207 protein-coding genes and 7 pseudogenes (1 of these 214 running past the window's edge) are annotated in these 229,195 nt (G+C 71.2%); 110 read left to right on the plus strand and 104 right to left on the minus strand.

Annotation, left to right across the window (positions count from 1 at the left end):
* Positions 1 to 242 precede the first annotated feature (242 nt).
* From DCW30_RS24230 to DCW30_RS24260, 7 genes are all read left to right on the plus strand, one after another.
* Entirely contained in the window at positions 243 to 1,409 is a 1,167-nt protein-coding gene (locus DCW30_RS24230) for a mandelate racemase/muconate lactonizing enzyme family protein (RefSeq protein WP_062780448.1), read from the plus strand.
* The gene (locus DCW30_RS24235) at positions 1,406 to 2,434 is read left to right on the plus strand and encodes a zinc-dependent alcohol dehydrogenase (RefSeq protein ID WP_076683462.1); all 1,029 of its coding nucleotides are present in this window, start codon (positions 1,406 to 1,408) and stop codon (positions 2,432 to 2,434) included. The genes DCW30_RS24230 and DCW30_RS24235 overlap by 4 nt, the downstream gene beginning before the upstream one ends.
* 126 nt (positions 2,435 to 2,560) lie before the next feature.
* The gene (locus DCW30_RS24240) at positions 2,561 to 3,529 is read left to right on the plus strand and encodes a hypothetical protein (RefSeq protein ID WP_103557366.1); all 969 of its coding nucleotides are present in this window, start codon (positions 2,561 to 2,563) and stop codon (positions 3,527 to 3,529) included.
* Between the two features lie 4 nt (positions 3,530 to 3,533).
* Positions 3,534 to 4,643 (plus strand): multiple monosaccharide ABC transporter substrate-binding protein, encoded by a 1,110-nt coding sequence (gene chvE / locus DCW30_RS24245; protein WP_076683464.1) that lies wholly within the window; start codon positions 3,534 to 3,536, stop codon positions 4,641 to 4,643.
* Positions 4,640 to 6,202: a multiple monosaccharide ABC transporter ATP-binding protein gene (gene mmsA / locus DCW30_RS24250; RefSeq protein WP_205576577.1), complete on the plus strand. Its 1,563-nt coding sequence runs from the start codon at positions 4,640 to 4,642 to the stop codon at positions 6,200 to 6,202. The genes chvE and mmsA overlap by 4 nt, the downstream gene beginning before the upstream one ends.
* Before the next feature lie 9 nt (positions 6,203 to 6,211).
* On the plus strand, positions 6,212 to 7,441 hold the full coding sequence (mmsB, locus tag DCW30_RS24255) for a multiple monosaccharide ABC transporter permease (protein ID WP_062780452.1): 1,230 nt from the start codon (positions 6,212 to 6,214) through the stop codon (positions 7,439 to 7,441).
* A gap of 38 nt (positions 7,442 to 7,479) precedes the next feature.
* A complete protein-coding gene (locus DCW30_RS24260; RefSeq protein ID WP_076683466.1) occupies positions 7,480 to 8,649 on the plus strand; it encodes an aldose epimerase family protein in 1,170 nt (389 codons plus the stop codon).
* Positions 8,650 to 8,706: 57 nt separating this feature from the next.
* On the opposite strand, the gene DCW30_RS24265 is transcribed toward DCW30_RS24260, so the two are convergent.
* From DCW30_RS24265 to DCW30_RS24295, 7 genes are all read right to left on the minus strand, one after another.
* Positions 8,707 to 9,783, minus strand: coding sequence for a glycoside hydrolase family 43 protein (locus DCW30_RS24265; RefSeq protein WP_076683471.1), 1,077 nt, complete (start codon positions 9,781 to 9,783; stop codon positions 8,707 to 8,709).
* 31 nt (positions 9,784 to 9,814) lie between these two features.
* On the minus strand, positions 9,815 to 12,301 hold the full coding sequence (locus DCW30_RS24270; protein ID WP_076683472.1) for an alpha-L-arabinofuranosidase C-terminal domain-containing protein: 2,487 nt from the start codon (positions 12,299 to 12,301) through the stop codon (positions 9,815 to 9,817).
* Positions 12,302 to 12,560: 259 nt separating this feature from the next.
* A complete protein-coding gene (locus DCW30_RS24275; protein ID WP_076683474.1) occupies positions 12,561 to 13,394 on the minus strand; it encodes a pectate lyase in 834 nt (277 codons plus the stop codon).
* 97 nt (positions 13,395 to 13,491) lie between these two features.
* The gene (locus DCW30_RS24280; protein ID WP_076683476.1) at positions 13,492 to 14,349 is read right to left on the minus strand and encodes a hypothetical protein; all 858 of its coding nucleotides are present in this window, start codon (positions 14,347 to 14,349) and stop codon (positions 13,492 to 13,494) included.
* Positions 14,346 to 14,897: a SigE family RNA polymerase sigma factor gene (locus DCW30_RS24285; RefSeq protein WP_076683477.1), complete on the minus strand. Its 552-nt coding sequence runs from the start codon at positions 14,895 to 14,897 to the stop codon at positions 14,346 to 14,348. Before DCW30_RS24285 ends, DCW30_RS24280 begins: the two co-directional genes overlap by 4 nt.
* A 79-nt stretch (positions 14,898 to 14,976) precedes the next feature.
* Positions 14,977 to 17,274 carry an alpha-xylosidase gene (yicI, locus tag DCW30_RS24290; RefSeq protein WP_076683479.1) on the minus strand — a complete coding sequence of 766 codons (2,298 nt, stop codon included), beginning with the start codon at positions 17,272 to 17,274 and terminating at the stop codon, positions 14,977 to 14,979.
* Positions 17,271 to 20,216: a glycoside hydrolase family 3 C-terminal domain-containing protein gene (locus DCW30_RS24295; protein ID WP_076683481.1), complete on the minus strand. Its 2,946-nt coding sequence runs from the start codon at positions 20,214 to 20,216 to the stop codon at positions 17,271 to 17,273. Before DCW30_RS24295 ends, yicI begins: the two co-directional genes overlap by 4 nt.
* Positions 20,217 to 20,508: 292 nt before the next feature.
* Here DCW30_RS24295 and DCW30_RS24300 point away from each other — a divergent pair, with 292 nt between their 5' ends.
* From DCW30_RS24300 to DCW30_RS24315, 4 genes are read left to right on the plus strand one after another with little or no spacing between them, the layout of a single operon-like run.
* Positions 20,509 to 22,185 (plus strand): extracellular solute-binding protein, encoded by a 1,677-nt coding sequence (locus DCW30_RS24300; protein ID WP_076683485.1) that lies wholly within the window; start codon positions 20,509 to 20,511, stop codon positions 22,183 to 22,185.
* A gap of 1 nt (position 22,186) precedes the next feature.
* Positions 22,187 to 23,239 (plus strand): ABC transporter permease, encoded by a 1,053-nt coding sequence (locus DCW30_RS24305; RefSeq protein WP_076683493.1) that lies wholly within the window; start codon positions 22,187 to 22,189, stop codon positions 23,237 to 23,239.
* A complete protein-coding gene (locus tag DCW30_RS24310; RefSeq protein ID WP_076683494.1) occupies positions 23,236 to 24,162 on the plus strand; it encodes a carbohydrate ABC transporter permease in 927 nt (308 codons plus the stop codon). The genes DCW30_RS24305 and DCW30_RS24310 overlap by 4 nt, the downstream gene beginning before the upstream one ends.
* Before the next feature lie 8 nt (positions 24,163 to 24,170).
* Complete coding sequence (locus DCW30_RS24315; RefSeq protein ID WP_076683495.1) at positions 24,171 to 26,153, plus strand: beta-galactosidase; 1,983 nt, start codon at positions 24,171 to 24,173, stop codon at positions 26,151 to 26,153.
* 12 nt (positions 26,154 to 26,165) lie between these two features.
* Here DCW30_RS24315 and DCW30_RS24320 read toward each other — a convergent pair whose 3' ends face one another.
* From DCW30_RS24320 to DCW30_RS24330, 3 genes are all read right to left on the minus strand, one after another.
* Positions 26,166 to 27,173, minus strand: a complete 1,008-nt coding sequence (locus DCW30_RS24320; protein WP_062780476.1) for a LacI family DNA-binding transcriptional regulator — start codon at positions 27,171 to 27,173, stop codon at positions 26,166 to 26,168.
* 163 nt (positions 27,174 to 27,336) lie between these two features.
* The gene (locus DCW30_RS24325; protein ID WP_076683503.1) at positions 27,337 to 28,710 is read right to left on the minus strand and encodes a glycoside hydrolase family 6 protein; all 1,374 of its coding nucleotides are present in this window, start codon (positions 28,708 to 28,710) and stop codon (positions 27,337 to 27,339) included.
* Between the two features lie 15 nt (positions 28,711 to 28,725).
* The gene (locus tag DCW30_RS24330) at positions 28,726 to 29,886 is read right to left on the minus strand and encodes a glycoside hydrolase family 5 protein (RefSeq protein WP_237283333.1); all 1,161 of its coding nucleotides are present in this window, start codon (positions 29,884 to 29,886) and stop codon (positions 28,726 to 28,728) included.
* Positions 29,887 to 30,112: 226 nt separating this feature from the next.
* On the opposite strand from DCW30_RS24330, the gene DCW30_RS24335 reads away from it, so the two are divergent.
* The gene (locus tag DCW30_RS24335; protein ID WP_079249920.1) at positions 30,113 to 32,506 is read left to right on the plus strand and encodes a WD40/YVTN/BNR-like repeat-containing protein; all 2,394 of its coding nucleotides are present in this window, start codon (positions 30,113 to 30,115) and stop codon (positions 32,504 to 32,506) included.
* A gap of 7 nt (positions 32,507 to 32,513) precedes the next feature.
* Here the strand turns inward: DCW30_RS24335 and DCW30_RS24340 are convergent, their stop codons facing one another.
* From DCW30_RS24340 to DCW30_RS24415, 16 genes are all read right to left on the minus strand, one after another.
* The gene (locus tag DCW30_RS24340; protein ID WP_076683505.1) at positions 32,514 to 33,794 is read right to left on the minus strand and encodes a pectate lyase family protein; all 1,281 of its coding nucleotides are present in this window, start codon (positions 33,792 to 33,794) and stop codon (positions 32,514 to 32,516) included.
* The gene (locus tag DCW30_RS24345) at positions 33,791 to 34,522 is read right to left on the minus strand and encodes a rhamnogalacturonan acetylesterase (RefSeq protein WP_079249921.1); all 732 of its coding nucleotides are present in this window, start codon (positions 34,520 to 34,522) and stop codon (positions 33,791 to 33,793) included. Before DCW30_RS24345 ends, DCW30_RS24340 begins: the two co-directional genes overlap by 4 nt.
* Positions 34,519 to 35,847, minus strand: coding sequence for an ABC transporter substrate-binding protein (locus tag DCW30_RS24350; RefSeq protein ID WP_373569121.1), 1,329 nt, complete (start codon positions 35,845 to 35,847; stop codon positions 34,519 to 34,521). The genes DCW30_RS24345 and DCW30_RS24350 overlap by 4 nt, the downstream gene beginning before the upstream one ends.
* Positions 35,848 to 35,958: 111 nt before the next feature.
* On the minus strand, positions 35,959 to 37,491 hold the full coding sequence (locus DCW30_RS24355; RefSeq protein WP_076688659.1) for a glycoside hydrolase family 43 protein: 1,533 nt from the start codon (positions 37,489 to 37,491) through the stop codon (positions 35,959 to 35,961).
* A gap of 20 nt (positions 37,492 to 37,511) precedes the next feature.
* The gene (locus tag DCW30_RS24360; RefSeq protein ID WP_076683514.1) at positions 37,512 to 38,372 is read right to left on the minus strand and encodes a DUF6807 domain-containing protein; all 861 of its coding nucleotides are present in this window, start codon (positions 38,370 to 38,372) and stop codon (positions 37,512 to 37,514) included.
* Positions 38,369 to 39,580, minus strand: coding sequence for a Gfo/Idh/MocA family protein (locus tag DCW30_RS24365; protein WP_076683515.1), 1,212 nt, complete (start codon positions 39,578 to 39,580; stop codon positions 38,369 to 38,371). The genes DCW30_RS24360 and DCW30_RS24365 overlap by 4 nt, the downstream gene beginning before the upstream one ends.
* Positions 39,577 to 40,449: a carbohydrate ABC transporter permease gene (locus DCW30_RS24370; RefSeq protein WP_076683516.1), complete on the minus strand. Its 873-nt coding sequence runs from the start codon at positions 40,447 to 40,449 to the stop codon at positions 39,577 to 39,579. Before DCW30_RS24370 ends, DCW30_RS24365 begins: the two co-directional genes overlap by 4 nt.
* Positions 40,446 to 41,411, minus strand: a complete 966-nt coding sequence (locus DCW30_RS24375; RefSeq protein ID WP_062780493.1) for a carbohydrate ABC transporter permease — start codon at positions 41,409 to 41,411, stop codon at positions 40,446 to 40,448. Before DCW30_RS24375 ends, DCW30_RS24370 begins: the two co-directional genes overlap by 4 nt.
* 158 nt (positions 41,412 to 41,569) lie before the next feature.
* The gene (gene araD, locus DCW30_RS24380) at positions 41,570 to 43,324 is read right to left on the minus strand and encodes an L-arabinonate dehydratase (RefSeq protein WP_076683521.1); all 1,755 of its coding nucleotides are present in this window, start codon (positions 43,322 to 43,324) and stop codon (positions 41,570 to 41,572) included.
* Positions 43,321 to 44,223 carry a dihydrodipicolinate synthase family protein gene (locus DCW30_RS24385; protein WP_076683523.1) on the minus strand — a complete coding sequence of 301 codons (903 nt, stop codon included), beginning with the start codon at positions 44,221 to 44,223 and terminating at the stop codon, positions 43,321 to 43,323. The genes araD and DCW30_RS24385 overlap by 4 nt, the downstream gene beginning before the upstream one ends.
* Positions 44,220 to 44,930: a GntR family transcriptional regulator gene (locus DCW30_RS24390; protein WP_076683527.1), complete on the minus strand. Its 711-nt coding sequence runs from the start codon at positions 44,928 to 44,930 to the stop codon at positions 44,220 to 44,222. The genes DCW30_RS24385 and DCW30_RS24390 overlap by 4 nt, the downstream gene beginning before the upstream one ends.
* A 129-nt stretch (positions 44,931 to 45,059) precedes the next feature.
* Positions 45,060 to 45,785, minus strand: a complete 726-nt coding sequence (locus tag DCW30_RS24395) for a class I SAM-dependent methyltransferase (RefSeq protein ID WP_076683529.1) — start codon at positions 45,783 to 45,785, stop codon at positions 45,060 to 45,062.
* A gap of 89 nt (positions 45,786 to 45,874) precedes the next feature.
* The gene (locus tag DCW30_RS24400; RefSeq protein WP_076683532.1) at positions 45,875 to 48,316 is read right to left on the minus strand and encodes an ATP-binding SpoIIE family protein phosphatase; all 2,442 of its coding nucleotides are present in this window, start codon (positions 48,314 to 48,316) and stop codon (positions 45,875 to 45,877) included.
* Between the two features lie 149 nt (positions 48,317 to 48,465).
* Positions 48,466 to 50,934, minus strand: a complete 2,469-nt coding sequence (locus DCW30_RS24405; protein WP_418347009.1) for an MFS transporter — start codon at positions 50,932 to 50,934, stop codon at positions 48,466 to 48,468.
* A gap of 186 nt (positions 50,935 to 51,120) precedes the next feature.
* Complete coding sequence (locus DCW30_RS24410; RefSeq protein WP_062780505.1) at positions 51,121 to 51,573, minus strand: SRPBCC family protein; 453 nt, start codon at positions 51,571 to 51,573, stop codon at positions 51,121 to 51,123.
* 94 nt (positions 51,574 to 51,667) lie between these two features.
* Positions 51,668 to 52,915: an SLC13 family permease gene (locus DCW30_RS24415; protein WP_076688663.1), complete on the minus strand. Its 1,248-nt coding sequence runs from the start codon at positions 52,913 to 52,915 to the stop codon at positions 51,668 to 51,670.
* A 217-nt stretch (positions 52,916 to 53,132) separates the two neighbouring features.
* Between DCW30_RS24415 and DCW30_RS24420 the strand changes: the two genes are divergently transcribed.
* Together DCW30_RS24420 and DCW30_RS24425 are read left to right on the plus strand one after the other, a co-directional pair.
* The gene (locus DCW30_RS24420) at positions 53,133 to 54,164 is read left to right on the plus strand and encodes an Rv2578c family radical SAM protein (RefSeq protein ID WP_076683533.1); all 1,032 of its coding nucleotides are present in this window, start codon (positions 53,133 to 53,135) and stop codon (positions 54,162 to 54,164) included.
* Between the two features lie 144 nt (positions 54,165 to 54,308).
* Entirely contained in the window at positions 54,309 to 55,904 is a 1,596-nt protein-coding gene (locus DCW30_RS24425) for an alpha/beta hydrolase (protein WP_076683535.1), read from the plus strand.
* Between the two features lie 6 nt (positions 55,905 to 55,910).
* On the opposite strand, the gene DCW30_RS24430 is transcribed toward DCW30_RS24425, so the two are convergent.
* The gene (locus DCW30_RS24430) at positions 55,911 to 56,492 is read right to left on the minus strand and encodes an adenylosuccinate lyase (protein ID WP_076683537.1); all 582 of its coding nucleotides are present in this window, start codon (positions 56,490 to 56,492) and stop codon (positions 55,911 to 55,913) included.
* A 347-nt stretch (positions 56,493 to 56,839) separates the two neighbouring features.
* On the opposite strand from DCW30_RS24430, the gene DCW30_RS24435 reads away from it, so the two are divergent.
* The 9 genes from DCW30_RS24435 to pssA all read left to right on the plus strand — a co-directional run bounded on the left by DCW30_RS24435 (position 56,840) and on the right by pssA (position 67,701).
* Positions 56,840 to 58,621, plus strand: coding sequence for a 3-hydroxyacyl-CoA dehydrogenase family protein (locus tag DCW30_RS24435; protein ID WP_076683538.1), 1,782 nt, complete (start codon positions 56,840 to 56,842; stop codon positions 58,619 to 58,621).
* Between the two features lie 94 nt (positions 58,622 to 58,715).
* A complete protein-coding gene (locus DCW30_RS24440; protein ID WP_205576654.1) occupies positions 58,716 to 59,543 on the plus strand; it encodes a TetR family transcriptional regulator in 828 nt (275 codons plus the stop codon).
* 409 nt (positions 59,544 to 59,952) lie between these two features.
* Positions 59,953 to 61,290: a crotonyl-CoA carboxylase/reductase gene (gene ccrA / locus DCW30_RS24445; RefSeq protein WP_076688665.1), complete on the plus strand. Its 1,338-nt coding sequence runs from the start codon at positions 59,953 to 59,955 to the stop codon at positions 61,288 to 61,290.
* A gap of 22 nt (positions 61,291 to 61,312) precedes the next feature.
* Complete coding sequence (locus DCW30_RS24450) at positions 61,313 to 63,340, plus strand: protein meaA (RefSeq protein ID WP_076683540.1); 2,028 nt, start codon at positions 61,313 to 61,315, stop codon at positions 63,338 to 63,340.
* Positions 63,337 to 64,296, plus strand: coding sequence for an HpcH/HpaI aldolase/citrate lyase family protein (locus DCW30_RS24455; protein ID WP_076683542.1), 960 nt, complete (start codon positions 63,337 to 63,339; stop codon positions 64,294 to 64,296). The genes DCW30_RS24450 and DCW30_RS24455 overlap by 4 nt, the downstream gene beginning before the upstream one ends.
* Positions 64,297 to 64,300: 4 nt before the next feature.
* Positions 64,301 to 64,816, plus strand: coding sequence for a MaoC family dehydratase (locus DCW30_RS24460; protein ID WP_076683543.1), 516 nt, complete (start codon positions 64,301 to 64,303; stop codon positions 64,814 to 64,816).
* Between the two features lie 2 nt (positions 64,817 to 64,818).
* A complete protein-coding gene (locus tag DCW30_RS24465) occupies positions 64,819 to 66,033 on the plus strand; it encodes an acyl-CoA dehydrogenase family protein (protein WP_062780527.1) in 1,215 nt (404 codons plus the stop codon).
* A 170-nt stretch (positions 66,034 to 66,203) separates the two neighbouring features.
* Positions 66,204 to 66,860 (plus strand): phosphatidylserine decarboxylase, encoded by a 657-nt coding sequence (locus DCW30_RS24470; protein ID WP_076683546.1) that lies wholly within the window; start codon positions 66,204 to 66,206, stop codon positions 66,858 to 66,860.
* Positions 66,847 to 67,701 carry a CDP-diacylglycerol--serine O-phosphatidyltransferase gene (pssA, locus tag DCW30_RS24475; protein ID WP_062780531.1) on the plus strand — a complete coding sequence of 285 codons (855 nt, stop codon included), beginning with the start codon at positions 66,847 to 66,849 and terminating at the stop codon, positions 67,699 to 67,701. The genes DCW30_RS24470 and pssA overlap by 14 nt, the downstream gene beginning before the upstream one ends.
* A 117-nt stretch (positions 67,702 to 67,818) precedes the next feature.
* Here the strand turns inward: pssA and DCW30_RS24480 are convergent, their stop codons facing one another.
* Genes DCW30_RS24480 through DCW30_RS24500 form a run of 5 tightly spaced genes read right to left on the minus strand, consistent with a single transcriptional unit; the run spans position 67,819 to position 72,679 of the window.
* A complete protein-coding gene (locus tag DCW30_RS24480; protein WP_076683547.1) occupies positions 67,819 to 69,075 on the minus strand; it encodes an ABC transporter substrate-binding protein in 1,257 nt (418 codons plus the stop codon).
* The gene (locus tag DCW30_RS24485; RefSeq protein ID WP_076683549.1) at positions 69,072 to 70,193 is read right to left on the minus strand and encodes a branched-chain amino acid ABC transporter permease; all 1,122 of its coding nucleotides are present in this window, start codon (positions 70,191 to 70,193) and stop codon (positions 69,072 to 69,074) included. Before DCW30_RS24485 ends, DCW30_RS24480 begins: the two co-directional genes overlap by 4 nt.
* Complete coding sequence (locus tag DCW30_RS24490; protein WP_076683551.1) at positions 70,186 to 71,076, minus strand: branched-chain amino acid ABC transporter permease; 891 nt, start codon at positions 71,074 to 71,076, stop codon at positions 70,186 to 70,188. The genes DCW30_RS24485 and DCW30_RS24490 overlap by 8 nt, the downstream gene beginning before the upstream one ends.
* A complete protein-coding gene (locus tag DCW30_RS37960) occupies positions 71,073 to 71,900 on the minus strand; it encodes an ABC transporter ATP-binding protein (RefSeq protein WP_076683553.1) in 828 nt (275 codons plus the stop codon). The genes DCW30_RS24490 and DCW30_RS37960 overlap by 4 nt, the downstream gene beginning before the upstream one ends.
* Positions 71,897 to 72,679 (minus strand): ABC transporter ATP-binding protein, encoded by a 783-nt coding sequence (locus DCW30_RS24500; RefSeq protein WP_076688667.1) that lies wholly within the window; start codon positions 72,677 to 72,679, stop codon positions 71,897 to 71,899. Before DCW30_RS24500 ends, DCW30_RS37960 begins: the two co-directional genes overlap by 4 nt.
* A 363-nt stretch (positions 72,680 to 73,042) precedes the next feature.
* On the opposite strand from DCW30_RS24500, the gene DCW30_RS24505 reads away from it, so the two are divergent.
* Positions 73,043 to 74,257: an RsbRD N-terminal domain-containing protein gene (locus DCW30_RS24505; RefSeq protein WP_076688669.1), complete on the plus strand. Its 1,215-nt coding sequence runs from the start codon at positions 73,043 to 73,045 to the stop codon at positions 74,255 to 74,257.
* Between the two features lie 88 nt (positions 74,258 to 74,345).
* On the opposite strand, the gene DCW30_RS24510 is transcribed toward DCW30_RS24505, so the two are convergent.
* Positions 74,346 to 75,467: a glycerate kinase gene (locus DCW30_RS24510; protein WP_076688671.1), complete on the minus strand. Its 1,122-nt coding sequence runs from the start codon at positions 75,465 to 75,467 to the stop codon at positions 74,346 to 74,348.
* A gap of 263 nt (positions 75,468 to 75,730) precedes the next feature.
* Here DCW30_RS24510 and DCW30_RS24515 point away from each other — a divergent pair, with 263 nt between their 5' ends.
* The gene (locus tag DCW30_RS24515) at positions 75,731 to 76,231 is read left to right on the plus strand and encodes an NUDIX domain-containing protein (RefSeq protein ID WP_076683555.1); all 501 of its coding nucleotides are present in this window, start codon (positions 75,731 to 75,733) and stop codon (positions 76,229 to 76,231) included.
* Positions 76,232 to 76,243: 12 nt separating this feature from the next.
* Here DCW30_RS24515 and DCW30_RS24520 read toward each other — a convergent pair whose 3' ends face one another.
* The 6 genes from DCW30_RS24520 to DCW30_RS24545 all read right to left on the minus strand — a co-directional run bounded on the left by DCW30_RS24520 (position 76,244) and on the right by DCW30_RS24545 (position 83,235).
* A complete protein-coding gene (locus DCW30_RS24520) occupies positions 76,244 to 76,744 on the minus strand; it encodes a methylated-DNA--[protein]-cysteine S-methyltransferase (protein ID WP_076683557.1) in 501 nt (166 codons plus the stop codon).
* A 2-nt stretch (positions 76,745 to 76,746) separates the two neighbouring features.
* The gene (locus DCW30_RS24525) at positions 76,747 to 78,255 is read right to left on the minus strand and encodes an AlkA N-terminal domain-containing protein (protein WP_076688673.1); all 1,509 of its coding nucleotides are present in this window, start codon (positions 78,253 to 78,255) and stop codon (positions 76,747 to 76,749) included.
* Between the two features lie 78 nt (positions 78,256 to 78,333).
* Entirely contained in the window at positions 78,334 to 78,867 is a 534-nt protein-coding gene (locus DCW30_RS24530; RefSeq protein WP_237283334.1) for an O-acetyl-ADP-ribose deacetylase, read from the minus strand.
* 11 nt (positions 78,868 to 78,878) lie between these two features.
* A complete protein-coding gene (locus tag DCW30_RS24535) occupies positions 78,879 to 80,288 on the minus strand; it encodes a phytoene desaturase family protein (protein ID WP_076688675.1) in 1,410 nt (469 codons plus the stop codon).
* 76 nt (positions 80,289 to 80,364) lie between these two features.
* On the minus strand, positions 80,365 to 81,192 hold the full coding sequence (locus DCW30_RS24540) for an inositol monophosphatase family protein (RefSeq protein ID WP_103557368.1): 828 nt from the start codon (positions 81,190 to 81,192) through the stop codon (positions 80,365 to 80,367).
* Between the two features lie 198 nt (positions 81,193 to 81,390).
* Positions 81,391 to 83,235, minus strand: coding sequence for a gamma-glutamyltransferase family protein (locus tag DCW30_RS24545; protein WP_076683563.1), 1,845 nt, complete (start codon positions 83,233 to 83,235; stop codon positions 81,391 to 81,393).
* A 237-nt stretch (positions 83,236 to 83,472) separates the two neighbouring features.
* Between DCW30_RS24545 and DCW30_RS24550 the strand changes: the two genes are divergently transcribed.
* The gene (locus DCW30_RS24550) at positions 83,473 to 85,212 is read left to right on the plus strand and encodes a sensor histidine kinase (protein ID WP_418347013.1); all 1,740 of its coding nucleotides are present in this window, start codon (positions 83,473 to 83,475) and stop codon (positions 85,210 to 85,212) included.
* A gap of 15 nt (positions 85,213 to 85,227) precedes the next feature.
* Here DCW30_RS24550 and DCW30_RS24555 read toward each other — a convergent pair whose 3' ends face one another.
* Entirely contained in the window at positions 85,228 to 86,514 is a 1,287-nt protein-coding gene (locus DCW30_RS24555) for an MFS transporter (RefSeq protein ID WP_079249926.1), read from the minus strand.
* 324 nt (positions 86,515 to 86,838) lie between these two features.
* On the opposite strand from DCW30_RS24555, the gene DCW30_RS24560 reads away from it, so the two are divergent.
* The gene (locus DCW30_RS24560) at positions 86,839 to 87,264 is read left to right on the plus strand and encodes a pyridoxamine 5'-phosphate oxidase family protein (protein ID WP_076683569.1); all 426 of its coding nucleotides are present in this window, start codon (positions 86,839 to 86,841) and stop codon (positions 87,262 to 87,264) included.
* 24 nt (positions 87,265 to 87,288) lie between these two features.
* Here DCW30_RS24560 and DCW30_RS24565 read toward each other — a convergent pair whose 3' ends face one another.
* Positions 87,289 to 88,332, minus strand: a complete 1,044-nt coding sequence (locus DCW30_RS24565) for an Acg family FMN-binding oxidoreductase (RefSeq protein ID WP_076683570.1) — start codon at positions 88,330 to 88,332, stop codon at positions 87,289 to 87,291.
* 268 nt (positions 88,333 to 88,600) lie between these two features.
* Here DCW30_RS24565 and DCW30_RS24570 point away from each other — a divergent pair, with 268 nt between their 5' ends.
* From DCW30_RS24570 to narI, 4 genes are read left to right on the plus strand one after another with little or no spacing between them, the layout of a single operon-like run.
* Positions 88,601 to 92,299, plus strand: coding sequence for a nitrate reductase subunit alpha (locus DCW30_RS24570; protein ID WP_076683571.1), 3,699 nt, complete (start codon positions 88,601 to 88,603; stop codon positions 92,297 to 92,299).
* Position 92,300: 1 nt separating this feature from the next.
* A complete protein-coding gene (gene narH / locus DCW30_RS24575; RefSeq protein WP_076683573.1) occupies positions 92,301 to 93,851 on the plus strand; it encodes a nitrate reductase subunit beta in 1,551 nt (516 codons plus the stop codon).
* Positions 93,848 to 94,639 carry a nitrate reductase molybdenum cofactor assembly chaperone gene (narJ, locus tag DCW30_RS24580; RefSeq protein WP_076683574.1) on the plus strand — a complete coding sequence of 264 codons (792 nt, stop codon included), beginning with the start codon at positions 93,848 to 93,850 and terminating at the stop codon, positions 94,637 to 94,639. The genes narH and narJ overlap by 4 nt, the downstream gene beginning before the upstream one ends.
* Complete coding sequence (narI, locus tag DCW30_RS24585; RefSeq protein ID WP_076683576.1) at positions 94,636 to 95,406, plus strand: respiratory nitrate reductase subunit gamma; 771 nt, start codon at positions 94,636 to 94,638, stop codon at positions 95,404 to 95,406. Before narJ ends, narI begins: the two co-directional genes overlap by 4 nt.
* On the opposite strand, the gene DCW30_RS24590 is transcribed toward narI, so the two are convergent.
* Complete coding sequence (locus DCW30_RS24590) at positions 95,372 to 96,052, minus strand: response regulator (protein ID WP_119271204.1); 681 nt, start codon at positions 96,050 to 96,052, stop codon at positions 95,372 to 95,374. The genes narI and DCW30_RS24590 overlap by 35 nt on opposite strands.
* Positions 96,053 to 96,344: 292 nt before the next feature.
* On the opposite strand from DCW30_RS24590, the gene DCW30_RS24595 reads away from it, so the two are divergent.
* On the plus strand, positions 96,345 to 96,797 hold the full coding sequence (locus tag DCW30_RS24595; RefSeq protein ID WP_062780664.1) for a Crp/Fnr family transcriptional regulator: 453 nt from the start codon (positions 96,345 to 96,347) through the stop codon (positions 96,795 to 96,797).
* A gap of 38 nt (positions 96,798 to 96,835) precedes the next feature.
* Positions 96,836 to 98,050 (plus strand): globin domain-containing protein, encoded by a 1,215-nt coding sequence (locus DCW30_RS24600; RefSeq protein WP_076683579.1) that lies wholly within the window; start codon positions 96,836 to 96,838, stop codon positions 98,048 to 98,050.
* Between the two features lie 46 nt (positions 98,051 to 98,096).
* Here DCW30_RS24600 and DCW30_RS24605 read toward each other — a convergent pair whose 3' ends face one another.
* Both DCW30_RS24605 and DCW30_RS24610 read right to left on the minus strand, forming a co-directional pair.
* On the minus strand, positions 98,097 to 99,473 hold the full coding sequence (locus DCW30_RS24605) for a cryptochrome/photolyase family protein (RefSeq protein WP_076683581.1): 1,377 nt from the start codon (positions 99,471 to 99,473) through the stop codon (positions 98,097 to 98,099).
* Positions 99,470 to 101,035: an SDR family oxidoreductase gene (locus tag DCW30_RS24610; protein ID WP_076683583.1), complete on the minus strand. Its 1,566-nt coding sequence runs from the start codon at positions 101,033 to 101,035 to the stop codon at positions 99,470 to 99,472. The genes DCW30_RS24605 and DCW30_RS24610 overlap by 4 nt, the downstream gene beginning before the upstream one ends.
* A gap of 124 nt (positions 101,036 to 101,159) precedes the next feature.
* On the opposite strand from DCW30_RS24610, the gene DCW30_RS24615 reads away from it, so the two are divergent.
* A complete protein-coding gene (locus tag DCW30_RS24615) occupies positions 101,160 to 102,224 on the plus strand; it encodes a lipoate-protein ligase LplAB (protein ID WP_076683584.1) in 1,065 nt (354 codons plus the stop codon).
* Here DCW30_RS24615 and DCW30_RS24620 read toward each other — a convergent pair.
* From DCW30_RS24620 to ggt, 8 genes are all read right to left on the minus strand, one after another.
* A complete protein-coding gene (locus DCW30_RS24620) occupies positions 102,190 to 102,888 on the minus strand; it encodes a DUF4232 domain-containing protein (protein ID WP_103557369.1) in 699 nt (232 codons plus the stop codon). The genes DCW30_RS24615 and DCW30_RS24620 overlap by 35 nt on opposite strands.
* Before the next feature lie 44 nt (positions 102,889 to 102,932).
* Complete coding sequence (locus DCW30_RS24625; protein ID WP_076683586.1) at positions 102,933 to 103,931, minus strand: TIGR03842 family LLM class F420-dependent oxidoreductase; 999 nt, start codon at positions 103,929 to 103,931, stop codon at positions 102,933 to 102,935.
* A 9-nt stretch (positions 103,932 to 103,940) separates the two neighbouring features.
* The gene (hydA, locus tag DCW30_RS24630) at positions 103,941 to 105,344 is read right to left on the minus strand and encodes a dihydropyrimidinase (protein ID WP_076683588.1); all 1,404 of its coding nucleotides are present in this window, start codon (positions 105,342 to 105,344) and stop codon (positions 103,941 to 103,943) included.
* 67 nt (positions 105,345 to 105,411) lie between these two features.
* Entirely contained in the window at positions 105,412 to 106,695 is a 1,284-nt protein-coding gene (locus DCW30_RS24635) for an aspartate aminotransferase family protein (RefSeq protein WP_062780581.1), read from the minus strand.
* Positions 106,692 to 107,534 (minus strand): nitrilase-related carbon-nitrogen hydrolase, encoded by an 843-nt coding sequence (locus tag DCW30_RS24640; protein ID WP_076683590.1) that lies wholly within the window; start codon positions 107,532 to 107,534, stop codon positions 106,692 to 106,694. The genes DCW30_RS24635 and DCW30_RS24640 overlap by 4 nt, the downstream gene beginning before the upstream one ends.
* Before the next feature lie 215 nt (positions 107,535 to 107,749).
* On the minus strand, positions 107,750 to 109,105 hold the full coding sequence (locus tag DCW30_RS24645) for a hypothetical protein (protein WP_076683592.1): 1,356 nt from the start codon (positions 109,103 to 109,105) through the stop codon (positions 107,750 to 107,752).
* 157 nt (positions 109,106 to 109,262) lie between these two features.
* Positions 109,263 to 109,514, minus strand: a complete 252-nt coding sequence (locus tag DCW30_RS24650; protein WP_062780584.1) for a helix-turn-helix domain-containing protein — start codon at positions 109,512 to 109,514, stop codon at positions 109,263 to 109,265.
* A 94-nt stretch (positions 109,515 to 109,608) separates the two neighbouring features.
* Positions 109,609 to 111,450 (minus strand): gamma-glutamyltransferase, encoded by a 1,842-nt coding sequence (gene ggt, locus DCW30_RS24655; protein ID WP_076683594.1) that lies wholly within the window; start codon positions 111,448 to 111,450, stop codon positions 109,609 to 109,611.
* 104 nt (positions 111,451 to 111,554) lie between these two features.
* Between ggt and DCW30_RS24660 the strand changes: the two are divergent.
* A pseudogene (locus DCW30_RS24660) lies at positions 111,555 to 111,893 on the plus strand (hypothetical protein); the annotation flags it as partial.
* Here the strand turns inward: DCW30_RS24660 and DCW30_RS24665 are convergent.
* On the minus strand, positions 111,790 to 113,769 hold the full coding sequence (locus DCW30_RS24665) for a recombinase family protein (protein WP_237283335.1): 1,980 nt from the start codon (positions 113,767 to 113,769) through the stop codon (positions 111,790 to 111,792). The pseudogene DCW30_RS24660 and the gene DCW30_RS24665 sit on opposite strands and share 104 nt — an antisense overlap.
* Positions 113,770 to 114,866: 1,097 nt before the next feature.
* On the opposite strand from DCW30_RS24665, the gene DCW30_RS36800 reads away from it, so the two are divergent.
* Together DCW30_RS36800 and DCW30_RS24680 are read left to right on the plus strand one after the other, a co-directional pair.
* Positions 114,867 to 115,598: a hypothetical protein gene (locus tag DCW30_RS36800; protein ID WP_076683600.1), complete on the plus strand. Its 732-nt coding sequence runs from the start codon at positions 114,867 to 114,869 to the stop codon at positions 115,596 to 115,598.
* A gap of 110 nt (positions 115,599 to 115,708) precedes the next feature.
* Entirely contained in the window at positions 115,709 to 116,578 is an 870-nt protein-coding gene (locus DCW30_RS24680) for an IS5 family transposase (protein WP_079249928.1), read from the plus strand.
* A 379-nt stretch (positions 116,579 to 116,957) separates the two neighbouring features.
* On the opposite strand, the gene DCW30_RS24685 is transcribed toward DCW30_RS24680, so the two are convergent.
* Complete coding sequence (locus tag DCW30_RS24685) at positions 116,958 to 117,509, minus strand: GNAT family N-acetyltransferase (protein WP_076683602.1); 552 nt, start codon at positions 117,507 to 117,509, stop codon at positions 116,958 to 116,960.
* Positions 117,510 to 117,534: 25 nt separating this feature from the next.
* Positions 117,535 to 118,884 (minus strand): NsdA family TPR-like regulatory protein, encoded by a 1,350-nt coding sequence (locus DCW30_RS24690; protein ID WP_237283336.1) that lies wholly within the window; start codon positions 118,882 to 118,884, stop codon positions 117,535 to 117,537.
* 255 nt (positions 118,885 to 119,139) lie between these two features.
* On the opposite strand from DCW30_RS24690, the gene DCW30_RS24695 reads away from it, so the two are divergent.
* A complete protein-coding gene (locus DCW30_RS24695; protein ID WP_076683604.1) occupies positions 119,140 to 119,595 on the plus strand; it encodes an ATP-binding protein in 456 nt (151 codons plus the stop codon).
* Between the two features lie 134 nt (positions 119,596 to 119,729).
* Here DCW30_RS24695 and DCW30_RS24700 read toward each other — a convergent pair whose 3' ends face one another.
* Both DCW30_RS24700 and DCW30_RS24705 read right to left on the minus strand, forming a co-directional pair.
* Positions 119,730 to 120,218, minus strand: a complete 489-nt coding sequence (locus tag DCW30_RS24700) for an SAM-dependent methyltransferase (protein WP_076683606.1) — start codon at positions 120,216 to 120,218, stop codon at positions 119,730 to 119,732.
* A gap of 72 nt (positions 120,219 to 120,290) precedes the next feature.
* On the minus strand, positions 120,291 to 121,679 hold the full coding sequence (locus DCW30_RS24705; protein WP_205576579.1) for an NsdA family TPR-like regulatory protein: 1,389 nt from the start codon (positions 121,677 to 121,679) through the stop codon (positions 120,291 to 120,293).
* 363 nt (positions 121,680 to 122,042) lie between these two features.
* Between DCW30_RS24705 and DCW30_RS24710 the strand changes: the two genes are divergently transcribed.
* The 19 genes from DCW30_RS24710 (at position 122,043) to DCW30_RS24800 (ending at position 141,036) form a co-directional block, all read left to right on the plus strand.
* On the plus strand, positions 122,043 to 122,366 hold the full coding sequence (locus DCW30_RS24710) for a hypothetical protein (protein ID WP_237283337.1): 324 nt from the start codon (positions 122,043 to 122,045) through the stop codon (positions 122,364 to 122,366).
* Positions 122,367 to 122,594: 228 nt separating this feature from the next.
* A complete protein-coding gene (locus DCW30_RS24715) occupies positions 122,595 to 124,496 on the plus strand; it encodes a glycoside hydrolase family 15 protein (RefSeq protein ID WP_076683608.1) in 1,902 nt (633 codons plus the stop codon).
* 27 nt (positions 124,497 to 124,523) lie between these two features.
* A complete protein-coding gene (locus DCW30_RS24720; protein ID WP_079249929.1) occupies positions 124,524 to 126,038 on the plus strand; it encodes a sensor histidine kinase in 1,515 nt (504 codons plus the stop codon).
* 67 nt (positions 126,039 to 126,105) lie between these two features.
* Entirely contained in the window at positions 126,106 to 126,621 is a 516-nt protein-coding gene (locus tag DCW30_RS24725) for a roadblock/LC7 domain-containing protein (protein ID WP_076683610.1), read from the plus strand.
* On the plus strand, positions 126,618 to 127,025 hold the full coding sequence (locus DCW30_RS24730) for a DUF742 domain-containing protein (RefSeq protein WP_076683611.1): 408 nt from the start codon (positions 126,618 to 126,620) through the stop codon (positions 127,023 to 127,025). The genes DCW30_RS24725 and DCW30_RS24730 overlap by 4 nt, the downstream gene beginning before the upstream one ends.
* A gap of 43 nt (positions 127,026 to 127,068) precedes the next feature.
* Positions 127,069 to 127,656 (plus strand): GTP-binding protein, encoded by a 588-nt coding sequence (locus DCW30_RS24735; protein WP_076683613.1) that lies wholly within the window; start codon positions 127,069 to 127,071, stop codon positions 127,654 to 127,656.
* Positions 127,656 to 128,297: a GAF domain-containing protein gene (locus tag DCW30_RS24740; RefSeq protein WP_076683615.1), complete on the plus strand. Its 642-nt coding sequence runs from the start codon at positions 127,656 to 127,658 to the stop codon at positions 128,295 to 128,297. Before DCW30_RS24735 ends, DCW30_RS24740 begins: the two co-directional genes overlap by 1 nt.
* An 81-nt stretch (positions 128,298 to 128,378) precedes the next feature.
* Positions 128,379 to 129,632, plus strand: coding sequence for an acyl-CoA dehydrogenase family protein (locus tag DCW30_RS24745; RefSeq protein ID WP_076683617.1), 1,254 nt, complete (start codon positions 128,379 to 128,381; stop codon positions 129,630 to 129,632).
* 147 nt (positions 129,633 to 129,779) lie between these two features.
* Positions 129,780 to 130,640, plus strand: a complete 861-nt coding sequence (locus DCW30_RS24750; protein WP_129299908.1) for a hypothetical protein — start codon at positions 129,780 to 129,782, stop codon at positions 130,638 to 130,640.
* Positions 130,641 to 130,655: 15 nt separating this feature from the next.
* A complete protein-coding gene (locus tag DCW30_RS24755; RefSeq protein WP_076683621.1) occupies positions 130,656 to 131,135 on the plus strand; it encodes a helix-turn-helix transcriptional regulator in 480 nt (159 codons plus the stop codon).
* A 98-nt stretch (positions 131,136 to 131,233) separates the two neighbouring features.
* Positions 131,234 to 131,794, plus strand: coding sequence for a hypothetical protein (locus DCW30_RS24760; protein ID WP_103557594.1), 561 nt, complete (start codon positions 131,234 to 131,236; stop codon positions 131,792 to 131,794).
* Positions 131,791 to 132,366: a DUF6624 domain-containing protein gene (locus DCW30_RS24765; RefSeq protein WP_076683623.1), complete on the plus strand. Its 576-nt coding sequence runs from the start codon at positions 131,791 to 131,793 to the stop codon at positions 132,364 to 132,366. Before DCW30_RS24760 ends, DCW30_RS24765 begins: the two co-directional genes overlap by 4 nt.
* 48 nt (positions 132,367 to 132,414) lie before the next feature.
* Positions 132,415 to 132,759, plus strand: coding sequence for a DUF6082 family protein (locus DCW30_RS24770; RefSeq protein ID WP_237283338.1), 345 nt, complete (start codon positions 132,415 to 132,417; stop codon positions 132,757 to 132,759).
* A gap of 202 nt (positions 132,760 to 132,961) precedes the next feature.
* Entirely contained in the window at positions 132,962 to 133,141 is a 180-nt protein-coding gene (locus tag DCW30_RS36805) for an FxLD family lanthipeptide (RefSeq protein WP_076683625.1), read from the plus strand.
* Positions 133,142 to 133,248: 107 nt separating this feature from the next.
* Positions 133,249 to 133,380, plus strand: coding sequence for an FxLD family lanthipeptide (locus DCW30_RS24780; protein ID WP_076683627.1), 132 nt, complete (start codon positions 133,249 to 133,251; stop codon positions 133,378 to 133,380).
* 82 nt (positions 133,381 to 133,462) lie between these two features.
* Positions 133,463 to 136,561 (plus strand): lantibiotic dehydratase, encoded by a 3,099-nt coding sequence (locus tag DCW30_RS24785; protein ID WP_076683629.1) that lies wholly within the window; start codon positions 133,463 to 133,465, stop codon positions 136,559 to 136,561.
* Positions 136,548 to 137,807 (plus strand): lanthionine synthetase C family protein, encoded by a 1,260-nt coding sequence (locus tag DCW30_RS24790; RefSeq protein ID WP_076683631.1) that lies wholly within the window; start codon positions 136,548 to 136,550, stop codon positions 137,805 to 137,807. Before DCW30_RS24785 ends, DCW30_RS24790 begins: the two co-directional genes overlap by 14 nt.
* Before the next feature lie 18 nt (positions 137,808 to 137,825).
* Complete coding sequence (fxlM, locus tag DCW30_RS24795) at positions 137,826 to 139,916, plus strand: methyltransferase, FxLD system (RefSeq protein ID WP_076683633.1); 2,091 nt, start codon at positions 137,826 to 137,828, stop codon at positions 139,914 to 139,916.
* A gap of 1 nt (position 139,917) precedes the next feature.
* Positions 139,918 to 141,036, plus strand: a complete 1,119-nt coding sequence (locus tag DCW30_RS24800) for a hypothetical protein (RefSeq protein ID WP_076683635.1) — start codon at positions 139,918 to 139,920, stop codon at positions 141,034 to 141,036.
* 29 nt (positions 141,037 to 141,065) lie between these two features.
* On the opposite strand, the gene DCW30_RS24805 is transcribed toward DCW30_RS24800, so the two are convergent.
* Positions 141,066 to 141,821, minus strand: a complete 756-nt coding sequence (locus DCW30_RS24805; protein ID WP_241743545.1) for a transposase family protein — start codon at positions 141,819 to 141,821, stop codon at positions 141,066 to 141,068.
* A 479-nt stretch (positions 141,822 to 142,300) separates the two neighbouring features.
* Between DCW30_RS24805 and DCW30_RS24815 the strand changes: the two genes are divergently transcribed.
* On the plus strand, positions 142,301 to 142,657 hold the full coding sequence (locus DCW30_RS24815) for a hypothetical protein (protein ID WP_076683639.1): 357 nt from the start codon (positions 142,301 to 142,303) through the stop codon (positions 142,655 to 142,657).
* A pseudogene (locus tag DCW30_RS24820) lies at positions 142,654 to 143,317 on the plus strand (nucleotidyl transferase AbiEii/AbiGii toxin family protein). The gene DCW30_RS24815 and the pseudogene DCW30_RS24820 overlap by 4 nt, the downstream one beginning before the upstream one ends.
* A 26-nt stretch (positions 143,318 to 143,343) precedes the next feature.
* On the opposite strand, the gene DCW30_RS24825 reads toward DCW30_RS24820, so the two are convergent.
* From DCW30_RS24825 to DCW30_RS24835, 3 genes are all read right to left on the minus strand, one after another.
* Complete coding sequence (locus DCW30_RS24825) at positions 143,344 to 144,015, minus strand: HNH endonuclease family protein (protein WP_076683640.1); 672 nt, start codon at positions 144,013 to 144,015, stop codon at positions 143,344 to 143,346.
* Positions 144,016 to 144,373: 358 nt separating this feature from the next.
* Complete coding sequence (locus tag DCW30_RS24830; protein ID WP_076683641.1) at positions 144,374 to 145,063, minus strand: restriction endonuclease; 690 nt, start codon at positions 145,061 to 145,063, stop codon at positions 144,374 to 144,376.
* Between the two features lie 77 nt (positions 145,064 to 145,140).
* Positions 145,141 to 145,350: a hypothetical protein gene (locus DCW30_RS24835; protein ID WP_076683643.1), complete on the minus strand. Its 210-nt coding sequence runs from the start codon at positions 145,348 to 145,350 to the stop codon at positions 145,141 to 145,143.
* A 204-nt stretch (positions 145,351 to 145,554) separates the two neighbouring features.
* On the opposite strand from DCW30_RS24835, the gene DCW30_RS24840 reads away from it, so the two are divergent.
* Positions 145,555 to 146,115 (plus strand): hypothetical protein, encoded by a 561-nt coding sequence (locus DCW30_RS24840; RefSeq protein ID WP_103557373.1) that lies wholly within the window; start codon positions 145,555 to 145,557, stop codon positions 146,113 to 146,115.
* A gap of 550 nt (positions 146,116 to 146,665) precedes the next feature.
* A complete protein-coding gene (locus DCW30_RS24845; RefSeq protein ID WP_076683649.1) occupies positions 146,666 to 146,881 on the plus strand; it encodes a hypothetical protein in 216 nt (71 codons plus the stop codon).
* A 111-nt stretch (positions 146,882 to 146,992) separates the two neighbouring features.
* Here DCW30_RS24845 and DCW30_RS36810 read toward each other — a convergent pair whose 3' ends face one another.
* The 4 genes from DCW30_RS36810 to DCW30_RS24855 form a co-directional block, all read right to left on the minus strand.
* Positions 146,993 to 147,151 (minus strand): hypothetical protein, encoded by a 159-nt coding sequence (locus DCW30_RS36810; protein ID WP_162933551.1) that lies wholly within the window; start codon positions 147,149 to 147,151, stop codon positions 146,993 to 146,995.
* 21 nt (positions 147,152 to 147,172) lie between these two features.
* Positions 147,173 to 147,463: a hypothetical protein gene (locus DCW30_RS36815; RefSeq protein ID WP_123985575.1), complete on the minus strand. Its 291-nt coding sequence runs from the start codon at positions 147,461 to 147,463 to the stop codon at positions 147,173 to 147,175.
* An 840-nt stretch (positions 147,464 to 148,303) separates the two neighbouring features.
* The gene (locus tag DCW30_RS24850) at positions 148,304 to 148,609 is read right to left on the minus strand and encodes an STAS domain-containing protein (protein WP_123985576.1); all 306 of its coding nucleotides are present in this window, start codon (positions 148,607 to 148,609) and stop codon (positions 148,304 to 148,306) included.
* Between the two features lie 400 nt (positions 148,610 to 149,009).
* Positions 149,010 to 150,383: a helix-turn-helix transcriptional regulator gene (locus DCW30_RS24855; RefSeq protein WP_418347020.1), complete on the minus strand. Its 1,374-nt coding sequence runs from the start codon at positions 150,381 to 150,383 to the stop codon at positions 149,010 to 149,012.
* Between the two features lie 1,074 nt (positions 150,384 to 151,457).
* Here DCW30_RS24855 and DCW30_RS24860 point away from each other — a divergent pair.
* From DCW30_RS24860 to DCW30_RS24905, 9 genes are all read left to right on the plus strand, one after another.
* The gene (locus tag DCW30_RS24860; RefSeq protein WP_076683656.1) at positions 151,458 to 152,354 is read left to right on the plus strand and encodes a helix-turn-helix domain-containing protein; all 897 of its coding nucleotides are present in this window, start codon (positions 151,458 to 151,460) and stop codon (positions 152,352 to 152,354) included.
* Between the two features lie 2 nt (positions 152,355 to 152,356).
* Positions 152,357 to 153,052, plus strand: a complete 696-nt coding sequence (locus tag DCW30_RS24865) for a zinc finger domain-containing protein (RefSeq protein ID WP_076683658.1) — start codon at positions 152,357 to 152,359, stop codon at positions 153,050 to 153,052.
* Between the two features lie 160 nt (positions 153,053 to 153,212).
* Positions 153,213 to 153,854: a WhiB family transcriptional regulator gene (locus DCW30_RS24870; RefSeq protein ID WP_076683660.1), complete on the plus strand. Its 642-nt coding sequence runs from the start codon at positions 153,213 to 153,215 to the stop codon at positions 153,852 to 153,854.
* Positions 153,851 to 155,485, plus strand: coding sequence for a hypothetical protein (locus tag DCW30_RS24875; RefSeq protein ID WP_076683662.1), 1,635 nt, complete (start codon positions 153,851 to 153,853; stop codon positions 155,483 to 155,485). Before DCW30_RS24870 ends, DCW30_RS24875 begins: the two co-directional genes overlap by 4 nt.
* Positions 155,482 to 155,673 (plus strand): hypothetical protein, encoded by a 192-nt coding sequence (locus DCW30_RS24880; RefSeq protein ID WP_076683664.1) that lies wholly within the window; start codon positions 155,482 to 155,484, stop codon positions 155,671 to 155,673. The genes DCW30_RS24875 and DCW30_RS24880 overlap by 4 nt, the downstream gene beginning before the upstream one ends.
* A gap of 556 nt (positions 155,674 to 156,229) precedes the next feature.
* Entirely contained in the window at positions 156,230 to 156,631 is a 402-nt protein-coding gene (locus DCW30_RS37615) for a plasmid mobilization protein (RefSeq protein ID WP_237283340.1), read from the plus strand.
* Positions 156,632 to 156,645: 14 nt separating this feature from the next.
* The gene (locus DCW30_RS24895) at positions 156,646 to 158,388 is read left to right on the plus strand and encodes a relaxase family protein (RefSeq protein ID WP_076683668.1); all 1,743 of its coding nucleotides are present in this window, start codon (positions 156,646 to 156,648) and stop codon (positions 158,386 to 158,388) included.
* Positions 158,389 to 158,600: 212 nt separating this feature from the next.
* Positions 158,601 to 159,044: a hypothetical protein gene (locus DCW30_RS24900; RefSeq protein WP_076683669.1), complete on the plus strand. Its 444-nt coding sequence runs from the start codon at positions 158,601 to 158,603 to the stop codon at positions 159,042 to 159,044.
* 79 nt (positions 159,045 to 159,123) lie between these two features.
* The gene (locus tag DCW30_RS24905; RefSeq protein ID WP_076683671.1) at positions 159,124 to 159,816 is read left to right on the plus strand and encodes a hypothetical protein; all 693 of its coding nucleotides are present in this window, start codon (positions 159,124 to 159,126) and stop codon (positions 159,814 to 159,816) included.
* Positions 159,817 to 159,987: 171 nt separating this feature from the next.
* Here DCW30_RS24905 and DCW30_RS24910 read toward each other — a convergent pair whose 3' ends face one another.
* From DCW30_RS24910 to DCW30_RS24925, 4 genes are all read right to left on the minus strand, one after another.
* Complete coding sequence (locus DCW30_RS24910; RefSeq protein WP_076683673.1) at positions 159,988 to 160,809, minus strand: SPDY domain-containing protein; 822 nt, start codon at positions 160,807 to 160,809, stop codon at positions 159,988 to 159,990.
* Positions 160,810 to 160,824: 15 nt separating this feature from the next.
* The gene (locus tag DCW30_RS24915; protein WP_076683675.1) at positions 160,825 to 161,115 is read right to left on the minus strand and encodes a hypothetical protein; all 291 of its coding nucleotides are present in this window, start codon (positions 161,113 to 161,115) and stop codon (positions 160,825 to 160,827) included.
* A gap of 105 nt (positions 161,116 to 161,220) precedes the next feature.
* Positions 161,221 to 161,574, minus strand: coding sequence for an SPDY domain-containing protein (locus DCW30_RS24920; protein WP_076683677.1), 354 nt, complete (start codon positions 161,572 to 161,574; stop codon positions 161,221 to 161,223).
* Between the two features lie 251 nt (positions 161,575 to 161,825).
* A complete protein-coding gene (locus DCW30_RS24925; RefSeq protein WP_076683679.1) occupies positions 161,826 to 162,320 on the minus strand; it encodes a helix-turn-helix domain-containing protein in 495 nt (164 codons plus the stop codon).
* 281 nt (positions 162,321 to 162,601) lie between these two features.
* Here DCW30_RS24925 and DCW30_RS24930 point away from each other — a divergent pair, with 281 nt between their 5' ends.
* The 3 genes and pseudogenes from DCW30_RS24930 to DCW30_RS24940 all read left to right on the plus strand — a co-directional run.
* Positions 162,602 to 162,901: a hypothetical protein gene (locus DCW30_RS24930; RefSeq protein ID WP_076683681.1), complete on the plus strand. Its 300-nt coding sequence runs from the start codon at positions 162,602 to 162,604 to the stop codon at positions 162,899 to 162,901.
* A gap of 308 nt (positions 162,902 to 163,209) precedes the next feature.
* Positions 163,210 to 163,785: a hypothetical protein gene (locus DCW30_RS24935; protein WP_123985578.1), complete on the plus strand. Its 576-nt coding sequence runs from the start codon at positions 163,210 to 163,212 to the stop codon at positions 163,783 to 163,785.
* Between the two features lie 423 nt (positions 163,786 to 164,208).
* Positions 164,209 to 164,395: pseudogene (locus DCW30_RS24940) on the plus strand (IS5/IS1182 family transposase); the annotation flags it as partial.
* A gap of 40 nt (positions 164,396 to 164,435) precedes the next feature.
* On the opposite strand, the gene DCW30_RS36820 reads toward DCW30_RS24940, so the two are convergent.
* The 3 genes from DCW30_RS36820 to DCW30_RS24950 form a co-directional block, all read right to left on the minus strand.
* Positions 164,436 to 165,167, minus strand: coding sequence for a hypothetical protein (locus DCW30_RS36820; protein ID WP_162933516.1), 732 nt, complete (start codon positions 165,165 to 165,167; stop codon positions 164,436 to 164,438).
* 176 nt (positions 165,168 to 165,343) lie between these two features.
* Entirely contained in the window at positions 165,344 to 166,201 is an 858-nt protein-coding gene (locus DCW30_RS24945; protein WP_335755764.1) for an ATP-dependent DNA ligase, read from the minus strand.
* A 42-nt stretch (positions 166,202 to 166,243) separates the two neighbouring features.
* Entirely contained in the window at positions 166,244 to 166,588 is a 345-nt protein-coding gene (locus DCW30_RS24950; protein ID WP_076683683.1) for a DUF6233 domain-containing protein, read from the minus strand.
* A 315-nt stretch (positions 166,589 to 166,903) separates the two neighbouring features.
* On the opposite strand from DCW30_RS24950, the gene DCW30_RS38290 reads away from it, so the two are divergent.
* Positions 166,904 to 167,098 carry a hypothetical protein gene (locus DCW30_RS38290; protein ID WP_076683685.1) on the plus strand — a complete coding sequence of 65 codons (195 nt, stop codon included), beginning with the start codon at positions 166,904 to 166,906 and terminating at the stop codon, positions 167,096 to 167,098.
* Positions 167,099 to 167,296: 198 nt separating this feature from the next.
* Here the strand turns inward: DCW30_RS38290 and DCW30_RS24960 are convergent.
* The 20 genes and pseudogenes from DCW30_RS24960 to DCW30_RS25055 form a co-directional block, all read right to left on the minus strand.
* Positions 167,297 to 168,312: pseudogene (locus DCW30_RS24960) on the minus strand (SpaA isopeptide-forming pilin-related protein).
* A gap of 29 nt (positions 168,313 to 168,341) precedes the next feature.
* A complete protein-coding gene (locus tag DCW30_RS24965; protein WP_237283533.1) occupies positions 168,342 to 168,980 on the minus strand; it encodes an SPDY domain-containing protein in 639 nt (212 codons plus the stop codon).
* A gap of 215 nt (positions 168,981 to 169,195) precedes the next feature.
* Positions 169,196 to 169,684: a hypothetical protein gene (locus tag DCW30_RS24970; protein WP_076683688.1), complete on the minus strand. Its 489-nt coding sequence runs from the start codon at positions 169,682 to 169,684 to the stop codon at positions 169,196 to 169,198.
* Between the two features lie 30 nt (positions 169,685 to 169,714).
* The gene (locus tag DCW30_RS24975) at positions 169,715 to 170,581 is read right to left on the minus strand and encodes an SPDY domain-containing protein (RefSeq protein WP_076683689.1); all 867 of its coding nucleotides are present in this window, start codon (positions 170,579 to 170,581) and stop codon (positions 169,715 to 169,717) included.
* A 22-nt stretch (positions 170,582 to 170,603) separates the two neighbouring features.
* Complete coding sequence (locus DCW30_RS24980) at positions 170,604 to 171,227, minus strand: HAD family hydrolase (protein ID WP_076683690.1); 624 nt, start codon at positions 171,225 to 171,227, stop codon at positions 170,604 to 170,606.
* The gene (locus tag DCW30_RS24985; RefSeq protein ID WP_076683692.1) at positions 171,224 to 172,375 is read right to left on the minus strand and encodes an MFS transporter; all 1,152 of its coding nucleotides are present in this window, start codon (positions 172,373 to 172,375) and stop codon (positions 171,224 to 171,226) included. The genes DCW30_RS24980 and DCW30_RS24985 overlap by 4 nt, the downstream gene beginning before the upstream one ends.
* Positions 172,372 to 173,616 carry an ATP-grasp domain-containing protein gene (locus tag DCW30_RS24990; RefSeq protein WP_076683694.1) on the minus strand — a complete coding sequence of 415 codons (1,245 nt, stop codon included), beginning with the start codon at positions 173,614 to 173,616 and terminating at the stop codon, positions 172,372 to 172,374. The genes DCW30_RS24985 and DCW30_RS24990 overlap by 4 nt, the downstream gene beginning before the upstream one ends.
* A gap of 50 nt (positions 173,617 to 173,666) precedes the next feature.
* Positions 173,667 to 173,969: a hypothetical protein gene (locus DCW30_RS24995; protein WP_076683695.1), complete on the minus strand. Its 303-nt coding sequence runs from the start codon at positions 173,967 to 173,969 to the stop codon at positions 173,667 to 173,669.
* Positions 173,970 to 173,998: 29 nt separating this feature from the next.
* A complete protein-coding gene (locus tag DCW30_RS25000) occupies positions 173,999 to 175,186 on the minus strand; it encodes an MFS transporter (protein ID WP_418347023.1) in 1,188 nt (395 codons plus the stop codon).
* Positions 175,187 to 175,230: 44 nt separating this feature from the next.
* Positions 175,231 to 175,746, minus strand: coding sequence for a regulator (locus DCW30_RS25005; protein ID WP_076683699.1), 516 nt, complete (start codon positions 175,744 to 175,746; stop codon positions 175,231 to 175,233).
* Positions 175,743 to 176,585, minus strand: coding sequence for a winged helix-turn-helix transcriptional regulator (locus DCW30_RS25010; protein ID WP_076683701.1), 843 nt, complete (start codon positions 176,583 to 176,585; stop codon positions 175,743 to 175,745). Before DCW30_RS25010 ends, DCW30_RS25005 begins: the two co-directional genes overlap by 4 nt.
* 42 nt (positions 176,586 to 176,627) lie before the next feature.
* Positions 176,628 to 177,035: a hypothetical protein gene (locus tag DCW30_RS25015; protein WP_076683702.1), complete on the minus strand. Its 408-nt coding sequence runs from the start codon at positions 177,033 to 177,035 to the stop codon at positions 176,628 to 176,630.
* A gap of 10 nt (positions 177,036 to 177,045) precedes the next feature.
* The gene (locus DCW30_RS25020; protein ID WP_076688691.1) at positions 177,046 to 177,489 is read right to left on the minus strand and encodes a hypothetical protein; all 444 of its coding nucleotides are present in this window, start codon (positions 177,487 to 177,489) and stop codon (positions 177,046 to 177,048) included.
* Positions 177,486 to 177,968 carry a hypothetical protein gene (locus DCW30_RS25025; RefSeq protein WP_076683704.1) on the minus strand — a complete coding sequence of 161 codons (483 nt, stop codon included), beginning with the start codon at positions 177,966 to 177,968 and terminating at the stop codon, positions 177,486 to 177,488. Before DCW30_RS25025 ends, DCW30_RS25020 begins: the two co-directional genes overlap by 4 nt.
* Before the next feature lie 98 nt (positions 177,969 to 178,066).
* Positions 178,067 to 178,387 (minus strand): SH3 domain-containing protein, encoded by a 321-nt coding sequence (locus DCW30_RS36825; RefSeq protein WP_076683706.1) that lies wholly within the window; start codon positions 178,385 to 178,387, stop codon positions 178,067 to 178,069.
* A 180-nt stretch (positions 178,388 to 178,567) separates the two neighbouring features.
* Positions 178,568 to 179,314 (minus strand): hypothetical protein, encoded by a 747-nt coding sequence (locus DCW30_RS25035; RefSeq protein ID WP_076683707.1) that lies wholly within the window; start codon positions 179,312 to 179,314, stop codon positions 178,568 to 178,570.
* A gap of 18 nt (positions 179,315 to 179,332) precedes the next feature.
* On the minus strand, positions 179,333 to 180,028 hold the full coding sequence (locus DCW30_RS25040) for a hypothetical protein (RefSeq protein ID WP_076683708.1): 696 nt from the start codon (positions 180,026 to 180,028) through the stop codon (positions 179,333 to 179,335).
* Positions 180,029 to 180,046: 18 nt separating this feature from the next.
* A complete protein-coding gene (locus DCW30_RS25045) occupies positions 180,047 to 180,532 on the minus strand; it encodes a hypothetical protein (RefSeq protein ID WP_076683709.1) in 486 nt (161 codons plus the stop codon).
* Entirely contained in the window at positions 180,529 to 181,071 is a 543-nt protein-coding gene (locus DCW30_RS25050; protein ID WP_076688693.1) for a DUF4913 domain-containing protein, read from the minus strand. The genes DCW30_RS25045 and DCW30_RS25050 overlap by 4 nt, the downstream gene beginning before the upstream one ends.
* 250 nt (positions 181,072 to 181,321) lie before the next feature.
* Complete coding sequence (locus tag DCW30_RS25055) at positions 181,322 to 182,077, minus strand: DNA-methyltransferase (RefSeq protein WP_076683710.1); 756 nt, start codon at positions 182,075 to 182,077, stop codon at positions 181,322 to 181,324.
* Between the two features lie 518 nt (positions 182,078 to 182,595).
* Here DCW30_RS25055 and DCW30_RS25060 point away from each other — a divergent pair.
* From DCW30_RS25060 to DCW30_RS25130, 14 genes are all read left to right on the plus strand, one after another.
* The gene (locus tag DCW30_RS25060; RefSeq protein ID WP_076683711.1) at positions 182,596 to 183,726 is read left to right on the plus strand and encodes a C40 family peptidase; all 1,131 of its coding nucleotides are present in this window, start codon (positions 182,596 to 182,598) and stop codon (positions 183,724 to 183,726) included.
* Between the two features lie 173 nt (positions 183,727 to 183,899).
* Positions 183,900 to 184,265, plus strand: coding sequence for a hypothetical protein (locus DCW30_RS25065; RefSeq protein WP_076683712.1), 366 nt, complete (start codon positions 183,900 to 183,902; stop codon positions 184,263 to 184,265).
* A 209-nt stretch (positions 184,266 to 184,474) separates the two neighbouring features.
* A complete protein-coding gene (locus DCW30_RS25070) occupies positions 184,475 to 184,789 on the plus strand; it encodes a DUF6112 family protein (protein WP_011031268.1) in 315 nt (104 codons plus the stop codon).
* Positions 184,789 to 185,481: a hypothetical protein gene (locus tag DCW30_RS25075; protein WP_076683714.1), complete on the plus strand. Its 693-nt coding sequence runs from the start codon at positions 184,789 to 184,791 to the stop codon at positions 185,479 to 185,481. The genes DCW30_RS25070 and DCW30_RS25075 overlap by 1 nt, the downstream gene beginning before the upstream one ends.
* A 36-nt stretch (positions 185,482 to 185,517) precedes the next feature.
* Positions 185,518 to 186,903 (plus strand): SCO6881 family protein, encoded by a 1,386-nt coding sequence (locus tag DCW30_RS36830; protein WP_076683716.1) that lies wholly within the window; start codon positions 185,518 to 185,520, stop codon positions 186,901 to 186,903.
* Positions 186,904 to 186,984: 81 nt separating this feature from the next.
* On the plus strand, positions 186,985 to 188,457 hold the full coding sequence (locus DCW30_RS25085) for an SCO6880 family protein (protein WP_076683718.1): 1,473 nt from the start codon (positions 186,985 to 186,987) through the stop codon (positions 188,455 to 188,457).
* Positions 188,458 to 188,549: 92 nt separating this feature from the next.
* The gene (locus DCW30_RS25090) at positions 188,550 to 189,011 is read left to right on the plus strand and encodes a DUF6238 family protein (RefSeq protein ID WP_076683720.1); all 462 of its coding nucleotides are present in this window, start codon (positions 188,550 to 188,552) and stop codon (positions 189,009 to 189,011) included.
* Between the two features lie 28 nt (positions 189,012 to 189,039).
* Positions 189,040 to 190,545, plus strand: coding sequence for a VirB4 family type IV secretion system protein (locus DCW30_RS25095; protein ID WP_076683722.1), 1,506 nt, complete (start codon positions 189,040 to 189,042; stop codon positions 190,543 to 190,545).
* A gap of 86 nt (positions 190,546 to 190,631) precedes the next feature.
* The gene (locus DCW30_RS25100; RefSeq protein WP_076688695.1) at positions 190,632 to 191,132 is read left to right on the plus strand and encodes a hypothetical protein; all 501 of its coding nucleotides are present in this window, start codon (positions 190,632 to 190,634) and stop codon (positions 191,130 to 191,132) included.
* Positions 191,133 to 191,648: 516 nt separating this feature from the next.
* Positions 191,649 to 192,401 (plus strand): TnsA-like heteromeric transposase endonuclease subunit, encoded by a 753-nt coding sequence (locus tag DCW30_RS25110; RefSeq protein ID WP_076683723.1) that lies wholly within the window; start codon positions 191,649 to 191,651, stop codon positions 192,399 to 192,401.
* Positions 192,398 to 193,693, plus strand: coding sequence for a helix-turn-helix domain-containing protein (locus DCW30_RS25115; protein WP_205576581.1), 1,296 nt, complete (start codon positions 192,398 to 192,400; stop codon positions 193,691 to 193,693). The genes DCW30_RS25110 and DCW30_RS25115 overlap by 4 nt, the downstream gene beginning before the upstream one ends.
* 27 nt (positions 193,694 to 193,720) lie before the next feature.
* A complete protein-coding gene (locus DCW30_RS25120) occupies positions 193,721 to 194,785 on the plus strand; it encodes a terpene synthase family protein (protein ID WP_076683725.1) in 1,065 nt (354 codons plus the stop codon).
* 137 nt (positions 194,786 to 194,922) lie between these two features.
* Positions 194,923 to 196,017, plus strand: coding sequence for a polyprenyl synthetase family protein (locus DCW30_RS25125; RefSeq protein WP_076683727.1), 1,095 nt, complete (start codon positions 194,923 to 194,925; stop codon positions 196,015 to 196,017).
* Between the two features lie 103 nt (positions 196,018 to 196,120).
* Complete coding sequence (locus DCW30_RS25130; protein WP_076683729.1) at positions 196,121 to 196,849, plus strand: HAD family hydrolase; 729 nt, start codon at positions 196,121 to 196,123, stop codon at positions 196,847 to 196,849.
* Positions 196,850 to 197,393: 544 nt separating this feature from the next.
* Here the strand turns inward: DCW30_RS25130 and DCW30_RS25135 are convergent.
* The 5 genes and pseudogenes from DCW30_RS25135 to DCW30_RS25165 all read right to left on the minus strand — a co-directional run bounded on the left by DCW30_RS25135 (position 197,394) and on the right by DCW30_RS25165 (position 201,195).
* Positions 197,394 to 197,738 carry a hypothetical protein gene (locus DCW30_RS25135; protein ID WP_123985579.1) on the minus strand — a complete coding sequence of 115 codons (345 nt, stop codon included), beginning with the start codon at positions 197,736 to 197,738 and terminating at the stop codon, positions 197,394 to 197,396.
* Between the two features lie 250 nt (positions 197,739 to 197,988).
* Complete coding sequence (locus DCW30_RS25140; protein ID WP_076683733.1) at positions 197,989 to 198,309, minus strand: hypothetical protein; 321 nt, start codon at positions 198,307 to 198,309, stop codon at positions 197,989 to 197,991.
* A pseudogene (locus tag DCW30_RS37070) lies at positions 198,269 to 198,401 on the minus strand (IS5/IS1182 family transposase); the annotation flags it as partial. The pseudogene DCW30_RS37070 and the gene DCW30_RS25140, both read right to left, overlap by 41 nt.
* A 737-nt stretch (positions 198,402 to 199,138) precedes the next feature.
* Positions 199,139 to 200,149, minus strand: coding sequence for a TauD/TfdA family dioxygenase (locus tag DCW30_RS25160; RefSeq protein ID WP_076683735.1), 1,011 nt, complete (start codon positions 200,147 to 200,149; stop codon positions 199,139 to 199,141).
* A gap of 41 nt (positions 200,150 to 200,190) precedes the next feature.
* A complete protein-coding gene (locus tag DCW30_RS25165) occupies positions 200,191 to 201,195 on the minus strand; it encodes a hypothetical protein (RefSeq protein ID WP_237283341.1) in 1,005 nt (334 codons plus the stop codon).
* Positions 201,196 to 201,602: 407 nt separating this feature from the next.
* Here DCW30_RS25165 and DCW30_RS25170 point away from each other — a divergent pair, with 407 nt between their 5' ends.
* Positions 201,603 to 202,034 carry a cupin domain-containing protein gene (locus tag DCW30_RS25170; protein WP_076683738.1) on the plus strand — a complete coding sequence of 144 codons (432 nt, stop codon included), beginning with the start codon at positions 201,603 to 201,605 and terminating at the stop codon, positions 202,032 to 202,034.
* Positions 202,035 to 202,736: 702 nt separating this feature from the next.
* Here DCW30_RS25170 and DCW30_RS25175 read toward each other — a convergent pair.
* The 3 genes from DCW30_RS25175 to DCW30_RS25180 all read right to left on the minus strand — a co-directional run bounded on the left by DCW30_RS25175 (position 202,737) and on the right by DCW30_RS25180 (position 204,533).
* Positions 202,737 to 203,447 (minus strand): tectonin domain-containing protein, encoded by a 711-nt coding sequence (locus DCW30_RS25175; RefSeq protein WP_076683740.1) that lies wholly within the window; start codon positions 203,445 to 203,447, stop codon positions 202,737 to 202,739.
* 279 nt (positions 203,448 to 203,726) lie between these two features.
* The gene (locus DCW30_RS37620; RefSeq protein ID WP_237283342.1) at positions 203,727 to 203,900 is read right to left on the minus strand and encodes a hypothetical protein; all 174 of its coding nucleotides are present in this window, start codon (positions 203,898 to 203,900) and stop codon (positions 203,727 to 203,729) included.
* An 18-nt stretch (positions 203,901 to 203,918) separates the two neighbouring features.
* A complete protein-coding gene (locus tag DCW30_RS25180) occupies positions 203,919 to 204,533 on the minus strand; it encodes a hypothetical protein (RefSeq protein ID WP_237283343.1) in 615 nt (204 codons plus the stop codon).
* A 1,070-nt stretch (positions 204,534 to 205,603) separates the two neighbouring features.
* On the opposite strand from DCW30_RS25180, the gene DCW30_RS25190 reads away from it, so the two are divergent.
* The 15 genes and pseudogenes from DCW30_RS25190 (at position 205,604) to DCW30_RS25260 (ending at position 219,733) form a co-directional block, all read left to right on the plus strand.
* Complete coding sequence (locus DCW30_RS25190; protein ID WP_237283344.1) at positions 205,604 to 206,170, plus strand: hypothetical protein; 567 nt, start codon at positions 205,604 to 205,606, stop codon at positions 206,168 to 206,170.
* Positions 206,171 to 206,180: 10 nt separating this feature from the next.
* On the plus strand, positions 206,181 to 207,257 hold the full coding sequence (locus tag DCW30_RS25195) for a DUF8094 domain-containing protein (protein ID WP_103557378.1): 1,077 nt from the start codon (positions 206,181 to 206,183) through the stop codon (positions 207,255 to 207,257).
* 143 nt (positions 207,258 to 207,400) lie between these two features.
* Positions 207,401 to 207,901: a hypothetical protein gene (locus tag DCW30_RS25200; protein ID WP_103557379.1), complete on the plus strand. Its 501-nt coding sequence runs from the start codon at positions 207,401 to 207,403 to the stop codon at positions 207,899 to 207,901.
* Positions 207,902 to 207,944: 43 nt separating this feature from the next.
* Complete coding sequence (locus DCW30_RS25205) at positions 207,945 to 208,688, plus strand: glycosyltransferase family 2 protein (protein ID WP_076688703.1); 744 nt, start codon at positions 207,945 to 207,947, stop codon at positions 208,686 to 208,688.
* Positions 208,681 to 209,787, plus strand: a complete 1,107-nt coding sequence (locus tag DCW30_RS25210) for a hypothetical protein (RefSeq protein WP_076683744.1) — start codon at positions 208,681 to 208,683, stop codon at positions 209,785 to 209,787. Before DCW30_RS25205 ends, DCW30_RS25210 begins: the two co-directional genes overlap by 8 nt.
* 37 nt (positions 209,788 to 209,824) lie before the next feature.
* Positions 209,825 to 210,283 carry a hypothetical protein gene (locus DCW30_RS25215; protein WP_076683746.1) on the plus strand — a complete coding sequence of 153 codons (459 nt, stop codon included), beginning with the start codon at positions 209,825 to 209,827 and terminating at the stop codon, positions 210,281 to 210,283.
* Positions 210,280 to 211,470 carry a hypothetical protein gene (locus tag DCW30_RS25220; RefSeq protein ID WP_103557380.1) on the plus strand — a complete coding sequence of 397 codons (1,191 nt, stop codon included), beginning with the start codon at positions 210,280 to 210,282 and terminating at the stop codon, positions 211,468 to 211,470. The genes DCW30_RS25215 and DCW30_RS25220 overlap by 4 nt, the downstream gene beginning before the upstream one ends.
* A 37-nt stretch (positions 211,471 to 211,507) precedes the next feature.
* Complete coding sequence (locus tag DCW30_RS25225) at positions 211,508 to 211,729, plus strand: hypothetical protein (RefSeq protein WP_076683748.1); 222 nt, start codon at positions 211,508 to 211,510, stop codon at positions 211,727 to 211,729.
* A gap of 191 nt (positions 211,730 to 211,920) precedes the next feature.
* A pseudogene (locus tag DCW30_RS25230) lies at positions 211,921 to 213,064 on the plus strand (AAA family ATPase).
* Positions 213,061 to 214,851 carry a vWA domain-containing protein gene (locus DCW30_RS25235; RefSeq protein WP_076683749.1) on the plus strand — a complete coding sequence of 597 codons (1,791 nt, stop codon included), beginning with the start codon at positions 213,061 to 213,063 and terminating at the stop codon, positions 214,849 to 214,851. Before DCW30_RS25230 ends, DCW30_RS25235 begins: the two are co-directional and overlap by 4 nt.
* A gap of 190 nt (positions 214,852 to 215,041) precedes the next feature.
* Positions 215,042 to 215,353 (plus strand): annotated as a pseudogene (locus DCW30_RS25240) (hypothetical protein); the annotation flags it as partial.
* 206 nt (positions 215,354 to 215,559) lie between these two features.
* The gene (locus DCW30_RS25245) at positions 215,560 to 216,177 is read left to right on the plus strand and encodes a TetR/AcrR family transcriptional regulator (RefSeq protein WP_237283346.1); all 618 of its coding nucleotides are present in this window, start codon (positions 215,560 to 215,562) and stop codon (positions 216,175 to 216,177) included.
* 45 nt (positions 216,178 to 216,222) lie between these two features.
* Positions 216,223 to 216,894 (plus strand): enoyl-CoA hydratase-related protein, encoded by a 672-nt coding sequence (locus DCW30_RS25250; RefSeq protein WP_076683753.1) that lies wholly within the window; start codon positions 216,223 to 216,225, stop codon positions 216,892 to 216,894.
* 94 nt (positions 216,895 to 216,988) lie between these two features.
* The gene (locus tag DCW30_RS25255; RefSeq protein WP_076683755.1) at positions 216,989 to 219,232 is read left to right on the plus strand and encodes a molybdopterin-dependent oxidoreductase; all 2,244 of its coding nucleotides are present in this window, start codon (positions 216,989 to 216,991) and stop codon (positions 219,230 to 219,232) included.
* 57 nt (positions 219,233 to 219,289) lie between these two features.
* Positions 219,290 to 219,733 (plus strand): PaaI family thioesterase, encoded by a 444-nt coding sequence (locus tag DCW30_RS25260; protein WP_076683757.1) that lies wholly within the window; start codon positions 219,290 to 219,292, stop codon positions 219,731 to 219,733.
* 20 nt (positions 219,734 to 219,753) lie between these two features.
* Here the strand turns inward: DCW30_RS25260 and DCW30_RS25265 are convergent, their stop codons facing one another.
* The 4 genes from DCW30_RS25265 to DCW30_RS25280 form a co-directional block, all read right to left on the minus strand.
* Positions 219,754 to 220,200 (minus strand): hypothetical protein, encoded by a 447-nt coding sequence (locus DCW30_RS25265; RefSeq protein ID WP_076683759.1) that lies wholly within the window; start codon positions 220,198 to 220,200, stop codon positions 219,754 to 219,756.
* Positions 220,197 to 222,248, minus strand: a complete 2,052-nt coding sequence (locus DCW30_RS25270; protein WP_079249934.1) for a hypothetical protein — start codon at positions 222,246 to 222,248, stop codon at positions 220,197 to 220,199. The genes DCW30_RS25265 and DCW30_RS25270 overlap by 4 nt, the downstream gene beginning before the upstream one ends.
* 59 nt (positions 222,249 to 222,307) lie before the next feature.
* The gene (locus DCW30_RS25275) at positions 222,308 to 223,969 is read right to left on the minus strand and encodes a hypothetical protein (protein WP_129299909.1); all 1,662 of its coding nucleotides are present in this window, start codon (positions 223,967 to 223,969) and stop codon (positions 222,308 to 222,310) included.
* A gap of 86 nt (positions 223,970 to 224,055) precedes the next feature.
* Positions 224,056 to 225,528 (minus strand): site-specific integrase, encoded by a 1,473-nt coding sequence (locus DCW30_RS25280; RefSeq protein ID WP_237283347.1) that lies wholly within the window; start codon positions 225,526 to 225,528, stop codon positions 224,056 to 224,058.
* 105 nt (positions 225,529 to 225,633) lie between these two features.
* Between DCW30_RS25280 and DCW30_RS36835 the strand changes: the two genes are divergently transcribed.
* The 6 genes from DCW30_RS36835 to DCW30_RS25305 form a co-directional block, all read left to right on the plus strand.
* On the plus strand, positions 225,634 to 225,801 hold the full coding sequence (locus DCW30_RS36835; protein WP_162933517.1) for a hypothetical protein: 168 nt from the start codon (positions 225,634 to 225,636) through the stop codon (positions 225,799 to 225,801).
* Between the two features lie 100 nt (positions 225,802 to 225,901).
* The gene (locus DCW30_RS25285; protein WP_076683764.1) at positions 225,902 to 226,339 is read left to right on the plus strand and encodes a hypothetical protein; all 438 of its coding nucleotides are present in this window, start codon (positions 225,902 to 225,904) and stop codon (positions 226,337 to 226,339) included.
* Positions 226,336 to 227,124 carry a tetratricopeptide repeat protein gene (locus DCW30_RS25290; RefSeq protein ID WP_076683766.1) on the plus strand — a complete coding sequence of 263 codons (789 nt, stop codon included), beginning with the start codon at positions 226,336 to 226,338 and terminating at the stop codon, positions 227,122 to 227,124. Before DCW30_RS25285 ends, DCW30_RS25290 begins: the two co-directional genes overlap by 4 nt.
* Positions 227,124 to 227,969 (plus strand): relaxase/mobilization nuclease, encoded by an 846-nt coding sequence (locus DCW30_RS25295; protein WP_418347024.1) that lies wholly within the window; start codon positions 227,124 to 227,126, stop codon positions 227,967 to 227,969. The genes DCW30_RS25290 and DCW30_RS25295 overlap by 1 nt, the downstream gene beginning before the upstream one ends.
* Positions 227,970 to 227,982: 13 nt before the next feature.
* The gene (locus DCW30_RS25300; protein ID WP_076683773.1) at positions 227,983 to 228,687 is read left to right on the plus strand and encodes a hypothetical protein; all 705 of its coding nucleotides are present in this window, start codon (positions 227,983 to 227,985) and stop codon (positions 228,685 to 228,687) included.
* Positions 228,688 to 228,712: 25 nt separating this feature from the next.
* A protein-coding gene (locus DCW30_RS25305; RefSeq protein WP_076683775.1) for a hypothetical protein crosses the window boundary here: on the plus strand, positions 228,713 to 229,195 show its 5' portion. 276 nt of this gene lie beyond the right edge of the window; the window shows 483 of its 759 coding nt (coding positions 1-483); the start codon lies at positions 228,713 to 228,715; its stop codon lies off the right edge, out of view.

Here is a 229,195-nt window from a genome sequence, read left to right on the forward strand (position 1 = left end):
CCTGCGCGTCCGAAACTTCGGTCGCTGATCGGTATGACGAACACAGGTTAGGCACGGCGTCGTTCGCGGCGCAATGGCCGCCCGGTCGCGGGGCGGGGGTCACGGAGGGCGGCGGGGCGCACGTCGGCGCCCCGCAAGACCGTTCAGCCATACCCATTGACACGTTCCGGCCACCGTGATTACCGTCACGCCAACATTTCGAACGTGTGACGAAATACCGAACAAGTCAAGGGGCAACTGCCTTGCGTATCACGGGAATCAGCACGCATGTCGTCGGAACGCCCTGGCGTAACCTCACCTACGTCCAGGTGCACACCGACGAGGGACTGACCGGGATCGGTGAGACCCGCATGCTCGGGCACACCGACGCGCTCATCGGCTACCTCCGCGAGGCGGAGGCCAACCACATCAAGGGATCCGACCCGTTCGCGGCCGAGGACCTGGTCCGCAGGATGAAGTACGGCGACTACGGCCGGGCCGGCGAGATCGTGATGTCCGGCATCGCGGTCATCGAGATGGCCTGCTGGGACATCAAGGGCAAGGCCCTCGGCGTCCCCGTCTGGCAGCTCCTCGGCGGCAAGGTCACCGACCGCGTCAAGGCCTACGCCAACGGCTGGTACACCACCGAGCGCACCCCGGAGGCGTACCACAAGGCGGCCAAGGGCGTCATGGAGCGCGGTTACCGCGCCCTGAAGATCGACCCCTTCGGCACCGGGCACTACGAACTCGACCACGAGCAGAGCCGGTACGCGGTCTCCCTGATCGAGGCCGTGCGGGACGCGATCGGCCCCGAGGCCGAGCTGATGCTGGAGATGCACGGCCGGTTCGCGCCGAGCACCGCGATCCGCCTCGCCCGCGACCTCGCGCCGTTCCGCCCCGCGTGGCTGGAGGAGCCGGTGCCGCCGGAGAACCTCAAGGCCCTGGAGAAGGTCGCCGCCAAGGTGGACATGCCGGTCGCCACGGGTGAGCGCATCCACGACCGCATCGAGTTCCGCGAGCTGTTCGAGAGTCAGGCCGTCGACATCATCCAGCCCGACGTCGGCCACATCGGCGGCATCTGGGAGACCCGCAAGCTGGCGGCCACCGCCGAGACGCACTACATGCTCGTGGCCCCGCACAACGTGGGCGGCCCGGTCCTGACCGCGGCCTCGCTCCAGGTCGGCTTCACCGCGCCGAACTTCAAGATCCTTGAACACTTCAACGACTTCGCCGACGCGGACATCAAGAAGGTCGTCAAGGGCGCGCCGCAGGTGGACCCGGAGACCGGGTGCTTCGAGCTGTCCCACGCGCCGGGCCTCGGCGTCGAGCTCGACACGGACGCCGCGGCGGAGTTCCCGCAGCAGCAGGCCCGGTTCGACCTGTGGGCCGAGGGCTGGGAGAAGCGGTCGCCGGGCGGGGCCGAGGGGTGAGCGACGGGACGGCGAACAGCCGCGCGGTCGTCGTCGAGCGCCCCGGCGAGCACCGCCTGGTCACCGGGGACGTCCCGGAGCCCGGCCCCGGCGAGGTCCTCGTCCGGGTGGCGGCCGCCGGGATCTGCATGAGCGACCGCGAGGTGTACGACGGCCACCGCGACGCGGCCTACGTGCGCTACCCGGTGATCCCGGGCCACGAGTGGTCGGGGACCGTGGCCGCCGTGGGCGCGGGCGTCGATCCCGCGCTCGTCGGCCGCAGGACCGTCGCCGAGGGGTTCCGGGCGTGCGGCGGCTGCGAGCGCTGCCGGTGCGGGGAGACCAGCCTGTGCGCCGGGGGCTACGCGGAGACGGGGTTCACCGAGCCCGGCGCCTTCGCGGACCACCTCACCGTGCCCGCCCGGCTGCTGCATCCACTGCGGGACGACGCCGACCTGCGGGCGGCCGCCCTGCTCGAACCCTCGGCGGTGATCGCCGCGGCCGTGCGCGCGGGGCTGCCCCGGCCCGGTGAGCGGGTCGCGGTGGTCGGCGCGGGGACGCTGGGGCTGCTCGCCGTCCAGCTGCTCGCGGCGTCCAGCCCCGCCGAGCTGGTGGTCGTCGACCCCCGGGCCGCCCGGGGCGATCAGGCCCGGGTGTTCGGGGCGACGGACGCCCTGTCGCCCGAGGAGGCGGCCGCCGGCGCCGGCGGCTTCGACCTGGTCGTCGAGACCGCGGGGGCGCCGACCACGGCCGCCTCGTCCTGCCTGCTCGCGCGCAGGGGCGGGCGGGTCGTGCTCACCGGGATGTTCGCGGCCGGGGCCGTGGGCATCGACCCCGTCCATCTGTCGCTCAGCCAGCTGGAGGTGCGGTCCGTCTTCGGGGCGCCGTCCTCCGCCTGGTCCGACGCGGTGCGGGCCTTCGGCCTCGGGCTGCTCGACCCCGCCCCGCTGATCACCCATGAGCTGCCGCTCGAACGGTTCGGGGAGGCCGTCGCCCTGGTCGGCTCGGGCGACCCGAAGGTCGGGAAGGTGCTGTTGGCGCCCTGACGCTCCGCCGTGCTCCGCCGCGGGCCGGTCGCGCCCGTGGCGGAGCCGCCGATGACCACACAGCCCCGTACCCCTTCGGGGCGTTCCCGCCGAACCCTGTTCGTGATACCGAACCATTGGAGTACCGTGTCTGCCCCGTCCGTACCCCGGCGCCCCGGCGCCGACGCCCTCGCCCGCATCGGGCACCCCGTGCCGCCCGTCGAGGCGGCCGACGCCTCCCCGCACACGTTCCCCGACGGCGGGACGTGGCGCACCGAGATCCCCTCCGTCGAGGGGCCAGAGGCGCTCGCCGCCGTGCTGAAGGAGAGCGCGCGGCTCGACGTGCCGGTGCACCGGATCAGCCAGGGCAGCGGCGTCTGGATGCTCCGCGACGTCGAGATCACCGAGATGGTGGACGCCTGCGCCGAGCGCGACATCGAGCTCTGCCTGTTCACCGGGCCGCGCGGCACCTGGGACATCGGCGGCTCCACGCGCACCGACTCCGGCGGCGCCGGGCTGCGCGCCCGCGGCCACGACGCGCTCGCCGGGTGCGTCGAGGACGCCGTACGCGCCACGGAACTCGGCGTGCGGTGCCTGCTCGTCGCGGACGAGGGCGTGCTGTGGACGCTGCACAGGCTGCGCGCCACCGGTGTGCTCCCCGCCGCCACCACCTTCAAGCTGTCCGCGCTGACCGGACCGGTCAACCCCGCCTCGTACGCCGTGTACGAGCGGCTCGGCGCCGACTCGCTCAATGTGCCGTCCGATCTGCCCCTGGCGCACCTCACCGAGATCCGCCGGGTCAGCCGGGCCCCCATGGACATGTACGTCGAGGCGCCCGACGACCTCGGCGGCTACGTCCGGATGTACGAGGTCGCCGAGCTGATCAGGCGCGGCGCCCCGCTGTATGTGAAGTTCGGCCTCTCCAAGGCCGCCGGCATCTACCCGTACGGCGCCCATCTGCGTGAGCACGCCCTCGCCACGGCCCGGGAGCGGGTCAGGAGGGGCCGGCTCGCCCTGGATCTGCTCGCCCGGCACGGCGCGGACGGCGGCATGTCGCCGCTCGGTTCGCGGCTCCCCGGCGAGCTGTGCCGTTTCCCCGTCCCGGAAGGGGACTGAACCCATGCGCACCCGCACTCTCGGCATCACCGCCGTCGCCGCGCTGCTCACCTTCTCGCTGGCCGCCTGCGGCCAGGAGGCCAAGGGCGGCAGCCGCTACAAACCGGATGACGGCAAGGGCGGCACGATCGGTCTCGCGATGCCCACCAAGTCCTCCGAGCGGTGGATAGCCGACGGCAAGAACATGGCGGAGCAGTTCAAGAAGGCCGGCTACGAGACCGACCTGCAGTACGGCGACGACAAGGTGGAGAACCAGGTCGCCCAGATCGAGAACATGATCACCAAGGGGCACCGGCTGCTCGTGGTCGCCGCGATCAACGGCTCGGCGCTCACCGACGTGCTGAAGCGGGCGCACGACGCCGGCATCCCCGTGATCTCGTACGACCGGCTCATCCTGGGCACGGAGAACGTGGACTACTACGCGTCCTTCGACAACGAGCGCGTCGGCCGCCTCCAGGGCCAGTACCTCGTCGACAAGCTCAAGCTCGGCGAGCCCGAGAAGGGCGCCGGCGACCCCCGGTCCATCGAGCTGTTCGCGGGCGACCCGGACGACAACAACACGAAGTACTTCTGGAACGGCGCCATGAAGGTGCTGAAGCCGTACTTCGACAGCGGTCAGCTCGTCGTCCGCAGCAAGCAGACGAGGATCAACCAGGCCACGACCCTGAAGTGGGACGGCGGCACCGCGCAGAAGCGCATGGACGACCTGATCAGCAAGAGCTACGGCGACAAGCGCGTCGACGCGGTGCTCTCGCCGTACGACGGCATCTCCATCGGCATCATCTCGGCGCTGAAGAGCGCGGGTTACGGCACCGGGAGCGAGCCGCTGCCGGTGATCACGGGCCAGGACGCGGAGCTGGCGTCGGTGAAGTCCATCATCCGGGGCGAGCAGACGCAGACGGTCTTCAAGGACACGCGCAAGCTGGCCGCGCAGACCGTCAAGATGGGCGACGCCGTGCTGACCGGCAAGAAGGTCCAGGTCAACAACACCACGGACTACCACAACGGCGAGAAGACCGTCCCCGCCTTCCTGCTCAAGCCGGTGAGCGTCGACAAGTCCAACACGAAGCTCCTCGTCGACGAGGGGTACTTCACGGCGGGACAGCTGAAGTGAGCGCCCCGCTGCTGGAGATGCGGGGCATCACCAAGACGTTCCCGGGCGTCAAGGCGCTCTCCGACGTACGGCTGACCGTGCGGCCCGGGGAGATCCACGCGATCTGCGGGGAGAACGGCGCCGGCAAGTCGACGCTGATGAAGGTGCTCAGCGGCGTGCACCCGCACGGCAGCTACGACGGGGAGATCCTCTTCGAGGGCGAGCCCGTGGCGTTCAAGGACATCCGCGCCAGCGAGCGCCACGGCATCGTGATCATCCACCAGGAGCTGGCGCTCGTCCCCTATCTGTCGATCGCCGAGAACATCTTCCTCGGCAACGAGCAGGCCAAGCGCGGCTTCATCGACTGGAACGACACCCTGCGCCGGGCGAGCGCCCTGCTGAAGCGGGTCGGCCTGCACGAGAAGCCGCAGACACCGGTCTCCGACATCGGGGTGGGCAAGCAGCAGCTCGTGGAGATCGCCAAGGCGCTGTCGAAGGAGGTGAAGCTGCTGATCCTCGACGAGCCCACGGCGGCGCTCAACGACGAGGACAGCGCGAAGCTCCTCGACCTGATCGTGGAGCTGCGCGAGCAGGGCATCGCCAGCATCGTCATCTCGCACAAGCTGAACGAGATCCGGCAGATCACCGACACGGTGACGATCCTGCGGGACGGGCAGTCCATCGAGTCGCTGACGGTGCGGCACTCCCCCGAGGCGGCGGCCGAACTGTCCGAGGACCGCATCATCCGCGGCATGGTCGGCCGCGACCTCGACCACCGCTTCCCCGACCGCACCCCCTATGAGGGCCGGGACGCGGACGAGCTCGCCCTGTCCGTCGAGGGCTGGACGGTGCGCCACCCCGTGGACCACCAGCGCACGGTCGTCGACGACGTGTCGCTGACCGTGCGGCGCGGCGAGATCGTCGGCATCGCGGGCCTGATGGGCGCGGGCCGCACGGAGCTGGCGATGTCCGTCTTCGGGCGCTCGTACGGGCAGTACGTGGCGGGGACGGTGGCGGTCAACGGCCGCCCGGTGGTCACGAAGACGGTCCCGGCGGCCGTCGACGCGGGCATCGCGTACGTCACCGAGGACCGCAAGCGGTACGGCCTGAACCTCATCGACAACATCAACCGCAACGTCTCCCTGGCCTCGCTGCCCGGCATGCGGCGGCGCGGCGTGGTCGACGAGCACCACGAGCGCCAGGTCTCCGAGCGCTACCGCAAGTCGATGAACATCAAGACGCCCACCGTCTTCGAGCAGGTGGGCAGGCTCTCCGGCGGCAATCAGCAGAAGGTCGTCCTGAGCAAGTGGATCCACGCCGATCCCGAGGTGCTGATCCTCGACGAGCCGACGCGCGGCATCGACGTGGGCGCCAAGTTCGAGATCTACACGGTGATCGACCGGCTCGCGGCGCAGGGGAAGGCGGTCCTCTTCATCTCCTCGGAACTGCCCGAGCTGCTCGGGATGTGCGACCGGATCTACACGATGGCCGAGGGCCGCCTGACCGGTGAGGTCACGCGTGCGGAGGCCACCCAGGAAGTCCTGATGCGCCATATGACCAAGACGAGAAGCAAGAGCTGAGGGCCTGCCATGACCACCACGACCACTCCCCCGCGGGACTCGTCCGCCCCGCCGCCCGTCACGCAGCGGGCGGGCGCGCTGCTGATCCAGAGCATGCGCTCCAACATGCGCCAGTACGGCATGCTCATCGCCCTGGCCTTCATCGTCGTGCTGTTCCAGATCTGGACCGACGGCACGCTGCTGCTGCCGAACAACGTCTCCAACCTGATCCAGCAGAACGGCTACATCCTCATCCTGGCGATCGGCATGATGATCGTCATCATCGCCGGTCACATCGACCTGTCCGTCGGCTCACTGGTGGCGTTCGTCGGCGCCATGTCGGCGGTGATGATGGTCAAACACGACATGCCGTGGGTGCTGGCCCTCGTCCTCTCGCTGCTCATCGGCGCCGTGGCGGGCGCCTGGCAGGGCTTCTTCATCGCCTACGTCGGCATCCCGTCGTTCATCGTGACGCTGGCCGGCATGCTGCTCTTCCGCGGTCTGACGCAGATCGTCCTCGAGGGCCAGTCCCTCGCGCCGTTCCCCGACGGCTTCCAGAACATCGCCAAGGGCTTCATCCCGGAGATGGGCCCGTACACGCAGTACCACAACCCCACGCTGCTGCTGGGGCTCGCCACCATCGCCTTCCTCCTCTTCCGCGAGGTGCGGGACCGCAGGCGGCAGCAGGCGTTCGAGCTCGACGTGCTGCCGCAGGGCCTGTGGGTGGCGAAGTGCGTGGCGATGACGGCGGCCGTGGTGGCGTTCACGCTGACGCTGGCCAGCTTCCACGGCGTCCCGGTCGTCATGCTGATCATGTGCGGGCTGCTCATCGGCCTCGGCTACGTGATGCGCAACGCGGTCGTCGGTCGGCACGTCTACGCGCTCGGCGGCAACAAGGCCGCCGCGATGCTCTCCGGCGTCAAGGACAAGCGCGTCACCTTCCTGGTCTTCGTCAACATGGGCGTCCTCGCGGCGCTCGCGGGCTGTGTGTACGCGGCGCGGCTCAACGCGGGCACCCCGCAGGCGGGCCTCAACTTCGAGCTGGAGGCCATCGCGGCGTCGTTCATCGGCGGCGCGTCGATGAGCGGCGGCGTCGGCACGGTCATGGGCGCGGTCATCGGCGGCCTGGTGCTCGGCGTCCTGAACAACGGCATGTCCCTGGTCGGCATCGGCACGGACTACCAGCAGGTCATCAAGGGTCTCGTGCTGCTCGCCGCGGTCGGCTTCGACGTGTGGAACAAGCGCAAGGTCGGCCGCTAGCACCTCCTCTTCCCACCCCTCAACTCCTGGAGCCGCACATGGAAACGAGCAGACGCACCGTCCTGGCCGGCGCCGCCGCGGCGGGTCTCACCGCCGCCGTCACCGGCACCTCGTACGCGGCGGAGGGCGGCGCGCGGACCGCGCCCTCGTCGAAGCCGGTACGGGAACTCTTCGGCAGGCTAGCCGACGGAACGAAGGTCTACCGCTGGTCGCTGGCGAACGGCGGCACCCGGCTGAAGGTCCTCTCCTACGGCGGCGTCGTGCAGTCGCTGGAGATTCCCGACCGCCACGGCCGCCACACCAACGTCTCCCTCGGCTACGACTCGATCGAGGAGTACGTCGCGGGCACCACGTTCTTCGGCGCCCTGATCGGCCGCTACGGCAACCGCGTGGCCCGGGGCCGCTTCACCCTGGACGGCACAACCCACCAGCTCTCCGTGAACGACGGCGAGAACAGCCTGCACGGCGGCGCGAAGGGCTTCAACACGCGCGTGTGGGACGTGGAGCCGTTCACGGACGCCACCGGCGTCGGCCTCGTCCTGCGGCACGTGAGCGTCGACGGCGAGATGGGCTACCCGGGCACGCTGCGCGTGAAGGTGACGTACACCCTCACCGCCCGCGGTGACTGGCGGATCGACTACGCGGCGACGACCGACAAGGCCACGGTCGTGAACCTCACCAACCACACGTACTTCAACCTGGCGGGCGAGGGCAGCGGCGACATCTACGGTCATGAACTCACCCTGGCCGCACGCCAGTTCACTCCGACGGACGCCGGTCTGATCCCCACGGGTGAGCTGGCGAAGGTGGCCGGCACGCCCTTCGACTTCCGGCGGGCCAAGACGGTCGGGCGGGACATCCGCGCCGCCCACCCGCAGCTGGTGACCGCCAAGGGGTACGACCACAACTGGGTGCTCGACAAGGGCATCACGCGCGCCCCCGAGCACTTCGCGACGCTGCGGGACGCGGACTCCGGCCGCACGATGAAGGTCGCCACGACCGAGCCGGGCGTGCAGTTCTACTCCGGCAACTTCCTCGACGGCGCCCTCACCGGGCCCTCGGGCCGCACCTACCGGCAGGGCGACGGGCTCTGCCTGGAGACCCAGCACTTCCCCGATTCCCCGAACCAGCCGTCGTTCCCCTCGACGGTGCTGCGCCCCGGTGAGACCTACCGGTCGAGCACGGTGCACGTCTTCTCGGCACGCTGACCCCACGACGAGGGCGGCACGGACACCGGCCGGTGTCCGTGCCGCCCTCGTCGTGTCCTATACGGGGCCGTCCGCCACCGGCACGCCGAAGTCCGGGGTGCCGTCCGCGTTCCACTTCAGGCGCTGGATGCGGGTGTGGCGGTTGGGGTCGTTCAGCGGGTCGCCGACGATGTCCCGGTACTGGCGGGCGTGGTAGACGAGGACGTCCGTGCGGCCGTCCTCGGCGACGGTGAACGAGTTGTGGCCGGGGCCGTACTGCTTGGTCGTGTCGTCGCTGGTGAAGACCGGCCGGGGCGACTTGGTCCAGGAACCCGGGTCGAGAAGGTCGCTGCCCGCCCTCGCGGTCAGCAGCCCCATGCAGTAGTTGGCGTCGGTGGCGCTCGCGGAGTACGTCATGAAGACGCGCCCGTTGCGCTGGAGGAACGAGGCGCCCTCGTTGACCTTGAAGCCGACGCACTCCCAGTCGTACTCGGGGGTGGTCAGCCGCACCTGGGGTCCGGTGAGCGTCCAGGGGTCGGCCATCCGGGACAGGAACACGGCGCTGTTGTGGTTCTCGCCCGGGTCCTTCTGCGCCCAGGCGAGATAGCGCGAGCCGCGGTGGGTGAACGTCGTGGCGTCCAGCGAGAAGGTGTCCCAGGCGGTCTTGATCTGCCCCTTCTCGGTCCAGGTGCCCTTGAACGGGTCGCGGTGGCCGTTCTCCAGGACCCACATGCGGATCTTCCACACGTCGTCGGCGGGCGCGGCGGCGAAGTAGAGGTACCACTTGCCGTTGATGTGGTGGATCTCCGGGGCCCAGATGTGCGCGGCCATGTCCCCGCTGGTGTGGCGCCGCCACACGACGGACTCCTCGGCGGTGGCGATGCCGGCCAGGGTGCGGGAGCGGCGCAGGATGATGCGGTCGTACTCGGGGGCGGTCGCCGTGAAGTAGTAGCGGCCGTCGCCGTGGCGGTGGATGTGCGGGTCGGCGCGGTGCGGGACGAGCGGGTTGACCGCGCGGGCCGCCTTGCGTGCGCCGGGGGCCGCGGCGAGGGCGCCGCCCTGCCCGAGGGCCAGCGAGCCGGTCACGGCGGCGCCCACGGCGAGGCCGCCCTTCAGGAGCGTTCTGCGGCCGGGGTGGTGGTCATGGGTGTTCACGTCGGTGTTCTGCCTCTCCGAAGAAGGTGGCTCAGCCGGTCTTGATGCGCAGGAACGTGATCGAGTGGGCGGGGAAGGTGTACGAGAAGGAGTCGTCGACGCCCCTGAACACCGACTCGACGGGTTTCACCGGCGTCTTGTCCTTGGTGTTCTCGGCGCCCGGTTCGGCGGCGAGCGTCGTCACCCTCGCCTTCCCGGCGACCTTCGCGCCCCGGCCGAGGTCGATCCGGGTGCGGGCCTCGGAGCCCTGCGCGTTGACGACCTTGACGATGAGGTCGCCGGTGGCCTTGTCGCGCGTGACGACCTGCCGGAAGGGTTCGGCGGCCTTGTCGTCCGTGAAGGAGCCCCACTTCTTCCCGTCGAGGTAGAGCGTCACCTGGCGGCCGCGCACCTCCACGCGGATGTCGTAGGCGCGGCCCGTCTCGATGGTGGTGGAGTCCTCGATCAGCGTCTGCTTGGCGCCGTCCACGCCCTTCTCGACGGCGGAGCGGGTGTTGTTCCAGCCGCCGAGGTTCCACCAGTAGTAGTTGCCGGTGTCCTTGACGCCGAAGGCGACCATGAAGCCCTCCTTGCCGGACTTCTTGGTGGCCTTCACCGTCAGGTCGTAGTTCTGCCAGCCCTTGTCGCCCGCGGTGACCAGGGTGTTCTCGGCGCTCGCGTCGGACTGGACGTAGGCGCCGTCCTCGACGGCCCACGTGCCGCGGCCCGCGGCCCTGCTCCACTTCGCGTCACCGGCGGAGAAGTCGTCGGTGAGCAGGGGCTCGCCGTCCGCTCCGGTGACCCGGACGTCGTCGTAGGCCGCGCTGGTCGCCCAGGTGGACAGGCCGACGGCGCCGGTGATGGGTCCGGAGGTCGCGGGCGTGCCGGAGGCCTCGGACGGGACGACCTCGTCGCCCACGTTGCGCATGAACAGCTTCTGCGTCTCGTAGTTGGCCGAGCCCCACGACTGGTCGTTGTCGAACCAGATCATGTCGGGCTTCCACTGCACGTAGTCCTCGTTGGCGAGCAGCGGGGCGTACGAGGCGAGCTTCACGACGTCGGCGTTGCGCTCGATGCCGGTCATGAACGCGGCCTCGGAGAGCGCGTTGCCGAAGGTGTTGCCCTGTGAGGCGTATTCGCCGAGGAAGACCTTGGGGCCCTGGCGGTCGTAGGAGTCGTAGCGGTCGTTGTTCTCCAGGAACCACTGGGGGCTGTTGTAGTAGTGCTCGTCGACCATCGCGACGTCGGCGTCGCGGTTGAGCTGCCAGGCCTTGTCGAAGACCGTGCCGCTGTCGTCGGGCCCCGAGTTGGAGACGACGGTGATCTCCGGGTGCTTCGCCTCGATGGCGGCGCGGAACTGCTTGAAGCGGGCGAAGAACTCTTCGGGGAGGTTCTCCTCGTTGCCGACGCCGAGGTGGGTGAGCTTGAACGGCTCCGGGTGGCCCATCTCGGCGCGCTTCTTGCCCCACTCGCTGCCGACGGGGCCGTTGGCGAACTCGATGAGGTCGAGGGTGTCCTGGATGTGCCGCTTCAGGAGCGCCGGGTCGTCGGTGGCCTTGTTCTGGCCGCAGCCGGTCACCAGGGCGGGCACGACGGGCAGCGGCATGGCGCCGGTGTCCTCGGCGAACTGGAAGTACTCGTAGTAGCCGAGGCCGTAGCTCTGGTTGTAGCCCCAGAAGTTCGCGTTGGTCGCGCGCTGCTCGACCGGGCCTATGGTGTCCTTCCACTGGTAGGAGCGGGCCCGCTGCCAGCCCGACTTCTCCTCGTACGCCTCGTGGCTCCCGGTGTTGACCAGACAGCCGCCGGGGAAGCGCAGGAAGCCGGGCTCCAGGGCGGCGATCTTCTCGGCGAGGTCCTTGCGCAGGCCGTTCTCGCGGCCCTTGTAGGTGTCGCGCGGGAAGAGGGAGATCTCGTCGAGCGCGACGGGCGCGCCGCCGGACGCGACCGTCAGCCGGCCCGTGGCGGAGGTGCGCTTGGCGGTGAAGGACACCTCGTGCTTGGCCCAGCCGCCCCGCGGGGCGACCCGGCGAGCGGAGGCGAGTTCGCCCGAGGCGTCGTGCAGCGTGAGGGTGAGCGGTGCGCGTCCGGCGCCGTCCGTGCGGGCCCAGACCGAGAAGTCGTAGCGCTCGCCCTTGCGCACCGCGATGCCGGTGTTGTAGCCGGAGTTGGTGACGGAGGCGTCCGCGGCCAGGGTGAGGTAGTTGCGGTTGCGCTCGTTCAGGCGGCCCCCGTCGTTCACCACCTTGGCGGCGCCCTTGGTGTCCCAAGAGGTCAGCGGCGTGTAGGAGCGGTTGTCCGCCGTGTCGTACTCGAAGGACCTGTTCTGCACGAGTTCCGCGTAGAGCCCGCCGTCGGCGGCGCGGTTGATGTCCTCGTAGAAGACGCCGTACATCGAGTCGTCGATCTTCGCGCCGGTGCGCGAGGTGTCGACGTCGATCGTGTAGTCGGTCGCCTCGGCCGCCGCGCCGGGACTGGCGGCGAGTGTGCCGGCCAGCAGGACCCCGACGGTGAGACCGAGTCTCCGTCGTCTGTGCGCCATGTCATCCCCTGTCGGGTCGTTCGTCATTTCGAACATTGGTCAACACTTCGAACAGGAAGGGAATGTAGGAAGCGGAAGGAGCGTGCGTCAACGGCTGGGACGAACCTCGAAAGAAGCGTTGACGCGGACCTCTCGCGGCCCTACGGTCGTTCGGACTGACGACCATTGTTCGACATGACGGACATACGAGAACGCCCGACGCGTGAGGACGCCCCCTCGGGAAGGGGACGTCCTCACGCGGTCGGCTGCCGGCGGTCGCCTACTTGTAGGTGATGTCCGCCGCTGTGAACTTGCAGTACGTGCCGTCGGGGCCGTGGCCCGTCTCGACCGGCTCCGCACCCGTGTTGTTGCCCTTGAAGCGGGAGCAGGTCTTGATCTTCTTGTTCTTGTCGCCGTAGACGCGGACGTTGCGCAGCGTGGCGGTGTCACCGTAGTTGGTGTTGATGCCGACGATCGACTTGCCGGGGGCGGTGACGTCGACGTCGTCGATGACGACGGCGCGCTTGTACTGCTGGGAGCAGTTGCCGCACGCGCGCACCAGCTTGCCGAAATCGGAGACCTGGAACTTGGTCACGACCAGCTTGCCCGCGCCGTTGAACTGCAGGACCTTGTCGTCGGCCTTGCGCGCGCCGCCGCCCTTGACGGTGTACGTGGAGCTCGCCGACTTGCCCTTGAACGTGGCGGCGTCCTCGCCGACGTCCTCCCACCACACGTTCTCCAGCGTGCAGCTGCCCTGGCAGTGGATGCCGTCGGCGGCGGGCGAGCCGATGATGACGTTCTTCAGGGTGGCCCCGTCCTTCAGCTTGAAGATCGGGTCCTGGCCCTCGCCCTGGCCGTCGCCGCCGAGGTCGCCGCTGCCGTAGAAGCGCTTGAGCCCGCCGTCGCGGGTGCCGGAGACCTCGATGGTCTCGGGCACCGCCTGCTTGCCCCTGGCCTCCGGCCAGGCCGTGGCCGCCTCCGCGGACGTCGTCATGACGGAGGTGGTGACGAGGGCGGCACCGGTCAGGCCGAGCGCCGCGACGCCGCCGATGAGGGCGCGGCGGCGGGTCCGGCTGCGGCGGTGGCGTGTGCGCCCGTTGGCTGGTGAAGTCATGTCCGGGTTCCTTCGGTGGTCAGAAGTGTGCGTCTTCTGGTCGCCGCCCGCCGGGGAAGGGTTGCCGCCCTCCGAAAAAAATGATCAAGCCGGGGAATCAGTCCTCCTGCGGGGCGAAGTCGCCCTTCCACTGGGTCCGTTCGCCCTTGGCGCCCGCCGCGATCCGGTAGCGGTCCCCGTGCGCGTCCCGCTTCCCGTCCGGGTGGTTGTACTGCCCGGCGAACGTGTGCTCGCCCACCGGCACCGTCCGCCCGGCCTTCAGCGTCCACCGGTAGACGAGGAAGCCCTCCCGCTCCCCCACCGCGACGTCGAAGTCCTCCTCCGGGAGCGAGCGCCAGTTGCCGGTGTCCTCGACCTTCGCGGCCCCGTCCACGCGCAGCTCCACGGTGAGCGAGGTCAGCGGCTTCCTCGCCTTGAGGGTGATCTCACCCTGCGACCAGTACTCGCTCGACCCGGGGTCGACGGACCCGTCCGCCCAGAGCAGTTCCGCCGCGGGCACCTCGGTGGAGGTGCGCGGCGGGTCGGCGGGCCGCGAGGACGCGCCGCCGGACGGGGGCCGGGCCGACTTCGGGGGCCCGGAAGCCGGCGGCGTGGCCGGGGTGCCGCTGGGGCGGCGGGTCGGCGGCGCGGGGTCGTGCTCGCGCTCGCTCGCCGCGGGGGGCGGCGTGTCGGGCGTCGCGGTGGTCGCCACGGAACTCCGGCCGGCCTCGTCGGCGCGCAGGGCCGATGCCACGCCGTACCCGCCGACCGCGCAGACGCCGGCCGCGGCGGCCGTCGCCGTCACCGCGCGCAGCCAGGACGCGCCCGCCCTGCGGGACGCCTTCGACTGCCGCTCGGGCCGCGGCCCCGCCGCCATGCCCTGCTCGACGCGGGCGCGCATCCGCTCCCGGTCGGGGCGGTGTGCCTGGGCGGCGCCGCGCAGCCGCCTGCGCACCTCGTTGTCGTCGTCCCTCATGTGCTTCCCCCCGTGTCCGCCGTGACGGCGCGCACCCGTTCCCACGCGGCCTGCGGGCCGAGGCGCCGCTGCAGCTCCGCCATGCCCTTCGACGTCTGGCTCTTCACCGTACCCACCGAGATGCCGAGGGCCTGGGCGGTGTCCTTCTCGGAGAGGTCGAAGGCGTGCCGCAGCACCACGCAGGCCCGCTTGCGGAAGGGCAGCGCGCGCAGCGCGTCCCGCACGTCGACCACGGCGGGGATGTCGGGGTCCGCCACGTCCTCGCCCCGGCCCGACCAGAAGAGCGTGACGCGGCGGCGCTCGCGAACGGCGCTGCGGATGCGGCTGCGCGCCATGTTCGCGACGACGCCCCTGGCGTAGGCCGCGGGGTGGTCGGCGGCACGCACCCGGTCCCAGCGGTGCCAGAGCGCGAGCAGCGCGTCGGCCGCCAGATCGTCCGCGCCATCTGCCTCGCCCGTCAACAGGTGTGCCAGGCGGGCGAGTTCGGCATAGTGCCGCTCGAAGAAGGCATGGAACTCGGCGGCCGCGTCGTCGGCGGCCGAAGGCATAGGTGTCCTCTCTTCCACGGTCCCCGGCGCGGCGCCCACGGTGGGGCGCGCCGGTCTGCCCGTATCGGAATCGCGCACTCTAGCCGGTCTCCGGGACCGTGAAGACATCGGGCAGGGTCACCTCCGTCTCCCCGTGGGCGGACACGCGCCCGTCGGCGGTGCGGACGCGGAAGGGCCGAGTGACGCCCGTGGCGCGGACGTTGACGCCGTCGCCGTGCCGGGTGGCGCGGAAGGTCGCGGCGGGGCGTCCTCGCAGGTCGGGTACGGTGACCTCGACGTCGTACGTGCTGCCGGGCGCCGTCTCGGGGGTGGCGAGCAGCGTCGGCTCCGCCAGCCAGTCGCCGTCGGGGCGTCGCTCGTCGGAGCCGAGCGGCAGCAGGGCGCCCGGGCGCACGTACAGCGGGAGGCTGTCGAAGCCGTGGGTCTCGCGGCGCCAGCCGGGGCCCCGGACGCGCTCTCCGGTGAGCAGGTGGGTCCAGGTGCCCTCGGGCAGGTAGAACTCCACGTCGCCCTCGGCGCTGAAGACGGGGGCGACGAGCAGGTCGGGGCCGAGCATGTATTGCCGGTCCAGGGTGCGGCAGGCCGGGTCGGCGGGGAACTCCAGGAGCATCGGCCGCATCACGGGCACGCCGTCGCGGTGGGCCTCGGCCGCGGCCCCGTACAGGTAGGGCATGAGCCGGTGCTTGAGGCGGGTGAACTTCCGCGCCACGTCGACCGCTTCGTCCCCGAACGCCCACGGCACCCGGTAGGAGACGTTGCCGTGCAGGCGGCTGTGCGAGGACAGCAGGCCGAAGGCGAGCCAGCGCTTGAAGACCACCGGGTCGGGAGTGCCCTCGAAGCCGCCGATGTCGTGGCTCCAGAAGCCGAAGCCGCTGAGCGAGAGCGAGAGGCCGCCGCGCAGCGACTCGGCCATGGCCCCGAGCGAGGCGAAGCAGTCACCGCCCCAGTGCACGGGGAACTGCTGGCCGCCCGCGGTGGCGGAGCGGGCGAACAGGACGGCCTCGCCGGCTCCCCGCTCCTTCTCCAGGACCTCGAAGACCGTGCTGTTGTAGAGCTGCGTGTAGTAGTTGTGCATGCGCTCGGGGTCGGAGCCGTCGTGCCAGACGACGTCGGTGGGCACCCGCTCGCCGAAGTCGGTCTTGAAGCAGTCGACGCCCTGGTCCAGCAGGTCCCGCAGCTGGTCGGCGTACCAGGCGCGGGCGGCCGGGTCGGTGAAGTCGACCAGCGCCATGCCGGGTTGCCACAGGTCCCACTGCCAGATGTCGCCGTTCGGCCGCTTGACGAGGTGCCCCTTGGCGGCGGCCTCGGCGAAGAGCGCGGACTTCTGCGCGATGTAGGGGTTGATCCACACGCTCACCCGCAACCCGCGCTCGCGCAGCCGCTTCAGCATGGCCCGCGGGTCGGGGAAGACGGCGGGGTCCCAGCGGAAGTCGGTCCACTGGTGCTCGCGCATCCAGAAGCAGTCGAAGTGGAAGACGCTGAGCGGCAAATCGCGTGCGGCCATGCCGTCGACGAAGCCGGTGACCGTCTCCTCGTCGTAGTCGGTGCAGAAGGAGGTGGAGAGCCAGAGACCGAAGGACCAGGCGGGCGGCAGGGCGGGGCGGCCGGTGAGCGCGGTGTAGCGGCGCAGGACGTCCTTGGGGGTGGGTCCGGCGATGACGTAGTACTCGACCGACTGGTCCTCGACGCTGAACTGGACCTGTCCGACCGCCTCGGAGCCGATCTCGTAGGAGACCTTGCCGGGGTGGTTGACGAAGACGCCGTAGCCGCGGGAGGAGAGGTGGAAGGGGACGTTCTTGTACGCCTGCTCGCTGCTGGTGCCGCCGTCGGCCTGCCAGATGTCGACGCTCTGGCCGTTCCTGACGAACGGGGTGAAGCGCTCGCCGAGCCCGTACAGGCACTCGCCCACCCCGAGGGCGAGTTGGGTGACCATGTGGTGGGCGCCGTCGGGCGTCGTGGCGAAGCCGGCGCCCCTGCGCTCCACGGCGGTCAGCGCGCGCCCCTCGGCGTCGAGGAACTCCATGCCCCAGGGGCCCGCGGTGTCCAGGCGGAGGGTGAGCGGCCCGCTGGCGAGTTCGACGACGGCGCCCTCGCGGGAGACGCGCCCCGCGCTCCCCGTGGCCTCGACCCCGAAGTCGGGGCCGCGCCGGGCCTTCCCCGCGTGGTGCACGGACCGCACACCGATCACTCCCTCGGCGGGCGAGAAGCACTCGACGGTGATGAGGGCCGAGTTGAGGGTGTCGCCGCGCTCCCGCACCGGTCGCACGGCGGCGTAGGCGGTGAACCGCCCCTCGCCCTCCTCGACGTCGCGCACCTCGGTGGCGTACGAGGCGTTCACCCCGTCACGCATCAGCCAGAATCCGTCGGTGAACTTCATGCGGTGTCTCCCCGCTCTGCGGTGCCGGTGAAGGTCAGGCGTGCGAGCCTGACGGGGCCGCGCAGCCGTACGCGCAGGTCGCGCACGCCGGACACGGCGAACCCCGAGGCACACGAGGTGTAGTCGTACACACCGCCGGTGCGCGGCACGGTGACGGTGGTGGCGGTGCTGCCCGCGATGAGGTCGACGGCGCCCTCGCCCGCCGCCTCGACCGTGACGGCGGCGGTCCCCTCGCCGAAGTCGCAGGCGTGGAAGTGCAGCTCCCCGACGCCGCCGTCGAGGGCCCGCACGGCGTCGCCCGACGTTCTGCTCCGGTCGACGATCTCGGTGCCGCGCTGGGCGTCGTAGCCGACGGCCGCCAGGCCGGCCCCCTGTACCGGCCTGGCGTCGATGGCGTGCCCTTCGAGGTCGACGGGCACGGACAGGCGGATGTCCCGGCTCGACGCACCCGCCTGTAGTTCGTGGGTGCCCGGCGCCACCGTCCAGCGGTCGTGCCGCACGTCCCAGAACCCCAGGTCGGTCACGGGCACCCGGAACACCAGCCGCTGCCGTGCCCCCGGGGCGAGGGTGACGCGGCGGTGGCCGACGAGCCGCCGGTGCGGCAGATCCACGACGGCCCGGCGGGGTGCGCGGGCGTAGAGCTGCGCCACCTCGTCGGCGGTGCGGGACCCGGTGTTGGCAACGGTGAACGCGGCGTCCAGGGTGTCGCCGTCGCGCTCGGCCGCGAGGTCGCCGTACGCGAAGGAGGAGTAGCCGAGGCCGTGCCCGAAGGGGTAGAGCGGGGTGCCGTCGAAGTAGAGGTAGGTCTGCCGGGAGCCGATGATGTCGTAGTCGAACAGGCCGGGCAGGTCGGTGTCGGCGGCGTACCAGGTCTGCGGGAGGCGGCCCGCCGGGGAGACGTCACCGGCGATCACGCGGGCGAGCGCCGTGCCCCCCGCCTGCCCGCCGTGCGCGGTCCACAGCAGCGCGGGCAGCTCGGCGTGGGCGTCGGCGACCGCGTAGGGGTAGGCGCTGACCAGGGCGAGCGCGGTGCGCGGCTGCGCGGCACGGGCCGCGCGCCACAGCCGCTCCTGGTGCGGCGGCAGGGCGAGGGTGGTGCGGTCCTGGGTCTCGCGGCCGTTGATGTGCGGATCGTTGCCCGCGACGACGATCACGGTGTGGGCGGCGGCGGCCACACGGCGCACCGCGTCCTCCCCGCGCTCCAGGACCTCGACCGTGACGGCCTCGGCGCGGCCGGCGGGCACGGGTTCGCCGTCCTCGGCAACCTTCACGCCGCCGGCGGCGACTGAGACGTACCCACCCGTCCCGATGTGCCGGAGGAGGTGCCCGTCCCCGTGCCCGTCCCCGTCCCCACGCCCGTCACCGCGCTCGCCCCCGCTCCCCTCCCCCTGCCCCACCAGCTCGAACGTCTCCTGCACCACCCAGCCGCCCGGCTGGTCGGCCGACGCCCGCACGAAGCCGTCACCGGCCACGGAGAGGTACCGCCCGTCCGGCGCCCGCAGCGTCCACGCCCCCTCGCCCCAGTCGACGAGGGCGAACTCGGTGGCCTGTGCGCCGTCCCCGGTGACGGCCAGCGGCGGCAGGTCGGTGCGGCCCGGCACGAGCGCCGGGTCCAGGGCGCCCCCCGCGGCTCGCGCCAGGGCGGCGGCGCCGGACGCGGGCACGCGCAGCCAGCCGCCCGCGCACTTCAGGCGCACCCGGTCCGCGCCCTCGGCGAAGGTCACCCGGTCGGCGCCGAAGCGGTCGCGCAACCCGTCGAGCAGGGAGCTGCGGCGGATCAGGGTGCCGCTGTACCAGTCGGCCTTGCACTCGTCGGCGAGGATTCCGACGACCGCGACGCGGGCGTCCCCGGCGGGGGGCGCGAGGGGCAGCAGGCCGTCGTTCTTGAGCAGGACGACGGCCTGCTCGGCGGCCTCGCGGGCCAGCTCCCGGTGTGCCGCCATGTCGACGCCGCGCGCGTCCGTCACCTCGTACGGGCCGCCGTCGGGGTCGAACTCGCCGAGCCGGAAGCGGACGGTGAGGTGCCTGCGCACGGCCGTCTCGACGTCGGCCCCGGTCAGCAGGGTGCGGGCCAGCGCGCGCCGCAGGCGGCCCACGATGATCCCCGGGTCGGTCCCGTGGTCGGTGAAGCTGTCGACGCCGGCGAGGAGCGCCGCGGCGACGGCCTCCTCGTGGGTGTCGAAGTAGTGCTGCGAGTCGACGAGGTTGCTCGGCGCGCCCGCGTCGGAGCAGACCAGCAGCTCCTCGTCGGTCCAGCGCCGCAACTCCCCGCGCAGATGGGGCGATACGTGGTTGGGGCGGCCGTTCACGAGGTTGTAGGCGGGCATCACCCCGGCGACGGCGCCCGCCTCGACGGCGGTGCGGAAGGCGCGCAGGTCGTACTCGTGCAGGACGCGCGGCCGGACGGAGGCGTTCGCGGTGTCCCGCAGCGTCTCGTTGTTGTGCGCGAGCCAGTGCTTGAGGACCGGCGCGGTGCGCCAGTACGTCGGGTGGTCGCCGCGCAGGCCGCGGGTGAACGCGGCGGCGAGGGCGGAGGTCAGGTGCGGGTCCTCCGCGTAGCCCTCCTCGTTCCTGCCCCACAGCGGATGGCGCAGCAGGTTGACAGTGGGCGCCCAGACGTTGAGGCCGACGCGGGGGTCGCGCGAGCGCATGGCACGCGCCTCGACGGCGACGGCCTCGCCGACCCTGCGCAGGAGGCCGTCGTTCCAGGTCGCGCCCAGCCCGACTGCCTGTGGGAAGACCGTCGCCCGGCCCATCCAGGCGACGCCGTGCAGGGCCTCCTGGCCGGTGCGGAACGCCGCGACGCCGAGCCGGTCGACGGCGGGCGCGTACTGGTGCAGCAGCGTGACGCGCTCGTCGGCCGTCAGGCGGGACAGCAGATCGTCCACGCGCTTGTCCAGCGGCAGTCCGGGATCGCGGAACGGGGGCGGGCTCTCGGTCACGTGCGGGTCCCCTCGGCGGGCGGCGGCTGGGCGGTGAAACGGAAGACGCATTCCTCGAAGCGCTTCGATGCTCTTGGCTGTCCCACCACATGTCAAGACGAGCGACACGACCCACGGCAACCGGCCCCCATCGCTATGGAGAGCCCAACTCCGTTGCAATGACGAGCAATTCGCGTACGACTCTTGTGACGTCCGAGGCGGTCACCTAGCCTCGCTGCAACATCGAAGCGCTTCGAAAGCCGACCGGCGGTCACTGCCGCGTGTCAGGGCGCGCGCCACGAAGGGTTGAGCAATGACGTCGAACTCCCCCTCCACAGGCTCCGGACCCGACCGGAGAACGTTCCTCGCCTCCTCCGGGCTCGCCGCGCTCGCCGTGGCCGGCGGGGCACCGCTGCTCACGGCCTGCGGGGGCGGCGGGTCGAAGAACGAGGGCGCCACGACGGGGAAGAAGCTCAAGGACCTGCTCCCGGCGTACGTCGCCTCGGACCTCGTCGCCCCGGACATCCCGGCCAGGAACGGCTCGGCCGCGGGTTTCACCAAGGCCCTGCCCGCGGCCGAGCTCAAGACGTCGGTGCCGAAGAAGCTGGGCAGGGGCGGCGAGTTCACCGTCATGGCGCCGATCTGGGGGAACGTGCCCAAACAGGGCAACCCCTACTGGAAGGCCATGGACGAGGCGGCGGGCGTCCGCGTCACCTGGCAGAACCAGCAGGGTGACACCTACGGCCAGAAACTCGGCGCCGTCCTCGCCTCCAGCGGCGTCCCGGACGCCGTGGTGGTGCCCGGCTGGGAGCTGACCGGCAAGATACCGAGCGCCATCGCCAACAAGTTCGCCGACCTCGGCCCCTATCTGAGCGGCGACAGGGTCGAGCAGTACCCGAACCTCGCCGCGATCCCCACCGGCGCCTGGCGGCGCTCCGTCTTCGGCGGCAAGCTGCGCGGACTGCCGATGCCCGCCGCCACCACGCCGAACATCGCGCCCTTCTACCGCACGGACCTCTTCGAGGAGGAGGGGCTCGAAGCGCCCACCAGCGCCCAGGAGTTCTACGACCTGTGCAAGCAGCTCAACGCGCCCGGGAGCAAGGTGTGGGCGTGCGGCGACATGACCTGGGCCGCCTGGAACATCTTCGGCGTGCTGCCGGAGAAGCCGTACTACTGGCAGCTCGTCGACGGCAAGCTCGTCAACCGCTACGAGACCGACGCCTACCTCGAAGCCCTGGAGTGGTCGCGCAAGCTCTACTCCGCCGGCTTCGTCCACCCCGACGCGAAGGCCGAGACCGGCAGCATCGGCGACCTGTGTGCCGCCGGCAAGGTGTGGATGTACTGCCAGGACCTGTCCGACTGGTACGGCAAGGCCGCCGTGCAGCGCGTGGAGGACAAGAAGTTCCGCATGGAGGCGTTCGACTACTTCGCCCCCGACGGCGGCGACCCCACCCTGTACGCGCGCCCACCGGCCGACATCTGGACGTTCATCAGCGAGAAGGCCGACGAGAGGACCGTCCGCGACATCCTCGCCCTCGCCGACTTCACGGCGGCGCCCTACGGCTCCAAGGAGCAGCGCCTGCGGATGTACGGCGTCGAGGGCGTCCACCACACCTACGAGGACGGGGTGCTCACCAAGAACGGCAAGGGCAACGACGAGGTGTTCTCCACCTACGAGTACCTCGCCTCCCCCGCGCCCTTCGTCGCCTACGCCGATCTGCCCGACGTCACCCGCGGCATGGTCCGGTGGCAGCAGCGGCAGGGCGAGCACACGAGGAAGCCGCTCTTCCACGGCATGATGATCATCGAGCCGACGCGGTACACCGAGCTGAACGCCGAGTTCGAGGACCTGGAGAAGGACGTCGTGCGCGGCCGCAAGAAGGTCTCCGACATGCAGCGCGCCGCCTCGGACTGGAAGTCGGGCGGCGGCGACAAGCTGCGCGACTGGTACCGCGAGCTCCTGGACGAGACCGGCGACTCGGCGGCCTGAGATGGCACACACCACAGCCGGGGCGCGCGGCGCCACGGACGAGAAGGCGCCCGACCCGCCCGGCCGTCCGCCCCGCTCCCGCGCTTCCCGCGCCGCGCGCGCCTGCGGTGCGCGCGAGGCCGGCGGCCGCGTCCCGCTGCGCCACCGGCTGCGCCGCGACCGGGTCCTGCTCCTGATGGTCCTTCCCGCGCTGCTTCTCCTGCTCGTCTTCACCTACGTGCCGCTGATCGGCAACGTCGTCGCCTTCCAGGACTACGACCCCTACATCGCGGACAACGCCTTCCAGGCCATGTCGCAGAGCCCGTGGATCGGCTTCGAGCACTTCCGGCACATGGCGGAGGACCGGCTGTTCTGGCAGGCGGTCAGGAACACCTTCGCCATCTTCGCGATCCAGCTCACGCTGTTCTTCCCGGTGCCGGTCCTGCTAGCGCTGTTCGTCAACAGCTTCGTGCGGCCCCGGGTGCGGGCCGTCGCCCAGGCGATCCTGTACCTGCCGCACTTCTTCTCCTGGGTCCTGGTCATCACCGTCTTCCAGCAGATGTTCGGCGGGGCGGGCCTCGTCGCCCAGGTGCTGCGGGACCACGGGCACGACGGCTTCGACCTCATGACCGACCCGGGGCTGTTCAAGTTCCTCGTCACCTTCGAGATGGTGTGGAAGGACGCGGGGTGGGGCGTCATCGTCTTCCTCGCCGCGCTCGCCGCGGTCAGCCCCGAGCTGTACGAGGCCGCCGCGATGGACGGCGCGAACCGCTGGCGGCGCATGTGGCACATCCAGCTGCCGGCGCTGCGCCCGGTCGTGGCGCTGCTGCTCGTGCTCCAGGTCGGCAACGCGCTCACGGTCGGCTTCGAGCAGATCCTGCTCCAGCGCGCGGCGGTGGGCCCCTCCGCCTCCGAGGTCCTCGACACCTACGTGTGGAACACCGGCCTGGACAACGGCAACTTCGGCTACGGCGCCGCCATCGGCATCGTCAAGGGGGTCTTCGGCCTCCTGATGGTGCTCGCGGCCAACAAGGCCGCCCATCTGATGGGCGAGCAGGGGGTGTACAAGCGGTGAGCGTGCTGAACCTCGGCATCAAGCCGGGCAGCAGGTCCGGGCTGCGCCCGGTGTGGGAGGAGCCGCCGACCCGCGCCGGCCTCGCCACCAAGGGGGTGACGCTGGCCCTGGTCTGCCTCGCCGTCCTCTTCCCCGTGTGGGTGGTGGTCGTCACCAGCCTCTCCTCGGTGCGCACGATCACCGAGACGGGCGGCCTGGTGGTGATCCCGCGCGGCGTCACCTTCCTCCACTACCAGGAGCTGCTGAGCGGCGGCCAGGTGTCCCGGGCCGCGCTGGTCAGCGTCGGCGTCACGGTCGTCGGCACCCTCTTCAGCATGGTGGTGTCCGTCCTGTGCGCCTACGGCCTCTCACGGCCCGGGTCCGTGCTGCACCGGCCGATCCTGCTGGTCGTCGTCGCCACGATGTTCTTCGGGGCGGGGCTCATCCCCACCTACCTGGTGGTGCAGGGGCTCGGCCTGACCGACAGCTATCTGTCGCTGATCCTGCCGAGCGCCCTGAACGTCTTCAACATCCTGGTCCTGCGGGCGTTCTTCATGGGAACGGCGCAGGAGCTGATCGAGAGCGCCCGCATCGACGGCGCGGGCGACCTGCGCATCCTGTGGCGGATCGTCATGCCGCTCTCGCGCGCGGTGATCGCGGTGATCACCCTCTTCTACGCGGTGGGGTACTGGAGCGCGTGGTTCAACGCGTCCATCTACCTCAGCGACCCGGACATGATGCCGCTGCAGAACGTCATGCAGCAGCTCGTGATCAAGCAGCAGCGGCCGAGCGGCCTCGGCCAGGCCATCACCACCGGGCACCTGTCGCCGCTCGCCATCCAGATGGCCGTGATGGTCCTGGCGCTGCTCCCGGTCGCCGTCCTCTCGCCGTTCGTGCAGCGGCACTTCAGACAAGGCATGCTCACCGGCGCCGTGAAGGGCTGATCCCACCGATGCCTTCCCTCGACGACACCACCCGCGGCCGCGTCCTGTTCGGCGGCGACTACAACCCCGAGCAGTGGCCCGAGGAGGTCTGGCACGACGACGTCGCGCTGATGCGCGAGGCGTCGGTCACCTCCGTCACCCTCGGCGTCTTCTCCTGGGCCAGGCTCGAACCCCGGCCGGGAGCACGGGACTTCGGCTGGCTCGACCGGCTGATGGACCTCATGGACGCGCACGGCATCGGCGTCGTCCTCGCCACGCCGACCTCCGCTCCCCCGCCGTGGCTCGGCCGGCTCCACCCCGAGACGCTGCCCCGCGACGAGAACGGGCGGATCGAGTGGTGGGGCTCGCGCCAGCACTTCGCGCACTCCAGCGCCGTCTACCGCTGTCACGCCGCCGCCATCACCGAGGACCTGGCCGCGCGCTACGCCCACCACCCGGCGCTGCGCATGTGGCACATCAACAACGAATACTGCACCTACGACTGGGGCGACGAGGCGGCGGCCGCCTTCCGCCGCTGGCTGCGGGCGCGGTACACCTCGCTCGGCGCGCTCAACACCGCGTGGGGCACCGCCTTCTGGGGGCAGGGTTACGACGACTGGCAGGAGGTCCTGCCGCCGCGCCGCGCCCACTACCGGAAGAACCCCACTCACGTGCTGGACTTCAAGCGCTTCACGTCGGACGCGCTCCTCGAGTGCTTCCTCGCCGAGCGCGACATCGTCCGCGCCCACACCCCGCACCTGCCGGTGACGACCAACTTCATGCCGCTCTGGTCGGGCCAGGACGGCTGGAGGTGGGCGGCCGAGGAGGACGTGGTGTCGGTGGACGTCTACCCCGACCCCAAGGACCCGCTGGGCGGCCGGCACGGCGCCCTCGTCCAGGACCTCACGCGCTCGCAGGCCGGCGGCGGCCCGTGGATGCTGATGGAGCAGGCGGCGGGGCCCGTCGACTGGCGCGGTGTGAACCACCCCAAGCCGGCCGGGCTGAACCGCCTCTGGTCCTGGCAGGCCGTGGCGCGCGGCGCGGACGCCGTCTGCTACTTCCAGTGGCGGCAGTCCCGGCAGGGCGCGGAGAAGTTCCACTCGGGCATGGTCGGCCACGCGGGCGCGGAGAGCCGCACCTTCCAGGAGGTGAAGCGCCTGGGCGCCGAGCTGGCGCGGCTCGGCGGCGAGGTGAGCGGCGGGCGCGTCCCCGCGGATGTGGCCGTCCTGCACGACTGGGAATCCTGGTGGGCGGGGCAACAGGAGGGCCGCCCCTCCGACCTGCTCGACCACGCGGAGGTGCTGACGGCGTGGCACGGCGCCCTGTGGGACGCGCACCTGGTGGCCGACTTCGCCCACCCCGCGCACGACCTGTCCCCGTACAAGCTGGTCGTCGTCCCGCACCTGTACCTCCTCACCGACACCGCGATCGACAACCTCATCGCGTACGCGCAGGGCGGCGGCAGCCTGGTCTGCGGCTTCTTCACCGGGGTGGCCGATCACGACGACCGGGTGCGGCCCGGCGGCATGGACGCCCGGCTCCGGGCCCTCCTCGGCATCCGCGCCGTGCGCGAGTGGTGGCCGCTCGACGCCGGTGAGAGCGTCGACTGCGGGGAGTTCACGGGCACCCTGTGGTCGGAGGAGCTGGTCCCCGCGCGGGACGCCGTGCCGGAGGCCTCCTACCGGGGCGGCGAGCTCGACGGCAGGCCCGCGGTGCTGCGCCGGGGCCGTGCCCGGTACGTCTCCACGCTTCCCGCGCCCGCCGCCCTGCGCGACCTGCTGGCGCGGGCGGCGGCCCAGGCGGGCGCACGGCCTCCGCTCGACGCCCTCCCCCGGGGAGTGGAGGCCGTGCGCCGCGGTGACCTGCTGTTCCTGCTGCACCACGGCCGCGGCGAGGTGCGCGTCCGCGTGCCGGGGCGCCACCGCGAGCTGCTGTCCGGCGACACCGTCGAGGGGGCGCTCACGCTCGGCCGCCACGGGGTGGCGGTGCTGCGGGAGGCCGCCCCGCGGTGACGGCGGCCCGGGTCAGCCGGGGGCGTTCCCCGTGCTGGCCCGCACCGTCAGCTCCGGTGCGATCAGCGTGACGTCGTCGGCGTCGTCCCCCGCCAGCTTGGCGACGATCCGCTCCACGGCCCTGCGGCCCATCTCCTCGGCGGGAATGGAGACCGAGGTGAGCCGCACCGACGCCTGGAGGGCCACCTGGTCGGGGCAGACCGCGATCACCGAGACGTCCTCGGGCACGGCGCGGCCCTGCTGGCGCAGCAGCCCGAGCAGCGGCTCCACGGCCGACTCGTTCTGCACGACGAAGCCCGTGGTGCCCGGCCGCTCGTCGAAGACGCGGGCGAGGGTGGCCGAGGTCGGCCCATACCCCGGGTCGCAGGGCCGGTGCAGCAGCCGCACACCCAGGTCGCGGGCCCTGCCGCGCAGGCCCTCCAGGGTGCGCTCGGCGAAGCCGGTGTGGCGTTCGTAGACGGCGGGCGCCTCGCCGATGACGGCGATGTCCCGGTGGCCGAGCCCGGCCAGGTGCTCCACGCAGAGCGCGCCCGTCGCCACGAAGTCCAGGTCGACGCAGGTCAGGCCCGCCGTGTCGGAGGGCAGGCCGATGAGCACCGCGGGCCGGGCGCTGTCGCGCAGGAGCGGGAGCCGCTCGTCGTCCAGCTCGACGTCCATGAGGATCATCGCGTCGGCGAGGCCGCTGCCCGCCACGCGGCGCACGGCCGCGGGGCCCTCGTCGCCGGTCAGGAGCAGCACGTCGTACCCGTGGGCGCGGGCCGAGGTGGCGACGGCGATGGCGATCTCCATCATCACCGGCACGTACATGTCGGTGCGCAGCGGCATCATCAGGGCGATGACGTTGGACCTGCTGCTGGCCAGGGCGCGGGCGCCGGCGTTCGGGTGGTATCCGAGCTGCTCGATGCTGCGCTCGACGCGCTCACGGGTCCGGGTGGAGATCGACCGCTTGCCGCTGAGGACGTAGCTCACCGTGCTGGCCGAGACTCCCGCGTGCTCGGCGACCTCGGCTAGGGTGACCATGCAGCTCTCCGGTCCGGTCGGGGCGGCGCGTCGCGGTGAACCGCTTCGACGCATGCCGCCTTGGCATAGGCGCAGTTGGGGTTCGACCTTATGTGTGCGCCCACGACAAGTCCAGGGGCGAGTCGAAGCGCTTCGACTCGCCCCTGGGGCCGCACGAGGAGAACTACAGCGCGGGGTGCGCGTTCTTCAGGAGCTGCTGGAACTGGGCGGAGAACCAGTGGCCCGAGACCGGCGCGTCGGGCAGGGCGCCGGACTTGTTGTGGTTGTTGCGCGGGTTGCCCTCGTACGTGGGGTCACACATCCGGTCGAAGCCCTTGCCCTCGTCGTTCGGGATGGCCTTGCTGGAGCCGTCGGACTCCCCCGGGGGCTTCATCCACACATAGGCGTCGATGCCCGGCTCCGGCGCCGCCTTCGGCCGCTCGCCGAGGCCCGCGCCCGCCTGGTTGCACCAGTTGCCGATGTGGATGCGGCGGTCGTAACGGCCGGCTTCCACATAGGCGTTGACGTCGTACGTCGGGCCGGGGCCCGTGGGACGCGCCGAGCCGCCCCAGCCGTTGCGGGAGGTGTCGATGAGCATGCCGATGTCGGAGCGGAAGCCGGTGGAGACCAGCTGGTTGCGGAAGGCCTGGGCGAAGGAGAGCTCGTCGGTGTAGCGGTTCCAGTCCACCCACTTGGACTCGCGCACCGAACGGCCCGCCACGGTGTCGCCGATCCGGACGTTGTCCTCCTTCAGGGCGCTGTAGTTGGCGGTGTTGGTGATGAAACCGTGCACGTCGTCGACGGTGGCGCCCTCGGCGGTCGCGGCCTGGCGGAAGACCTGCGCGGAGGCGGCGAAGTTGTCGTCCCAGCCGATCCAGCCGTGGTGGCCCGCGTCGACGTAGTTGTAGACGTTCGGCGCGTCGCCGAGCTTGCCGAGGGCGTAGCCGACGCCCTTGACGTAGTTGCCGTTGGCCTTCATCACGTCGCACTGGGGTGTCGCGGTGGGGCGGCCCGAGGTGTTGGTGACGAGGTTGGGCAGCGAGTCGATCTCGACGGTCGTGACGATGCGCAGGTTCGCGTACTTGCCGTCGGCGAGGATGGCCGCGATCGGGTCGATGTACTCCTTCTTGTAGCGGTCGATCTCGGCGGGGCCGAGTTCGCCGTTGGAGGCGAGGGCCGCGCAATCGCGTCCCGGCAGGTTGTAGATGACGAGCTGGACGAGGTCCGCCCGCTGCTGGAGGGCCGCGTCGAGGTGCTGGCGCAGGCCCATCTTGCCGTTGCCGCCCTTGATGGCGGCGATCCGGTCCAGCCAGACGCCGGTGGGCTGGTCGGACACCGCCCTGCCGCCCGGCTCGGCGGCGGCCTTCGCGGACCACTCGGGGTTCACGTACGGCTTGGCCCCCGCGTAGGGGTTGTCGACGCGGGCGGCGGCCGCCGCCGGACTGTCGTCGGGGAGCGCGGCGGCGGTGCCGGCGCTGACGGCCAGCGCGGTGGACAGGGCGAGCAGTAACGTGCGCGATCTGCGGTGCGTGCGGGTGCGGGGTCGGTTGCGGCTCATGTCTGGTCCTGCCTCTCAGGTGTCGAGGGCGCGCAGGTGGTCGCGCAGCCCGGTGCCGAACGGGGTGGGTGTGCCGTCGTAGGAGCGGATCAGGGCCGGGCCCGATGAGCAGTCCCAGGCGTTCCAGGTCCAGCCGAGGTAGGAGAGGGAGCGGTCGTCGAACCACGTCATGACGCGGTCGATGAACCCGTGCCCGCAGGTGTTCTCGCCGATCTCGCCCGCCACCAGCGGGATCTTCGCGGCGACGGGGGCGAGGGTGCGGTTCCAGCAGGACTCGTCCGCGCAGGCGTTGAAGTTGTAGACGTGCCAGGCCGCGGCGAGATTGTCCGCCGGGTCCCTGGGGGCGTGTTCGAGCCAACCGCTCAGGTCGTTGGAGTACGCGATGCCCGCGGCGAGCACGAGGTTGCGGGCGCCCGTGGCGCGCACGGCGTCCAGGAGGTCCTGCATCCCGGCGACCTCGTAGCCGATGCCGGGGCAGGTGCCGCCGTCGCGCCAGCAGGTCCACGCCTGGGCGGCGGTGGGGGTGGCGCGGTCGGGGTAGGGCTCGTTGAAGAGGTCGAAGACGACTTCGGGGTCGTTCTTGTACGTCTCGGCGACCGAGGTCCAGAAGGCGGGGGTGTGCCGGGCGTTCGGCATCGGCTTCTGGCAGCTCGCGTGGACGTCGGAGCAGCCCGCGGAGTTGCCGGTGTACAGGCCGTGGGTCCAGTGCAGTTCGACGATCGGGGTCATGCCGTGGGCCTTGACCTTCTGGACCAGGCCGTCGACGGCGGAGCGGTAGGCGGCGCCCCGGTAGCGGGGGTCGATGTTGGCGGCACCGAGCCAGCACTCCTCGTTGAGCGGGATGCGTACGGTGTTGGCGTTCCAGTCGGCGATGGCGCGCACGGAGGCGTCGTCGACGGGACCGTCGAAGAAGCCCCACCCCTGCACACAGGCGAACTCGCCGCCGGAGCGGTTGACGCCGAGCAGGCGGTGGGCGGCGCCGCCCTCGTCGACGAGGCGGTTGCCCTCGGCGCGCAGGACGGGCGGCGCCCCGGCCGCCGCGGGGAGTGACACGGCCGGCGCGGTGAGGCCGCCGGCCAGGAGCAGCGTTCCCGCGAGGACGGCGAGCGGGCGGAGCAGGCAGGACAGGCGGGGCGGGCGGAGCAGGCGGGTCAGGCGCGGGGCGGGTCGGGTCACGAGCGGCTCCTTGTCGGTCCGTCGGTCTTCGGCGCCGGTGCCGGGTCGGCTCTGACGGTCAGTCACCGCAGGGTGCGGGAAAGGTTGCCGCCTCCCCCGGAAATTTCCTCCCGTCTCAATTGCGTCCGTACGACGACTCCGGGCACGCGAGACGTCTTGACAACCTCCCGTGACCGCCCCGACCTTGGGAGCGCTCCCACACCGCTGTCGTGCGAAGGGACCCCCCATGCCCCCTGCGCTCCGCGCGCACAGAGCCCGCGCGCTCCCCGCCCTCATCGGCCTGCTCGGCGGGCTGCTCGCCGGCGGCCCGGTGGCGACCGCCGACGACCACACCGCCGGCGCCGGGCCCGCCGCCGTGACGTACGACCTCGACACGGCCGGCCGCAGGGCCGCGCCGCACGAGAAAGCCGCGCCGTACAGGAAGACCGCGAAGTACGACTGGAAGAACGTGCGCGTCGACGGGGGCGGCTTCGTCCCCGGCATCGTCTTCAACCGCTCCGAGCGCGACCTCGCCTACGCCCGCACCGACATCGGCGGCGCCTACCGCTGGCAGGAGGCGTCGAAGTCCTGGAAGCCGCTCCTCGACTCGGTCGGCTGGGACGACTGGGGACACACCGGCGTGGTGAGCCTCGCCTCCGACTCCGTCGACCCCGACCGGGTGTACGCGGCCGTCGGCACCTACACCAACGACTGGGACCCCGGCAACGGCGCCGTGCTGCGCTCCGCCGACCGGGGCGAGACCTGGCGCAGGGCGGACCTGCCGTTCAAGCTCGGCGGCAACATGCCGGGCCGCGGCATGGGCGAGCGCCTCGCGGTCGACCCGCACGACAACGACGTGCTCTATCTGGGCGCGCCCAGCGGCAAGGGCCTGTGGCGCTCCACGGACGCGGGAGCCACCTGGAAGCACGTCACGGACTTCCCCAACCCCGGTGATTTCCGGCAGGACCCCGGCGACACGACCGGCTACAACAGCGACAACCAGGGCATCGTCTGGGTCACGTTCGACGAGTCGACGCGGGCCCCCGGCGGGGGCCGGACGCAGACCGTCTACGTGGGCGTCGCCGACAAGGCCAACTCGGTCTACCGGTCCACCGACGGCGGCGGCAGCTGGTCGCGCGTGGCGGGCCAGCCGACCGGGCTGCTGGCCCACAAAGGCGTCCTCGACGCGGAGAACGGCTACCTCTACGTCGCCTACAGCGACCGGGCGGGGCCCTACGACGGCGGCAAGGGGCAGGTCTGGCGGTACGCGACGCGGACCGGCGAGTGGAAGGACGTCAGCCCGGTCGCCGAGGCCGACACCCACTACGGCTTCAGCGGCCTGACCGTCGACCGGCAGCACCCGGGCACCGTCATGGTCACCGGCTACAGCTCCTGGTGGCCCGACACCCAGATCTTCCGGTCCAGGGACAGCGGCGGCCACTGGACACGGGCGTGGGACTACTCCTCGTACCCCACGCGCGAGAACCGCTACACCATGGACATCTCGTCCGTCCCCTGGCTCTCCTGGGGCGCGCGCCCCGCGCCGCCCGAGCAGAGCCCGAAGCTGGGGTGGATGACGGAGTCCCTGGAGATCGACCCGTTCGACTCCGACCGGATGATGTACGGCACGGGCGCCACCGTCTACGGCACGGAGAACCTCACCGAGTGGGACACCCCCGGGTCCAGGTTCACCATCACGCCCATGGTGAAGGGCCTGGAGGAGACGGCCGTCAACGACCTCGCCGCTCCCCCGTCGGGGGCGCCCCTGCTGAGCGCGCTCGGCGACATCGGCGGCTTCCGGCACACCGACGTGACCAAGGTGCCGCCGCTGATGTACACCTCACCGAACTTCACCTCCACGACGAGCCTCGACTACGCCGCGGCGAGGCCGGACACGGTCGTACGGGCCGGCGACGCCGAGGCGGCGCCCCGCGTCGCCTTCTCCACGGACAACGGCGCCACCTGGTCCGGCGGCCGGGAACCCATGGGCGTCACGGGCGGCGGCACGGTCGCCGCCGCGGCCGACGGGAGCCGCTTCGTGTGGAGCCCGCAGGGCGCGGGCGTGCACACCGCCACCGGTCCCGGCTCGGCGTGGACGGCCGCGAAGGGCATCCCGCAGGGCGCGGTGGTCGAGGCGGACCGGGTCGATCCGAGGAGGTTCTACGGCTTCAAGGCCGGCGCCTTCTACGTCAGCACGGACGGCGGCGCCACCTTCACCGCGAAGGCGTCGGCCGGGCTGCCCGCCGAGGGGCCGGTGAAGTTCCAGGCGGTGCCCGGCAAGCGGGGTGACATCTGGCTGGCCGGCGGCAAGGCCGGCGGGGCGTACGGCCTGTGGCACTCCACGGACGGCGGCACGCGCTTCACCGAGGTCGGCGGTGTCCAGGAGGCCGACACCATCGGCTTCGGCAAGGCCGCGCCCGGCGCCTCGTACCAGACGCTCTACACCAGCGCGCGGATCGGCGGCGTACGCGGCGTCTTCCGCTCCACAAACGCGGGGGCGAGCTGGGTGCGGATCAACGACGACCGGCGCCAGTGGGGCTGGACGGGAGCCGCCATCACCGGGGACCCGAAGGTCTACGGCCGGGTGTACGTGTCGACGAACGGCCGCGGCATCGTCTACGGCGACACCGCGGCCAAGTGACGGGACGTCAGCGCAGTCTGCCCGCCCCCGCGCGGTGGCCCACCAGGCGGGGCACCGCGCGGGGGTGGTCGACGTGCGTGCGCAGGTGGGGCCGCCAGCCCGCGCCGGAGCGGAGCGCGTCCTGCGGGAACTCCGCGTTGTGCGCGGCGACGAGGTCCACGCGCCTGCCGTTGACGTGGTTGTGCCCAGCGGTGACGGGCGCGTCCTTCCACTTCTTCAGGACGCGTCCGGCGCCGACCCCCGTCGGCAGGGTGACCGCGTTGGCCTCGGCCACGAGCCGGGACTCGGCGCCGACGCCGAAGGAGTACTGGTAGCCCTCGCGCGGGACGACGTAGTGGTTGTTGTACGCGTCGACCTTGCCGAAGCGCACGCGCGGGGCGCGCTCCACGACGTCCCTGAACAGGTTGTGGTGGAGCGTGACGCGGAGCTTGTCGCGGTCCGTGTCGCCCGCGCCGTCGCTGTTGCCGATCATCAGCGTCTTGTCGTGGTCGGCGAAGACGTTCCAGGAGACGGTGACGAGGTCGGCGCCCCGCACGATGTCCAGCTCGCCGTCGTGCCGCTGGTACAGCTCCCCGTAGTAGGAGGGCAGCGAGCTGTCGGGGTGGTCCCCGTCGGTGAAGGTGTTGTGGTCGAGCCATACGTGCGTGGAGCCGTGCACCACCGCGCTGTCGTACTCCGAGTTCCAGGCGCCCCGCTCCCCGTCGGTGGGGTCCCACTGCGGGAAGCAGTCGAGGGGGCTCTCCAGGGTGAGGTTGCGGACCACGACGTTGTCCGCGCCCTTGATCCGGAGGCTGCCGCCGACGATCCCGGCGTGCCGGCCGACGCCCACCACGGTCGTGTTCGACGGGATGTACGCCGTGACGGCCGCCGCCTGGCGGGCCGCCGACGCCGCGCGCAGCTCCTCCTGCTCGCCGCTGACCGGCCGGTCCCTGCCCCACACGGCCGGATCGTAGGCGGCGAGGTACTCCGCGAAGTCGTACCCCTCCGCCTCGAACGCCGCGCAGCCGCCCGGCCCGGTGGCGTCGAGGACGCCCTCGACCTCGATGACCCGGGGGCCGTCGCCGCCCGCGGAGAGCGCTGCGGTGAACTCCTCCCATGTGGTGACCGAGTGGGTGCGGGCGGCTCCGGCGCCCGCGCCGCCGGTCGTGCCGCCGTCGGCGGAGGCCCAGCCGTCGCGCGCGGGCAGGGTGTCGCGCGCGGGCGCCGGGCGCGCCGACGCCGTCGCGGGGGCGGCGAGGGCGAGGGCGGTGCAGCCCGCGAGCAGGGTGAGGGCGACGCGCATCGTCATGCTCCTTCTTCCGGCGTTCTCGGCCAGGTGATCCAGGACGCGGGGACCGCGTCGTCGAGGCGGCGCACGTCGCCGCGGGAGAGCACCCCGCGGCGCAGCAGTTCCGCGGCGACCAGGCGCGCGACGGCGATCGCGCCGGGCGGGTTGAAATGAGTGTTGTCCTGTTCGGACACGGTCCAGTTGAAGTAGCGCTTCGTCTCCTCCGCGCCGAGCTCGTCCCAGAGCGCGAGGGTCAGCGCCTGGAGGTCGAGGAGCGCCGCGCCCTCCTCGGCGGCCAGGGCGCGCATCGCGTCCGGGTGGTCGCCGTGGGTGGGCAGGGCGGAGCCGCCCTCGTCGAAGCGCCTGCGCTCCACGGGGGTGAGCAGCACGGGCCGGGCGCCGCGGGCCCGCGCCCCGGCCACGTACTGCCGCAGGTAGTCCTGGTAGGTGGTCCAGGGCTCGGTGTGCCTGGCGGGGTCCTCGCGCTTCTCGTCGTTGTGGCCGAACTGGATGAGCAGCAGGTCATCGGGACGGATCTCGCCGAGGATCGCGGTGAGGCGGCCCTCGTCGACGAAGCTCTTCGAACTCCGGCCGTTCACCGCGTGGTTGGCGAGAGCCGGCCCGCGGCGCAGGAAGAAGGGCAGGGCCATGCCCCAGCCCGTCTCGGGCGCGGCGGACGCGTACTTCTGGGCGGCGGTGGAGTCACCCGCGAGGTACAGCGTCCGCCGGCCGGGGCCCGCAGCGGTCATTGCCGCTCCTTCTTCCACTCCGCCTGCGCCTCGTTGAGCTGGTCGGCGAGCGAGTCGAGGAAGTCCTTGGCGGACATCTTGCCGAGCATCACCTTCTGGAGGTTCGGCTCGTTCTCCGCCTTGCTGATGGTGTTCCAGTCGGGCAGGTAGTAGGGCAGCTGCACGATCTTCAGGGAGCCGTCGTTCAGGGCCTCGGCGGCGAGCTTGGTGGGCTCGGACTTCTTCACCCAGGGATCCTGGGCGGCCTCGGTGTTGGCGGGGATGGCGCCCGCCGACTCGTTCCACTTGCTGTTGGACTCGTGGGACGCGGCGAACTCGATGAACTTCCAGGCCGCCTTCTTGTTCTTGCTCGACTTGAACAGGCCGAGCCCGTCGACGGGGTTGGACACCTGGACGCGGACGCCCGCGCCGGTCGTCGGGTTGGGCAGGCCGCGGAACGTGTCCTCGCCGAGCGCCTTCACGTGGTCCTGGTAGGAGCCGAGGTTGTGGCTGAGCATGCCGATCTGGCCGCTGTCCCACTGGGCGACCATCTTGGTGAAGTCGTTGTTGAGGTCGGCGGACGGGGTGGCCTGCTTGTAGAGGGAGACGTACTTCTCCAGGGCCGCCACGTTCTCGGGGTCGTTGACGGTCGTCTTGTCGCCGTCCCAGAAGTCACCGATGCCGGACTGCCCGTACATCGCGTCGAGCGCCTGCGCGATGGAGCCCTCGCCGCCGCGGATGGTGTAGCCGAAGCGGTTGGCGCCCTTGTCGGTGAGCTTCTTCGCGGCCTCGTAGAACTTCGGCCAGGTGGTGGGCGCGTCGAGGCCCGCGGCCTCGAACAGGTCCGTGCGGTAGTACAGGACGCCGTTGCTCGCGGAGGTCGGCACGGTGTACAGCTCGACGCCGCCGCCCGCCGAGCGCACGCTGTCGACCATCGCCGGGTTCAGCTGTCCCTTCAGCGGGCTCTTGTCGAGGCGCTTGTCCAGCGGTTCGAGGGCGTCCTGCGCGGCGATCCCGGCGAGCATGGCCGCGCCGACGCCGCCGACGTCGGGGAGGCCGCCGCCCTGGATGGCGGTGTCGTACTTGGACTGGACGTTCTCGGCGGGCACCCCGACGTACGTGACGTCGATGTCAGGGTTGGCCTTCTCGAAGTCCTTGATGATCTCCTGCCAGATGTCCTGCCGGACGGCCGTGTTGTTGTCCCAGAACACGATCTCGCCCTTGCCGCTGCCCTCGCCGCCCTTGTCCCCTGCCGCTCCGCTGCCGTCGTCACCGCAGGCGGTGGCGGTCAGCGCGAGGGCGGTGGTCAGGGCGAGCGCGGCGGTGGCGCGGCGTCTGCTGCTCATGGTCATGGCTGCGGCTCTTTCCTCGTGTGGTGTCGGGCTGTGCTGTACGTGGGTGACCGCGGGGGCCGCGGGCCGCGCCTCGTCGGGGCGCGGCCCGCGAGCCGTGCCGCGTCAGTGCGTGATGCGGAAACGGGTGAACAGGGCGGCGCCCGCGGGGCCCCGGCCGTCCTCCGCCACCGCGAACAGGCCGAGCAGGGCGCCGACCCAGCGCCAGGGCGTCGCGGCGAAGACCGGCGCCCCGGTGGGCTCGAAGCCGCCGCCGGTGTCGGCGTTAAAGCGGCAGCGCGCCCCTTCCGTGACGTCGATCCGCAGCCGGGCCGTGCCGTCGGGCGCCGGGCGCGGTGGCGCGGCGTCCCGCTCCGCCTCCGCGCCCGCCTCGGCGAAGCGGTGCACGAGCCGGGCGGCGCCGTCGTCGCCCCGCTCCAGGCCGATCCAGGAGTAGGCGTCCCCGAGCACCGCGAGCCCGGCCCGCGCCCCGGGCGACCCGGCGTCCAGGCGCAGCTCCACCTCGACGGAGCAGGGCCGCAGCGGCAGGCGCTGGGTGAGGGTGTGCGGCAGGGCGCGCAGGTCCCGGGCGCGCGCCGACCGGAGGCAGGACAGCCGGAGCCCGTCTCCCGCGTGCGTGGCGGCCCAGCCGGTGCGGGGGTTGGCGGTCCACTGCCACTGGGGGCCGTGGCGGCCGCCGGGGAAGTCGTCGTGGGTGGCGGGGGCGGAGCGGGGCTGCGGCGGCAGCCCCGGCTTGGGGTGTACGTCGACGGGGGCGCCGTCGTCCCCGAGCACCGGCCAGCCGTCGGCGTCCCACCGCATCGGCTGGAGGTGGACGACCCTGCCGTAGGCGCCGCGCTGCTGGAAGTGCAGGAACCAGTCCTCGCCGGCCGGGGTGCGCACCCAGCCGCCCTGGTGGGGGCCGTTGACGTCGGTGGCGCCCTGCTGGAGCACGACGCGCTGCTCGTAGGGCCCGTGGAAGCGGCGGGACCGGAAGGCGCCCTGCCAGCCGGTGGCGACGCCGCCCGCGGGGGCGAGGATCCAGAACCAGCCGTCGTGGCGGTAGAGCTTGGGCCCCTCGATGGTGAACCAGCCGGGTATCCGGTCGCCGTCGACGATCACCTCCCCCTCGTCGAGCAGTTCGCGCCCGTCGGGGCTCATGCGGTGGCCGGTGAGCCTGTTCTTGACGCCGGACCGCGACTTGGCCCAGGCGTGCACGAGGTACGCGGCGCCGCTCTCCTCGTCCCACAGGGGGCAGGGGTCGATCAGGCCCTTGCCGGGCTTGAGGAGGTGCGGCCGGCTCCAGGGCCCGCGCACGGAGGCCGCGTTGACCTGGTAGACGCCGTGGTCGGGGTCGCCCCAGAAGATCCAGAACCGTCCGTCGTGGTGCCGCAGGGACGGCGCCCACACCCCGCAGTCGTGCCGGGGCACGGCGAACGCCTCCGCCGGCTCCACGCGGTCCAGGGCGTGGCCGATCAGCGTCCAGTTGACGAGGTCGCGGGAGTGCAGCAGGGGCAGGCCCGGGGCCCGGCCGAAGCTGGAGGCGGTGAGGTAGAAGTCGTCGCCGACCCGCAGGACGTCGGGGTCGGACCAGTCGGCGGCGAGGACGGGGTTGCGGTAGGCGCCGTCACCGAGGTCACCGGTGAGGCGGGCGGCCATGGCCGCGCCGTGGGGCTCGCTCATGCCGTCACCGCCTTGCGGGCCAGGGCCGCCGCCTCGCCGCGGTCGAGGGTGCCGTCGGCCACGACGGTGACGATCCGGCGTACGACCGTGTCGCCCGCGGCGACCGGCAGCCGGTCGGCGGACGCCAGCGAGGAGCCGACGCCGGGGTACTCCGCGGCCCGCACGAACCACGGGTCGCGGCGGGTCTGCGCGGTGGCCCCGGCGAAGACCAGCGTCCAGCCGTCCCCGGCCAGCGCCAGCCACTTCGCGGGCGAGGCGTGCGCGGCCTCCTCCCCGTCGGCCTCGGGGGTGAAGACCGCCGGGGGCGCGGCCGCCTTGGGGGCGCGCCAGAAGAAGCCGCCGTACGCGGCGCCGGGGCGGCCGTTGGTGGCGGGGCTGCCGATGGTCAGCTCGGCGCCGGTGGCGTTGGTCAGCGAGAAGGTGAGGTCGAGCGCCCAGGCGGTGTCGGTGAGTTCGACGGCGGCCACGGTGCGCCGCTCGCGCAGCAGGAGCCCGCCGTCGGCCACCCAGGCGATCTCCTGCACGAAGCCGTCGGGGTCCCGCAGCTTGAACGCCTGGTGGCGCTGGACCCCGTGGTTGTCGAGTTCCGTCGGCCCCTGACCGCGCACGAAGGTCCGCCCGCCCCAGAAGTTGCGCCCGGCCACGTCGGGCACGGCCACGCCGACCCCGAGGTGGTGCGGGTGGTCGCCGGGGCGCTCCTCGGTGACGGGGGTCCCCGCCAGGGTGGTGACGGGGTGGAGGTAGGGCCGGGGCGCGGCGCTGCGGCCCAGCTCGGGCCGGACGGTGTAGCGCGCCACGGGCCGCCCGGCGCAGCGCAGGGCGAGGGAGCCGGGGCTCTGGTGCGGGGATGGGCTCATCGCGTCCTCAGCTCGTCGTGGAGGTCACCGTGGGAGGGCCGGGGGCGCGGGAGGGCCCAGTCCGCCCCCAGCTCCGAGAACAGGCACAGCGAGTCCGCCGCCACCGCCACCAGGCCGTCGACGCCGTGGACGACCCGGCGCTCGGCGTGCTCCCCCGGCGCGGCGCGCCACGCGTCGGCGGGCAGCGGCCGGGGGTCCGGCGCCACCCGCACCGCCTCGACCACGCGCATGAACGCGCCGGTGGCCGCGGGCGGGACCAGGAGTTCCGCCTCGCCCCGCAGGTGGTCGGCCAGGTTGCGCAGGAGGTCCGTCCTGCCGTACAGGGCGGGTGGTCCCGCGGCCATGCCGGCGCCGCGTCGCACCAGGACGCGGTCCTGCTTGTACCAGAAGGTGATGCGGCCCTCGCTGCCGTGCACCACGACGTAGGGCTCCTCCTGCGTGTGCGCGCACAGTGTCGCGGCGACGGCGACCGTGACGCCGGACGCCGTGGAGATCCGTACGCACGAGGTGTCGTCGGACTCGATCGCGTGGGCGCGGAAGAGTTCGCTCTCCACGGCCGTGACGTCCTCGGCGGTGGCGCTGCCCGCCAGGGCGAGGGCCGTGGCCACCGCGTGCGCCAGGGGGTTGGTCAGGACGCCGTCGACCACGTCCGCGCCGTCCATGCGCCGCCGCCCGGCCCAGGGGGCCCGCCGGAAGTAGGCCTCGTCCCGCACCCAGGCCCCGGCCCCGCCCACGCCCGTGATCTCGCCGATCGCCCCTTCGGCGAGGAGCCGGCGGATGGCGGGCAGGGCGTGCGAGCCGAGCGACTGGAAGCCGATCTGGACGGCGGCGCCCGCGGCGGCGGCGCCGTCGGCCATCCGCCGGAACTGCGCGTACGAGGGGGCGGGCGGCTTCTCCAGGAGGACGTGGACGCCGCGTGCCGCCGCCGTGAGCGCGAGGTCGGTGTGGGTCGGGATGGGGGTGCAGATGACGGCGGCGGCGGCGCCCGTGGCGTCGAGCAGCCCGGCGAGGTCGTCGGACTGCGCGACCGCGCCGAAGCCGGTCAGTTCCTCGTCGTCCAGCGGGCGCAGCTCGCAGACGCCCACCAGGCGGACGTGGCCGTCCCGCTGGAGGCGGCGGATGTTCTCCAGGTGCCATCGGCCGTGGCCGCGGGCGCCCGCGAGGACCACGGACAGCGCGTGGCGCGGGTCGAGCGGGTGCGCGCTCATCCCTTCACCGCCCCCGCGCTGAACCCGGTGACCAGCCACTTCTGGATGAACGCGAAGACGATGACGACGGGCACGGCGGCCACCACGCCGCCCGCGGCGAGCGCCCCGAGGTCGACGCTGTCGGCGCCCATCAGCGTGGCGAGGCCCACCGGGATCGTCTGCTTGCCCTGGTCGCTGAGGAACATCAGGGCGAACAGGAAGTGGTTCCAGCTGTGGACGAAGGCGAAGGAGCCGACCGCGATCAGGCCGGGCCGCAGCGCCGGCAGGACGACGGCGCAGAAGGCGCGGAAGCGTCCGCAGCCGTCGACCCAGGCGGCCTCTTCCAGGACGTAGGGCACGTTCTTGATGAAGCCGCTGAGCAGGATCATCGACAGCGGGAGCTGGAAGACCGTCTCGGCGATGACGACGCTGGCCAGGGAGTTGATCATCCGCAGCTCGGCGAAGATCTCGAAGAGCGGCACGAGCATCAGCGCGCCCGGGATGAACTGCGAGCAGAGCAGCGCCAGCATGAACCCGCGCTTGATCCGGAAGTCGAAGCGGGCCAGCGCGTAGCCGCCGGCGAGGGCGACGAGCGTGGTCATCACCATGGAGACGACGCCGACGAGCAGGCTGTTCTGGAAGAAGGTGGCGAAGCTGCGCTCGGTCCACACCTTGTCGAAGTGCTCGAAGGTGATGGGCCACGGCACGAGCGAGGTGGAGCCGGTGGGGCGGACGGCGAAGAGCAGGATCCAGTAGAAGGGGATCAGGGTGAAGAGCAGGTACAGCCCGAGCGGCAGGTAGATCTGCCGGCGCGGCGTCCGCCCGATCATGGTGGAGCCGGTGCCCGCGTCGGCCGCGGCCTTGCCCGGCGCGGTGAGTGTGGCGGTCATGTGTCCTGGCCCCCGAACTTGCTGAGCCGCAGATACAGCAGCGAGCAGAAGAGAAGAATCACGAAGGCGATGGCGGTCAGCGCGGACGCGTAGCCGAAGTCGTGCGAGTCGACGGCGATGGACGCGATGCGCAGCGGCAGCGTCGTCGTCTCGCCGGCCGGACCGCCGCCGGTGAGGGTGTAGAGCAGGTCGACGTTGTTGAACTCCCAGACGGCGCGGAGCAGCGTGGAGAGGATGATCGCGTCCTTCAGGTGCGGCAGCGTGATGTGGAAGAACTGCCGCCAGCGGCTCGCGCCGTCGACCTCGGCCGCCTCGTACAGGTCCTTCGAGACGGACTGGAGGTCGGCGAGGATGAGGATGGCGAAGAAGGGGACGCCGCGCCAGAGTTCGGCGACGACGACCGCGGGGAAGACCGTGCCGGTGTCGGAGAGCCAGGACGTCCCGTACGAGCCGATGCCGATGTCGGCGAGGTAGCGGGTGATGCCGGTCTGGGAGTTGAAGATCAGCAGCCAGATCGTGGAGGTGAGGACGCCGGACACGGCCCACGGCGAGAAGACCAGGGCGCGGGCCAGGGCGCGCCCCACGAAGGTCTGGTTGACCAGGAGGGCGAGCGCGAGGCCGAGCAGCAGTTGCAGCACGACCTCGACGGCGACCCATTGGAGGCTGAAGCCGAGCGTGCGCCAGAAGTCGGGGTCGTCGGTGAAGGCGGTGACGAAGTTGTCGAGGCCCGCGAACCCGTCGCGCCACGGCTTGGTGGGGTTGTAGTGGCGCAGGCTGTAGTAGAAGACGCTGATCACCGGGTACGCGATGAAGCCGAGCATCAGCAGGGCGGCGGGGGCGATCAGCAGGTACGGCAGGCGGCGCGGGCTCGCCCCGGCGCCCCGCCGGCGTCGGCGCTCCTTGCCGGGCGGCGGCTGCGCGGTACTCGGCGGTGGCTTCGCCACGGCTGCGGCCTGTGCCATGACAGTTCTCCGATCGTGGAGGTGCGTGGGGTGCGTGGGGTGCGTGAGGTGCGTGAAGCTGTCGGAGAAGCCGGGGGTGAAGCGCTTTCCGCACAGCGTTCGAAATACCGGACACGTAAAAGGGCGGGGTGGGGCAAGGAGCGAAGGGGTGCGGGGGCTCAGCCCGCGTACGGATCGGGCACGACGCCCGGCCTCGCGAGGAACGCGAAGTCGCAGCCCGTGTCCGCCTGGGTGATCTGCTCGCTGTAGAGCGCCCCGTAGCCCCGCTCGTAGCGGGCGGGTGGCGGCGTCCACTCGGCGCGCCTGCGCGCCAACTCGGCGTCGTCCACGCCGAGGTGGAGGGTGCGTCCGGGGACGTCGAGGGTGACGGGGTCCCCGGTGCGGACCAGCGCGAGCGGCCCGCCGACGTATGACTCGGGCGCCACGTGCAGCACGCACGCGCCGTACGACGTGCCGCTCATCCGCGCGTCGGAGATCCGCACCATGTCCCGCACGCCCTGCTTGAGCAGGTAGTCGGGGATCGGCAGCATCCCGTACTCGGGCATGCCCGGCCCGCCCTTGGGGCCCGCCCCGCGCAGCACGAGCACATGGTCGGGCGTGATGCCGAGGGACGGGTCGTGGATGGTCCGCTGCATCGTGCGGTAGTCGTCGAAGACGACGGCGGGGCCCGTGTGCCGCAGCAGCCGGGGCTCGGCGGCGATGTGCTTGATGACCGCGCCGTCGGGGCAGAGGTTGCCGCGCAGCACGGCGACGCCGCCCTCGCCGGCGACCGGGTTGCTCCGCGGCCGGATGACGTCCTCGTCGTGCACGCGGGCCCCGGCGAGCTGCTCGCGCAGGGTGTCGTGGGCGACGGTGGGCCGGTCCAGGTGCAGCAGGTCGGTGATGCGCGACAGGAAGCCCGGCAGACCGCCCGCGAAGTGGAAGTCCTCCATGAGGTACTTCTCGCCGCCCGGCCTGACGTCGGCGAGCACCGGCACCGTACGGGCGATGCGGTCGAAGTCGTCCAGCGTGAGCCGGACCCCGGCGCGCCCCGCCATCGCGATGAGGTGGATGACGGCGTTGGTGGAGCCGCCGAGCCCGAGGACCGTGGTCACCGCGTCCTCGAAGGCGTCCGCGGTCAGGATGTGCGAGAGCCGCCGGCCGGCGCGGACGAGGTCGACGATCCGCAGTCCGGACGCCGCCGCCATCCTGTCGTGCCCGGAGTCGACCGCGGGGACCGAGGACGCGCCGGGCACGGTCACGCCGAGCGCCTCGGCCGCCGCGGTGAGGGTGGAGGCGGTGCCCATCGTCATGCAGTGCCCGGGTGAGCGCGCGAGGCCGCTCTCCAGTTCGGTCAGCTCGCAGTCGCCGATGAGCCCGGCGCGGTGGTCGTCCCAGTACTTCCACATGTCGGTGCCCGAGCCGAGCGTCTCGCCCCGCCAGTGGCCCGGCAGCATCGGACCGGCCGGCACGAAGACGGCGGGCAGGTCGACGCTGGCGGCGCCCATGAGCAGCGCGGGCGTCGTCTTGTCGCAGCCGCCGAGCAGCACGGCGCCGTCCACCGGGTAGGAGCGCAGCAGCTCCTCGGTCTCCATGGCGAGGAGGTTGCGGTAGAGCATCGGGGTCGGCTTCTGGAAGGTCTCGCTGAGCGTCGAGACCGGGAACTCCAGCGGGAAGCCGCCCGCCTGCCACACCCCGCGCTTGACGGCCTGGGCGCGGTCGCGCAGGTGGGAATGGCAGGGGTTGATGTCGGACCAGGTGTTGAGCACCGCGATGACGGGCTTGCCCAGGTGCTCCTCGGGGAGGTAGCCGAGCTGGCGGGTGCGGGCGCGGTGGCTGAAGGAGCGCAGCCCCGAGGAGACGCCGTCGCCGTACCACTGGCTGCTCCGCAGCTCCCGCGGCGCCCCGCCCCGCTCCGCCGCGGGCCCGGTCACAGGGACCACCCCTGGACGATCGCGGCCACCTCTGCCCGCTCGGCGTCCGGCAGCAGGCTGCTCGGCGCCCGCACGTCGCGCCGGCACAGGCCGAGCGTCGCGAGGGCCTCCTTGACGACCGTGACGTTGTGCGCGGAGCCGTCGGCGGCCCGCAGCTCCTCGAAGCGGCGGATCTGCTCCCACACCTTCATGGCCAGCGGGTGGTCGCCGTCGCGCAGCGCCTCGATCATGCGCAGCGACAGCGCCGGGGAGACGTTCACGAGCCCGGAGGTGAAGCCGGTGGCGCCCGCCGAGAAGTACGAGGGCGCGTACGGCTCGGCGAGTCCGGCGACCCAGACGAAGCGGTCGAGCCCGGCGTCCCGCGCGAACCCGGCGAAGCGTGCGGCGTCCGGCACGGCGTACTTCACGCCGATGACGTTGGGGCAGGCGTCGGCGAGTTCGGCGAGCCGGGCGCCGGGCAGGCCCGCGTCCCGCAGGTAGGGGACGACGCCGAGGTCCGGCACGGCCTCCGCGACCGCCCGGTGGTAGGCGACCCAGCCCGCGTCGGAGACGTAGGGGTGGACGGGCTGATGGACCATCACCATGCTCGCCCCGTGCCCCTTCGCGTGCCGGGCGGCGGCGACCGCGGTCGGCACGTCGTGGCCCACTCCCGCGAGCAGCACGGCGCGGTCCGCGGCCTCGGCGTGGGTCAGCTCGACGACCTCACGGCGCTCGGCGGGCGAGAGGGCGTAGAACTCGCCGGTGTTGCCGTTCGGCGTGAGGGTGCGCACGCCGCCGTCGAGCAGCCGGCGCAGGATGACCCGGTGGGCCGCGCGGTCGATGCGGCCGTCCTCGGTGAACGGCGTCACCGGGATGGCCACGACGTCGGCGAGCGCGGCGCGCTGCGTCTCGAAGCTCACTTCGCCTCCCCCTTCCCGGGGCCGGTGACCTGCCCGGGGACCTCGCCGGGGAAGGCACGCCGCACGAACGACTCGATGTGCCGGTGCAGGGCCTCGGCGGCCCCGTCCTGGTCCCCGGCGAGGGCGAGCCGCAGGATCTGCTCGTGCTCGGTGGCCTCGCGGGCCCACGAGGGGTCGGCGGCCCAGGCGACCGCGGAGACGAGTGCGGCCTGGTCCCGCACGCCGTCGAGGAGCCGTCCGAGCAGCGGGTTGCCGCAGTCGATGTAGAGGGCGCGGTGGAACTCCCGGTTGGCCAGGGAGCGTTCGGCCGCGTCGTCGGCGGCGTCGGCCCGCTCCAGCGCCTCGCGCGCCGCCTCCAGGGGGGCGCCGCGCAGCACGGTGCGGCGCAGCGCCTCCGGTTCGAGGAGCAGCCGCACGTCGTAGACCTCGCGGGCCATGGCCGCGTCGACGGTGCGCACGGCCCCGCCCTTGTACTGGCTCATCTCGACGAGGCCGGTCCCCGCGAGGGTCTTCAGGGCCTCGCGCACGGGCGTCTTGGAGACGCCGTACTCGCGGGCGAGTTCCGTCTCGATCAGGGGCTGCCCCGGGGCCAACTCACCCGTCAGGATGCGGTGTTTGACGGATTCGAGCACGTACTGCGTACGTGAGGGGATCGGCACCGGGGCCGGCGCGGCAGCCGCCGGTGTCGAGGTCGGGACGGACGTCATGGGCACCCTCAGATCTCACATATCGCGTCTCATATATGACGTACGAAGTACGACGCGTAGAAGCTAAGAGGGCGCCCGGGGTTCGTCAACGGTTCTGACGAAACCAACGCGATGAGTTGTCCGCGCGGGTCAGCCGGACCGCCCCACCACCAGCCAGCGCGCGGGCAGTTCGATGCGGCTGCCGTCGGCCGCGGACTCGGTCGTGACCAGCGGAAGCTCCCCCTCGGCGAGGACCGCCAGCCCCGCCGCCGCGAGATGGCGGGGCACGGCGTCGTCCACCACGTCGGCGGGCGTGAGGCCGTGCGCGAAGACGGGGGCGAGCTTGGGCGGCGGCCCGCCGGCGCTCCCGGCGAGACCGCGGAGCACGGGCCCCGCCGCCTCGGACAGCTCGACGAGGAAGGCCCTGCCGCGTTCGCCGGTCAGCGTCGCGATGGCGTCGGCCAGGGGCTGCCGGTCGGCGGGATCGCACTGGTGGAGCACGCCGCGCATATAGACGTCGGCGTCCCCCAGCTCCGTGTGGAGCAGCCCTGCCGCGTCCGCCTCCACGGCGTCGAGCCGCCGGAACTCCGCCCTGCCCGCGGGGTCGGCGCGCCGGGCGTGCTCGATCGCGGCGGCGGACAGATCGACCCCGATGACGCGGCGGAACCGGCCGGCGAGGTAGCGGGTCTGGGTGCCGTTGCCGCAGCCGAGGTCGACCAGGGGCCGCTCGCCGGACCCGAGGTGCGGTGCGAACAGGGCCAGGTGCCGGGCCGCGGCGAGGGCGGGCTCGGCGTCCCAGATGACGGCGCCCGACTCGGCGGGCGCCGCGCTCCAGAACGCCTCCCAGGCCTCTCTGTACCGACTCGTGACGCTCATGCGGGGCTCCCCGGGGTGCGACGGTCGTCCGCCGCGGCGGACCGTCGGATCGGTCTACCGCGCCGGGGGCGCACCCACAAGGCACCCGGTCACCGGGTGGGCAGGGGCAGTTCGAACCAGACCGTCTTGCCGTGGTTCGTCCGGCTCGTGCCCCACTCCGCGGCGAGCGCGCTGATGACGCGCAGGCCACGCCCCGACTCGTCGTCGGGGCCCGCGCTGAGCAGCGTCGGCAGCATGTGGTCGTCGTCCTCGACCTCGCAGGTCAGCGCCCGGGAGCGGACCAGGCGCAGATCGACGCGGCTGCTGCGTGAGTGCCGTACGACGTTGGTGACCAGCTCGCTGACCAGCAGCTCCGCGGTGTCGGCGAGCTCCTGGAGCGACCAGGCCCGCAGCTGCCCGCGCACCAGCTCGCGGGCCCTGCCGACCTCGCTGGGGTCCGGGGCGAACCGCCACTGCGCCACGTGCTCGCCCGGGATGCCGTTGAGCCGGGCCATCAGGAGCGCCACGTCGTCCTTGCGGGCGCCGCCGGCGTTGAGGGCCCGTATGATCGCGTCGCAGGCGTCGTCCATGGACGCGGCGGGATGCGCGGCGGACTCGGTGAGCGTGGCGAGGCCGACGCCGATGTCCTCGCCGCGCACCTCCACCAGGCCGTCGGTGCACATCAGCAGCCGGTCTCCCGGCGCCACGCGCACGCGGACCGACTCGAAGGGGACGCCGCCGACCCCGATGGGCGCCCCCGTGGGCAGGTCGAGGAGTTCGCTGCGGCCGTCACCGGCACGGACCAGGACGGGCGGTATGTGGCCCGCGTTGGCGAGGCGCAGCTCGCCCGCGATCGGGTCGTAGACCGCGTACAGACACGTCGCGAGATAGTGCTCGCCGAGCCGCTGCGCGAGGTCGTCGAGGTTGCGCAGGAGCTGCTCGGGCGGCAGGTCGAGAGCAGCCATGGTCTGCACGGCCGTGCGCAACTGACCCATCATCGCCGCCGAGTTGAGGCCGTGCCCCATCACGTCGCCGACGACGAGGGCGGTCCTCGACCCCGGCAGCTTCACGGAGTCGAACCAGTCGCCGCCGACCCGGCCGAGGAGCGTGCCCGGCAGGTAGCGGGTGGCGATGTCGCAGCCGGACATGCGCGGCTCGATGTGCGGCAGCATGCTGTCCTGGAGGGTGTCGGCGACGCTCTCCTGGTAGGTGTACATGCGGGCGTTGTCGAGCACGAGGCCCGCGCGGGCGGCCAGTTCGGTGCCGGTGACGCGGTCCATGTCGTTGAAGACGGGCCGCTCCCGGTGACGGAGCAGGATCATGAAGCCGAGCACCACGTCGCGCGCCTTGAGCGGTACGACGAGCATCGAGCGGTGGTTGATCAGCGGCCGGATGTCGCGCTTCTCGAACTGCGAGGCGATGGCGTTGCCCATCTCCTCGGTGATGCGCGGCACGAGCACCGGGTCGCCGGAGGTCATGCACTGGAAGAACGGCGTGTGCGCGGGAAAGGGCATGGACTCGCCGACCGGCACGACGTCGTCCCAGCGGCCCGGCTCGTCGGTGTGCTCCACGGCGACCCGGTGCCACAGGGTGGTCTCGTCCGGCGGCCCCTCCGGAAAGCCCTCGCCCGCCACGACCTGCTCGCGCAGATAGGTGCCCGCGACATCCGTGAAGCGCGGCACGACCGCCCTGCTGACCTCCGTGATCGTGCGCGACAGATCGAGCGAGGAGCCGATGCGCCCGCTGACCTCGTTCAGGAACTCCAGGCGCTCGCGCACCGCCGCGTACTCCAGGTCCTCGCCCTCGTCGTCCGGCCCGGCGGCGGGGAGGCCGTGCGCCGCGACCCGCTCGGCGCGCTCCCTGCGGGCCTTGCGCTCGGCCCGCCTCGCGACACCCCAGTCGGGGGTGACCGGCACCCGGTCGTGGTGGCTGAACTCCAGGACCGGATAGCCCAGTTCGAGAACCTGGGCGACGATGCGGGAGCTGTCCCCCACACTCATGCCGGGCAGGATCTCGGGCAGCCGGCCCGCAAGCTCGTCGGCCCCGGGGAAGTCCGTGTGCGGGGCGAAGCCGGGCGCGACGCGCTCGGCCCGCCCGCCGTGCCCCGCCCGCGCCTCGCGCCGTCCTTCCTCGGCCCCGGCCGACGGCGCGGCGTCGGCCGCCAGCACGAGCAGCCGCTCGGGGCCCGGTCCGGCCAGGGGGTACGCCCACCAGAGCACATCGGCGCGGTCGCCCCGCGGCCCCGGTGCGGTCAGCCGCGCGCGTCCGGCCGCCGGGTAGGCGATGCGGCGGTCGAGGGAGGTCTCCAGGTCGGGGCCGAGGCCGTCGTGGGCCCCGTAGCGCTCGTGGTCCTCGGGGATCGCGCCGTGCACGGGCAGCAGGTCGCCCACGGGGCGGCCGACCGCCTCCCCCTTGGCCCAGCCGAAGAGGCGGCGCGCGCCGACGCTCCAGTGCGAGACGAGACCGGCGGCGTCGACGACGACCACGGCCAGCGGTATGCGCCCCGCCACGGCACCGCGCTCCACCGGTCCGTCCGGAGTGCCCTGTCCCATGGCCGTGCTCCTTCCCGCGGCGGCGCGAGAATCTGAGGCGCCATCACCCACGGTACGACCGGGGCGTGTCGCGGTGGGGGGCAATGGCGAATTTGCCGGACGTCGGCGTCCTCCGGCGTACGCCCCCCCCCCAGGGCCCCGCCCCGGCCTCAGTCCTCGTGGCCGAGCTGGAGGTCCCGCTCGGTGCGGCCGCCGCCCGCGACCTGGAGGACCGTGGCCACCGGCGGATAGCCCGCCGCGATGACGGTGTACTCGCCGGACGACAGGTCGACGAAGCGGAACGTGCCGTCCGCCTCCGTGGTGAGGGTGTCCACGACGTTGCCCGCGGCGTCGAGCAGCGTCACGCGCGCGTCCTCGACGGGGCGGCCGCCACCGGCGCGCACGGTGCCGCGCAGCACCGCGCCGCCCGCCAGCTCCACGTCCTGGCGGGTCTCCCGCGAGGCCTGCACGCTGACGGGCAGCGCGGCGGGCCGGTAGGCGGGGGCGCTGGCCGCCAGGGTGTATTCGCCGGCCACCAGCTCGGTGATGACATAGCCGCCCTCGCGCCCGCTGCGGGTGGTGGCGACCACCTCCCCGCGCACGTCGGTGAGGGTGACGGCGGCGTCCCTGACCGGCGTCCCGTCGGCCGTCACCACCGTGCCCGCGAGGCGGCCCGCACCGCCGAGCACCACGTCCAGCTCGACGGGACGCTCGCCGACGGTGACGGTCACGGCCTGCGGCTGGTGCCCGCCGGCCGCCGCGATCAGCACGAAGGACCCCGCCCCCGGCGTGACCAGGGCGTACCGCCCGTCCTCGCCGCTCGCGCCGCGCCCGATCTGCTGCCCGGCGACGTCGATGAGGGTCAGGGCGGCGCGGGGCACCGCGGTGCCGTCGGCGTGCTGCACGGCGCCGCAGACGGGGACGCCCGCCGGGTGCGCCGTGGCGCGGGCCTGCGGGATGGGCGCGGACCCGGCGGCGGCCGCGCCGGGAGAGGGGGCGCTCGGGAAGGCGGTGCCGGGCGGGGGCGTGGGCGCGGACGCGGACAAGAGGGGGGTCTCCTTGAGGAAGAAGGCGATCAGCGTGCCGAGGAGGAGCACCGGCACGAGGTAGAGGAAGATGCGGGGCATCGCGTCGGCGTAGGCCAGGACATAGCCCTCGCGCACCGGCGCGGGCAGCGCGTGGACGAGCTGCGGGGTGAGCGACTCGGCGTCGGCGGGGCCGGAGCCCGCGGGGACGCGCTCGGCGAGGGCGTCGGCGAGCCGGTCGGCGAAGAGGGTGCCGAAGATCGCGGCGCCCACGCTGCCGCCGATCTGCCGGAAGTAGTTGTTGGCGCTGGTGGCGGTGCCCAGGTCGGCGGGGCGCACGGCGTTCTGCACGGCGAGGACGAGGACGGGCATGACCAAGCCGATGCCCGCGCCGAGGACCGCCATCCAGAGGCTGTACTGCACCCGGGAGGTGTCCGCCTCCAGCCGCGACAGCAGCCACATGCCGACGACGGAGAGGGCGCCGCCGAGGACCGGGTAGATCCTGTAGCGGCCCGTGTGGGTGATGAGCTGTCCGGAGATGACCGAGGCGCCGACGAGGCCGCCCATCATCGGCAGCATCAGCAGGCCCGACTCTGTGGCGCTCGCGCCGTCGACCATCTGCAGGAACGTGGGCAGATAGCTGGCCGCCCCGAAGAGGGCGACGCCCACGATCACACTGACGAGGCCGGTGATGTTGAAGACCGGGTCGCGGAAGAGGCGCAGCGGGATGATCGGTTCTGCGGCGAATTTCTCGGCGACGAGGAACAGCAGGCCGCCGGCCACCGCCCCGGCGGCGAGCCCGAGGATGACCCGGTCGTCCCACGCGTACTCGGTCCCGCCCCAGCTCGTGAGCAGCACCAGGCAGGTCGACGCGGCGGCGAGCAGCAGCGCGCCCAGCACGTCGATGCGGGCCCGTCCCGCAGGCTTGGGCAGCTTGAGCACGAGGGTGATGACGAGCAGCGTGACCAGGCCGAAGGGCACGTTGAAGTAGAAGCACCAGCGCCAGGACGCGTGGTCGGTGAAGAAGCCGCCGAGCAGCGGTCCGGCGACCGAGGCGAGGCCGAACGCGGCGCCGATCAGGCCCATGTACCGGCCGCGCTGCCGGGGCGGCACGATGTCCGCGATGATCGCCTGCACGCCGATCATGAGGCCGCCCGCGCCGACGCCCTGGATCGCGCGGAAGGCGATGAGCTGGTCCATCGTCCGCGACCAGCCGGCGAGGGCCGAGCCCACGACGAAGACGACGATCGCGAACTGGAAGACGCCCTTGCGGCCGAAGAGGTCGCCGAGCTTGCCGTAGATGGGCAGGCCGATGGTGGAGGTCAGCAGATAGGCGGTGATGGCCCAGGACATCTTGTCCAGGCCGTGCAGCTCCCCGACGATCTTGGGGAGCGCCGTGGCGACGATCATCTGTTCGAGGGCGGCGAGCAGCAGGGCCAGCATCAGCCCGAAGAAGACCATCCGTACGCGGCGGGGGCTGAGCCCGAGCGCCGCCGGATCAGGTGGTGGAGGCGGCGCCTGGCCGGCCCGCGGCCCACGGGGCGGCAGCGGCGCTGTCTCCACGGCCGCCGCGCCCTTCCGCCCGGCGGCCTTCACCGGCGTCGTCCCGCCCACGTACTGCTCCCCTCGTCGCGCCTGCGCCGCCCATTTCTCGCATTACGCGACAACTACGAGCAAGCGCGACGAGTTGCCCCTGCGGGGGCCGCGCGGACATCAGCGCCGGTGGGAGCCCTACGGCGTACAACGGGACCGAACGGAAAACCACTCGAAACGGTGAGCGTGAAAACGGTCCGGCGGGGGTCAGGCGGCCGGCTTCTCCACCTCGCGGGCGAGGTTGTCGAGCACCGCGCCGTAGATCCGCCCGAGGCCCTTGGGCGCGAAGGTCTTCTCGAAGAAGCCGCCGATGCCGCCCGCGCCGTTCCACACGGTGGAGACGACCACGCGCGACCTGCCCTCGCCGGCCGGGGTCACGGTCCAGGTGGTGACCATGGAGGAGTTGCGGTCCTTCTCGACCAGCTCACCGTCGGTCGGCTCGCTGACCTCCAGGAGGCAGTCGCGGATGCGCTTGCTGGTGGCCTGCAGCTTCCAGTGGACGAGGGTGCCCTCGCCGTCGCCGCCCTCGCGCACCTCGTACTCGCTGAAGTGCTCCGAGAGGATCTTCGGGCGGGTGCCCTCGTAGTCGGCGAGCGCGTCGAAGACCTCGTCCGGCTTCGCCGCGACGACCCGCTCCGTGACAGCTTCGACCTGCGCCATGGGACTTCCTCCAGCTTGGTTTCTCGGGGAGTTCACGGAAAGCCAACCACCCGGCGCGCCGGGCCCCCAAATCGGGGTCGTGCCGCGGGTGCGCTCAGCCGGGCAGCAGCCGGAGTCCGGCCCACAGCGCGACGGTCGACAGGACGAGCGCGGCCGGGGTGGTGAGCAGCCCCAGCCGGGTGAACTCCCCGATGCGCACGCGGTGTTCGTGCTGATGGGCGATGCGCCGCCAGAGCAGGGTGGCGAGGGACCCGGCGTAGGTGAGGTTGGGCCCGATGTTCACGCCGAGCAGGACGGCGAGGACCGCGCCGGGGCCCGACGGCGCGGCCAGCGGGACGAGGGCGAGGACGGCGGGCAGGTTGTTGATCAGGTTGGCCAGGAGCGCGGCGACGGCCGCGGCGCCGAGCAGCGCGGGCAGGGACGAGCCGTCGGGGAGGAGCCCGCCGAGGGCGTCGCCGAGGCCGTTGTCGACGACGGCCCTGACGACGACGCCGAGGGCGAGGACGAAGGCGAGGAAGGGCAGCGAGGCCGAGCGCAGGATGGCGTCCGGTGTGGTGCGCCTCCGCACGAGCGCCCGGACGGCGAGCACGGCGGCGCCGGCCGCCGCCGACCAGGCGGGGTCGACGCCGGCGGTGGACGCCAGCGCGAATCCGGCGAGCGTGGCGGCGACGGTGACCAGGGCGAAGAGCGGCATCTCGGGCGGTTCCCCGGTGTCCTCGCCGCTGACGGGGGCGTCGAGGTCGGCGGCGAAGAACCGGCGGAAGACGGCGTACTCGACGGCGATCGCGACCAGCCAGGGCAGCGTCATGAGCAGCGCGAAGCGCGTGAAGCTCAGCCCGGTCGCGGTGAACGCGAGGAGGTTGGTGAGGTTGGAGACGGGCAGCAGCAGCGAGGCCGTGTTGGACAGGTGGGCGCTGGCGTAGACGTGTGGTTTGGGCCGGGCGCCCATGCGGGCCGCGGTGGCGAAGACCACCGGGGTGAGCAGGACCACGGTGGCGTCCAGGCTGAGCGCGGCGGTGATCACCGAGGCGAGCCCGAAGACGGCGGCGAGCAGGGTCCGCGGGCGGCCCGCGGCACGGCGTGCCATCCAGGTGCCGCACGCGTGGAAGAGGCCTTCGTCGGCGCAGAGCTTGGCGAGCACCAGGACGCCGGCGAGGAAGCCGATCACGGGGCCGAGCCGCGCGGCCTCGTCCCGCACGTCCGCCCAGGGGATCACCCCCGCCACCACCAGGAGCGCGGCGGCCGGCACCGCGAAGACGGCCTCGGAGCGGCCGAAGGGGCGTACGACGGCACAGATCAGGACGACGGCCAGGGCGGCGGCCGACAGGAACTCGACGAGCATGCTGCGCATCATCCCTGGCGCCCCGGGCTCCGCCCCAGGTGGGGAGGTGGATCCGGACGAACGCCGGGGTGGCGGGCCCGGCCCCGGCGGCGTGGGTGGCGGGCTCGGCGGCGTGGGTGACGGGCTCGGCGGCGTGGGTCGAGGGCTCGGGGGCGTGGGTCGCACGATCAAGGGAACATGTGTTCTATTCTGTGGTCAGTGCTACCTAGGAGGCGTCATGCGCTGGGAGAATCTCTCCGACGGACCGCGTCAGGGCCCGGCCGACGCCGCGCTGTTCGGCGCGGACGCGATTCATACCCGCACCTTCGACACCCCTGAGTTCGCGGGAATGACCTTCCACGAGATACGGGCCAGGTCGATCGTGAACCGCGTGCCCGGCGCGTCACGGATGCCGTTCGAATGGACGGTCAATCCCTACCGGGGGTGCACGCACGCGTGCGTCTACTGCTTCGCCCGCAAGACCCACAGCTATCTCGACCTCGACACCGGACTCGGTTTCGACAGCCAGATCGTCGTCAAGGTCAACGCCGCCGAGCTGCTGCGGCGCAAGCTGGCCTCGCCCCGCTGGCACGGCGACCACATCGCCATGGGCACGAACGTCGACTGCTACCAGCGGGCCGAGGGACGCTACCGCCTCATGCCGGGAATCATCAGGGCCCTGCGCGACCACGGCAACCCCTTCTCGATCCTGACCAAGGGCACGCTGATCCTGCGCGACCTCGACCTGCTGCGGGAGGCCGCCGCCGTGACGGACGTCGGCATCTCCGTCTCGGTGGGCTTCACCGACCGCGAGCTGTGGCGCACCGTCGAGCCGGGCACGCCCGCCCCCGAGCGACGCCTGGACGTCGTCCGCACGCTGAGCGAGCACGGCATCGGCTGCGGGGTCCTGATGGCCCCCGTGATCCCCTTCCTCGGCGACCACCCCGACCAGCTGCGCGCCACGGTGCGGGCCATCGCCGCCTCGGGGGCGACCTCGGTGACGCCCCTGGTGCTGCACCTGCGGCCGGGGGCGCGCGAGTGGTTCATGGCCTGGGTCGGGCAGCACCACCCTCATCTCGTACGGCGTTACGAGCGGCTGTACGCGGAAGGGGCCTACGCCCCGAAGTGGTACCAGCGGCGCGTCACCCGCCATGTGCACGAGCTGGCCGAGGAGTTCGGCATCGGCCCCTCGCGCGCGGGTGCCGCCCGGCGGATCCCGGTGCCGGAGCAGCCGGAACCCGCGGGCCCCGCGCAGCTCACCCTGCTGTGAGGGCTCGGCGCCGGCTTGCCCCCATTGCTCCTTTCGGGGCATTCACCAGCAGAGCAACCCGGTCCCGGCGCTCTCTTCGGGGACGATGCATCCGAGGTCGTACCGTGCACGGCCCGGATCTCGCCCCGGACAGCTGGGAAACCGATGAACACACGCGCCGTCGCCCTCCGTTCCCTCGCCGCGCTCGCCGGGACGGCCGCCGCGCTCACCGGACCGGCCGCCGCGCTCACGCCCGCCGCGAGCGCCGCCCCCGGCGTCCGTGACACCGCCCGCGCCGCCCCCCTCGCATGGGAGAAGTGCGCCACCAAGGCCTACCCGAGACTCCAGTGCGCGTCGCTGAAGGTGCCCCTCGACCACCGGGACCCCGGCGGCAGGAGGATCACCCTCGCCCTGTCCCGCGTCCCGCACACCGCGAGGACCTCGCAGGGGCCGCTCCTGGTGAACCCCGGCGGGCCCGGCGGGAGCGGCCTCTCCATGGCAGGCTTCGTCGCGAAGTCGCTGCCGGCGAAGGTGGCGGCCCAGTACGACGTCATCGGGTTCGACCCGCGCGGCGTCGGCCGGAGCAGGCCCGCGCTGAACTGCCGCCCCGGCCACTTCGCCCCCGTACGGCCCGGCAGCCTGCCCGCCACGCCCGCGCTGGAGAAGATTAACCTCGACCGGGCCCGCGCCTTCGCCGACGCCTGCCACGCGAAGTACGCGGACGTGCTGCCGTTCATCGACACGGTGAGCACGGCGCAGGACATGGACGCCATCCGCGCGGCCCTCGGCGCCCGGCGCGTCAGCTTCTTCGGCTACTCGTACGGCACGTATCTGGGGGCCGTGTACGGCAGGCTCTTCCCGCAGCGCGTGCGCCGCATGGCGCTCGACTCCGTCGTCGACCCGACGGGCGTCTGGTACGACGCCAACCTCCGCCAGAACCTCGCCTTCGACCTCCGCCACAAGGCGCTGATGGCCTGGATCGCCCGGCACGACGACGCCTACGGGCTCGGCGGGGACCCGGCGGCGGTCGAGGCCCGGTGGTACGCCATGCGCGACGGTCTCGCCGCGCGCCCCGCGGGCGGGAAGGTGGGCCCGGCGGAGCTGGAGGACACCTTCCTGCCCGGCGGTTACGACGACCGCCACTGGCCCCGCCTCGCGCATGCGTTCGCCGCCCACGCGGACCAGGGCGACGCCCGCCCGCTCGTCGCCGCCTACGAGGACCTCGCGGCGAGCGACGCCGAGAAGGAGAACGGCTACAGCGTCTACACCGCCGTGCAGTGCAGGGACGCGCTGTGGCCACGCGACTGGGGGACGTGGCGCGCGGACCACGCCGCCCTCCACGCGAAGGCCCCGTTCACCACCTGGAACAACGCCTGGTTCAACGCCCCCTGCGCGTTCTGGCGCACCCACCACCTGAGCGCCCCCGACGTCCTTGGCGCGAAGCTGCCCCCGGTCCTCCTCTTCCAGGCGACGGGCGACCCGGCGACGCCCTACGCGGGCGCCCTGGCCATGCACCGCAGGCTCCCCGGCTCCCGCCTGGTGGTGGAGTCCGGCGGCGGCAACCACGGCATCACCCTGAACGGGAACACCTGCCTGGACACCCACCTGGCGTCCTACCTGGCCTCGGGCAAGCTCCCGCGGGACCGCGGGGAGGGCGCCGACGCGACCTGCGCGGCGGGCCCCGAACCGGAGCCGCGGAGCGCCGGGGCCGCGCCACGTGCCGTCCCGGCGGCCGGGCGCGGGGTCCTGCCGCCGCGCTGAGCCGCCTCAGTCGGGGAGCCGTGCCAGCGCCGCCGCCGCCGCTGCCGCGAGGCGCGGATGGTTGCGAGCCGCCGTCAGGACCGGGCGCGCGCGTGCGTCGCCGAGGGCGCCGAGGCCCTCCACGCAGGCCAGGGCGATCTTGCCGAAGGGGTCGTGCGGGACCAGCCTGCGCTGAAGGGTGGTGATCAGGGCGGGGGCCGACTCCGGGGCGCGGAGTTCGGTGAGGAGGCGTACGGGATGGAGGGCGTAGGCGACGCGGAGTTCGTTCGTCGCCAGGGCCGCCGCCGCCCGTGCCGTGCGCGGGTCGCGCAGGCGTGCCAGGGCGTAGGCCGCGGCGGCGCAGCGGGGCGGGTCGCGGTGGTTGAGGAGGAGGACCAGGGACTCGAAGGCCCTGCGGTCCCCCGCGACGCCGAGCCGGACGGCGGCCAGCTCCCGGGTCCACAGGGGCTGCCCCGGGGAGACGAGCACCCCGGCGAGCTCGTCGAGGTCCCCGGTGGCGACCAGCTTCTCGTACTGCTCCGACTGATCGGGCGAGGCCTCCGCCTCGCGGCGTAAACGCGCCGTCACCGTCCGCAACTCCGCATCCATGGCCGTGAGCCTAATGGGCGCTCGCGGCGGGCGGCGACGTAGATCACAGACATCCGGGGCTGGCGCGCTCGTTACTCGCCGGTTAATCTCATGTGAGCGGGGCACACTCCCCGTAGCAGTTCCCTTTCTCGCGGTGGCCTGGTGACGCAGCCGCCGCGGTGTTGGTCGGTTCGGCACCTCTCAGGCATCCCAGTACGACGTCGGCTCCGGGACAGGGCCCGTCGGCTTCTCACCGGTGCGCGCGGCGACGCCGCCCGGACAGGACAAGCACCACTTTCCGCACGCCTCGCAAGCGCCAGACGCCCGCGTGCGCCCCTCAGTCGTCACTCTCCTCCTGGAGTCCACCCATGGACGCTCCCCTGAACACCGTCGCCGTCGTCGGTCTCGGCACGATGGGCACCGGCATCGCCGAGGTCCTGGCCCGCGGCGGACGCGAGGTCATCGGCATCGACATCAGCCAGGCCGCGGCCACCCGCGCGGTCGCCTCCCTGGAGGCGTCGACCGCCCGCGCGGTGCGCCGCGAACGCCTCACCGAGGAGGAGCGGCAGGACATCCTGACCCGCTTCCGCACCTTCACCGACCTCCGGGCCGCCGCCGACGCCGACCTCGTGATCGAGGTCGTGCCCGAGTCGTACGAGGTCAAGCAGCAGATCATCCGCGGCCTCGACGCCGTGGTGCGCCCGGAGACGATCATCGCCACGGGCACCAACGCGCTCTCGGTGACGCGGCTGGCCGCCGAGTCGGCGCGCCCCGAGCGCGTGCTGGGACTGCACTTCTTCAACCCGGCGCCCGCCATGAAGCTCGTCGAGGTCGTCTCGTCCGTCCTCACCGCGCCCGCCGCCGTCGCCACGGTCACCGACCTCGCGCAGGCGCTCGGCAAGGAACCCGTCGCGGTCGGCGACCGCCCCGGCTTCGTCGCCGACGGGCTGCTCTTCGGCTACCTCAACCAGGCCGCCGCGATGTACGAGGCGAAGTACGCCTCCCGCGAGGACATCGACGCCGCCATGCGGCTGGGCTGCGGCCTGCCGATGGGGCCGCTCGCCCTGCTCGACCTGATCGGCGTGGACACCGCCCGCACCGTGCTCGACGCCATGTACGCCGAGTCCCACGACCGGCTGCACGCGCCCGCCCCGATCCTCAAGCAGCTCAGCGAGGCGGGCCTGACGGGGCGCAAGGCGGGCCGCGGCTTCTACACCTACGCCGAGCCCGGCGGCGCCGACGTGGTGGACGACGCGCTGACCCCGCGCGAGGACGAGCGGCGCGTGCAGGGCCGCGCGGTGCGCTCCGTCGGCGTCGCGGGCTCGGGGACGATGGCGTCCGGCATCGCGGAGGTCTTCGCCAAGGCGGGCTACGACGTGGTGCTCGCCGCCCGCACCGACGAGAAGGCGGCGGCCGCCAAGGCCCGCGTCGGCACGTCCCTCGCGCGCTCGGTCGACAAGGGCAGGCTGACGGCCGGGGCCGCCGCCGAGGCCCTGGAGCGCATCACCCCGGCCGCTTCGTACGAGGCGTTCGCCGACGTCGACCTGGCGCTCGAGGCCATCGCCGAGGACCTGGAGGCCAAGCGGCAGCTCTTCGCGGCGCTCGACAAGGTCTGCAAGCCCGGCGCGGTCCTCGCGACCACGACCTCCTCACTGCCGGTGGTGGCCTGCGCCCGCGCCACCACGCGCCCGCGCGACGTGATCGGCCTGCACTTCTTCAACCCGGCGCCCGCGATGAAGCTCGTCGAGGTGGTCCGCACGGTGCTGACCGCCGACGACGTGCACGCCACCGCCCGCGAGGTCTGCGCGAGCATCCGCAAGCACCCGGTGGACTGCGGCGACCGCGCGGGCTTCATCGTGAACGCGCTGCTGTTCCCCTACCTCAACAACGCGGTCAAGATGGTCCAGGAGCACTACGCCTCGCTCGACGACATCGACGCCGCGATGAAGCTCGGCGGCGGCTACCCCATGGGCCCCTTCGAGCTCCTGGACGTCGTCGGCCTGGACGTCTCGCTGGCCATCGAGAAGGTCCTGCACCGCGAGTTCCGCGACCCGGGCCTCGCCCCGGCGCCCCTGCTCGAACACCTGGTGGCCGCGGGCTGCCTCGGCCGCAAGACGGGCCGCGGCTTCCGCGAATATGCGCGGCGCTGAGCCGGCCGAGGATCGCGCGGACGGCAGGACGGACTGGGGCGGGCTGCTCGGCCCCTCGGGCAGCCCCGTCCCGCAGGAGCACCGCGGCGCGCATATGCAGTACGTTCGTGGCATGTCCAAGGCCGCCAAGTCCTCACGCACACCCGCTACGCCCGACGCTCCGGAGAGCGCGGCGGGCAACCGCGCCGCCGCCCAACGGCTCAAGATGCGCAGGGAGCTGGCGGCCGCGGCCATGGAGCTCTTCGCGTCCAAGGGGTACGAGGCGACGACGGTCGACGAGATCGCCGCCGCCGCGGGGGTGGCACGCCGGACCTTCTTCCGCCACTTCCGCTCCAAGGAAGAGGCGATCTTCCCCGACCACGACGACACCCTGATCCGCGCGGAGGCGGTCCTCAACGCCGCTCCCCCGCACGAGCACCCGCTGGACACGGTGTGCCGCGGCATCAAGGAGGTCATGAAGATGTACGCGGCCTCGCCCGCGGTCTCCGTGGAGCGCTACCGCCTCACTCGCGAGGTGCCCACGCTGCGCGAGCGCGAGATCGCCTCGGTGGCCCGTTACGAGCGGCTCTTCACGCGCTATCTGCTCGGCCACTTCGACGAGCAGGCGCACCACGACGGCAACGACGACCCGCTGCTCGCCGAGGTCGCCGCCTCCGCCGTGGTCACCGCCCACAACCACGTCCTGCGCCGCTGGCTGCGGGCCGGCGGCCAGGGCGACGTGGAGACGCAGCTCGACCGCGCCTTCGCGATCGTGCGCAGGACCTTCGGCTCGGGGATCGGCGCGGGCCGCGACACGCTGCCCGCCGCGGGGTCCGCGACGGCGTCCGCGCAGGGTGAGGTCCTGGTCACGGTGGCCCGCACGGACGCCCCGCTCGACGAGGTCATGCGGACCATCGAGAAGGCCCTGCGCGAGCGTTCATAGCACTGTTCGTTGTCACCGTTCGGCCCGTTTTGACCTGGGCATTCGAGGGGGCGCTACCCACCGGTAGCGCCCCCTCTGTCATGCCGCACACCCCTCTGACCTGCACTGATCGATCATCGGTCAAAAAGTTCTGGCACCCAGTGTCTTGCCGACTGGCACGCGGTGCCATACGTTGAAGGAAGTCCGGGCGGCCGGCGTACAGCGATCATCCGTACGCCGGCTGTCCCCTCAAGCCACGGCTTGTGCGCCCGGACGCCTGCGTCACAGGCACCTCCCGCGCCCCACCAGGGCGTCGCCGAGCACCACCCTTCGCCGAACCGACGGCACACCTCCACAGCACCGCAAGCACCCCGACGTAACCCTCAAGCAGCGCATCCCCCCGATGTGCTTCTTCGCCGGAGGCAAAACCGTGAAGGAAATCCTGGACGCGATCCAGTCCCCGGACGCCACGTCCGCCGACTTCGCCGCTCTCCCCCTGCCCGACTCGTACCGCGCGATCACCGTGCACAAGGACGAGACGGAGATGTTCGCGGGCCTCGAGACCCGCGACAAGGACCCCCGCAAGTCGATCCACCTCGACGACGTGCCGGTCCCCGAACTCGGCCCCGGCGAGGCCCTGGTGGCCGTCATGGCCTCCTCGGTCAACTACAACTCCGTGTGGACCTCGATCTTCGAGCCGGTGTCCACCTTCAGCTTCCTGGAGCGCTACGGCCGGCTGAGCGAGCTCACCAAGCGCCACGACCTGCCGTACCACATCATCGGTTCCGACCTCGCGGGCGTCGTGCTGCGCACCGGGCCCGGCGTGAACGCCTGGAACCCCGGCGACGAGGTCGTCGCGCACTGCCTCAGCGTCGAGCTGGAGTCCTCCGACGGCCACAACGACACGATGCTCGACCCCGAGCAACGCATCTGGGGCTTCGAGACCAACTTCGGCGGCCTCGCCGAGATCGCGCTCGTGAAGTCCAACCAGCTCATGCCGAAGCCCGACCACCTGAGCTGGGAGGAGGCCGCCTCGCCCGGCCTGGTGAACTCCACCGCGTACCGCCAGCTCGTCTCCCGCAACGGCGCCGGCATGAAGCAGGGCGACAACGTGCTGATCTGGGGCGCGAGCGGCGGCCTCGGCTCCTACGCCACCCAGTTCGCGCTGGCCGGCGGCGCCAACCCGATCTGCGTGGTGAGCAGCCCGCAGAAGGCGGAGATCTGCCGGGCGATGGGCGCCGACGCGGTCATCGACCGCAACGCCGAGGGCTACCGGTTCTGGAAGGACGAGCGCACCCAGGACCCCAAGGAGTGGAAGCGCTTCGGCAAGCGCATCCGCGAGCTGACCGGCGGCGAGGACATCGACATCGTCTTCGAGCACCCGGGGCGCGAGACGTTCGGCGCCTCGGTCTACGTCACCCGCAAGGGCGGCACGATCACCACCTGCGCCTCGACCTCGGGCTACATGCACGAGTACGACAACCGCTACCTGTGGATGTCCCTCAAGCGCATCATCGGCTCGCACTTCGCCAACTACCGCGAGGCGTGGGAGGCCAACCGGCTGATCGCCAAGGGCAAGATCCACCCGACCCTGTCCAAGGTGTACTCGCTCGAAGAGACCGGGCAGGCGGCGTACGACGTGCACCGCAACCTCCACCAGGGCAAGGTCGGCGTCCTCGCGCTGGCGCCCCGCGAGGGCCTCGGCGTGCGCGATCCGGAGAAGCGGGCCCGGCACATCGACGCCATCAACCGCTTCCGGAACGTCTGAGCGCAGTGAGGAGCAGCGGCACATGACAGAGCGTCAGAAGGACCGGCCGTGGCTGATGCGGACCTACGCCGGTCACTCCACGGCGGAGGCGTCCAACGAGCTGTACCGGCGCAACCTCGCCAAGGGGCAGACGGGCCTCTCGGTCGCGTTCGACCTGCCCACGCAGACCGGCTACGACCCCGACCACGTCCTCGCCCGCGGTGAGGTCGGCCGGGTCGGCGTGCCGGTCTCGCACCTCGGCGACATGCGGCGGCTGTTCCAGGACATCCCCCTGGACCGGATGAACACCTCGATGACGATCAACGCCACCGCCATGTGGATCCTGGCGCTCTACCAGGTGGTCGCGGAGGAGCAGGGCGTCGACATCGGCGAGCTCCAGGGGACGACGCAGAACGACATCGTCAAGGAGTACCTCTCGCGCGGGACGCACGTCTTCCCGCCGGCGCCCTCCCTGCGCCTGACCACCGACATGATCACGTACACGGTGGCGCACATCCCCAAGTGGAACCCGATCAACATCTGCAGCTACCACCTCCAGGAGGCGGGGGCCACGCCGGTCCAGGAGATCGCGTACGCGATGTCCACCGCCATCGCGGTCCTCGACGCCGTACGCGACTCCGGGCAGGTCCCCGAGGAGCGGTTCGGGGACGTCGTGGCCCGCATCTCCTTCTTCGTGAACGCGGGCGTCCGCTTCATCGAGGAGATGTGCAAGATGCGGGCGTTCGGACGGATCTGGGACCAGGTCACGCGGGAGCGGTACGGCGTCGAGAACGCCAAGCAGCGCCGGTTCCGCTACGGCGTGCAGGTCAACTCCCTGGGGCTCACCGAGGCCCAGCCGGAGAACAACGTCCAGCGGATCGTCCTGGAGATGCTGGCCGTCACGCTCTCCAAGGACGCACGCGCGCGTGCCGTCCAGCTCCCCGCCTGGAACGAGGCGCTCGGCCTGCCCCGCCCCTGGGACCAGCAGTGGTCGCTGCGCATCCAGCAGGTCCTCGCCCACGAGAGCGACCTCCTGGAGTACGAGGACGTCTTCGCGGGCTCCCACGTCATCGAGGCCAAGGTCGCCTCACTGGTAGAGGAGTCCCTCGCAGAGATGGCCCGCATCGAGGAGATGGGCGGCGCGATGGCCGCCGTCGAGTCCGGCTACCTGAAGTCGCAGCTGGTCTCCTCGCACGCCGAGCGCAGGGCGCGCATCGAGTCGGGCGAGGAGAAGATCGTCGGGGTGAACTCCTACGAGTCCACCGAGCCGAGCCCGCTCACCGCCGACCTGGACGCGGCCATCATGACGGTCGACCCGGCCGTGGAGGCCCGCGTCGTCGCCGCCCTGCGGCACTGGCGCGACACCCGCTACCAGCCGCCGTTCAACCACCCGCGCCCCTGCAAGGCCCTCCAGCGCCTCAAGGAGGTGGCCGCGGGGACGGGCAACCTCATGGAGGCCACCCTGGAGTGCGCGCGGGCCGGCGTGACGACCGGAGAGTGGGCGGGCGCCCTGCGGGAGGTGTTCGGCGAGTACCGGGCGCCCACGGGCGTCTCCAGCGCTCCTCTGGCCGTCACCGCCGAGGAGGGCACGCCGCTCGCCCTCGTCCGCGACAAGGTGGCGAGGACGGCCGCCGACCTCGGCGTCGGCAAGCTCCGCTTCCTGGTCGGCAAGCCCGGCCTCGACGGCCACTCCAACGGCGCCGAGCAGATCGCGGTGCGCGCGCGGGACGCCGGCTTCGAGGTCGTCTACCAGGGCATCAGGCTGACGCCCGAACAGATCGTCGACGCCGCGCTCGCCGAGGACGTGCACGCGGTGGGCCTGTCGATCCTCTCCGGCTCACACGCCGAGCTCGTGCCGGACGTCCTGACGCGCCTGCGTGAGGCGGGCGCGCCGGACATTCCCGTGATCGCGGGAGGCATCATCCCCAACAGCGACGCCGAGGACCTTCTCGCGGCGGGTGTGGCGGCCGTCTTCACCCCCAAGGACTTCGGCATCACGGAGATCATCGGCCGTATCGTCGACGAGATCCGGAAAGCGAACAAGCTCGACCCATCGGAGGTCCCCGCATGACCGTGAACCGTCTCCGCCCCCGGCGCTCCTGCCTGGCCGTACCGGGCTCCAACCCGCGTTTCCTGGAGAAGGCCCAGGGCCTGGCCGCCGACCAGGTCTTCCTGGACCTGGAGGACGCCTGCGCGCCGCTGGCCAAGCCGGAGGCCCGGCACACCATCGTGACGTTCCTCAACGAGGGCGACTGGACGGGCAAGACACGGGTCGTGCGCGTCAACGACTGGACGACGGAGTGGACGTACCGCGACGTCGTCACCGTCGTCGAGGGCGCGGGCCAGAACCTCGACTGCATCATGCTGCCGAAGGTCCAGACGGCCGAGCAGGTCGTCGCGCTCGACCTGCTGCTGAACCAGATCGAGAAGACCATGGGCTTTGAGGTCGGCAAGATCGGCATCGAGGCGCAGATCGAGAACGCGCGGGGCCTGAACAACGTCAACGCCATCGCCGAGGCGTCGCCGCGCCTGGAGACCATCATCTTCGGCCCGGCCGACTTCATGGCGTCCATCAACATGAAGTCCCTGGTCGTCGGCGAGCAGCCGCCCGGCTACCCGGCAGACGCCTACCACTTCATCCTGATGAAGATCCTGATGGCGGCCCGCGCCAACGACCTCCAGGCGATCGACGGCCCCTACCTCCAGATCAAGAACGTCGACGGCTACCGCGAGGTCGCGAACCGCGCCGCCGCCCTCGGCTTCGACGGCAAGTGGGTCCTGCACCCCGGCCAGGTCGAGGCCGCCAACGAGGTCTTCTCCCCCTCCCAGGAGGACTTCGACCACGCCGAGCTGATCCTGGACGCGTACGAGTACTACACCTCGGAAGCGGGCGGCAAGAAGGGCTCGGCGATGCTCGGCGACGAGATGATCGACGAGGCCAGCCGGAAGATGGCCCTGGTCATCTCGGGCAAGGGGCGTGCCGCCGGCATGACCCGCACCTCGAAGTTCGAAGCCCCGGAGGCCTGATCCCATGCAGTTCGGCCGCACCTACGAGGAGTTCGAGGTCGGCGCCGTGTACAAGCACTGGCCCGGCAAGACGGTCACCGAGTACGACGACCACCTCTTCTGCCTGCTCACCATGAACCACCACCCCCTCCACCTGGACACGAACTACGCGGAGAGGACGACGGACTTCGGCAAGAACGTCGTCGTGGGCAACTACATCTACTCGCTGCTGCTCGGCATGTCCGTCCCGGACGTCTCCGGCAAGGCCATCGCCAACCTGGAGATCGAGTCGCTGAAGCACGTGGCGCCGACCTTCCACGGCGACACGATCTACGGCGAGACCACGGTCCTGGACAAGACGCCGTCCCGGTCCAAGAGCGACCGCGGCATCGTCCACGTGGAGACGAAGGGCTACAAGCAGGACGGCACGCTCGTCTGCGTCTTCCGCCGCAAGGTGATGGTGCCCACCGAGACGTACATCAAGGAGCGCGGCGGGGAGCAGCCCGGCCGCCCGGAGCCGAAGATCCAGGAGAAGCGGTAGCCATGAGCCGACTCGCGCAGACCGCCGGTCTCACCGACATCCAGCAGGAGATCCTCGCCACGGTCCGGGACTTCGTCGACAAGGAGATCATCCCGGTCGCGACGGAACTCGAACACCGTGACGAGTACCCGCAGCAGATCGTCGACGGCCTCAAGGAGCTGGGCCTCTTCGGCCTGATGATCCCGGAGGAGTACGGCGGCCTGGGCGAGTCGCTGCTCACGTACGCCCTGTGCGTCGAGGAGATCGCCCGGGGCTGGATGTCGGTCTCCGGCATCATCAACACCCACTTCATCGTCGCCTACATGCTCAAGCAGCACGGCACGCAGGAGCAGAAGGAGACCTTCCTGCCCCGCATGGCGGCCGGCGAGGTGCGGGGCGCGTTCTCGATGTCGGAGCCGGCGCTCGGCTCGGACGTGTCGGCGATCACGTCCAAGGGTGTCAGGGACGGTGACCACTATGTCCTCAACGGCCAGAAGATGTGGTTGACGAACGGCGGAACGTCCACTCTGGTGGCCGTCCTGTGCCGGAGTGACGAAGGACACCCCAGTCCGGAGGCGGCCACCGCCCCCCACAAGTCGATGACCACGTTCCTGGTCGAGAAGGAGCCCGGCTTCGGCGAGGTCCGGCCCGGTCTCACCATCCCGGGCAAGATCGACAAAATGGGCTATAAGGGTGTCGATACGACGGAACTCATCATGGACGGACTGCGAATTCCGGCCAATCGTGTGCTCGGCGGGACCACCGGCCGGGGGTTTTACCAAATGATGGACGGTGTGGAGGTCGGGCGCGTCAATGTCGCGGCCCGTGGCTGCGGCGTCGCGCAGCGTGCGTTCGAGCTGGGCGTCTCGTATGCCCAGCAACGCCACACTTTCGGGAAGGCCATCGCCCAGCACCAGGCGATCCAGTTCAAACTGGCCGAGATGGCTACCAAGGTCGAGGCCGCCCATGCGATGATGGTCAACGCAGCACGCAAAAAGGACTCCGGGGAGCGAAACGACCTCGAAGCAGGGATGGCGAAGTACCTCGCCTCCGAGTACTGCAAGGAAGTCGTCGAGGACGCGTTCAGGATTCACGGCGGTTACGGCTTCTCGAAGGAGTACGAGATCGAGCGCCTCTACAGGGAGGCGCCGATGCTTTTGATCGGTGAAGGTACCGCCGAGATCCAGAAAATGATCATTGGTCGTCGACTGCTCGAAGAGTATCGAATCCAGGGCTGATTGTCCGATTCGGGGGTATTTCTCCGCGAAGAAGATCACACCCTGTCAGCACTCTTCGGCCGTCGACTCGGCTTCCTGGCTTGCCCAGTTGTGGCCCGCAACCGATAGCATCCGGAGAAAGCCGCCGTCCCCCATTCCCTGCGCGGCATCATCCGCTACGAAGGTCATCCATGCCCCACAGCCAAACCTCTGCACCACGCGACGGCATTCTCCAGGGACGCCTTGCCCGCGGAGCATCGCCGTGGCTCCTGCCGACCGTCGCCACCGCGGCACTCAGCCTCGTCCGCGCGCGACGCTCCAAGGGCGCCGCGGCCGTCGCCGTGCCCGCCACCGCTCTCGCGGCGGGCATGCTGTGGTTCTTCCGCGACCCCGAGCGCGAGATCGCGTCGGGCCGGGTCATCTCCCCCGCCGACGGCGTGGTGCAGAGCATCATGCCGTGGAAGGACGGACGTACCCGCGTCGCCATCTTCATGAGCCCGTTGAATGTCCACGTCAACCGCGCGCCCCTCGCGGGCACCGTGACGTCCGTGGAGCACATCCCCGGCGGATTCGTCCCGGCGTTCAACAAGGAGAGCGAGAACAACGAGCGCGTTGTCTGGCACTTCGACACCGAGCTCGGCGACATCGAGATGATCCAGATCGCGGGCGCGGTCGCGCGGCGCATCGTGCCCTACATCCCGCAGGGGACGAAGGTGGAGCAGGGCGAGCGGATCGGTCTGATCCGCTTCGGCTCGCGTGTCGACATCTACCTCCCCGAGGGTGTCGAGGTGGACGTCGAGGTCGGTCAGAAGACCGTGGCTGGGGTGACTCGCATTGACCGTGGTTGATCCTGAGACACAGGCGGGCTGGGCGCCGGAGGCGGCGGAGGACGAGGCCGACGAGGAGATGCCTCTCTCACTGCGCCTCTCGATAGCGGACACCCTCACGCTCGGTAACGCCACGTGCGGGTTCATGGCGGTGTACTTCACCACCACGGGCATCCTCATCCCGCACCTCCAGGGCAGCGAGGAAACGGGCATGGCGCGGCACTCCGCCGCGACCACCGTGATCCTCATGCTCTGCGCCGCCGTCTTCGACCTCTTCGACGGACTCGTGGCCCGCAAGCTGCGGTCCTCGCCGATGGGCGCGGAGCTGGACAACCTCTCGGACCTGATCAGCTTCGGGCTCGCCCCCGCGTACTTCGTGCTCGTCTACGGCATGGTCGCCAACGACGCGCACCAGCGGGTCGCGGCGGTGGGCGCGATCGTGGTGCTCCTGGCGGTGGTGCTGCGGCTTGCGCGGTTCAGTTGCGTGACCGTGAAGGACGGCACCTTCCAGGGCATGCCCTCGCCCTTCGGGGCGCTCACGGTCGTCTCGATCGTGCTCCTGGAGCTGCCCTTCTGGGCGACGCTCCTCGCGATCATCGGCACGGCCTGGCTCATGGTCAGCCGCGTCGAGTACCCCAAGCCGCGAGGTCCCCTCGCGGTCGCCATGCTCGCGTGGATCGTCGCGGCCATGGGGCTGCTCGCGGCCTGGGCGTTCGACGCCCCGGGCGGCCTGCTCCTCCTGCAGACCGGCTGCGCGCTCCAGGTCGTCCTCGGCGCGGTGATCCCCCTCTTCGCCACGGCCCGGAGGGTGAACAACTTCCGGGACAACCGGCGTGAGGCGCGCGCCGCGCAGTTGCCGTAGCCGCGCTCGAACGGTGGCACCGAAGGGGCCCGGACCTCGACTGGTCCGGGCCCCTTTCGCTTGCCCTCTGTCACCCTTGCGGCCCGTCCTCAAACCCCGGACGGGCCGGAACCCCGCTCAGCCCGCCGTGTACCCCTCCGTCGCCTTCGCCGCCTGCGGCTCCCGTACGACCTTCATGCCGCCCGTGGCCTTCGCCGAGGGCCGGAGGATGACGCTCTGCCGGGAGCTCGGGGAGCTCGGGTCCGTGAAGTCCTGGGGGACGCCGAAGCCCGAGTCGAAGGCGTCGATGGTGAGCAGGGCCTTGTCGACGCCGGCCCGCGTGAGGTCCTTGTCCGCGCAGGCCTTCTTCAGGGCCTCGCCGAAGACCGCTGCCGCCGTCCAGCCCGCCACGACGCCGTTGTCCAGGGAGTCCTTGGGGTGGGCCTTCTTGTAGTCGGCGACGAGCTTCTTCGCCGCCTCGGTGTCCGCGCCGATGGGCAGCGTGGGCGAGGCGACGTAGTAGTTCTTCTGCAGGGCGGGGCCCGACTGCGTGGCGAGGAGCTGCGGGGCGAAAGCGGAGTTGTTGCCGATGACCGGGACGTCGAAGCGGCCCGCCGCCGCGACACCCACCAGGGACGCGGCCTGGCGCGGTCCCGCGCTGATCACGATGCCCTTGACGCCCGCCTTCTTCAACGCGGAGACCTGGGCGGTCATGTCGTTGTCCGTCGGCTTGATCTTCTGCTCGACGACCGTGAGGCCCGCCTCCTCCGCCATGTGCCGCGAACCCTTCAGGGCGCTCTCGCCGTAGTCGCCCTCGAAGTAGACGTGACCGATCTTGTCGCCCTTCTTCAGCCCCTTCTCCTTCATCAGGAAGTCGATCGCGTTGATCGTCTCCAGGTCGTACGTGGAGCCGATCACCCGGACGTAGGTGTTGCCCAGGAGGTTGGAGGACCACGCCTGCGGCAGGACGAGGCCCCTGTCGCCCTCGATCCGCCGCTCGACGGCGGCGACGAACGGCGAGCCGATGAACTGGGCGAAGCCGAGGACCTTCGGCTCCAGCTCGGTGTAGGCGGCGACGGCCTTCTGCGGGTCGTAGCCGTGGTCGCGGACGGTCAGCTTCAGCTTGTGGCCGCAGATGCCGCCGTCCGCGTTGGTCTGGTCGACGTAGAGCTGCTGCGCCTGGGTGACGCTCTTGCCGAGGGTGGCGTAGACCCCGGTCATGTCGGTGAGCACCCCGAGGTTGATCGTCTTGCCCGAGACGCCCTCGCCGGTCTTCACGCCGCCGGCGCTCTTCGATCCGTCGTCGCCGTCCTTCGCCTTCGAGCTGCACGCGGTGAGCGCGAGGAGCGCCGCGAGCGCGGTGGCGGCCGCCGTGGCCCTGGTCAGTGTGTTCATGCTGTCTCCCCTGAAGAAGTGCCTGATGAGGTGCCTGGAGTGGGCGTGCCGCGCCGGGCGGTGATCCGCACCAGGCCGCCGGGCAGGAAGAGCACGACCGCGACGACGGCGGCTCCGTACAGGTACCGGGACGCCTCGCCCGGTGCGACGCCGCCGCTGCCGGGGGCCGAGACGAGGGGCAGCGCGTCGCTGTACCGCGTCAGGAGCTGCGGCAGCAGGGAGACCAGCGCCGCACCCGCGACCGCCCCGGAGACCGAGCCCAGGCCGCCGATGACGATCATGGCGAGGTATTCGAGGGACAGGGTCATGCCGAAGTAGTCCGGCACGGTCCGCTGGAACACGAGGGCGAGCAGCACCCCGGCGAGGCCCGCGTACATCGACGACAGGACGAAGACCCCGGCGCGGTAGCGGGCCACGGGCACGCCGATGACGCCCGCGGCGACGCGGTGGTCGCGGATGGCGTTCATGGCCCGGCCCGGACGCCCGCGCAGCACGCCCCTGGCGAACAGCCCGCAGGCCAGGAGCAGCACGAGGCCCGCGTACCAGAGCTTCTCCGCGGCCCCGAACGGGACGGCGGCCACGACGGCCTCGCTCTCGTCGAAGGTGAGGCCGAAGAGGTGCAGGGGCGGGACGTCGCGCCCGTTGGAGCCGCCCGTCAGGTCATGGGCGTTGAACAGCACGTGCTGCCCGATGAAGATCAGCGCGAGGGTCGCGATGCCCAGGTAGGCGCCCCGCAGGCGTCCCGCGATGGGGCTGAAGAGCCCGCCCGCGAGCCCGGCGAGGCCCACCGCGAGGGTGGCCGCGATCCAGGTGGGGAGGCCGAGCCCGGTCAGGCCGTCGCCGCCGTCCCCGGCGAGGACGCAGTACCCGTACGCGCCGATGGCGAGGAAGAAGGCGTGGCCCATGGAGAGCTGGCCCGTCGCGCCCGTGAGGAGGTTGATGCCGATGGCGCCGATCGCCGCGGCCATCGCGAACAGGCCCGCCTGGAGCCAGAAGCGGTCGAGGTAGAAGGGCATGGCGAGCAGGACGGCCGTGGCGGCGGCCCAGGCGTAGGCGCGGCGGCGCGTGAGCAGGGTCCGGCCGGCGGAGCGGGCGGAGCGCGCGAGGACGTCAGACACGGGCCAGCTCCTTCGTGCCGAAGAGCCCAGCGGGCCTGATCAGCAGGATCACGGTCATCACGAGGTAGGGCGCGAGGTCCCCGAGGCCGCGCCCGAGGAAGGTCAGCTCGCTCTGGTAGCCGGTGGCGAGGGCCTCCGTCACGCCGACCACGAGGCCGCCGACGAGGGCTCCGGTCGTGGAGTCGAGGCCGCCGAGGATCGCGGCGGGGAACGCCTTCAGGGCGGCGAGGGACGTGGCGCGCTCCAGGCCCGGTGTCGGGAAGACGGTGAGGAACAGCGCGGCCACGGCGGCGAGCGCCCCCGCGACCGCCCATGCGCCCAGCGAGACCCTGCCGAGCCGTACGCCCATCAGGGCGGCGGTCTGGGGGCTCTCGGCGGCGGCGCGCATGGCCACGCCCCAGGAGGTGTGGCGGAAGGCGAGCAGGAAGGCGGTGATGAGCAGGGCCGCGGTGACGAAGGCGGCGATGCGGGTGTGGGCGATGGAGATCGGCCCGACGCTCAGCACGTCGTCGCCCCAGGGGTCGCCGAGCGGCAGCACGTCGGTGCCGAGCCGCCGGGCCAGTTCGGTGGTGAGCAGGATGTCGACGCCGATGGTGACGATGGCGAGCACGCTGTGGTCGCTGCCCCGGTAGCGGCGCATGACCAGGAACTCGACGGCCGCGCCGACCACGGCGGCGCCCGCGACGCCCACGAGCAGCGCCGGCCAGAAGCCGAGGTCGTCGTGGAGGGAGGCGGTGATGTAGCCGCCCGCAAGAAGCAGGGAGGCGTGCGCGAAGTTCACGACCTCGGTGGCGCGGAAGATGACGACGAAGCCGAGCGCGATGAGGGCGTAGACGGAGCCCATCGACAGGCCGTTGAGGAGGAGCTCGAAGAACGTGCTCATGGGCGGGGCTCCCCTTCGTCAGTCCGGTCGTGCGCGGGCCCGTCCGCGGTGTCGCCTCCGCCGAGGTAGGCGCGGACGACCGCCGGGTCGTTCTGTACGTCGGCGGGGGCGCCGTCGGCGATCCGGCGGCCGAAGTCCAGTACGGTCACCGCGTCCGCGAGCCGCATCACCACCCCCATGTCGTGTTCCACCAGGACGATCGAGATGCCGAGGCTGTCGCGGACGCCCGCGATGACGGCGGCGGTGCGGCGCCGCTCGTCGGCGGTCATGCCCGCCACGGGCTCGTCGAGGAGCAGCAGGCGCGGCTCCATGCACAGGGCGCGCGCCAGTTCGGCGAGCTTCTGCTGGCCGTAGGGCAGGGCGCCCGCGGGCAGGTGGAGCTGGCGTTCCAGGCCGACGAAGGCCGCGATCTCGCGGACGCGTTCGCGGTGCCCGCGCTCCTCCTTGGCCGCCGAGGGGAGCCGCAGGCCCGCGGCGACGAAGCCGGTGCGGGTCAGCCGGTGGCGGCCGAGCAGCAGGCTGTCGGCGACCGTGGCGCGCGGCGGCAGGGCGAGGTTCTGGAAGATGCGGGCGACGCCGAGCCCCGCGATGCGGTGCGGGCGCATGCCGGTGAGTTCGTGCTCCCCGAAGCGGACGCTGCCGCTGGTGGCGCGGTAGACGCCGGACAGGACGTTGAAGCAGGTGGACTTGCCCGCGCCGTTCGGGCCGATCACGGCGTGCACGGTGCCGGGGCGGACCGTGAAGCTGACGGCGTCCAGGGCGGTGAGCCCGGCGAAGCGGACGGTCACGTCACGCACTTCCAGTGCGGGGGTCCCCGGCGTCATCGGCCGGCCTCCCAGCGCGGCAGCGCCGGCAGCGCGCCGACGCCCCGGGAGGCGTCGGCCGCCGCGTCCTCGTCGACCACGCCGAGGTAGCGGCGGCGTACCTCGTCGGAGGCGGCGAGTTCGGCCGCTGGGCCCGAGAGGGCGACCTCGCCGACGTCGAGCACGTACGCGTGGGAGGCGAGCCGCAGCGCGAGGGCGGCGTTCTGCTCGACGAGGAGCACCGAGGTGCCCTGCGCGTTGATCTCCCGGATGGTGTCGGCGATGCGGGCGGCCATCAGCGGGGCGAGCCCCAGGGACGGCTCGTCCAGGAGCAGCAGCCGCGGCGAGGCCATCAGGGCCCTGCCCACGGCGAGCATCTGCTGTTCGCCGCCGGAAAGCAGTCCCGCGCGCTGTCCCGCGCGGTCGGCGAGTACGGGGAACAGCTCGTGGACGCGGCGCAGGGCGTCCGCCTTGGCGGTGCGCGAGCCGGTGGAGCCGAGGGCTCCGGCGCGCAGGTTGTCGGCGACGGTCATCCGGGCGAACACCTGTCTGCCCTCGGGGACCTGGGAGATCCCCGCGGCCACGACGCGCTCCGGCGCCAGGCCGTCGGTCCGCCTGCCCTGGAAGTGGATGTCTCCCGAGGTGAGCGTGGCGCCCTGGAAGGAGAGGGTGCGGGAGACGGCGCGCAGGAGCGTCGACTTGCCCGCGCCGTTGGAGCCGAGCACCGCGACGACGGCGCCGTCCGGCACGTCGAGCGAGACCCGGCGCAGGGCGCGCACGGGGCCGTAGCCGACCGACACCTCCCGTACGGCGAGACCGCCGCCGGGCGGGGCGCCACCGCCCGGCCCCGGGGCGCGCGCGCCCGTGCCGAAGCCCTTCACATACCTGCCGCCCACGTGCCGACCCCCAGTTCCCGCACGGCCCGTCCGCCGTCGCGTGGCGCTCACCCCAGCACCGCGGGACCCGCCCGTCCACGGCCCGGCGGGGAAACGCTGCGGGGGACCAGCGGCGGCGGCCCGCCGTTGTGCAGCCGCACAACGCCGCGTGTCAGGGGCCTGACCGAGGCGGGTGCCGCATGGCATCCTCCGCACCAACGACGTCCCGGCAACGACGTCCCGGCGGCGTCCACGGCGCCGTCCGGGAGCGCGGCGATGGGGGGAACCATGACCGGGCCCACGAACGGGCGCAGGCCACGGACCGGACACGACTGGCGCCTGCTGAAGGAGGCGTGCACGGCGCTGCTGCCGCGCGTGCCCGAACTGGTCGACGAGCATCTGCGGCAGCTCTCCGACCACTCCCCGGTGTTCGGGCGCGTCCTGCCCCACGACGTGCACTGGCGGGAGGCCGAGGAGGCCATGCGGATCGGCATCGAGGCGATCTCGGCGCCGCGGGCCTCGCCGCGCCGCGACCTGGAGTACGCGGAGGAGGCGGGGCGGCGCAGGGCCCAGCAGGGGCTCCCGCTCGACCTGCTGATCCACTCGTACCGGAACGCGGGCTACCTGGTGTGGGACTCGCTCCTGGAGGGCGTCGCGGGCCGTGACCCCGAGAAGCTGGCGGTCCTGATGCGCTCGGCGACGATGGTGTGGTCGGCGGTGGACGCCCAGGCGGCGGTCGCCTCCGACGCCTACCGCGCCACGGAGCTCGAACTGCGGCGCCGCACGGACGAACAGCTGCAGGCGCTGCTCGACGCGCTCCTTGAGGGCCAGGCGACGCCGGGTCTCGCGGCGCGCGCGGCGGCCGGGCTCGATCTGCCCGAGCACGGTCCCTACGCGGTGGTGGTGCTGCGGGTGGAGCGGCGCGACGGGCGCGAGGCGTTCCACCGGCAGATCCAGCGGACCGGGTTCCGGTTCATCTGGCGGATGCGGACGGACTGCGAGGTCGGCGTGGTCGCGCTGCGCGCCGAGGAGGGCCTGGACGGTCTCGCCCGGCTCCTGGACGGGCGGTGTCCGGGCCCCGGCGGGATCAGCCCCGTGGTGGGCGGCCTCGCGGACCTCGGCCACGCGCGCCGCCTCGCGGAACTGGCCCTGCGCACCTGTCCCCCGGACGCGACCGGCATCGTACGGCTCGACCGGCGGATGCCGGCCGCCCTGGTGGTGAGCCAGCCGGAGCTGGCGGGACGCCTGGTGGCCGACGTGCTCGGCGAGGTCCTCACCGTGGAGCCGTCGGACCGCGCGGTCCTCCTGGAGACCCTGGACACCTGGCTGGACTGCGAGGGCTCGGCGGGCCGGGCCGCGGCCCGCCTGTACTGCCACCGCAACACGGTCTTCAACCGCCTGCGCCGCCTGGAACAGCTGACGTCACGGTCCCTGACGAGACCGAGGGACCTGGTGGAGGTCGCCCTGGCCCTGGAGGCCCACCGCCTGTCGGGCGCCCCGTAAGGGGGCGCGGAGAACTCCGCGAGCGACCCGGAACGACGCGCACCCGCAAAGAAGCCCCGGCCGGGCAGACGCCCCGAGGCCCGGAACCCTAGGCCAGGTAATCCCGCCCCAGGGCTTCCGCGAGCTGCTCGAGCAGCGGCCCCGCCTCGGCGATGCACCGCTCGACGTCCGGCTCCACGTCCGTGAGGGCGTACGCACGCCGGATTCCGGCGCGCCCGAGCGCCTCCGCCGGGAGGGCGAGCCGCCCGCAGACCGCGACGACCTCCACCCCGGCGGCCCGGGCCGCCGAGGCCACCCCGGCGGGAGCCTTCCCGTGGAGGGTCTGCTCGTCGAGCGAGCCCTCCCCCGTGATCACCAGCGTGGCCCGCTCCAGCGCGGGGGCGAAGCCGAGGACGTCGAGCATGACGTCGATGCCGGCCCGGAAGCTCGCCCCCAGCCCGACGAGCGCCCCGTACCCGATGCCGCCCGCCGCTCCCGCGCCGGGCGACTGCGCGTATTCCGCGGCCCGGGGCCCGACGGCCTTCTCCAGGACCGTCGCGAAGTGCGCGAGCGCCGCGTCGAGCGTGGCGACGTCCTTTGGGGTGGCCCCCTTCTGCGGACCGTAGACCGCGGGCGCGCCCTTCGGCCCGGTCAGCGGGTTGTCGACGTCGCTGGCGAGGACGATCCCGACGTCCCGCAGCCGCGGGTCGAGGCCCGAGAGGTCGGCGGTGGCGAGCGACGCGAGCGGTCCGCCGCCCGGCCCGACGGGCGCGCCGTCCGCGTCCAGGAAGCGCGCGCCGAGCGCGGCCAGCATGCCCGCGCCGCCGTCGGTCGTGGCGCTGCCGCCGACGCCGAAGACGATGCTTCGGGCGCCCGCGTCCAGCGCGGCCCCGATCAGTTCGCCGGAGCCGTACGTCGTGGCCGTGAGCGGCGCGAAGACGCCCTCGGGGAGCAGTTGCAGCCCCGAGGCCTCGGCCATCTCCACCACGGCGGTGCCGTCCTTCAGCGCGTACGCCGCCGTGACCTGCTCGCCGAGCGGGCCCGTCACACGCACCTCGCGGCGTTCGAAGCCGCCCGCGACGGCCGCGGCGACCGTGCCGTCACCGCCGTCGGCGACCGGCAGGGCCTCGACCCGCACACCGGGGACGGCGCGGTGCAGCCCCGCCGTCACGCGCTCCGCGACCTGCACGGCCGTGAGCGAACCCTTGAACTTGTCCGCGGCGATGAGCACATGCGGCGCCCGCTCGCGCCGCGCCTGCTGCTCGCTTCCCGCCGTCCCTGCAGCGTCCGCCACCTTGCATTCCCCTTGCTCCTTGGGCCTTGCTCACGTCAAGGCAGTCGCGCCGCTGCGACCATAACCGCAGGAGGGGGCCCCTGCCCATGGCCGCCCGCGCGGCGAGACGGCGCGGCGGGCGGGATCGTCACGCTTTGGCACCACATGTCGGGCGCCTGTGCGGGAGAAATGATCGATCAGCCCCTGGGTACGCTTCCCGGATGACCACTCAGGACTACGCCACGTACATCGCCGGGCTGCCGCGCGTCATCGTCGGCTCCGCCGCGCTGTTCCGGGACGCCGAGGGCCGCGTGCTGCTCGTCGAGCCCAACTACCGCGAGGGCTGGGCGCTGCCCGGCGGCACCGTGGAGTCGGACGACGGGGAGACGCCGCGCCAGGGCGCCCGCAGGGAGACCGCCGAGGAGATCGGCCTCGACGTCACGCTCGGGCGGCTGCTCGCGGTGGACTGGGTCCCCGCGAGGACGGCGGACATCCGGCCACCGCTGGTCGCCTACCTCTACGACGGCGGCGTGCTCACCCCGGAACAGCTCAAGTCGATCCGCCTCCAGGAGGAGGAGCTGCTCTCCTGGCGCCTGGTGGACCCCGAGGACGTCACCGATCTGGTGTCCGACTCGCTGGGCCGCCGCGTCACGGCCGCGCTCGCCGTCCTCGCGCGCGGCGGCCACACGGCGGAGCTGGAGGACGGACACCGGGTCGGCTGACTCCGAGGGCGCTCAGAACAGGGCGTCCGCCGCGACCGCGGTCCGGCTCTCGAAGGCGAGCAGCCGCTGCTTGCGGTCGAGCCCGCCGCCGTACCCCGTCAGGCTGCCGTTGGCGCCGACGACGCGGTGGCACGGCACGATGACGCTGATGGGGTTCTTGCCGTTGGCGAGGCCGACGGCGCGGGACGCGCCGGGCCTGCCGAGGACTTCGGCGAGTTCGCCGTACGTACGGGTCTCCCCGTACGGGATGCGGAGCAGTTCGTCCCAGACCCTGCGCTGGAACGGCGTCCCGTCGAGCCGGAGCTCCAGGTCGAACTCCGTCAGCTCCTCGGCGAAATAGGCCTCCATCTGGCTGATCGCCTCCCCGAAGGGGCTCTCGTCGCGGTCGCCGAAGGTCTCCTGCGCCGGGCGGTGGCGCTGGTCGGTCATGTACAGGCCGCTGAGGACGCCGTCGGTGGCGACGAGCGTCAGCTCCCCGTACGGGCTGTCCATCAGGGTGTGCACGCGTTCCATGGTCATGTCCTCACTTGCGCATCCCGCGCCGGGATGAAGTTGATCGGGTGGTCGTCGACAGCCCAGAGGTACTGCACCGCGTAGGCGCGCCAGGGCCGCCAGGCGGCGGCGCGGGCAGTGAGCGCGGCGGGCGTGTGCGGCAGGCCCAGTTCCCGCGCGCTGCGCCGGATGCCCAGGTCGGAGGGGAGGAAGGCGTCGGGGTCGCCGAGCGCGCGCATCGCGATGACCTCGACCGTCCAGGGCCCGAACCCCGGCAGCTCGGTGAGCCGGGCACGCGCCTCGTCCCAGCCGCCGGCCGAGCCGAGGGCGAGGTCGCCGTCGGCCAGGTGGCGCACGAGGGTGGTCAGGGTGGTGCGGCGGCTGCGGGGCAGCGCCAGCGACTCGGGGTCGAGCGAGGCGAGCCGCTCCGGGCCGGGGAAGAGATGGGTGAGGCCGCCCTCCGGGTCGTCGACGGGCTCGCCGTGCGCGGTCACCAGGCGCGCCGCGTGGGTGCGGGCGGCGGCGGTGGAGACCTGCTGGCCGAGGACGGCGCGCACGGCGAACTCCGCCTCGTCGACGGTACGGGGCACCCGTCGTCCGGGGGCCTTGTCGACGAGGGGCGCGAGCAGCGGGTCGGCGCGCAACTGGTCGTCGATGGCGGCCGGGTCGGCGTCCAGGTCGAGCAGACGGCGGCAGCGGCTGATCGCGATGGTCAGATCGCGCGGGTCGGTCAGGCTGAGGCGGCAGCCGATGTGGTCGGGGCGCGGGGTGAGGGCGACGATGCCGTGGCCGTAGGGCAGGCTCAAGGTCCGCCGGTACGCGCCGTCGCGCCACTCCTCCACGCCCGGCACACCGGTCGCGATGAGGTGCCCGAAGAGGTTGTCGGGGTTGAGCGGCGCGCGGAACGGCAGCCGCAGGCTGATCACGCCGGAGGCGCCGGAGGCCGCGGCGGCCCCGTCGGCGGCCCGCTTCGGCGCGCGGGCCCGCAGCTCCTTCGGGGCGAGCGCGAAGACCTCGCGGACGGTGTCGTTGAACGTGCGGATCGAGGAGAACCCGGCGGCGAAGGCGATGTCCGCCATGGGCAGCGCGGTCGTCTCGATGAGCAGCCGGGCGGTCTGCGCGCGCTGGGCGCGGGCGAGCGCGAGGGGGCCCGCGCCCAGCTCGGCGAGGAGCTGGCGCTCCACCTGCCGGGCGCTGTAGCCGAGCCTGGCCGCGAGGCCGGGGACGCCTTCGCGGTCGACGACGCCGTCGGCGATGAGGCGCATGGCGCGGGCCACGAGGTCGGCCCGGTGGTTCCACTCGGGCGAGCCGGGGCTGCTGTCGGGGCGGCAGCGCTTGCAGGCCCGGAAGCCGGCCTGCTGGCAGGCGGCCGCGCTCGGGTAGAAGGTCATGTTCCGGTCCTTGGGCGGCACGACCGGGCAGCTCGGGCGGCAGTAGACGCGGGTGGTCAGGACGGCGGTGAAGAACCAGCCGTCGAAGCGGGCGTCCTTGGACCGCACGGCACGTAAGCAGCGCTCTGTGTCGGTGTGCATGTGCTCAAGCATTTCGGATTTCCCCACCCTTGACCGGCGAGATTCCGACATCGACCTCGCACTGCCGGGACCGGCGCCTCACCCCTCGCCCTGGGTGGCCAGTTCCGCAGCGAACACGTCGTACGCGGCCCGGTCGAAGAGCACGAACCGCACCTCGTCGAAGTCGGCGGGGTCGGCGGCCTCCCGGACCGTGCGGACGGCGATGCGGGCCGCGTCGTCGAGCGGCCAGCGGTACACCCCGGTCGAGATGGCGGGGAACGCGACCGTACGCGCCCCCAGCTCGGCGGCGACGCGCAGCGACTCGCGGTGGCAGGAGGCGAGCAGCTCCGAGCGGTCCTGGGTGGCGGACCAGACGGGCCCGACGGTGTGGATGACGTGCCGCGCGTCGAGGCGGCCCGCGACGGTGGCGACGGCACGGCCGGTGGGCAGGCCCTTGCCGTACCGCGCGGCGCGCAGCCGTCGGCAGTCGGCGAGGATCTCGGGCCCGCCGGCCCGGTGGATGGCGCCGTCGACGCCACCGCCGCCGAGGAGCGAGGAGTTGGCGGCGTTGACGACGGCGTCCACGCGCTGCCGGGTGATGTCGCCCTGGACGAGGACGAGGGGCACGGTCACGCTTTCCTCCTTCATACGGCGCGCAGCCGCTTCCAGACCGCCTTGGCGGCGTTGTGCCCGGACATGCCGTGGACGCCGGGGCCCGGCGGTGTCGCCGAGGAGCAGATGAAGACGGCCGGGTGCCGGGTGCCGTACGGGAAGAGGGAGAGCTTGGGCCGCAGCAGCAGTTGCAGCCCTCGCGTGGCGCCGCAGGCGATGTCACCCCCCACGTAGTTGGCGTTGCGCTCGGCGAGTTCGGGCGGGCCCGCCGTGGCGCGGGCGAGGACGCGGTCCCGGAAGCCGGGCGCGAAGCGCTCGAGCCGGCGCTCGACGGCGTCGGTCAGATCGCCCCGCCAGCCGTTCGGCACATGGCCGTACGCCCAGAAGACGTGCTTGCCCGCCGGGGCGCGGGAGGGGTCGACGAGGCTGGGCTGCGTGGTGATCAGGAAGGGCGCGTCGGGCGCGCGTCCCTCGCGCGAGACGGCCCGCAGCGCGGCGCCGATCTCCCGGCTGCTCGCGCCGACCTGCACGGTCCCGGCCGACCGCGCCTCCTGCGCCGTCCAGGGGACGGGGCCGTCGAGGGCGTAGTCGATCTTGAAGACACCGGCTCCGTAGCGATAGTTCCCGTAGGCGTTCCCCAGGCCGGCGATCCGGGCGAGCGCGGTCGGTGAGGTGTCGAAGACGTAGGCGCGCGCGGGCGGGAGGTCGTCGAGCCGCTTGACCTCGTAGTCCGTGTGGACGGTGCCGCCGAGGTCCTTCAGATACGCGGTGAGCGCGTCGGCGATCGACTGGGAGCCGCCGCGGGCGACGGGCCAGCCGCGGGCGTGCGCGGCCAGCGCGAAGACCAAGCCGACGCCGCCGGTGACGATGCCGTCGAGGGGCGCGATGACGTGCGCGACGAGACCGGCGAAGAGGGCGCGGGCCCGGTCGTCGCGGAAGCGCCGCATCAGCCACGTCGACGGGGGCAGCCCGGCGAGCCCGAAGCGGGCGAGGGTGACGGGGTCGCGCGGCAGGGCGCTCATCGGCAGGGACATGAAGTCCTTGAGCAGCGCGTCCCACCGGGGCAGGAAGGGCTCCACCAGACGGCGGTACGCCCCCGCGTCGCGGGGGCCGAAGGAGGCCGCGGTCTCGCCCACCGAGCGGGACAGCACGGCGGCGCTGCCGTCCGGGAAGGGGTGCGCCATGGGCAGCGGAGGGTGGAGCCACTCCAGGCCGTACCGGTCGAGGGGCATGTCGCGGAAGGCCGGGGAGTTGACGCCCAGCGGGTGGGCCGCCGAGCAGGGGTCGTGCCGAAAGCCGGGCAGGGTCAGCTCCTCGGTGCGCGATCCGCCCCCCACGGTGCTCTTCGCCTCGAAAACGGCCACGGAGAAGCCGCGCCGGGCCAGCTCGACGGCGGCGGTCAGCCCATTGGGCCCCGCCCCCACGACGACGGCATCAAGCATCGACGGCACCTTCGGACTCCTTCGTCAGCCGGTGGCCACTGCCGCACAGGATAGGCCGGGGCCGGGCCCCGGGGTCTCAGGCCCCCGCGGCGAGGAGGTCCACGACCCGGCGGGCCGTGGCGGCGTCGCGTGCCGCGGTGAACGGCAGCGCGTTCCCCCCGGCCACGCGGAACGGCTCGCCGCTCAGGGTGAGCGAGGCGCCTCCCGCCTCGGCGACGAGCAGCAGCCCGGCGGCGTGGTCCCAGGCCAGCTCCCACGAGAAGGCGACGGCGTCCAACTCGCCCCTGGCGATGGCGAGATACTCCAGCCCGGCCGAACCGCACGGCCGGGGGCGCACGCCCTCCGTCCGCAGCCCGAGGAGGGCGTGCTTCTGGTCCTCGGTGGTGAAATCGGGGTGCGAGGTGGCGACTTCGAGGGCCTTGCCCGCCTCGGGCGAGCCGGCGGTCAGCCGCCGCCCGTCGAGCCAGGCGCCCTTGCCGCGGACCGCCACGGCGAACTCGTCGAGCGCCGGGGCATACGTCCACGAGGCCTGGATCTCGCCGCCGACCGAGAGGGCGACGAGCATGCAGAAGCCGGGATCGCCGTTGACGAACTGCCGGGTGCCGTCGACGGGGTCGACGATCCAGACCGGGGCGTCGCCGCCTATCGCCTCGTAGATCGCGGGGTCGGCGTGGACCGCTTCCTCGCCGACGACGACCGAACCCGGCAGGAGGGCCGGCAGGTCGGCGGTGAGCTGCTCCTCCGCGCGGCGGTCGGCCACCGTCACCACGTCGTGGGGCCCGCTCTTCTCCACGACGTCGCCCTCGGCGAGCTGCCGGAAACGAGGGGTCACCTCGGCCGCGGCGGCCTTCCTGATGGCCTCCTCGACATCGTGGACGCCTTGCGTCAAGAACTCTTCGATCATGCCCTCCATGAGAGCACGCCCCACTGACATCGCGGACGCCACGGGTGAACGCGGAGTGAATCCCGGGCGAACCCCTGGATTCACCCCCGCTCCCGCCCCGCCGCGGCCACGGGCGCCACGCCCGGCGCCCGGCCGCGTGCCGTACTACTCACGCGCCGCACCGCGTGCCGTGCCCGCGCGCCCCGCCGCGTGCCGTGCTCAGCGCCCCACCGCGTACCCCTGCATCCCGCGCGCGTTCGCCGCCGCCGAGAGGATCCCGGTGCGGGGGTCCCGCGCCACCGCGCACAGCCTGCCCTCCGACCACGGGCCGCCCACCAGGACGTCGTGCCCCCGGCGCCGCAGCTCCGCCACGACCTCCGGGGGCGTCCGGGCCTCCACCGTCACGCTGCCGGGACTCATCCCGCGGGGGTGGAAGGAGCCGGGGAAGCTGTCCGTGTGCCAGGCGGGGGCGTCGATCGCGCCCTGGAGGTCAGGGCCGCCCCGCACCGGGTCCCGCAACGCCACCCCGAGGAAGAAGTGGACCTGCCACTGGTCCTGCTGGTCGCCCCCCGGCGAACCGAAGGCCATGACGGGGACGCCGTCCCGCAGCGCGAGCGAGGGGGTCAGGGTGGTGCGCGGCCGCCGGCCCGGGGCCAGGGAGTTCGGCAGCCCCTCGTCGAGCCACGCCATCTGCAACCGCGTGCCCAGCGGGAATCCCAGCTCGGGCACGACGGGGTTGGACTGGAGCCATCCTCCGCTCGGCGTGGCGGAGAGCATGTTCCCCCAGCGGTCGACGACGTCGACGTGGCAGGTGTCCCCCCGCGTCCCGCCGTCCCCGGCCACGGTCGGCTCCCCGCCCCCGAAGGCGGCGGTGGCCGCGACCGCCCCGTCCCCGGCGGCCACCGCGAGGGCGTGCGCGGACAGCCGCGGCGCGCGCCCGCCGGGCGAGCCCGGCCGCAGCGCGTACGAGGCCGTGTCCCCGATCAGCTTCCGGCGGCCCGCGTTGTACTCCGCCGAGAGCAGCTCGCCCACCGGGACGCCGCCACCGTCCTCCGCGTCCCCGTACCAGGCCTCCCGGTCGGCCATGGCCAGCTTGCAGCCCTCCACCAGCAGGTGGACGTACTCCGCCGACCCGTACGCCGGAAGCTCCGCGACGTCCGGGGGCAGCAGCGCGAGCTGCTGCAGGAACGCGGGCCCCTGGCTCCAGGGCCCCGCCTTGCACAGCGTCCAGCCGTTCCAGTCGTAGGCAACCGGGTCCTCGTACGAGGCCGACCAGCCCCGCAGGTCCGCCGCCGACAGCGTCCCCGTGTGGCGTGCCCCGCTGGTGTCCATGGTCGGCGCCCCGGCCTGCCTGGCCAGGGCCTCGGCTATGAACCCCGTGCGCCACACCTCCCGCGCGGCCTCGATCACCGCGACGCGCGCCCCCGCTCCGGCCGCCGCCCCGGCCCCGGCACGCGCCTGCTCCTCCGCCTCCGCGAGCAGCCGCCGCCACGTCGCCGCGAGCGCCGGGTTGCGCAGCAGCTCACCGGGGCGCGGCGGCTCGCCGCCCCGGAGGTACACCTCGGCCGACGAGGGCCACTCCGTCTCGAACAGTTCCCGTACGGTCTCGACGGTCTCGGTGACCCGCTCCACGGGCGCGTGCCCGTCCTCCGCGTACCCGATCGCGTAACGGAGGACGTCGGCGAGCGACTTCGTGCCGTGGTCCCGCAGCAGCACCATCCACGCGTCGAACGCCCCCGGCACGGCGGCGGCGAGCGGCCCGGTGCCGGGCACGAGGTCGAGGCCGAGCGAGCGGTAGTGGGCGATGGTCGCCCCGGCGGGCGCGGGGCCCTGGCCGCAGAGCACGCGGACGTCGCCGCCGGCCGGCGCGAGGATGATCGGCACCTCGCCCGCGGGTCCGTTGAGGTGCGGTTCGACCACGTGCAGGACGAAGCCCGCGGCGACGGCGGCGTCGAAGGCGTTGCCGCCGTCCTCAAGGACGGCCATCGCGGACTGCGAGGCGAGCCAGTGGGTGGAGGACACCATGCCGAAGGCGCCCTGGAGGGTCGGTCGCGTCGTGAACACAGTGCCTCTCACCTCGCCGTTCGGGTGCGTCGGCCGGATCTTAGGCGCTCGGGGCGGATCGTGGGGAGGCCCTGGAGGGCACGGGAGGCGGGCCGGAGACGGCGTCGCGGCTCACCGGCTCGCGGGACCGCGGTCGCCGAACGGCCGCATCCAACACATGCGTTCGAGTGCGCCGGGACCGGTCAGGCATGATGAGCGGAGGCAGGTGCCAGGGGCATCTTTGTGGAGGGAGCGGGAGTGGCGGAGAGTCCGGCGCAGGGGCGGAGGGGCGGCCCGGCGGCGCCCCAGTTGCGGCTGGACGAGCTGCTGGAGGGTCTTCAGGCACAGGTGGAGCAGGTCCGCGCGACCCGGGACCGGGTGCACACGCTGCTGGACGCTGTCCTCTCCATCGGCACGGACCTGGATCTCGACGTGGTGCTGCGGCGCATCACCGAGTCCGCCGTCACGCTGGTCGACGCCCGGTACGGGGCCCTCGGCGTGCTCGGCGAGGAAGGGAAGATCCGCCAGTTCATCACGGTCGGCATGGACGAGGACACCCTCCACGCGATCGGCCACTACCCCGAGGGCAACGGCATCCTGGGGCTGCTGATCCGCGAACCGGAGCCGCTGCGCCTGACCGATCTGGGCCGCCACCCCGACTCGGTGGGCTTCCCCGCCGGGCATCCGCCGATGACCACGTTCCTCGGGGCGCCGGTGCGCGTGCGGGACCAGGTCTTCGGCAACCTGTACCTGACCGACAAGCACGGCGGCGCGGAGTTCGACGAGGACGACGAGGCGGTGCTGCGCACCCTCGCCGCCGCGGCCGGCGTGGCGATCGACAACGCCCGCCTGTACGAGGACTCCCGCCGCAGGGAGCAGTGGCTCGCGGCCAGCAGCGACCTGACGCGCAGCCTGCTGTCCGGCACCGACCCCGACCAGGTGCTCCGCAAGATCGCCTCGACCGTCAAGGCGCTGTCCGGCGCGGATCTGGTGACGCTGGCGGTGCCGTTCGACGGCGGCGACGAGCTGGTGGTCGAGGCCGCCGACGGGGAGGGCGCCGAGCGGTTCCTCGGTCTGGTGCTGCCGGCCGGCACGCCGGCCGCGGAGGTCTACCGCTCCAACCAGCGGATCACCAGCAGTTCGCTGTCCGACGGACCGCGGGCCAAGGGCGGCTCCGCCGCGCGGAGGGGCCTGGGGCCCGGGTTCCTGCTCCCGCTGGGCGGCGGCGAGCACGTGCGAGGAGTCCTCCAGGTCGCCAACCTGCCCGGCGGCGCGGAGTTCTCGGAGACCACCATGGCGATGATCAGCGGGTTCGCCGACCAGGCCGCGCTGGCCCTGGAGATCGCCGAGCACCGGCGCGAGGCCGATCACCTGCTGGTCCTGACCGACCGCGACCGCATCGCCCGCGACCTGCACGATCTGGCCATCCAGCGGCTCTTCGCCTCGGGGCTGACCCTGAACTCGGTGCTGGGCAGGGTGTCCGACCGCCCCGAGGTGACCGAGCGGGTCCAGCGGGTGGTCGACGACCTCGACGACACCATCAAGACCGTACGGGGCACGATCTACGCCCTGCGGGAGCGTGACCGCTCCGACGGGCGCGGCGGCCTGCGCGCGAAGCTGCTGGCCGAGACCGACCGGGCCGCCGCCGTACTCGGCTTCGCCCCCGCCCTGCGCATGACGGGCCTCCTCGACACCGACGTGCCCGCCGAGCACGGCGGACACCTGCTCGCGGTGTTGCGCGAGGCGCTGTCGAACGCCGCCCGGCACGCGCACGCCACCGCCGTCGAGGTCACCGCCGAGACGGACGGCAGGCGGCTGCGGCTGCGCGTCGCCGACAACGGCACGGGCATCGACCCCGCCACCGACCGGCGCAGCGGCCTGGACAACCTGCGCCGGCGCGCCACGGACCTCGGGGGCGGCTTCACGGTCGGGCCGAACGGGCCCGCGGGCACTGTCGTGGAGTGGACGGTGCCGCTCCCCGCACAGGGCGGGGCCTGAGCCCGGCCCCCCGCCTCACACGGTGGTGCCCGCGGCGCGGTGCTCGCGCCGGCCGCCGGTGCGCGGCGCGCGGTCGCCGCCGCCGACCGCGGCGCGGACACCGATCAGGGTGAAGGCCAGCGCCGCCGCGGCCACGACCGCGAGGAGGGCGAGACCGGCCGCGTACGAGCCGTAGGCGCCGTACAGCGAGCCCATCACCAGCGGCGGCAGGAAGCCGCCCAGGCCGCCCGCGGCGCCGACCACGCCGGTGACCGAGCCGACCTGGTCCGCCGGGGACAGCAGGGCCACCAGGGCGAAGGCCGCACCGCTGCCCGCGCCGAGCGCCGCGGCCATGGCCAGGAAGGCCACGGTGCCCGTCGGCGCGAGGGCCGGGGTGAACGACTGCACGGCCGCACCCGCCACCACCACGGCCAGTGACCCGGCGAGGACCCGGACCGGGCCCACGCGGTCCGAGAGCCAGCCGCCTGCCGGGCGCATCGCGACCGCGAGGAGCACGAACCCGGCCATGCGGTTCGCCGCGTCCCCCTGTGTGAGCCCGTAGCCGGTCTTGAGGTAAGTGGGCAGGTAGACGGAGAAGGCCACGTATCCCCCGAAGGCCACCGCGTACAGCGCGGACGCCTGCCAGGTGATGCCGAGACGGAACGTGGCGGCCAGGCGGCGCCCCATCGGCTCGGTCGGCACGGCGCAGCCGGGGGCGTCCCGCAGCAGCGCCGCGGCGGCCACCGCGTACACGGCGAGGACCGCGGCGGTGATCAGGAACGGCGTCGCCATGCTGTGCGCGTCGACCAGTTTCACGGTGGTCAGGGCGCTGATGGCGGTGCCGCCCATGCCGGCGCCGAAGACGCCGATGGCGAGGCCGCGCCGCTCGGGCGGGAACCAGGCGTTGACGAAGGGCACGCCGACGGCGAAGGCGGTGCCGCCGATGCCCAGGAAGAACCCGCCGACCAGCAGCGCGGCGAGGGAGGAGTGCCCGGCCTGGCCGAGGTAGAGCACCGGCACGATCGTGGCCGCCGACACGATCGGGAACATGGTCCGGCCGCCGAACCTGTCCGTCAGCGCGCCCACCGGGACGCGCCCCAGGGAACCGACCACGACGGGCACCGCCACCAGCAACGACTGCTCGAACGACGACAGGTCGAGGCCGTCCTTGAACCGCGGGCCCAGGGGGCTCAGCAGCGCCCACGCCCAGAAGTTCACGGCGAAACCGACCGTGGCCAGGGCCAGCATCAGCCATGCCCGGCGCGGCGTCGGAGCGCCCGACGGCGAGCTTCCGCTCCTCGACTTCAACGACGACTGGACCATGGTGCCCGTCCTCTTCTTCTTCGGTTTCGCCGGTTCTCCGGTTCTTCTGGTTCTTGGTTTCACTGGTTCTTCCGGCTTCTCTGGTTTCTCTGGTTTCTCTGGTACTCCGAGGACGCCGCGAGACTTCGCGGGTGGCACGGGCTCCGAGGCAAGACGCGGTCTCCGTGGCCACTGTCCGCATCCGCCGCTCATCGCCGGGATGGGCCGGATGTCCCTGCCGGCCGGAGGACGGGCCCTGTCTTCGGGCCCGGCGGTCCCGGGGCCCCGGAAGGCAGGGCCGGTCGGCCCCTACCCCCCGGCCGCGCCGCCGGGGACCATGGCCTGATGTCCCTGAACGACGCCTTTCGCGCACTGGACCGGCAGGAGTGCCTGCGCCTGCTGGCCAAGGCGCCGGTCGGCCGCGTGGTGTACACGCGGCAGGCGCTGCCCGCGGTCCTCCCCGTCAACTTCTCCCTGGACACGGACGCCTCCGTGCTGCTGTGCACCTCGCCGGGCTCGGACCTCGTGGCCGCCATCGACGACGTCGTGGTGGCCTTCGAGGCGGACGAGTTCGACGCGGTGGCCCGGTCCGGCTGGAGCGTGGTGGTCACCGGCCGGGCCACCGTGGTGACCGACCCCGCCGAGCACGAACGCCTGGCGCGGACCGGTCCCCGCTCCTGGATGCCCCTGCACGACGCGGCGTTCGTGCGGATCGAGTCGGAGATGGTGACCGGACGGGAGCTCAGGGGAGCGCTCGGCGTCGCGCACTGAGGCCCCGGCCCGCCGGGCGGCCCCCTACGGGACCACCACGGAGTACGCGGGTGCGCGGGGCGTCCTGCCGCCCTCCGGGCCGTAGCCGAAGCGGATCAGCATCTGCGGGCAGCGCCCGCGCCTCCCGCCGGCCGTCGCCGCCCGCAGGTCGGGCCACTCCATCGCCTGGTGCAGCATCGACGTGCGCACCCCGAGCCGGGTGGCCGTGAGCAGCACGCGCTCCAGGGCCTGCCCCGCCCGCAGCCAGTCCTGCCGCCGGTCGCGCGCGGTCCACAGCAGGGCCACCTGGGCGTGGCGTTCGAAGGGCAGGGGAGGCAGGCGCGGCGCGGACGGCGCTCCGGTGAAGTCCCGCACCGGCAGCCGCCCCGACGCGTCGCGCGGGCCCAGGGCCGTCAGGGGGATGCCGTAGGGGTCGTCCGCTCCCGGGGCGGTGATCCACGCGCGTGTCTCGGCCGTGCGGCCCGGGTGGTGCGTGTTGCGGTCCTCGGCGGCCCGGGTCAGGCGCAGCAGGCGGCGGGTCCCCATGATGTCGGGGACGTCGAGGCGGGCGCCCTCGACGCGGGCGGCGGCGACCAGCTCCGTGACGATCTGCTCGGCGACCGGGCGTCCGGTGAACGGCATCCGGCTGGTGTGACGCCGCGCGATGGCCTCGTACAGGCCGTCGTCGATGGAGGGCCACCCGTCGGCCGCGGACGCGGGCGTCAGCCGCACGGTGGCCAGTGGATCGGGGCCGCACGTGTCGCGGCCTTCCGGGTCACGGCCGTACGTGTCGCGGCCGTACATGTCACGGCCTTCCCTGTGGGGGAGCAGCCGTACGACGGGGTTCCAGCCCAGGTGCGCGGCGGCCATGCGGAGGTTGAAGACGGCCGCGCCCACGGACAGGTGCTGGGCGCGCCCTTCCGGGTCGGCCCCCGGCAGCACCCGGCCCCGGTCCACGCGGACCTCGATGGAGCGGCTGTCCGGGTCGAGGCGGAACCGCCAGGGCTGGGTGTTGTGGATCGACGGTGCCGCCACCGCCGCCGCGAGCAGGGACTGAACGGCTGTGGCGTCGACTTCCCGGGTCTGCATATCGGCTCCTTCGCAAGGCTGCCCCTCGTACCGGTCAACCCTGCGCGGCCGGACCGCTGCCGGGGAGGGTTGACCGGCCCCTCGCGGCGGGCCATGCGGCCTCGGTCGACGAGCCGGACGGCGCGGCCGCACCGCACCGACGGGACGCGGTCGGGCCACTCGCCACCATTGGTCCCGGTCACGCCCGGCGGGATGGGGCCGCAAAGCCGTCCGGCGGGGACCATCGGCCCCGGGTCACGGTGTCCCGGGGCTCCTAGCGTTCACGACCATGGAGAACGATCAGAGCGCACGGCGTCAGGCACCGCCCACCGGCGCGGGCTGGCCGCTCGCGGCGCGCAGGCTGCTGACCCGCCGCGAGGTGTCGGCCGACGGGCGCGCCGTGTTCGGTGCGGGCGACCCGAAGTGGGAGAGCTTCTACCGGGACCGGTGGGCCCATGACAAGGTGGTGCGTTCCACGCACGGCGTGAACTGCACCGGTTCCTGCTCGTGGATGGTGTACGTCAAGGACGGCCTCATCACCTGGGAGCACCAGGCCACCGACTACCCCTCGATCGGCGCCGACTGCCCCGAGTACGAGCCGCGCGGGTGCCCCAGGGGCGCGTCGTTCTCCTGGTACACCTACTCCCCCAGCCGGGTCCGCCACCCGTATGTGCGGGGCGCGTTGCTGACGCTGTGGCGCGAGGCCCGCGGGCGGCTCGGCGATCCGGTCGCGGCCTGGGCCGAGATCACCTCCGACCCGGCCAAGGCCCGCGCGTACAAGCGGGCGCGCGGCAAGGGCGGCCTGGTGCGCGCCGACTGGGACGAGGTGTCCGAGCTGGTCGCCGCGGCCCATGTCCACACCGTCAAGAAGTACGGCCCCGACCGCACCGCCGGCTTCTCCCCGATCCCGGCGATGTCGATGGCGTCCTTCGCGGCCGGCGCCCGCTTCATGTCGCTGATCGGCGGCACGCTGCTCTCCTTCTACGACTGGTACGCCGACCTGCCGGTCGCCTCCCCGCAGGTCTTCGGCGACCAGACCGACGTGCCGGAGGCCGCGGACTGGTGGAACGCCGGGTACCTGGTGATGTGGGGTTCCAACATCCCCGTCACCCGCACCCCGGACGCGCACTTCCTGACCGAGGCCCGCTACAACGGCGCCAAGGTCGTCGCGGTCAGCCCCGACTACGCCGACAACGTCAAGCACGCCGACGAGTGGCTGGCCCCGCATCCCGGCACGGACGGCGCGCTGGCGATGGCCATGGGGCACGTGATCCTGCGGGAGTTCCTGGTCGACCGCGAAGTGCCCTACTTCCGGGACTATCTGCGGCAGTTCACCGACGCCCCGTTCCTGGTGGCCCTGCGCGAGCACGGCCGCGGGCTCGTCCCCGACGGCTTCCTCACGGCCGCCGACCTGGGCCGCGACGAGGAGCACGCCGCGTCCAAGACGGTCGTCCTCGACGGCGTCACCGGTGAACCCGTCGTCCCCAACGGTTCGCTCGGCTTCCGCTGGGCGAAGGAGGAACCGGGCCGCTGGAACCTCGACCTCGGTGACACCGTGCCCGCGCTGAGCCTGCTGGAGTCGGCCGAGGACACCGCGACCGTCGCCCTGCCCCGCTTCGACGAGGGGCCCACCGAGGGCGGCTCGGTGATGCTGCGCGGCGTGCCGGTCCGCCGGGTCGGCGGACGGCTCGTCACGACCGTCTTCGACCTGCTGCTCGCCCAGTACGGCGTCCACCGCCCCGGCCTGCCGGGCAGCTGGCCGTCGTCGTACGAGGACGCGTCCGAGCCCGGCACCCCGGCCTGGCAGGAGACGGTCACCTCCGTGCCGGCCGTGCAGACGGCCAGGATCGCGCGCGAGTTCGCCCGCAACGCCGAGCGCACCAAGGGCCGCTCCATGATCGCGATGGGGGCCGGCACCAACCACTGGTTCCACTCCGACACCATCTACCGCGCCTTCCTCGCGCTGACCACCATGACCGGCTGCCAGGGCGTCAACGGCGGCGGCTGGGCGCACTACGTGGGCCAGGAGAAGGTCCGCCCGGTCACCGGGCAGCAGCATCTGTCGTTCGCCTTCGACTGGCAGCGGCCCACCCGGCACATGGCGGGCACCTCGTACTGGTACCTGAACTCCGACCAGTGGCGCTACGAGGCCTTCGGGCCCGACGAGCTGGCCTCCCCGCTCGGGGAGGGGCGGTTCCGGGGCAAGGGGTTCGCCGACTGCCTGGCGCAGGCCGTGCGGCTGGGCTGGACGCCGGGGCACCCCGGCTTCAACCGCAACCCGCTCGACCTCGCGGACGAGGCAGCGGCGGCGGGCCGGCCGGTCGCCGAGCACATCGTCGACGAGCTGCGGTCCGGGCGGCTGCGGTTCGCCGCCGAGGACCCCGACGACCCGGCCAACTTCCCGCGCGTGCTCACCGTGTGGCGGGCCAACCTGCTCGGCTCGTCCGGCAAGGGCAACGAGTACTTCCTGCGCCATCTGCTGGGCACGGACGCGGCGGTCCGCTCCGCGGAGACCCCGCCCGAGCAGCGGCCGAAGGACGTGGTGTGGCGGGAGGAGGCGCCCGAGGGCAAGCTCGACCTGCTGGTCACCATGGACTTCCGGATGACCTCCACCGGCCTGCTCTCCGACGTCGTCCTGCCGGCCGCGACCTGGTACGAGAAGGACGACCTGTCCTCCACGGACATGCACCCCTTCGTGCACGCCTTCACCCCGGCCATCGCCCCGCCCTGGCAGGCCCGCACCGACTACGACACGTTCCTCACCATCGCCGACAGGTTCAGCGAACTGGCCGCCGACCACCTCGGCAGCCGCACCGACGTCCTCGCGGCGCCGCTGCTGCACGACACCCCCGACGAACTCGCCCAGCCGGGCGGGGCCGTCAAGGACTGGAAGGCCGGCGAGTGCGAGCCCGTGCCGGGGCGGACCATGCCGAAGCTGGTGGTCATCGAGCGGGACTACGCGGCGGTGGCGCAGAAGATGCGGGCCGTGGGGCCGCTGCTCGACACCCTGGGCACCACCACCAAGGGCGTCACCGTCCACCCGGACCGGGAGATCGACGACCTGCGGCACCGCAACGGCGCCGTCAGGGACGGGGTCGCCGCCGGACGGCCCTCGCTCGCCACCGCGTCCCACATGTGCGAGGCGATCCTCGCCCTGTCGGGCACCACCAACGGCCGCCTCGCCACCGAGGGCTTCCGGGAGCTGGAGCGGCAGACCGGCAGCACGGGCCTGGTGGAGCTCGCCGCCGAGCGCGAGGCGGAACGCATCACGTTCGCCGACACCCGCACCCAGCCCCGCTCCGTCATCACCTCCTACGAGTGGTCGGGCTCGGAGACGGGCGGGCGCCGCTACTCCCCCTTCGTCATCAACACCGAGCACAAGAAGCCCTGGCACACCCTCACCGGCCGCCAGCACTTCTTCGTCCAGCACGACTGGATGACCGAACTCGGCGAGCAACTGCCCGTCTACCGGCCGCCGTTGAACTCGCCCCGGCACTACGGCGACGAGCGTCTGCGCGAGGACGGGCGCGCCGAGGTCACCGTCCGCTATCTGACCCCGCACTCGAAGTGGTCCATCCACTCCAACTACCAGGACAACAAGTACATGCTCGACCTGTCCCGCGGCGGCCCCACCATCTGGATGTCCACCGCCGACGCCGAGAAGATCGGCGTCACCGACAACGAGTGGGTCGAGGCGTACAACCGCAACGGCGTCGTCGCCGCCCGGTCCGTGGTCACCCACCGGATGCCCGAGGGCACGGTGTACATGCACCACGCGCAGGACCGCAACGTGAACGTGCCGAGGACCGAGGTGAGCGGCAGGCGCGGCGGCATCCACAACTCCCTGACCCGCCTGCTGCTCAAGCCCACCCACCTCGCGGGCGGCTACGCCCAGTTCACCTACGCCTTCAACTACTACGGCCCGACGGGCAACCAGCGCGACGAGGTCACCGTCATCCGTCGCCGCGGCCAGCGAGTGGAGTACTGACATGCCCCGTGACCACGTCACCGTCGGCCGCGTGATGGCCCAGATCGCGATGGTGATGAACCTCGACAAGTGCATCGGCTGCCACACCTGCTCGGTCACCTGCAAGCAGACGTGGACCAACCGCACCGGCGTCGAGTACGCCTGGTTCAACAACGTCGAGACCAAGCCCGGGGTCGGCTACCCCCGCCGCTACGAGGACCAGGAGCAGTGGAAGGGCGGCTGGGCGCTCGACCGGCGCGGACGTCTCGTCCTGCGCTCCGGCGGCCGGGTCAGGCGGCTCCTCTCGCTCTTCTCCAACCCCGACCTGCCCGCCATCGAGGACTACTACGAACCGGTCACCTACGACTACGACAACCTCGTCAGCGCCCCGGCGGGCGACGACATGCCCGTCGCCCGCCCCCGCTCGGTCCTCACCGGGCGGCCCACGGCCATCACCTGGGGCGCCAACTGGGAGGACGGCCTGGGAGGCGCGCCCGAGAACGCGGGCGGCGACCCGAATCTCTCCGGGGCCTGGGCGGAGAAGGTGAGGTTCGAGTTCGAGCAGACCTTCCTCTTCCACCTGCCCCGCCTGTGCGAGCACTGCCTCAATCCGGCCTGCGTGTCCGCCTGCCCGTCCGGCGCGATGTACAAGCGCGTCGAGGACGGCATCGTCCTGGTCGACCAGGACCGCTGCCGGGGCTGGCGGATGTGCGTGACGGCGTGCCCGTACAAGAAGGTGTACGTCAACCACGCCACCGGCAAGGCCGAGAAGTGCACGTTCTGCTTCCCGCGCGTCGAGGCGGGACAGCCCACCGTCTGCTCGGAGACCTGCGTGGGCCGGCTGCGCTACCTCGGCCTGCTGCTCTACGACGCCGACCGGGTGGGCGAGGCCGCCGCCACCGAGGACGACCAGGACCTCCTCGACGCCCAGCGCGGGGTGTTCCTCGACCCGCGCGACCCGGCGGTGCGCGCGGCGGCCCGCGCGTCGGGCATCCCCGAGGACTGGCTGGACGCCGCGCGCCGCTCCCCCGTGTACGACCTGGTCGCGCGCCACAAGGTGGCGCTGCCGCTGCACCCGGAGTACCGCACCCTGCCGATGGTCTGGTACGTGCCGCCGCTCTCCCCCGTCCTCGACGCCGTCGACGCGGCGGGCGGTGACCAGGACGACCCCGACCACGTCTTCGCCGCCGTCACCCGGCTGCGCATCCCGCTGGAGTACCTGGCGGAGCTGTTCACCGCCGGGGACACCGGCGTCGTCGCCGGTGTGCTGATGAAGCTCACCGCACTGCGCTCGTACATGCGCGGGCGCGCCCTCGGCGAGGAGGGCGGCGAGGCGGCGCTCGCGGCCGCCGGCCTGACCGCCCGGGAGGCGGAGGACCTGCACCGGCTGCTCGCCGTCGCCAAGTACGCCGACCGGTACGTCGTCCCCGCCGCGCACAAGGAGGACGCGGCGGCGCTGACCGCGACGGAGGACCGCTGCCCGGTCGAGTCCCCCGGCGGCCCCGGGCCCCGCGAGGTCATGCTCGGCATCCCCGCCCTGCGCCGCGACACCCCCGCCGGAGGCCGTCCATGAGCCCGCTGCCCGCGACGATCCCCGCCCTCGTGCGCGCCCGCGTCCGCGCGGCCGTACGCCGCCCGGCCCGGCACACCCCCGAGGAGACGGCGGACCGGGCCCTGACGCTGCGCCTGGTGTCGCTGCTCCTCCAGTACCCCGACGCCGAACTGACGGCGGCGCGCCCGGAGCTGGCCGCGGCGGTGGAGGCTCTCGCCGCCACCCCCGCGGCGGCGCACCTGGCCCGGTTCACCGGCTGGTTCGCCGTGCAGGACGCCGAGGCGCTGGAGCGGCACTACGTCGAGACGTTCGACCTGCGCCGCAGGAGCGGCCTCTACCTCACCTACTACCTGCACGGCGACACCCGCCGCCGGGGCATGGCCCTGCTCACCCTGAGCCGGCGGTACCAGGCCCTGGGCTGGGACATGGGCGGCGGCGAGCTGCCCGACCACCTGCCGGTCGTGCTGGAGTTCGCCGCCCTCGCGGGCCCGGGGCCCGGCGAGGCGCCCCTGCGCCGGCACCGGCGCGGCCTCGAACTGATCCACCGCGCGCTGACCGACGCCGGTTCCCCGTACCGACACGTCCTGGCCGCGCTGCTCACCCTGCTGCCGCCGCCCACCGAGGCGGACCGCGCGGCGGTGGCCAGGCTCGTCGCCGAGGGCCCGCCGGACGAGGAGGTCGGCCTCGGCCCCTACGGGCCCTACGGCGAGGGCGGTTTCGCGCCGCCGAACACCTTCGTGCCCCCGGCGCCCGCCGCGCCGACCCAGGCGCCACCCGCTGTGACCAGCCGTACGGAAGGCCCCCGATGAACGCCGCACCCGCCCCCCTGCCCGCCGCGTCCACGAGCGGCGCGGACCTGCTGCTGTGGGTCGCCGTCCCCTACATCTGCCTCGCCGTGTTCGTCGTCGGGCACGTCTGGCGCTACCGGCAGGACCAGTTCGGCTGGACCTCCCGCACCAGCCAGCTCCTGGAGCACCGCTGGCTGCGCTTCGGCGGCCCGCTGTTCCACAGCGGCGCCTTCATGGTGATCGCCGGGCACGTGGGGGGCCTCGCCGTTCCCGGCTCGTGGACCGAGGCCGCCGGCGTCAGCGAGCACGTCTACCACACCACCGCCGTGTGGGCGGGCTCGGTGGCGGGCCTCGCCATGGTCGCGGGCCTCGGCATGCTGTGCGCCCGTCGGCTGCTCACCCGGTCGATCCGGCTCGCCACCGACCGCAGCGACAAACTCCTCTTCCCCCTGCTGGCCGCCACCGTCGTGCTCGGCATCGCCGCCACCGCCGCGCACAACGTCTTCGGCCCCGGCTACGACTACCGCTCCACGGTCTCCGTCTGGTTCCGCGGCCTGTTCGCCCTCCGGCCGCGGCCGGAGGCCGTCTCCGGCGCCCCGCTGCTGTTCCGGCTGCACGCCCTGAGCGCCTGCCTGCTCTTCGCCGCCTGGCCGTTCACGCGGCTCGTCCATGTGTGGAGCGCCCCGGTCGGCTACCTCGTCCGCCCCTACCTGGTCTACCGGCGGCGGTCCGCGGCGGCCGGCCGCGGCCTTCCTACTTCCGCCGGTCCTGGGCCCGGGTCGCGATGACGGCGGCCTGGATGCGCCGCTCCACGCCGAGCTTGGCCAGCAGCCGGGAGATGTGGTTCTTCACCGTCTTCTCGGCGAGGTAGAGCCGCCGCCCGATCTGACGGTTGGTCAGGCCTTCGCCGATCAGGGCCAGGATCTCCCGCTCCCGCTCGGTCAGGCCCGGCAGGGCGTCGGGCTCGGGCTCCGGCTCCTCGGCCTGCCGCAGCCGGGCCATCAGCCGGGCGGTGGCGCTGGGGTCGAGCAGGGACTGGCCCGCGGCCACCGTCCGCACGGCCGACACCAGGTCGGAGCCCTGGATCTGCTTGAGCACGTACCCGGAGGCGCCCGCCATGATCGAGTCGAGCAGCGCCTCCTCGTCGTCGAAGGAGGTCAGCATCAGACAGGACAGCTCCGGCATGCGCGAGCGCAGCTCCCGGCACACGGTCACCCCGTCGCCGTCGGGCAGCCGCACATCGAGCACCGCCACCCGCGGGCGCAGCGCGGGCACGCGGACGAGGGCCTGCTCGACCGTGGCCGCCTCGCCGACCACGGTGATGTCCGGCTCGTCGTCCAGCAGGTCGTGCACCCCGCGCCGTACCACCTCGTGGTCGTCCAGCAGGAAGACCCTGATCGGCTCTTCGGGTCCGGGCTGCTCGCCGTCCGCCATCGGATGCTCCTCGTTCCACGCCATGTGTGTCCCGCACCGGGCGTCCCCGCGGGGCACGGCCGGTCCTTGTCCACCGCGAATTCTCCGTGGTCCCCGGCCGAACGGCCAGGGCCGGTCGGCCCTACTCGGCCCTCGGGTCACGCGTCCGGGCCGGCGCGCGGGGCCCTCGGCCCGGTACCGGGTGGCCCGGCCGGGGGGCCGACCGGCCCATGGGCCGGGGCGGGGCGCTGCAAGAGCCTGGGGGCGACAGGCCGACACTCCCTACCGGAGGCACCCCGTGACCGCTTCCACCATGACGCCCAGCATGCTCCAGGCACTGCCGGCCGAGCACCGGCAGCGGCTGATGCGCTACGCCCGGGAGGTGTCGATCCCCCAGGGCGCCCGGCTCTTCGACGAGGGCGGCCGGGCCGACCGGTTCTGGATCATCCGCACCGGCACCGTCCACCTCGACATGCGCGTGCCCGGCCGCCGCGCCGCGGTCATCGAGACCCTCCGGCACAACGAACTCATCGGCTGGTCCTGGCTGTTCTCCCCGCACTCCTGGCACATGGGGGCCGAGGCGACGACCCCCGTGCGCGCCTACGAGTTCGACGCCACCGCGGTCCGCTCGATGTGCCGGGACGACCCCGCGTTCGGCCTGAGCGTCGCCCTGTGGGTCGGTGACGTCCTCGTCCACCGCCTGCGCTCGTCCCGCACCCGGCTCCTCGACCTGTACGCCCCCTACGGCAGCGGCAGCCTCCTGTGATCGCCGCCGCCACCCCTTCCGCCCCGCTTGGAGGCCCCATGCTGTCCGCAGAGTCCGCCGCCGTGGTCCGTGCCACGCTGCCCGCCGTCGCCGGAGCACTCGACGAGATCACGACGCGCTTCTACGGCACGATGTTCCGCGACCGGCCGGAACTGCTCGACGGGATGTTCAACCGCGGCAACCAGGCCAGCGGCGCCCAGCGCCGCGCGCTGGCCGGTTCGATCGCCGGGTTCGCGACCGCGCTGCTCGACGACCCCGACACCCGTCCGGACACGCTCCTCGACCGGATCGCGCACAAGCACGCCGCCGTCGGGGTCACCGACGACCAGTACACGATCGTCCACACGTACCTGTTCGGCGCGATCGCCGAGGTGCTCGGCGACGCGGTGACCCCGGAGGTGGCGGCCGCCTGGGACGAGGTGTACTGGCTGATGGCCGGCGCCCTCATCAGCCGGGAGGCCCGCCTCTACCGGGACGCGGCCGTGGAACCCGGCGAGGTGTGGCGGCCGTGGACCGTCGTCGAGCGCCGCACCGAGACCCCCGACACGGTGTCCTTCCTGCTCCGCCCCGCCGACGGCGGGCCCGCTCCCCGGGCGCGGGCCGGACAGTACGTGAGCGTGCGCGTGCGCATGGCCGACGGCGTGCGCCAGCTGCGGCAGTACAGCCTCTCCTGCGACCCCGGCGGCGACCTGCGGCGCATCACCGTGAAGCGGGTCGCGGGCACGGCGGGCTCACCGGACGGCGAGGTCTCCGGCCTGCTGCACCGGCAGGTCCGCGAGGGCGACGAACTGACCCTGTCCGCCCCCTTCGGCGATGTCTTCCTCGACGAGCGGGACGAGTCCACCGCCCCGGTCCTGCTCGTGTCCGCGGGCATCGGCTGCACCCCCATGACCGGCATCCTGGCCCACCTCGCCGCGATCGACTCCCCGCGCCCGGTGCTGGTGCTGCACGCCGACACCTCCCCCGCCGAGCACGCTCTGCGCGCCGAGACCAGGGAGCTGGTTTGGCGGCTGACCGACGCCCGCGCCGTGTTCTGGTACGAGCGGCCCGGCCCACAGGAGCCAGGAGCCCGCACCGGCCTGATGGACCTGGACGGGATCGAACTGCCCGAGGACGCCGCGGTGTTCCTGTGCGGCCCGCTGCCGTTCATGCGCGAGGTGCGCGGGCGGCTGCTGCGCGCCGGCATCCCGGCCCGGCGCATCCGCTACGAGGTCTTCGGCCCCGACCTGTGGCTGCCGGGCGCGGCGGCCTGAGACACCCCGGCCCGGCGCCGCTTCACGGCGGGCGCGCGCACCCCCGTCACTCGATCCCCCGCGCCCGCCGGAACCGCGCCAGCCCTTCCGCGAGGTCGACGACCGGCTCCGGGTAGCCGAGACGCGCCCGCTGGGCCGCCGGCAGCTTCCACGGCTCGTGCACCGCGCCGCCCGCGACCTCCGCCAGCTCGGGCACCCACCGCCGTACGTAGTCCCCGCTCGGGTCGTACCGGTGGCCCTGGCGCACGGGGTTGAGCACGCGGTTGGGTCGGCTGTCGGTGCCGGTGCCCGCGATCCACTGCCAGTTGAGCTGGTTGTCGGCCAGGTCCCCGTCGACCAGGAACCGCCGGAAGTGCCGGGCGCCCACCCGCCAGTCGACGTACAGCGTCTTGGTCAGGAAGCTCGCGGTCAGCAGTCTGCCGCGGTTGTGCATCCAGCCCTCGTGAAGCAGCTGCCGCATCGCGGCGTCGACGATCGGATAGCCCGTGCGGCCCTCCTGCCACGCGCGGATGTCCTCGGCCGCCGTCCGCTCGGTGCGCCAGCGGTCCTCGCGCGTGCGGTAGTCGCGGGACGCCGCCGCCGGCCTGGCCGCGAGCACCTGGTGGTGGAAGTCGCGCCAGCAGAGCTGCCGGACGAAGTTCTCGGCGCCCTCGCCCTGGCGGCGGCGGGCGTCGCGGACGAGTTCGGTCGCGGAGACCGTGCCGAAGTGCAGATGCGGCGAGAGCCGCGAGGTGGCGTCGCCCGCCAGATCGTCCTGGCCGCCCTCCCCGTACGCGTCGATGCCGTCCCGCAGCCACGCCTTCCACCGGGCCCTGCCCACGCTCTCGCCGCCCCGCGCGAGCCCCGGCGAGACGCCCTCGACGCCGTCCCGGCCGGGGACGGGCTCCGAGCCGACGTGGTCGGGGACGCGCACGCCGCGCGGCGGCCCGAGGACGTCCCGCGGCCGCTGGGCGCACCACTGGCGGTGGTACGGGGTGAAGACGGCGAAGTGGTCGCGGCCCGCCGGGGTCACCGCGCCCGGCGGCAGCGCGGTGATCACGCCGTCGTGGACGAGCAGTTCCCCGCCGTCGCGTTCCAGGGCCGCCCGCAGCCGCCGCTCGCGGGCGTGGGCGTATCCGCTGACGCCGCCGGACAGGTGGAGTTCCGTGGCGTCCGTCTCCGCCATGACCGCGCGCACCTGGTCGACGACGTCACCGCCGCGGACGACGAGCCGGCCGCCCCGCTCGCGCAGCCGCCGGTCCAGGTCGGCCAGGCAGTCGGCGAGGAACGCCTCGCGGTTGGGCCCGGCGAAGCCCGTGTCCGCGATGGCCCGGTCGCGGACGAAGAGCGGCACCACGGCGTCCGCGCGGGCCACGGCGGCGCGCAGCGGCGGATGGTCGTGCACGCGCAGGTCGGAGGTGAAGAGGACGACCGAGGTCTTCATGGTGCTGCTCCGTCACGCGCGCTCCGTACCGCCTTGTCCCCTCCTGCTTCCTCCTTTCTGGCCTCCCGGGATGCGGCGCGCGCGATGTTTCTCGCCATGCCGCCGAAGACGACGGCGTGGAAGGGCGAGACGCTCCACCAGTAGGCGTGGCCGAGCAGCCCGTGCGGGTGGAAGAACGCCTGCTGCCGGTAGTGGACGCGGCCCGCGGGGTCGCGGTCGGCGTACATCTCCAGCCAGGCGAGTCCGGGCAGCCGCATCTCCGCCCGCAGCCGCAGCATCCGGCCGGGCTCGATCTCCTCGACCCGCCAGAAGTCCAGCGAGTCCCCGACCCGCAGCCGCGCGGCGTCCCGGCGGCCCCGGCGCAGCCCCACGCCGCCGACTGCGCGGTCCAGCCAGCCGCGGACCGCCCAGGCGAGCGGGAAGGAGTACCAGCCGTTGTCGCCGCCGACGCCCTCGATGATGCGCCACAGGCCTTCGCGCGAGGCGTCGACGGTGATCCGGCGCCGGTCGGTGTAGAGGCTGCCGCCCGCCCAGTCGGGGTCGGTGGGCAGCGGATCGCTGGGTGCGCCGGGCAGCGCCGCCGACGACCAGCGGGTGGCGACCTGCGCCTCCTTGACCCGGCGCAGCGCGAGGGAGAGCGCCTCGTCGAGGGCGACCGGCGCGCCGGGCGGGTCGGGGACGTGGCGCGCGATGTCGTGCTCGTCGCAGACCACCTCGTGGCGCAGCGACTCCGCGAGGGGGCGGGCCAGCGCGCGGGGCACCGGCGTGACGAGGCCGATCCAGAGGCTGGAGAGCCCGGGGGACAGCATGGGCACGCGCAGGATGAACCGGTGCGGGAGCCCGGCCACGCGCGCGTAGCGCCGCATCATCTCCTCGTACGTGACGATGTCGGGGCCGCCGATGTCGAACGCGCGGTTCACCTCGGGTGGCATGTCCGCGCTGCCGACGAGGTAGCGCAGGACGTCGCGGACGGCGATGGGCTGGATGCGGGTGCCGATCCAGCTCGGCGTGACCATGACCGGCAACCGCTCGGTGAGGTGGCGGAGCATCTCGAACGAGGCGGAACCCGAGCCGATGATGACGGCCGCGCGCAGCACGGTGGCGGGGACCCGCGCGGCCAGGAAGATCTCACCCACCTCGGCCCGTGAGCGCAGGTGCGGCGAGAGTTCCGCGGGCGGGACGCCGGTGGGGGCGAGGCCGCCCAGGTACACCACGCGTCCGACGCCCGCGAGGGCCGCCTGCTCGGTGAAGGTCCGCGCCGCCGTGCGGTCGGTGTCCTCGAAGCCGGGGCCGGTGGTGAGCGCATGCACCAGGTAGTACGCGACGTCGATGCCCCGCAGGGCCTCGGCGAGCGACCGCGCGTCGGTGACGTCGCCCCGCACGACCTCCACCCGGGGGGCCCAGGGGTGGTCGCGCAGCTTCACCGGGGAGCGGGCCAGGCAGCGTACGCGGTACCCGGCGTCGAGCAGCTCCGGCACGAGGCGCCCGCCGATGTAGCCGGTCGCTCCCGTCACGAGGACGTGCCGCCCCCGCTCGCCGCCCGTGTCCGCCTGCCCGTTCATCGCTGCTCCGTGTGCTCGCCCGTGGTGATGCCTGTCGCCTGCCCATCTTCCGCCGGATCGGACATTCCGGCACTCGGTTAGCGTGGGAGGCGATCACGGAACAACAGGGGCATGGAGGCGCACGGTGCACGGTGAGTACAAGGTTCCCGGCGGCAAGCTCGTCGTGGTGGACCTGGAGGTGGCGGACGGCGTGCTGCGGCACGTGCGCGTGGCCGGTGACTTCTTCCTGGAGCCGGACGAGGCGCTGGAGGCGATCAACGGCGCGCTCGACGGCGCCCCCGCCGACACCGACGCCGCGGGTCTCGCGGCCCGCGTCGACGCGGCACTCCCGGAGGGCACGGTGATGTACGGCCTCACGTCGGAGGGGCTCGGCATCGCGGTGCGCCGCGCCCTGGCGCAGGCGACGAACTGGACGGACTACGACTGGCAGCTCGTGCACGAGGGGCCGCAGTCGCCCGCCCTGCACATGGCCCTGGACGAGGTCCTGACCCAGGAGGTCGCGGCGGGACGGCGTCCGCCGACGCTGCGGGTGTGGGAGTGGGCGTCCCCCTCGGTGATCATCGGCAGCTTCCAGTCGCTCGCCAACGAGGTGGACCCGGAGGGCGCGGCCCGGCACGGCGTCGACGTCGTGCGGCGCGTCTCCGGTGGCGGGGCGATGTTCGTGGAGCCCGGCAACACCATCACCTACTCCCTCTCCGTGCCGGACGCCCTCGTGCAGGGGCTCTCCTTCCAGGACAGTTACGCCTACCTCGACGACTGGGTGCTCGGCGCCCTCGCGGACATGGGCATCAAGGCGTGGTACCAGCCGCTCAACGACATCGCGACGGACGCGGGGAAGATCGCGGGGGCGGCGCAGAAGCGGGTGGTGGCTCCCGAGGGGGGCACGGGCGCGGTCCTGCACCACGTGACCATGTCCTACGACATCGACGCCGACAAGATGCTGGAGGTGCTGCGCATCGGCAAGGAGAAGATGTCGGACAAGGGCACGAAGAGCGCCAAGAAGCGTGTCGATCCCCTGCGCCGCCAGACGGGTCTGCCCCGGGAGGCGGTGATCGACCGCATGATCGCCTCGTTCGGGGCCCGTTACGGCCTGACCCCCGGCGGCGTGACGGACGCCGAGCGCGCGCGGGCGGAGGAGCTGGTGCGGACGAAGTTCACGAACCCGGAGTGGACGGCGCGCGTTCCGTAGCGGGCCGGGACCCGGCGGGGCCGTCGTCCTCGGGGCTCCGCTGCCACGCCGTGGTGCCGAGCATGCCCGTCTCGCCGATGTCGAGGCCGCCGTCGGGTTCGATGGTCTGGCGCGCGGCGCCCTCGGCGGGGCCGATCTCGACGTAGACGCCGCTTCCCTCGCGGGTGGCGGCGTGCACGGCCGAGTACCGCCAGACGAGCGAGGTGTACGCCGACTGGCCGGGACGCAGCCGCACCCGCCGAGGCCCCGGGTCGTCCATGGTGGTCACCGGTTCGGTGCCCTTGAGCACGGTCACGGAGAACAACTGCCGGTCGAGGCCGCGCACGCGGATGTCGGGGTAGCCGTTCACCTCGCGCACGCCCTTGCCGCAGTTGGTCAGCGTCACGGACATCGCGCGCAGCCCCATGGCGGCGGTCACCATGCCGGGCGACATCCGCAAGCCCGAGGCGGGGCAGGGGGTGGCGCCGGCGGCCGGCGGCCCGGTGGGGCCGGGCGCGCGGCCGGACGGCTCGGCGGGCCGGTCCGGCGTGACCTCGGCCGTGGTCGTCTCGCGCGCCGGGTTCGCCTCCCGGTCCAGCTCCGCGGCGAGCCCGCAGCCGGTGAGCAGCAGCGGGGCCGCGGCGAGGAAAACGGCGCGGCGGAGCGGTCTCGGCGTCACGGTCACGCGGAGATCATGCCATGGCCATGGCATGGGGGGCCGTGCGCTGATCAGCTCAGCGCCGGGACGACCGTCGAGCCGTACGCGTCGATGACCTCCTCCCTCGCGTCGTGCATCGCGTACACCGCGAACTGGTCGACGCCCAGCTCCCGTAGCTCCCGCAGCCGTTCGACGTGGGACTCGACGGGGCCGACGAGGCAGAACCGGTCGACGATCTCGTCGGGCACGAAGGCGGTGTCCGGGTTCCCGGCCCGCCCGTGGTGGCTGTAGTCGTAGCCCTCGCGGGCCTTGATGTAGGCGGTCAGGGCCTCGGGCACCATCGCGGAGTGCTCGCCGTACCTGGCGACGAGGTCGGCGACGTGGTTGCCGACCATGCCGCCGAACCACCGGCACTGCTCGCGGGCGTGCGCCAGGTCGTCGCCCACGTAGGCGGGCGCGGCCACGCAGATCTTCACGTCCGCCGGGTCACGCCCGGCATCGGCCGCCGCGTCCCGCACGGCCTTGACCATGTACGCGGTGAGGAAGGGGTCGGCGAGCTGGAGGATGAAGCCGTCGGCCCGCTGCCCGGCGAGTGCCAGCGCCTTCGGGCCGTACGCGGCCATCCACACCGGCAGCTTCCCGTCCCGCACCCACGGCAGCCGCAGCGGCTGACCGTCGACGTCCGCCTCGCGCCCCTCGGCGAGGTCGCGGATGACGTCGATCGCCTCGCCGAGCCGGGCCAGCGTGTGGGGCCTGCGGCCCGCCACCCGCATCGCGGAGTCGCCGCGCCCGATGCCGCAGACGGTGCGGTTGCCGTACATGTCGTTGAGCGTGGCGAAGGTCGAGGCGGTGACCTCCCAGGTCCTGGTGCCGGGGTTGGTGACCATGGGGCCGACGGTCAGCCGCGTGGTGTGCTCCAGGATGCGGCTGTAGATGACGAACGGCTCCTGCCACAGGACGGCGGAGTCGAAGGTCCAGCCGTACCGGAAGCCGTTGCGCTCCGCGCGCCGCATCAGTCCCACGACGGTCGAGGCGGGCGGGTCGGTCTGCAGGACGAGTCCGAATTCCATGGCGGTCTCCTAGTTCACGTACTGCGTCAGCCCGCGCGGCACGAACGCCCCGTGCCCCGCCCTCCCTCGGAACTCCCGCCGCTCGAGGACGAGTTCACCGCGCGAGAGGACCGTCTCCACCTGTCCGCGCACCCGCTTGCCCTCGTACGCGGAGTAGTCGACGTTCATGTGGTGCGTCGCCGCCGACATGGTCTGCTCGGCCGCCGGGTCGTAGATGACGACGTCCGCGTCGGCGCCCGGCGCGATCGTGCCCTTCTTGCCGTAGAAGCCGAACATCCGTGCCGGCGCGGCGCACGCGATCTCGATCCAGCGGCGGCGCGTGATGCGGCCGTCCACGACCGCCTGGTGGAGCAGGTCCATGCGGTTCTCCACGCCGGGGAGCCCGTTGGGGATCTTGGAGAAGTCGCCGCGGCCCAGCTCCTTCTGGCCCGTGAAGCAGAACGGGCAGTGGTCGGTGGAGACCACCTGGAGGTCGTCGGTGCGCAGGCCGCGCCAGAGCGCCGCCTGGTGCTCGCGGGGTCGCAGGGGCGTCGAGCACACGTACTTCGCGCCCTCGAAGTCCGGCTCCGCGAGGTTGTCCGTGGACAGGAACAGGTACTGCGGGCAGGTCTCGCCGAAGACCGGGAGCCCCTTGTCCCGCGCCGCCGCCAGCTCCGCCACCGCCTCCTCGGCCGAGACGTGCACGACGTACAGCGGCGCCTCGGCGACCCGGGCGAGCTGGATGACGCGGTGCGTGGCCTCCGCCTCGAGGAGCGCCCTGCGCACCTCGCCGTGGTGGCGGGGGTCGGTGTCGCCGCGGGCGAGGGCCTGCTGGACCAGGACGTCGATGGCGATGCCGTTCTCCGCGTGCATCATGATCAGCGCGCCGTTCGTGGCGGCCTTCTGCATGGCGCGCAGGATCTTGCCGTCGTCGCTGTAGAACACCCCGGGGTAGGCGGTGAACAGCTTGAACGAGGTCACGCCCTCGCCCACGAGGCCGTCCATCTCCTTGAGCGACGACTCGTCGACGTCGGAGACGATCATGTGGAAGGCGTAGTCGATCGCGCACGTCCCGTCCGTCTTCGCGTGGTAGGCGTCCAGGCCCTCGCGCAGGGAGCGCCCCACGGACTGCACCGCGAAGTCGACGATGGTGGTCGTGCCGCCCCAGGCCGCCGCCCGGGTGCCGGTCTCGAAGGTGTCCGACGACGCGGTCCCGCCGAACGGGAACTCCATGTGCGTATGGGCGTCGACCCCGCCGGGGATGACGTACTTGTCCGTGGCGTCGATGACGCGCTCGGCGGTCCACGCCCGCGCCGCCTCGCTGCCGCTCGCGGCGAGGGCGGCGATCCTGCCGTCCTCGATCAGGACGTCGGCGTATGTCTCCTCGGCGGCGGTGATGACGAGGCCGCCGCGGATCAGGGTGCGGTTGCTCATGTGGTGCGCTCCCTCTCTGATGGACGACACGGCCGGCGGCCCGGCCGGCCGTCGCCGAGCGGCACGGCTAGGCGCTGCGCAGGGCCTCCTCCAGGATCGACGCGCCCTCCTCCGCCTCCGCGACGGTCAAGGAGAGGGGCGGGGCGACGCGCAGGACGCTGGTGTCGTGGCCGCCGCCCTTGCCGAGCAGCAGGCCGCGCTCGCGGGCCGCTTCGAGCACGGCGGCCGCCGCCCGGGGGTCGGGCCCGCCGGTGCCGGGGTCGACCAGCTCGACGCCGATCATCAGGCCGCGCCCGCGGACCTCGCGCACGGCGGGCGCCTGGGCGCAGACGGCCCGGAGCCGCTCGATGAGGAGCCCGCCGACGCGCCGGGCGTTGCCCTGGAGGTCGTGTTCCAGGAGGTACGTGAGGTTGGCGAGGCCGGCCGCCATGGTGACCGGGGAGCCGCCGAAGGTGGAGATGGAGTTGGCGTCGAGGCCGTTCATGACCTCGGCGCGGGCCACCACACCGCCGATCGACATGCCGTTGCCGATGCCCTTGGCGAACGTCAGGATGTCCGGCGGCCCGCTCGCCGCGTGCGCCTGCCAGCCCCAGAAGTGCTCGCCCGTGCGGCCCCAGCCCGTCTGCACCTCGTCGGAGATCCAGAGGATGCCGTGCTCGTCCAGGACCTCCTTGAAGGCGGCGTAGAGCCCGTCGGGCGGCGAGGTGAAGCCGCCGACGCCCTGGATCGGCTCGGCGATGAGCGCCGCCACTCCCCCGCGCCCCTGCCCCAGCATGTCCCGCAGGTCGGCGACGCAGGCCGCGGTGAACTCCGCGTCGCTCAGCGCGGCGTACGGCCCCCGGCTGCGGACGCCCCCGTGCACGTACAGCGTCTGGAGGGGCGAGAGGCTGGTCGGCGACCAGGAGGCGTTGCCGGTGATGCCGACGGCCGTGAAGCTGCGGCCGTGGTAGCTGTTGCGCATCGCCAGGATCTGGTTGGAGCGGCGGTGGGCGGTGGCCAGGAGCAGCGCCGCGTCGTTGGCCTCGGTGCCGGAGGTGGTGAAGAAGACGCGGGCGTCGGGGATGCCGGAGAGGGCGGCGACGCGCTCGGCGAGGTCGACCATCGGCCGGTTGAGGTAGAGCGTCGAGGAGTGGATGATCCGTCCGGCCTGCTCCGCCACGGCCTTGGTGACCTCGGGCAGGGCGTGCGCGGTCATGGTGGTGAGGATGCCGCCGAAGAAGTCGAGGTACTTGCGGCCCTCGGCGTCCCAGACGTGCCGGCCCTCGCCGTGGGTGATCTCGATGGGCCGCCGGTAGTAGAGGGCGAGCCAGTCGGGCAGGACCGCCTTGTGGCGGTCGTACAGGTCGGTCACGGCCGCACCAGCCCTTCGTAGGCGTCGGGACGCCGGTCGCGGTAGAACGCCCACTGCTGACGCACTTCCTCGATGAGCGCGAGGTCCAGGTCCCTGACGACGAGTTCCTCGTCCTTGTCGCTCGCGGGGTCGCCGACGAACTGGCCGCGCGGGTCGACGAAGTACGACGTGCCGTAGAAGTCGTTGTCGCCGTACTCCTCCTGGCCGACGCGGTTGATCGCGGCGATGAAGTACTCGTTGGCGACGGCCGCCGCGGGCTGTTCGAGCTGCCACAGGTACGCCGAGAGGCCGCGCGAGGTGGCGGAGGGGTTGTAGACGATCTGGGCGCCGTTCAGCCCCAACTGGCGCCAGCCCTCGGGGAAGTGGCGGTCGTAGCAGATGTAGACGCCGACCTTGCCGACCGCGGTGTCGAACACGGGCCAGCCGAGGTTGCCCGGCTTGAAGTAGTACTTCTCCCAGAAGCCCTTGACCTGGGGGATGTGGTGCTTGCGGTACTTGCCGAGGTAGGCGCCGTCGGCGTCGATCACGGCCGCCGTGTTGAAGTAGAAGCCGGTCTGCTCGACCTCGAAGACGGGGACGACGATCACCATGCCGGTCTCGCGGGCGAGCTCCTTCATGCGCGTGACGGTCGGCCCGTCCGGCACGGGCTCCGCCCAGCGGTAGTGCTCGGCCTCCTGGACCTGGCAGAAGTAGGGGGCGTTGAAGACCTCCTGGAACCCGATGACCTTCGCCCCCTGCCGGGCGGCCTCCCTGGCATGTTCCTCATGCTTGGCGATCATGGATTCGCTGTCGCCTGTCCAGGTCGCCTGGACCAGTGCGGCGCGTACGACGTTGACCATGAGCTGCTCCTTCACCTGCCCTTGGAGGGACTGCCCTTGAGAGGACGTCAGAGAGCCTCTACGCACGTAGACCGGGTGCGTAGAGAGGAAAACGTAAGCCCGTGCGGCGGGCTGAGCAAGACCATCGTCGTCAACCGCCGGAGTCGATCATGTTTCGTACCCGAGCGGGCGAGAACGGACACCGAGCGCCGGCGTAAGGGCAGGGGCGGATCGGGTCAGGCGCTGAACCCGGCGACGCGCAGGGCGTGCACCAGGTCCCAGTGGTGCTCCTCGGAGACCGCCCGCGCCGTCTCCAGGAGCAGGGGGATGAGCCGGTGGGGGGCGGCGTGCGCGCAGGCCGCCGCGTCCTCGGGGGTGCGGACGCGGTGGTAGGAGTCCAGCAGGGCGCGCGCCTCGCGCTCCCGGCCCGCGTCGAGCAGCGCGAGGATCGCCTCGGCTATCTCCGGGGCGGGGCGCGCGACGCCCTGCCGCAGCAGCTTGCGGCAGTCGTCGGCGCGGCCCGCCCCCGCGAGGGCGTCGGCGAGGGCCACCAGGCGGTCGGGCGGCAGGGACGCGGCCTCCCACAGCAGGGTCGCCCAGTCCGCGCCGAGCCCCGCGCGGTGCAGCTCACCTGCCAGCTCGGGCAGCCGGTCGGCGGGCCACCCCGCGACCTCCACCAGGACGCCGTGCGCCTCACCGCTGCGGCCCTCCTTGCGGAGCCGGGCGAGGAGTTCGACGGTGGCGGGCGCGTCGTGGGGGCCGGTGTCGCGGGGGGCGCCTGGGTGGTGGGGGGTGCCTGGGTCGTGGGAGGTGTCTATGTCGTACGCGGCACTCGTGTCGTACGGAGCACTCGTGTCGTGCGGGGCGCCCGTGTCCGGTGCGTGTCCGCCGTCCGGGCCATACGGGTCACCCCTGTCGTCCATGCCGCCCATGTCGTCCGGATCGAGCAGGGCCGGTTCGAACCAGGGGCCGGGGGACGCCGCCTCCGTCGCGGGCACGTCGCCGAGGGCCCGTCCGGGGGCGGAAGCCGCCACGCCGGGGTCCGCCCGCACCGCGCCGGGGCCGAACTCCACCCACGTGGGCCGTTCCGCCGCGTCGAGGCGGTCCATGCGCTCCCGGAGCTCCACGCACCGCGCGGACGCCCGCTCGTGGTCGTCGCGCACCCATGCCAGGTCGAGACCGACGCCATCGGCCTCGGGCCCTGTGGCCCCGGCGAGCCGCCGGGTGAGCTCCGCCTCCCGCTCCGCGGCGATCCGCTGCTCCCTGAGCATCATGTCGAGCCGATCGCTCAGCAGCTCTCGGGCGCCGGGCCGCGCGTCGTACGCCGTGAGCGAGGCGCGGTGCAGGGTGCGCGCCCGCTCCGCCTCCCGCTCGGCCTCCGCCACCCCGCGGTCGGCCGCGAGGTCGTGCAGCAGCGCCTGCACCACGTCCCAGGGCGGCACCTCGACGCCGTCCAGGCAGGCCCGCATGCCGTCCGGGTCGCGCTGCCAGAACACACCGCACCAGCCGGCGCCCTGGTCGAGCCGCCCCACCAGTTCCCGCAGGTACTTCGCGAACTCCCCGACCTGATCCGGGAGTTGTCCCACTGTCATGCGACCAGCTCCGCCCCGTGCAGACAGGAGTATTCCGGTCCGGAAGATAACACCAGACGTTTTACGGGACGACTACACGCGGTTTGACCCGGGCGCGACGCCGCCCCGGCGGGGCCTCAGCGCCGCCGGGGGCGGGGCCCGCGCGGTCACCGCGGGTTCACGCCGCCAGCAGCTCGCACCGCTCGACGAGATCGTCCAGCGAGAGCCCGAGCACGGAGGCGAGCGCCGCCACGGTGAAGAGCGCGGGCGTCGGGGCCCGGCCCGTCTCGATCTTCCGCAGGGTCTCCGCGGAGAGGCCCGCCTCGGCGGCCACCGCCACCATGGTCCGCACGCCCCGCGCGTCCCGCAGCAGCCGCCCGAGCCGCTCGCCGCGCTCGCGCTCCTCTGGCGTCAAAGGTGTCCGTACCATGCGGCCATCGTACGACCCCGCAGCCGGCGGGGAGCGGGCCGTCGCCGCACGGCCCGCGGGGCCGGCCCCAAGTGGGCCGGCCCCCGGCCGTGTCTCACTTCCCGGGGCGCACCACCATGGCGGAGCCGCCGCCCCTGCGCTCCTTCTCGGCCGCGGCGAGCCACCTGCCGTCCGGGAGGCGCTGGACGCCGGTCGTGGCGCCGATCTCGGGGTTGCGCTTGAAGGAGTGCCCGAGCTTCTCCAGGGACGCGCGCCGCGAGCTGTCCCAGAGGCCCGGCTCCAGCTCGGTCTGCGCGGCGTTGCGCTGGCTCGCGCGAGGCGCCGCGATCGCTTCGACCAGCGGCAGACCGCGGTCGACGAAGCCGGTCAGGGTCTGCAGGACGGTGGTGATGATGGTGGCGCCGCCCGGTGAGCCGAGCGCCACCACGGGCTTGCCGTCCTTCAGGACGATCGTCGGCGCCATCGAGGAGCGCGGGCGCTTGCCGGGGCCCGGCAGGTTCGGGTCGTGCACCTTCGGGTCGGCGGGCGCGAACGAGAAGTCCGTCAGCTCGTTGTTGAGCAGGAAGCCGCGGTTCGGCACGGTGATGCCGCTGCCGCCGGTCTGCTCGATGGTGAGGGTGTAGGCGACGACGTTGCCCCACTTGTCGGAGGCGGTGAGGTGCGTGGTGCTCTCCCCCTCGTACGTCGTCGGCGTCGCCTTGTCGCCCGCGGTGCACGCCTTGGGGTGGCGCGGGTCGCCGGGGGCGAGCGGGCTCTTGAGCACGGCGTCGTCCTTGATGAGGCACGCGCGCGTGTCCGCGTACCGCTGGGAGAGCAGCTCCTTGGCCGGGACGTCCTCGAAGGCGGGGTCGCCCACCCAGCGGCCCCGGTCGGCGAAGGCGATGCGGCTCGCCTCGATGTAGCGGTGCAGGTACCTGGTCTTCGAGGCCTTGGAGAGGTCGGTGCGCTCCAGGATGTTGAGGGCCTCGCCGACCGTGGTGCCGCCCGAGGAGGAGGGCGCCATGGAGTACACGTCGAGGCCCCGGTAGGAGGTCTTCGTGGGCTTCTGGCCCCTCACCGTGTACCTGTCGAGGTCCTTGAGGGAGAGGTCGCCGGGGCGGACCTCGCGGCCGGAGTCCGGGTCGACGGGCGGTTTGTTCACGGTGCGCACGATGTCCTTGGCGAGCTTGCCGTGGTACAGCGCGCCGACACCTTTGCGGCCCAGCTCCGCGTACGTGCGGGCCAGGTCGGGGTTCTTGAACGTCGAGCCGACCTTCGGGAGCTCGCCGCCCGGCAGGAACAGCTCCGCCGACGCGGGGAAGTCGGCGAACCGCTTCTGGTTCGACTCGGTCTGCGAGCGGAAGGTCGAGTCGACGGTGAAGCCGTCACGCGCCAGGCGCTCGGCGGGCTTCAGGAGCGTGCCCAGCCGTCTGCTGCCCCACTTGTCGAGTGCCGACTGCCAGGTGGCGGGCGTGCCGGGGGTGCCCACGCTCAGCCCGCTGGTGACCACGTCGGCGAAGGGGATCGGCTTGCCGTTCTCCAGGAAGAGCCGGGAGTCGGCGGTGCGGGGGGCCGTCTCGCGGCCGTCGATGGTGCTGACCCGGCGGGTCTTGGCGTCGTAGTGGACGAAGTACCCGCCCCCGCCCACACCCGCCGAGTACGGCTCGGTGACGCCGAGCGCGGCGGCCGTGGCGACCGCGGCGTCCACGGCGTTGCCGCCCTTCCGCAAGACCTCGATGCCGGCGGCCGAGGCGTCGGCGTCGACACTGGCGACCGCTCCGCCGTGGCCGACGGCGACCGGGACCTTCTCGGCGACCGGCGCCTTCTCGGCGGGCGCACCGGCCGCGGGGGCCGGTTCCGTCGATCGCCCAGGCGAAGGGGGCGCGGCGGCGCCGACCGACACCAATACCCCTCCGACCGCCCATAGCGTCAGATTACGTACGACAGCGCGACGCATTCGTACCTCCTGTCAACAACCGTCCGCGCAGCGTAACTTCGAGTTCCCCATCGCGTAAGGACCGACCCGAACAGAGTTCTGCCCTGCCGCTACCATGCGCCCCCATGACTGGAGACCTGCGCATCATCGTCCTCGGCCTGATCGCGGTCGGCGTCAGTGCCGTACTCGGCTGGCTCGCCCGGAGCCGGCTGTCCAAGCGCGGGCTCCGCCGCGAGCAGGCCTTCTTCGGGCTGCCCGAGAACGCGGAGTCGCTGCTCGTCGTCAACCGTGACGCGAACGGCCCCGAGCTGAGCGTGGTCCGCCACGACGTGTCGGCGCTCCTCGAACTCGCCGGGGTGATCAGGGAGTGCGGGGCGCACGCGCAGATCGTCGCGCACGACGCGGTCCAGCAGGGCTTCGGCGAGCGCACGGAGTTCTGCGTGGGGAGCCCGGTGGCCAACCGTCTCGTTCCTCGACTCCTACTCTCGACTCAATAGCCAGCGGTGCGAAGGTCACCTTGATCTCCACCGGGCCCGGTCGCCAAGCCGGGACCGACTCCACGTCGGCCAACAGCTTCATCGCCTCAGCCCAGACGCCCCGGCTCAGCCATCGGTTCGCCTGCGTCTGCAGCGTCTTCCAGTCCACGCCGAACTTCGGCGTCAGCTCCTTGTAGCGGGCACCCGAGATGGCCTTCTCCAGGAGCGCTTCGAACATCACCCGGCGGTCGATGGTGCAGCGCGGACCGCCCATCAGCGGTGCGATCCGCTCCCAGGCATCGTCTGTGAGGACGGGGACGCCGCGGTCGGCGGCCACGAACCACTCCCGTACCGCACAGGCAACGCCCTTGCGCCTCGGAGCGCAGCGGAGGACTTCCGCACGTGTCTTCATCATGCGCAGCAGCTCGGCCTTTTCGGCGGGCTCGACGTCCTGCAGGTTGCGGCCGGCGACCTCGGCCAGGCGCTCCAGGTTCTGAAGCCAGTGGCCTGCCTCTGCGGCCTCCCTCTGCCACGCTTCTGCCTCATGGCGTAGCTTCTCCAGCCCGGCGAGTTCGTCTTCGTGGGGTTTGGCGGCCCGCTCTGCGGCCTCCTCGGCCTCCTCGCGGGTCAGGCCGCGGCGCAGGGCGCGTTTGGCGGCAGTGGCTGCGGTGATGTCGATGAGGTCTTCGGTTTCGGCGATCCGTTGGTCCAGTTCGGAGATGCGCTTGGTGTAGTCGATGCGCTTGTGGCTGGTGGCGTTGAGCCAATCTTGGGCCATTGCTTTCATGCGGTCGGCGTCGCCGAGCGTCGCGATTACGTCCTTCCAGACCTGCTTCTCGATGCTGGTGGCTTCGAGGTAGGGGCATGTGCAGCGGTCGCCCGCTCCGGCGTACGACTCGTGTCGGCCCTTGCATCGGTAGATGACTTCTGTGGGGCGGTGTTGGTGGCCCTCGTAGGTCTTGCCGCAGGGGCTGGTCATGAGGCCGGTCAGGAGGTAGGTGCGGGAGCGGGTCTTGGTCGACGGCGGGCGGCTCGCCATTGCGCACTTCAGCTCCTGGACCTCCTCGTCCGTGAAGATCGACGGGAGGTCGATCACGACGGTTTCCCCATAGATCGGGTTGCCGTCCTGGTCTCGCTGAGCGTTGTGGCCTCGCCATATGACGTGGCTTTCCAGGGCCGCGTCCCCCAGGAGGCGACAGCGGATGTTTTTAGCGGTCCAGCCGTTTCCGGACCGGGTCAGGCGCTTCTCGCTGTTGAGGAGCAACGCCGTCTCCTCCCAGCTGCGCCTCTCTAGGAAGACTTCCCGCGCTCGGCGCAGGGTCGCCGCCTCCTCCTTGTGGACGACGTAGTGCGAGACGCCCTTCTTGCCGCGTTCGGCGACGTCCCAGCCGAAGGGGACCATGCCGCCTGGGTAGAGGCCGTCCTCGGCCTTTTCCTGGATGCCGCCCTGGGTGCGTTCACGGATCAGCTCGCGCTCTTCTTCGGCGTAGTCGGCGTCCTTGCGCATCTGGCTGCGGCCGGCCGGTGTCGAGTTGTCGTAGTCCTTCTTGACCACTGCAACGTATACGCCGAGGTCTTCGAGGTCCCAGACCCATTTCCAGAAGGCGCGGCCGGTGCGGCCGATGCCGCGGCCCTCATTGACCACGACCATGTCGAAGGGGCGTGGGGTCTTGCGGGCGTCCTTCATGAGGCGTCGCAGGTCCGGCCTGTCGTCGGCCTCCAGGCTGCCGCTGAAGCCTTCGTCGGCGTATGTGCCGACGTGCTCCCATCCCTTCTTCTGGATGTGGCGGACGGTCTTCTTTCCGGTGTAGGCGATGCCGTATCCGTCGACCTGTTCTTCGGTGGACACGCGGAGGTAGTCCACGGCCCGTAGTGTGGCCGTACCGGTGGTTCGCAGTGCGGTGTCAACTGCACGCGTGAGAGCCTTGCCCATGTCAGTCCCTTCGCGACTGGCCAGACCCCGGGGCATTTGCGGTGCCGCCGGGGTCGCCCATGTGGCGTAAATTCTATGCTGCGGGGGTGTCGGTGCGAGGCCGGAAGAGGATCTCTAGGATGCGCCGGTATGCCACCGGGTCCGGCTCCTCGTCCCTGAAGCTGATGTCGACCCGGGGCGCTGGGTCGTCTTTGAAGTGTTCACATAGCCACTTACCGGCCGCGTCAACCGGTATAGAGTTCCCATTTTGCATAGGCATCCTCCTTTACGATCTTTGGCATTTCTCACCTCAAAAACCCTGTTCACATCGGGAATTCTGCTTTGTAATGCGATGCACGCATGAGCCTCTATGTTGCCGTAGCTAAAAGTTAGGATTTCCTCGGCAGTGACACCAGCGCTTGCGAAGGTTGTGGCTCGGCCACGTCAGACCACTCTCCACCCCTCTTCCAGTGGGCAGCGTCGTTCATCGATCCTGCTTCTCCCCACCGCCTGGCACAGGGAGCACGACCGCTACCAATGGTCACCACGATCGCCGGTTTGGCCAACCGGCGATCGTGGTCTATGTTGCGCGCTGCATCATGAACCGGGAAGGCTCTGTAAGCTCGCCGCCAGCGAGGGGTGAGCTGGTAGGAACGCAAGATCGGCACTGGTGAGTCGACCATCTTTCGCGTGATAAGAGGCAATCCAGGGGAATGGCCTCTCGGTCGCTTCGTGCCCGTGCCCTTCAGGAGACACGGCCCTGTATCCCGGTAGCCACCGTCACAGCGGGCGTGCAAGAGGTGTCCGTCGGGAGCGATCCGAAGTCCCTGTCCACTGTTGCTGTGATGTGGGCACCGGACGAAGGGCTGGTGCAAAGCGGGCCGGGAAGGGTGACCCGCTCGGGAAAACCCCCACGTCCTCGTCTACCGATCCGCCATGATGTCGGGCATGCACCCTCGGGACGAAGAGATATGGCGGGCAATCGACCAGGGTCTCCGGGCGATTGACTGGGAGGCGTGGTTCGGTCGCCCGGAGGGCGCCGACTACCGGTGGCCGACCTCACCGAGTTCTTCCATAGCCGCTGGCTGCCCAAGGCCGTGACCCCCTTCCACAATTCGGGCCGGGCCAGCGACACCTTCGTCGGTCTGGGCAACACGGCCCCGGTACTTCAGATCATCATCGGAGCTGCGCCGGGAGCGGGGGTGGAGGCGGTGCGGTGGTGGGCCGCGTACGCCTATCTGCAGGCTGCCGGGGTGCCCGGCCTTGCCTCGCTCAGGCGCGATGCCCGCCGCGACGTCACCCTGTCCCGGTTCTTGCACACTCAGACGCAGGCCCGGCTCGCCCTCATGGGGGCGACCCGCGGACTCCCGGTCGAGCTGGAACCGGCGAAAGCCAGCGGCGGCCCTGGCGACGTCCGTATCGGTCCGGCCTTCATCGAGGTCGTCACCTTCGCCGAGGTCCAGAAGTTTCAGGACTACGAGAGGTTCCGCCAGAGCTGCGGGCGCCACTTCCTCACCCTGGACCGGGACTGGACCATCTACTGGGAAGGCGATCTGCCCGAACGTCTCAACGACGACGACTTCGAGACCTGGAAAAAGCAGACCGAGGAGGCCGCCCAACAGTGCGCGGCATCGGGGGCCGCGGTCGACGTCCTAAGAGGTCGTTTTCTCCCGGACTGCCCGCGTATCCAGTGGTTTTCAGACCGTCAGGGTGTGATGCTCGTGCTGCTGGAGATGCGGGGTGGTTCTTGCTGGTCAGGTGGGGTGGCAGGTGGGGCGTGACGTGGCTTGTGCCTGTCTCATCCCAGGACGCCCGGCCTTCGCAGCCGAGTGCTTCCGTTGTCGTCGCTGTGCGCCTGGGCGCACTCGGTCCGCGGCGGTACGTCCGAAGCATGCCGACGCGACGCCCGTACCCGAGTGATCTGTCCGATGCACGCTGGGAGTTGATCGAGCCGGTGCTGGCGGCCTGGCGCTTCGAGCGCCGGGGCAGGGCCCTGGACTTCGGCCGGCCGCCGGAACATGACCTGCGCGACATCATGGACGCGATCTTGTACGTGGACCGGACCGGGGTTCAGTGGCGCTACCTCCCGCACGACTTTCCGCACTGGAACACGGTCTACGGCTACTTCGCCAAATGGGCCGACGAGGGCGTATTCACCCAGCTCAACGGCCTGCTCAGGCAGCTGTTACGCGAGAAGGAAGGGCGTGACGCTGAGCCGTCGGCCTGCGTGATCGACGCCCAGAGCGTCAAAACCTCCACCAGCGTCCCCGCCACCGGCCAGGGCATCGACGCTGGAAAGAAGATCGTCGGCAGGAAGCGGAGCATCGTCACCGACACGCTCGGGCTCCTCCTCGCGGTGCTGGTCACCGCAGCGAGCGTGCAGGACTCGATCGCCGGCACGCGCCTCCTGGACCAGGTCGCCGCCGACCACCCCGGGATCCGAAAGGTGTGGGTGGACGGCGGCTACCGCCAGCACCTCGTCGAGCACGCGGCCGCCCTCCGCATCGACATGGAAATCACCGGACGCAAACCCGGGACCAGGGGCTTCACCCCGATCCCGAAGCGGTGGGCGGTCGAACGAACCTACGGCTGGCTCATGCTCCACCGCCGCCTGGCCCGCGACTACGAAACCTTGCCCACCCGCTCCGAAGCCGTCATCCACATCGCCATGACCGACCTCATGGCCCGCCGCCTCACCGGCGAGAACACCATCTCCTGGCGCGACCCGACACCGCAGACCAACCACCAAATTCCGGGATGAAACAACGGGAGAAAACGACCTCTTAGAGACCTAAATGGCGAATCGGCTGCAGCGGCACAGCGAGGGACCGGCCCGGGGCGGAGCCGCAGGGTCGGTCCTTTTGCCTTTACGAGGCCAGGTCCTGGCCCATCCGCACGAACTGGACCGTCGCATGTCGGGTGGTGCCGATGACGACCTCCGCTTTGACGGTCCCATCTGCTCGGCGACCGCCGCGGCGTCGACACCGCCGCCGACGCCCGCGCCGTCGCGGCGCTGGCCCCGCACGGGGCTGACCTTAACCGCCCCCGAGGTGGGGGCCCTCTGGTACATGACCGGCGTCGGAGTAGAAGAACCACAGCTGTGCATAGCCGAACCCATAGCGGCCCGGGTCGGCGGCGGATCAGGCTGGCTGCTCCCACTCCTCGGCGAGAATGCCGTGGACGACGGAGTCCCGCCACTGCCCGGCGCGCTGGATGTGGCCCCGGATGACGCCCTCCTCGACCATCCCGGCGGCGGCCATGGTGCGGGCGGAGCCAGCATTAAGCGGCGAGCGCGCGCCCCAGACGCGGTGCAGGCCCAGGTCGAGGAAGGCCACTCCTAGGAGCAGGTGGACGATCTCCAGGCCGTACCCGGCCCCCCACATGTCTGGGCGCAGCGCGAAGCCCATCGTGGCCGCACGCTGCTGGTGGGGGTCGGTCGCCAGGCGACCGACCCCCACCAAGTCCTGCGTGTGCCGCTCAACGACGGCTAGGCCGTACTCCGTACGGGGCTCCGCCGCGGCCGAAGCGACTGACCGCGCCACTATTTGGCACACCTCGTCGCGTGTGCGCGGCTCGAACGAGAGGTGCCGCGTGGCCTCCGCATTGCCGTAGATCGCGTGCACGCCCTCCACGTCGCCGTTTTCGGTCTCGCGCAGGGTGAGGCGGGCGCTGGAGCGGGCGACAGGGTGCATGCCAGCGACTTTACCGGCGTGCCGTCTACCGGGGCAGGGCGGGGCGGTTGGGCTTGTAGAGCCCGATCTCCTCGTGCAGCTCCCGGCCGATGGCCGCGTCCCGCAGGGGGTCGGTGGGCAAGGCGTTGCGTACGCGGTGGACGGAGGTGACGATGCCGGCGTTGCGGTAGCTGGGGGGCAGGTCCAGGACGGGGCGAACGGCGTCCGCTGCGGCTTCGAGGTCGCCGCCGTTGAGCCGGACCAGGGCCAGGTTGCACTGGGATCCGGCGAGGTCGCCGAAGGCCCAGTTCGGGTCGTCCTTGTCGCTCAGGCCCTTGACAGCCTCCTCGGCAAGCCTTCCCAGACGGTCGTCGCCTTGGCCCAGGAGGACGGCCGCCTCCACGTGGTAGTACCGCTGCTTGGGCAGGGAGTAGGTCAGCATACCGCCCAGCTCGTCCAGCGCATCGGGGCTGATCGCTTCGCGAAGGCGTTCGGCGCGCACGGTGGCTTCCTGGACGGCCTCGGCGTCGCCGAGCACCGCGGCGGCGCGGGCTTCGAGGCCGGGCAGCCACACGGACACGCTGCCGCTCTGGTGCCCGGCGGCTGCGCCCTGGCGGGCGAAGTGGAGGGCGTCCTCGGGCTGCCCCGCCCAGTAGGCGATGAGGCTCTTGAGCCCGTCGACCAGAGCGACGAGCGCCGGTTCCTCGGCCTCCCGGGCGCAGAAGCCGGCGGTGCGGGCCTGCATCCGGGCGGTCGCCGGGTCCCCCATGTCGTGGCTTCCCTTGGCCATCATAAAAGAGAGGATGGCGGCCATTCGCAGCAACTCACGGGCCTGCGTAGGCCGGGCTCGACCGCCCTCGATGAGCCGGAAGGCGTCGTCCTGCGCCTGGGCCAGGTCCTCCCACAGCTCGGGGAGGGGGACCCGCGGGTACTCCTGGGCGATGCGGGACACCTCATCGCGGAGGAAACCCAGCGTCTCCTCCCCCACCTGGCGGTTCTCGGCCCCCAGGGTGAACTCCATCGCACGTCGCGCAGCCATCGCGCCCACCTTTCTCATCTTGCGCAGGTCCGTGCCGAGGTAGGCAGGGACATCGGTCTGTGGCGTGCCGGGCGCCGCGCCATGGGTCACCTCTGCGGCTAGTCCCCAGAGCTGGTCGATGCTTTGACCGAACATGTGGGTCAGGACCCGCTGGAAGTCCTTCTGCGGCTTCCGAGCGGTGTAGTACCAAGCCTCGAACGTAGCTGCCGCCGGCTCCAGCGTTGCTAGGTGCGGCATCCCATCGAGCTTGGCAACCTCCGCGGCGGACTTCCTGAAGTGCCGAAGGAAGACGACGTGGTCCTTCCACGAGCGCCGGTCGATCTCGACGCGAAACAAGGTGGGTTGCGTTCCCGACATGTGCCCTCCTCATGCGCCAGCACGTCAACTCAACCGACGCTAGACCGACTTCAACTTCAAGCTGCCCTTCCCAAGGGGCATCCAGCAAGGTCGAGGGAAGTCCGATGGGACACCGAAGCCTCCTCGGCAAAGGCCAGGCCAAGCCGATGGGACTTCGTGGGTGGTTTCGGTTCCCGGCATTGGCCAGGCTCATTGCAGTGATCGCTCAGAGTGCCGAGGTGATCACGGACTCTGTGCATGACCTGGAGGCCAGCGATGAACTCGACGACAAGCACCAGCGCTCCACTTGCCGAGCAAGACGGCAAGCACCGGCGAACTCGCGCACCCCTACAAGGGTTCGACGCCGCCTTTGCACCCGAGCGTCACCGCATCGCCGGCGCCCGCAGAATGACCGCTTCACACCTGCGCCTGTGGCACCTATCCGAGTCGCTGACCGCCGATGTCGTCGTCACGGTCTCCGAACTGGTCACCAACGCTATGCAGCACGGCAATGGCGACGTCAAGCTGCGGGTGCAGTGCAGCGCGGACCGCCTTCTGGTTGAGGTCAGCGACCATAACCCCGCGCCGGCCCGGATGCGGCCCGTACACGACGAGGACACTCGCGGACGTGGCCTGCACATGGTCGACCATCTTGCCCAGGACTGGGGCGTGAGCGACGACGGACTCACCACATGGGTTGCGTTCGGGTTCCCCGTCGAGACGACGCGATGAACAGCCGCAGTAGGTGTCCAGACGCGCCAATCGCCAAGGTGCCCCTCCTCGCAGACCCTGGCAGTTTCTCAGCTGGTTCCATCAGGCACCAGAAAGTAGGCGTGATCACCCATTCCGTCTGGTCTGGCCCCGACTTAGCATTCAGGGCGCCCTGCCGCGTCCTCCCAGTAGGTCGCGAGCATCTCGCCCGGCCAAACTGGCTGACGGATCGGACCGCGGGGGCCCAACTGCTCGAAGTACGGCGCAACGTCGAGGATGGGAGTTCCGTCGACCGCGTCGAGGTCGGTGACGGCAAGGTCCCTGCCGTCAACCCCGAGCAACCGCGGGTAGCTGATGGCAAGTTGGTTGGGACGCCGGTGGTTGCGGTGAACGAAGGTTCCGGTGGCCGGCCACTTCGGGTTTCCTCGTGGGCTGCGTGCGTGCAACTGGACGTCTTCGGGGCGCGCTTGGTGGAAGCGCCATGTCACAGTCAGGTGGGAGAACGCCTCGATGCCCTGCAGAGTTTCGAGGGGGTACGCCTCGTTGAACCGGATCACCGATTCAACTCCGCCCTGATAGTCATCCTGGACGCGGGTGTGCCCACCAACGACCGTTGCGATTGCTTCGACCTCGTACGTGGTCACCGGTACTGGTTCCTCTCCTCGGGCGATGCTCGTCCGCGGGCCGCCGTCAGGCATCGAACGCCCTCTTCGCGATCAGCCTATGGCCCGGAGCAAGCCGCGTGCCCGGCGGTCCAACTCGGTGACGTGGCGGCCACCTCGTTGCCGAACGGGCGAGAGATCGCTCTGAATGCGGATGATGACGTCCCGGGTCCGGCCGGACTGGATACCCGTCATTGCGTCGAGTGCTTCGTTCCAGGTCGCGCACGCCTCGTCGAGGTTCCCCCGCTGTACCTGGACGGCGCCGAGGTAGCCGAGCGTCACGCTGTGGGTGCGGGCGAACTGCTGGCGCCGGCGCGTGGCCACGCTCCGCTTGAAGTGGATCTCCGCGTCGAGGGGCTGCCCTATGTCGCGCAGGGCACAGGCCGTCTCGTGGGCGAGGGAGGCTTCCTGGAAGAAGCCAACGCGGGCCGGCGCTTCGGCGGTGTCGGCACGCCCGAGGTCCCGTTCGGCACGGCTGATGGCGGCAAGGGTCCCGGCGCGATCGCCGTCGACCGCGCGGGCGCGGGCGTGGACGATTGCCAGCAGCGCCTTCTCGCGATGGCTGGCCTGGCCGTAGCGGTCGCGGGACATCGACGCGTCGGCCAGGGCGAGCGCTCTGCGTGGATGTCCCAGGTCGACGGCCTGGTGAGCGAGGGCGCGCAGGACGTGGCCGCCAAGCGGCCCGTCGTTGGCTTCGGCTGCGATCCTGGCGGCGATGGTGAGATAACGCTGTGCGGTGCGGTGTTCGCCGGCATCGAAGGCCATCCAGCCGGCGAGGTACGTCATCTCCGCGACCGCGGAGTAGGTGTCGCGGCGGAGCTGATCTGTACGGAATCGGCCGCCGAGCAGCGGCACCGCTTCGTCGAGAAGGTGGCTGGCGAGGGCTTTGCGGCCAGATGCGCCGCCTCGCTGCTGGTCACGCGCGGAGTAGTAGGCCGTGAGATCGCGAACGTCATCGAGGTCGGCCTGGGCAACCAAGCGCGAGGAGGCCCCTCGGCGGTTCGCCGCTGCGGCGGGGGCGGCTGCCCACCAGGACGTGGTGGGCAGGGCGAGGCCGGCCGCCGAGTAGGCGGCGGTTGCCAGCATCTTCCGTCGGTGCATGTCCAGATCGTCGCTTCCCAGCTCGGCCAGTGCGGTCAGAGGGTCGACGCTCCAGTCGGATCCGGTGTCGGACGTGCCTGCTGGCGCTTCTTCCAGTCCGAGGTCGGCCAGGGTGAGGTGGCGGCCGATCCTGCGGGACAGCGTCTCGCGCAGGATATGCGGTGCTCTTCCGCTCGGCTTCGTGCCGAGGACCCACATGGAGATGTGCGAACGGGAGATCGCTTCCAGCTCACGCACCCCGCACTCGCCGGCCACACGGGAAACGGCCGCAGCGGCCTGCGGCTGCGACCAGCCAGCTTCGCGCAGGAGCGTGGCGAGGGCGACGTTGCGTACACGGGCCATGAACTGCCCCCCAGTTCCGAAATGATCTTTGGCGCCTTTGGCGGCCTTCCTACCCGCGAAGGCATACCCCTCGGGCTGGATCCGCGGTTCGCTCAACGTAGCGACCAGATAACTCACTTCGCACGCCGGTCGTCGGTGCCGACTGACGATCCCTACTCACTTTGGCTTGAACCGAACGGGAGTTGCGTCATGCGCCTTTCGCTTGCTCACCGCCGAAACGGCGGCCAACTCCGCGACCGGCTCGGGGGACGCACGCCCCCAACCGAGACGGCCGCGCCGGAGCGCGATCACGTGGTGGCAGCGTCGGAGACGGTGACGCTGGTGCTAGGTGAAGATTCGCCGCTGCCCGAGAACTCTGCGGACGTGGAGGACCTCGTTCGCCTTCTGCGCGGCCACGTTGCCCAGCTGGGCGCACGCACCGCTCCGACGATCCCCGCCCTGCTATGCGTGCAGCAGCTGTGCTCCGAGAGCATCCCCGAGGGATACATGCCGAGCCGGGTGTACCTCGTCCGCCTTGCCGAAGCCACCCGGGAGCTAAGCGCCTACGTGGAACACAGCGGTCTCGACTCGATCACCATGGTGGGCAGACGTCGTCGGCCGAGGTCGACGGTCAACGTCCTGTGCGGGACCGTCTTCACCATCGCCCTCCTCTGCCTGGTCTTCGCCGCTTCGGGGCCGCGGACGTGACGGTGACCGAAGCCGTCGTAATCGCTCTGCTCTTGGGGCTGACGGCCTGGCTAGTGCTCCACGGCGAGCGGGCGGCAGGACCTGCGCGAGCCGCCGAGAGACTGCCGCCACCCGGCAACGCTCCGCCTGACCGAGGTGGCCACCAACCGGCCGCCATCCCACCCTTCCCGGCCGCCGCAGCGGCCCTGGCACCTCCCCGGACTCGCGGGGATCACGGAGATCCACACGATGAAGCGTCTTCCGCGTATCGAGCAGTACGGCCTGATCGGCGACACGCAGACCAGCGCCCACGTCTGTAACGACGGATCGATCGACTGGCTGTGCCTGCCCCGCTTCGACTCGCCGGCCGTCTTCGCCGGCCTGCTCGGTACGCAGGAGCACGGCTCCTGGCAGATCGCACCGGCTCCCTCCGCAGGCCGATCCGGCTCCGAGACGGTCGCCGAGCGCCGGTACCGCGGTGACTCGCTCGTTCTCGAATCGCTGTGGCGTACCCCGACTGGTTCGGTCCGGGTCCTGGATTTCATGCCGCCGCGCGACGGGGCCCCGCAGGTGATCCGGATCGCTGAGGGCCTGACTGGCGAAGTGGAGATGGTCTCAACCATGCGTCCTCGGCCGGGGTACGGCAGCGTCAGCCCGTGGTTTCACGAGGTCGGTGGGCGCATGGTCGCGGAGGCCGGCGCGGACGCTCTGTGGCTCAACGCCTGCGTCCCGCAGGTGGAGAAGGACGGCGTCGTCGTCAGCGCCTTCACCATCGCCGCCGACCAGAGTGTGGCATTCGTGCTCAGCTGGTGCCCGTCCCACGCCCCCGCACCGGACGTTCCTGACCCGGAGGCCGCGCTCGCCGAGACGCTCGCCTTCTGGCAGGACTGGACGCAGGAGTGCACCTACAACGGGCCCTATCGCGAGGCCGTGGTCCGGTCCTCGATCACGCTGAAGGCCATGATCTACGGGCCGAGCGGCGGGATCGTCGCGGCGCCGACCACGTCGCTTCCCGAGGGGATCGGCGGCGATCGGAACTGGGACTACCGCTTCACCTGGCTGCGCGACGCCGCCACGACGCTTGCCGCGCTGCTGGGAACCGGATACCGACAGGAGGCACAGGCATGGCGGCGATGGCTCCTGCGGGCCGTGGCCGGGGACCCGGAGAACCTGCAGATCATGTACGGGATCACCGGGGAGCGTGACCTGCGGGAGCGGGAGCTGCCCTGGCTTCCCGGGTACGAGGGATCGGCTCCGGTACGGGTCGGGAACGGGGCTGCGGACCAGCTGCAGCTGGACGTGTACGGCGAGGTGATCGACACCCTGTACCTCGCGCACCAGAGCGGAGTCGCCCACTGCGCCGACACCGCGGTCCTGCACCAGCGGCTCATCGAGCACCTGGTCCAGCGCTGGCGGGAGCCCGACGAGGGCATCTGGGAGATCCGCGGGGCCCGCCGGCACTTCGTCCATTCCAAGGTGATGGCCTGGGTGGCGGTCGACCGCACCATCTGCCTGGTCGAAGCCGGCGCCCTCAACATCGACGTGGCCCCGCTGGTCGAGCTGCGGGCGGCGATCCACCGGGAGGTCTGTGACAAGGGCTTCGACCCGGTACGCAACACCTTCACCCAGTCCTACGGCTCGCAGGAACTGGACGCTGCCACGCTGCTGATCCCCCGCACCGGCTTCCTGCCGCCCGATGACCCGCGCGTCATCGGTACCGTGGATGCGGTCCGTCGTGAACTCTCCACGGACGACGGGCTCGTGTACCGGTACCCGACCTGCGGTGAGGACGTCGGGGTGGATGGCTTGACCGGTGACGAGGGCGCCTTCTTCCTGTGCAACTTCTGGCTCGTCGACGGCCTTGCCCTGACCGGCCGCCTCGACGAGGCGCGCGCCTTGTTCGAACGCCTCCTGGCTCTGCGCAACGACCTCGGGCTCCTGGCGGAGGAGTACGACCCCGTCCAGCAGCGCCAGCTCGGGAACTTCCCGCAGGCGTTCAGTCACATGGGCCTGATTCAGAGCGCCCTGCTCCTTCAGCAGATGGCCGCGCAGTCCTCACCCCGCCGCGGCGCACTCGCGGTTCCAGCACCCCGCTCCACCTCCCGCAGCACGCGCCAGCCCACCGCCTACCTGACGCCGCAGCACGCATAGCCACCCCACCCCCTGACGAGGATTCCCATGTCTGACAGCGCCTGCCCGGCACGGCCGGCCCCTACCTGCCACCGCAGACGGCGGCCCCCGGTCGATGCGAACGCGCTGCACTGTGTCCGCCGCGCCGTGGCACTGCCTCTGGTGCTCCTTGCCGCGCTGCTGCTCGCCGCGTTCGCTCTCCGGTCGGCGTCTGTCGTAGGCCCCGGCTGGGTCCTGGCCGGCCTGGTCTGCGGACTGGCGGGGGTCGCCGCGGTGGCGGCATGCGGAGCGCGCACCGTCGCCAGAGCCGTGCAGTCGGCCGTGGCGGATTCCCAGGCGGCAGCCCTGAATGCGGTCACGGGAGCAGTGGCGGCCGTCGAGAAGTCGGTGCAGTGGTCGGCGGACGAGCTGTGCCGTGGTCAACGGCCCCCGTTGCCGGACCCGCACACCGCGCAGTCGCCCACTCCGATCGCCGAGATCGACAACGCGCTGAGTGCGCTCCAGGCACAGGCCATCACGTCGCTGATCCGCGTGCACGACGAGTCCCAGTCCGTCGTCCTTTTGGAAGTGTTGCGCCGCCTGGCCATGCGCGAGCACGCCCTGGTCAGCAAGGCACTCCAGGCCCTGAGTCGACTGGAGATGCTGACCGATGACCCGGAGTTGCTGGCCAAGATCTTCGAGATCGATCACCTCGTGACGCGGATGCGTCGCCAGGTGGAGAGCACGGCGGTCCTGGGCGGGCAGTCGCTGCGCAGCGTGCGCCGGCCGGTTGCGGTCACGACCGCGCTGCGGGGTGCCGTCTCGGAGGTTGTGCAGTATCCGCGGGTGGCCGTCGCGGCAGGATCTGTGGGTGCCGAGCTGGGCCTGCCCGGCCATGTGGGGCCGGACCTGACGCACCTGCTCGCTGAGCTGATCGAGAACGCCTGCGAGTGCTCAGATCCAGCGACGCGGGTGATGGTGCGCGCGCAGCGGGTGCCACATGGGCTGGCCATCGAGGTCGAGGACCGCGCCATCCCGATGCACCCGCAGACGCGGGCACAGATGAACCACCTGCTCCAGGCCCCCGACGAGGTCGACGTCAGCGGCCAAGTCCGGGCCGGACAGCTCGGTCTGCTGGTCGCCGCGAAGATCGCACAGTCACACGGGTTGTCCGTTCTCCTGCAGGAGAACGTGACGGGAGGCACCACCGCCCTGGTCGTCATACCGGCACGGCTCCTGGTTGCCATTCCATCGGTCGAGGACGCGGACGCGCTGCCGCCCGAGGAAGCCCGCGGCTCCGGGCGACAGCCGCAGCAGGTGGCCGCAGCTCCTTCCGCCCCAGGGGTGGGACAGGTCGCACACTCCGACGCCGCTGGGGAACCGACCACAGCGGGCCATTCGGTCGACGCGCCCGCTCTGCCCACGCGCACACGCCAGGCGGGATTCTTCCGTCCACCACGGGAGCGGGAGCAAGCCCTCGTGTCCGCGGCAACGCCCGGGCTCGCAGCCGCCTTCCGCAACGGCCTCCAGGCTGGCGGCACCGCCAGTCCCCCTCCCGCCCCGGCAGAACATCCCACCCCGTGACCCGCCCCTCCGCGTTCCCAGTGGCCCGGTACACCCGCTGGCCCTTCCCCCTTCTGGAGCGATCCCTATGAGCACCCACCCCGCGATGAACAACGTGACCGGTGGCACGCCCGCATCCGCGACGACGACGAGCGGACAGCGGGACAACATGGTCTGGCTGCTGCGTCAGTTCGCCGCCGAGACGCCGGGCGTCACGCACGCCGTGCTGATCTCGCGTGACGGACTGCGGCTGCTGGACAGCGACGTCGACAAGGACTGGGCGGACGAACTGTCGGCCGCTTTCAGCGGGGTTGCCTCCCTCGCGGCGAACATCACCGGCCCCACCCACAAGAAGCGACCGGCAGGTCAGGTCATCATCGAACGCGACGACTGCCTGTTTTTCGTCCAGAGCGCCGGGCGCAGCGCGGCCTTCGACAACCACCCCGGCAACGAACGCGGTGAGGTGGACACGATCCTCGCTGTCATCGCCACCCGGGACGCCGACGCGGGCACCGTCGGGTTCGAGATGGGCCGCCTGGTCCAGAAGTTCGCCCCGTACATGCTGATCCCCGTCCGCGTCGGCACGGGCGAAGAGGTCCGGTGAGGACGTACGGCCGCGTGGCCGAGGAGTCGGCGTTCGTGCGGACCTACACCCTGACGCGCGGGCGTACCAAGCCGCGGCACCTGCTCGCTCTGGAAACCGTGCTGGAGGCCGGGCAGGGAAGGCCCGGTCCGGCGCAGGCCGAGGAGTGCGAGGAGATTCTCGCTCTGTGCCGGGAGCGCCGGCGGTCGGTGGTCGAGCTGGCGGGCCGCCTCCGTCGGCCCGTGACCGCCGTCAAGGTGCTCGTCTCCGACCTCCTGGACGCCGACGCTCTCGTCGTCCCTCTGACCCAGTCCTATGCCGATACCGGCGCAGGGTTTGGTCCGTCTACCCAACTGCTGGCAGCCGTTACAGCGGGCTTGAAGAGGAAGTGGCCTGATGCCGTTGCCTATCCCCAGGCCGGATGACCCGACCACGGTTTCGCCGCACCAGCAGGCCGGTGCGGCGACCGTGCTGAAGATCGTGATCGCCGGTGGCTTCGGCGCGGGCAAGACCACCGCCGTGGGCGCCGTCAGCGACATCACACCGCTGAGCACGGAGGAGTACCTGACCGAGGCGAGCGCGGACGTCGACAGCCTGGCGGGCCTAGAGGACAAGCAGACCACCACGGTCGCCTTCGACTTCGGCCGCCTGAGCCTGCCCGATGCCCCGGTGCCTCTGGAGCTGTTCCTCTTCGGCACGCCGGGCCAGGACCGGTTCGTCGACCTCTGGTACGACCTCTCCCGCGGAGCTGTCGGCGCGGTCGTCCTGGTCGACACCCGCCGTCTAGAGAGCAGCTTCACCCCCGTCAGCTTCTTCGAAGACATCGGGCTGCCCTTCGTCGTCGCCGTCAACCAGTTCGACGGAGCCCACCGCTACAACCCCGAGCAGGTCCGCACCGCTCTCGAACTTCCCGCCGCCGTGCCGGTGGTCACCTGCGACGCCCGCGACCCGAACCACGTCGCCGGCGTTCTGCTGACCCTCGTCGACCACGCCGTGAACAACGCCGCCACCAGCCGCGCTGGTCACGCCCCTTCCACGACCCTCCAGGACGCCTGATGTCACAGCACCCCAGCAACCCCTACCGCACGCCACAGACCGCCCCGCCCGCACGGCCCCTGCCGCGACGCGACATGCGGGACGCCACCCGAGGCTCGTTCACTCCGCCCGGCACCGTCCCATCCAGCCAGTCGCCCCAGCAGTCGCTGGAGCTGGCGCAGCGTTATGAGCTGCTCAACCGCCTGGGCGTGCCCCCGGTGGCCAACGAGGACATCGACGAACTGGCCCGCACCATGGCTGAGCGGGCCGGGTTCCTGTACGGCTTCGTCAACCTGTTCCTGGAGGAGCAGACCTTCGTCGGGCTGCACCAGCCGCCCGCGGACAGCGGGTACGTGGTCGTCGGCCGCACCATGAGCCGCGATCACGGCTGGTGCCCGGAGGTCATGGCCCGCAGAAAGGCCCTCCCGCTGCACGATGTACACGCCAGCCCGCGCTTCAGCGGCAACCACGTGATCGACGCCGTCGGGATCCGCGCCTACTTCGGCGCACCGCTGATCCACGAAAGCGGTGCCGTGCTGGGCACGGTGTGCGTCATCGACCCCGAGAAGCGGCCTCTGAGCGAGGCCCGACGGATCAGGGACATCACCATCAACACCGGCACGCAGGTGATGGACCACATGTCCCGGGCCCCCGTCCGCTAGACCGTTCCACCCCCGCCCGGGAGCCATAGGCGATCCCCCGGCCGCTCCGCATTGCGACCTTCATCCAGGGAGAGGGAGACCATGTCCGCCACACCCACCACGCCTCCACCGGCCCTGCGTCCCTACCTCACCGCCCGCCACGACCTGCTGTGGCAGGAGGCGGACGCCTTCGCGGCCGAGCACATAACGGGGCGTGCCGCGCGGATGGAGGCCGCTCCGGGCAGGGTGGAGCGCAAGGTCGCCGCCCTGATGGCCGCACGGGGCTGGTTCGCTGTCACCGTCCCGGCTGTCTTCGGCGGGCTGGATGCCGGACACGTGGCCAAGACGATCCTGGTCCACCGCATCGCGCGGGTCTCAGCGGCTGCCGCGGCCATTCTGCAAGCCACCTTGATTCCTGTGGGCGCCCTGCTGCACTTCGCCACCTACGAGCAGAAGGGCCGCTGGCTTCCCGGGGTCGCGGACGGTTCCCAGCTGCTGTCGATCGCCGTGACCGAACCGCTCGCCGGCGGACACATCGGTGGCATCGAAACCACTGCCGAGCGCGCTGGCAACGAGTGGGTGATTACCGGCAGCAAGGTCCATATCGGCAACAGTCACCTCGCCAGAGCCCACCTCGTCGTCGCCCGCACCGCTGCGGCCGGAGTAAGCACCTCGCAGGCGCTGACCGCGTTCATGGTCGAAGCCGACCGCCCCGGGCTCTCTGTCCCCGACCACCGCGCCGGGCTCGGCCTGCACGGCTTCTCCGTCGGCCGTCTCGACCTCGACCACGTCCGCGTCCCCGAGGACAACGTGGTCGGCGAGGTCGGTCAGGGCTTGGCAGTGGCCCAGAGCAGCAGCATCCTCTACGGCCGCCCCAACCTGGCCGCCGTCAGCCTCGGCATCCACGAAGCGGTCGTGGATACCACCACCGCGCGGCTCAAGACCCGCCCCCGCTACCGCAGCACCCTGGCCGACCTGCCCGTCCTGCGGGACCGCGTCGGCGGCATGGAGGGCCGCCTGCGCGCCGGCCGGATACTCGCCTACCAGGCCGTGCACCTCCTGGACCAGGGCCTGCCCTGTGACGCCGACTTGATCAATGCCAAGTACCTCGGCCACCAGTGGGCGATGCAGTCCGCCCAGGACGCCATGGAACTGCACGGCGCTCACGCCCTCGATGGCGACTACGTCCTCCAACGCCTGTGGCGCGACATCCAGCACACCTACCCACCGGCCGGCACCGGTGAAGTCCAGCGCATCCGCCTGGGCGACGCCGCCTTTGGAGAGGACCACATCCAGTGGTCCGAACACCTCGCCGCCGAAGCCGCCTGGGCGCGACCCGACCCGACCGCCGCATGAGCCCCCCTGCGCGGCACCGCGGAGCACGACCGCCGCGCACGGGCCCGCCGCCGGCCCCCGCAGTCCCCTCCTCCTGGATGTGGGGGCCGGTGGCACCGCAGCACACCACCCGATTCGGAAGTGACCATGAACGCGAACCCCCTGACGGTGCCCGAGCCCGCCACCGCGGGAAGCGCCGCCTCTGAGAAGCGGCAGCTCGAAGAAGCCCTAGCCGCTGCCGACTTCACGGCGACGCTCGAAACCACCGACGACGAGATGGCCCTGAACCTGACGGTGTACAGCAGCAGGTGCCCTTTCGACAACACCGTGGAAGACGCCACCGATTGGCTGCGCCACGCCGGTATCGAGGCGACCGCGGCGCTCGATGAGAAGACCTTCCGCGTCGTCCTCACCCTGGCCACCGCCACATCCGTGCGCGCGCTCATCGCCGCCCTTCTGCAGCCCTGGATCACCGCCCGCGCTACCGCCCAGCAACTCGAAGACGCACTCTCCGACCATGGCCTCACCAGCACCATCGACGTGGGGACGGCCTCCCTGAACCTTCACCTGGCCGACGACGAGCTGGGCTCGGCCGTCACACTCGCGCGCCTTCTCGGCGCCCCGAACCTCGCAGAAGATCTCCAGCTCCACCGTCGGCGCGGCGTCCGCCGGTTCACCAAGCGGATCCAGTGGCTGATCACCGGGGCCATCGGAGCTCCGGTGCGCGCGCAGGTCGAGCACGCCTGCGAGCACGAGGCCGACCGTCTCACGATCGAGATGAGCCTGGAACAGGCGCACCGTCTTACCCACCGCCTCACCGCCGAGGAGGTCGCCGACCCCTCCGCACGGCTTCAACGTCACCTCACAAAGACCGTGGGAATCGGTGCCTATGTGGCGTGTAAGCCCGGGGACGTTCCCGGCTCCGACCGGCTCACGATCACCATGAACCCCGACCAGGGCCGCTGCCTGCTCCACCGCCTGAACTCCGACGGGGACGACAGCCCCGCTCGTGAGCTGACCACACACTGATCTGGAACCTACGCCATGACCGCGACCATGTCACCGACCACGCCGCTCACCGAGACGGAGAAGGCCATCGCCGCGCAACTGGCGGCTGGCCTGGGTCCGCACAGGATCGCCGCCCGGCGGGGCATAGCTCCCCCGACGATCAAGGGCTACCTCAAGGCGCTGCGCCTCAAGCTGCACTGCCCCGGCGCGCCCCAGCACATCCTTGTGCACGCCATCCTGTCTGCCAGGCAGGCACCCCAGCCCACCGCCCCCGGACCCGCGCCCGATGTCACCCCCAAGCAGGCTAAGCTCTGGCGCGCGCTCGCCGCCCACAAGGTCGCGCTCGACGTCGCACAGGCCGCCGGCATCGCACCCGCCGACGTCAAGGGGCAGAGGACGGAACTTCTCAGCGTCGTCGGCACCAACGATCTCACGCAGCTCGTCGTCCTCGGCCATGCCTGGGGGCAGCTCAACGCTGGCTGCGGGCCCGCGGATGCATCCGGGGCTGGCCGGTGAGCGACACAAGGACGCCAAGCCAGTTGGTGATCCAACCGCAGAGCGGGAAGCCACTGCCCTCCGGGCTAAATCACCCGACGTCAACCGCCATCTACGAGATGCGCACGCTGCGCACGGACGCCGAGCGCGAGGAAGCCGCTGCTCTGGTTCAGGACCGTCAGCGCTGGCTCACCTTGCAGGGCCTGCCCGTACCAGCCCGCTCCGACATCCCGGCACAGTTCCGCGCAGCGGCCATGCCCGCCGGGCTGTTCGAGGACGGGAGGCTGCTGGCCTGCGTGATCCCCGAACGCGACCCCGGCCTCGGCGGGGGCAAGGGCTCCTGCCTGTTTCTCGGCTGCGTCCACACTCTGCCCGATCAGCCCGACGACATCACCCGGCTGATCACCCTGTGGGCGTCCGACTTTGCCGCCCGCCAGGGCCTGCCCGTAGTACGGGCCGAGGTCCAGGCCCGTGACACCTCGGGCCCCGGCCGCATCGCCGTCCTTCTGCATCGGCTCACCGACATGGGCTGGGACATCCGGGGTTTCGACACGGGACGAGAGGGTGAACGAGTCGCCCGCCTCGAACTCGCCGCCGAGCGCCGGGCCGGGCTGAGCGCCCTCATTGACTGCCGCGTCCACGCGCCTGCGTCGGCCCCGGGCGAAGGGAGCCGTTCGTGACGACCGCCGCACCCCAGCGCCCCGACCTCGCTCGCGAACTGCTCGCCCGTGCAGCCCAGTCCGCCGTGCACCGGGCCAAACGCGTCCGCAACCAGCTCGACGCCGTCCACGTGGGTCAGGGCCGTCACGCCGAGCACGCCAACGTCAAGGTGCTGCGCCGCATCCTGGCCGAGCACGACTGGCCCGGCCACCGCCTCGTCGGCCCCGATGCGGCCCGTGCCGCGTGGAGCATCGCCCTGCACAGCGACGACGACCTCATCTTCCAGCGCGCCGCGATTACCTTGTTGGGTCGGGCGGTCGAGGCCGGTGACGCGCTGGTGAAGCACTGGGCGCACCTGCACGACCGCGTCCTTGTCACCAGCGGATGCGACCAGGAGTACGGCACCCAGTTCCTGCTGCGATCCGACGGAATCGAGCTGTGCCCGCTGCGTGATCCGGCGTCCGTCGACGCACGCCGGATCACGGTCGGTCTGCCGCCGATCGCTGCCGCTTCGGAGGTGGTGCGCCGCCGGTACACGCCCGAGCGCTCGGATAACGGAACGCCGACCGTCGCCCTCGCGGAGGCCGCATGAAGGAGCCGGACACCGGGGCTTCCACCATTTGGCTGCGAGGTGCTTCTGGTGGGCAACCAGCTCGACTGGCTGAACCGGGTGTCCACCAGCCCCGACCTCGACGAGCTGTGGAAGCCCGAGGCCATGGAGACCGGGGATTACACGCAGCTCATGTCGGCCAACCGGCTCATCTGCGCCCTCAGCCTCCGACACTGCCTCGGCCGCGTCCGCGACGGACAACTGCCGTGCTATGCCGCAATAGTCATGAGCAGCGATGTCTGCCGACGCTACTGGCAGCGCTTCGGCGACCTCCGCGCCCAGGAAGCCGAGGGCGACGAGCGGACCGAGCACTTCCCCCGGGTACTGGACCAAGCCGCGAAGAACCATCCGCAGGCACAGCCCACAGCAGCCTGACTGTGTATCCCAATTCCGCCCCCTTCGTCGGACTCCGTGTCCGCCCCCAACTCCTCAGCCGGACAGCAGCTCTCGTGTCTGGCGAGGTGGCCGAGGAGGCCCGACCGGCGCAGGCCACACAGGTCCCGCCCCTCGGGCAGAGCCGGCCGTACAGCAACACACCGAATCGAAGTGTTCCACCGGACCGATCAGGAGGATTCCCGTGACTCCCAGGGTGACCTACCAGCGCGTGAGGACCGCCTCGGCCTCTGCCGCGCCGGACCCGTTCGACCTCGACATCAGCGTCATCGAGTCGCGTGGCACGGTGGGGGCGAGTATCGCCTCCGACGGCGGCTGTGGCTCGACCTGCGGTGGCAACGCCTGCATCTCCAGCGGCTCCTGACCGCACCATTCGCTGGCACGACGCCCATGTCGTGCCGGCGCCGCCCACGCGGCACATCCGCCGCGGCTCGATCGAAGCCGCGCAGGACACAACGGAGGACTCAGCACATGCAGAACGACGAATTCGACCTCGACATCAGCGTCCTGGAGTCCGATGACGGCTCCGCCCCGTTGATCAACCTCACCGACGACGGCTGCGGCAGCACCTGCTCCAGCCCGTGCGCCACCAACGTGGCCTGATCCCCACGCGCCGATCTGCCAGCCCGCGCGGCCTGGTCCCGCGCGGGCTGGCACCCCCAACACCCACAACCTGGGAGGGTGCATGGATTCCAGGAAGGACGATCCTCTGTACCGGTGCGCGGACGCTGCGCTGGTGCGCGCCGCCCGATACTCGAGGCTGTCGCTTCCCGCGTGGCCGGACCTCACCGACGACGCTCCGGACCGTGGGGTGCGGTGGCAGACGTGGCTGCGCGATGTATGGTCGCTGTGCGAGGCCGCCGAATCCATCGAGCAGGCCAGTCCTTCGCTCGCGCAGCAGGTTCAGACTCTGTGCTCGCTGGCCAGCCCCGCGCCCCGTCCGTTGCGCCGCGCAGTGGTGTCGGTCATGCGGTACCTGCTGCGAATAACGGGCCGAGCGACCCCGAACGGTCTATTCGCCGGCATCGCGCCCGCCTCGTTCGGGGACCGACCGGGATGGTCCTGGGGTGAGGGGCACCGGCCCGTCATCCGTGCCGATGGCGACTGGATCACGGACCTGATCGCCCGCCTGGAAGCAAACCCCGAACTCCTGCGGCACCTGCATGTGATGGCAAACAACACCATCTTCGTACGGGGCGATCGGCTGATCGTGCCCTACCCGCCCCGCTCACACCGCACCGACGGCAGCCCGGCGGCCGAAGTGTCTCTCCGGTACACCAATGCCGTACGTATCGCCGTTGACGCCGCCGCCTCGCCCATCCCCGTCCATGCGGTCGTCGAACTGATGAGCACCGAGTTCCCCAACGTTCCCGCTGACCGGGTGGAAGTCCTCGTCAGCAGCCTGGTCGAACGCGGTGTGCTCATCAGCAGCCTGCACGCGCCCTCTGCCACCCTCGATGCCCTAAACCACCTGGTCGACCAGGCTGAAGCCGCCGCCGTGCCATCGGTCGCGGACCTCGTGGCCGATCTGCGGACGATCCGCGGCGCCATCGTCCAGCACAACCAGATCCTGGCCCCGGTGGACGGCCGGCGCCTGCGTACCGCCTTGCGTCATAAGATGTCCGCCTTGAGCACCGTCAAGACCCAGCCACTCACGCTGGACCTGCGCATGGACTGCTCCCTCACTCTGCCCCCACAGGTGGCCCGCGAGGCGGAGCAGGCCGCCACGGTGCTGGCCCGGCTGAGTGCGTACCCTTTCGGCACTCCGGCGTGGAAGGACTACCACAACCGGTTCTTCGAGCGGTACGGCATCAACTCGCTCGTCCCGGTCCGGGACTTGGTGGACCCGGACGTCGGCCTCGGGTTCCCGGCCGGATACCGCGATGCGGAACCTGAACAGGATGAGGCCCTGTCCTCCCGTGAACAGCGGCTGCTCGCCCTCGCCCAGGCCGCCGTCCTCGATGGCCGCGACGAGATCATCCTGGACGAGGACCTGATTCGCACACTGACGGTCGGAGGACCAGACGCCCCGCAGGTGCCGGCCCACACGGAGCTGCGCTTCCAGATCCGTGCCGCTTCACAAGAGGCTCTGGAGAGTGGAGACTTCGTTCTTCACGGCATCACCCCTTCCCGCGGGATCGGCACCACGATAGGCCGCAGCCTGGGGTTGCTCGCACCAGACGATAAGGCCCGCATGGCCGTCATGCTGGAGGAGCTGCCGGTCAACGCGACCGGCGCGGTGCCCACGCAGGTCTCCTTCGCTCCACTCGACCGGGGCGACACCAACGTCACCCGCGTCGCCGAAGTCCTGCCGGCCGTCATCAGCCTGGCGGAGCACCGTGAGGTGGATGCGCGCACGATCACGCTCGACGACCTCGCCGTGGGCTGCGACCGCCGCAGGCTCTACCTCGTATCCCTCTCCCGGGCGTGCCTACTGGACCCCATGACGCTGCACGCGCTGGACCTGCGGGGCCACACGCCGCCGCTCGCGCGCTTCCTCACCGAGATCAGCCGCGCCCAGACCGCTGTCCTGACCGTCTTCCCCTGGGCGTCCGCCACCGCCCTTCCGTACCTGCCGCGCGTGCGCTATGGCCGTGCGGTCCTCTCTGCGGCGAGGTGGCGACTGGACCGGTCGGAGCTACCCGACCGCCGCGCCTCCTGGCAGGAGTGGCACAAGGCGGCCGACGAGTGGCACGCACACCGCCGAGTCCCGGAGAAAGTCGCGCTGGCCGAGGGCGACCAGCTCCTGCCTCTGGACCTCTCCGAGCGCGCGCACCTCGCGCTGCTGCGCGCCCACCTGGACACCCATGAATCGGTGATCTTGACGGAAGCGGAATCCGACTTAGGCTGGTTCGACGAACGGGCCCACGAGATCATCGCCCCGATGACGGCCGTCCGCCCGCCGAAGTGGCCGACTGTCCCTCCCGTCACCGCCGACCAGCTCGTCACTCGCGACCACGGTCACCTTCCGGGCACCGCCTCCTGGCTGCTGATCAAGCTATACGGGCACGTCGAACGGCAGCCCGAAATCCTTGCCGCCCATCTTCCCACGCTGCTCGGCCAGTGGGCCGAGCCACCGACCTGGTGGTACATGCGCTACCGCGATCCCCGCTGGCACTTGCGGCTGCGCATCGCGGTCCCCAGCGAGCAGGACGTCGCCCTCGCCGCGCAGCGCGTGAGTACCTGGGCGAGCGGACTGCGCCGTACTGGGCTACTCACCGACATGCAGTTCGCGACCTCCTACCCGGAGACCGGCCGGTGGGGCCCCGGGCCGCTGATGAGCCTGGCCGAGGACGTCTTCGCCGCCGATTCCCGAGCCCTGGCCGTCCAATTCGCCCAGAGCACCCGCCCGCACCGGCAGGTAATCGCCGCCGCGAACTTCGTATCCCTCGCCGCCGCTTTCACCCGCAGCACCGCAGCCGGCATGGACTGGCTGACCGCCCACGGCCGAATCACCGACCCGCGCCCGATGGACCGGGCCGTGCGCGGTCAGGCGGTACGCCTGGCCGATCCGACCGACGGCTGGGCGGCCCTGCGTGCCGCCCCCGGCGGCGCTGCCATCGCCAGCGCCTGGAGCGAGCGTGACGAGGCCCTGACCCGCTACCGGCAGAAGCTGGATACCTCCGGTGGCATCGACCCGGACCTCGTTCTCGACTCGCTGCTGCACGCCCACCACATCCGCGCCGTTGGCATCGACAAGGACGACGAGCGGATGTGCGTACGGCTGGCCCACGCTGCCGCCATGGCTTGGACTCACCGAGGAGATCACCATGAACCTTCGTGACAGCGCCCGGACCACCGCCGACACGATCGCCGAGCGGCTCGCCTCGCCACAGGATGTACGGGGGCTGCATCACCGCCAGGGCTGGTGGCCGCAGTCGCTCGCGCACGGCGCGGCTGGTGTCGCGCTGCTGCACATCGAGCGGGCCCGCACCGGCCAGGGGCCGTGGCAACGCGCCCACGACTGGCTCGCCTGCGCCGCAGCCGACCCCGCCGTCGGCGGACCGGACAGCCACCTCTACTACGGGGCGCCCGCGCTCACCTTCGCCCTGCACGCCGCCGCCGACCGCCCCGGACGCTACGCCCACGCTCTGGACACCCTCGACCGTTACGTCACAAAGGCGATCCGGGACCGGCTCGCCGACGCCCACGCACGCATGGACCGCGGCGAGATGCCCGCGCTGGCGGAGTTCGACGCGATCCGCGGCCTGAGCGGGATGGGCGGTCTCCTGCTGCACCGCGACGTCCGCACCGACGTCGTCCGCGAAATCCTGACCTACCTGGTCCGCCTGACCGAGCCGGTCAAACACCACGGGGAAGTTCTGCCCGGCTGGTGGAGCCACCTCGCTCCCTCTGGCACGACATCCCCGGAGTACCCAGAAGGGCACGCTAATAACGGCGTCGCCCACGGCATCGGCGGCCCCCTCGCCGTGCTGTCCCTCGCGGCCCGCCGCGGCGTCACCGTCGAGGGCCACCTCGACGCGATCACCCGCATCCTGGCCTGGCTCGACCACTGGCAGCAGCACGGCCCCGCCGGCCCGTGGTGGCCCTACTGGATCACTCGGGAGCAGCTACGCTCCGGCACGACCGGCCACGGCCCCTCCCGACCGTCCTGGTGCTACGGCACCGCAGGATTCGCCCGCGCCCAGCAGCTCGGCGCCCTGGCCCTCAAGGACCCAGCGCGTCAACACGTTGCCGAATCCGCCCTCCTGCGCTCCATGACCGACCCCGGCCAACTCGACGCGACCGTGGACGTCTCCCTGTGCCACGGCGTCGCGGGTTTGGCACACATCACGCAACTCGCTGCCGACGACGCCCGCACTCCCGGCCTCACCGAATGCCTGCCCCGGCTCCTGGCCCCGATCAGCGACACTCCGCCCGACGCCCTGGCGGACTCCCTGATCAACCCTCCCGGCGGCGGCGACATCGGACTCCTCGAAGGTGCCGCCGGCACCGCCCTCGCCCTGCACTCCTTTCACACCGGCACGCCGTCTGCGTCCGGGTGGGACACCTGCCTCCTAATCAACTAGACGACGAGAAGAGGGAACATGGCAGCGGGCGAATGGCCGCAACGCCTCATCCGGTTCACCGACTGGAGCCGCGCGGAGGCCACCGCTGTGGAGCATCTGCTCCCGGTGCTGATCGCCCAGGAGTCGGAACTGGCCCAGTGGTCCTTCCTGCGGAAGTACCCCTGGTGGCGGCTGCGGTACCGTGCCGCAGGCCCGGACTCGGCGAAGGCCCTGGACGCTGCCCTGGACGAGCTGGTCGGCGCCGACGTCCTCGCTTCCTGGACGCGAGGCATCTACGAGCCGGAAGAGACAGCCTTCGGCGGCCCCGCCGCGATGAAGATCGCGCACACCCTGTTCCACTACGACAGCCGTCACCTGCTGAAGGAGGCGGCCCGCCAGCAGGCAGTCAGCGGTCCCCAGCTCGGCCGCCGCGAACTGGCGGTCCTCCTACTCATCGTGGCGATGCGCGCGGCGGGACTCGACTGGTACGAGCAGGGCGACGTCTGGGCGAAGATCGCGGCCGAACGCCCCGGCGACAAGGTCCCCACTCCGCATCGGCACCGGGCCGCTGTCCACCGGTTGATGACCGTCGATGTCAGTACCACCAGCCGCAGCGTCACCCAGGGCCGACTCGCTCCGCTGGCCGAGTGGATAGCCACGTTCGAGTGGTTCGGCCAGCAGCTCGCCGACCTCAACCGTCAGGGCCGCCTGGAACGAGGGCTGCGGGCCGTGATCGCCCACCACGGCATCTTCCACTTCAACCGCCTGGGCCTCCCCGCCCGGGACCAGCACACCTTGTCAACACTCGCGAGAGAGGTAGTCATGGGAACGAGCGACAACGCCGCGTCCACCCGAACCGAGGGGACGCCGAGCGCTACGGTTAACGGAGTGAACAATGACACCATCGAAGCCCCTTCTTCCCACCGTCTGCGCGCCCAGTTGATCGACCATCTGGTCGCGACCGGGTGCGTGCGCACACCCCGGGTGGAGGAGGCCATGCGGACCGTACCCCGCCACCTCTTCGTCCCGAACGCCCCACTGGAAAAGGCGTACGGCAACGCCCCCGTGGACACGAAGTTCGACGGATCCGGCCGCTCCATCAGCTGCGCCTCACAGCCCGACATCGTCGCCATGATGCTGGAACAGCTCGACGTCCAGCCCGGCCAGAAGATCCTGGAGCTGGGGGCCGGCACCGGCTTCAACGCCGGACTCCTCGGCTACCTCGTCGGCGAGACGGGACACGTCACCACGATCGACGTGGACGAGGACATCGTGGACGGAGCACGCGGCGGACTGGCCGCCGCCGACATCCACAACGTCGAAGTGATCCTCGGAGACGGCGCCGTCGGCCATACTCCCAACGCGCCGTACGACCGCATCGAAGCCACCGTGGGCGCCCACGGCATCCCGCACGCCTGGCTCGACCAGCTCGCCCCCGGCGGACGACTCCTGACCCCACTGCGCCTGCGCGGCAGCGTCTCCCGCTCCATCGCCTTCGAGAACAAGGACGGAGCCTGGCGCAGCGTCGGCAGCCAGATGAACACGTTCATGCCGCTGCGCCGGGGCATCGCCGACGACCCGCGCGTCTTCGTCCCCCTGGACCCCGACAACACCGTCACCCTCGTCACCAACGGAGACCAGAAGGTCGACGCGGACGCCCTGAGCGACATCTTCCGCCAGCCGCGCACCGAGGCGTGGACGGACGTCACGTTCCGGGGCCCGGAATCGGCGGAGTACCTGGAGCTGTGGCTCACCTGCGCCATGCCGAACGGCCTGAGCCGGATGCCCGCCAACAACGAGGCCATCGAGAAGGGCCTGGTCACCGCGCCCTACCCGTCCTCGACCGCGGTCTTCGAAGGTGGCACCCTCACCTACCTCACCCGGCGCCCCTACGCAAAGAAGGCCTCCGACGGCGCCACTCGGTACGAATTCGGCGTCATCGGCCACGGCCCTGACGCCGAAGCCCTCGCCTCTGACGTCGCCGACCAGATTCGCACCTGGAACCAGGGCTTCCGGGCGCTCGACGTCGAGTTCGAGATCCAGTCGCTCGGCGCGATCCCGCTCGCGCCGAAGCCCGGCCGCTTCACCTTCGAGAACCCGCTGAATCGCATCGTCATCGAATGGCAGTGATATGGACGTCAGCCAGATAGCGAAGCGGTTCCCGCTCGTTGCCCGGCCACGTCCAGCGTGCCCGCCCCTCGCTGACCGGGTCCGCGAGATCACCGACCTCGCTGCCGTCGCCGAGCGCGACGACAATGTGACCTCCGCAACCGTCGCCCTGAACAAGGCGGCACTGATCGCAAGCGATTGCGGCATGCCGGACCTGGCATGCGCTCTGTGCTGGCGTCACGCTGAGGCCGTCCTACGCGCCCAGCCCCTGGGCGCGCAGGAAGCCCGGCATGCCCTAGAGCCCCTGGTCAACCTGGCCCGACTGCGCATCCGCGACGGCGATGGGCCCGGAGCATATGACCTCCTCGACTCCTTGAACCGAGCGGTGCAATCGCAGAACGAAGCGGTCATCGACGGCCGCCCCATATGCTTCCGGCACCTCACGATGTCGCCAGCCGACCATCAAGAGGTGTGCCAATGGCTGTGGACCGTCCTCCTCGGTGACGGAACCCGTGCCCTTGTCGCAGCGGGTGAATGGGACCGCGCACGGGCACACAGCAAGCAACACAGGGGCATAGGCCAGCGCCTTTTCGACGGGCGTCAAGTGGAAGTACTCGTCCGTTGCCTCGGCGAGCAACCCAATAATGCAGTGCAGTTCCTGCACGAAAGCACCCTGGTGGAGCCATGGGAGCACTCCGTCGCGGCAGCCCTCACCGTCCTATGCCACAGGGCAGCCGACGACCAACCGGTTGAGTCGATCGACAAGATGGTGCAGCGCTATTTGGCCCTCGACTCGGCCCCCGAACTTGCCGTCTTCCGCTCTCGTGTGGGCCTAGTCGTGCTCGACCTCTCCCCAGAAGTCCGACAGGCCGAAGCATTGCACCGCCTCACCTGGGAAGCGACGACGCATCCAGACGGGTACATCGCGCGAGACGTCCTGGCCCACCCAATGTGCCGCGAAGAGCTGAGCCGGGACGAGCGCAGAACGCTCTCCGCCGCCGTCGTCTCCGCCGGCCTCGGACGGGGCAACATCCCCGGCTCTCTGGCTCAGGCCATGCGGGACGCTGCAACGGTCGCAGCCGATGTCTGGCAACGCCACGCCAACCATCGAACTAACGAGCTCGTGCACGGTAAGTGGTGAGACGTCACGGACTCCGGTGTGGGCCGTGGTCACATCTGTCGTGTCAGGTTCAGGTCCGCTGTCTGCTGGTGGGACAACAGGCCGGCGATGGCTTCGACGGTGTCGCTCATGTGCTCGCGGCGTCCGAGGTGGCGGGCCAGGGCCCGCCAGTTCTTGAGATGGGCGATGCCGTGCTCGACACGGATACGCCGTGATGAGTGCGCCTTGCGCTGGCGCTCGTACATCTCCTCGTACCAGTCGGGGGCGTTCTTCTTGAACTTGCGGTGTGATGGTGTGAGTACCCGGCCGCCGGTCTGGGCGCCCAGGCCCTGGTAGCCGGCGTCGGCGAGGATTTCCACCGCGGGTCCGTCGGCCAGGAGCCTGACCAGCCCTAATTGGCGGGCGTGGGTAATGTCTGCGCAGCTGCCGGGCTTGGTCGGGCTGCAGAAGAGCATGCGGCCGTCCCCGTCCGTGACGACCATGGTCTTGACCGCGTTCTGCTTGTTCTTGCCGGAGATGAACTTGTCGCGGTCCTTGTGTCCGGCGGCCGGGCGGCGGACCCGAATCTCGGTGCCGTCGATGATCCCGGTCTTCCCGTCGGCACCGAGGTGGTCGATGACCTCGGCCAGGGTCCGCAGCCGCACATCCTGGCTGACGGTGCACCCTCGCTCGGCGAGCAAGGGTCGAACCTCACCGATGGCACGAGTGATGGTGGAGCGGTCGACACCGAACCAGCAGGCGAGCACGTCGTGCGTGGTGGCATGCCGGAGGTGCACGAGCGTGGCCAGAAGTCGGTCGACGAACACCAACCGGCGCTTCGCTCCTGCGCCCACAGCGCGCTTTCCGTGGACGGGACGCAAGCTCGGCCTGGTGCCGTTCGTGCCACAACGGGTCAAGCTCTGCGACAAGTTCAGCGATCACATTGGCCGACAGGCCCGTGATCCTCCGGTCGCTGATGATCGCTGCACGAAATGCGGTCCGTCACCACATGGCCATGATCGACGATCAGAGGCTCGACGTCTCACCGCTTACCGTGCACGAGCTCGTAAGAGGGTTTCCCGTAACCGGTGGTGCGGCTGGTGCGTCGGTCGGGGGATGGGGGGGTGACCCCAGCAGATGTCCCGAAGTGGGTCGAGCCGTTTGAGGGTCTGACCGAGGTGCAGTTCGCGAGGCTGGTGGCGCTGGTGCGGCGCCGCCTGCATCTCCCGGTCCGCTCACCCGATGCGTTCCCACCGGCGGGCGCTTGTGGTGACCACGAGGGCGGCCGCGGGCGATACTGGGGACCATGGCCGAGCAGTCCGTGTCTTTCCCCGCGCCGAATGCTTTCGACGTGCTGTGCGCGCAGCGCCTTCCCGCACACCTGGAAGACCTGGCCGGACCCACCTGCGGCACGGTCGACCTGCCCCTACACGTGGCCTGGTCGGGCCGCCGCTCCTACACGCTGGACCAGCCGCGCTCCCGCATGAGCCTCTACCGCACCGTCCTGGCCGAGGGCCAGCACCAAGACCTCATCGACTTCCTGAACCGGAACCTGCTGATCGCCCAATGGCCCGCCGTGCGCACCCTGATCAGCCGCCCGGCCCACCACACGTGGGAAACCGCCTTCCCCGAGTTGACCGCCACCGTCACGGCGGCCGCGTGAACCTGAGCGACCCGGACCGCCGGCTCCTGGCCGACACCCTGGCCATCAGCACGCCCTACCCTCTGGTCATCACCGGCGGCTACGCCGTCCAGGCCCACGGCCTGGTCGACCGCCTCAGCCAAGATCTGGACGTCGCCACGGAAAGCCCGGCCCCCATGGGCGCACCGTCAGCGATGGCCTGCGGCAGCGCGGCTGGAGTGTCCGACAAGTCGAGACCAGCCCGCTCTCCGGCCGGCTCATTGCCGCCGACCCCGCCACGGGCGAGTAGTTCGAAATCGACATCCCTCCAGGAAGCCTTCTGGTCCCCGCCCACGGCGACCGAAGCACGGACCAGTCCTGGCACTCGATGACGTGATCGGCACCAAGGTCCGCGCCCTCGCCTACCGCGGCGCGGTCCGCGACCTCATCGACGTCCACGCCGCCTCCCAGCACCGCACCACCGCCGACCTCAAGGTACTCGGCCACCGCCACGCCCGCTTCGACTTCAGCCTCCACGACCTGCGCGACCGCCTCACCGGCGCCGCGTGGTGGGACGATGAGGACTTCACCGCCTACGGCCTGAACCCCGGCCAGATGACCGCCCTGCGTAGCTGGGCCCTGGCCTGGTCAAGCGACATCGAGACCCGACTCCATGCCGAGGAAGGCACGGACGACAGCTGAGGCCCGAGCGAGGGATCTCGGGATGGTCAGCCGGCGGGCTCGTACTCCACCGTCTCCTGCCCGCATCCCGTGGCCAGTTCCCGCAGGGCCTGCTGTTCGGCCTGGTCCACGGTCAAGTCCCAGCGGAGCTTGGTCGCCACCCACTGGGCGGTGTAGGTGCAGCGGGCATCAGCAAGCGGCGGCTGCCACTCGGCCGGGTCCTGGTCGGACTTCGACCGGTTGCTCCGCGCGGTCACGGCCACCAGCGACCGCTCGTCGCCCAGGTCGTTGGCGTAGGCCGTGCGGCGCTCCGCGCTCCAGGTGCTGGCGCCGGAGTCCCAGGCTTCGGCGAGCGGCACCATGTGGTCGATGTCCAGGGCGCGGGGCTGGGTGACGGTTTCCCCGTCGTAGTAGGAGTACCACTGGCCGCCGGTGACCTTGCAGCCCGGCCCGACGGTCGGTTCGACACGGGACTCCGCGATGAGGACCTCCTCACGGGTGTTGCAGGAGTCGCGGTCGTCGTCGGTCCAGTGCTTGAACCGCGAGCGCTGGTATCCCTCCCGTGACTCGGGGGCCGTCTGCAGGGCGTCGACCGCCTGCGTCAGCGTCATCGGAAGCGAGACCGGGGCGGCGTCAGTGGCCGACGCCGGGGACATGGTGGTGAGGGGCAGGGCGAGGAAGGCTGCGGCCAGGGCCGCGCGCATGCAGGTCTTGATCACGCTCCGTTGATACCGTGGCCTGTCGGCTGGCGGGGACGGTTCGGGTGGAGTGTCACCCGGTCGAGCGCACAGGTTGTACCGGGACACCGGGCCAGGACGAAGAGTCGGGGGGACACGACCAACTCATCGCAGGAGACTGACGGCACACGGCGCGCCCCTCTCCGGCCCTGACCTGTACTCCCACGAAAATCGTGGGTTGGCGCCGGACCGGAACGCACCCGTCGGCCGGCGCTGACCGCGCTCGTCCTCGTGACCGGCATCATCCTGCTGACGGCGCTGTCCTGGCCGTCCTGACGTCAGCCCAGAACACGCTGGCCAACTGGGCACGCGGCGGAGATCCCAGCAGCGGCCCGCCCCGTCAGGCAGAGGGGCGCCGCCTGGTGCCGCCGCCGCTGCCGTTCAGCGGGATCAGGGCCTCCAGGTGAGCGCCCTTGACCCAGGCGCCCAGCAGATCGCGGTGCATGGCCACGATGTTCTGGCGCAGCGCCAGGTCCAGCGCGGCCTTCGTGAACGAGCGGCTGGTGGTGACGAACAAGGCGACGTCCGCGCCGTGCTCGAGGCGAGCGGTGCCGACGAACTTCTGCATGTCCGGCGAGGACACGCTGCGGTGCGGAGCGTACTTCTTAACCTGGATCACCAGTTTGCGGCCGTCGGCCAGGTAGCCGACGACGTCCGCGCCCAGGTCGCCGCTCTTGCCGCTGACGACGACTTCTCTGCAGCCGTCCCGCCAGCACAGATCGGCGATGTAGGTCTCGAACTCCTGCCACGTCAGGGCGTCGACCTGGGCCATGGACAACTCGCGGGCCCGGGCCTCCTCCTGCGCCCGCCACGCTCGGTCCTGGCCGACTGCGCGGCGGTGCGCCCGAAGCAGCGCCCAGCCAGCCCCGCACAGCACAGCCGCAGCGAACACCATCGCCAGGACGGGCCACACCCGCGACCAGTTCCCGGCGACCCACACCACGCCGATCACCGCGGCCACCGCGCCCCAGACCTGCAGCTGCTTGCGAGTCTGCTTCTTCAGGCGCCGGCGCCGTCGACGTGCCGCCATCACTCCCCCACCTCCCAGACCCGTGGCCCGCAGTGTGCGCCGACGGGGCGCCACCCGACTTGTGCGGGCGCGGCTGTTCACCGGCCAGTCTGCGTGACGCCGCTCGCCAACTGCCCCAGGACGTTCACGATCCCCTCACCGGCCCGGGTGGGGGTGATCAGGACTCCCAGCGCCAAATCGATGACGACGGTCAGCTTCTCGTCGAAGCGGCTACGGACCTCCGTACGCCGCCGCAACCACCAGATGACGACGACTGCGAGCAGCACCGCCACGTTGATGGTCACCACCGCCCCGGTCTCCTGTGTAGCGGCGTCTTGGTGATGTTGGAGGCGGGTTACCGGTGAATGGCACAAAGCCATCGGACCTGGCCGGATACCGCGCGAGGCGCACCGTGGACGGCTGGTCATCTCCCTGACGCGGCGACAACCTGCGTGGCAGGGTCGTCGTGATCGAGAACGGCATCAGGCAGGGGGCTTTGCGTGGAAGCACGGATGTGGGACGGCTTGGTCGGCGTCGCGAAGGAAACGTACACCGCCTCGCTAGGCGAGGGGGTCGTGCCGCGCCCGCTGATGATGCCACTGGTGCGCGGCGAGCTGGTCGGGCTGATCTGGGTCCGCCCGCTCAAGGTCGGCCAGGACGCGCTCACCGGGATCGCGGAGCTGGCGAACATCGCGGCGGCGGCCGGCGCGGACGAGGTCGTCCTCGCATGGGAAACCCACGACGTCGCCACCGCCTGCGAGCTGCCGATCGTCGGCCCGGCACCGTGCCTGAACATGGTGCTCGCCACCCGGGACGGGCACGTCCTGCACCAGTTCCCCTACAGCGAGCAACTCCTGTCCCGCAGTCCCGAGGGCTGCGCGTCGGTTGCCCCCGACTGGAGGACGGCCCCCGCGCCGCAGCCCGGTGGCGAACTGGTGCCGCCGATCCAGGCAGCGGTGAACTTTTCCTTCACCCCCATCGAGCTGGACCACCCCGACCCGTTCGGCGTCACCGTCGTGCTGATGGAAGAGGACGGCTACCGCATCAGCCTGACCGAAGCGTTCGCCCGCTGAGGCCAGCGTCAAGATCTGGCGGCTCGACCTCGCGTCGACCACCGCCGTACCGCCTCCCCTTCATCCCGGCGGACACCAGTACGCGGACGATCACCGGAACATGATCCCCGGAAGAGAAGCAGGAAGACATGGCAAGCACGAAGGCCCGGCCCCTGGGGCACTGCTCTCGCTGTACCCGAGCCTGGTGGCCGGGCGCCTCTGACGAGGACCGGTGGAACACCGTGCACAAGGGCGGGCGTCTCACGGTCTACCTGTGCCCGCAGTGCCAGACCCCGGAGGAGAACGCTGAAGCGGAGGTGAAGGCGGCGCTGATCGACTACGACCACCCGGCCACCGACTCCGACGGCCGGGTGCGGTTGGCGCCTCGCGGGGGCTGGCACAGCGTGGCCGTGGGCACCCACAGCGTCGTCCAGTCCGATCCGGCGGTACACCTCGCCCTCGGGATCGAGAACACCCAGCTGAACATCGGCGTCGCCGCGCACACCGACGCCGACTGCCCGACCTCTTCTCCGAGACCGGCCGCCGCCACGTCCGTACGGAGCTGGAGCGGGTGGGCGCCCGGCCCGGCTACCGCACGCTTACCTACACCGCCACCGCCGGACTCCCCCCGCCCAACGTGCTGGTGGTGGAGGATCACGCGGCCTGCACCGACGGGGGTCACGGCGAGATGGTGGTCCTCTTCTCCCCGCAGATGACCCCGCACCTGCTGGACGTCTTCACCCCGCCGGTCGCGGCCCGTATCCGCACCGCTCTTCACGACGCCTGAATCCAGACCGTACTCGGCTGCATAGCGCCGGCCGCCGCGACGTGGGTCGCCGAGGCCTCCCGCATCGACGACGTCCTCGCCCTCCGCCCCTGACGCCTCGAGTTTCCGTCCTCACGCGGTCCTGCCCAGCGGTGTCGTCTGCGGGACCGTGGCCGCCGTCCTGGCCTCCCTCACCGCGCGCTCCGCACGGGCCCGACGCAGGGCTGCGGCGTGGGAGACGTGGGCCTGGCGGCGGCGCTCGGTACGGGTCTCCTCGATCGGGCCCGGCACATCCTCACGTCTCGCCGCCGCTCATGCCTGCCCCCAGGTGGTGTAGCCGAGGTCCAGGTGCCCGAGCCGGCAGTGGTGCTGTGCCTGGTCGATCAGCTGGTTGCTGAACAGGCACCAGGCCGACGCCTCGCCAGCAGACGACGGCCGCCCGGAGTGATCCGGACGGCCGTCCTGATCCGCGAGCTGAAAAGCGCGAGGGCCGCGCACCTTGGTGGGGCGCTCCCCCACGTCTGTGGGACAGATGTGACACCACGAAAGATCAAGGGGTCGGCCGATCTTTACGCAGGTCATCCGGGCCTTCGATGTCTCCATCAAACCCGGGGCGATTCAGTCGCCCGACCCGAAGACACCCGCAGCCGCATAGCGGACATGCTGAGCTCCATGAGGTCAGGGCTCGGTGCGGGTGGCGTGAACCCGAAACGATTCACTACTCCCCCGCGCCGGGTTCACCTCAACGCGCCCAGTCGCGTGGAGTGGGCCGGCTACGCCACCGGTCCATGAAGCGCATGATGAAACAGAAGCAACCAAGTAGGGGTGAAACGCATGAAACGAACCATCACGATCGCGATCGCCGCGGCTGCAGTCTTGGCTCTTTCGCCTGTGGCGGCACCTGCGGGAGCGGACACGTCGCAGGTCCGCCCGGCCGGTCTCCGCTCCCATACCCAGGAGCCGCTCACCTCGCGCAATGCTCCAGCTGCCCACTACGAACGGATGGCCACCATCCGTCTGTCCGGGGCAACAGGCACACTCTGGCGATCAATCAGGCCAGCGGGAGCGTGGGACTGGCACGCCAACATCCATAACGCACCCCCAGGCTCCCGAGTGGAGGCACGTAACTGGTTCGAGAACGTTGTCTCCAGCGCGGTGGTGCCTCCCGGGGAAATCGGCGCAAACACCGGTTCCTGGTCCAGCTTCGGCAGGTTCCGGGTCTGCATCTACGTGACAGGCGGACGAAGCGGCTGTTCCTACTTCTCCCCCACCTGACAGAGCGAACCGGTTCGGACGACTCCCTCCTCGCCGTGGCTTCGTAGGTGACGGTGGACTCCACTTGTAGGTCAGTTCTGACTCCACCTGGTTCGTGGCGGAGCCCATTTTGTTGGTGAGAAATGACTCCACAGGGTGGCCCCGCTGTGAGGGTTGTGCCCGTGTCGGTCAGTGCTTGGGCGCCTGACGTCCGGCCCAGGCGTTGTCAGGGGTGGCGTATCGCGGGAACTGTGATGTTGCGCCGCGGAGGGCCAGGAGCCGGCTGATGAAGGGCTGGTCGTAGACCAGGCGCAGTCCGTGGCCGGCCTGTTCGCAGTGTTCCTGCGCGGTGCTCAGCTCGCGCAGGACGGTGGAGTCCATGAAGGTGAGCGGCCGCAGGTCGACGATGAGCCAGGCGTCCCGGGTCTGCTGGCAGGTTCCCCGCAGCAGGATGGTGAGTTGGGGGAAGCTGGAGATGTCGAATTCTCCGCACATGCGCACCACGGCGGCCCACCCCGTACTTGGCCGACAAAGCCCTGCTGGACAGCCCTTCGACCCGAGCGTCATGGCATATCGCCGCGTACAACTCGACCTTCGAAAGGGGCACTTGAGCCACCCAGGGCTAGCTGATGCACCCCGATACTCCCACCGCAAGGCCCCCAGTGGAGTCAAAACTCACCGACATCAACTCTCCACCCACGGCACTGGAGTCAAAACCCACCAACATCTGGCCTCAGAACTCACCTACAAAGCCACCCGTAGCTGTCGGCGTCGGACCAACGCATTGTGAGCGGATAGGTGTACCCAGACATCGAGGTACTTTCTGTGTGAAGGGTGAGCGCAGGCAGCCGGGCCGGACGGGGGCGCGTCACGACGTACTGTCGGTCTAGCGCCCTTAATCCGGTTGCAGGTCGTCCGGCTCGCCTGTGCCGACGCCCTCGATCATGTGCAAAACCTTCTGCAGCAACTGCTGCTCAACGGTGCGCTCGTGGAGGAGCTGTTTGACGCGTGCTGCGGCTGCCTCGTCTTGAGTTGGCATTGCCGCGCGGACCAGTTGCAGTACCTCGGGGAGGCAGCCTCCCAACATCACGTCGCGCGGGATGCCAGCGACGACAGTTGCCGGTGTCACCTGGGTGACGGACCAGGAGTCGGGCGCTTCCTTCACTGCCCAGACCACGGTGCGCTGCTCAGGTGCGAGCGTCAGCTGTACGCCGGGGCCCACGACTGCGCTGATCGCAGGCATTGATACTGAGTGCTTCCCTGCCAGGGCTGCGGCCTCCGCTGCGCTTCCGACGAATCTACGCCGTTCGAAGGCAGCTGGCTCACGCTGTCTCCGAACGGCGGCAGCTTCGGCCAAACGGTTTTGCGTGTACCACTGCGTCGCTTCCACGTCTTCCTGGTCCGCGGTGGTGGCAGTGCAGGCATCGCGGGCACCTCCGAACGCACCACTTTGGGGCTCGGCGCCTTTGACGCATGTGATCACGACGAAGCGGCACTCCGGCATGGACGCGGGGTAGAGGACGTGGCTGACAACCTCAACCGTTTGCCAACCGAGGGCCGGCACGTTCATGCGGAAATCATGACCATCACGGGTCTCACCCATGGCCATCTCCGTCTCCCAGATACGACGGGCGTCCGGGGCCTTCTTGACCGTCTCGATCAGCTCGCGCAGCTTGCCGTCATTTGCCCTGACTGCCTCAGCGAACTTCAGCATCCTCACGTAGGCCGAGGCGTGCTGGTCCCAGTCCTGGTACTGGGTCCGCGCCTCAGTCGAGGTCAGAGCCCACAAGATCAGGTTAGCTCCTGGTCGCATCACCCATGGCCACCACTCGGCCATGACGGTGTTGAAGGCGATGATGTTCCAGTGCTGGTCGCACAGGTACGCCGGGCTGGGCATCTGCAGGTCGATGAGCAGACGCAGCGCCTGCTGCAACTGCGGATGACCGGCGCCGCGCGGCGGGATCAGATTCGTGCCGATGTTATGGAGCAGCAGCGCATGGCGCTCTTCCGTGTCCAGCCCTAGCAGAGTCGACAGTGACTCACACTGCGCTGGCGTGAACCGGGGCGGCGTCGCCCCCTTCTCCAGATCACGGTAGGTGCGCTCCCCCATCCCTAGCGCCCGGCCTGCCTGGACCTGCGTGACGCGCGCATCCTTTCGCCACCGATACAGCAGGGAGCCGAAGCCCGCGTATCGGTCGGCAGGCGTTCGACCACCGTCATTACCGCTGGAGCGGTGTCCTGATACGACCACGAGAAACCTTCCTAACACCTCTCGGAACGACGCCGCCTTCCGTGGCGTACAACGGGGACCAGCGTGGCCATGCTGGACACCCGACCCGAATACTAGGAAGAAACAATACGCACATCCTTAACGATCTTATGTACTTATGGCGCGCCCCACCCCAAGCGGGAGCCGTTTATTGAAAATTAAACAAAAACCTCGACGCGACAGCCATTCACACCTGAACCGGACATTCCGTTTGCGCAATTAGTCGCGCGGAGCGAAAACCGGCAAAAGTCTGCCGGTTCTTGATCCTGGAGGACACGCGGAGGTCTGGACCTTGTTTTGTCACCGTCCACGCAATGGCCAATTGCCGCTACGCCTAAGCGACTTACGAAACCACGGGCCTACGCGGCTCTCCAGCGCGGCCGGGCGACCTATCCAGGCAAAAAGGGCAAAGCTTGCCGTTGACGAGTCCGCTGCCCCTTGGCTTAAATCGCCCTGACCAGCCGCTTCAACGGAGCGTTGCGGCACGAGACAGGTGGGGGCGCCGTGCAGTTCATCCGACACCGGAGCGGCTGGTCCCACGATGCACCAACGCATAACGGCGGGTTCCGCCGCACTCGGCGATCAAGCGCAGTAGAGCACGGCATAGCCACGGCCGGTTCGCTGGGCAGCACTCTCAGCACTCCGTCCTGTCACTGACTGCAATGACTACAGAGGTTGAGAATCAACTCTGGATCTTGACGCGGTCCTATGCGTATGTTCATTGCCCGGGCTGCACGCCTGGTAGACGAGCGCAAGCGAACGATTCGGGCCCCGTAGGCCCGCAACATAGGGACGGCGCCCGGGAGCGGTAACTCCTGGACGCCGAACACTAAATGGCATAACCGCCTCGGCAAAGGCGGCGCTGCCTCAGCACCACGCTGTTCCCCTTGCACCGGGCGCTTCAGCGTGGCAACACTGCGAGGGAGATTCTTGCATGGCTCCTGCTCTGCGCAAAGGGTCCGTTCATCTGGCCCGCACGGCAGCCGACCACAGTCCACTGCATTTCGGCCTGGGCCGTGGTGCGACGCCCGTCTCCGTAGGCCGCCAGCCTGGCCCCGCCACCGGGAGCAGCCGATGAGCAGCGAAGCCCGCGAGTGGGTGTGGGAGCACAGCTCCAGCCGAGGGGCCGCGCGTCTGGTCCTGCTGTCGATCGCCGACCGGGTGGCCGACGATCAGTGCATCTCCTGGGCCTCGCTGTCCAGCCTGGCCAGGCGCACGCGCGCCTCGGTCTCCACGGTGCGCGAAGCCGTCGAGCGCCTCGTCCTCGCCGGCGAGCTGGAACAGCTCGATGACCTGGTGGGCCCGCAGCGGAGCACGGTCTACCGCCTGCCTCTCGCCGCCGAAGCGGTCGCCCAGGCGCTGCGAGAGCAGCAGGAGGAAGCGGGTGACACGGCGGCGCCGGACGAGCCCGCTGGCCCTGCCAAGCTCCGGCTGTCGGCCCTGCGGCGGTACGGAATCCGCCCGCGTGAGGTGCCGGAATCCCCCGCGAGGGTCCGGAAACCGGCAGTACCGGAAACCGGCAGGTCCAGGCGGAAACCGGCACAGCGGCGTACCGGCCACCGGCACAACGATGTACCGGCCACCGGCACACAGAACCGTAGTGAACCTGATTTGAACCGGAGGTACAGCAGTGGTGGTGCTGCTGTCACCTCGGCTGCCGAGTGGCAGGTCGATGCCGCCACCCACACCTGGGCCCGCCAGCAGGGACACCCCGACCGCCTCGGCGAGCAGGGCCTGCAGGCCGCCGACGCGAAGTGGCGTGCACATCGAGCAGGCCATGCTCCGAGGCCGGCGGAAGCCTGGGCGGCCGACTGGCGAGCCTGGATCACCCGGGAGCACGCCCCCAGCCGCCCGAACCTCTACGCCGTGCCCGGCCAGAACTCCGCCGCGCCCGGTGGCATGACGCGGGCCGAGAAGCACACCGCTGCCCTTCTCGCCGCCCTGGACGAGCCGACCGGAACGGAGGGCTGACCGTGGACCGCCGTGAAATCGCTGCCCTGCTGGCCTACATCGGCAGGCTCGACCCCCGCAGCATCCGCACCGACGAGGGCGAGGCCCGCGACCAGCTCGCGCAGTGGAACGAGCTGCTCGGTGACGTGCCGATGGCCACCCCGCATGGCTGGGACGCCCGCGTCGCCGTCCGCCAGCACTACCGCGCCTCGCCGTACCAGATCCAGCCCGCGGACGTGGTCCGCCCCTGGGAGAGCTACCGGCGCAACCGTCTGGCCCTCCACTCCGACCCCACACCGTCCGCGGACCCGGACGACCAGGCCGCCTGGACCGCCGAGCTGGTCGGCACCCGCCGCGCCGTCGCCAACGGCATAGCGCAACCCGCACAGGCCCGGGCCATCACCAGCGGCCAGGAGGAGATCAACCCGAGGCTGCAGGCTCGACTGGAGCAGATCGGCTCCTGCATACCACCCGCCGCCCGAGCCGCTCTCGCACCGTTCCGGCTCGCCCGGGCAGCACGCGAAGCCGCCGTCGCGCAGGGGCTGCCTGACGCACTGAGCGTGCGGTGCGAGTGGTGCCTGGCCCCGGTCAGCGAGCCATGCCGGCGCCGCCGGATCGGCCCCAACGACGGAGTACGCGCCATCACGCCGCGCGCCACCCCGCACCCCGGCCGTGTGGACCTCGCCGCCCAGCAGGCCCAGCAGCCCGCCCTGGCCTGACCGGCGCCTCCGGCGCGTGCATCCCGTCCGCTGCACCGCCGCAACCTCACCGTCCCGCACCGGCTGCGGCGCACGCCCACGCGCCGCAGCCGGCACCCGACGCCGCACCCGCCGAGCACTGCGCTAGCCGGCCGGTATGGCAGCACATCGGAGACTCGCCTTGCGCCACATCACCACCCATGACGCGCCGGCCACCGGCCTGCGCGGCATCGGGGACACCAGCTGGCACGTTCGCGGAGCCTGCCACGGCATGGACGTCGAGGACGCCGACGCCGTGTTCTTCCCCGGCCCTCGGGATCACGAGGAGATCGCGGAGGCGAAGGAGCTGTGCGGCTGGTGCCCCGTACGCCGCGCGTGCCTGGACTTCGCCCTGGAGAACGTCCTCAAGGAGGGCGTCTGGGGCGGGCTCACCGAAGCCGAGCGGCGCCCGCTGCACGACAACCTGCACCGGCGCCTGGACTACCGGCGCGTGACCGCCTTCTTCCAGGGACGCGACGTGCACCTGACGGAAGCCGAGCGGCAGGTGGCCATCGACCACGGATACGTCCGGGGCTGGCAGCCCGACCGGCTCGCCGCCGCCCTGCAGATCAGCCACAAGCACGCCCGCGACCTGCTCCGGCAAGCGGCCAACAAGGTCTTCGACCGCGACCGCAACTACGGCGTGCCCCGCTCCAAGAAGAAGCGGAAGAAGACCTCCAAGGCCAAGGGCACCCCCGCGCCCGCAGCTCCCGGCACTCAGCAGCCGACAGGCCGCCCGGCGGCGTCGACCCAGGCGCGCGCCCCTCTCGGAAAGGCAGCATGACCCACCCTGTCCTCGCCTTCGGTGCTACTTCGGACCTCCCTCTCCTCCTCGCCGCCGTCGTGCCCGCTGCCCTCGCGCTCGTGCTGACCGCCTGGGCGATCCGGCGCCGGGGGGCCCGCTCGCAGAAACGTCTCGGCGGCCCGGCGGTCAACGTCGCCGCCGTCGCCGCCCTGGGCTGCACCGCCTACAGCGCCGACACCAGCTGGCGCTTCGCAGCCGACTACCTCGACATGGCCGGCACCGCCGAGCGTGCCGGCATGTTCGCCGCCGCCGAACTCGCACTGTTCGCCACCGCGCTGATGGCACGGCAGAATCTGGCCGTCCAGGGCGCTCCCGGCCTGCCGGGCACGCTGGTCTGGGTGATCACCACGGTGCAGGTGATCCCCGCCTATGCCGAGAGCGGCCCCGTCGGAGGCACGGTCCGCGCCTTCGTCGGCCCGGTCATGGCGGCGATGCTGTGGCACCTGGCCATGGGCATCGAGCTGCGCCTGCGCACCCCGGGTGCAGCCTCCAACGGACTGCTCGCCGTCCTGGGCCGGGAGGCACGCGAGCGGCTGCTGTCCCGCCTGGGCATCGCCGCGCGGGACCGTGACGCCGCGCAGATCACCCGGGACCGGGCCACCGCCCGTGCGGTCACCCTCGCCGCCCGCCTCGCCGAGCGCACACCCGAGCAGCAGCAGAGCCGTCGCGGCCGGCGGCTGACGCGACGCCTATCAAAGGCGGTCGGCAGGGCTTCGGTCGGCACCGACCCTCTCCAGCGGGCGCAGCTGCTCGACCAGCTCGCCGCCCGGCGACACGCGCTGGCGCTCGCCACGGTCCCGCTCCCCTCTCCCTGGTCCCCGGCGCACAGCAGCGCATCGACGGCCACGGTCCCCGCACAGCCGACGTCGACTGTGCCGGTCCCCGTCCCCACATCCGACGGTTCCGACGAGCCGGTCCGGGACCGAGGACCGAGGGCTCCTCGGGGACCGGTCCGCGAGAAGGCCGACCCGGAAGCCGAGGCCAGCGCGGGGACCAAGGGCGACGAATCGGGAACGCCCGCGGAGACCAAGCCCTCTGAAGACGGTCCGGTCCCAGGGACCGAACTCGCCGGACCGGAAGCCGCAGCACGGGACGCAGCGGCCATGAGGACCGGCCACAACACGCGAGAAGTAGCAGCTCAGGACCCGGATCATCGGGGACCGGGCATCGCGCAGACGAGGACCGCGACCCCCGAGGGCCGGGGACCGGCAACCCCGCAGTCCGGGACCGAAACCACCCAGGACCGAGGACCGACCGCCCCGCAGTCCGGGACCGACACCACCCAGGACCGAGGTCACAAGGTCCCGCTTCGCCGGAAGCCGGCCAGGACAACCCGGTCGAGGAACAAGGACAGGCGTGCACGGTCCCGCTCGCAGACAGAGCGCCAGGCACGCGAGCTGGGTGAATCCGAGCGCCAGCTTGTCCGTGAGGTGCGTCCCCATGTGCCGGCTCTACTCGAACGGGACGGCAATGGCGCGATCACCCGAGTGCAGCTGCGCGAAATCATCCGCCGCCAGGGCCTGACGGGTGTCGGTAACGACCGACTCGGCCTGGTCCTTCAGGAGCTGCGGAACGCGGACATCAAGACGACGAGGAGCACCGACCGATGAAGACCTGCCACCAGTTCAAGACGGTCCGCTCGGAGTACGAGCGCGAGATCGGATTCATGCTCGCTCACTCCGAGCGGCATGCGGGCAGGCCGGCGGCGAAGTCCAGTGCGAAGCAGGCTGCCTCGGCGAAACAGCGGATGGCCCGCGCGCTCAACAGCCACGTCGGGCGCTGCCCCGAGTGCGGCTGAACCGGCAAATCCCAGCTCAAAGCCCGTATCCGTAAAGGTGGCCCGGCTCCACGCCGGGCCACCGCCCCGCTTAGGAGGTACGCCATGATTCCTCGTCCCCCTCGCTTTCCGGGCCCACCACCGCCGAGGCCGGTGCCTGGGCGGACGTCTTGGTCCGCCGGCAACTCCTCCACGCCGTCGTCCTCACGCCGACCGGGCAGTGGCTCGTCCAGGACCGTCCCAACAGACCGGTTCGCGTCCTTGCCAGCCCAGCCGATGTCCTCGCGCTGGCCGCAACCATCCAGCAACGCACCCGCTCTACGAGGCCCGAATCCCGATGACGAACGCACCCAAGAACGGCACCACCCCGGAACCTGATCCCGGCTCCAACTCGGTCTCGGGGCGAGCAAGTTATCGGCCAAGACACTCTTCCCCAACGGGGAAGCGCGTCTTGGCCAGTGCCGCCCCAGAAGCGGCGGAAGCGGTCCGGCACCGGGGGGTGCTGGACCGTCAGGCTGCGACCGAGGGCGGGTCGCAGCCAGAGGAGAAGCCTGTACCGCGTCGCGAGCGCCGCGCTGTGAAGAACGCCTCACGCAAGCGCTCGCCGAAGCCTTCCGTCAACAAGCGCACCTACGTGTGCAGCGTGCGTCTCAACGACGACGAGAAGCACCGCATTGCCATCGCAGCCGCAGCAGCCCGTACGAGCCTGCCTGCGTTCCTCGCCCGCAGCGCACTCGCCGCCGCCCATGACCCCGAGCATGCCGCCAGTGCCATCGCCGGCGAGCGCGAACTCATCTCCGAAGTATTCGCCGCCCGCCGCAATCTCGGCCAGGTCGGCAACAACCTGAACCAGATAGCCAAGGCCATCAACTCCGGCGGCCAGCCTGCGGACGCCCACCTCGACGCCGTGCTGACCGCCGTGCGACGGGCCACCGCCCGCGTCCAAGCCGTCGCCGACCTTCTCCTCGAACACCGCTAGGAATCCCACCCGTCATGGTCCCCAAGATCCACAAGCGCGGGAAGCGCACCATCGGCCTGATCTACTACCTCTACGGCCCCGGCAAGGCCGAGGAACACATCGACCCGCATCTGGTGGCGTCATGGGATCACGCCGCCCCTGACCCCGGTCGCGACGCGCAGGCCACCTACCAGCGACTCCAGCAACTCCTGGACCAGCCCCTCGCGCTCCTCAATGACAAGCAGCGGGCGAAGAAGCACGTATGGCACCTGTCGGTGCGCAACGGTCCGACCGACCGGATCCTCACGGACGAGGAGTGGGGCGACGTTGCCCGCCGCATGGTGGCCGCCGCCGGCATCGACGACCCCGACCAGGGCGCAGGCTGCCGGTGGGTCGCCGTCCGGCACGCCGACGACCACATCCACATTCTTGCGACGCTCGCCCGTGAAGACGGCTACCGGCCCGACCTGGACCGCGACGCCGACCGGGTCCAAGCCGAGGCCCGGCGCTTGGAGAAGGAGCTGGGCCTGCGCCGTCTCAAGCCCGGCGACGGCACCGCAGCGAAGCGGCCCACCAGCGCCGAACGCCACAAAGCGATGCGGCAGGGTCGCGAGCGCACCGCCCGCGAAGAGCTACGCGAAACCGTACGACGCGCGGTGAGCGGAGCGCGGAGTGACGAGGAGTTCTTCGACCGGCTCGCCGCCGCCGGCCTCCTGATCCGCAAGCGCGCAGCGCCCTCCGGTGACCTGCTCGGATACAAGGTTGCCCTGCCCGACGACGTGAACAAGGACGGCGAGCCGGTGTTCTACCCCGGCGCGCGCCTGGCTCCCGACCTGTCCTTGCCTCGCATCCGCGAGCGGTGGTCCGGTGATGCGCAGGATGTCCCTGCGGCCCGGCGGGAGGAAGCGATTCGTACGGGGCCGGGCAGTCCGGCCTCCGCGCGCCGCGGCACGGCATCGGCCGTGTGGCAGGCCGTGCTCGTCGTCGAACACGGCGAGGACGGGGTCGCCGCCGCCCACATCTCCGCGGTCGGCGAGGTCCTGGACGCCCTCGCGAAGACATCCGCCGCTCACACCCGCCGCGAACTGCACGACGCCGCAACGGCCTTCGAACGGGCCTCGCGCTCTCACGTCCGCGCCGTACGCGGGCACGATCGAGCCCTGCGGCAGGCCGCCCGCGACCTCGTCCAGGGCGGCCCGGCCCTCGGCCGCGGTGAGGACGGAGCCACCACGGCGATGGCGATCGACATGCTGTTCTTCCTGATCACCGCCACCGCGCACTGGCACGCCAGGAAGGGCCACGCCCAGCAGGCCGAGGCCGCCACCCGAGCTGCCGAACACCTGCGCACCGCTTACCAGGCCGCCTCTGCCCAACCGCTCGGTGTGCTATACCAGCGCGGCCGACGTCTGAGCCGGCCGGTGCTCCAGCGGCAGACCGCGCTGCTGCGCGAGGCGCTCCCGGAACTGGCCGAGCAGATCCTCGCCGAACCCGGCTGGTACGCCCTGGCCGCGACCATCACGGAAGCCGAAGCCGCCGGCCACGACCCGGCCGCCTTCCTGTCCGACGTTGCCGCTCGGCGCGACCTGGGCACCGCGGACTCCATCAGCGACGTGCTCGTATGGCGGATGCGGCGGACAGCCGACCTGCCCGCCGATGCCTCCCAGCTTCCCGAGACCAGCACCGCAGTGAACCGGTCCGCGACGCGCAGGGCGACGACCAGGCCCTCCGCGCCCGGCAGGCGGCGCAGCGGAGAGGAGTCACCGCGTCGGGCCCGATAAGTACACCGGACGGCACGCAGGCTCCCCGGATCGCCGCTGTGCCGTACCGAGACATGCGTCGTGGCCTCCTCGTCACCCGGGCAGCCGAGAGGCCACACCCGTGCTGACCTGGCCGAAGGGACTGTGGACGTTGTGAATTGAAACCGCCGAGGGCGTGGGGCACGATCATGAAACGCGCAGGACGAGGTGCCAAGGTAGAGGAGGACGCCAGGGTGTTTCACCGAATACGCCGCAGGGCGAAGGGGCCGAGCGAGGCTCAGAAGCGGTTCGCCGAGCTGCACGCGCAGATGCAGGGACAGGTCCCGCCCGGCATCGGAGTGCCGGCGCCCGAGCCGCAGCCCGCCGAGCCGACCGCCATCGTGGACGACTTCCTCCCGCCGGAGCTGCGGGTGCCGAGCCACGACCAGGTCGAGGGCAAGATGATGCCGTGGAAGCAGCCCCTGGTCCTCGACGGCGAGATGGCCACCTGCGCCGAGTGCAGCGCGTACCGGGACTGGCTCATCCTCTCCACCCGCGGTGAGATCTGGCTGCGCTGCAGGGCCGGACACCAGCAGCTGGAGACGCGCATCGACACCGCCTGGTACAACCGGCACTCCGGGCCGGCGGACTCGACGCACGCCACGTTCGAGGACTGCCTGCGCCACCTCGGGCACTGACCACCACTCCTACGACCCCACCGGGCCCGAGGGCCCGCACTGACCACCCGTCGCCTAACACCAAGGGGTCAGTTCCGTCATGCGCGTTCGCGTCGCCACCACCGCACTCGGCATCACCGCCGCCCTCCTCGCCGTGCCCGCCTGCTCCACCGACACCACTGGGTCCGAGCACCGGACCTCCTCCTCCCGTACGGGAAAGCCGACCGAGGTCGCCCAGGAGCCGGCCGCGCTCTCCTCGGCCGCGCTCGAGTCCCGCCTGCTCGACCCGCGCGACCTCGGCAGCGGCTACCTTCCCAAGCCGGAGCGTCCGGCCCAGCACGATGACGTCACCGTCCTCGGCTGCCCGGCCCTGAGCGAGCTGGGCGGTGACGCGGCAACTGGCGGCACACTCGCCTTCCCGCACAAGGCGAAGGCGGACTTCACCTACGGCTACAGCTCCTCGGAGATCTCCGAGGAGCTATACAGCGACAGCGTGAAGAAGCTCTCCGATGGCACCGGCCGGATCTTCGACGCCATGACAGGCTGCCCGGCCTATCAGGTCGTCGCCGGTGGCACCCAGGTCGACGTGACCTCGCAGAAGCTGCCCGCGCCCAGCGTCGGCGGTGATGAGCGGTGGAGCCTGCTCCTGACGTTCATCGCCGGGGGCCGGAGCACCGTGGTCAAGCAGACCGCGATCCGCGACGGCAGCCTGCTGCTGGTCCTCTCCGGCTCCCCGGCCCTCGTCGACCGCCACCTCGACAAGGCCCTCGCCAAGGCCACGGCAACGAGCTGACCTGCGTGCACGTCACGCTGCTGCCTCCGACCGTCGCGGTCGGGGGCAGCAGTGCGTTATGGGCTAAGCGCTGACGACCCGACCGGCCACTTCGCCCGGGAAACAAGAAAGTCCGGCACCCCCAACTGGGAGGATGCCGGACTGCGATCGTCGAGAGGGGTGCGCGGGACGCTAGATGGCCGGCGCGCGCAGGAGGCGCTCCTGGGTGACCTCGGGCAGGACCCGCCGCAGGACCGGTGCGGTCGAGCTGAGGGAGGCGACGAAGGCGGCGACGACATCGTGCGGGACGCTGGCGGCGAACGAGGCCACCCACAGAAGCGGGGCGCCGAGTACGGGCTCGGCCCACGCCTGCCATCCGGCCGGTCTCGTCTCGTCGTCCTCGGCGGACAGGGCCCGTGGGTCGCCGTCCTGGATGAGGGGCGGCACCTCCCCCAGGCTGATGTGCGAGGTGAACGTGGGGTCCGTCGCCGCCGCCTGGGGTTGGTCGATGTCGCGGAACCAGCCGTGGGCGGCGACAGCGTCAAGGACCAGGTCGGGTCTGGCGAGCGCCGAGGCAGGCTGGTTGCTTGCGTCGAGCGCGAGGAGGAAGTCGACCACCGCCTCGCCGGGGACGTCGCGGGTGAAGTAGGCCGACCACTGGGCGAGCGGGCTGCTCGCCTCGGCTCGGGCGGAGATCTGCCAGGCGATCGGCAGCCCGCCCAGGTGGAACGGTTCGTCCGCCAGGCCCCACTGGGCCCAGCGCAAGGCGTCGGGGCTGATGTGCAGGACGGTGCTGCGCAGGACCTGGCGGTCCTCCGGTTCCTCGTCCGGCTCGTGCCGTCCGCGGACGATCGTCAGGCTCGTCCAGCCCAGGCCGGCGAGCGCGTCGGTGACGACGTCGTAGAGGCGTCCATCGTCACCGGCCAGGTGCCGGGGGCCGACCCAGAACGCGGGCTGGCCGCAGCGCGGGGCGGACGGGTCGGGCGGAAGATCGGGGTACAGGGGCGCCTCCAAGGGCTCGGTGTGGGTCTAGTTGCCGCCGGCACGGCGGCGAGGGCGGCGCGGGGGTGCCTGGACGGGGCCCTGCCACGTCAGGGCGATGGCGACCTCCGGCGGAAGGTGGCCGAGCTGTGCGTCTGGGTCCGCCCCTTCGGCGAGGTAGACGACGGTCTGGCCGGTCTCGTCGACCGACTGCAGGACCTGCGCCAAGCGGTGCGCCATCGGGAAGAACGGGTTCATGGCCTGGCGGACCGGAGCGCTCCGGTCGCAGCCAGACAACAGATCGATGAGATCGCCGATGGTCATCTCCGGGGACGTCACGGACAGCCTCCTGGGGTTCGAGGGAAACGGGGGCGGTGGAGCCGGGCCGGCCTACGGCACCGCCAGCGCTCATGGGACGGGCGCTATGTATCGGTGGCCGCGTGGTCAGAGGCGGCGTGAGGTCTCCAGCACCCTCGCCACGGTGGCGGCGACGATGTCGGCCGGCGACTCGGTGTCGAACGACAGGTGGTAGCCGCAGACCTGGGCAGTGCCGGCGACAGCGATCTTCCACCCCTCGCCGTCCGTGCCGGGTCGGCCCTGCGGAAACCAACCGAGGTAGAACCGGCCATCCTTGGAGCTGACGTGAACGTCCGCGCGATCATCAACGATCAGGTGGAAGTCCTCGGCCGAGAACTGGTCCATGACCAGAGTCGGCTGACCGGGGCCGAGCTGCCACTCCCGCAGCCGCAGGGCTTCGACGGTGGTGGAGAAACCGGGGCCCGCAGGGGCTACGGTCACGAGCAATCACCTCTCTGACCTGGGGTTTCTAGCAAGGTCGTCTACGTTGACATGCCCTCGCACCCGTTGGCCAGGCTTTCCGAGATCTTTCCTGTCTGCCCCCGGCGAACTGTTGTCCGTTGGCACCGAACCCAGTCGTTTTGCCATCGAACCGAGCCCCGCCGATTCCGGCATGCCTCTGCCAGCAACAGAGCCGCGCCACCGTGACCGCGACGGACACGCTCCGGCGGCCCGTTGGGGGAGGGGAAGCCCTACGGCCGGGGCTTGCAGGGCTCCCCGTAGGTCTCGACAACGTCGCGAGCCTGCCAGGCCAGTCGGTAGGCGAGGACGTAGTAGCAGCGCGCCAGCTGCAGGGCGCACACACGCAAGACCTCCCAGCTCGATGCGATGGCCCGCTTCGGGTCGCTCGGCGCGACGCCGACCGCGTCCTCAAGGCTCAGGCCGGTGACGATCTTGGGGATGTCGGCACTGGTGCGCACGGAGGTGAGCCAGTCGGGTACCGGCTGCACCGCGGCCGGTCGCCCCCGGGCCGCAACCCACCGATCACGCAGATCGTCTGCGTCTGCGCCGAGCGCGGCGGCGAGCCGTTCCACCACAGGCCAGGTGGGCAGGCGGCGCCCCGCGAAGGCGTCGCTGATCGTGCTCTTGCCGTACCCGGTCTGTGTCGCCATGTGCCGTGTGGAGGGGACGCCCGCCGCGGCGTGCAACTGGCGGAGATGGTGGGCGAAGCCCTCAACTGCGGTCACGGCAACCTCCGGTGCTGCGTCTGTGCCCGCCCAGCGTAGAGGCGTCCGGTACCGCTGTCCGGCCGTGTCCGGCATCCGTCCGGACACGGCCGCAACCGTGCCGGAGTGCTGTCCGGACGCCCGTCGGACACAGTTTTGTTGACGTTGCCGCCCCGCAATTGGTCGTCTCGGGCACCAGGCCCGGACACGCAGGCGCAGCGGTGAGCTGCACGTCCCGCCGGGGTCGAAGCCGAGTGGGCCCGCTCCCGCGCGCAAGCCAAGGCAAGGAAGAAGGCCGCCTGATGAGCACCCCGACGCAGCAGCCGGAGCCGTACCCCGTACCGCCAGCGCCCCGGCCGGGCGCGACGCGTGTGACGGGCGCCACCGTACTCGGCGGAGGCGCCGCGATCAGCGCGCTCACCTTCGTGGGCGCCCCATGGTGGGTGGTCACCATCGCCACGCTGCTCGCGATCGTGACACCCGGCACGATCCTCTTGGTCCAGGCCGTCGTCCCCCAGGACTCCGAGCACAAGCGCGACCTCTGGCTGGCCCTGATCCGGTTCCTGGAACGCCGCCGGAGGACCAGCCGGAACCGCCGGTGAGCACCCGCCGACGCCCCCCAAGCGCCACAGCGCCGAGGAAGGGCCCGACGGTAGCGACGACCTCGGGCCCCTCCATTGCGGTAAGCGTGCCGGAAACCAGCGGCGCGCTCACCGAATGGTCAGGCCAAGACAAGATTAACAACCAACCTGGCTATCTATGGCACGCAGTTCGCAACATATAGCACACAACTGGGGCATTCAGCAACGAACCCTGTCGCCTCGGCCTTTATCGCAGTGATGTCGGACCGGCCAGATAGACTTCAGCCGGTCTTGACGAACGAGGAACTGAGAGGAGGAAGTTGACTGAGATGAGCGAGCCCGAGCCGCCAACGCCAGGATCGTGTGACCTTGAGCTGGTAATCGCCACCAATCAACTGGATGTCGGGTTCGACATCACCGGCGTTGAATTGTTGATCCTCGAAGAGGAGATTCACCAAGCAGTTCGTGACCCGCGAGTTCGTGAGGCCATGACTCTGGGCTGGGATTCTGACGACTTCCGGAAGATCTTCGAAGAGCGGCTACTGGGCAGCAAGGCTCACGCTGGCCCGGCACTCACGTACGTACATGCCGAAAGCGCGAAGACCCGACTCGCGAAGGCAGCGGACGCCCTTCGCGACGCGCAAGGTGTTCACGACCCAAGTCTCGTATCTGAATATCTCGCTGCCCTAGCAGATCTGCTCGCCTACTACGTGAGCTTTCAGCGCCGCAGCTTGATGGCTCTACTCGCGTCGTTGACGCCAAGGCCGGCTGACTGCGTGAACTGGGCACCGCGACCTCTTGATAGATCACCCCAGGTCGCTCCTCGCGGCCCAAACCCCGCCTTCCCCGTGATCAGTCTTCGGGGCGGGCGCAGCGCGCTGGGGAGCGCCGTACTAGCTGCTTAAGCGACCCGCCGACCGTCGTAAGCCGGAAGGTGCAAGTCGTGTTCTTTCTGCCGGATTCTGCCCCGTGGTGGGCTCTCTTGGGCATCGCATCTTTGTTCATCGTCGTGACCGGTGTGGGGGTTGTCCTGCGAGCGGTCTGGCCGCAGCGGTCGAGTGACCGCAAGGAGCTGCTAATGCAACGTCAGCGCGCGCGAGAGCAAGAGCGCAAGCGTCGTGAGCGTCGGCAGCAGCGGGAGGTAGAGAACCGGGAGTGAGTGGCGGGCGGCATGGGGGATGACAAGCTCAACTTCCTCCCTCCGCAGGGGCCTCATCGAAAGGTCGAGCCTAAGAACCGCGTTGTTCCTAGAACCTTCGACTCATCTGCGCAATGGCGCCCGTTCAGAGGTCATCTCAACTGGCTTGATCACTAGAGCTGTGGCCGTGATGGCGATGGTGGAGCGTCTGATGCCGAATGGGCTGTGGGTGCTGTTCCAGCGGGTGGTTCCGGCCGCTCCGGTGCAAGCCCAAGGTGGCGGCCGGCGCAGGTATGGGGATCGGCAGGAGCTGGCGGCCATCGTGTTCGTGGCCACGACAGGCCGAACCCCGGCGGCAGCTGCCGCCGGGGTTCGGGGAGACGTGTTGGAGTGCTCGCCTTAGCCCGGCACGATCGTTCATGAAACGCTGGCCCGCCAGGTTCCGCCGAGTTCGGCAAGATGCCTGCGCATTGCACCGCGCTGCTCCTCAAGGTCCTGCGAGGCGGGAGACAGAAGATAGACATTGTCTCGGTAGGGACGGAATCCCAGGCTCTCCCACCCCTGGGCAATTTTGGCGTTCACGCGGTCCCACTCGGCTCTGGCCGTCAGCCGATGGCTGCTGAGATCGGTGATGCCGGGCGAACAGGCGACGGCCCGGCAGCCGGCCATGAGCCGGGTGATCACCTCGCAGGCAAGCACGGCCGCCAGGCCGTGCCCGCGCCATGGCGGATCCAGCGTCACGCGATTCATGACGAGCAGCGCTGAGCCGACGTACTCCAGCCGTTCGCTGACTTCGTCGGTGAAGGAACCCGTCTCGGGATCAAGGAGGGCCTGCGCGGTCTCGTACAGTTCCTCCGACTCCTCCTCCATGGCCCAGTAGGCGTTGCGGCCTCGGTCGAGGTGCACCCGGTAGAACGTCATGGAGCCGACGGCTACATCCTCGACCGTGCACGAGGAGCAATCAGCAGTCGCACACCCGCTGGGGCTGACGGGCTCGTGATGTTCACCTTGGGCGCGTCGTCGGTGCAGGATGGCCACGTTCCAGCACTCGAGCGTGTCAGCCTTGAGGGTGTCCCAGAGTCCGTCTTCGTAGGAGATGCGCAGGTGTAGCTCGGAGGGGTCGCCTGGCAGCGGGGAGGGCTCGATCACGGCCGCAGCGTAACGAGGTGTCCGCGCGTTCGTGAATAACGGACCCCCAGCTCAGGGCTGGCATGCCCACGCCTACGCCGAGGCGAGGAGTTCGTGCGCTGGGACCCACGGTCCCTCGCCTAGCTGAAGGCCGGCTGTTCCTCCTGATTCGTCCGCGGCAGCTCACCGCACGCGCGTCACGGTGACCACGGCGTGCCTCGTCGTCCCCGCCAGCACCTCGACGAGTAGTCCGGGCTCCGCCGCTGTGAACGACTCGCCTCCGGCCGCCCGACCTCGCGCGGCCGGGGCATTGTTGACCAGCGCCGCCGCGACTTGCGCGGCCAGCTGCGCCCCGAGCCGCTGAGACAATGCAACACGGCCGTCAGGCAACCGCACTGCCAGCGCCCGCGGCCGACTCGCCGTCCCCGTGAACCCCACCACTTCCGCGTCGAGTGTCTCCGCGTGTCTGACCTTCTTCCACGACGACGACCGACCCGCCCGGTACGGCGACCGCCCCGACTCGCCACCACCCCCTCCACACCCGAGCCGGCCAGCGTCTCGTACCAGACCCTGGCGACCTCCACGTCTTCCGTCGCCGACACTGCTTGAATCGGCGACCCCTCCGGCAGCCCGGCCACCATGTCCAGCATCAAGGCGCGTCGCTCCTCATACGGACGCCCCCGCACGTCCCCGGTGGACAACGCCAGAACGTCCCACACGATGAGCAGCGCAGGACGCCGCGCCGCCAGCTCCCGCGACCGTGCCGGCGAGGAAGCCGCCCGAGCCTGAGCGGCCTCGAACGACACCCGCCCGTCAACCACGACGACCGCCTCGCCGTCCAGCACGACACCAGGTGACAGAGCCATCCCCGCAACAGCAAGATCCATCCAGGGCGTAGTCACGTCCCGACCCGACCGCGCTTGAAGCCGAACCGTCTCAGCCAGCCGCCACAACACCGCCCGGTGACCGTCGAGCTTCACCTCGTACCACCAGCGCGGACCGGTCGGCAGCTGTGGCACCAGCTCGGCCAGGGCGACGTCGACAGGGAACTCCACCCCGCCACCTTCAAACGCCGCCCGCGCCGCCCGCGCGCCGGACTACTCCAGCAGGCCCAGCCGTGTGTCCGGCCGACACTTCGAGCACGCCGGAACCTGCTGACGTATCGCGTCGCGCGCCTGATCCCGCGTCGCCGGCATCTGACGCTTACCCGGGTCCCAGCAGTCCCCCGTATGCACCGCCACCAGGCTGTGCCGGTCCAGGCCCCGCTCGATCAGCCACTCCGGGAGCGGCGGCCGTCGCTCTTCGGCCTGCCGCCGCTCGGCCTCCCGACGCTCCTCGTCCGCGATCCACCCATCGAGCTGCCGAAGGCTCGCCCGCGCCTGCTGCTCGACCACGCGGCGCGTGAACTGCAGCAGTTCCAAACGGGACGGAGTATCGCTCACACATTCGATTATAGAGGGGCGGTTTTCAGACGACCTCCGCAGGGCATGCAGTCAACCCCTCCCACCTGGTCTTTTTGATGAACGTGCAAGGTCTAGAACCTGCCTTATAGGCCGCTGACCACAAGTTTCCGTCCGTGATCATCCTCAAACTGAGAATGTGTCATCCCGTCCTTGGCTGGCGGGAAACCATCGGAAATCCGGAGGGTCCACCCCTTCGCATAGCGTCTGCTGAACGGACAGAGGCCGCCCGGACAGGGGCGGCCTCCTCGCATCCGCACCCCTCACAGCGGCAAGCAGTAAGGACGGGACAGCCCCATGGAACCACAGCCTTGGAAGAGCCTCGGCCGCATCGAGTGCCGGCGCCCAGGCGTCGCCGACGTCACCCTCACCGGCGCCGTCTGGTGGCTCCTCCACACCCAGCCGCAAGTGCACGAGCTGATCGCCAGCACTGCGGCCCTCCTGCTCCTCCGATGCGTCCGCGTCCACAACCCGGCCGGAGTCCGCCGGTAACTCGACGCATCACGGCGGCCCCCAGGCAACCAGGCGTGGGGGCCGCCGCCCTCATGCATCACCCAGCCGACAGGCACTGCGCATTGAGCCAAAACACGCACCGAGGCCCCCGCACGGGGGAGGACGCTGTTGGCGGTCGCCAAAAGCGTGTCCATCTGGGGCTGCGGGGGCCCGTGCAGTGAAGAAGGGTGGGTGCAGTCAGCTCCCAGTGGAGTCTTCTGTGTGGCTGTTGCTGTGACTGGGCGTGTCACGGCGAGGGCGCCTCCGCCTGCCGCGATCAGGACGGCCGCTCCGCCGATCAGCCACGGCGTGGCGTCAGCGCCGGTGTGGGCGAGGGAGGCCGTCGGCGTCTTCGGTGTGGAGTCACCGACCGGGGTGGCAGCGATCGTGGAGGAGTCGGGTTCCGGTGTGTCGCTGTCCGATGCGGACGGCGTGGCCCTTCCTGTACCGCTGTTCGGCTTGCCTGGCCTGGAGGAGGGGGTGTCGGTGGGCGTGTGCGTGGGCTTGCCCGAGGGTTCGGGCTTCGGGGTGGTGGTGGTCTTGGCGTTGGTGACGGTCACGGTCACCGGGTCGCCGGGAGCCGCGGTGAACGTCTTGGTCGGCTTGTACAGGTGGTAGCCGGCAGAGGCTTTGATCTCCTTGACCCAGAACTGGGCCTTGCGGCTCGACATGGGCAGCTCTCCGGAGGCCGTGCCCTTGGCTCCCGTGGTCAGGGTGAGCAGCGTCGAGGTGCCGGTGCCGATGTTCACGGTCGCGCCGGGCAGGAGCTTGCCGGTCTTGTCGTCCTTGGCCTGCAGGAGGACCTTGGCGGCCTTGAACGCGTCGGTGATCGTCAGCCGTGTGGTCGCGCCCGGGGTGACGATGACGTCCTGGTCGGCGACGACCTCGTGCAGCGGGCTGCCGGAGGCCGTCTCCTTGAGCCGGTAGACGCCGGGCGCGAGGTCGGAGAAGGTCAGCTTTCCCTGGGTGTCGGTCGTCCCGTGTCCGGCTTCCTGGCCGGCGGAGTCGAGCAGCAGGAATACGGCGCCGGGCAGGGCGTCTCCGGCGGTGTCCTTGGTGGTGATCTCGACGCTGCCCGCGTCCGGGGCCGGAGTCTCGGCGGAGGCCGAGGGGGTCGGTTCGGAGGGCTCGGCGCTCGCGGTCGGCACCCAGGTGAGGGTGCCGGCCGCGGCGACGGCGAGGGCAGCGGCGGATCGGACGAGACGTGCGTGCACGAGAAAGAAGACTCCCTGATCGGTCGGGGTCAGTGGGTGCGGCCAGTCGTATGGCCGGTGGGCGGCATCGCGGAGGTCGGACGGTTGAGTGGCTGCGGCGCCCCAGCGGGTGCGACGTAGAGGTGACGGCGGGTGTGGAAGGGGATCTGTTTCACGGCCCGGTGCAGCGGTTCGGTGGAGATCAGCGAGGCGGTGAAGGCCGCGGCGAGGGTGGTGGGAGCGGCGGCGGAGAACTGGGCCTGCCAGTGCGGTTCGCTCGGGTATCCGCCCCAGGCGCGCCAGGTAGGGCCTTCGGAACGGGTGGTGGCGTACCGGTGGCGCACGCCGCCGAGGCCGTCCGGTGGGAGGAAGGTCTGTGTGCCGTCCGTTTTGACGCTGTGGCTCCAGCCGCGGGTGAGGAGCGGCGTGTACACCTCGTACGGGGCCGTCGCGTCCTCGAACAGGTGGGTCTGGTCGCTGTGCCGGTCTTCGAGGTATAGGTCGAGCAGTTCGGCGTGGACGTCGCGCAGGAGTTCGGCGGGGGTGGTGGCGTCGAAGGTGATCTCCCAGGCCCGTGGGCCGAAGGGGACACGGTCCATGCCGATGGTCCACGTTCCTTGGCCTCGCTCCTCGGGTTTGGGAGTGAAGCGGGTCCACAACCGGGCGCAGGGGCTGATGGCGAACACCATCCCATCGAGTCCCTGGTGAAGGTGCCAGCCCTCGTCGAAGGGGAAGGCCCAGATCGTCTTCAGGTCTGCTTGGCCGGGACCTGCAAGGTGACGCGGGAGGACCCTCACGGTCTGGGCGGGGTCGAGACCCTTGAAGGGGTCGTAGGGCGGATCGGGCAACACGAGGAGAGGCTCCTGCTAGTGGCTGGCGCGGTGTGCGGGTTTCGGGATGAGGATCAGCGGGTGCGGGCCCCGGCGGGGGCGGTCGGCGGGGCCGGAGTTCTGCGCGACGTGCGGCCGGCCGCTCGCTTGGGCGCGGAGGCGGCCCAGGCGCCGGGGAACCAGACGGCCGTGTACTGCTCGATGGCATCGCGCAGCCCGCTGGTGACGGCCCCGTCCCACGGCGGGCGACCGGGGCGGTGGTGGGTGTCGAAGGTGCCGTACTGCTTGGTGTTCGGGCGGGTGTGGTTGGCTTCGTCGCGGCGGTGGAAGGTTCCGTGCTCCACGAAGCTGAGCGCCACCGCGTCGATCTCGCCGCGGTCCGGGTGGACGACTGCGACACGCAGCCCGCCATAGGTGTCCGCGTGGATGGTGCGGGTGAAGTCGATCCGCAGCCGTAGCGGCGTGCCCGGGACGGGAGCGGCGTAGTAGGTGTTGCCCACGACGGCGTGGTCGTGGAAGGGGAGGCACAGCTCGGTGAAGAACTCGGGGGCCTGCAGGGACACGAAGGTCTCCGGTCGGGGATTGGGCTGCGGTCAGCGGCGTGGTCCGGGTAGGGCAGGTCGGCTCGTGGTGCTCCAGCGCGGGACGCTGGCCGCGGGAAGCGCGGCCGGGCGGCGGGACGCGGCGGCCCGCCGGACGTCGAGGGGGGTGGGCGATGGCCGACTCGGCGGGAGGATCGGGGAGAGCTGGGCGTGGTCCTTGACGTAGCTGGAGGTGTCGTCCCGCCATCGAGGCAAGGGTGCGGGGTCGGCCACGGCCTCGGTCACAGCCCGCAGAAGGGCGGCGGGGGTGTCGGTGCTGGCCGTGATGTACCAGAAGGGCCGGGCTGAGGAGGTGCCGGCCCACAGGTGCCAGCGGGCGTCGCGAGTGTCCAGTTCGATCGCCGGGTCGAGGTCGCCGGTGGTGTACTCCAGCGTGGCGAGCCCGCCGGGTGCGGTGATGGCGAAGGTGCTCAGGTGCGGGCGGTTGAACTGCCAGCCTCGGTTGATGAGCGGGTCGACGGCCAGGAAGGGGTCACGGTCGGCGCTTCCGGCAAGCGGGCGGGCAAGGTAGTGGTCCGGGCCCTGCCGGTACGCCTCGGCAAGAGCGTTGGTAAAAGCGGTGACGAACTCCGTGGGCGCGGCGTCGTTGAAGCAGACACCCCAGGCAGGCGGACCGAAGGCGTCCTTGTAGGCGTTGATGCGCCACAGTCCGTCGTCATCGCCTTCGGGGAGATAGCCGAGGCGGACCTTGCCGTCGGGCGCCGTGAGGTAGGCGTTGCCGAGGTCGTCGTGGTGCAGATCCCAGCCGAGGCCGCGTAGCGGGTCGAGGCCGGGGTCACCGACCGCGGTGGAGCGGGCTAGGTGGCGTGGGGAGACGTAGACGTCGCCGTCGATGGTCTCGTGGTCGTCGTGAAGCACTGAATCCTAGGGGGAGGCGGGGTCAGTTGGAGGACTGCAGGGCGGCTGCGAGGTCGGTGGACCGACCGGTGTAGTGCAGGGTGCGCAGGCCCAGGCGGCGGGCGGCGTGGCAGTTGTCGGCCCGGTCGTCCACGAAGAGGACGCGGTGGGGGTCGGCGCCGGTGGCGTTCATCGCGTGCTGGTAGGCGGCCGGGTCGGGTTTGCAGACCTGGAGCCGGGCCGAGTAGAAGGCGTGGGTCATCAGGCGGCGCCACGGGTGGCGGTCGAGGACGTCGCTGAGGTGGCGGGGTGCGTTCGACAGCAGGACCAGCGGCAGACCGGACTCGTGGGCGTGGTGGAGAACATCGACGACGCGTTCATCGGTGGACGTCCACATATCGGTGTCGGCGTCGCGGAGTTCACGCAGCCGGCGGGCGCCGGGGTGGTGGCCGAGGACCGTGGCCCAGTACGCGAGGTCGCTGAGCTGGCCGGCGTCGTAGGCGGAGCGGGCGTTCCAGAAGGCGTTCTGGAAGGCGGGGAGGTCGTCGGGCCACAAGGCGGTGTGGGCCAGGCGGAGCCACTGGTCGGTGGTGGGTTGCAGGCCGATGACGCCGTTGTAGTCGAGGATGACGGCGTCCAGGCCCGCCTGGGCGGCGGCAGGGGTCAAGGGGCGGTGTTCTCCAGGGCGCGATGGGCGAGAGCGGCGACGGCGGCTGCGAGGAGGGCGGGCAGCAGCAGGGCCGTGGACAGGGTGGTGGCGCTGGCCAGGGCACCGATGAGGGCCGGGCCGGCGAGAAGGCCGAGGTAGCCGGTGGCGGTGACCGTGGCCACGGCCTTGGCGCCTCCGGCTCCGGCCGCGGTGATGAGCGAGGGGACGGTGGTGGACAGGCCGAGTCCGAAGACCGCCCACCCGGCCAGCGCCAGCGGGGTACTGCTCCCGATGACGCCGATGGTCAGTCCGGCCGTGGCGAGAACGGCACCGGCCCGTACGACCGTCGGGGCGCCAAAGGCTGCGGTGAGCCGGTCTCCGGTCAGCCGTCCCGCGGCCATGGCCGCGCTGTACAGCGCGAACGCGGTGGCACTCGCGGCCGTCGGGGCACCCAGTGTGTGCAGGTGCACGGCTGCCCAGTCAGCGGCGGCCCCCTCCCCCAGCAGGCTCGCAGCGGCCAGCGCAGCCAGAAGCCAGAGCTTTCCCGGCGACGGAACCAGGGGCAGCTTCCCAGCGTCGGCGCGCATTGCGGGGCGGTCCGCGCCGCTCAGGCTTCGGGTGACCGGCACCGCAGCGATCGCGATGCCGGCCAGGAGGGCGCCTGTTGCGGCGAAGAGAGTGCTGTGCGCGGCGTGGGCGGTGAGAGCGGCCAAGGCGGCACCGGCCAGGGCGCCGAGGGAGTAGGCGGCGTGAAGACTAGACATGATGGGACGGCCGACGGCGTTTTGGCAGCGGACGGCCGCGGTGTTGGCGGCGACATCGAGGACGCCGTGCGCAAGGCCGAACGCGAGAGCCGCCGCCAGCAACCCGGACAGGCTCTCGCCTTGGCCCACCAAGACGAGGCATCCAGCCAGGGCAAAAGCCCCGGTGCTGAGCAGCGTCGGGAGCCGCTCTGGGCGGGCGTAGCGGCCTCCGAGCTGCAGTCCGGCGACCATGCCGACGGCGGCGGCCAGCAGGACCAGGGCCAGCCCTGCGGTGCTGAGGTGGGCAGCCTGCTGCACGGCGGGCATCCGGGCGCCCCACACCGCCATGATGGCCCCGAGGCCGAGGAAGTACCCGGTCAGCAGCGCCCGGCTGTGCCGGTCGGCCGCAGACACCACGCTCACGCCGCGGTGCTGCGGGTGCTGGGGGTCCGGTCGAGGACCGCGGTGACAGCGCGAGCGGCCTGCTGAGCGCGTGCACGCGCCTCCTTGCCGGTGGCGGCGGTGGTGATGAGGTAACCGAGCCGCCCCGTGTACAGGTTTCCTCCGTCGGTGGGGAGGAGGAGCTGGTCGCCGGTGCGGCGCTGGAACTGCAGCCGGTCCAGCCACGTCGGGCATGGTCCGTCGTAGGTGAGGTGGGTGAGGGTGCCGGAGGTGTCCGGGTAGAGGAGCCGGATGGCTGCGGCCGAGGACCTGATGGGCGTGAGGTCGGGGGCACGGTCGCAGGCGATGTCGGCGGCGGCACGGGGCAGGCCGATGCCGGTGGCGAGACGCACGAGGTGGCCGATCATGTCTCCAGCCAGGCGGGCGTTGACCTCGATGAGACGGGGTCTGCCCTCGACGAGGCGCATCTCGATGTGGCTGACGCCGGCGATGATGCCGAGGGCGTTGATCGCCGCCCGGGCGGCCGGCGCGACGGTCTCCAGGAGCGGGTCGGCGGCGTCCACGCTGTGGGCCAGCTGCTCGAAGTGCGGCGGAGGGCTGAGGGTCTTGCGGTTGACCGCGACCACCGTGGTGATGCCACGGTAGGTGACGCACTCCACGGAGATCTCCGGCCCGTCGAGGAACTCCTCCACGAGGACACTGGTGCTCTCGGTCCCCTGCCCCGCGGTCCGTTCGGCTGCCCGGTAAGCGGCCGTGAGCTGATCACGGTCATCGACGCGGCGCACGCCGATGGCACCCGCGTGTGAGGCGGGCTTCAGCACCACGGGGTAGCCGATCCGTTCGGCGGCGGCTTCGGCCTCCTGGCGGGTACGCACGCTCACCGAGGCGGCCGAGGGCACGCCGTGGCGGGCGAACAGCGAGCGAGCGGTGGCCTTGTTGCGGCACCCCTGCATCACTTCGGGTGCGGTAGTGGGCAAGCCGAACTGGCGGGCGAGGCGGGCGGTCGGGACCACGTTCCACTCGTCCCAGGTCATGACACCGGCGAGGTCGTGGCGTCCGGCCAGGGCCCGGCCCCCTGCCAGCAGCGCGGCAGGATCGCTGAGGTCCACGACGGCGTGATCGGTGATGTGCGGCTTCTCCCACGACGGTTCGGTGCCGGTGAGCAGCACGACGTCGTAGGCGTCGGCGACCTGCTCCAGGCAGTAGCCGCGGTAGTTCTCATCTCCGGGAGCGACGACAAGTACAACAGGGCGAGCGGGCAAGAGGGAATTCTCCGTATCGAGGGACGGCAGGGCAGGGAAAAGGGGGTGTCTCAGGCGGCGCGGCGACGGCGCAGCTCGAACGCATCGACCCAGTGGGGGTGTTCGTCGATCAGACGGCGGGCGTAGAGAGCGGTGAAGTTGTTGTTCAGCCCGGCGACGCCGTACGGGAGTTGGCGGCGAAGGTCTTCGAAGAGGTCCTTGAGGCTGATCCGGGTGGCGCCGGCGGCCAGGCGGCGTGCGGCCATGCGTTCGAGGGATCGGTACACGTGCGGGTTGCGGGCATCGAAGGCGTGGAACTGCTCGCTGATGGTGCGGCCGGTCGCTCGGTGCGACCCGAGGGCGGCGATGGTCATAGGGGTCCTCCACGGGCGGGACAGCCGGGTCAGGCGCGCAGGGCAGGGTCGGTGTGCAGGCGGGCGAAGGCGCAGAACAGGCCGAGGGTTTGCAGGGCGGCACAGGCGGTGATGACGTGGCCCAGCGCGTCGGGCGGGGTGAGCGCGGTGAGCACGCCGGCGACGGGGAAGGGCAGCAGGAGGATGAGGATGGTGGCCGACAGGGTGCTGCCGAACGCCTCCGGGGGGATCAGGCGGGAGCGCAGGGTGCGCAGGACGACCGCCAAGCCGCCATCGGCTGCCATCAGGACCGCGACCATGACCAGGTAGGACAGGTAGTCGGGGGCCAGGGCGGCAGCGAGACAGGCGAGCGAAGCGATGACGGAGCAGGCGACTCCCACCGGCCACAGGCCCAGGCGGTCCAACGCGAACCGGCAGATGGTCACGGCCACCAGGGTGGCCGCCGCTGCGGCGGACCACACCAGGCCAACGGCTGTGGTGGACTGCCCGAAGTGCTGCACGACAATCACGGGACCGGCGGCCTGGAGAAGGCCGATCGACAGGTTGGACAAGGTCAGCCCGGCCACCAGCCAGCCGAGCGCGGGGAGCGCGCGGATGGTGCGCCACCCCGTGACGAGCCCGGCGCCGGGCCGCCCCTTGGGTGCGCGGGCCGGGGCGACGGGCGAGGGCGGTGTGCGCAGGGCGAGCAGCGCGGCGAGCAGCGAGAGCACGGTGACCACTGCGAGCATCGACGGCGGCCCGGTGAGCAGCAGCACGCCGGCGAGCGCCGGTCCGGCCAGGGTCGCGGTCTGGTCGATGCCGAGCAGGACGGCCTGGACACGGTGGGCCTGGGGTCCGGCTCGGCGGCCGGCGGCGGCTCCGGCGGTCTCGGTCGCGATGTAGCTGAACTCGGTGAGCACGCCGGTCGCCGCCGCCAGCACCATCACGGTCACGCTCGCCATGGCACCGGACGGGTAGAGGTACAGCAGGACCGCGCCGCCGGCGAGAACCAGCGCCCGCCCCAGGGAAGCGAGGTGGAAGACCACCGCGGCGCCGCACCGGTCGACGATCGATCCGGCCCACCCGAACGCAGCCAGGCGCGGGATCCACTCCAGCGCGAAAGCCGCCCCGGTCAGCGCGGCGGAGCCAGTCGTGGCCAGAACGAGCAACGGGATGCCGTAGGTGGACATCGCGAACGCCAACGCGTCCGCCGTGCGCGGCAGGTAGATGCTGCTCATCAGCCCGGCAGTGTGGCGGGCGTGCCGGGGTGTGACCGCTGCGCTCACGCGGACCGCACCGGCTCGGGCACCCTGGGCACCTGGGGGTGGTCGGCCAGCCACTGGATCAGGAGCGTGCGGGCACTGGCCAGGTCCGCCTCAGTCTCCGCATTGGGGCCCACGTCGGGCAGGGGTCCGGGGCGGTCGGCGTTCTCGGGGGTGAGCGATGGTGCCAGCAGGCCGAGGGCATGCTGGACACGGCTGCTGAAGTCGCAGACGGCGGCGGGGACCGAGTGGCGCCGCGCCCACCGGGCTAGCGCGTCGTACAGGTCGGCCAGCTCCATTCCGGATTCCGTGAGTTCCAGACCGGCACCGGGCGCGACCCGGACGAGGCCGTGGGCGCGGGCCGTGTCGGATGCACTGCGCAGTTGGTGCGCGGAAAGGTCGGGCAGGGTGCCGGCGAGCCGTCGCGGCGGTATGGCGCCGTTGTCGTCGATCTCGGTGACCAGGCGAATCAGGGAGGGCGAGGCCAGCAGGTCGACTGCGTGACGTGCTGCGGCAGGGGTGAAGGAAGTGTTCATCGGCGCGGGCCTCCCGCCGGGATGGCCGCGGTCGGGCGGCCGACGGCGGCGTGCGAGAAGAGGTCGCGGTGGTGCCACGCCGGGGAGGACCCAACCGCCCGAGCGGATGGCAGCGCCGCAGGTGCCGGCCGTGATGGGCTGCTTACCCACGGCCTCGGCGCGCTCTTGGCCTGCGGCTTCCCCCAGACGGGGTGGTGGGCCGCCTGGTCGAGGGGCTGCCCGGCGGCCCAGGCTGACAGCGTGCCGAGCACAGGACCCAGGCCGTCGCCGGCGGCGGACAGCCGGTAGGGCCGGCCGTTGCCCTCGGTGTCGGCCAGACCGTCGGCAACGAGCTGGCGCAGCGGTGGATAGATGTTGGTCCAGTCGCTGCTGGGCATCACGATCCGGGCCAGAACCCGGCCGCTGACCTCGTTGCGCGACTTGAGCACCCACAGGATGGCGGCGGCGTGGCGCCGGGTGAGCAGGGTGAGGCTGTCCTCGATCTGCTCGATCGCGGGCAGCGGGCGGTCGGCCTTTTCCAGGTGTTCCTCGGCCCAGGTGACGATCATCGGCAGGACCGGTAGCAGCGCAGTGGCTCGCTCGGTGTGGCCATAGGTCACGTGCCGTGCGGTGTGTTCGGTGCGCTCGACGAGTCCGGCGTCGCACAGCGCCTTGAGCTTGGGGTGGAGCTGGCCGTTCTGCAGCCAGGACACCCTGGCCGCCAGCTCGCTGTAGCGCAGCGGCGGGCCAGAGAGGGCCAGCAGGATCCGCACGTTCCAGCGCGGGGTGATCATGGCGAGGGCCTCGGTGACCCGGGCGATGTCGGCGTCGGTGTCCGGGGGCAGAGCGGTGGTGGCCAAGGGAGAAACTCCTGGGTGAATGAAGAAGGGGGTCGCCGCGGGTCAGCGGCTGCGCGCCGGACTCGGGGGCACGAGAGACGGCGCCGGAGCAGGCGGCGAGGAAGTCGGCGGCGTCGGGGCTGGAACGCGGGCCAGGCTCTGCAGGACGGCGGTAACCGATGTGGCCTGGGCCTCGCGGACAGCGACGGCTTCGGCGAGCCGACGGGTGCCGTCGAGGAGGTGGGAGACCTCCTGCGGGCCGATCTGCCGCTCAGGGTGAAGGACCCGGCTGAGGTGGTCGCGGTGGAAGTTGATGCTGCGCTCGGCCAGGGCGAGAGCGTCGTGCATGCCGAGCAGGGCGGACAGCATGCCGGGTGGCTGCTCCTGTGCGTGAGCTTCGAGGTCGGCGAGCGGTGCGCCGTACAGGTCCTCAATCCGCCCAGCTATGTCGGTGGACGTCAGGTGGGGCAATCGGGGGCTTTCACGGTCGGCGGCTCCGGGCCGCCCCGGCACGCTGGGGTGCCGGGGCGGCAGACGGGGGCAGGGTGGCGGTGGCCCTGAGCTGCGCCGTGCGGACAGGCCGGGTCTGCCGGTCAGGTGGCGGCAGGGTGCGCAGCAGCTCGCCGAGGGCGGCGCGATAGCCGTCGCGGGCCTCCAGTGCCGCTTCCAGCCACTGCGCGTCGAAGCGGAGCGTGTCCGCCGACAGTTCGCCCATGTCGCGGGCGGGATCCATGTCGGCGTGGACGCGGTCGCGGACGCGGGCGACCTGCTCCTCGGTGAGCGCCAGGAACGAGCGCAGCTCCAGAGCGCGGGCGAGCGCGGGCGAGGCATCGTGGCCGGACACCGCCTCGTACAGCTCGGGTACCGGGTTCCCGAAGACCTTCTGCAGGTCGGTGTCCATGGTGCTGGCCTTGTCCCGGCTCATCGGGCGGACCTTGCCGGCCGCCACGCCGACGCCGACGCGGGTGTCCCTGCCGGCCGGTTGGGGGCGCTGGTCTGCACCGCCGGGCCACTTCGGGCCCGGAAGCGGGCCAGGCGCTCTGCGGCGAGGTCCTTCTTCCCCGGAGCGTCCGGGTCGAGAAGCCACCGCACGACCATGGCCCGGCCGTCGCGGGCGGTGACGGCGGCGTTCACCCGGTGAGCGAGGCCCATCGTCGGGTCGTCGACCTCGCTGGGCTGGGTCTCAAGGGCTGCGAGGAGGTCGTCCTCCGCGCGCTCCAGCACGGACTGGGCCTCGACGAGAAGGCCGTGCCACTTGACGACGTCGGTGGCGTCGGGGTTCGCGGTCGGAGCGGCGGCGACCGCGGCCTTCAACTGGTCCATGCCCATGTCGAAGCGAGCCTCAATCCGTTCGGTGAGCACGCCCACGACATCCGCAGACTCCTCGGATATACCGTCGGTCACAAGGGGTTCTCCTGTTCTGGAAAGGCCGGTGCCTGGGGGGGATGCGAGGGGCGGCTGTAATCGGCGCCCCGCCACTGAGCGGGACGTGCTGGATCCGGTCAGTCAAGGCACATGCGGACATCTCGGTAGACGTAGGTGCCGGAGACCCAGCCCTTTACGCCGGTCGTCTTGTCCGTGATGTAGAGCCAGTTGCCGCTCTTCTTGGCCACGCTGAACTTGTGGCTCTTGTAGAGCACGCCGAGCGCGGTGGACTTTGAGCTGGCCTTGGACCGGATGGTCACGGCCTTGGCGTGCACCGTGTACGGGAGCGGCGGGAGGTTGTGGCAGCTCAAGGCGGGGATGGCGGTTGCTGCGGTGGGTAGGGTCGCGGCGCTGGCCGGGGTGGCGGACAGCGCCGGCAGTGCGAGCGCGCCGAGCATCGCCGCGAATATGGCAATTCGGGTGGAGCGCATGCGGAAGAAACCTCCGTGAAGGCACAGGGAATGCGGGGAAGGCGCCGCGGGAGTTGTTCCGGCGGCTGTATAAGAGTCCGGAGAATCGCCGGTTTGGCTAACCGGCGATCGTCGGCTATGTTGCGTCGCCCGTGACTGGAATGGCGCTCAGCGCGAACGGCCTGGCGGGCGTGGGGCAGGGGCCTTCGCTACACCTGCCGGGCGGCTGGCCGCGGTTGCTGAGCGGGATGGTGGGAGTGGGCCGGCTTTGCCGGTGAGGCGGTCCTCGCACCACTGCAGGGCTTCGCCCACCGTGTCGAAGCCGCTTTCGCGCAGGGTGTGTGTCCAGGCGTCGGTGTCGATCTCTTCGACCACGACGCGAAACGGTGACGGGGCGCGCTCCTCGTCCATGGCGCGCAGGACCACGACGACGACCATGTCTTCCGGGTCGTCACGGGTGTAGGAGTAGCCCATGGCGTAGTGGTCGCCGTCTTCGGCGAGGCGTCGCTCCAGTGCTCGCGTGGCCTCGTCCGCCGGTGGCGGGCCCAACTCGGGGTCGAGGCCGATGGCGTCGGGTGGGCAGCCGCGGTGGATGAGCCAGGACTGCGCCATCGCGGGCAGCGGCAGCGGTGCGTGATCGAAGCTGAAGGTCTGTTCTTCGTGGTCCCGTTGCAGATGCACGGCGAGCAGCTGGGGTGTGCCGGGGTGTCCCCAGGTGGCTGTGCGGTCGAACAAGACGTAGTAGCTGTGCGGCCCGTCGTGGTGTTGGGCGAGAGGGACGAGCATGTCCTCGCGGACGGCGACCTTGCGGTAGAAGTCGAGGTACCTCTCCTCGTCGGAGTCGAGGTCGTCCAATGCGAAGTCGACGTGCGGGATGGTTTTCCGGGCCGGCGCCGGTTCGGTGGGGGACAACAAGGGGCCTTTCGGTGGAGTTCAGCGCCGCTTGACGGGAGTGGACGGCGAGACGCCGGGGCGAGCCGGGCTCTTCGGTGCATGGATCGTGGGGGTCCGGCGGGCGTCGAGCAGGGCGGCTCGTCCGGCGTCGGTGAGGGAGACGGGCTGGCCGGCGTGCACCGGGTGGCTGGTGTCCCGGACAGTCAGGCCGGCGCGTTCCAGCTGCTGCATCTGGGGGTAGGGGATGCGGGTGCCGGAGGAGGCGGTCACGGAAAGGCGGCCGGTCAGCAGGTGCTCGTGGAGCTTGGCACCGCCGGCGATGGCGAGCAGTGCCGCCCGGTCGTCAGTCGAGAGCCGCCCTCCATCGGGCGTCGATGCTGCGACGGCGGCCTCAAGGGGCACCAGGGCGGCGAGCACATTCTGGGCGGCGGTATCGCGCGCGTCGGCGGCTTCCTCCAGCTGGTCCACAGTGCGGTCGATACGTTCGAAGAGGGCGCCGTCGACCTGGAATTCTCCGCTCGTGAGCCGGTTGAGCAGTCTGAGGTAGAAGGTGACGCCGATCTGGGCGTTGGCCAGGGTGCGGTGCCGGTCGACCAGCTGGGCGTGCGGTTCGTCGAGGACGCCGCGGTCGCGGTAGGTCCACAGGGTGTCGATGTCGTGGCCGGTGACCGCTTCGAGGCGGTGGTCGAGCTGCGTGACCGCACGCCGGGCGGACGGCGCGGGTTGAGGGGGCAAAGGTGACGCTCCGTGCGTTCAGCGGGTGGGATGGTGCGCGGGATTGAGTGCGGGACGGGGCAGAACCGGCAGTCCGGTAGGCGGCGGGCCGGGCCGGGGCACGGGAGCACGGGTGGTCAGCTGCGGGGAACGCGAGCGGGCCGCGTGCGTCCGAGCGCTCAGCGGCCGACGGGTCATCCCCAGGCGGCGGCCGACCTCGTCGTAGACGTCGTTGCCCGCACGCGGCCGGATCGCGACCACGTGGATCTCCTTGGGGTGGGGGGATTCCGCAGGCGCCGGGCGGACGCCGTAGACGACGCGCCAGTCCTTGCGGCGGTCCACGAACAGCTTCCGGAATCCCTCCAGGTCGCCGTCGAGGCGCTGTCCGAAGCGCTGCGCGTTCACGACTTCCTGCAAGTGGGCGAGGGTGAGGTCGCGGATATCGCTGGGGGCCTGGAGGAGATCGGTCAGCGCGCGAGGGTCGAAGCTCAGGGCGAAGGCGGGCTGTCCCGTTCCCGCAGTCATGACGTTGGCTCGTCCGGCTCGGTGGCTTCCTCCGTGGCCGTCGTCTCGGTGCGCACGGACGGCGGCGGGCCGGGCAGGAGACGGTGCGCGGGCCGGTCGGGGGAGGTCATGCAGGCCGACAGCGGTCCGCCCGGCGCGCGGATCGCGGCGACGGCGTGGGTGAGGAAGTCCCGGTGCCACACGAACAACCCGGAGAGCCCGGCTTCGGGGTCCTTGTGCTGCTGGTAGGCGAGCCACAGGGCGTGGAGCCAGGCCACGACGTCGTCGTGTTCCTGCCACTGCAGGCACCAGGGCGCCGCGGTGGTGACCTCCGCCCCGTAGACCGGGAGGAAGAAGTCATCGACCCAGTCCGAGAGGGCGTCGAGTTCGTCTTCCCGTTCCTCCCCGTCGAGTTCCAGGATCGGGCGGGGCTCCGGCGGAGCGGCGGCCGGAGGCCCGCCGAGTCCCGGCATGCCGAACGCGGCGAACGGTGACCCGCTCGGCGCCGGCGCGGAAGCGAGGTGGTCGAGCTGCTGAGCCTGTTGCGCCGACTGCTCCATGAGCCGCCGCACGCTCGCCTCGATTCCCTCCAGCTGCGGATCCGGAATACGAACCGGCTCCAGCTCCCCATCGTCAGAGGGCATTGCGGATTCGGACATTGAAAGTTCGGCCTCCTACGAGACACGGGATAAGAGAAGGGCGAAAGCGTCCTTACACGGACCGGACGGCGCAATCGCACGTCCGCTGCGGCGGCGCTCCGCCGGCGGCTCAGCAGGGAGCCGGTTGCGTTGGCGGCAGGAGAGGACCGGATCAGACGGCGAGAACCATGTCGTCCTGCGTGAGGGTTGCGCGGATCGTCTCGGTGAGCCGGTCGGCCGCGATCGACGCATAGTGCTCGGTCTTCTCCACGCCGATGAAGTCCCGGCCTTCCAGCAGGGCGGCGACGCCCGTGGAGCCGGAACCGGCGCAGAAGTCGAGGACCGTGCCGCCTTCGGGGCTGATCTTGACCAGCTCGCGCATCACCTCGACCGGCTTCTGCGTGATGTGCTGGCGCTTGGACCCCGAGGGCTGCGATGCCGAGTACATACCCGGCAGGTAGACCGGGTTCCGGGAGCCGTCGATCGGCCCCTTGGACGCCCAGACGATGAACTCGCAGTTCTGGGTGAACCGGCCCTTCTGGGGCCTGGCCTGCGGCTTGTGCCAGGCCAGCACACCTCGCCACAGCCACCCGGCCGCCTGAATGGCGTCCGTGGTCGTGGGGAGCTGGCGCCAGTCGGTGAACAGCAGCGCGGTCCCGCCGGTCTTCGTCAGCCGGTGGGCCTCAGTCATGATCTGGGTGAGCCAGAAGCCGTAGGAGCGCTGATCCATGTTCTCGCCGGTGAAGTCGGCAAGATCATGCTTGGAATCGGCGGAGGTGTACTTCTGCTTCGCGGAGCGCGTGGTGCGCTCCTTCGCGGTCCGGCCGCCGCTGTTGTACGGCGGGTCGGTGATGACGGAGTCGACGCAGCCGTCCGGGAGACCGGAGAGAACGGCCAGAGCGTCGCCCTGGTGGAGGGAAAAAGGCAAAGAGGAACCCCTATTCGGGTGCGGGAATGCGAATGGAATCGCCGCCTCGCACAGGAGTCCTCGCGGGCCGAAAGCGGGCATGCAGAAGCCCAGGGCCGCAGAGCGAGGAAGGCGAGGGGGGAGTCCAAAAACTGTAGAGGCGAAAGCGCCGACGACCAAGAACTGCCGTGCTGAGGTGCCGGTTTCCGGCACCTCACGCCGAACTTTTTGGTCAACCGCCGATCCGCGCCTACTGTTTTTGAACCGCCCGGCGCACACCGCCGCTGGCTACTCCCCTGCCACACCTCACGGAGGTACCCCCCTGCCCCGGCATACCTAGCTCACGGCACGGCCACACACGGAGCGAGCGGCAACTCGCCCCCACCGGCCCGCCTCCGATCGCCCACCCCGGCCGTCGCGCCCTTCCACCACGCCTTGCGCACGCGGCACGCCGGACACCGCACCCTCAAGGAGCCGTTCATGACGTCTCGCTACCCATCCATGCCCGAAACCGTTGACCGGCGAGCGGTCCGCTCAGGTTGAAGGCGCTCGCCGCCGGCATCGGCGTCGTCTTCCTCTCCCCGATCCTGATCGCCGGCACCGGCATGATGCTGGCCTCGTCCGCCGACGCCGTGCAAAGCAGCGGCTCCTTCAGCGGCTGCCTGAGCGACATCGACAGCGACAAGGTCGCCGAGCAGGTAACCAAAATCCTCGACGGCGCCTCCGGTAAAGACGTGCAGGTCGAGGGCTTGGACTTGCCCGCCGAGCAGGTCCCGAATGCCCAGACGATCGTGGCCGCGGGCCTCTCACTTGATGTCCCCAAAAAGGGACAGATCATCGCGCTCGCCACGGCGATGCAGGAGAGCCGCCTGCGCAACCTCAACTACGGCGACCGTGACTCCCTCGGGCTCTTCCAGCAGCGTCCCTCCCAGGGTTGGGGCAGCGCCCAGCAAATCCGTGATCCGGCCTACGCCTCCGAGCAGTTCTACAAGCACTTGCTCAAGGTGGACGGCTGGCAGCAGATGACCGTCACCCAGGCTGCCCAAGCCGTGCAGAAGTCCGGTCTCCCGGACGCCTACGCGCAGTGGGAAAGCCTGGCCACCGCGCTGCAGAGCGCCATCGCCAAGACCTTCCCCGGCGGCGGCGACGCGGACGGCAAGGACACGAACCAGGGCGAGAAGCCTTCGACCAGCACGACCGGCTGCGCGCCGGGCCAGGACGGGTCAGGATTCGGCCGCATCCCCGAAGGGAGCGTTCCCAAGGGCTACTCGATCCCCAAGGACGCCGACCCGAAGGCCCGTAAGGCCATCAAGTGGGCGATGCACCAACTCGGCACGCTCTATCAGTGGGGCGGATCCTGCACCAACGCGCACGGCCCCGACCCCATGGGCCGGTGCGACTGCAGCTCCCTGATGCAGCAGGCGTACGCCCATGCCGGCATCACGCTCACCCGCACCACGTACACGCAGGTCAACGAGGGCAAGGCCGTCTCCCCGTCGAAGCTCCAGCCCGGCGACCTGATCTTCAGCCGCGGCAGCGCCGCACGGCCCGAGCACGTGGGCATGTACATGGGCGAGGGCCTCGTCATCGAGGCGCCGCGCACCACCAAACCAGTCCGGATCACCCCGATCAAGGACTGGGACATCCTCGCCGCCCGCCGCGTCCTCTGATCCCAGTCAGCCCGCAGGCCCGCGAGCCGCCGTCACCAGGACCTCGCCAGTGGTCTGCCCGATGGCGGGCGTGGAGGCCGACCCCCTCCGCGCTCGCCGTCTCGCCCGACAAACCGCCCAGCAGGACGAGTCGAACGGCCCACTCCCTATCTCCCTACCCCCGGAGCATCCACGTGACCATCCCCTCCCCCGTCCGGCGCGCCCTCGCGGCCAGCTCGATCGGCCTCGCAGTTGCCGCCGGCGGCCTGGCCAGCGCCTCCACAGCCCAGGCGTATGACACCGGCCACACGACGATCTCGTGCATGGCGGTCAAGGTCCACAAGGATCCGTCGAAGAAGTCCGCCGTCGTGGGCATCGCCTACCGGCACGACAAGGTCGCCTATAACCAGTTCGCGTACAAGCGCGCAGAGAAGACCTGGTACACCCGCGGCACGGTGACCCGGAGGTCCGACGGCAAGAAAATCCGCGGATACATGATCTACGACTGCGCCAACCCGTACCAGTCGAACCCGGCGCCGAAGCCGCCTACTCCGAAGTAGCGCGCCCCGACAGCCCTCCCTGGCCCGAGCAGAACAGACGGCTTCGAAGCCGTGCCCCGGCCCGAGGAGTGAACTCCCCCGCCTCTGCCCGACGCAGCTCCGGGCAAGCCGCCGAGGCCACTTCCGCGCCCTTCGCTCGCCTCCCCCTCTGCTTTCACCTTCCCGTTGGCCCTCGCCGGGCCCGCGTATGCAAGGAGCCCGCCACACCTATGTCCGTCCCTCTCGCAGACCGCGTCATACAGCTCGCCTACGACCCAGGCATCTCACCCAAGGGCGGTGGCCTACCCGGCCTGAGCGTGCTGAAGAACGTCGTCAACTCGATCAACATGTTCGGGATCATCGCCGTCGTCGGCGCCCTCGCCGTCTCGCTCGGCGTATGGGCCTGGGGCCACCACACCGGTGGGCACCAGGCCGAGGCCAACGGAAAGAAGGGCGCGGTCGTCGCCGCCGGCGCCGCCCTCGGTCTGGGTGCCGCGAACGGCATCGTGGCCTTCTTCTCCGGCCTGGGCTCGCAGGTCCACTGATGCGAAACCGTTTCCCTTCCCTTTCGCTGTCCTCGTACGGCGCGGGCTGGTCGGCCAACCGGCGCATCGCGATCGTCGCTGCCGCCGTCGCCGGCCTGCTCGCCCTCGCCGGGATCGTCGCCCTGCTGACGGGCGGCGGCAACAACCACGAAGCCCCAGACAGTGCCGCGCCCGCCCCGACCGGCAGCCCGTCCTCCTCCGAGGCCGCCCCGAAGCCTTCCTCCGGATCCGGATCGGTGCCCAAGCCTCCGCAGATCTCCGAACCGGTCGCCTACGCCAAGGCAGCAGCCCAGATGCTCTGGTCCTACGACACCCGCGACACCAGCCGTGACCAGCAGCTCGCCGGCATGCGCGCCTGGATGACCACCGAGACCAAGTACGCCGACTGGACCTCGGTCTCCGGGCAGGTGCCCGACCCGGTGCTGTGGTCGCGGATGGCCGACCAGGACCAGCACGCCACCGCCCACATCACCGAGGGCCACTACCCCGGGGCGTTCAAACAGGCGCTGGCCGAGGATCCGTCCGCGATCACCGAGGCGTACATCTACGTCGTCACCGTCAACGGCAAGCAGACCCTCAGCTGGAAGAAGGGCGGCGGCGGAGCCGAGGAACGAGCCGTGACCCTCGCCGTCCAGTGCCGCCCGAACCACGACTGCACGCTGGCCGCCATCGCACCGAGCGTCACGCAGTGACCCGCGCCTGAGACACGAAAGGAGGAGTAACTCCTCGTGGGTTTCTGTGATTTCCCCCTGGCGGACAAACTGTGCGCTGTCGGTGACGCGGTGGACTTCGCCTCAGACCCCGGCAAAGCCATCGGTGACTGGATGGCGAAATCCGCCGGTGAACTGGCAGCCGCCGCAGCCGACCTGGCCGCCGAAGCCGTCAACACCACCACCAAGGTCGATCTGAACGCCGGATGGTTCCGGGACAACTACGAAATGCTGTTGCCGCTGGGCCTGGTCCTGCTGGTCGCCACCTTCTGCGCGCAACTGGTCCGGGCCGCCATCAGACGCGACGGACAAGCCCTCACCCAAGCATTCACCGGCACCGCGTCCGGAGTCCTGTTCGCCTTCTGCGCCATCGCCCTGACCACAGTCGCCATCGAGGTCGTGGACGCCGTCAGCGACGGCCTGTTCAAAGCCGCACACCTGAACATCGAATCGGCCGTGCGCCGCGTGGTAAAGGTCAGCCAGATCGGAGCGCTGTCCGGTCTCGGCTGGCTCGTCCCGGTCGTCACCGGGCTCGGCGCCGCCATCGGCGCCTTCCTCTACTGGTGCGTGATGATGGTCCGCAAGGTCGGCATCCTCGTCATGGTCACCCTCGCGGTCTTCGCCTCCGCCGGCGGCGGCTGGGAAGTCGCCCGACGTTGGCGCAAGGGCTGGATCGAAGCCACCGCCACCCTCGTCGTCTCCAAGCTCCTGATGACCGTCATCTTCGTCCTCGGTATCGCCGCCATGGGCAAGACCGAAGCCAATGACGGCATCGCCGCGCTCGCCGACGTCATGTCCGGCATCGTGATCATGGTCCTGGTGCTGTTGTGCCCGTACGCCGTCTTCAAGTTCGTGCACTGGGCAGCCGACGGCACCGACGGCGAGTCCATCCACCGTGCCGGTGGCGCCGGGGCCCAGATCGCCAAGGCCCACGCCGAGAAGGCCGCCCGCAAGGCCGCCGCAGCCGCGGCCACCGCCGGAACCGGTGGCGCCGCAGCCGGAGCAGGTGGCGCTGCCACCATGGGGAGTGCCGCACCGCAAGGCCCCGACGGCGGCGGATTCCCCGGCGACGTCGCCACCAACCCGACTGGCGGCGGCGAAGGCAAGGACGGTTCGCAGGGCGGTGGTACGGGAGGCTCGCCCGGCGGCGATGCCGTCAAGTCCGGCCTGGAGAAGGCCGTCCAGCCTGCGCCGACCAGCGTGTCCGACGACACCAGCGGCCAGGTGGGAGGCAGCCCCGGACCCGGCGGATCCGGCGCGAATGCCGCGTCCGGCCAGGGCGGCGGGTGGCAGGCAACTCCGCCGACGACGACACCGCCTCCGCAGGGCGCACCCCCGTCCTCCGGTTCGCAGGATGCCGCGTCGAGCGGGTCGGCTCCGCCGCCGCCTCCGAACGGTCTCTGACCCCTGTCCGACTCCCGGGGGCGGGACGTGCACACCACCTCCCGCCCCCGGGCTCCACCCGCGCCTCCAGGACCCGCCCCCATGACTGATCTTTCTGTCGCTCCGGTCACGGTGAAGTTCCCGCACCGCAGCCGCCGCGGCATCCTCCTCGGCCTCTCCCTGCCCCAGCTCGTCCTCGTCTCCTGCACGCTGGCCCTGCTGCTGATGACGGTGATCTCCACCGGGCTGCTCGGCGCCCTCGTCCTGGCACCGCTGTGGGCGGCATCCGGTGCACTGGTCGCGATCCGCCGGCACGGCCGCTCACTCATCGACTGGGCACCGATCGTCACCCGGTACGCGCACCGCCGCCGTACCGGCCAGACCCTCTGGCTCGCCCGGCCCGTCACCCGGCCCCGGCAGGACGGCGTCCTCCACCTTCCCGGCACCGCCGCCTCCCTCAAGGTCGTCACCCCCGGCGATTCCGCCAACGGAGCGGCAGCCGTCCACGACCCGCACCAGCAGACCCTGACCGCCATCGCCCGCGTCACCAGCCGCGCCTTCGCCCTCCTCGACCCCGCCACCCAGAACCACAACGTCACCAGCTGGGGACGCGCCCTCGCCGGCATCGCCCGCACCGGGCACGTCGCCACCGTCCAGGTACTGGAGCGCACCGTGCCCGACAGCGGTGACACGCTCACCCGCCATTGGACCCAGAACGGGCAACCCCAAGCTCCCGTCGCCGGACAGATCTACTCCGAACTGGTCGCCTCAGCCGGACCGGCCGCCGCACCGCACGAGACCTACCTCGCCATCTCCCTCGACCTCAAGGCCGCCCGGCGCCTGATCAATCAGGCCGGCGGAGGGCTGCCCGGTGCGTTCACCGTCATGCAGCAGACCACCGCCTCCATCGCCCAGGCCGCCCGCAACGCCGGCCTGATGGTCACCGGCTGGCTGAGCGCGCGGGAGATCGCCGCCGTCATCCGCACCGCCTACGACCCCAAGGCGCTCGCCGCGCTCCAGCAGTGGTCCGAGACCGGCCGTGCCGAGGCCGACCCCGCAGCCGCCGGGCCCGTCGTGCAGTTCGAGGAGTACGACCGCCTCGCCACCGACAGCGCGCGGCACGCGACGTACTGGGTGGAGAACTGGCCGAGGACCGAGATGGGGGCAGGGTTCCTGCACGGGATCATGTTCACGGCCGGTGTGCGCCGCAGCCTCTCCCTTATCTACGTGCCGCAGGGGCTCGAGTCGGCACTGCGGGACGTCCAGCGCAAGAAGGCCGCGATCATCGCCGACGCCAACGAGCGCGCCCGCCGCGGGCAGGTCGACTCCGAAGAGGATTCCGTCGAGTACGCCGACGTCAAGACCCGCGAACGCCAGCTCATCGCCGGGCACGCGGACGTGGCACTGACCGGCCTGGTCACCGTCACCGCCGAGACCGACGCGCTCCTGGACGCCGCCTGCGCACAGATCGAGACCCACGCCGTCACCTCCGGCGTCGATCTCCGCAGGCTCAACTACCAGCAGCCGGACGCCTTCGCCCTCTCCGCGCTCCCGCTCGCCCGCACCGCCCTATGAACCAGAGCGTGCTCTGGCCCATTGCACTCCGGATCACCCGCGACGGGACGCCCCCTCACCACCCTGCCGACCGGCAGGAAGGACCACCACCTTTGACCTCTCCCCCGCGCCCCGACGACGCGCACCCCTACCTCCGCGCCGCGAGCGCCGGCATCCGCCACCACGCACGAGCCCTGGCGCCGTCGGACGCAGACTCGCCCAGACCCGTGGACCGTCTGCACCTCGACGTCCTGCACGCCCACCTCACCGCCCTGCTCCAGCTCCTGGACCGGCTCGCCGACCACACCCGGCCCCCGTACCCGGCCGCCGGACGCCACCTGGCCACCGCCCACACCAAGCTCTGGCAGGCCACCACCGAAGTCCACGCCGCCTTCCATCTGCTGCCCAGCACGACCGAGGCCACCGCCAGGACGAGCGCCTGTCATCCGGAACGGCTTCCCGAGGGCCCGCCCGTGCTGACGATCTGCCAACGCCACCTCGCCGCCGGACACGTCGTCCGCCGCAAGACCACCCCCACCGACCTCCGCCCGCACGCCACGGCCTGCGTGCAATGAGCACCACCCGCAGAATCGAGGGCCCCCGATGAGCCACCGGCCCGCCCGCCGCGCGTCCGCCAGCCCGCTGTTCACCCCCCACGGCACCGACCGCGCCAGCCGCAAGGCCGCCCGCCGCCAGCTCGCCGAGGCCGCCGCCAAAGCCCGTGCCGAAGCCAGCGCCCACCAAAGCGAAAGCACCCGCCCCGAGCAGCAGATGCCCGCCGCGCTCTACCCACCGAGCGGACGCCCCGGGCCCGCCTCCGCTCGCGGGAACCGGCTGAAGCTCCCCGCCCACCGCATGACCACCGCCGTCGCGGCCGGCGCCTATCCCTTCCTCGCCGAAGGCGGACTCGGCGCCGAGGGCATCTACATCGGCCGCGACGTCCACGCCGAAGCCAGCTTCGTTTTCGACCCCTTCGCGCTGTACGGCAAGGTCGAGGGCTTCACCAACCCCAACCTTTTGCTCGCCGGCGTGATCGGCCAGGGCAAGAGCGCACTCGCCAAGTCCTTCGCGCTGCGCTCGGTCGCCTTCGGATACCGCGTCTACGTCCCGTGCGACCCGAAGGGCGAGTGGACGCCGGTGGCCGAAGCCCTCGGCGGCCGGTCCGTCGCCCTCGGCCCCGGACTGCCCGGACGCCTGAACCCCCTGGACGCAGCCCCTCGCCCACAGAGCGTGGCCGAGGCCGACTGGGTCGGCGAGATCCGCAAGCGGCGCCTGCTCCTGCTCGGCTCCCTGGCCCGGACCGTCCTGGGCCGGGACCTGATGCCCATGGAACACACCGCCCTGGACGTCGCCCTCGACACCGTCGTCACCCGCGCCGCCGACACACACCGCACCCCGCTCCTCGGCGACATCGCCGCCACCCTCAACAACGCCCACGCGCTCGACGAGGCCGCCGGGATGATGTCGGGCCAACTCGGAGACGCCGCCCGCGACCTGGCCCACGCCATGCGGCGCCTGGTCCACGGCGACCTGGCCGGCATGTTCGACGCCCCCTCCACCGTCGCCTTCGACCCGAGCGCGCCGATGCTCACCATCGACCTGTCCCGGCTCGGCGGCTCCGGAGACGACACCGCGCTCGTCCTCGCGATGACCTGCGCGAGCGCCTGGATGGAATCCGCCCTCTCCGACCCCGGCGGCGGCCGGCGCTGGATCGTGTACGACGAGGCATGGCGGTTGATGCGGCACGTCGGTCTCCTCCAGCGCATGCAGGCCCAGTGGAAGCTCTCCCGCGGCCTCGGCATCGCCAATTTGATGGTGATCCACCGGCTGTCCGACCTGCTCACCGCCGGCGACGCCGGATCACAGGGCCGCGCCCTGGCCGAGGGCCTCCTGGCGGACTGCTCCACCCGGATCATCTACCGCCAGGAGACCGACCAGCTCCACGCAGCAGCCTCCCTGCTCGGCCTGACCTCCGTCGAAATGGACGCCATCGCCCACCTCAACCGAGGGCGCGGATTGTGGAAAGTCGCGGGTCGGAGCTTCATCGTGCAGCACCTCCTGCACAGCCACGAACTGGCGCTCTTCGACACCGACGCCCGCATGCACTGAGGAGCAAAAGGCCCGTGAAGCCCGCTTTCCAACGCGACCTGATACCGCGCGACGATGCGCTCCACCTTATCGGCGCACTCAACGCCATGAAGGACAAACTGCACGACGCCGCCCAGCGGTGGGAGCTGCTCGACGAGAACGGGCACGTTCCGGCCGCGCCGTCCTACACCGCGCTGCTCCAGCACGCCACCGACGCTCAGGACCTCTCACGCGAGGTCCTCCGGCTGGCCGACGCCTTCGCCCGGAGCCCTCACCACACCACCCGGACCGGCCGGACCGTCCTGAAGCAACTCGCCACGGCCGCGACCATCTCCAGCCATGCAGCCCCGCACTTCACCGAGACCGCAGAGGCCGCCCTGTCCCTGCCCCGGACCACCAACCCCACCGACCGGCACTACCTCACGAATCGCATGGTCATCGACCACGCATCAGCGCGAGCCTTTCTGCGGCGTGCCTCGGAGTCCCTTCGCGACGCAGGCAAGGAACTCGACGACCACCTCGGCGTCCAGCGCTTCCTTGCGCCTCTGACTCGCCGGGAGGGACCGCCGGAGCCTCCGCCGTCCCGGCCTGGCGGTCTCCACCGCTGACCACGCCGGAGCCGTGACCTGTTCGTGCAACAGATACCCGCCCCGGTGCAGTTCGCCCGCACCGACCTGCAGCCCGCACCAGCCCGAAGGACTCCTGCATCATCCCCCGCGACCCAGACTTCGAGCTCTACGACAACGTCGGCCGCGACGCCGACCAGATCCATGCCGCCCGGTACAACCTCGCCACCCGCGGGGACCTGAAGCGGTGGGCACGACGCGACGCGCAGCCCTTCCTCACCGCGCACCCCCTACCCGACCAGCCCTGGCCAGCACCGGACCTCACCCCGTACCTGGACGCCCTCGCCGCAGCCCGGACCCCGGCGGAGATCGACGCGGTCACCGACCACGTCCTGGATCTAGGATCCGCGAGCGCGTGAGCATTTCCGCGTGACCATGAGCAGGGTTCGAGCAGATTCGGGCGATCATGAGCACTGGTGACGTTCAGTAGCGATCAGTTGTCGGCCTTCTGTGGTCTTTCGACTGGGGCGGGGCGGCTTCCTTCGTACGGTCCAGTGCATGGCGGTAAGGAGTTCAGGCAAGGAACGAAGTCGGGACCGGGTACCCATGGTGTCGGTCCGGTACGTGGATGGGTCGACGTGCGACATCCCGTTCGCGCGGCTGCGGGCGGCGGACTTCGCGGAGTCCCAGCCGTGGCGTCGGGTACGGTCCGTTCACGGCATGCTGCACCACTCGGGGGATTACGCGTCGGCGACGACCGGCGGGCAGGTCGTACATGAGAGCCGGTTGGAGCTGGCCCGGCTGCTGCTGGCGGACTTTGACCCGGACGTAGCGGATATCTTCGCGCAGCCGTGCCGCGTGGTGGCCCATGTTAACGGTCGTGTGCGCAGCCATGTGCCGGACTTCTTGCTGATCATGCGGTCGGGGACGGTGCGTGTGGTCAACGTCAAACCGGCGGAGCGCGCTCAGAATCCGACGATCGCAGAGGCGCTGGCGTGGCCGGGGCGGCTGGTCGAGCGGCACGGCTGGGAATACGAGGTCTGGACCGGCGCAAATTCGGTGCTGCTGGAGAACGTGCGGTTCCTGGCCGGCTATCGGCATCCCGGCATCGTGCCCGCCGAAGAGATCGAGCGGGCCTGGCGCGAGGTCGTTGACGGCGAGGAGTTGGCCGTCGCGGAGCGGCGCCTGGCGAGCGGCGGCCCGAGAGAAGCGGCGCGGCCGCCATTGATGGCCCTGTTGTGGTCTGGGCGGCTGACTACGGACCTGGCCAGGCCGCTGTCCGGTGAGTCCCTCCTGCGGAGGTGCGGATGAACGAGTGGACTACGTCGCTGCGGACGGGGCTGCCGATCGCCTACGACGGTGAGCAGTTCACCGTGGCGGAGATCGAGGGCCGTCGGATCCTGTTGCGGCAGACCGGGGTGGTCGGTGCACCGAAGCTGCGGCAGGTGGATATCTCGGCGCTGCTGGCCCACCCCAGCACGGAGATCCTCGTGCCGGCCCCGGCCGAGGAAGCAGCAATGGTGGCGGCTGTCCTGGGTGGCCTGACCGACGACGAGGACGACGAGCTGACGCAGAAGGTCCGGCACGTGCAGGAGGTGCTGACCGGATACCGCCTTGGGGATGCCGTCCTCGCCCTGGACGGGGAACCGCGGGAGGACTACGCGCCGGGGACCCCGATGCTGCATCGCTATGCCGCCAAAGCCGCAGAGCTCAAGGTCGGGGAGAGCACGATTCGCCGCTGGATTACCGCGTTTCGCACGGCTGGTCCGGCTGGGCTGGTGCACGACCGCCCGGCGCGCAGTGTCGTGGAGCGGGCCGATGCGCGCTGGGTGGAGATGGCCCGGTCGGTTCTGGACAAGCGGGTCAAGTCGAGCCGGCCGGTGCGGAATCTGATCCTGGCCGAGATCGCGGAACGCCTGGTGAAGGAGTACGGGAAGGGCACGGTCCCGCTGCCTGGCCGCACCACCGGCTATGAGTTGCTGAAGCAGCTTTCCAAGGGGACGAATGCGTTCGAGGGCAGCACGAAGGGCAAGCGGTCGATCGCCAACGCTCCACAGGGTACGTACGGGCGGCTGCGGGCAACCCGTCCGGGCGAGTACGTGGTGCTGGATACCACCCCGCTGGATGTGTTCGCGATGGAGCCGGTCACCTGCCGCTGGGTGCGCTGTGAACTCACCGTCGCCATGGATCTGTACAGCCGCTGCATCGTCGGCCTGCGGCTGACTCCGGTGTCCACGAAGTCGGTGGATGTCGCCGGGGTGCTGTTAGGTGGACGCAGCCGCAACGGCTGTGCGACGTCTGAAGCGGTATCACCCCACCACGCCGCCGACAGGCACCAAACGGATCAGCTGAGCAACTCACCCGAAAGGATTACCCCTCGCGAAAGTCCGCGCTCAGCTGTCGTTCTCGCCGTAGAAGGAGGTGGTTCCCTACGGAGGATAAGGAAAGATGACCACCACCTGTGTCCGGCCCACCGCACCCGCAGCCAGCCGACGAGGACGACTCCGTCTGCTCCCGCATGCGTGCGGTACCAGGCCCTCCCTCGCATCCATTCACGCCCTCAGCCCCGTGAAGACTCCGTGGGGCCCAGGGCCCTCTCGTAGGAGCATGGATGCCGAGGGGTCTGTGGCATGACGCACGTGATCCCGCCGGGCGTCACCTTCGAACTGCCCGCCCTGCCCCGCCAACTGGCCACCGGCCGGCACCCCGCCATCGACAGGCTGGAGCCGCTGCACGATCAGTGGATGAGCCGGAACTACCCCTTTCCCACCGAGGACGCATTGAGCGCGTTCCTCTCCCAGCGCAGTGCCCTGTGGACAGCAGTCACCTACCCGGCCACCGACGAGGCCCGCTTCCACGACTTGTCCCGGCTGACGTCCTTCCTCTTCGCCTTCGACGACCTCTTCCTCCACAAAGGCCCGGACACCGCCGCCGACATAAAGCGGATCTTCACCGACATGCTCACCGTCCTGGGCGGAGGAACCGCCACCACGGTGTACGGCACAGCCCTGGCAGACATCTGGCACGACATGGCCGGCCGGATGCCCGCACGCCAGCGTCAGCGTCTGCGCGCGGCCACCGAAGACTTCGGCCGCGGCTGCTTCACAGAGATGCCCTCCCGCGCCCCTGGCGCAGTCCTGGACCTGACGAGCTACACCACTCTGCGCCTGGAGCAGAGCCTGGCAGCCTGGGTGTACTTCATCCTCACCGAATACGCCGCAGGCGTCGATCTCCCCGACGACACCCTCGCCCAGTTGCGCCCCGTGCACTGGGCCTGTGCCGAACACCTGCTCTTCTCCAACGATCTGTTCTCGTTCCGCACCGAACACTTCGCCGGAGACCACGTCAACGCGGTATGCGTCCTGCTCGCCGACGGCGCCACGCTCCAGCAAGCCATCAACCAGATCGCCGACCTCATCAGCGCCAAAGAACAGCAGGTCACGGACATGCTGAGGGCAGTCCGGGCTTCCCGCCTGGGAGCCGACCGTGCCACAGCCGCCTACCTGCATCACCTGGAGTACGTGATCTCCGGGAACCTGGAGCAGGCGCGCTTCGCTCCCCGGTACCACGGCACTTCGGGGTTCATCCACCAGCCCATCGACGGGGGGACCGTCATCCTGCATGCTGACCGCACCGGTCACCGTTCACTTCCCGGCGCGGCCGTCCAGGCACCGCCCAGCAATAGACCTGGGTAAGGTTGACACCGATGGTGTTGCGCACCGTGCCGCAGGCCCCCGCACGCCCGCAGCCGGCGGGTCTTGGTCCTGCAGCCGTCGCTCTGCCTGCCGCTGGGGGCTCCTGTTGTGGTGGTGCGCACGGACAAGGATCTGCCATGACGCTCTCCCCGTCCGTGCCGGAGGCCGGCCTGGACCTGATGGGCTTCAAGGACGCGGTCGAGGAGCTCCTCACCGGCTTCCTGGACCGCAAGGCCCCGCGGGCGGACAGCAGTGGATCGCCGGACCTGGCCGCGCCACTGCGCCACTTCATCGGCGCGGGCGGCAAACGCATCCGCCCGATCCTGGCCTTCGTCGGCTGGCACGCTGCCGGCGGCACCGGCGATGCGAGGACGGTCTGCCACCTGGCGGCATCCCTGGAACTGTTCCACGTGTTCGCCCTGATCCATGACGACGTCATGGACTCCTCCGCCCTGCGCCGGGGCCGCCCCACTGTCCACCGCGCACTCGCCCTCGCTCGTCAAGGCGACGACAGCAATATCCCCGCCGCGGCAGCCGCCCGGTTCGGTGAGGGCGCGGCCGTCCTCATCGGCGATCTCGCCATGGTGTGGTCAGACGAACTCCTGACTGACGGCGGCGCCACCCCCGAGCAGTGGGCCGCCCTCTGGCCGGTGCTGCACGCCATGCGGTACGAGATCGTTCTGGGCCAGTACCTGGACCTGCAGGCCACCGGAACCGCCTCGCCAGATGTGGACAGGGCGCTGCGGATCGGGCGCTACAAGACCGCGAAGTACACCGTGGAACGGCCTCTGCACCTCGGCGCCCTTACGGCCGGTGCTGACCAGGTCCTTCTGGACCGGCTCTCCGCGTTCGCCCTGCCGCTGGGAGAGGCATTTCAGCTGCGCGATGACCTGCTGGGCGTTTTCGGCGATCCCTCGAGCACCGGCAAGTCGGCGCTCGAGGACCTGCGGGACGGCAAAGCGACGGTGCTCACCGCCCTCGCCCTGCAGGCAGCCACTCCCCTGCAGCGCAAGGAACTCACCGACTGGCTGGGCAACCCTCACCTCACCCACGAACAGGGCGCGTCTGCTCGGCACGTCATCATGGCGACCGGCGCGCCGGCCCAGGTCGAAGAAATGATCACGGCCCGCTACCGCACAGCGCTGAAAGCGCTCGATGACGCGCTGCTGCCCTGCGCCGCACGTCAAGCCCTGCACGACATCGCCCAGGCCGTCACCCAGCGCACCACGTGAAGCTGCCTGCTCCACGCACCAGGCGCCGGGGCGGACCGCCCACACCCGGCGCCCGCGCCGCCACCCATCGGTGCATTTCGTTCCCCGACCCGAGGTGCCTGTCATGCCCCCTCTGTCCGATCAGACGCATTCGACCGTGCACGCAGACAACGCTCTGCTCGACAGCCTGGCCTCAAACGCAACCGAAGAACTCGCAACGGCCATCGCGCATCTGAAGGAATCTCTTACCGCTCACCGCCGTCACCGCGCTTGGATCTTCGACTTCGACGGCACCCTGGTCGACAGCGAACCCCTGAACGTCGCCACCGCCCAGGCCGTCCTGCGCGGGTGCGGCCTTCAAGCCGACGCCGACTGGCTGACCGCAGGGCCCTTCACCCCCGCCTCCATGCTGCGCACCCGGGTCCTGGACCACTACAAGATCGACCTGCCCTGGAGCGACGAACGGCTCCTGAAAGAAGGCGGCGCCTTCTGGCTCGCTCACACCCACCAGCTACAGCCCGTCCGCTACGTCGCAGCCCTCGCCCGAGCCGCAAAGGCAAAGGGCCTGCCGGTGGCCGTCGCCTCGGCCAACCACAGCGGCTTCATCCGCGCCGGCCTGACCGCCACCGCTCTTAACGACGTCTTCGACATCGTCGTCGGCCAGGACCAGGTCCCCCACACGAAGCCCGCGCCAGACGTCTTCCTGCACGCCGCACGCCTTCTGAACCTCGATCCCGCAGCATGCCTGGCCTACGAGAACACCGACCCAGGGATCGCAGCAGCCACCGCCGCAGGCATGGACGTCGTAGACATCCGCACCTGGGCTCACCCCACCCGCCCCACTTCCTCTTAAGAACCGTCTACGCCGCAGCCAAGACGTGAACCCCCGCCCCGCCACGGCGTCCCACCCGGTGGCACGGCGACTTCGGCATCCGTCCCGCGCCCCGTCACCCCGGTCAAGGCCGCGGGTCCACGTACCCCGACGTCAGGGCCGCCGGCAGAACCAGCCGTGGCCCCTGCCCGGCTCCAGGTCCTGGTCGTACTCCGGCTCCGGGGGCGTGGCGGCCTGGAGGCGGACGGCTTCGGCAGCGGCTTCCTCGCAGGCGACGTCATCGGCGTGGCAGTTGCCTCACACCGCGTCATTCGTACACGGTGCCGCGCCGCTGATTCCCCAACTCCAGCCCGGACTTCCTGGCAAGAGTCCAGCATGGTAAGCGTCGCGCTGTCCGGTGCCGCCGCCACGGTAACCTCCTTTCCGCCGCAGTCGTGCCGCCCGCCCACGACCAGGACACGCCCTGCACAGCCTGAGCAACCGCGACAGAAGTAGTTGGGCCGGGACAGTTGGGCCATCTCCCGGTGCGCCAGGAGGTGACCACAACCAGCAGTTCGGTGCCGCGCTAGAAGGAGAGGGAGTTGACGTAGAGCATGTCACCTCCAGCTTCACTCGCGGAATCAGTGACGTCCTGGTCACCAATTGTGATGGAGAGCAGCCGGGTGGTCGTGATGGGGCCCGCCTCGTACGCCGCAACGGGGCTCCCGCCGCCATCGACAACTGTGAGCCTCGCCGGCAGGTACGTCCCGCCACTGACGACGATCACGGGCTGACCGTCGCGGTATTCGACCGACAGTGCGCCGATTTCCTCGGACTTGACCTGGCCGGCCGGGACTAGCGCGGGCTCCGTGGCTTCGGGCGTGAGCTGGACCGGAGCCGGCCCCATGGCCTCGGGAGTGATCTCAGGCATGCGCGTGTCCCCTTCCAAGGCCGACACCGTGTCAACCTGCGGTGATCATCCCATGACGAACCGTCACAGGGCCAGGCCGTCCGCGAGCGGCGGATCTGGATCCTCGAGCAGCTCCACACCAAGGCCAACCACGACAAACAGTAGGAAGGTGCCGCGTGAACACCCCCACCCCGACGATCCCGCCCAACGCCCCGTCCCAGGCCCCGGCCCCTGGAGCGCCGACCAGTACCCCGCCACCACCGGTACAACGTCATGGCACGCCCTCGTCCGCGGCACCGTCGGGCGCCGCTGACCCTCCGAGCCGGGGCCAAGGACGCCGCACTCCGCCTACGACGGCCCCTCGTTCGTCGCACCCCCACCAACTGGCGAACTCCTCCAGGGCGCGGCGCTGCTGTCCCTCCCGGGTGATCTGCTGCGCGAGGACATCTCGGTCGATGTACGGGTCGACGGTAGCGAGGACCAGGCGCTGGAGTTCATCCGGCTCCCGTGCCTCCACCTCCCACTGGCCCGGGCGCTCGATGTCGGCGTGCTGGCGGGCCGGCTGATCGTGGAGTCGACCGACACTGTCCACTCCATGGCTCCCCCGGCGTCGTCCCGGACCTGGGCCTGCTCCAGCAGACGGGCCCGGGTCCCGTCCACGTCCCAGCGGGCGAACCGCTCCCACCACCTAGCAACCCATGCCTGGGAGCCGGAAGGCAATGTCAACCACCGCTACTCACAGCGATCATCAAGGACACCGAACGGGGCGTCCTGCTCATGATCGACTCACGGACCCGAAGATCACGGAGGCGTTGGCCTGACCGGGTGAACTGGTCGAACGGCACGGTTGGGAGTACGAGATCTGGTGTGGGGCGGACCGGGTAGTCCTGGAGAACGTCCGGTTCCTCGCGGCCTATCGTCGCCCCGGTGTGGTACCAGAGGCCGAGATTGAACGGGCTTGGGAAGGCGTGCAGGACGGTGACCGACTGGGTGTCGCGGAGCGACGGCTGGCAGCTGGGAGCCCCGACTACGAGGCGCGGCCACCGCTTTTGGCGCTGGTGTGGTCTGGTCGGCTGACCACTGATTTGTCCCGCCCGCTGAGTGGCAACTGGGTTCTGCGGAGGTCAGTGTGAACGCCTGGACAACGACTCTGCGGACACGTCTGCCACTCACTTTTGACGGTGAGCAGTTCACGATCGCGGAGATCGAGGGCCGCCGCATCCTCCTTCAGCAGATGTCAGCAGAGGGCCCTGGTGTAGCGCAACTCGACGGCTCCGGGCCCTCGCCGCAACCGCCTCTGTCCAGCAGCACGAATGCCGGACAGAGACGTCACTGCGACACAGCCGGACCTCCGCCCGGCGCGGGCTCGCTACACATCCCGCCCTCTCATATACGTGAACACCCGTGGGACTGGAGGCTGGTCAGCGGGTGAGTATGTGGCCGTCCCGGGGGCGGTGGTCGCGGGAGCGGCGCAGGTCGGTGGTGACGTAGGTGCGTTGAAGCCAGCGGTCTTCCCCGTCGTAGCGGGGGTGGAAGGCGGTGCGGCCGTGGACGGTGACGCGGTTGTCGATGATGACCAGGTCGCCGGGTGCCAGGCACAGGGTGCGGGCGGTTGCCTCGCAGGCGCGGCCGAATTCGGTCAGCGCCGTAGTGGCCCGGGGGGTGAGCGGGGTGGTGACGAGTTGCGCCATACGTATGTCGGGATCTTCGGCTGCGCCCGACAGTACCGCCCGGGGCTCGACGACGGGCTGACTCCCGGCACGGTCGGGGCCGAAGGAGGGTGGTGGTGTGGTGATGAACTCCGGTGCGAACAGGGCGTCGCGGCTGGCTGGGGTGAGGAGCGGCAGTGCTTGGCGGAGGCCGACGAGGCGCATGCCAGCGCGTCGGTCGTGGTCGGCGCGTAGGCACAGGAAGATCACGTAGTCGGGTGGGTGGGGGTGGAAGCCGTTCTCGGTGTGGAAGGACAGCCGTACTGATCCGGCGTTGCCGTGGAAGGTTTCCTGCCCGGGTACGGGCACGACGTCCTGCACGAGGGCCCCGGATTTCTCCGCCAGGTAGGCGAGAGGCTCGCCGAGCCCGCAGGCCACCATGGTGAGCACTGCGGCCGAGACGGTGGCCTGGCGCTGGACCGAGCCGGGTACGGACGGTGTCGCGGGCAGGGCCGCCTGATCGACGGGCAGCCCGCCGATCACCAAGGTGCCGTGCGGGCCGGAGTGCCTGCGAAACCGGCGCACCCCACGGCGCAGCGGGACCGGAACGTCCTCCCAGGCGTCCCGGGCCCGAGCCACCCACTCAGGGTCGTCGACCTGGTCGTGGCCGCCGGTGCACAAGGTGCGGGCGAGACGCTCGCACGCGACGGCATCGGCCGCATCAAGCGCCCAGTCGGCGGCGACGGCAGAGCTTCGGATGGTGCCGGGCGTCGGCTCGGGCATCAAGGTCTCCTACCGGAGGTATGGGTGGCGGACATGCGGACTCAGGAGTGACGCAGGCCGGCCACGGCGTCAGCGATGTAGTGGTCCCCGAACCGGATCATGGAGGCGTACTGGGCTGCGCGGCGGTGGCGCATGTGCCGTAGTTCGGCGACGGCATTGTCGGGACCTTCGGGTCTCTGAGCGATGGAACGGTGCAGATGCACCATCGAGTACGCGAGGGTGACGTGCCGTTCGCTGTCCACGATGTCGGCTTCCAGGAGAGCGCCACGCGCCTCGGCCAGCTCCGGGGCGCGGGCCACCAGCTGCTCGTAGGAGTCGGGAACCAGGGACAGCAGGTCCTTCATCGCCGCCCGGAACAGCTTGTATCCGCGATGCTGGCGCCCGCTCAACGGGACGTCTACCGAGGGCGGCGCCATGGTGTGGCGTATCGCCGCCATGTAGTAGTCGGCCGGGACCGTACTGGCGTGGGTCATGGCCGCCGGGAAACCCCGTACGTACTCTGTCGCGTCAGCCAGTCGCAGCAGTGCGGAGTCGCTGTCGCCATGCCGCAGATGGTGGGTGGCGTCGGCCACGGCGACCGCGGCACAGACGTTGAACAGGACATGGACCTGGTGGCCGATGAGCCACCGGGCGCTCCACACGTCCTCCAGCGACGCGCCCGCAACAGGTTCGCAAATGGCCACCGGCGGTGGGGAGTCAGGGGCGGCGCCCGGCGCGGCGCCGGTGAGGTCGAGCACCGCCTGCCGCATTCCGGCCGTCTCCAGCGCCAGGTCGGCGCCCGACAGCGGAGCCTCACACAGGTCTTCCAAGCCGCGGTGGACGACCAAAACACCGTGCAGGGCGGCCTGCTGATCCGACAGTTCCATCTCACGGACCCGGAAGAACGACTGACTGGTCGACTCCGCAGGCAGCCCCTCGCCGGCCACGGCCGGAGCCGCAGCCGACAGCGCGGCCACCAACTCACCGGCAGCCGCAGTGGCCTGCCGCAGCGCGACGGCCCGCTCGACAGGTCTGGCATGGGTCACCAACCCGGCCAGCACACGCACGGTGCGCTTGGCCTCAGCATCGACCCACGGGCCCAGCCCCGGGGCGGGCCGCCCCCCTCGGGGCTCACGGAAAACAGCGACAGCAGGATGACCGGCAACCGGCGATAAGCCCATGGGAAAAGTACTTCGCCAAGAACACCCCACACGAAACCTGATCTGCAAGACCATTCCTTATGCGGTGCACTGGACGGCGAGGTCCGCGGCGGCGGCCTGGCAGCCGTTCCGATCCTCCCCAGAGCCCGGCAAGCGCGAACTCGGGGTCAAGGCCCGTCTTCCTGTTTGGGCTGTGCCCAGCGGCCGAGGGCCGGGTTGATCGTTTTATCCGGCGGCAGCGGGCGGCGCGCTGCGACGGGGCCGTGAGTGGGCTGATCATGGGCAAGGAGCGCTCAGCCTGTTGTACTGCGCGTATGGCAGATCAGAAGCAGTGCACGGTGGTGCGCACCGGTCAGTACAAGGGTGTCCAGGGCGGCACGTTCGGGGCGGGGATCAGTGCCCAGTCGGCCGGGGCGGAGCGGTTGTGTCTCCATCGGCTGGTGATGCCGGCCGGGACCCGCGGCCGTCCTCACCTGCACGAGGGGCACGAGTCGGCCATCTTCATCCAGTCCGGCCAGGTCGAGGTCTGGCACGGAGAAGGACTGACGGAGCATGTGACCCTGCGGGCGGGCGACTACATCCACATCCCCGCCGACACCCCCCACATGCCGGTCAACTCCGGTACCGAGGACATGGTGTGCCTGGTCGCGCGGACCGATCCCGACGAGCAGGAAGGTGTCCGGCTCCTGGACCTCCCCGTGTGGCTGGAAGCCCGGGTCGGCCCCCTGCCCGTCGGAGCCGGCTGAACCGTCCCCGCCGGCGCCTTCCGCGACGGGTGCCCACCCGCCGCGGGGAGGTGCCGGGCGGTGCAACGGACCGGGCGGAGGTTCGTAGGGGGTAGCGAACGGGCGCTGCCGGTGGCTGCCCAAGGAGGGACCGAGGACCGTCGTGAGCAATGTTCACGCCTCCGTACCGGCGACGTTCCGGTAGGCCAGCACAGTGGTCGTCGGCTACATGGACTATCGGCCCGGCAGCGACCGGATGCTGCGCGCCGTTCCTTCCATCGAAAAGTTCACCGAACAGTGCGCGATGGCAGGCGAAGTCCGCACCTTCCGCTTCGGTGAGAGTATGCGGCGCGACTTCGCCGAGCTCAGCCGTTTCCCCGGCGGACTGGTCCTCGTGGGAGACGCTGCCGCCACCATGAAGCCGGTACACGGACAAGGGGCCTGCGACCCCGACCCGGACGACTGCCAACCATCAGACTTCACGACGCCGCCGTCTCCGACGCGTGCGTGTGATCCTACGAAGCCGGCCGCGTCACCGAGCAGACCCCGCGATGCCCCAGGCACCAGCGGGACCCTGGACAGCCGCCGCGGGCAGGATCCGTGCGCCGGTCGATGTTCTGCCGGATCGTCGCGGCACGGGCGTGTTCACGCTCGCCTTCGGCCTGTAGGCAGGGGTCCCGGACCTGTCCTGGTCCAGGGCCCCTGTTGATGTTCAGGCGGGAGTCAGCTGGGCTGGTCGCCGGTGTAGCGGAAGATCTCACCGCCGGCGTTGACGTGCCACACGGTGCCGTCGGCGCCGGCGGCGATGTCGGAGGCGGTGCCGGGGATCTTGATCCACGGGTTGGTGCCGCTGGCGTCGTTGTTGGTGTACCGGTAGATGCTGCCGGCCGGGTCGATGCCCCACACGTTGGTCCGGGAGCCCACCGCGATCCGCTTCAGGCTGCCGTTGACGTCCGCCCACGGGTCCGAGGGGTCCTGGTCGCCGGTGTACCGGTAGACCCGGTTGTTGCTGTTGACACCCCACACCGTGCCGTCCGCCGCCGCCCCGATGTCACTCAGCCCACCCGGGATCTTGAGCCAGGGGTTGGCATCGTGGTTGGTGTACCGGTAGATGCCCCCGGCGGAGTCCACGCCCCACACGTTCGTCCGCGAACCCGCGTCGATACGGACCAGGCTCCCGTTGATGCCCACCCAGTTCGTCGAGCCCTGGTCCCCGGTGTACCGGTAGATCTGGTTCCCGCTGTTGACCCCCCACACCGTGCCGTCGGAGGCGGCCCCGATGTCACTCAGCCCACCCGGGATGTTGATCCACGGGCTGCCGTCAAAGTTGGTGTACCGGTAGACGGAACTGCCGGAGTTCACACCCCACACCGTCGTCCTGGAACCCGCCGAGATCGCACTCAGCCCGCCCGCGACCTTCACCCAATCCGCCACGCCAAAAGCCCTTCCTCGAACCAGCAGTGGTCACCATCCTCGCCAAGGAGATGAGCAGATAAAGCAGGTGAATACATGTTCTGATAGCAAACAGGTCAGAAATCAGTGTTTAGGTACCATGCCCTCTTGCGCGGTAGGGGAGGGATGGGCTCGGGCCAAGAGCCTTTCGGCCGGAAGCGGTGTCCCTCCCAGGGAGGATCGACACACACACCGGCCTGTGCTTCCGGCCCATGCGGAATCTGCCGGACGGGGCGGCCTGGCCGAATGTGCGCAGGCCCGTCACTCCTCCAGAGGGAGCTGATCGCCAGTGGCGCCGACCTCCAGACAGGCGTAGTCGGAGTGGTCCAGGCGGTGGTGGACGTAGATCTGATCAGCCCACGGCGGGTCGAGTGGCGTGCACGCCCGCAGGCCCAAGACCCGGCCGGTCGGCCGGTCCGGATAAGCCGCGTTCAAGTCCGCGATCGCGGCGGCCTAGCCGATCTGGTCGACGGTGCCCGGCAGGTCGTCGAGGTAGCAGGTGACCCGCGGCAGCAGATGCTCGTGCTCCGGTCCCCGGAACAGGTCGAGGGCGGTCACGGTCGAAGAGTAGTAGTCCAGGTCGAGGCTGACGAAGCCGACCGGGTGCTCACGCAGCAGGTCCGCGCGGGAGCGGAGGTAGTGGGGCAGGGTTTCGGTGAGATCGCCGACCACCAGCTCCGCCGCGCCCAGACGGGCTCTGAGGCGGTCTCCGTCCATGGTGTATAAACCCGCACCGAACAGGTAGGGCAGATCGCGCGGGTCCTTGGCCGGGGGCATGCCCAGGCCGCCGTCGAAACCGACCACCCGCACCGCAACACCGGTGGCCGTGCTGTAGTAGCGGGCGTGCTCGGCCAGGGCAAGGAGCCCGTTGCCACCGGCCACCCCGAACTCCACCACCGTCACCCCACAATGCCCCAACCGCGCGGCCAACTCGGTCGCCCGGCGCACCCCGTAGGCATAGTGCGGCCGCTCCACCAGACCGAACCGGTACGCCGCAGCCGTCCCCACTCCCGGTATGCGCCGCAACAGCCGGTTGCGGGCAGCGTGCCGGACTTCGACCACTCCCACAGCACGTCCCCAGCCCGCCCTGTGGCTGCTGGCCAAACGGGTGCCCCTTTTGAGCAGTCGAACGTGAACCCTTGCGCGCCACAGCGCCCCCTGCACGACAGACAAGGGTCGGCCACAGCCTTCCCACCCACCGCCGATCTTCAACACACGCAAGATCGCCCTTTCCACCGTGCCCCGCTGCCCCTGCCGTGAGTGCAGCCCAGAGCAGGGACCGGGACAAGACCACGGGCTTTCGGCGCTGAGGAGGCCGACCTGCTGGGCGGAACATAGCCGCCGAACGCCGGTTACCCAAACCGGCGATTCTGCGCACCATTGTTCCTTCAACCGCTACATGTCCACGTTCAGTGCGGGGAGGCCCGCATGTCCCTGCACCCATCGCCTACGGAGGGCTCATCCACAACGCACCACCTCCCACCACCAGTCGGCTCCAACCAGGGAACCGGAAGGCAAGGGTCGACTGCCGCTACTCACAGCAACCATCAAAGACACCCGAGTGGAGCGTTCTGCTCATGATCGGCACCCACACACAGTGCTCATCACGCGCGGAATCCCCCGTTTCCGCAGGAAACCGTGCTCACCAAACTGCGGTCCCTACACTGGACGCCGCCGAACCCGCACTGCGCGCCCTGAGCGACTACCTCGTCGCCGCCGCCCGATGGAAGCAGGAGAACCGCGACGCGGCCAAGGGATCACCTTCGCACCTGCTGATGACAGCGGCCAGCCGGGCGCTGTCCGCCCTCGCTCTCGCCGACGAAGCCGGTCTGAACAGGCTGCGCGCCGCCTATGACCCGGCCCCCGCCCCGACAGCGTCGGCCAACACCTCGCGTGGAGCTACCGCGAGCCTGCCGCCCGCTCCCCCCTCCACCGGCCCCGCGCCTCGCCGTTAGCTCTCTCCATCGGCCGTGCCCGTGCGCGCCCTGACCCACTGCACTCCGGATCACCCCGACGCCACAGCCGTCGCCTCTCTGCCCGTCGGCAGGAAGGAGCACACCCTTTGACCTCTCCCCCACGCCCCGACGACCCGCACGCCTACCTCCGGGCCGCAAGCGGCGGCAGCCGCAGGAGGAGCCATGGCCGCTGACGAAACGACCACTCCAGAACCAGGCCAGGTACCGCTCGCGCCGCTGCCCGACCACCGCAACGTGCACACACCGTGGTGGCAGGAGCTGTGGCGTCGCCACGCACACGTCATCACGCCGCTTCGGGCACGCGGGCTGCAGTGCGACATCGAATTCGGCCTCAGCACCTACAACGTGCGCGTCTCGCTCCCCGACGACAGCTACCTGGTCATCAGTCCGCCGCACGACCCGCCCTCCGAGCGACCGCCCGGAGAGCCGGAGGGCTGGATCGCCACTCGCGAGCACCTCGACGACCAGACGCTGTTCGAGGTCATCTACGACTCGGCGCCCTCCAACGATCCCGGTGCTCCCCAGCGGCCCGAAGCCCGCCACGGCGGCAGCGCCCAACCTCTGATCGAGGCGATCGACCACCGCCTCGCCCAGCTGGGGCTGCTACCGCACCCCGTCTTGCCCCACGAAAACTCACACGTTCCCCCAGCCCAGCCGTCACCCCTCCCGCCACGGGTCCTCCCGCCGGCATCGCCGAAAGCCGCCCCACCGGCCAGACGCACGCCCTGACTTCTTCCACTTGCGAACCCTTGGAGCCTCCATCCGCACCGCCCGCCGTACTCTGCCGCTGATCATCGGCGCCGCCTGCCTCACCCTGGCCCTCACTGGCTGCTCCGACGAAGACGGCCCAGCCCAGGCCCGGCAGACGCCCAGCGCCAGCACCGCCCCGAAGCCCGCGCCCGCTCTCAGCGCTGCTCAGGCCCGCGACGTCATCACCCGCTATTCCAAGATCAACAACGAGGCCAACGCGGACCGCGACCGGCGCCTCCTCGACACCGTCGAGGACGGACCCCTGTACGCGATGTCCGTCTCGGACTACACCGAGACCGAAGGACTCCCCGCCAAGGACCGCGAGCCGTACGAGCGCTGGTCCTACGACCTCGCCAGCGCCAAGCTGTACATCCCCCGCCTGGCCGACGGACAGGACCGCTGGTTCGCTGCCGCCCTCTCCAGCGAGAAGGGCAAGGCCCCCTCTCGCCTGGCCGTGTTCGCCGAACAGCCCCAGCACAAGCGCTGGGAGATGGTGTCCGTCGTCGACCTCGACAGCCAGAAGCTGCCCGACGTCGCCCTGGACCGCGAGGGATACGCGACGGCCGTGGCCGCCAACGACAACAAGCAGCTGGCCGCCGACGCCGACCTGCTGCGTACTGCCGTGCTGGACAACTTCACCACCGGAGGCACGAACACCGGAAGCAAGGTGTTCGCGCCGACCAAGGCCAGCAAGCGGCAGGTCAAGGTCCACAGCGATGCCGCAACACGCTTCGGCGACAAGGGAACCAGCGTCTTCGACGGAGCCGACAACCGCTTCACGGACGCCTACGCCCTCAAGACGGAAGACGGCGGCGCGCTGGTCCTCTTCTCCCACACGCACACCCAGACCGACGCCGTCGCGCACTCCGGCCTGCAGATCAACCCCGGCAAGGAAGACCGGGCCTGGCTCCACGACGTGCCCCGCATGTCCATCCGGTACACGTTCGTGTGCAACGACGCCGCCACCGTCCCCGCGAAGGCCGAGCCCTCCCGCCTGATCGGCTACACCTGCGCCCGCACCGACGCCTCCGGCCCCCCGGTCCCCTCCTGGTCACACCGCGCGTAGCCGCACCCGCCCGCCACTTCGACGGCCACCGAGGACATCCCTCGCCCTCTGCTCGCTCCGGAGAACTCCTGTCCACACAATCCTTCATCGCCCGCCCCACTGCCGGCACGGGGTACAGCGGCATCCACGTCCAGCTCGACGGTGTGCCCAGCAACCACCTCCCGCTCCTCCTGGCCGCCTACCAGTACAAGTTCGGACGCGACATCGAGGCCATGGCCCAGCACCTCATCGACGACATCGGCGTCGGCTGGGACGAACTCGGCACCGATCTCCTCGACGGCGCCCCGCCCACGCTCGTGGCCGCGCTGACCGGCGGCGAACACTGGCCCAGCCGGACCCTCGATCACCTGATCACTCCGGACGGCTCGCCCCCGGTGCGCATGACGGTCACCGCCACCACCGCCGACGAACTGGGCATGCCGTGGGGCTACATCCTGCATCCGCAGGGCATCGAAGTGATCAGCATGGCTCACACAGGCGCGGGTCCCCTCGTGGCCTGGGACACCGACCCCAGCACCCCCTTCAGCGACCACCCGGCGCACTGGCCCGCCATCACCACACGCCGGACGCCCAACACCTCGCGCACCGCGCGCCCCGCTGCCGGTGCAGCGCCGACCGGGCCCCGCACGGCTGCCCGCCGCTGACCCTCACTGCCTCTCATTGCCGGAGACTTCCCTGCCCGCTCCCCTGATTACGGTCGTCATCGCCACCCGCCTGCGCGACGACCGCCTCGACTACCTGACCGCCATGCACGCCAGCCTCACCCGGCAGTCCGTACCGTGGGAGGCCGTGATCGCGCTCGACGGCGCCTCGCCGGACCGCCTGCCGGCCCCGCTCGCGCAGGATCCCCGGGTCCGCACGCTGGCCCTGCCCCGGCCGGTCGGCGCCGCCTGCGCCCGCAACCTCGCTCTCACCCACGTCCGTACCCGCTACGTCAACTGGGCGGATGACGATGACGAGTTCACGGACGACGCGATGCCCGTGCGGCTAGACATCCTGGAGTCGACCGGCGTCGGCTGGTGCGCCGGCTGGAGCCAGGACCAGCATCCCGACGGCTCGACCACCCTCTGGCGCTGCCCCACGCCGCCCGGCCGGCACCAGGCCGGGGAGGTGTGGACGTACTGGAAATCGCCTGCGGACACCATCCCCATCGGGCCGACCACGATCCTCGCCCGCACCGACCTCGTGCGCGCCGCCCCCATGGGCGGCCTCGTCCAGGGCGAGGACTACTGCGCGGCCCTCGGCGTGACCTCGCTGGCACCCGGGATCCTGCTGCCAGTCCCTGTGTACCGGTACCGCAAGCACCCCGGGCAGATGACAGCCCAGGACGGATACGACCAGCTGGAGGCGGCGGCCCGGGAGCACGCCTGGGCGTACGGGCGCAGCCTGCGCGCCGTCCTGCACGGTGGCGAGGACCTGGTCCGTGGCTGAGGCTCAGATCATCCTGTCGCACAGCCGGGAGTCGGGGATCGTCGCCATTGCCTCGGGCGAGCAGTATCCGTGGGCGCACACCGCCCTCGCGGAGAGTGGCTTCCAGCGGGACGACGACGGCGTGTGGCACCTGCCCGCGGACGGCACCCAGACCACCGTGGTCGATCTGGTCACGTGCGCGAAGCGGCACCGCGCCAGCGTGCACACGAGCAGCCGGCGGTACATCGGCGACGCCGCCCGTGACCTCGCGCGCCTGCTGCCCGGCCAGTGGCACGCCTCGGTCGAGATCTATGCGCACCCGGCCTGGCAGGAGGACCTGGTCCCGTGGATCTGGGACAGCGGCGACCTCGGCCGCGCCGTCCGCAGCGAGCGGATCCCTTACGCCGCGGTCCTCACCGACGCGGCGCAGGGCACCACACTGTTGTTCGTCGAGCGGCCCGGCCATCATCTCGGCTACCTGGTGGGCGCCTTCTCGCCGGAAGGGCTCGAAGGAGGCTATGGCGATCCCCACGCTCCGCCCAGCATCGTCCTGCCGCCGTTTCCCGGGCGGGCTGCCCAGGCCCTCACCGACCGGTACCTTCCCGCCTACGAGCAGGCCGTCCATGCCCGCCAGACGGCGGCCATCGCCGGCGTGCTCGCAGACATCCGCTCCGAGCACGACGCCTGGCAGGCCATGAACGCCTCCGGCAGCTACAGCGACGCCACCCCGCTGAGCGCCGCCGCCCTCGGCGCCTCGACGGAGCTGTTCCTCGACCACGCCTGGCGCCGTTTCCTGACCGTCGTCGACCACGCCCCGACGCTGCTCGACCGGTGCCGGCCCGCGAACAGCCCGTGGCCCGACGACGCCTCAGCCCTCTCCCGTCTGGCCGACGCCGTGAGCGATGCCGAAGCCCTGCTCGACGAGATCGTCCACGGTGATGCCGTACCGGAGCAGGAGCGCCGAGCACGCGCGTGGCCGGCGATCGAGACGTGGCTCACCGACGGCGACGCGTTCTTGCGCCAGGCCCGCCTGAGCGCACCCCACCGCCGCCCGGCCCTCCCCGTCACAGCCCCGGCCCGCCCCCTCCCCGAGGCCCGGCCGGCGTACCGCAGCCACTGACCGTTCCACCCCGACAAGTCTGGAGATTCCCGCCCCTTTGCAACCCGGCACCCACTTCTCCTTCGGCGACCACAAGGAACACGGCTTCGTCGCCTCCTTCACTTCCTCGATTCCCCAGCACCTCGCCCACTGGTTCCTGGAGCGCGAGCAGTTCGAGCCCGTCCCCGGTGAACCCGGGCTGTACCGCCTCAGCGAGCCCGAGCGCGACGGAGTCCGCCGCACCCACCAGGCCGTCCACGACCTGCGCCGCCACGGCTACACCGTGCAGGCCGACATCCGCCTCAATCCGGCCCTCTCCGTCGGTCCGCCGCGCCCTGTCCGGCCCCACGGGCTCCAGGAGCGCCGCAGCAGGCTCGCCCAGGCCGCCGCCGGCCGAACGACGCAGCGCTCCACCCCGCCCACCACCTCCCCGCCGTCGGCCCGGTCGATCCCGCCGAAGCCCACCTACGCTCCCACCGTCCACCTGACGGCCGCAGCCGGCGGGCGGTCCCGATGACACCCGCGAACAGCCCGGCCCCCGACAGTCCTTTGCCGACGGCGTCCGCACTGGCCAGCAAGGCACGCGACTTCCGGCTGCGGATGGCCGTCATCGACTGCGAGACCGATGCCGCCCTCGACATGACACGCGACCGCCACGGCCGCACCGTCCACGCAGACGCCGCCGCAGCCGCACGAGCCCACCGTGACAAGGCGGCGGTGGAGGCGTACGTCACCCACCTCGCCCCGCACGCCGAGGCTCTCCTCGATGCCGCCCGACTTGCGCTCGACGAGTTGCCGCCCGCCCGGCACCTGACCGGGTGGCGGGCCGTCCTGGACGGCCTGGCATTCTCCGCCGCCGAGATCCGCCGGGCCCTCGGCCGGCCGGCCGCGCCCGGCTCCCCAGCCGAACGTGCTCAGCACGCGGCTCTGTGGCCGCACCTCACTGCCTGGGCGGACCACAGCCCGATCGCCAGCAACCTCGCCGACCAGCGCGACGGCCGGCACCACCAGGCTCCGCTGACCGACGAGGAACAGCAGCTGTGGACCGCCAGGGCCCAAGCCGCGCAGAAGCGCGGCGAGCTGGAGCTGACCGAGTCGTGGTACGCCGCCGACGGACAGCCGATCACCCTCGCTTACCTGGTCGAGGACGACGACTCCATAGTGGTCGCGCTGCGCGGCGACCCGGGCGTAGCGGGCTGGCAGGTGATCGGGCACTTCGCCCACGAGTACGAGGCGGGCAAGGCCCTGCCCGCTCCGGTCCCGCCCGGCGTGCTGCGCTCGGACATCTCTCGGTTCAACCGGCCGGCACCGGCCCCGGAGCTGTCTCTGCAGGACCTCATCCGCGACGTCGTCGAAGGCCACAGTGCCGGTGACGCCTCGAACGCTCTCCTGGGAGCCGTCCAGCGCGGCTACGCCGCCGGCCCGATGGTCCGCCTGCAAGAACTTCTGGAGACGACCAGCCAGTTCGCCAGCGCCCTGGAGACCGTGCAAGGCCGCCAGATCGCCGCCCGCCTCTCCGCGCTGGGCCGGCAGATCGAGTTCCTCACCCGCGAAGTCGAAGAGGCAGCCGAAGACCTCGGTGCGACCGTCGCCGTCCTGCCCCCGCACCGCACCCCCGTGCTGCGCACCCGCCCGCGCCCGGCCGTGGACACCACACCGCCCGCGCCGCCGCCCCGCGCCAGCACGACCGCCCGCCACCGTTAGGAGATCCGCATTGCCCGAAGCAGCAGCAGAGCCGTTCATGCCGATCCGGCACACCATCACCGGCGAGATCACCACCACCGGCTACAACGCCGCCGCCCGGCGGATCCTGCTCCAGGACGGCTTCGAAGAAACGCCCGGCTGCGCCTGCCGAGTGACAGAACTCGGTACGGAGCAGGCGCACGGGGCTGCCCAGCAACCGGCTAGCTGCTCGTCGCCGGCCGTCCCGTGCCCCTGGACCGAGCCCTCGGTCGGCCGGTGAGCGCCGACGGTACGCCCCGGTTGGCCCGCTCGCCGATGTCGGCACAGCCCGTGATCCCCTCCGAGAGCGGCCGGCCTCTTTAGCGCATCGCCCACCCCGACCCCACCCACACCTGTTGAAGGGTTCTCGTTTTGACCACACCCGGGCCTACCAGATCAGCGCGCACCAAGGGCGGCGAACTACGGGCCAAGGTGGCCCGACTGCTGGCCGACCGGCCGGCGGATAAGCTCACCATCGGGGACATGGCCAGGCAGCTGGGCCACTCCCACGGCGCCGTCCGCAACGCCGCCCTCACCCTGGTGCGACGCGGCGAGGCCGATCAAAGCGGGACCGGACAACCGCAGTTCCGCGCGAACGCGAAGACCGCCGCAGCCGCGCAGAGGGCTGTGATCAGCCCACCGGGCACTCACGCTCCCCGCGCCCAGGCGGCCACGGCCCGTACGACCTACACCGCAGCAGCCGCGCCCAAGCAGACCGGGCCGATCCGCCGCGCGGGGGGGCCAGCTTTACCATCCCCGGGAGCTGGCCGATCTGCCCGACGTCGAGGCGTTGAATCGCTTGCGCGACGCCGACGTGCCGGTGCTGCTCTACGGCCCTCCGGGCACCGGCAAGACGAGTTTGGTCGAGGCGGCGTTCCCGGACCTGCTCACCGTCGCCGGTGACGGCGACACCACGGTCGGCGACTTGATCGGCGAGTACACACAGGATGACGCGGGAGCCTACGTCTTCCAGTACGGTCCGCTGGTCACCGCGATGACCGAGGGCCGCGCCCTGCTGATCGACGATGCCACCTTGATCTCACCGAAGGTCCTGGCGGCGCTGTATCCCGCGATGGACGGGCGCAGGCAGATCCAGGTCAAGGCCCACAAGGGCGAGACCATCAAGGCCGAGCCGGGCTTCTACGTGGTGGCGGGCCACAATCCCGGCGTCCATGGGGCGGTGTTGACGGAGGCGCTCGCGAGCCGGTTCAGCGTGCAGATCCAGATCGGCACGGACTACGACCTCGCCCTGGCCTTGAGGATCGATGCCCGGGTGGTCCGGGTCGCCCGACACCTCGCCCAGCAGGTCGAACTCGGCGAGCTGGGCTGGGCCCCCCAACTGCGGGAACTGCTCAGCTACCAGAAGACCGAGGCCGTCCTCGGCACCAAAGCCGCGCTCGCGAACCTCGTCGGCATCGCTCCTGTGGAGGATCGCGACGCCGTCGCCGACGCCGTCACGAAGGCTGTCGGCATCAAGAAGATCGCACCTCTCACCCTCGGCAAGCAGCTCCCCGCCTCAGCCGCCCGGCAGCCTCCGGGCAGCACCGGCTCCGCACACCGGGGCCGCCCGCGATGAGCGCCCACCACCACATCCAGTCCATGCCGGACGACGACGCCGACCTCGCGCGCTGGGACGACGACGGCGCACCGCCCGTGCAACCCCGCTCCTCCCCGGCCGCGTGGCTGCGCGTGGGAGCCGAACTCGGCGACCGGCTGGTCGCCCTCTCCGGCCGCCAGGACCTCCTCGTCACCTGCCGCCCCGGCACACGCAGCGGCGCACCGGCCGCCTACTTCCCCACGCTGGGCGAGGTCGAGTTCGACGCCCGCCTGTTCGCACCCCTCCAGCCCCACGAGATCCATCCGCGAATCGTGGGCGACGAGGACCGGTATCCCGCCGCCTGGGGAGTGTTCGTCCACGAGGCCGCGCACGCGGCCCACTCCGTCTGGACACAGCCTGCCGGAGCCAACCCCCGCGTCGTCGAGGCCGCGCTCCTGCTGGAGGAGAGCCGCGTCGAAGGCGCGCACCTGATCACGCGGCCCACGGACCGCACGTACCTGCGCACCAGCGCCCGAACCCTGGTCATGCCCGACATCAACCACCCCGCCCTCCAGGGCATCGAGCAGGCCGCCGCCGCGGCAGCCCTGATCCTCGGCCGCCGGGACGTCGGCATCCTGGACGCCGGCGAGACCCGGGCCGTCGCCGAACTGTGCGAAAAGGTGCTGGGCCAAGACCTGCTGACCACCCTCACCAGCATCTGGACAGCAGCTCACCAGTGCGCCGACCACGACGCCACGACCATGCTCGCGCACGGTCAACAATGGTGCGACGCTCTGGACGCCGCGGCCCCCGCCCTGCCCGTGCCGGAGGGCCTCTCCGATCTGCTGACCGGCGCCGTGAAGGTCGTCATGGACCACGCGGCAGCCACCGACGCGGCCGACCTCGCGGCACAGGACGCAGCGGCCAACGCCATGGCGTCGCGCTCCAAGGCGCAGGCTCAGGACCGCGCCCAGCGAGCCCGCCAGCGACGCAAAGCCGCCGCCACCGCCAAGTCGGTCTTCAACGCCCGTAGCACCACCGTCCACCCCGACGGCACACCGGCACCCTCCGGCAACCCGGTCACCGGCACCCGCAGGCCCACCGTCGCCGAGCAGAGTGCCGCCGCACGCCTGAGCCGCGCCCTGCGTGCCGCCGCCTACCGCGAGCGGACCGAGGAACGGACCACCAGCCCCACCCCGCCCGGCCGCCTCAACATGCGCGCGGCCCTCGCCCGCGACGCTCAGCGCGCCGCCGGGTCGGTCCCCACCGCAGAACCGTTCACCCACACCCGCCGCCGGAACTCCCCCACCCCACCACTGCGTGTGGGGATCGCCGTCGACGTCTCCGGCTCCATGCGCGCCGCCTGCAAGCCCGTCGCCTCCGCTGCCTGGATCGTGGCACGCGCAGCAGCCCTGACCGACCCCGACTCCCGCACCGCCACCATCGCCTACGACAGGCACCTAACCGCACTGACCCGACCCACCCACCGAGCACCTGAGCGCGTGACGACGTTCGATGCCACCGGCGGCCACCACAACCTCGCCGACGCCATCGACGCACTCGACCACGGCCTCGAACTCAGCCGCCCCGGCGCCGGCCGCCTCCTCGTGATCGTCACCGACGCCCACTACGGCAGCGACGAAACCGCTCAAGCCGTCACCCGCGTCAAGCAGCTCACGACCGCCGGCTGCGCCGTACTCCAGCTCACCCTCACCGCGGAATCCCGCCACTTGCCGGGGACCACCTTGCTGCACCTGCCCCAGCCCTCCAGCGCTCCCGCCGCCATCGCCAAGGCGGCCACAGACGCCATCCGCAGGACCCGCTGAGACGACGCAGAAGGCGGAAGCGTCCCCGAGACCACCGCCAAGCACTCCAGACCACCCCCGTCCGCCGCATGACTCGTGCAACCCCAACCGTCAACGAAAGGCACTCGATTTGAAGCCCCAGACCAGCGGCCCGACCTCGAACGTAACGCCCATCAAACGGAATTCCCCGGGGGTAAGTACGCACTGGACCGTGGAGCACGCCTGCTCCCACCGGGTAGATCACGACCTGTCCAACCGCCCCGCCGACAAGCGGGCCGGCTTCGCCCGTTGGCTCGCGTCGAAGGACTGCACCGACTGCTGGAAGGCGGCGCGCGACGCCGACTCCGCGTCCAAGGAGAAGTGGCTCGCGGAGAAGCGCGCCGAGGAGCAGGAGGCAGCCGCCGCCTGGGCCAAGCAGTTCGACATGCCGCAGCTGGAGGGCCCGGCCAAGGCCCTGGACTGGGGTGAGCGCTCCCGCCATCAGCTGATGATGGCCGCGCACACCGCCCTGGTCGTCGAGGGCTTCTCTGTCAAGTTCAGCGTGTTGAGCTGAGCGGTTCCAGAAACAGCGCCATCACTGACCCAACCCTCGACCAAGCGGGACCTATCGGTACGGCTGCAATGACTACTGCAACTCCTCTTGCATGTTCTATGCCATACCCCATAAGTTACCGACAGGTAGCCCATCCGTTCGTGGAGGCCACGTCATCGTCGGGAGGTTTTGGGCAGGTGAGTCCGCGCAGGAGTGAGAGCCGTGACCGGATGATCCTCAGCGCCGCTGCGCTGCTGCGTGAGTACGGGGCGAGCGCGACCAGCATCGACCGGGTGCTCGCTCACAGCGGGGCTCCCCGGGGTTCGGTGTATCACCACTTCCCCGGCGGGCGGGCGCAGCTCATCGATGAGGCGGTGGCCTTGGCGGGGGATTTCATCGCGGGCCTGATCGATGCCGCGATGCAGGCGGATGATCCGGTGGAGGCGGTCGACGCGTTCTTCGTGCTGTGGCGCGACCGGCTGGTGGAGAGCGGGTTCCGGGCCGGGTGCCCGATCGTGGCGGTGGCCGTCGAGACCAACGACGACGCACCCCAGCTCGCCCGCTCCGCCGCCGCCGTCTTCGCCCGCTGGCAGGAAGCCCTCGCAGGTCTCCTCGTCCGGCATGGGCTGACAGAGGAGCGCAGCCGCCGGCTCGGCGCCTTCATCATCGCCGCGGTCGAAGGCGCGGTGATCATGTGCCGGGCCGAGCAGAGCACCGCCCCCATCGAGGCCGCCGCCGCCGAGATCCACGACCTGCTCCTCTACGCCCTGGGTGACCGCCCGGGCACTGGATCCGGGCCCCGGCCCAAGGCGTAGCCCGCAGACCTTGACCCGCGTCAGATCAGTAACGAAGGAGTCGCCATGCCCTCGCTCGACCGCCACGACAACGTCTTCGTCCTCGACCTCGGAGACGGAGAGAACCGCTTCCACCCCGACTGGATCACCGCCGTCGGCGCCGCGCTCGACGAGGTGGAGAAGGCGGAGGGGCCCCGCGCCCTGGTCACCGCCGCCACGGGGAAGTTCTACTCCAACGGGCTCGACCTGGAGTGGCTGTTCGCCCACGCCGACCAGCACCAGGACTACGTCGTCTCCGTCCACGAGCTGTTCGCGCGGATGCTGTCACTGCCGGTCATCACGGTCGCCGCGCTGCAGGGGCACACCTTCGCCGCCGGCGCCATGTTCTCCCTGGCCCACGACTTCCGTGTCATGCGCGCCGACCGCGGCTACTGGTGCCTGCCCGAAGCCGACATCAACATCCCCTTCACCCCCGGCATGGCCGCACTCATCCAGTCCCGCCTGGCGCCGCAGACCGCGCACACGGCCATGCTCACCGCCCACCGCTACGGCGGCACCGACGCCGCGGCCGCCGGCATCGTCGACCAGGCCGCCGCCGAGGAAGCCGTGCGAGCCACCGCGATCGAGATCGCCCAGGCACAGGTGAACAAGGCCGGCGACACCCTGGGCACCATCAAGGCCCGCATGTACGCCCCGGCCCTGGCCACCCTGCGCGACACCACCAACCCGCTCGGCTGAACCGGCACCTCACCGACCGCACCACCCCGCCCTCGGGAAGTTCTGCCCGGGGGCGGGCCGTCCCCACCGTCCACCGCCTGAGGAGACAGGACTGATGACCGCCTCCACCGAGACCTGGCACAAGAGCGCGTGCATCCTGTGCGAGAACAACTGCGGCATCCAGATCCAGACCGACGGCCGCCGCTTCGCCAAGATCCGCGGCGACAAGGACCACGTCGCCACCGCCGGCTACACCTGCAACAAGGCCCTGCGCCTGGACCACTACCAAAACGGCGGCACCCGCCTCACCACACCGCTGCGGCGGGAGGAGGACGACAGCTTTACTCCCATCGACTGGGACACCGCCATCCGTGAGATCGCCGCCCGGCTCGAGACCGTGCGCGACACCCACGGCGGCGAATCGATCTTCTTCTATGGGGGCGGCGGACAGGGCAACCACCTCGGCGGCGCCTACAGCGGCGCCCTGCTGCGCGCCCTCGGCGCCCGCTACCGCTCCAACCCCCTCGCCCAGGAGAAGACCGGCGAGGGACACGTCGACGCCCACCTCACCGGCGGACACACCACCGGCGACTTCACCCGCGCCGAGGTCTCGCTCTTCCTCGGCAAAAACCCCTGGCAGTCCCACGGCGTCCCGCGCGCCCGCACCGTGCTCAAGGACATCGCCAAGGACCCCGCCCGCACGATGATCGTCGTCGACCCGGTCCGCACCGAGACAGCCGACCTCGCCGACATCCACCTCCAGGTCAAGCCCGGCACCGACGCCTGGTGCCTGGCCGGCCTCCTCGGCATCCTGGTCCAAGAAGACCTCCTCGACCACGCCTTCCTCGCCGCCCGCACCACCGGCGCCGACACCGTCATCGCCCAGCTCAAGGCGGTGGACGTCGCCGCCTGCGCGCGGACCTGCGGCGTGGACGAGGACCTGCTGCGCCGGACCGCCCGCGTCATCGGCAACGCCTCCAGCGTCGCCACGTACGAGGACCTGGGCGTCCAGCAAGGGCCCAACAGCACGCTGGTGTCCTACCTCAACAAGCTGACCTGGCTGCTGACCGGAAACTTCGCCAAGCCCGGCGCCATGCAGCCCCACTCGTGGATCGCCCCGCTGGCCCGCTACTCCACCCACCCGCGCCACACCCCCGTCACCGGAGCGCGGATGCCCGGCGGCCTGGTCCCCTGCAACGTCATCGCCGAGGAGATCCTCACCGACCACCCCGACCGGTTCCGCGCGATGATCATCGAGTCGTCCAACCCCGCGCACTCCCTGGCCGACTCCGCCGCCTTCGCCAAGGCGCTCGCCGCGCTCGACCTGGTCGTCGTCATCGACATCGCCCTGACCGAGACCGGCCGCCAGGCCGACTACGTCCTTCCCGCCGCTTCGCAGTTCGAGAAGTGGGAGGCGACGTTCTTCACCTTCGAGTTCCCCCACAACACCTTCCACCTTCGCGCTCCGGTCCTCGACCCCCTGCCCGGCACCCTGCCCGAACCCGAGATCTACGCCCGCCTTGTCCGCGAACTGGACGCCGTCCCCCGCTCCAGGCTCACCGCGCTGCGCGCGGCGGCCCGCCTGGGCCGCACCCCGTACAAGCTCGCCTTCGCCGCCCTGGCCGTCCTCGACAAGTCCACTCTCGCCATGGCCCCGCACCTGCTGTACGAGACACTCGGCCCCACCCTCCCCGACAGGGCCCGCTCCGCCGCCGTGCTGTGGGCGCTCGCACAGCGCATCGCCAAGGAGCACCCGGCCGCCATGCGCCGGGCCGGACACCGAAACGCCGACGCCCTGTTCGACGCGATGCTGGAAGGCCGGTCCGGGATCACATTCACCGAGGACGAGTACGCCGACGCCTGGAACTACGTCCCCCACCCCGGCCACCGCATCCCGCTGCCCATCCCCGAACTCCTCGGCCTCCTCGCCGACCTGGACACCACCCCGGCCGTCCACACCACCGAGGACTTCCCCATCGTCCTGGCCGCCGGCCAGCGCCGGGCCTTCACCGCGAACACGATCTTCCGCGACAACACCTGGCGCAAGCGCGACCGCCAGGGCACCCTGCGCGTCAGCCCCCACGACGCCGAACAGCTCGGCCTGTCCGACGGCGCCCCCGCGCAGATCACCACGAGCCGCGGCACCGCTCAGGCACTCGTCGAGATCGACGACCGCCTGCAACCCGGCCACGCGGCCCTGCCCAACGGCTTCGGCCTCGACCTGCCCACCCAGGACGGCGGCACCGAACGCACCGGCGTCGCCCTGAACACCCTCACCGACCTCACCTGGCGCGACCCCATCGCCGCAACCCCCTGGCACAAGCACGTCCCCGCCCGCATCGAGCCCCTTCCCGCCTGACGAACACACCGCCCCCACGGCGGCGGCACCACCCGCACCACGCAAGGAGAACGACCTGTGACCACCACCGACTTCGCCGCCATGACCGGCCTGGAACTGATGCGCTGGGTACAGACCGAACGGCCCACCGACATCCCCTCCATCGGCCGCCTGCTCGGCATGCGCTTCGACGAGGTCGACCACGGCCGCATCGTCATCTCCCTCGACACCCGCCCCGACTTCGCCAACCCCCTCGGCACCGTCCACGGCGGCATCGCCGCCACCCTCCTCGACTCCGCCATGGGCTGCGCCGTCCACACCACCCTCCCCGCCGGGACCGGCTACACCACCCTCGAACTCAAGGTCAACTACATCCGCGCCGCCCGCACCGACGGCCAGACCCTCACCGCCACCGGAACCGTCATCCACGCCGGCCGCCGCACCGCCACCGCCGAAGGCAAAGTCCACGACGAACAGGGCAAGCTGATCGCCCACGCCACCACCACCTGCATGATCTTTTAAAGCGTTCAGCGCAGCCGGCTTCAACGGCCGCCGGGGCCACGTTCCGCGTGTGCCGTCGGCGGTCGAGGCTGCCCGGGCAGCACGTGGATGACAGCGTCACGGTCTGTGAGCTGCTGACGCAGGATCTGGTTCTCGACCGTGACCTGGTGCAGAGCGCCCACAAGGGCTGCGACATCGGCCTTGAGCTGGCCGATCTCTTCAGCGTCCGCAGCCCGCAGCTCTTTGAGCCGCCGGACCTGCTTACGCAGCCGTCGCTCGCTGTCCGGCGTCTGCCCCCGAGCGCGCACCCTGTCGTAGAACTCGTTCTTCAGGTCGGTGTGGCGCTGGGTGAGGGCGTTGCGGGGAACCTGGGCCTCGGCTGCGAGAGCGACGATGGTCAGGGCGCCGTTTGAGTGTTCGGGGGTTCCGCTCAGGATGCGGTCCATGGCCGCGCGGATCCGCGGCCGTTCGTCAGGGGACGGGCTCATGGGGTGCTCTCCTGGAGGGTGGTGCGGTCGCGGGCATGATCGTGTGCCTGGGCCCGCAGACGTGCGGCCCGTCGGCTGAGCCGCTCGCTGAGAGGGCCTGGTACCGCCTGTGAGCGTGCTTGCTCGTCCAGGGATGTGGCTCGCCGCAGAAGCTGGTGGGCGTGGTCGTCCGTGCGGGCGATGTTCGCGCATGCCGGCTGGCAGCGGTCAAGGCTGGGGCTGTCTGTGGGGACCGTGCGGTGGCAGAGGGCGCGGTCTCGTTGGTACACGCACATCAGGAGGGAGTGGGGGTTGTCGTAGACGGCTAGGGCGGGGTTGTCGAGGATGTCGCGGGCCTGGCGGGGGGTGCGGATGGATCCGGCGAAGGCAGGGCTGTGGGCGGCCGCCTGGACAGCACGCCGTGCGGCCGGACCGGAGATGCCCGTACCGCCGGCCAGGTCTTCGTTCAGGGTGGTGAGGGTGTCGGCGGTGGCGCGGGCGGTCTCGATGTCGAGGAGTTCGTGGATGCCGTCGCGGCTGCGTGAGGCGTAGCCGGCGCTGATGCTGGTGCGCAGGTGCCCGTACTGGATGGCGAGGGCGACCAGTCCCCCGGGGCGGCGGGCGATGTGCCAGGCCAGGGATCTACGGAACCGGGCCACCGCGATACCTCCGTGCGGATCGTCGGGGATCTGCTCGTGCGGACGGCCCAGCTGCCTGGCCGTGGCCGACGCCCAGTGGACGAAGTCATCGGTCCGGGCGCGCAGCCCTTCGTAGCCCAGCGAGGTGCCGTCGCTGGTACGGACGTGCTGGAAGGTGTGGGCGGCTGAGTCGAAGAGGAGTCCGCCGGTGGGCACCATCCGTTCCAGAACACGGACTGCGGCGACGACCGGAGGAATCGCCACCCAGGGGACATCGCGTAGTTCGCCGGCGGAGTTGTGGTTGCCTTCCTCATCCGAGGAGCCTTTGAAGACCCGTCCGTGGATGAGGTGGCGGCCGGACGGCGGGTCGGGGCAGCAGCCGGTGCGCAGGGCCATCACTTCGCCGGGCCGCATGCCGGTGAGGTAGGCGATGACGATGAAGCACGCGGTGCCCAGGTGCCGCATGAGGGTGCCGGCCTCGGTGTAGTCCAGGGCCGTTGTCCAGGGCGTGCCCTCTACACGGCCGGTGATTGGAACGGCCAGGGGGCAGGGCCCGGGGTGTCGGCGGACGTACTCCCCCAGGTTCTGCCACCGCTGCGTGGAGGCGAGAGCGTTGATCTGCACGGGCGAGCACCCGGTAACGGCGGCAACGTACCGGGCGCAGATCAGGGTCTTCCCGAGCATCTGGCGGCTGGGCACCGGGGCACCGCGGGAGGTCAGGTCCTCCAGGTAGCGCTTCAGCGCGGCCTTGGAGGCCGGCGTGGCCGGGTTAGTTGTTGCCCGTGCGGTCAGGCGGTTGCTCTCCTGCCAGGCTTTGAGGATGTCGTCGGCGAAGTCGTCGACCATGCGCAGCGCCCAGACAAGCAGCGGGCCCATCGTGGCCGGGGCGATCGGCTCGGTGGTGTTCTCCCCGCGCGATGCCTGGACGGGGAGGTGGTCGTCGATGCCTTCTCGGTCCCACGGCGGCAGGCCCAGGCCCAGTGGCGCCGGGCTGATCGTGTCGAACGCGCAGAGGCGGGTCAGGGCGCTCAGGGTCTTGGTCATCATGCTCCGACTGGCTCCCGGCCGGGCGGCCAGATGCCGGGCGTACTGGCTCATGACCGTCGGCGTGCACGTTGCGAGGCCGCCGTCACCGCGGCCGTCCAGCCAGTAGGCAAGGTTGCGCCATTCCAGGACGGTGGCATAGAGGACGGAGGCACCGATCCGGGAATGCCAGGCGGAGCGCCCCACCAGGAACCAGTCCGGCAGAGCCTGGTTGATCATGACCCAGGCGATGAGCCGGAACTCCTCCCGGCTGCGCGGCGGGAACCCTGCCCAGTGCACACTGCGGCGGTCTGCACCCGGGTTCGCGATCAGCGGCTCCAGCGGCCACACGGCCGCGCCGTAGGCGGCGACCGGACCGCTGTAGCCGTCGACCACCCGCTCGGGCACGATCGCCGGAGTATCCGCGCGGGGAAGAATCGGATGCGGTCGCGCGGGAGAAGGTGCGCTCACAGGTCGTAGTCCCCGTTCAGGAGTTGGTCGATAACGGCACGGTCCTCGGCGGTGACACCCGTTCGGGCTGCGGCCCACACGGCAGGGCCGAGACGGGCCCGCAGGTCTTCCAACCGGGCATGGGCATCGGCCCACCCCGACTCCCACACGGCTTCCTCCACCACTGCGCGCAGACCGGCCAGGGCCTGGTGCAGATACGTGAGGCGCGGGTGGTGGGCGGGGGTGACCCGTGCGTTCGGGCAGGCGGTGCAGAGCAGGAAGGAGGCCGCGCAGCTCGGCCCGACCGGAGTGAAGGGACTGCGCGTGTAGTTGGCGCACCCGGTGGTTGCCGTCTCCTGCTCGCCCTCCTCATGCACTTCGGTGAGGCGTGCAAGGAGCACGGTCCGGTGTGCAGCACGCCAGGCGTCCAGGGCCCCTTCGGCGATCACCGGGATGGCCGCTTGCTGGGCCTGTGGCTCGGGCATGACGTACACCCTGTCGTGGGTGTCCTGGCTGTTCTGGCCGTTCTCGCGCCGGTGGAGCACGTTCACGGTGCGGCGCATGCGTCGCATCGGGGAACCAGGCAGTCCCACCGAGCGGGCCCAGTCCTTGGCGGCCCGGTCCTCGACGCCGAAGCCGAACGGGCCGGTGCGGACCGTGCCAGGGTAGTTCTGCCCATGGTGCGGGGTGGTCTCGTGCCAGACCAGGATCCGGTCCACCAGGGAACCGCCCTCCTCCAGGGCCGTCCGGGCGGGGGCCGTGGCTTCCAGCGCCTCGGTCAGCAGGCGACCGGCGCTGTCCGCCCCGGTGTCGGCGATGTTGCGGCTCTCGAACCGGCCCCGGCCACTGCGTCGCCGCTTCTCCAGAGCGAGCCGGTAGATCAGACCCGCTTGCCCGCCGGACCCCGGCACCAGCGCCGGCACCGGCACCGGCAGGCCGGAAACGGTGGCCGCGTTCAGGCCGAACTCGGCCACGAAGAGCACGCCGAGCGCGGCGGCCTCCGTACGACTGAGGAACAGCCTCTTCCACGTGTGCACGGCGCCGGTGCCGCCCAACGCAGCCCGGTAGCGGTACAAGGCCCGCATGCCACCACTCTTCAAGGGCTTCTGGGGGACATCACCGGTGCGGGCCAGCACATCCAGGGCCTCACCCAGCAGCCACCGCTCACCACCCGGCGTGACCGCTCCTGCCCGCCACTGCTCCAGAGTTGCGGTGTTCTCACGGATCCGCAGCAACGCGGATCGGAACGTCCGACGGACCGACGTGCGAATCGTGCGGAACTCCTCCGGCAGATAGGCCCGCTCCCCTCCGGCCGACCAGGCGAACCGTCTGGCCATCGCCTCACGCACCGGCTGGGGCAACCGCGGGTCCTGCTGCAGCAGCCCGGCCACCGCCGAATGCTTGTTGGCACCGTTGGTGCGCGGCTCAAGACTCAGCCGCCAGGTGTTCCAGAGCGCCGCCGTCAGCCCGTCGATGTCCTGCGGGGCGCCCGGCTGCTCGCCGAGGAAGTACGCGAAGGGGCGGATCATCCACCAGGCGGAATCACTGGTGACCACGCTGTCCCAGCCGCCGCCTGCGCTGCACTTCGCGGCGAACAGCGCGGCAAGGGAGCGCTGGAACGGGACCGCGATGGGCAGGCTCGCGAAGTCGAACGTGGCAACCCGGCCCTGCCGGTCCACGTGCCGCACCACCAGACTCTCCCCTTCGAGGACCAGCGGCCGGTGATGGGCGCCCTCCGGCGACTGCGCCGGCCGGCCGCGGCGGCTCACCGGGTCACCAGCTTCTCGTCCAGGTCCTGGATACCCGCGCTCTCCCGCGCCAGACGCGTGAACAGAACCGTCAGCTCCTCCTCGGACACCGGCCCCTCGGCCGGAGTGACATCCGCAAGCAGAGAACGCAGCTGAAGATCGGCGACCGGCGCCAGATAGACGGCACGGGTGGTCTCCAACTGGGCATGACCGAGCAGGTCCTGCACCATCCGCCACGGATCCCCGTACAGCAGTCGGAAGTCACGCCGCTCCTGCGGACTCAGGCCCATCCGCCGGTCCATCACATGGTTGAGGACCACAAGCATGCACAGAGCGAAACTGTGCCGGGCCATATGCGGAGTACAGAACGGCGGAGCCTCCATCACCTGCGACAGCACCCGCGCACACCGCTCGGTCGCCATCCGAAAGACACCCTCCCACGACGCCGGACGGAAGGGCAGGCCCCGCTCGCTCAGCCACAGCCACATCGGCTCCGGCCCTCCCGGCCCCTCAACGAGGAACGTCATCCGCTCCTCCACCGTCGCCTCCGACAAAGACGTCTGCCCCGCCACCCCGTCCTGGTCACGCCAGTGCAGCAGACGCCGTCGATGACCCGTCTGGTGCGTCACCAGCCTCCACGCCGGAAGCCGCTCGTACCGGCTGGCGGCCTGAGCACGGCGTACAACCCTCGCTCGGGACGACTCCACGTACCCCTCAACCCCGCCCATCACGGCGGCAGAGGCATAGAACGTACGAGCCCTCCTGGACTTGGTCACCGCCCGCGCCAGCCGCCCCGCGCAGTACCGGCCACCCTCCAGCCAGACCACGGGCACCTCGCACGTCAGCAGCGACGCGCCTTCGGACAGCCGCACACCAGAGGAGAACAGCAAATCAGCGAACGCCGCGTTCCGGTCCTCCAGCCGGCCACCCCACTCCAACGAGGGAAGACCATCCGCGCCATGACCCCGCAAACCGACGTCCACCCACCGGCGAAACGCTCGCGGCGTCAACCAACGGACCTCACTGGACCGCGCGTTCTTTGCCCGCGCTACAGGTACCGACACCACTTCGCCGTACCGGCCGATCACCGACCGCTGCATCACCGGATTCACCGCTACGTGCCCCGTCTGCACCGCCCACTCGTAGAGCCGTGCCAGCGCCGCCAGCCCGCGGTTCCACCGAGCGCCTCCGACCTTCCGCGGGTTGCGCGGAGATCGTGTCCGCCAGTCCTCGAAGTCCCACAGGTCATCCGCCGTTGCGGCACTCCACGTCCGGCCCCGGCCCCAGAGGAAGTCGAAGAACAGGCAGTAGTCGTCGGTGTAGTTCCGCTTCGTCTCCGGCGAGAGCCGTGCGAACGACGAACGGCACAGGTAAAGGCTCAGCACCGCATCGATCCGGCAGTCCGGCGACAGCAGAATCGGATCACCGGCATGGATCCCCGCCCGCTCCTCACGAGCTGCGAGATCCTCCCACCCGGCCAGCGCAGGCACCCTCGCCCGCGTCACGCGCCTGTCACGCGGCACCCAGTACGTACGCCATCCAGGCACTGCTCCACCCCTGCTAGACCCGCTTCAACACGCTGATCCAACAGGGAAGTGATCAGTTGGGACGAGGCGGACTGGGCGGAGCTGGAGGAGAAGGCCCGCTCCATCACCCGTGCCGGATGGTGGATCGACCAGCGCGACTCCGAAGGTACTGACCTGCTCGAACTCCTCGACGCAGCCACCGAGGCGGACCGCGGGACGGAGAACCCGTTCCGCTGACGGCGGGGCAACATAGCCGGGAAACGCCGGTTAGCCAAACCGGCGTTCCTCCGGACTATTGATGCTCCCACCCCGACAGCCATCGCGTGGAAGGAACCGCGTGCTCCCTCCGTCCTGGGACCATCAACCCACACCCGTCACCGCCCGCACCCCCGACCCGCTCACTCCCACACGAGATATCACCCACGCCCACTTCCAGGCCGGAGACACCGTCGTCGTCCTCAAGGGGGTGGCCGGCGGAGAACTGTGGGGAGACTCCATGCGCATCGTCGCCCCCTCCTGGCACACCCCCACCGACGAGGACGGATGGCGACTGCGTGACCCCACCGGGGGTGCCCAGTCCTACGTCACCGCTCACCCCCGCTACCTCGTGCACCTCTCGCGCCGCTGCCCGGACTGCCTGATCTTCCTGCGGGCCATGGAGGACACCCTCCTGCAACGGTTCGCCGGCCGCGACGAGCTGATCGACTGCGGCTGGTACACCACCACCGCCCTGGGCCAGCTCGTGCACACCGCAGACACCAAGGGCAGCCGATGACTCCGCCCACCAACCGCTCCGACCGTGCCGGTGCGCTCCGCAAGGCCAGGGCCCGAGCCACCGCAACTGCGGACGATCCTTCCTGGCCGCTGCACCTGGCCGAAGACCTCCACGGCATCCGGGCCGACTGGAAAACCTCAGCCGAGGTGTGCGCGGACGCCGCCTGGGCGGCACGGTCAGCAGGCCGCAGCGTCCTGGGCCTGCTGTCCCCGGAGGATGTCCTCGCAACGAACCGCGATCCGATCACCACCCGCACCTTGGCGCATCTGTACCTGAGCGCCCTTCGGTTCGACTTCCGCTGCCCCACCCTCCAGCGCCTCGTCGAACAGCTCGCGCAGACCGCGCGTCAGCCTCTGGACTGCTACACCCGCGCCCTGTACGCCTTCGCGCTGCTTGGCCAGTCCCGCCCCGAGGGCCTAGCAGTCATGGACGAGGTCCTCAGCGAGGCCGAGGAGCACCCCAAAACGCTGCACGTCCTGCTGCACGGACTGTGGCTCGGACAGAACCTGGACCAAGGCGCGGAACGTCTGCTGGCCCTCAGCTCCCGGCCGGCCCTCGCCGCCGACAGTGATCCGATCGTCCTGTTCCGCGTGGCGGGTGCCCTGCGCCGGCTGGGCCGGTACGACGAGGGGCTGGGAGCCATCGACAGGGCGATCGACTGCCTGCCGCCGGGAGACGTCTCCGTTCACGCCGACCTGGTCCGCGAGCGCTCCCTGATCTGTGCGGCTCGCGACCTTCAGCAGTACCTGTCGACCATCCGTACGTCGAGCGGGGTGCCGTCATGATGCCTAATGTGCGCGCGCGGACCTACTCGCCGCGCGTACCGCTCGACGAGGCGCTCGGACGGCCGGCTTGCCCCAACGAGGGCCTGACGGAGCACACCGTCGTCGCCCACTGGCCGGGCCTGGACTCCTACACCCCGGACGACGAGCAGAGAACCTGGACGTCGAAGGACTGGGCCGAGCACCTCGAAGACCCTTACTTGGAGCATCCGTTCGCTGCCAGCCCGGACGACGACCGGCACGCGATCCTCCACCTCGACATCCGGCTCCACCCAGACGACCGGGAGCTGTCCGGCCCCGAGTGGTCCGAAGCCGCCCACCGGCTCGCGCGGGCCGCCGGTATCGAGGTTCCCGGCGCCGCGGAACACGGTTGTCGTTGGATCGCCGTCCACGCCCAGCCCGGACGCCTGGATCTGATCGTCAACCTGATCCACCTCGACGGCACCTGGCACACCCCGCCCACCGACATCCTGCAGCGCCTCGCCGGTGAAGCGCGCCGCATCGAGCAGGACCTGAACCTGATCCCTGCCCGCACCGGCCCCACAAATCGGCCCGCTGCCCGTATGGTCCCCGCTGCTTCCGCGCAGCTCGCGGGCGTCCTCACGCAGCTCGCCGACGAGCAGGCCGGCCCGCTGGCCACGGTCCGCGGACTGGTCGAGCACACCGCGTACCGGATCGCCCGCCAACCGGGGGCTGCCGGCACGGACACGGCTCACCGTCTGGAGCTGATCGCCCGCCGCCTCCACGGGATTCAGCAGGATCTGGACGCCACTGCGGCCCATCTGGCCCAGCCCCGGGCCGCCGCCGCACCGGCCGCGGCCCGGCGCACCGCCCACCGATCCTTGTAGGAGAAACGTCTCTTTGCCCCGCACCACCGGCCGCTTCCTGGATATCCGCCGTGACCCGCACTCCGACGAGGTCCTCGCCCGCGGGGGCGACGCTGAGGCACACAGCATTCTCCAGCGCGCGGGATTCATCGCTGTCGTCCGCCTCCACGAGAGCTACTACCGCGCCCCCGCCGGCCTGACCGAGGTCGAGGAGTCCCGTCTCGCCATCGATGCCGTAGGGCGCCTGCGGGCCGTCGGGTACCACGTCGACTGCGACGAGCGCTTCGACACCGAAGCCCGCCCCGCCCGCTATCCCACGCTCGGCGCCTCGGTCTCCCACCTCGCCGAACGCCTGCGCGAGGCCACCGACACCGCCGAGGCAGCCGACATCCTCACCGAACTCACCGCGCCCCACGACGGCATCCTCGCCGGGTTCAAGGAAACCCTCAGCACCCTGGCGGAGTTCTTCGACGGCCTCGGCGACGCGAGCGATCCGTACACCGCCGGGCGCCTGCGCTACCTCGCCGACGAATACGTCCGCATCATCCACTCCGACCTCGCGCACACCCGCGAACAACTGGCCGACCGGCACGCCCCGCACCCCGGCCGCCGCGCCTGCACCGAACAGGTTCCCGACCACGAGCCCGAACGCTCCGCGGTGTGCGCCTGCCCGCCCCCGCCGCGTGCCCTGCCAGCCCCGGCACCGCCGCCCGTCGGTGCCACCCACCTGCGCCGCTGATCCCCTGCAACTGCCCAAGGACACCATGCACGACCACGACATATCCGAGCGCCTCGCCTCCTACGCCGACGTCCTCGCCGGCGAACTCCCCGACACCTGGACCAGCACCCACCTCCCGCCAGACGCCAAGGACGACCTCGCCGAACTCACCGACCGCATCTGGGACCTGGACCTGGTCGCCGCAGCCCTGGCCGAGCACCCCCTGCAGCAGGCAGCCGTCCTCAGCCGCTCCGACGGCGCCCAGCTCATCCTGATCGACCGGCACGACGAACGCGACGGCTTCCTCCTCGCCGTCGTCGCCCCGCACGCCCTGCCGGACGAGGCGTACCGCGGCGTCCCCGAGCCCAACGGCATCGCCCTGACCGACGACCCGTTCCTCGGCGCCGATCAGGTCGCCGGCGATCTCCTCGTCCGCTACGACCGTGCGCTCGCCCAGGTCCGGCACAACGCCCTGGACGGCATCCAGCCCTCCCAGCCGGACCGGGTCGTCCTGACCTGGCAGCCGGAC

The organism is Streptomyces alfalfae, from assembly GCF_004127445.1.
Classification (GTDB): Bacteria; Actinomycetota; Actinomycetes; order Streptomycetales; family Streptomycetaceae; genus Streptomyces; species Streptomyces alfalfae.

Excerpts from the sequence above, each read along its gene's own strand:
- chvE (WP_076683464.1), top strand. The coding sequence starts at position 3,534 with ATGCGCACCCGCACTCTCGGCATCACCGCCGTCGCCGCGCTGCTCACC.
- mmsB (WP_062780452.1), top strand. The coding sequence starts at position 6,212 with ATGACCACCACGACCACTCCCCCGCGGGACTCGTCCGCCCCGCCGCCC.
- DCW30_RS24260 (WP_076683466.1), top strand. The coding sequence starts at position 7,480 with ATGGAAACGAGCAGACGCACCGTCCTGGCCGGCGCCGCCGCGGCGGGT.
- DCW30_RS24270 (WP_076683472.1), bottom strand. The coding sequence starts at position 12,301 with ATGGCGCACAGACGACGGAGACTCGGTCTCACCGTCGGGGTCCTGCTG.
- DCW30_RS24275 (WP_076683474.1), bottom strand. The coding sequence starts at position 13,394 with ATGACTTCACCAGCCAACGGGCGCACACGCCACCGCCGCAGCCGGACC.
- DCW30_RS24280 (WP_076683476.1), bottom strand. The coding sequence starts at position 14,349 with ATGAGGGACGACGACAACGAGGTGCGCAGGCGGCTGCGCGGCGCCGCC.
- DCW30_RS24285 (WP_076683477.1), bottom strand. The coding sequence starts at position 14,897 with ATGCCTTCGGCCGCCGACGACGCGGCCGCCGAGTTCCATGCCTTCTTC.
- yicI (WP_076683479.1), bottom strand. The coding sequence starts at position 17,274 with ATGAAGTTCACCGACGGATTCTGGCTGATGCGTGACGGGGTGAACGCC.
- DCW30_RS24300 (WP_076683485.1), top strand. The coding sequence starts at position 20,509 with ATGACGTCGAACTCCCCCTCCACAGGCTCCGGACCCGACCGGAGAACG.
- DCW30_RS24305 (WP_076683493.1), top strand. The coding sequence starts at position 22,187 with ATGGCACACACCACAGCCGGGGCGCGCGGCGCCACGGACGAGAAGGCG.
- DCW30_RS24315 (WP_076683495.1), top strand. The coding sequence starts at position 24,171 with ATGCCTTCCCTCGACGACACCACCCGCGGCCGCGTCCTGTTCGGCGGC.
- DCW30_RS24320 (WP_062780476.1), bottom strand. The coding sequence starts at position 27,173 with ATGGTCACCCTAGCCGAGGTCGCCGAGCACGCGGGAGTCTCGGCCAGC.
- DCW30_RS24325 (WP_076683503.1), bottom strand. The coding sequence starts at position 28,710 with ATGAGCCGCAACCGACCCCGCACCCGCACGCACCGCAGATCGCGCACG.
- DCW30_RS24335 (WP_079249920.1), top strand. The coding sequence starts at position 30,113 with ATGCCCCCTGCGCTCCGCGCGCACAGAGCCCGCGCGCTCCCCGCCCTC.
- DCW30_RS24340 (WP_076683505.1), bottom strand. The coding sequence starts at position 33,794 with ATGACGATGCGCGTCGCCCTCACCCTGCTCGCGGGCTGCACCGCCCTC.
- DCW30_RS24345 (WP_079249921.1), bottom strand. The coding sequence starts at position 34,522 with ATGACCGCTGCGGGCCCCGGCCGGCGGACGCTGTACCTCGCGGGTGAC.
- DCW30_RS24350 (WP_373569121.1), bottom strand. The coding sequence starts at position 35,847 with ATGAGCAGCAGACGCCGCGCCACCGCCGCGCTCGCCCTGACCACCGCC.
- DCW30_RS24355 (WP_076688659.1), bottom strand. The coding sequence starts at position 37,491 with ATGGCCGCCCGCCTCACCGGTGACCTCGGTGACGGCGCCTACCGCAAC.
- DCW30_RS24360 (WP_076683514.1), bottom strand. The coding sequence starts at position 38,372 with ATGAGCCCATCCCCGCACCAGAGCCCCGGCTCCCTCGCCCTGCGCTGC.
- DCW30_RS24365 (WP_076683515.1), bottom strand. The coding sequence starts at position 39,580 with ATGAGCGCGCACCCGCTCGACCCGCGCCACGCGCTGTCCGTGGTCCTC.
- DCW30_RS24370 (WP_076683516.1), bottom strand. The coding sequence starts at position 40,449 with ATGACCGCCACACTCACCGCGCCGGGCAAGGCCGCGGCCGACGCGGGC.
- DCW30_RS24375 (WP_062780493.1), bottom strand. The coding sequence starts at position 41,411 with ATGGCACAGGCCGCAGCCGTGGCGAAGCCACCGCCGAGTACCGCGCAG.
- DCW30_RS24390 (WP_076683527.1), bottom strand. The coding sequence starts at position 44,930 with ATGACGTCCGTCCCGACCTCGACACCGGCGGCTGCCGCGCCGGCCCCG.
- DCW30_RS24395 (WP_076683529.1), bottom strand. The coding sequence starts at position 45,785 with ATGAGCGTCACGAGTCGGTACAGAGAGGCCTGGGAGGCGTTCTGGAGC.
- DCW30_RS24400 (WP_076683532.1), bottom strand. The coding sequence starts at position 48,316 with ATGGGACAGGGCACTCCGGACGGACCGGTGGAGCGCGGTGCCGTGGCG.
- DCW30_RS24410 (WP_062780505.1), bottom strand. The coding sequence starts at position 51,573 with ATGGCGCAGGTCGAAGCTGTCACGGAGCGGGTCGTCGCGGCGAAGCCG.
- DCW30_RS24415 (WP_076688663.1), bottom strand. The coding sequence starts at position 52,915 with ATGCTCGTCGAGTTCCTGTCGGCCGCCGCCCTGGCCGTCGTCCTGATC.
- DCW30_RS24420 (WP_076683533.1), top strand. The coding sequence starts at position 53,133 with ATGCGCTGGGAGAATCTCTCCGACGGACCGCGTCAGGGCCCGGCCGAC.
- DCW30_RS24425 (WP_076683535.1), top strand. The coding sequence starts at position 54,309 with ATGAACACACGCGCCGTCGCCCTCCGTTCCCTCGCCGCGCTCGCCGGG.
- DCW30_RS24430 (WP_076683537.1), bottom strand. The coding sequence starts at position 56,492 with ATGGATGCGGAGTTGCGGACGGTGACGGCGCGTTTACGCCGCGAGGCG.
- DCW30_RS24435 (WP_076683538.1), top strand. The coding sequence starts at position 56,840 with ATGGACGCTCCCCTGAACACCGTCGCCGTCGTCGGTCTCGGCACGATG.
- DCW30_RS24440 (WP_205576654.1), top strand. The coding sequence starts at position 58,716 with ATGCAGTACGTTCGTGGCATGTCCAAGGCCGCCAAGTCCTCACGCACA.
- DCW30_RS24450 (WP_076683540.1), top strand. The coding sequence starts at position 61,313 with ATGACAGAGCGTCAGAAGGACCGGCCGTGGCTGATGCGGACCTACGCC.
- DCW30_RS24455 (WP_076683542.1), top strand. The coding sequence starts at position 63,337 with ATGACCGTGAACCGTCTCCGCCCCCGGCGCTCCTGCCTGGCCGTACCG.
- DCW30_RS24460 (WP_076683543.1), top strand. The coding sequence starts at position 64,301 with ATGCAGTTCGGCCGCACCTACGAGGAGTTCGAGGTCGGCGCCGTGTAC.
- DCW30_RS24465 (WP_062780527.1), top strand. The coding sequence starts at position 64,819 with ATGAGCCGACTCGCGCAGACCGCCGGTCTCACCGACATCCAGCAGGAG.
- DCW30_RS24470 (WP_076683546.1), top strand. The coding sequence starts at position 66,204 with ATGCCCCACAGCCAAACCTCTGCACCACGCGACGGCATTCTCCAGGGA.
- DCW30_RS24480 (WP_076683547.1), bottom strand. The coding sequence starts at position 69,075 with ATGAACACACTGACCAGGGCCACGGCGGCCGCCACCGCGCTCGCGGCG.
- DCW30_RS24490 (WP_076683551.1), bottom strand. The coding sequence starts at position 71,076 with ATGAGCACGTTCTTCGAGCTCCTCCTCAACGGCCTGTCGATGGGCTCC.
- DCW30_RS37960 (WP_076683553.1), bottom strand. The coding sequence starts at position 71,900 with ATGACGCCGGGGACCCCCGCACTGGAAGTGCGTGACGTGACCGTCCGC.
- DCW30_RS24505 (WP_076688669.1), top strand. The coding sequence starts at position 73,043 with ATGACCGGGCCCACGAACGGGCGCAGGCCACGGACCGGACACGACTGG.
- DCW30_RS24515 (WP_076683555.1), top strand. The coding sequence starts at position 75,731 with ATGACCACTCAGGACTACGCCACGTACATCGCCGGGCTGCCGCGCGTC.
- DCW30_RS24520 (WP_076683557.1), bottom strand. The coding sequence starts at position 76,744 with ATGGAACGCGTGCACACCCTGATGGACAGCCCGTACGGGGAGCTGACG.
- DCW30_RS24525 (WP_076688673.1), bottom strand. The coding sequence starts at position 78,255 with ATGCACACCGACACAGAGCGCTGCTTACGTGCCGTGCGGTCCAAGGAC.
- DCW30_RS24535 (WP_076688675.1), bottom strand. The coding sequence starts at position 80,288 with ATGCTTGATGCCGTCGTCGTGGGGGCGGGGCCCAATGGGCTGACCGCC.
- DCW30_RS24540 (WP_103557368.1), bottom strand. The coding sequence starts at position 81,192 with ATGATCGAAGAGTTCTTGACGCAAGGCGTCCACGATGTCGAGGAGGCC.
- DCW30_RS24555 (WP_079249926.1), bottom strand. The coding sequence starts at position 86,514 with ATGGTCCAGTCGTCGTTGAAGTCGAGGAGCGGAAGCTCGCCGTCGGGC.
- DCW30_RS24560 (WP_076683569.1), top strand. The coding sequence starts at position 86,839 with ATGTCCCTGAACGACGCCTTTCGCGCACTGGACCGGCAGGAGTGCCTG.
- DCW30_RS24565 (WP_076683570.1), bottom strand. The coding sequence starts at position 88,332 with ATGCAGACCCGGGAAGTCGACGCCACAGCCGTTCAGTCCCTGCTCGCG.
- DCW30_RS24570 (WP_076683571.1), top strand. The coding sequence starts at position 88,601 with ATGGAGAACGATCAGAGCGCACGGCGTCAGGCACCGCCCACCGGCGCG.
- narH (WP_076683573.1), top strand. The coding sequence starts at position 92,301 with ATGCCCCGTGACCACGTCACCGTCGGCCGCGTGATGGCCCAGATCGCG.
- narJ (WP_076683574.1), top strand. The coding sequence starts at position 93,848 with ATGAGCCCGCTGCCCGCGACGATCCCCGCCCTCGTGCGCGCCCGCGTC.
- narI (WP_076683576.1), top strand. The coding sequence starts at position 94,636 with ATGAACGCCGCACCCGCCCCCCTGCCCGCCGCGTCCACGAGCGGCGCG.
- DCW30_RS24590 (WP_119271204.1), bottom strand. The coding sequence starts at position 96,052 with ATGGCGGACGGCGAGCAGCCCGGACCCGAAGAGCCGATCAGGGTCTTC.
- DCW30_RS24595 (WP_062780664.1), top strand. The coding sequence starts at position 96,345 with ATGACGCCCAGCATGCTCCAGGCACTGCCGGCCGAGCACCGGCAGCGG.
- DCW30_RS24600 (WP_076683579.1), top strand. The coding sequence starts at position 96,836 with ATGCTGTCCGCAGAGTCCGCCGCCGTGGTCCGTGCCACGCTGCCCGCC.
- DCW30_RS24605 (WP_076683581.1), bottom strand. The coding sequence starts at position 99,473 with ATGAAGACCTCGGTCGTCCTCTTCACCTCCGACCTGCGCGTGCACGAC.
- DCW30_RS24610 (WP_076683583.1), bottom strand. The coding sequence starts at position 101,035 with ATGAACGGGCAGGCGGACACGGGCGGCGAGCGGGGGCGGCACGTCCTC.
- DCW30_RS24625 (WP_076683586.1), bottom strand. The coding sequence starts at position 103,931 with ATGGAATTCGGACTCGTCCTGCAGACCGACCCGCCCGCCTCGACCGTC.
- hydA (WP_076683588.1), bottom strand. The coding sequence starts at position 105,344 with ATGAGCAACCGCACCCTGATCCGCGGCGGCCTCGTCATCACCGCCGCC.
- DCW30_RS24640 (WP_076683590.1), bottom strand. The coding sequence starts at position 107,534 with ATGGTCAACGTCGTACGCGCCGCACTGGTCCAGGCGACCTGGACAGGC.
- DCW30_RS24645 (WP_076683592.1), bottom strand. The coding sequence starts at position 109,105 with ATGACAGTGGGACAACTCCCGGATCAGGTCGGGGAGTTCGCGAAGTAC.
- DCW30_RS24650 (WP_062780584.1), bottom strand. The coding sequence starts at position 109,514 with ATGGTACGGACACCTTTGACGCCAGAGGAGCGCGAGCGCGGCGAGCGG.
- ggt (WP_076683594.1), bottom strand. The coding sequence starts at position 111,450 with ATGCGTCGCGCTGTCGTACGTAATCTGACGCTATGGGCGGTCGGAGGG.
- DCW30_RS24680 (WP_079249928.1), top strand. The coding sequence starts at position 115,709 with ATGCCGACGCGACGCCCGTACCCGAGTGATCTGTCCGATGCACGCTGG.
- DCW30_RS24685 (WP_076683602.1), bottom strand. The coding sequence starts at position 117,509 with ATGCACCCTGTCGCCCGCTCCAGCGCCCGCCTCACCCTGCGCGAGACC.
- DCW30_RS24690 (WP_237283336.1), bottom strand. The coding sequence starts at position 118,884 with ATGTCGGGAACGCAACCCACCTTGTTTCGCGTCGAGATCGACCGGCGC.
- DCW30_RS24695 (WP_076683604.1), top strand. The coding sequence starts at position 119,140 with ATGAACTCGACGACAAGCACCAGCGCTCCACTTGCCGAGCAAGACGGC.
- DCW30_RS24705 (WP_205576579.1), bottom strand. The coding sequence starts at position 121,679 with ATGGCCCGTGTACGCAACGTCGCCCTCGCCACGCTCCTGCGCGAAGCT.
- DCW30_RS24715 (WP_076683608.1), top strand. The coding sequence starts at position 122,595 with ATGAAGCGTCTTCCGCGTATCGAGCAGTACGGCCTGATCGGCGACACG.
- DCW30_RS24720 (WP_079249929.1), top strand. The coding sequence starts at position 124,524 with ATGTCTGACAGCGCCTGCCCGGCACGGCCGGCCCCTACCTGCCACCGC.
- DCW30_RS24725 (WP_076683610.1), top strand. The coding sequence starts at position 126,106 with ATGAGCACCCACCCCGCGATGAACAACGTGACCGGTGGCACGCCCGCA.
- DCW30_RS24740 (WP_076683615.1), top strand. The coding sequence starts at position 127,656 with ATGTCACAGCACCCCAGCAACCCCTACCGCACGCCACAGACCGCCCCG.
- DCW30_RS24745 (WP_076683617.1), top strand. The coding sequence starts at position 128,379 with ATGTCCGCCACACCCACCACGCCTCCACCGGCCCTGCGTCCCTACCTC.
- DCW30_RS24755 (WP_076683621.1), top strand. The coding sequence starts at position 130,656 with ATGACCGCGACCATGTCACCGACCACGCCGCTCACCGAGACGGAGAAG.
- DCW30_RS24760 (WP_103557594.1), top strand. The coding sequence starts at position 131,234 with ATGCGCACGCTGCGCACGGACGCCGAGCGCGAGGAAGCCGCTGCTCTG.
- DCW30_RS24780 (WP_076683627.1), top strand. The coding sequence starts at position 133,249 with ATGCAGAACGACGAATTCGACCTCGACATCAGCGTCCTGGAGTCCGAT.
- DCW30_RS24785 (WP_076683629.1), top strand. The coding sequence starts at position 133,463 with ATGGATTCCAGGAAGGACGATCCTCTGTACCGGTGCGCGGACGCTGCG.
- DCW30_RS24790 (WP_076683631.1), top strand. The coding sequence starts at position 136,548 with ATGAACCTTCGTGACAGCGCCCGGACCACCGCCGACACGATCGCCGAG.
- fxlM (WP_076683633.1), top strand. The coding sequence starts at position 137,826 with ATGGCAGCGGGCGAATGGCCGCAACGCCTCATCCGGTTCACCGACTGG.
- DCW30_RS24800 (WP_076683635.1), top strand. The coding sequence starts at position 139,918 with ATGGACGTCAGCCAGATAGCGAAGCGGTTCCCGCTCGTTGCCCGGCCA.
- DCW30_RS24815 (WP_076683639.1), top strand. The coding sequence starts at position 142,301 with ATGGCCGAGCAGTCCGTGTCTTTCCCCGCGCCGAATGCTTTCGACGTG.
- DCW30_RS24830 (WP_076683641.1), bottom strand. The coding sequence starts at position 145,063 with ATGGCGGCACGTCGACGGCGCCGGCGCCTGAAGAAGCAGACTCGCAAG.
- DCW30_RS24840 (WP_103557373.1), top strand. The coding sequence starts at position 145,555 with ATGTGGGACGGCTTGGTCGGCGTCGCGAAGGAAACGTACACCGCCTCG.
- DCW30_RS36815 (WP_123985575.1), bottom strand. The coding sequence starts at position 147,463 with ATGGAGACATCGAAGGCCCGGATGACCTGCGTAAAGATCGGCCGACCC.
- DCW30_RS24850 (WP_123985576.1), bottom strand. The coding sequence starts at position 148,609 with ATGTGCGGAGAATTCGACATCTCCAGCTTCCCCCAACTCACCATCCTG.
- DCW30_RS24860 (WP_076683656.1), top strand. The coding sequence starts at position 151,458 with ATGAGCAGCGAAGCCCGCGAGTGGGTGTGGGAGCACAGCTCCAGCCGA.
- DCW30_RS24875 (WP_076683662.1), top strand. The coding sequence starts at position 153,851 with ATGACCCACCCTGTCCTCGCCTTCGGTGCTACTTCGGACCTCCCTCTC.
- DCW30_RS24880 (WP_076683664.1), top strand. The coding sequence starts at position 155,482 with ATGAAGACCTGCCACCAGTTCAAGACGGTCCGCTCGGAGTACGAGCGC.
- DCW30_RS24895 (WP_076683668.1), top strand. The coding sequence starts at position 156,646 with ATGGTCCCCAAGATCCACAAGCGCGGGAAGCGCACCATCGGCCTGATC.
- DCW30_RS24905 (WP_076683671.1), top strand. The coding sequence starts at position 159,124 with ATGCGCGTTCGCGTCGCCACCACCGCACTCGGCATCACCGCCGCCCTC.
- DCW30_RS24930 (WP_076683681.1), top strand. The coding sequence starts at position 162,602 with ATGAGCACCCCGACGCAGCAGCCGGAGCCGTACCCCGTACCGCCAGCG.
- DCW30_RS24935 (WP_123985578.1), top strand. The coding sequence starts at position 163,210 with ATGAGCGAGCCCGAGCCGCCAACGCCAGGATCGTGTGACCTTGAGCTG.
- DCW30_RS38290 (WP_076683685.1), top strand. The coding sequence starts at position 166,904 with ATGGAACCACAGCCTTGGAAGAGCCTCGGCCGCATCGAGTGCCGGCGC.
- DCW30_RS24965 (WP_237283533.1), bottom strand. The coding sequence starts at position 168,980 with ATGGTGTTCGCCATCAGCCCCTGCGCCCGGTTGTGGACCCGCTTCACT.
- DCW30_RS24995 (WP_076683695.1), bottom strand. The coding sequence starts at position 173,969 with ATGACCATCGCCGCCCTCGGGTCGCACCGAGCGACCGGCCGCACCATC.
- DCW30_RS25000 (WP_418347023.1), bottom strand. The coding sequence starts at position 175,186 with ATGAGCAGCATCTACCTGCCGCGCACGGCGGACGCGTTGGCGTTCGCG.
- DCW30_RS25005 (WP_076683699.1), bottom strand. The coding sequence starts at position 175,746 with ATGAACACTTCCTTCACCCCTGCCGCAGCACGTCACGCAGTCGACCTG.
- DCW30_RS25020 (WP_076688691.1), bottom strand. The coding sequence starts at position 177,489 with ATGAGCCGGGACAAGGCCAGCACCATGGACACCGACCTGCAGAAGGTC.
- DCW30_RS36825 (WP_076683706.1), bottom strand. The coding sequence starts at position 178,387 with ATGCTCGGCGCGCTCGCACTGCCGGCGCTGTCCGCCACCCCGGCCAGC.
- DCW30_RS25045 (WP_076683709.1), bottom strand. The coding sequence starts at position 180,532 with ATGACTGCGGGAACGGGACAGCCCGCCTTCGCCCTGAGCTTCGACCCT.
- DCW30_RS25050 (WP_076688693.1), bottom strand. The coding sequence starts at position 181,071 with ATGGAGCAGTCGGCGCAACAGGCTCAGCAGCTCGACCACCTCGCTTCC.
- DCW30_RS25070 (WP_011031268.1), top strand. The coding sequence starts at position 184,475 with ATGTCCGTCCCTCTCGCAGACCGCGTCATACAGCTCGCCTACGACCCA.
- DCW30_RS25075 (WP_076683714.1), top strand. The coding sequence starts at position 184,789 with ATGCGAAACCGTTTCCCTTCCCTTTCGCTGTCCTCGTACGGCGCGGGC.
- DCW30_RS25085 (WP_076683718.1), top strand. The coding sequence starts at position 186,985 with ATGACTGATCTTTCTGTCGCTCCGGTCACGGTGAAGTTCCCGCACCGC.
- DCW30_RS25095 (WP_076683722.1), top strand. The coding sequence starts at position 189,040 with ATGAGCCACCGGCCCGCCCGCCGCGCGTCCGCCAGCCCGCTGTTCACC.
- DCW30_RS25100 (WP_076688695.1), top strand. The coding sequence starts at position 190,632 with ATGAAGGACAAACTGCACGACGCCGCCCAGCGGTGGGAGCTGCTCGAC.
- DCW30_RS25110 (WP_076683723.1), top strand. The coding sequence starts at position 191,649 with ATGGCGGTAAGGAGTTCAGGCAAGGAACGAAGTCGGGACCGGGTACCC.
- DCW30_RS25115 (WP_205576581.1), top strand. The coding sequence starts at position 192,398 with ATGAACGAGTGGACTACGTCGCTGCGGACGGGGCTGCCGATCGCCTAC.
- DCW30_RS25120 (WP_076683725.1), top strand. The coding sequence starts at position 193,721 with ATGACGCACGTGATCCCGCCGGGCGTCACCTTCGAACTGCCCGCCCTG.
- DCW30_RS25125 (WP_076683727.1), top strand. The coding sequence starts at position 194,923 with ATGACGCTCTCCCCGTCCGTGCCGGAGGCCGGCCTGGACCTGATGGGC.
- DCW30_RS25130 (WP_076683729.1), top strand. The coding sequence starts at position 196,121 with ATGCCCCCTCTGTCCGATCAGACGCATTCGACCGTGCACGCAGACAAC.
- DCW30_RS25135 (WP_123985579.1), bottom strand. The coding sequence starts at position 197,738 with ATGCCTGAGATCACTCCCGAGGCCATGGGGCCGGCTCCGGTCCAGCTC.
- DCW30_RS25160 (WP_076683735.1), bottom strand. The coding sequence starts at position 200,149 with ATGCCCGAGCCGACGCCCGGCACCATCCGAAGCTCTGCCGTCGCCGCC.
- DCW30_RS25170 (WP_076683738.1), top strand. The coding sequence starts at position 201,603 with ATGGCAGATCAGAAGCAGTGCACGGTGGTGCGCACCGGTCAGTACAAG.
- DCW30_RS25190 (WP_237283344.1), top strand. The coding sequence starts at position 205,604 with ATGGCCGCTGACGAAACGACCACTCCAGAACCAGGCCAGGTACCGCTC.
- DCW30_RS25220 (WP_103557380.1), top strand. The coding sequence starts at position 210,280 with ATGACACCCGCGAACAGCCCGGCCCCCGACAGTCCTTTGCCGACGGCG.
- DCW30_RS25225 (WP_076683748.1), top strand. The coding sequence starts at position 211,508 with ATGCCGATCCGGCACACCATCACCGGCGAGATCACCACCACCGGCTAC.
- DCW30_RS25235 (WP_076683749.1), top strand. The coding sequence starts at position 213,061 with ATGAGCGCCCACCACCACATCCAGTCCATGCCGGACGACGACGCCGAC.
- DCW30_RS25250 (WP_076683753.1), top strand. The coding sequence starts at position 216,223 with ATGCCCTCGCTCGACCGCCACGACAACGTCTTCGTCCTCGACCTCGGA.
- DCW30_RS25255 (WP_076683755.1), top strand. The coding sequence starts at position 216,989 with ATGACCGCCTCCACCGAGACCTGGCACAAGAGCGCGTGCATCCTGTGC.
- DCW30_RS25265 (WP_076683759.1), bottom strand. The coding sequence starts at position 220,200 with ATGAGCCCGTCCCCTGACGAACGGCCGCGGATCCGCGCGGCCATGGAC.
- DCW30_RS25290 (WP_076683766.1), top strand. The coding sequence starts at position 226,336 with ATGACTCCGCCCACCAACCGCTCCGACCGTGCCGGTGCGCTCCGCAAG.
- DCW30_RS25295 (WP_418347024.1), top strand. The coding sequence starts at position 227,124 with ATGCCTAATGTGCGCGCGCGGACCTACTCGCCGCGCGTACCGCTCGAC.